The following is a 230,686-nucleotide window of genomic DNA, read 5'->3' on the forward strand; positions in this document are numbered from 1 at the left end:
ACCGTGGTGTAGTTGGCCTAACATGCCTGCCTGTCACGCAGGAGATCGCGGGTTCGAATCCCGTCGGTTCCGCCATTTAATCTTTACATGAGGCAAACTGTTCACTACATCTGCTGTATGGCACTGATGCCCTATATAAAGTGTAAGGAATTAAGATTAGACTTTATTATGGCTCGGTAGCTCAGTCGGTAGAGCAGAGGACTGAAAATCCTCGTGTCGGCGGTTCGATTCCGTCCCGAGCCACCATTTTTAAAATAATTTAATAAGCCGGTGTAGCTCAACTGGTAGAGCAACTGACTTGTAATCAGTAGGTTGGGGGTTCAAGTCCTCTCGCCGGCACCATGTAATCCTGGAGGATTAGCGAAGTGGCCAAACGCATCAGACTGTAAATCTGCTCCCGTACGGGTTCGGTGGTTCGAATCCATCATCCTCCACCAGTTTTTAGGGGCATAGTTTAAAGGTAGAACAACGGTCTCCAAAACCGTTGGTGTGGGTTCAATTCCTGCTGCCCCTGCCAATTAACTCTTTAGAAATTAACCTTTTATGGCGGTCGTGGCGAAGTGGTTAACGCACCGGTTTGTGGATCCGGCATTCGGGGGTTCAATTCCCCTCGATCGCCCCTTTGTTTTTTCATTTTTTATTGGGGATTAGCCAAGCGGTAAGGCAACGGACTTTGACTCCGTCATGCATAGGTTCAAATCCTATATCCCCAGCCATTATGCGGACGTGGCTCAGCGGTAGAGCATCGCCTTGCCAAGGCGAGGGTCGCGGGTTCGATTCCCGTCGTCCGCTCCAAAATATGGCGCCATAGCCAAGTGGTAAGGCACAGCTCTGCAAAAGCTTTATCCCCAGTTCGAATCTGGGTGGCGCCTCCAGCATATGCCGGCGTGGCGGAATGGCAGACGCGCTCGACTCAAAATCGAGTGGGAAACCGTGGAGGTTCGAGTCCTCTCGCCGGTATAGTGAATAGCCCTACATGTTGCTTATGCAATGTGTAGGGCTATTTTTATTTTATATGAAACGATTTATGTGCAGTAAGAAAATCTAGTGTAAGAGAAGATGGACGTTAATAAAGATTGACGTATGATTATATTGAGTATATTGTAGATAAGTAAAGTCTTTAATATGGAGGAGTGAAGTAGAGTGACTAATGGAAAAAATGTATCGGATACCGATCTGTTATTTGATCTTTCTGTATGGGAAGAGGCATTGAAGAATCGTCCGAGAAGTTCAAAATATAAGAAGAAAAGCGCCCCCTTTAATATAGAAGAAGCTTTTGAGCGATGGGCCAGGGATTATCATGCACAGTCGTTCACCGAAGAAGGAAAGCAGCGTTCTGAACGCATTATGGGCTGGATTGAAAACCAGGGTGTGGAATTCGCAGGGTTATCCATTTTGGACATTGGAGCAGCCTCAGGCATATTTACCATTCCTTTTGCGGAAAAGGGGGCAAGTGTGACGGCAGTTGAGCCTTCTGAGTTGCTTGTCTCCCTTATGAAAGAGACGATACCTCCAGCTCTGGAATCCAAAATCGAAATCGTAAACGAACGATATGAGGAAATCTCTATTCAGGATAAAGGCTGGGAGAAGAAATATGACTTTGCATTTGCATCCATGTGTCCGGCGATATCGGATTGGGAAACCATTGAGCAGGCGATCAATTGTGCCCGGAAGTATGTGTATATAAGTACTATGGCGGGACAGAAGGAACACACACTAATGGATGAACTTAAGGATGTACTGGGGGTAACTTCTTCATACAAGGCCGGTGATATGGGGTATATCCAACAGTTGCTGTATTTGAAGGGGTATTCTTATACGATGATCATTACGAGAGAAGTTAACTCATTTGAAGTACCGGTGGAAGAGATTATCGAGCAGCTGCCAGAATGGCTTAATACGTATGAGTTACCATCGGATGAAGATTCTCTCAGACTGGCTGAGAAGTACATTAGGGATACGTACAAGGATAGTACGGTGACCTTCTCACGTGGAGGAAGATTTGGTAAAATTCTAATTCAACTTGAACAGCCCAATATGAAAACAGTTCGTACTAAGGATAAGCGATAAATCACATAAGCGTGGCATGTGTAATGATAATCAGGAATTGAGACGGAGACAATGTAGTCTAACGTCTAAGATGACACTAGGAAGCATCACAACGCTGTGCCAAAAGATGAACGGTTGAAACATATGAAGTTAAGATTGTAGAAGTGAAATTGTAAGTGAAGGGAGCAGATATGTGCTCCCTCTTTTTTTGAAGCGAATAATTAATTGACTATACTAAACAAAATCCTCGGTTACTTGAAGATGTTAAGCTGCTTCATGAGACTGCACATGGGCTAAAGCCAACCTTAATTCAAAAATCGAGACAACGAAAAACAAAACACATACCTAGTTTTCAGAGAATGATCTCTGAAGCATATTCCCTGATATTTCAGTTGGTAGAGCCCTTGACGGTTAATCGAGTAGTCACAGGTCCGAGCCTGTTCGAAGAGCCATATGGAGAGGTATCCGAGCTGGCCGAAGGAGTACGACCTACAATCGTACTCCTTGTCTAATTTCTGTTCGACACTTCTGCTTTCTGCTTACGCTCCCGATACTGGCCGGGGGTGATTCCTTCCCATTTACGGAATGATCGGATAAAGTTTTGCGGATTGTTGTACCGAAGTCGTGCTGCGATATCTTTAACGGTTAGATCACTTTCGTCCAGCCATTTTTTAGCGATATTAAATCGGTACTTGGTCAGATATTCACTAAATGCACAGCCTGTCTCTTTGCGGAAAACACTACTTAAGTAGTTGGCATTGTAGTGAAGCTTAACAGCGCATTCCTCAAGCGTCAGATCCTTATCATAATCTTGATGAATCATGGCAATCATTTTCTCAGATATATGCTGATACTGGGCATATTGTCTCGCTTTAAAAACCTGAATGACGGGCAAGATGACTTGAAGGTTAAACCACTCCTCAACTTCAGCAGCGTACTGCAAACCATGAAGTTCATGAAACATCGAGCCACGACCTTGGGAGATCTGTCCGAGTCGTATGCCGGATTCCTGAGTCATTTGCAAAATATGTGTGAGCAGCCTCGTGAGAGCCACCTCATACTCCTCGGGTGTAACCTCCATACCAAAGATCACTTCAAGCAGTTGTTGCAGAAGAGCAGAGGCCTGGACTTCGTCCGCACTTTGAATGGCTTGGATCAACGAATATTCCAATGATTCCGGGTAGGTCATGGACCAAGTGGGAGCGTAATGATCTATGTTCTCATATTGAAAAATAATGCCTGTTCCCAGCTTCATCCGATGCCTTAGTGCTTCCATGGCTTCTGTGTAAGCTTGAGAGATGTGATATAGAGAGCTGTGCGGCTGGCTGAATCCTATACTGACTTGAAGAGCTAGAATCTTATCCATCTGTTGTTGTAACTGGTCTGTTAATACATATAGCTGCTGTGAAAAAATAAACTGATCCTGTTCAACGGTCCCAATCACCGTGACTACCGTATGTTCCAGCACAATGGGAAGCAATTGTTGGTTATGCACAACCGTTTCCTCCAATATATTTTGAATAGCGAATAATAAGAGATCACGATCACTAGCTCTATATTTTGTATGATTAACAAGATCGGCCTGTAGTGTAATAACAGCAATTTGTTGCCATTCCCGAACCTGATGCGTGTAGCCATATTCATTCAGGGCGTCATGAAGAGTATGAACAGGGATCTTACCCTGGAACAGACTCATCATAAAATGATTGCGAATCTGCAATAGATGCACATTAAGTGTGTTCTCTAATTGGGAGCGAGAAGCAGATAATTGTGAGACCCCTGCTCTGATCTGTTCGAACTCATCAGAAAATGGTGGTGATTGCTGAGCTACCGTGTTTCCTTCTTTGGACAGGTGGTTGTCACCAAGTTGGGTTAAAAGTTTACGAATCGGGACATGCATTCGCTTGGAGCCGAGCCAGGCGAGTAACAATGAAAGTAAAAGTAAGCAGATACTGATATACAAGGTGTGTAATCCGATATCGATATATTCTTGTGTCAGAATATTGGTAGGTGAGATTAGCACATAAGTCCATCCCTTTAAGGTAGAAGGGCTATACGTCAGGGAATAATGTGTATCGGCGATCTTAACTTCCCGTTTTTCAAAGCCTGTTGAAAATGTGATGGGTGATAGTTTGGTTATGTTGGCTTCCGTATCCCGATCCTGTAATCCAATGGCAGACAACGGTTGTCCAATGTATACAGGATCGGGATGGACCAAGATACGTTGTTCCCGATTCAAAATGATCAGTCCTGAGGCAGCATTGCCTAAGGAGGCTTCTCCTAGTGTATTTTGCAAAGAGCATGCAGGGATTCCGGCAATCAGGGCAGCATCGGAAGATGTATTCAGATTCGGAATAGATCTCGCAAGGGCAATATGATAGATACAGCCTGTACCTGGTGAACGCTCATCATTACTGAACACCGATGAAGGGGAGAGTTGCCATCCAGAGGTTAGCGTATCCGATATCAATTCCTTCATGGGAAGAGCCAGTGGAAAATCCGTATTACGATATAATCCGGCATGATCAATAAGCCAATTCTGAGATTGATTCACCAGAGTAATATCCAGCAAAGGTTCCCATGACCTCATATTCTGAAATTCGCTCTGTAGCTTGTCGGCAAGCAAAGGCCCTTTCCCTTCTAGTGAAGAAGAAGCAGACAGGGAGCGGAGGGTTACTGGAGAGCGAACGGCCTGATCAAGCATATAACTAACTGTAGCGAGTTTGTGTTCTACGTTGGATTGCATTTGTTCCAGCAACTGTCTGTTAGCCTGCGTACGATGCAGCTCTGTTTGGTTTGATGAATAGATAAATGCGGCAATTCCCGTTAACAAAATGGGCAGGGTGCTTAACAGGATTCCGAAGATGATCATTTTATGGAGATAGCTGATTGGTCGCACAGTTTCAGTTCCACCCCTGACATTAGAAATAGTAACACTTTCTATTTTAGTAAACGCTTACATATAGAACAATCTAAATTTTGTTTATTTGGATAAATAAGTAATTTCACAAAAGTGTATAGAAGTAGAGATAAGGGATTGCTGATAGATGATTTTGCAGAAAAGGTTAGAGAAATGGCTTGGACTGACTATCCAATACGGAATCATGAGAAACGAAATTGCAGTGTGAACGTAAATAGAGACATGGACAACATTCTCTCTACAGGTCGATATCTGCTAAAGGGTAGCCTGAATACGGGTAATAGAAGGTATCTGGAGTGCTATTCAGCTTAGGTGGAACGTTGGTCTTATATAGGGACAGACAAAGGTCCAACTAGATCCCCGACCTGAGTCTAGGATGAAAAACCGTCCACGGTCTGTTTTGAAAAGTCGCGGAATCCCCTAGAATAAGGACATAAGGTTAAACAAGAAACACGGAAACAAAAAACAAGAAACAAACGAACAAATGACTCAACACATTAAAAGGAACGAATGGAAAGGGCGGTGAACAACAATTATGAGATTGAATAAGGGAAATGGCTGGGCGATTGTATTGATTGCGCTGGGTGCACTACTCCTCTTCGGAAAGTTAACTCCACTTCTTGGACACTTAATGGGTTATCTGATTCCGGTCCTGATGATTGCACTGGGATACTACGGAGTTAAACGAGGGAATGTGATGCTTGGCTGGATTGTTCTCATCATCGGTATCATCTCACTGATGGGTAAACTGGCATGGTTGATCGGACCGATCATCGCGATCGGGTTAATCATCTTTGGTATCTCAATGCTAAGCAATAACCGCAGTCATCGTGGTCGGTACTAAGCTTTCACGATTATGAAAAGGAGGGACAGAACATAATGAGTGTATTTCGTCGAATGCGGGATATTACCGTAGCCAATCTGAACGAACATTTGGAGCAAAGTCAGGACCCAGTCAAACTGATTGATCAGTTCCTGGTCTCGACCCGCCAAGACATCGGTGAAGCCGAGAAACTTCGTCATCAATACGCAAGCCATACCAGACAAATGAAACAACAAGCCGATCAGGCAGCAGGTATGGTGAACAAACGGGAAGAACAGGCTTCCATGGCTCTGAAAGCAGGGGAAGAACATCTAGCTAAGCTGGCCTTGCAGGAGAAAATCCTCCACGAGGAAAAAATGGAACAGTACAATGAATTGTATGCACAAAGTTATGCGGCATTACAGGAGCTGGATGAACAGATCGACCAGCTGAAGGTTGAATATCAGAATGTATACAGCAAACGCCAATATTACTACGCTCGTATGCAGACGATTCAGTTACAGCAACGTATGAACCAGAGAGGCAATCACAACGGTCAGAATGTACCCCGTATGTTTAACCGACTGGATGATCAAGTCTCTGATCTCGAATATGAAGCACAAAGCCTCCGCGATATCCGGCGGATGAATCAAGATGGTTCAGGAGTGACTGGCAGCATGTCATCCTCTACGCTGGATAAGGAACTGGAACGCTTAAGACAGAAATTGAACAATGACAGAAAGGAGTAGTCACAATGAATAAATTATACCGCTCGGCGCGTAATCGAAGGCTAACAGGTTTGATCGGTGGCATTTCTGAAAATCTCGGATTGAGTACCACGCTGCTACGTATCATTTTCTTCATCAGTATTTTCGCTACGGGAGGTACATCATTGTTGATCTACTTCATCGCTGCATTGGTGGTACCAAAGGAATCCAATCACGTTGATCCATATGCTTATGATTCCAACGTAAGAGGATACAAGTAAACGAAAGGAGCAAGCACATGAGCAAATTATACCGCTCAACGCGTGACCGGATGTTAACCGGCTTGTGCGGCGGAATTTCCGAAACCATCGGAATGGATTCCACCCTGCTGCGTATCATCTTTGTTATCAGTATCTTCGTAACTGGCGGCACGTCGTTGTTAATATACTTTATTGCAGCACTGGTGGTACCAAAAGAACCGTATCCGCCTTATGATCCATATGGCTACGGTCCGGGCCAAGGCCCTGGTCCTGGCAGAGGATACGACAACTATGATCATCAGCCACCAAGAGGTCCTTTTCAAAATAATCACAACCAACAAGGTCCTGGTAACTTCGGTCCCGGCCCTGGATTCAACGGCAGACCTCAATCTGGTCCCCGTTCTTATGACAACAACGCCTACGGAGCAGGAGCACCGCAAGAAAGTGAACTTGATTCCATGATGAAAGATATCGAGAAAAAAGCACTGAAAAAAGAAGTTGAAGAGCTTCGCCAAAAATTATCTCGTTACGAGAAGGGAGAAAAGTAAAATGGGAGTATTTAAACGGATTAAGGATATGACGAAAGCATCGGTAAATGATATGTTGGATAAAGTAGAGGACCCGATTGTAATGTTGAACCAGTACTTGCGTGATATGGAGGCTGAGATTCATGAGGCAGAGGTAACTGTTGCTAAACAAATGGCAAATGAGCGCCGCATGAAACAACGTTTGGATGAAGCGGAGCGTACTTCGGTACAACGTGAGTCCCAAGCAGAAGCAGCTCTGTCTAACGGTCAGGAAGAAGTGGCACGCAAATTGTTGGAAGAGAAAATCTACTTTGATCAAAAAATTACGGAGTACAGCGAACTGCATGCACAGTCCGAAGCACAAGCAAAAGATCTGTTGCAACAGTTGCATGATATGAAAGATGAGTTCTACAAAATGCGTAACAAACGTAATGAACTTGTATCCCGTGCACAAATGGCAAAAGCCAAAAAACAAATGTCTTCTATCAACAGCTTGCATTCGATCGAAAGTGGCGGCGCATCACTTGGATTCCACCGCATGGAAGAGAAAATTATGCAGCTGGAAGCTGAAGCTGACGTAGCTCGTGCACCTTATCGCAACACATCATCCACGTATACGAATCCTGTAGATGTGGAAAAACAATTCAAAGTGGATCAGCAATTACAAGCCCTCAAAAATAAAATGGGCAATGGTTCCAAGAATGAAGCGAACGGAACTTCAAAAGAATAACTGTTCGCTTAGTGGACAATATGATATTCTATAAATCGTGTATAATGTACGGTTGGTAGAACAAAAGTTAAGCCATACAGGACTTCATTGCCTGGTATGGCTTTTCCGTTGAATAAAGAGAGATTAACTTACAGAGGAGGTGCGGCGGGGATGAATCAAAAGAGTAAATGGCTTGCAGTTGTCATTATGATTATTGGCACAATGATGTTATTGAATGACAATATTAACTTCCTGACCGCTGCCGCACTGATTCTGTTAACGGTTGGAATGCTTCAAGTCCGCAATGGGGATACCCGCAAAGGTCATCGGTATCTTGGCATTGGTGCGGCACTGTTATTGCTGGATAATTTAATGATTGTATTTTTGATTGTACTGGCTTCTTTAGCTTACTTTTATTCAAAAAACAAAAAGATTCATCTGGACGAAGGCGTTATGAAGAAACAGAATTTCATGGCTCGGTACTACTGGGATCAATCATCCTGGACGTTACGTAGTATGAGTCTGTGGCATGCCATAGGTGAGGTTAACGCGGATCTATCTCTTTCGATTCCGGAGGAGAAACAAACAATTGTGCTGCTGCAAGGAGTTATGGGTAATGTTCGCCTTACACTACCAGAAGATTATGGTGTGGAGATTGAAGCATCGGTTCTTTTCGGCCGGATTAATCTTCTTGGAGAACAAGATAGCGGTATGATGAACAAATTAGTATGGAGAACGCCTGGATATGAATCCAGTGAACATAAAGCAAAATTTGTAATTTCTTATATTGTTGGCGACCTAAACATCAGTAATCCGTAGTAAAATAGATGAAGAGAAGGAGGAGACCCCGATGAAGACAAAACGACATACCGACATGGTAACCCGAAGTATGGGTGAAGGGATCCTCCTGGTTTTCATTGTGCTCGCTGTTATTTTGTATGTATTGTATACATATGGTTATCTTGCTCCGTTTACAGGTTGGCGTCATCTGATTCAATCGGGTCTGGCCTTATTGCTACTTCTGATTGGGATCGGTGCGGTCTTTGGGTTCTATCAGAGTTACCGGGTTAAACGCCGGCTCGAACTGCTGAGGGAAACACTTCTACTGTGGGAGAAGGGCTCTCTATCACGCACTGTACCTGATCTGGGCGATGATGATGTGGGCCGTTTAAGTGAGCAACTCGGACGAATCGGCAAAAAGTGGGAAGATCAGATATCTTCGCTCCAGCGATTGTCTACTCATAATGCACAGCTTGCTGAACAAGCCAGAATTACGGCTATTGTGGAAGAGCGGCAACGTTTGGCACGGGAACTGCATGATGCGGTATCGCAGCAATTGTTTGCGATATCCATGACAGCAACGGCCGTTGGACGGAAGATGGAGAAGGATTTTGAACGTGCTCAGCGGCAGGTGGCTTTGATTGAGGAGATGGCTTCGGTAGCCCAGTCCGAGATGCGTGCGTTACTGTTACATCTGCGTCCAGTCTATCTGGAGGGTAAACATCTCGAACAAGGTCTGCGTGATCTGGTGATGGAACTGAAAACAAAAGTACCCATGGACATTGTGCTCGAAATGGACGAAGACATTGATCTGATCAAAGGCATCGAGAATCATCTGTTCCGGATCGTTCAGGAGGCTATGTCCAATACGTTACGGCATGCAAAAGCGGAAAAAATGGAGATACGGATCCAGCGCCGTACTGATGCGATCCGGGTATTGATTCGTGATGATGGGCAAGGCTTTGATCTGGATGAGAATAAACAAGCTTCTTACGGTCTGGCTAACATGCGTGAACGTGTTACGGAGATTGGCGGGGCCATACATTTTGTAACAGCGCCTGGTAAGGGAACGCGGATTGAGATTACGATACCTTTGATGAACGATGAAAGCGAGGAAGAACATGTCAATGGAACCGGAAGTCGAAACGGAGACGGAAACGTCGATCAAAGTATTGCTCGTGGATGATCATGAGATGGTACGTATTGGTCTTGCAGCGGTACTGGATACCGAAGATGGAATTGAAGTTGTTGGTGAAGCAGGTAGTGGAGAGGAAGGCATTCGGCTTGCACAGGAATATAAGCCTGATGTTGTTCTGATGGACCTGGTTATGGAAGGAATGGACGGCATTGAGGCTACTCGTCAGGTACTTAAAATGTATCCAGAGTGCAAAGTCATTGTATTGACCAGTTACTTGGATGATGAAAAAATGTATCCTGTCATTGAAGCAGGTGCATTCAGTTATCTGTTGAAAACATCAAGAGCCAATGAAGTGGCAGATGCAATTCGCGCAGCCGCTCGCGGGCAATCCGTTCTGGAGTCACAGGTGGCTTCGAAAATGATGAATCGCTTCCGGCAGCCACAGGCAGCAGCTCCTTTGCATGATGAATTGACTGACCGTGAAATGGATGTGCTCCGGTTGCTCGCCAAAGGTAAATCGAATCAGGACATCGCTGATGATCTGATCATCGGCATTAAGACAGTCAAATTCCATGTTACAAACCTACTGGCAAAATTGGGCGTAGACGACCGTACACAGGCCGCGATCTATGCTTATAAAAATGGACTTGCAGAGTAAAAACAAGAACTAAATGCAATAACATCATTAAGCCAAAGAACCGTGCATTAATGTGCGGAAGTTATAGATAAGAGATGATATATATAAATTGAACTAAAGATTTACACAAAACGAAGAGGACAGAAGGAACCTGAAGAAGCGAAGCTAAAAGCTTTCTGAAAGAAAGCTACTTCGGAAGCATAAACTTTGCCTTTATCCCCGGATTTTTACTTTGAAAAAGGGAATCAAAAAATCTGGGGATAACAGCGATCAGAAGGTTGTTCTGTCATCGGAGTGGCGAGTGTAAATATTGTGTAGTTCAATTTATATAGAAAAGATGAATGGAAAGCTCTGATCTGCCATGCAAGTGGCGGGTGGGGCTTTTTTGTTGTGTGCAGAAGAAGTATAGCAAATATGCGAAAGGGGCATGCTGTTGATAGATTCATAGAATGCAAGAAAGAAGCGGGGGATTCAAATGTTAAATCGATGGATGACAGCAGGTATCTTGGCAATAGTTATCATAATTCTTATTGGTGTGACACAGGTATACGCAGAGAAGAACGAATCCAAAGCTACCCAACTGGAACAGTTAATCTATACTGCTGACAGTGTGATTGATAATGTGGATCGTCTAGTTATTAAATGGCAAGGAGAAGGCAAGGGAGATGCACAAGCGCAGGCCGTGTTACTGGCAAGTCACTTGGGACTTGAACCACCTGTGCGGGTAAGCCAGACGGGTCATGATGTTTACCGCAGTGAAGAGATTGTCGATACGGCTACTGGAGGTGCAGGCATGTTGGTCAATGTCGTCGATACAGGAGACAACGGATACTACGCCATTGTACAACTTTCAGGGGATGCACACATGGATCGGAAGGCATTAATGACAGTACATGAACAGATCGGTCAACTGCTTGTAGACTCAGGGATGAAGGCAACCTGGAATATATCTGTGCAAGGTACAGCAGTTACTGCTACGGAACATGATGCGAGTCAGCAACTGGAACTGATCGAAGAACAGCTGTCCACAAAGGTGGATATCGCCTCCGTTGAACGTTATACAGATGCAGGTACTGCAAGTGTCTCTTATAAGGCGGCTGAGCTGCCCCTATCGATCAAGAGTGGCTCGCACATGTTGAATATGCAACTCGCAGTTCACCAGGTTGGAGACGAGGTCGACAATCGAATTACAGTGGGGTTTCCGGTGATTACGATTGAATATTAAGGGATGAATTTTTCATGAATTAGGACCCAATATTGAGAATCTTTATCAGAAAAATGAGTTTGAAATAGTGCATCCATTCAGTTGATATGCTAAAATGGCATCACATCCAAGAAGGAACTTGCTGGTAATTGACAGTTGTATGTCGTGCATATATAACACCATTACATAGCTCGGGGAGAGCGTGAAGGTTATCTTCCCGGAAGAAAGAGGAGCCCATGGTTGAAAAACAATTGCAAGATGAAGTACAGACACCAGGCGCAGTATTTTTCATTTTTGGAGCAACGGGTGATTTGGCCCGCCGGAAGCTGTTTCCGGCTATCTACAGTCTTTACCGTGAAGGCAAGCTTGCCGAAGACTTTGCGGTTATTGGCGTAGCACGTCGTCCGAGGTCCCCAGAAGAATTCCGGGAAGACATCTATGAATCCATTAAAGAGTTCTGCCGTTATCCAGCGGGGGAACCTGATGAGTGGAACGCTTTTGTCGATCATTTTGAATACAAAGCACTGGATATCAATAATGTGGAAGGATTCAAAGAGCTGCGTGCGCAGACGGAGCATCTGGAATCAAAATTTAACACGCCGGGGAATCGACTGTTTTATCTGGCACTGGCACCTGAGCTGTTTGGCAGTGTCTCGTACAGTTTGCGGGACGGCGGTATGCTGGAAAGTCAGGGTTGGAACCGTTTGGTGATCGAAAAACCATTTGGTTATGATCTGCAATCGGCGGAACATCTGAATGAGCAGATTCGTGAGGTATTCCGTGAAGAGGAAATCTATCGGATTGATCATTATCTGGGCAAGGAAATGGTGCAAAATATCGAAGTGATCCGCTTCGGAAATGCCTTTTTTGAACCGCTCTGGAATAACAAACATATTGCCAACGTTCAGATTACGCTTGGTGAGACGGTAGGCGTGGAAGAACGTGGCGGTTATTATGATCACTCCGGAGCACTCCGTGATATGGGGCAGAATCATATGCTCCAGATGCTGACGATGATTGCGATGGAACCGCCGAGTCGCCTATTCCCGGAGGACATTCGGGATGAGAAGGTGAAGGTACTACGTTCATTGCGGGCCTTTACTTCGGATGAGGAAGTGAGCAACAACGTTGTGCGAGGGCAGTATGCCGAAGGGGAGTACCGTGGCAAGCAGCTTCCGGGGTATCGCCAAGAAGACAAGGTTGATCCGCAGTCGAATACGGAGACGTATTTTGCAGCACGTGTATTCGTGGATAATTTCCGCTGGGCGGGTGTGCCATTCTACATTCGGACAGGCAAGCGACTTCCGGTGAAAACAACCGAGATCGTAGTTGAGTTCAAGTCGATGCCAAACAACGTGTACCTTGGGAAAAAGTATAAGCTCGAACCGAACCTGCTGGTCATTCGGGTGAATCCGATGGAAGGCATATATATCAAAATCAATGCCAAGAAACCAGGCTCGGATTCCGAGATTCAGCCACTCGCGATGGATTTCTGTCAGAGCTGCATGATTGGAATTAACTCGCCTGAAGCATATGAACGTCTGCTGCACGATGCGGCAGAAGGGGATTCTACGTACTTCACCCGTTGGGATGAAGTGGCAACAGCCTGGTCTTTTGTGGATCGAATCGCAGCAGCCTGGGGGCAGAATCAAGGAGAGCTTCATACGTACCCTGCTGGAACTTGGGGACCAGAAGCGACAGATAAGCTGCTGGAGCAGGACGGATTCCACTGGTGGCCGGTGAATGGTCAGGACGAGGACAGCGTGATCTGGCAAGTGAATGGTTAGAGTAAGGGCATTAACAACAGTATTAACAATATACACAACATGACTGAGCCTGGGGAAATCGCAAATTTTGCGGTGTACCCAGGCTTTTTAGTGGGGGAAAAGGTAGGTATCCATCATAAGGAAATAAGTAATTTAAATTAAGTTGTTGACAAAAAGTAAGTATGTAACTTATACTCAACACATGAGTTAAAGAGTTACGCAAATGACAAACTTCATTCGGGCAAACGTTTCGGATAAGTTATCATTCATGAGATAAAATGTAAACCAGTTGAAGGGGTTTGCGTCACAGAGAATCATGAAGAAAAAATGTGCATAATATCTTTAATCTAAGAATACTATTTTGTATATATCGAATGGAGGAAAAAGAAAATGATGTTGGATGTAGGGTTGTTGTTGATTCGTTTGGTGATTGGATTGTCGTTCATGGCGCACGGAGCTCAAAAGCTGTTTGGTTGGTTCGGAGGTTACGGGATCAAGGGTACAGGCGGCTGGTTTGAGTCGATGGGCATGAAGCCAGGTGCATTGGTGGCGTTACTGGCTGGACTCGCGGAATTCGGTGGCGGATTGCTGTTGGCTCTAGGTCTGCTCACACCGGTAGGTGGCATTCTGATTGCATTGACGATGGTCATTGCGATTGTGAAAGTCCATGGCGCGAACGGATACTGGTCCACACAGAACGGATTCGAATATAATCTCGCGATTCTGGTGATTGGTGTAGCGCTGGCATTGACAGGTGGCGGACAATACGCGCTGGATGCATTGATTTTCTAAAACCGATAAATAAAAATGAATGAGGAGTGCCTGGATGCCATGGAAATGGCTGAAGGGTGCTTTTTTTTGCAAGGGAAAAGAGAAGAATCTGCGGTAGTAATCGGTTATTTTCGGTAAAGATTATGGTACAATAGGAGAGTTGGGTTAAGAAGCAGTTCACGATATACATGAAAGCACAGATTTGAGGAGGATGAACTCCATTGTAAATGTGTAAAATTAATCTAGTGTGTAAATACCTAGTACGTAAAAACTGATGTACAATCAACCGGCCTCGCTGGATTGCATAAAGATTGAATGATGGACCGGCTATGCCGGATTAACGTGAATGAACGGACGAAAGGGATTAAACCTATGAGCAAAGCTGCAAATGATATTCTTCAACAGGAAGTGGACAAACGCCGGACGTTTGCCATTATCTCTCACCCGGATGCGGGTAAAACTACATTAACCGAGAAACTGTTGCTGTTCGGGGGCGCGATTCGCCTTGCGGGAACGGTAAAAGCTCGGAAAGCCAGCAAACACGCAACAAGTGACTGGATGGAAATTGAGAAACAACGGGGGATCTCGGTTACCTCTTCCGTAATGCAATTTGATTATCTGGATCATCGCGTCAACATTTTGGATACACCGGGTCACCAGGATTTCAGTGAAGATACGTATCGTACACTGACGGCTGCTGATAGCGCGGTGATGTTGATTGACGTGGCAAAAGGTGTCGAGGCACAAACGATCAAGTTGTTCCAGGTATGTGCGAAGCGTGGCATTCCAATCTTTACGTTTATCAACAAACTCGACCGTGAGGGTAAAAGCCCATTTGACCTGATGGAAGAACTTGAAAATGTACTGGGTATTCGTTCGGTTCCGATGAACTGGCCTATTGGTACAGGTCGCGAGCTGTGTGGTGTCTATGACCGGATGAAAAATCAGGTGGAGTTGTTCCAAGGGGACGATCACTCAACGATCAAAGTACAAAAGGTAGATGGCTACAAAGATCCGATTATCCGTGAGATGGCAGGAGAATACCTGCATGATCAATTGTGTCAGGATCTGGAGTTGCTGGATATTGCGGGCGACCAATTCGACATGGAGAAAGTTCAACGCGGCGAATTAACACCTATTTTCTTCGGTAGTGCGATTAACAATTTCGGCGTACAGACCTTCTTGGAGAATTTCCTGGAACTGGCACCGAAGCCTGAACCACGTCGCAGTACGGCAGGAGAGATTCAGCCAACAAATGAGAAATTCAGCGGTTATGTGTTCAAGATTCAGGCAAACATGAACCCGGCACACCGGGATCGTATTGCGTTCCTGCGTATTGTGTCAGGCAAGTTCCAACGTGGAATGAGTGTGAAGCATACTCGTGTGGGCAAAGAAATCAAGCTGTCACAGCCACAGCAATTCCTGGCACAAGACCGGGATATTGTCGAAGAGGCATATGCTGGCGATATTATCGGTTTGTTCGATCCGGGTATTTTCCGGATTGGCGATTCACTGAGCCAAGGCAGCGAAGTTATTTTTGAGGAATTGCCAACGTTCTCACCAGAGATTTTCGCCAAAGTTACTGTGAAAAATGCATTGAAACATAAACAGTACCAAAAAGGAATTGATCAGTTGACGGAGGAAGGAACCATTCAGGTGTTCCAGACGGCAAGTTTCGACGAGACAATCCTCGGCGTAATTGGTCAACTACAGTTCGAGGTATTTGAATACCGGATGAAAGGCGAGTATGGGGTAGACGTGCTATTACAACGCATGCCTTATCAGTTCGCTCGCTGGATCGTGGACGAGAATCTGGACCCAAGCAAATTCCGGATTAACTCTGCGCTTGTAAAAGATAAAAAAGGGAATTATGTGGTGCTCTTCGAAAATGAGTATGCAATGAGAACGGCTATGGATAAAAATCCTACAGCTCAATTCCTGGAGACTGCGCCTTAAGTGAAGACGGAAGTCTTTCGTGGGAATTGTTAAAAGATTAGCTAAACGTGACAAGCTCATGTGATGAGATAGAACTTGTTAAAAATAAGATCCCTCCGCCGATTGGCGGAGGGATCTATTGCTATACACCTTACCTGGAGGCGGGTATGATCCAGCCGAATAAGGGAAAGCTTTCTTTTGCAGACAGAACAAACGTAATGATGGTTACCTTACCCTCCAATGCTTCGATTAGCGAAGCGGTTGAACGGGAATGGTGTGCAGATGCTCTTGCGCGATTTGAATGAGTTCTTCCTGCTTGGCAGGTTCTGTGTTCTTCCAGATCATCTCGAAAATGGCGCCAAGTCCAGGTAATGCAGCTTCCGGTCCATCTACTGAACCTTCAATCATCTCCCGGAGCTGATCATCACTCTTGTCATGAACTTTATGAACAATCGCTTCACGCAGGCTTAATGTAATGGGCATCGCAATTCCCTCCTCGTATATTCGGCTGCTCTAATACTGTTCCCTGGGAAGCGCTAGCGCATTCAAGTTTATCAGGCTTTGTGGTATACTACGAAGGATTATTTACGTTAGCATGGGTATCCGTAATGATGCGTCATGCTGAAGTGCAGCGGGAGGTTAAGACCCTAATGGCCAAGAAACAGTATGCCGTAATTGGCATGGGACGGTTCGGATCAAGTGTTGCCAATGCACTGAGTGGCATGGGATTCGACGTGCTGGCAATTGATGCGGACGAGCAGCGGACTCAGGAAATGTCCAATGTGGTGACCCATGCGGTATCGGCAGATTCAACAGATGAAGAAGCGCTGCGTGCGCTGGGCATACGGAATTTCGACGTTGTCGTTGTGGCGATTGGTGAAGATATTCAGGCGAGTATTCTGACAACCCTGATATTGAAGGATATGGGTGTACCGGTTCTGATCGTAAAAGCTCAAAATGAGCTTCATGGTAAGGTATTGCAGAAGATTGGGGCGGATAAAGTCATCTATCCTGAGCGGGATATGGGACTGCGCGTAGCCCATCATCTGACCTCGCCTAATATACTGGATTACATCGAGTTATCTGAGGATTACAGCATTTTGGAGATGAGAGCTTCTGAGCAAATGATCGGTAAAAACCTGATGGAATTAAACATCCGTGCACGTTTTGGTTGTAACGTGATGGCGATTCGCAGTGGGAATTCGATGAACATCTCGCCGTACGCGGAGGACCGAATCGAAGCTGGAGATGTGCTGATCATTGTAGGTCACAAGGATCATTTGACGAAAATGGAGCTTGCGTATCCGAAGTGATGGATGCAGATGGGAAGGATGGAAAGATGGAGATTGTATCACCGCAAAATACACGTGTAAAAGAATGGGCGCAGTTGCTGGAGAAAAAGCATCGTACCCGTCAACATAAATATATCATTGAAGGCATTCATATGGTACAGGAAGCACTGCGTGCCAGAGCAGATCTGGAGTGCATCGTGTACGATGGAGAGCAAGGCGTACCTAGCGAACTGGCTGGACTTGAGAACCCGCTACAGCGTGTGGAGTGGGTTAGTGTATCTCCAGCGGTTATCGCCAAATGTACGGATACGATTACGCCACAGCCTGTATTCGCGATTGTGCGTAAAGGCAGTGAGCCACTGGAAAGCCTAATTACCGGAGCGCGTGGGCTTGTTGTTGTACTGGATGGGGTGCAGGACCCAGGGAATGTGGGGACAATCATCCGTAGTGCGGACGCAGCTGGAGCCGCGGGGGTTGTACTTGGTGCTGGCTGTGCTGATGTATATAACCCGAAGACGATTCGTTCGACGATGGGGTCATTGTTTCATTTGCCCATTGTGGAGGGCCCGTTGGAATCCTTGCTTCCCGAAGCGAAGGCTGCGGGCGTGAAGCTGGTCAGTACTTCTTTGCAGGCAGAGCATTCATGTTATAGCTATGATTTTACGCAGTCGGTATGGCTTGTCATTGGTAACGAAGGCAAGGGTATCTCGGACGCTACAGCACGCTTGGTGGATGATGCGATTACGATCCCGATGCAGGGACAGGCAGAGTCGCTTAACGCGGCAATGGCGGCGACGATTTTGTTGTTTGAGGCGATGAGACAGCGGATGGTTTAACTAATTAATAATTCCTGTCTAATTGTATTTTTACCGTCCCTACTAAAATTAACTATCCCCAAACCACCAAAGACTGGAGCCTGGTTGATGATTGCCCTAACCATGTTTCCAGTCTTTTTGTCTTTCTCTTTGAAGCACCACAGCAGGGATTTTCCATTCAAATCCCGAATAGGTGACATAGTTTCTATTTCTTAAACTGATGGGCAGGTGTATAAATTGGAAATGAATAATGGAAAAGAAAAAACTCACCTTAGGGAATTTATGGCTTGGGCCGGGGAAAAGGGCTGGGACATAATGAGTAAATCCGGTTCGCAGTCACATTTAAACAGCAGCATTACTTCAAGATATAAAGGACTTCCAGATGAATATTTAGAATTTCTAAATGTAGTTGAAAAATGCGTTGCACCGGATGAGCAAACCTGGTTTATTTGTGAGGCTGAGTTCAACAATAGCACGGAGACCGCATTCCAATGGAATGAATTTGAAATGCTTAGTTTGGAGGCAGCAGAGGGTGATTCTATTTGGCAGTCAGAGATAACGGCTTGGTGGGATCATCACTTGCCGATCGTAATGTCTGTGGAAGATGGATATTCCTTCTATGCCATTGACTTAACAACGGACAGTGGAGCTATTGTCCGTGGATGTGAGCCTGAATTTGAAGAGGTTGAAAAGGTATCCGATTCGTTTGGAGAATTTCTGGCATGGATGATGTCGAATTCAGATTAGCATAGCTAGGAAAGGTTGATGGTTATACTTATGGCCAGCGGCCTGACATTAGATTAACCAATGAAAGAAAAGTTAGTTCTGCTTAAATTGAAGGAGTGAAACGATATAGGAATTCTTAATTTTTGATATAAAATGGTTTATATAGCGTTTCTCTTCTCATTTAAGTAAGTTCCAAGCATGTTTTTTTACATATAAAATAATTCTTTACTGTTCGTTCTAGAAATGATATGCTAACAGCAAGTTAGATCTAACTACTTTTTTTTACACATTTAAGAACGATCGTTCTTAAAACTAAAATTACACTAATCTAAAGAATATAAGAGAGAGAATATGATGAAATACACAGTAATTACAGGAGCAAGTTCAGGAATTGGATATGAAACAGCATTGGCATTTGCAGCACGGGGTAAAAATTTGATTTTGGTAGCTAGAAGATTGGATAAGTTGGAAGACCTTAAATCGACTATTCAGGGTATCGATCCTAAAGTGAATGTTGTCGTACACACAAGCGACCTGTCTGTTACCGCAGAGGCGTACACGCTATATAACGATTTGAAGGAATATCAGATTGAGACTTGGATCAATAATGCAGGGCTTGGAGAAGGCTCGTTCATTGCTGAACAGAATTTGGATAAAGTGGAGATCATGCTGCGTGTTAACATCGAATCTTTGACCATTCTCTCTACATTGTATGTGCGAGATTATGCAAATGTCGAAGGTACTCAGTTGATTAACGTCTCCTCCGCACTCGGATATGCCATTGCTGTAGGTAGCGTTGCTTATTCTGCATCGAAATACTACGTTAGTGCCTTCACAGAAGGTCTTGCCAAAGAACTGGAACTGAAAGGTGCAAAACTGAAAGCGAAGGTGCTTGCACCAGCGATCACGGAAACAGAATTTGTACAAAAATCAATAGATGCTGAAGGATTTGATTACAAAGCAAACATGTCTAAGTACCACACTGCTAAAGAAATGGCAGGCTTCATGATCAATCTGTATGATCACAATGAAGTGGTCGTGGGAATTGTAGACCAGAACTATGAGTTCCAACTGACAGGCGCAATCTACCCGGTGATTTCAGAATTGAATTAATACAGCAGAATCCAGAGGATACATTTGGATTCATCTACAAAATCTCAAATAAGAAGAGGAGTACATCCCATTGGAAAAGATATGGAGTAAAACAAAGATTGGCAACATGGAATTGTCTCATCGACTGGCGATGGCACCTATGACACGCAGTAGAGCACAAGAAGATGGTACACCTGGAGAGTTGGCGGCACTTTATTATGCTCAGCGTGCGACCATGGGACTCCTGATTACAGAAGGAACACAGCCTTCTGATGATGGACAGGGTTACTTGTGGTCACCTGGCATTTACACGGACAAGCATATTAAAGGTTGGAAAAAGGTAACGGATGCGGTGCATGAAGCTGGCGGATATGTATACATCCAATTAATGCATGCGGGTCGCATGTCACATCCGGACAATACCCCGCATCATCGTCAACCGGTTGCTCCATCTGCAATCGCACCGGGTGTAGAAATGTTTACGGCTACAGGGATGCAGGATATCCCCGTTCCCCGGGAATTGAGTCGGGAGGATATACAAACGACCATCGCTGATTTCCGAAAGGCAGCAGCCGCAGCGATCGAGGCAGGGGCGGATGGCGTCGAAATTCATGGAGCCAATGGTTACTTGATCAATCAATTTTTAGGAGAAAATTCGAATACACGCACAGATGAGTACGGCGGATCTATTGAAAATCGTGCTCACTTTGCGATTGAAGTAACCAAAGCCATCGTAAAGGAAATAGGGGCAGAACGAACAGGCTTCCGTATCTCACCAGGGACACCGCTGGGTGGAATTCAAGATGGCGAACAAGGTCCTGATCTGTATCGCTACCTTGTAAAAGAATTAGCTCAATTGGATTTGGCTTACCTTCATGTTATGCATCTTGGAGATGAGAACCTGCTCCAAGACATTCGTTCGATCTGGAAAAATCCATTGCTGGTCAATCGGGCTGGAAGAACGTTGGATGATCTCAGTGTCGATTTAGATCGTGGTCTCGCTGATGTGGTACCTGTAGGTGTATGGTCCTTAGCTAATCCAGATTTGGTGGAACGACTTCAACAAGGTGCGCCACTCAATGAAGCAGATCCGACAACATTCTTTGGTTTGGGAAGTAAGGGCTACACGGATTACCCTACTTTGGAAGAATTAAAGTCGCAAGAGGGGCTACACTAGCACAAAGCATGGAGCATGGCGTACAACTGAATACTGCGCACCATGTTACTACATAAGTTGAACTAATCATTTTACACGATAACAGCGAATGGAAGGTTGTTCTGTCATCGTAGTATCAGTGTAAATAATCTTTAGTTCAACTTATGTAGTCTATAAGCAAAGGAAGAGGATAAATGATGAGAGCAGCTCAAATACAGAAATACTCTAAAAAAATCCAGGTGGAAATTAATGATATTGCGACACCTCAGATCCAGAGCCATGAGGTTCTTGTCAGAGTAAAAGCAGCGGGTGTAAATCCACTGGATATCTTGAATATGAATGGCAGTGTTCGGATGATTGCCGACTATACGTTACCTTTAACTTTAGGGAATGAATTATCGGGTGTCATTGAAGCTGTCGGTGATGATGTTTTGAATTTTAAAGTGGGTGATAAGGTTTATACAAGGTTACCTCTGAATAAAATTGGTGCTTTTGCTGAATATGCGGCTGTACATGAGGATGCTTTATCCATGATGCCTGAAAATCTGTCTTTTATCGAAGCTGCTGCAGTACCCCTTACTGCCTTGACCGCGTATCAAGCATTGCATGATGTGCTCCGAGCGGAATCGAATAAAAAGTTGTTTATTCCTGGCGGAACCGGGGGATTCGGTGCGATGGCTATCCCGATTGCCAAGTCTATGGGATTAACGGTGATTACAAGTGGCAGTGAAAGGGGCAGAGCACGTAGTTTATCTATTGGAGCAGATCAATTCATTGATTATAAGACCGAGCACTATGCTGATATTCTGTCCAATATTGATTATGTGATCGACACCTTGGGTGCGGACGAGATCAAAGCTGAACTGAGCATTTTGAAACCACAGGGGAAATTAGTCTCTTTGAAGGCAGGACCCAATTATCGCTTTGCAGTGGACAGTCAATTCCCGTTGTGGAAAAGAGCATTGTTTGGTCTCGTAGGTGCACGCCTGGATTCTTTAGCGCGTAAGAATCAAAATGAATATCGTTTTTTATTTGTGCATTCCAGTGGGATCCAATTGCAAGAAATCACTTCTCTTGTAGAAAAAGAAGACATTAAACCTTCGATCGATTCTACGTATACGTTTGATGACATTGAAAAGGCATTGATTAAAGTGTCCACGGGTCACTCCCAGGGCAAAGTCATTGTTACCTTTTAAGGGCTCGTTAAGATCATCCTTATGCTATTCAATGTTTGTTTTCTGAACAGGAGGGAAGCCAATGGCGAGAAGCAAAGAGTTCGAAGAGTCTGTTGTACTGGATAAAGCGATGAGACTTTTTTGGAAACAGGGCTATGAGAAGACGTCTATGACGGATCTGGTTAATCATATGGGAATTCATCGTAAAAGCTTGTATGACACATTTGGTGATAAACATACCTTGTTTCTAAAGTCAGTAGATCTGTATGATCACAAAATCAGCTCCGCTCTTGCAGCAGGCGTAAAGCGTTCTAAAACGGCAACGGAAGCACTTCAGTTTATATTTCTTTCTTTAATTCATGGAGAGGAATCTCCAGCATCAGGCTGCTTCATTGTTAATTCGACGGTAGAATTGGCGGCACGTGATAAAGACATGAACCACCGATCGACGGAGATGTTTGCAAATACGGAGAAACTAATCAAGGACATTATGGTGTGGGGACAACAAGAAGGTGAATTCACAACGGAGTACAACGCCGAGGTATTGGCGGAATATCTGCATAACGTAAGCATTGGGTTAAGGGGGATGGCCAAGACTTCGATGACCAAGGAAAAACTGCTTCGTATAGCGATGCTATCCATGGATCTCATACTAAGGTAGTCTATTTGTTACTATTATAGAATGTTCATTCTAATTGATGTTCCAGATGAAACATATTTTATAGAAAAGAGAGGCAGGTCACGATATGAGAAAGACAGTTCTAATCACAGGGGTATCGGGTGGGATCGGTAAAGAGTTAGCTGATCGGTTTGCCAAAGGTGGACATCATATTGTGCTGGTAGCACGAAGTGAGGGTAAAATACAGGGTCTAGCTCAGGAGTATCGGAAAAAGTATGGCATTCAGGCGACGGTTATTGCCAAAGATGTAGCGGCGCCTGGGGTACCACAGGAGATTTATAGTGAGCTGAAAGAAAAGGGCATTGTTGTTGACTATCTTGTCAATAATGCAGGCTTCGGTCTGTTCGGGACGTTTATGGAAACGGATATGGAACAAGAAGTCAATATGATCGATGTGAATATAACGGCTTTAACCGTCATGACAAAACTGTTCTTGCCGGGGATGATCGAACGTGGGCACGGCGGCGTGATGAATGTGGCTTCGTTGGTAGGCTTTTTCCCTGGACCGATGATGTCAGTGTATTATGCGACCAAGGCATACGTGCTATCGTTCACTGAGGCTTTGGAGAATGAAGTAAGCGGAACTGGGGTTACGGTGACAGCACTGTGCCCAGGCCTGACATCTACCGGATTTGTGGATCGTTCGGGTATGGGTGTCTCGAAGATGTTGCAAGGCCCAATCATGGAAGCTGGACAGGTGGCGCAAGAAGGGTATCAAGGCTTCTTGCGTGGCAAGACATTAATTATGCCTGGTGCTCGGAACCGATTCATCGCGTTTATGCCGCGGTTGTTGCCGCGTAAGATGATGACTCGCATAATTAGATTCTCACAGGACAAGACAGGACATTAAACATATAAAGAGGATAAATCAAGTCTTCCTCAAGTCGATCGTTACACGTTGTCCTTCATCTTGTCTTTTACGACAAACATATACAAAAACAGGAGGGAAGCTGAAGGGCACAAATTGAATTTTCTCCATCTCAAATAACTCAGCTAATTGTTTCCTCATATGAAGGGAGTACTGGTATAAAACTAACGTGCCTCCAGGTCGGAGCGCTGTATGGATCTGTGACAGGATATTTTGTCTCATTTCTCTGGAAAAATTAAAAAAGGGCAGTCCGCAAACGATGCTATCCAACTGATGGATATATTCTTGATTGATCCTTTTTAATAGATAGGATGCATTGGAATGGAACATGAATTCAGAATATGTTTTCTTCAGATTACTTCTCATTTTGGGGTCTCTTTCAAATAAAAACACGGTTGCAGATTTCGGTAAATGTGCTCTCATGAGACGTGTGACGGCCCCTGTTCCTGGCCCCAGCTCAGCAATGGTTCTTACCTCATCCCATCGTACAGACTGGACAATTTTCTTAGCCAAAAATTTGGAGCTGGGCAGGAGACTGCCTACTCGTTTGGGGTTCCTCAGAAATCCTTGCAGGAAAAGAAGTGGTTCGGATGTTTTCATCGCGGTATCCTCCATTATCAATGCTATTGATGTTTCACTGAATGTTAGAAGGCAAGCTTAGTTGGAATATAAATACGTTACGCGTATGTTTTAGTGTTAAAGTCCCCTGATGTAAATCCGCAATGTTTCTCGCAATAGAAAGTCCCAGACCAGATCCTGATTGAATACCTTCGCTATTCCTCGAATAATCCACCTTATAAAAGCGATCAAACAGTCTGTTTTTTTGTTCTATCGTTAGTGGTATGCCTTTATTCTCTACTTCAATGGTAACGTGATTATGCTGCACACTCATTCGAACATGAATCGTGCCCGGTTTAAAGGAATACTTTAGTGCATTCATGAGGAGATTGTCGATAGCTCGAGCGATCTTATCACTATCCAGGGAAACCATGATTGGAGCATTACCGAGTTTTTTTTCAATACGAATCCCATGCTCCTGAGCTAAAGGTTCGAATTCAAACAACAATTGGTCCAATAGCTGACAGAGGTCAACATTTTTCAAATCCAATCGGGTGTTCACTTCGTTAAGACGCGTATATTCAAATAAATCATCGAGTAACTTCTTCAAATGCGTTGCTTTGTTATAGGTGTTTTGTATGAAACGGTCATACTCCGCTTTGTCTTGAAATGATTCTGATTTGAGAAGCTCAATATAGCCAATTATGCTGGTAAGCGGTGTACGCAGGTCATGTGAGATGCCAGTGATTAGGTCCATCTTGGATTGCTCCAATTCACGTTCTTTAGCAATCTGTTGCTTTAACTGTTCTGTCATGTGATTAATGTTGGAAGCGACGCGCCCAAGTTCATCTTGTCGATTAACGGGCACCCTGTAATTCAAATTTCCTTCAGATATGATTTGAAGCCCTTGTTCTAATGTAATGAGATCTCTCACAATTTTTCGTGTGGAAAACAAAAAAATTAATGTGAAAATTACGATGAAGATTGGTGTTAGAACGTAAGGAAAGATGTAGAGAAGCGAAGGCCAATTAAATCTTTCACTAATTTTTGCGGCAGCTATGATTAACATATTATTTACACCCACAGAGCCAACAAACGAAATCAATAAACTGATCAACATTTGATATAGGATGTTAATCTGTATCTTTTTTTTAAACTGTGGTAATCGTTTAATCAATTTTATATCCCACTCCCCATACCGTTTTAATGTACTGAGGTTCCCGCGGATTTACTTCCAATTTCTCTCGCAGATTACGAATGTGGACCATCACCGTATTATCCGAATACCCGTAAGGTTCTTTCCATACAGTTTCGTAAATTTTCTCGGAGCTAAATACTTGTCCAGGATGGCTGGCAAGCAGCACCAGAATGGAAAACTCTAATGGTGTAAGCGAAATGTCATTATCTTTGAGCTTCACAGAATGTTTACTTGTATCAATGACAAGGTCCTTGATCAGGATAAGTGAATTGAATTCGGCTTTGCCAATCAGGGTTTGACGTCGTAACTGAGCTTTAACGCGAGCCAGTAACTCTAATGGATTAAACGGTTTGACCATATAATCATCAGCCCCGGTAGTCAGGCCCGTGATTTTATCAATGTCTTCTTCCTTGGCGGATAGCATTATAATCGGAGTGGCTGATACTTCTCTTATTTTGAAGCAGGCTTTAATTCCATCCATAATGGGCATCATAACATCCAGAATAACGAGTTGAACCGATGTTGTTTTGATAATATTTAGCGCTTCCTCACCATTGGCTGCTTCAATGACATGATATCCTTCGTTACGTAAATAGACATGAATGACATCCCGGATATCGGGTTCATCATCAACAACGAGAACGGTATTCATAATTCAACACTCCTTAAAAATTAGGATAACATCAGTGTAAACGATCGTCTGGAATGTTTAAATTGTTTCCTTTTTGCGACAGACATAAACGAACGCAGGTGGGATATTCAAAGGCACTAATTCTATTTTTTCGATGATAAAGTGTTCGGATAATGTTTTTTTCATTTGAAGTGAATATTGAAAGGCGATGAATAACCCTCCAGGTTTGAGTGCCTTATAGATCTGGTCTACCAACGTATTTCTTAATTCAGGCTCAAAGTTGAAGAAGGGCAGTCCGCTAAAAATGTAATCCAGTTGCTGAACGCCCTCTTGATTCATGGATTCTACCAATCGAGCAGCGTCTGGATAACAGGAGAACTCCGGGTATGCCGTCTGAAGAGTATTCCTCATCGTTTCGTTCATCTCAAACAATAGGACTTTGGTGGAATCGTGTACTTGTTGATGAATATAACGAGTGATCGGACCTGTACCCGATCCAAGCTCGGCGACAGCTTTTGCCTCTAGCCAAGAGGCTTGCTTCACCATTTTGCTGGCGAGAAACCGGGAACTGGGTATGATACTGCCGACATGTTTAGGGCTTTGCAGAAAGCTTTTCAAAAATAAAACAGGTTCATTGGAATTCATAGGGTTCCTCCATAATGTGATGGTATGTTATCCAAACCAGTTAGAAATGTAATAAATGAAGCGTAGATAGAATGGGGCCACCGAAGTGAATTCCCGCTGTAAAATACGTTATGGTCCATAACAAAGCACTGGAATAGGAGATAAGAGCAAATTTTCTATACTGCACGCCACTGAGTCCCATCACCAAAGGGAGAACATACCGCACGATTGGAATGAACAAACCGACGCACATCGCCCAATTGCCACTTTTATTCAGAATCAGTTCAGCCTTAACGAAGTGTCTATGATGTTGAAATCTGTGTTTTATCTTGGTTCCAAATAACTTCCCTGCAAAATAAGCAAAGGTAATGGCCGTTAATAGTCCTGATAAAATACAGAAGTATGTGATCCATGAATTGATAACTCCTGTATGACTCAAAATGGCACCGCTGATAATCGTGATTTCATTTGGGATTGGAATACCGAAAGGCCCTAATGAGAAGGCAAAATAAAAAATCAGATAACCATACTGATGAAGTAGCTCTAAGATCGTATTACTGATCATTGTTTTGCCTCCTCTCTTGTTGATATAGCAATCTTAATTAAAAAAACTAAGGAATTAATGAGCATAAATCTAAAGAAAATCTAAAGAATACATAAGCAAAACCAAACTGCGTTCAAGAGAAAAAGCCTTGCCAACTTACTAGCAAGACTTGAACAGGTAGAACTATTCAGAAGCGGTGATCAAGTGATATGAATTTCTGAATATCAAATAAAGTTTGCCTCAAAAAGTAACGTATAGGCGAGCTCGAGTTGATTACCTATATCTTTATCTGCAAGGAAGAGGATGATCAAAGAAGAGCCGAGACGTCATAATGACGACTCAGCTCTGTTTTGATGTCCCAGGGGATCAGACTTCTTTGAATCAGCTTATTGTAGGAAGTAGAACCAGTTAAATTTTTTACCAGCAACAAAAAACAAAACAATCCATCCCCATAGAAACAACAAACGTAAAGGTCGTGGAATCAGGAGATATTCTGAGTACAATTTGCTGAAAAGTTTCATTACAGTAGTGACCACCCCTGCTAAGTTACTCCCTTATATCCGCTTTCGAAAGAAAAAGAGACGATAAGATAACCAATATCCCAATAAGTCTGTATACCGTGGCGTAGGCCTCGAAGTAGCTTCTGGCGATTACCAATCCGATGATCGAAATAAGATAATAGCAAAAGACCAAAGGGAATCTTATAACTCAGATGCAGAAACTCCAATTATAACAAAATTAGGTATATTATATCATGATAAACACCAAAGTACCTTTTTGTATCAGATTCAGCCATACCTACTCATTCAATAAATAAATCGAACGATATGATGCTGGCATGCCAATATATAGTGTAAGGAGGAGGGGAATGGATAATGAGTGAACAAGATGAGTACATAGAACTTGTAACGTTAATACGGGCGGGGCATGAAGAAGCATATGGAGAATTATATGAGAAAACAGTGACGGGTGTATATCGGACTGTGCGATTTCTCATTAAGGACGAGTCTGACGCGGAGGATGTGGTACAGGAGATTTACATTCAGGCATATCGATCATTGGCGCGATATGATGCGGAGCGTGCTTTTCGTCCCTGGTTGATGGGGGTGACGATGCGACAGGTTCAGAGTTATCGACGCAAAAGATTGATGCAGTTTCGGTTTGGTAAGCGGATCGAAAAATCTGACGTGGGACTAGAATATGATTTTTCCACTGATCTGGTCAACAAACTGGCAAATCGTCCTCTGCTGGAACAGGTGCGCCGTTTACCGTACAAGCTGCAGCAGGTGGTTACACTTCATTATTTGAATGAATATACGCAAGAGGAGATTGCTGGCATATTGGAGATTCCGCTTGGAACCGTGAAATCGCGCATACATGCGGCGCTGGCGAAGTTAAGACAGAAAGAGAAGATGAATCCAAGATTGCGGGGAAAGGTGGAGGATCTGCATGAAACTCGATGAACAGTTGCGAACAGCCTACCAGGAAGAGACCAAAGACTGGTCCGTTCCTACGAGGATTAAACATAAAATGATGGATGGTATTCGAAATGATTCACACATCAGAAGAAATCGGAAAAAATGGCTGGTCACCGGGCTATTAGCTGTTGTGCTCGTTATTCCCACCGGAGCCTACGCAGGATACACCTATCTCGCAGACGGAATATATGGTTCGCAGGAGAATATCAAAGCTATGGGGGGAACAGCTGAGGATTATATGAGGTTGGAAGCAAAGTTGCAGACGGCCAAGGCCTATTTCAGCGAAGAAGAATTTGTTCAATATATGGACTTGCTGAAGCAATTAGGGCAAATGGCCGTGAAGTATGCCGATTCTCAGGGCAATATTCATCCAGAACAGTGGAGTACAGTGGAGCAGGAGCGATATAACCTTCTTATAGCTGAGCTGGAACCGTTTTTCGAGAAGCTGGAAGCTGTGAGTACTGCTTCACAAAAGGATCCTATGAATGAGCAACAATTCTGGACGGAGCAGTTGGCGCGGGCGGAGGAGATGTTAACTAAAGAGGAGTTTACCGAGTTCAAATCTGTGTATGAACAAATGAAGGCTTATGAAGTGATGGTGGTAGATAAGGATGGAAGCATTCATGATGAGCGCTTGTCAGTGGAACAGAAGGATGATTTGAGGCAATTAAGAGAGCGATTTATTCCGTATTTGGAGAAGTTGGGGCTTGATGTGCGGTGAAGCAAGTGAAATCGGTTTGTACGAGAAGAAGCGGAGAATTGAATTCTTTCGCTTCTTTCTTGTTGTTGTGATCCATTACTTCCTACCCTGCACCTTCAGCCGATATTGATGTGGTGTAGAGCCGGTGGTAGTACGGAATACTTTGCAAAAGTAGGAGGGGCTGACCATACCGACACGGTGACCGATTTCGGGAACGGTGAGCGAGGAACGGGTGAGCAACACGCAGGCATGACGGATGCGGGTAGCTTGAGCATAAGCAACAATCGTGGTGCCGGTCGCTTTTTTGAATACATGAGATAGATGATAGGGGGACAGATGAAGTGTATCTGCGATATGCTCCAAACGAAAAGGCTCTTGGTAATGTTGCTCAATCCATTGCATGATGGCTTCGGCATGAGGATGAAGAACGGTAGCACTGGACGAAAGTACATCTTGGGAGCGGCTTTGCTGCCCGTCCTGCCACAGATAGCGAAGTTGTGCGAGCAGATCCAATAAAAAGAGGCGTGTATCCTCCTCTATTACGTGGGGAAGGAGAGCTGGATACGTATCTGCATATTGTTCCATTCGTTGAACGAGTGGGGATGTGGCAGCAAGTCGGATGGGCTGAATGGGGGACTGCTCTTCCAGCAGATCCTGTATGAAGTCGTGAGTAACGATAAATTGGGACCAATGTGCCTTCAGTAGATCAAGTTCAACCATGAGTACATTTCGAATGAAAGGCTGCTGTCTGGATACTTGAATCTGGATGTGATGCAATTGAAAAGGTCGAAAAATCATGAGCATACCGGGTTCAAGGGAGAAAACCTGACCTTCGGTTATCAACTGCCCATATCCTTCGTGAATATAGGTTATCTCCAGCTGCGAATGAGCATGGAACACTTCGCGAGACGTAGTATTGGATGTACGACGACAGACCAGATTAAATTGTTCTCCCAGAAAGATGGACTTCATGAATGCCTCCCTTATCATGCGCAAGATAGTTTTATTTTAGCACAAGATGAACGCATAAAAGCGCTTTATTATTGTGTATTGTGAAGGGAATAAGGGAGGTATGCAATGATGTTAAAAGTGGCGATTATCGGAGCAGGTGCAATTAGTGGAGCACATATCTCAGCATATTTGGCGTTCCCTGAGCGATGTCAGATTGTTGCTGTGGTCGATATGTACGTGGATAAGGCAGAGAAGCGAATTAACGAATATGGACTGGAAGGTGCACAAGCCGTTACGGATTATACAGAGTTACTTGCTCAAAATATTGATCTGGTATCAGTCTGTACGCCGCCGTATACACATGCTTCAATTGCGTGTGATTTCATGCAAGCAGGTGCGCATGTGTTGGTTGAAAAACCGATGGCCTCATCCCTGGAGGAAGCGGATCTGATGTTGAGAGCAGCGCAAGAAAGTGGCAAGCTACTATCCGTAGTAGCACAGAATCGGTTTACGACACCGATGATGAAGCTGAAAGGTGTGCTGGACAGTAAACGGATGGGACCGATTGTACATGTGCAGGTTGATTCGTTCTGGTGGCGGGGCCACAATTATTATGATCTGTGGTGGCGCGGGACATGGGAAAAAGAAGGCGGAGGTTGTACCCTTAATCATGCGGTGCATCATATTGATGCCATGCTCTGGATGATGGGACCTCCAGTGGAATTACAGGCGATGATGGCAAATACGGCACATGATAATGCCGAAGTTGAGGATATATCCATGGCGATGCTTCGCTTCCAGGAAGGGGCGCTTGGCATAATTACCAGTTCCGTCGTACATCACGGAGAGGATCAGCAGTTAATTTTTCAGGGCAAAGAAGCCCGGGTATCTGCACCTTGGAAAGTCGTTGCTTCTACCGCGCGGAATAACGGATTTCCGGAACCGAATCGAGAGTTGGAACAACAGATTCAGAAGCTCGCTGACGAATTACCGGATGTTATTCATGTCGGTCACGCTGGGCAAGTTGAGGATGTGTTAAATGCTATTGAGACAGGATCTCCCCTTCTGGTGGATGGCCAAAGTGGTCGGAATACGCTTGAACTGATTGTGGGTATCTATAAGTCGGCAAGTACGGGAGAAAAGGTTGTTTTTCCACTAGGGGCGGAAGATGAGTTTTACACAAGAGAAGGAATTATGCAACATGCCGTACACTTTTATGAAAAAAAGACGACGGTGGACAACTTCGAGGATACGAGTATTACACTCGGGAGCAAGTTGGATTCGTAGTGTTTTCCGTGAAAAGGATGCCCCTCACATAAGTGAGGATGGGCATCTTTTTTTGTACTAGGTCGATTACACCTACATCACCATAAAAAATCAATACACTTGGTTTTTCCATCCATATAACTCGTATTCGCTTCAAGATCATAATCTCCATAGTCAGGGATTGGATCAACAGAAAGAGGGTGCAAATGTATCGCTTTCACAGTTAGCGGATTCACGTCATTTTAGACACTTGGAGAAGATGATGTGGTGGATTGAAAAGCATTTGGATTATGAGATCAGATTGGGCAAGATGGCGGCAGATGTTCACCTGTCCAAATCGTATGTTTCCGCATTTTTCATCAAGAGACAGGTAGCAGCATTACGGATTACGTCACAGCTCGAAGGTTGAAGCAGGACTACTTACGCCTTGATATATAATAACATTTTCGGTGGAGGAGATTAGCAGACGTGCCAGATTTCCGAACGGATGTATTTCATCCAGTTATTTCGCAAATCTGCCGGGACGAGCCCGTTGTATTATCGGCAAAAGTTTGAACGGTGCAACACAAGCATTATTTTAGTTTGCAAAATAATAGCGTTATTACGTCTCTATATACACAATTAGTATTTACCGTTTGAAGTAAATAAATCCCGGCTGTGGATTGCACTAGCCAGTTGCTAAATGCGATACTCACCTCCGGGATGCACATCGGTAACCTTCAAGCTAAATCAACATTAAGGATTCCTCAAGCTGTTACAGCCACTTATCAGCCCAACGTTCCACGGCGCTTAGCGCTCTCCCCAGTTCCGTGCCTTTTCGTGACAACATATATTCAGTTCGAACTGGACGTTCCGTGACCACATGGCGAACCACAAGTCCTTCTTCCTCCAATTCCTTCATTCGCTCATTTAACACACGTTTGCTCAAGTCAGGGATATAAGCGTGAATCTCACTGAAGCGTTTGGGCTCCTCCATCAACGCATGGATAATGAGGGCTACCCATTTTCGGCCAATGATCTGATAAGATTGTTCCACTTTTGTGCATATTTGCTTGGCATTCTCATCATCGCTCATGATTGTACTCCTTTGATTTAGTATTGCTTGTAATATCATTAGTATACTTATTGTAACCTACTTGTCCACAGGCCATATGTGTAAAATGTCACATACCAATTGTTCTTAATGTTACCACATAAAGCGTTATCATCAAATAAAAACCCTATAAACACTGGAGTTCACAGGTTCGACACGATTATTGACGAATTGTGACGACAGGTGTAATATGGGTAACGTTAATTCAAATGGTTACAATTTATAACCTAAACACAGGTTGTGGAGAGAAGGAATGTTCCATGGTTGAATTCAGGCGTGTTATATAAACGGAGGCAAGGCGGGGAACACACCCACTTATTCCGTCTTTTGTCATGCTTGGATTTGAACATTTTGCAACATCATATACTATACTGCACAGATCACAGGAGGCACTCCAATGGATGCAATGACATTTGTCCTGTTCGGGGCAACAGGCGATTTAGCCAAACGCAAGATTTACCCTGCATTATATAACTTGTACATGGATCAGAAAATGCCGAAATCCTTCTCCGTTATCGGATTGGGACGACGTGAATTGTCGGATACGGACTTCCAGGCGAATGTTGAAAAGTCACTGCATGAATTCTCACGTCAGACGCCGGAAGAAGCATCTCAGGTTCGTGATTTCATTGGAGCTTTCCGTTATTGTTCTTTAAATAATACGAAGCTTGAAGATTACACCAAACTGTTGGAACTGGTTCAACAGCGTGAACAAGAGCTTAACATTCCTGAAAACCGCATGTTCTACATGTCGGTGGCACCGGAATTCTTTGAGCCAATCGCACTGAACATTCAAGAAAGTGGCCTGGGTAACACCAAAGGCTGGAAGAAACTGATTATCGAAAAACCATTCGGACACGACCTGCAATCAGCTCGTGATTTGAACGAAAAACTAAGCAATACCTTTGCGGAAGAAGAAATCTATCGCATTGACCATTTCCTCGGTAAACCGATGGTTCAAAATATTGAGACGCTCACCTATGCGAATCCGGTGATTCAAGCGTTGTGGTCTAACCGTTATATTGCCAATGTACAGATTACGGCAAGTGAGACGGTGGGTGTTGAAGAACGTGCCGCGTATTACGACCAAAGTGGTGCCCTTCGTGACATGTTCCAAAACCACATGCTTCAGTTGCTGATGATGATTGGTTTGCATTTGCCAAAACGCTGCACACCGGAAGAGATTCAATTCAAAAAACAAAAGATTGCTGAAGCGCTTCGTCCTTTGACAAAAGAAAACGTCGCTTCTGAAGTTGTTCGTGCGCAATATGCTGCAGGCGAGCTTCAAGGTGCTTCGGTTGTTGGATATCTGGACGAGCCTGGCATTCCAGCCGGATCTCAGAACGAGACCTATGTTGCCGCAAGACTTTGGATCGATGATCCATTCTGGAGCGAGGTTCCATTTTATATTCGTACAGGTAAACGCCTGGCTGAGAAATCCACCCGAATCGTTGTTGAGTTCAAGGCTCCACTGAAGACCGGTCATGAATCCGAAAATACAACGGAACCTAACCTGCTGACGATTGAAATTGGTCCGGGAGAAAGCATCTCGCTTCAATTAAATGCGAAGAATCCATTGAACCATGGTGAAGTGGAACCCATGCATATGACCTTCAACTCAGGTAAACGTAACATCCCAGAAGCTTACGAGAATCTGATCTTTGATGCGATGCGTGGAGATTCCACCTTCTTTGCACACTGGAACGAAGTGGAGCTGGCATGGCAATGGGTACAACCGATTCAGGAAGCATTCGAAGCGGGCAGCGTGCCACTGGATACGTACAGTGCAGGTTCGCATGGACCAGAGTCAGCAGATCGTCTGACCGTAGCAGACGGCTACCGTTGGTGGTAAGTGAAACGAAAAAGTGAGCACAAGAGAACAGAATAGTAAAGACAACAGTACAATCAGTTCTGCTCACAATGAACATTTTGCACAAACCAAATGGCGTCTTTTAAGTCAGCAGGATATAGAAGGAAATGTTTTATTTCCCTAGAGCTTGTACTCAGAAGCGAGTTGTATCGAAGTTGCAAATTGCTGATATATACAGTATCTATTACGAACTATACCGTTCCAATTTTGCATAAGCCCTTCCGGTTATGTGGCCGGAAGGCCGTGAAAATTTTTGAATATAGATTAGCGGACGCACTGAATTTTTTGCCTAAGTAGCGATGTAGTGTAGGGTACGGAATCGATTCTGTAGAAGCAAAGCGTTCGCCTTTGTATCCAAATTTCATCAATTTAAAGGTTGATGAAAAGAAATTTGGCTACAACAGCGATCGAAAGAACGAGCCGTAACCGGAACGGTTGCTGCAAAACGGGAATGTAGTCTGGCGCTCTGCAACAAAAATGAAATTTAAACATTGTTCATAACAGGAGGATTTTGAAATGAAACTTGGACTTGTCGGATTAGGAAAAATGGGATTGAACCTGGGTAGAAACCTGATTGATCACAAACACGAAGTGGTTGCTTTTGACCTGAACGCTGATGCAGTAAATGAAATGAAAGAATACGGCGCTGAAGGCGTATCTTCTTACGCAGAGATGGTGGCTTCGCTCGAATCCCCACGTGTATTGTGGATCATGGTTCCCCACAACGTGGTAGACGCTGTATTGGCTGAAGTTAGCCCATTGTTGTCCAAAGGCGACATCATTATTGAAGCGGGTAACTCCCACTACAAAGAATCCATTCGTCGCTACGAAGAGATGAAACCTAAAGGCATTCATTACATGGATGCAGGTACATCTGGCGGTATGGAAGGCGCACGTAATGGAGCATGTTATATGATCGGTGGAGACCCGGAAGCTTGGGCAATCGTTGAACCGGCATTCAAAGACACTTCCGTAGAGAACGGCTACCTGTATGCAGGTAAAGCGGGCAGCGGTCACTTCCTCAAAATGGTTCACAATGGTATCGAGTACGGTATGATGGCATCCATCGGTGAAGGTTTTGACGTATTGGAGAAAAGTGGATTTGATTTCGACTTCGAACAAGTGGCTCGCGTATGGAACAACGGTTCGGTTATCCGCTCTTGGCTGATGGAACTGACAGAACGTGCCTTCTCCAAGGATGCAAACCTCGACGAAATTAAAGGTGTAATGCACTCTTCCGGCGAAGGACGCTGGACGGTAGAAACGGCATTTGACCTTCAAACCGCTACACCGGTTATCGCTTTGTCCTTGTTGATGCGTTATCGTTCCCTGGAAACAGATACATTCACAGGTAAAGTGGTAGCAGCATTGCGTAACGAATTTGGCGGTCACGCTGTAGAGAAAAATTAATTTTATATATAACTGTTAACATATGATGAGAATCGGGTAATGACTTATATCGTGTTTACGAATTCATCAAGTGGAGGTAACATATCATGAAATTTTTCTTAGATACAGGGAATGTGGAAGAAATCAAACGGATCGAACGTCTGGGTCTGGTGGATGGAGTCACGACTAACCCGTCTTTGATTGCCAAAGAAGGTCGCGTATTTAAAGAAGTCATTCAGGAGATCTGTGGCGTTGTTAAAGGCCCGGTCAGTGCTGAAGTCATCGGTCTCAAAGCCGAGGATATGTTGAAGGAAGCTTATGAAATTGCAGAATGGGCACCGAATGTAGTCATTAAATTGCCGATGACCGAAGATGGGTTGTACGCTTGTCATGAGTTGACGCAAAAAGGGATTAAAACCAATGTAACGCTGATTTTCTCCGCAGCACAGGGCCTGATGGCGGCGAAAGCCGGTGCAACCTACATCAGTCCATTCGTTGGTCGCTTGGACGATATTGCGGTGGATGGTATGAAATTGATTCGTGATCTGCGTCTTATTCTGGACATGTATGATCTGCCTTCCGAGATTATCGCAGCAAGCATTCGCAATATCAAACATGTAGAGGATGCAGCCCTTTCCGGTGCGCATATTGCCACCATTCCGGGTTCGCTTCTGCCGACACTTTGGAAACACCCACTGACGGACAGCGGAATTGAACGTTTCCTGAAAGACTGGGAATCTGTTCCAAAATAAAAGGATAGACATGGCCTGAATCTTCGGGTGATCTGAACATAAAACCTTTCGCCCTGCAGAGTAATCTGCGGGTGAAAGGTTTTTTTTATCTCTATTTATGTAGTTTCCGATTCGAGGTTAGTTTAGCCAATGAGGAGTACTTGTCCCTTTAATGTTGTTGTTACTTTCTATCCAGTGTCCATGTACTGTCCTTCTTTTTCGGGACAACGGTGCATAAGGTTAACATATAGCCTATAGCTCATCCCGTAGGGGAGGGACACTTCGATGATGAGAAGAAAATGGCGAAGTCGGAGACGCCGTAAGCCGCCAAGCGGCAAAAGCAAAATGTGGTTGATCATTTTATTGGTCACCGCGTTTTGTTTGATGCAGGGCTTTGCTTATGTGGATAAGAAAATGAAGCCACCCATCATGCACTTGGCCAAGATCAGAGTGAAGCAGATTGCGACTGAAGCGATTAACAAGGCGATTACAGCACAGGTTGCCGATGGCAAAACCAACGAAGGACTGATTGACTGGAAGACGGATACCGCCGGGAAAGTGTCCGGTTTCATGCTGAACTACAATGAGCATATGCGAATCACTGCAAGTACGATGAATATTGTGCAATCCACGCTGCAGAATGTACACATGTTAAAAGAAAAAATCCCACTGGGGCAGGCGTTGGGCAGTCCGGTGTTGGCTTCATTTGGCCCGAGTATACCGGTTCGTATTGAGCCCCAAGGTGCTGTCAAAGTGGATCTGAACACCCGTCAACAGAATGCGGGTATTAACATGATTTTGGTGGAAGTGTACATTCACATCATTGCTGAGGTCGCGGTCGTGGTGCCCTTCGACATGGAACCCGAAACGGTCGATACCGAAATCCCGATTTCCTACCTTTTGGTTGTGGGGGATGTGCCAATGTATTATTACGATAATCAGGGCAAGCCAGTGGGCAGTAACGGCAGTAATGCCCCAGCTATTGCGCTACCATCAGGTCATACGGGTGTATCAAGCGGTAATGGAGTAACTACGAATCCCCCTAGCCAGAATCAGCAACAGACGCCGTCAGACCATTTGCAAGGGAATGAACTTGAAATTGAGCCGGATGATCTGCCTGATGTGAATGGGGGATTACAGCTCAACAAGGACGCGCACCCATGATACACACAAATTTGAATTGCAAAGCAAAGAAAGGGGCCTCTATTAAAGAGGTCCCTTTTTCGAATGCTTATCGTGCATATCCTTGTCTCACTTGCTTTTCTTGCTCTTTTGTTTGCGTTCATCCTGTTCCCAATGTTTCAGCTGTGGATAAGGATCAAACGACCATTCGTGCAGTCCGCTGTCGCGATAGATCCCATAGTGCAGATGCGGAGGGAATTTGCCCTGTGTCCCAGGTTTCCCGTAACCCGAACTGCCCACCCAACCTACGACCTGACCGGGGATAACCACTTCACCGATGCGTGCGCTCTTGTCAAAACCCGAAAGGTGGGCGTAGTAATGATAATGGTTGTTCAAATCACGGATTCCGATGCGCCAGCCACCAAACGGATTCCAGCCTTTGATTTCCACGACCCCGTAACAGGTACTGCGCACAGGCAGGCCATGCGGAGCGAAAATATCTGTTCCCTCATGAATGCGATAACCGCCCCAGCTTCTTTTTGTCCCCCAGGTACTGCGATAGGAGTAGTTGGTTCCGAGCGGGACCGGAAAGGCATGTCCGAATAGATCCAGATTGTCAAAATGCTCATATAACTTCGCGAATTGCTGTATCCGTTGCACAGCACGGGAGTTGTGGTAATATTCCCACAAGGCAATGTTGAAGTCCTCTTGTTTGTTCCCGTAACCTTGAATAACAGAAGCCATGCTGTACAGCACATCCTGATCATTGTTGGCATCCGCTATACCGTCTCCTGAACCATCACGTCCATATCCTTTGAAAAAAAGAATGGATTCTGGATGTTGATCCGTCTCATCGGGATTTAGCCATCCTCTCCAGGCTGGAGGGGTCATGAAGATACCTGTAAGCCGCTCCGGATGCTTGCGATCCTTTGGATGTGCACGAGTAATCGTTCGTTCATACTGATCAATGGCAGCAAGCCTGTACCAGGGAATCTGGGTCATCTGACCAATGGTTTCATATAAATGGCGACGTGCAGCGAAAATTTCTGCGGGTTTTAACTCGGCAACCTGTGGTTTGGGAGCGGCCTGGGCGGGTTCACCGTAAACTTCAACAGGCAAGAATGGGAGAAGCAGAGTACCTGCAAGTAATGTTTTGATCCAAAAGCGGTACGTGTGCCTGAAGGTCAAGCGTTGTTGCACTAGGAAGCAGCCCCTTTCCATTAGAATGATACAAGGTACCCGATGAACCAAGCTAAAGGTTAGCGTTCTTCAAAAGTTCTCATTTTATCCATGTAAGCTCTTGGGGGGGAATCCAATTATACAAATTGTCCATATCGGGCATGAATGCACAAGATGTGACAAATGGGGGTTTTTCCAGCGCTTTCATGGTATAATATGTTCCGAGCAACAGCCTAACTTCAGTAGAAAGAAGGTTTATGCATTGGCTAAACGTGTTAAAGAACCGAAGCCGGATTGGATTCGGATCAAATTGACAACCGGCGATAACTATCAGGAAATGAAATCGATGATGCGTTCCAAAACGCTGCATACGGTATGTGAGGAAGCACGGTGTCCGAATATTTATGAATGCTGGGCCAATCGAACGGCCACTTTTATGATTTTGGGCGACATTTGCACAAGGGCATGCCGTTTTTGCGCGGTGAATACAGGCTTGCCAACGGAGCTTGATTTGCAGGAACCAGAACGTGTGGCGGAAGCAGCAGAGCAGATGAATCTGCAACACTGTGTAATTACAAGTGTAGCCCGTGATGATCTGAAAGATGGTGGAGCTACGATTTTTGCAGAGACGGTGAAGGCCGTACGGCGACGGTTGCCATTGTGCAGCGTTGAAGTACTCATTCCAGACTTTCTGGGCGATCGGGAATCTTTGCAGATTGTAATGGATGCCAAACCGGACATTCTGAATCACAATATTGAGACGGTTGAGCGGTTGTCAGACAAAGTGCGTGCCAAGGCGAAATATAAACGTTCACTGGAATTGCTTGCTCGTGCCAAAGAAATGCAACCTAACATCCCTACGAAATCAAGCATTATGCTTGGTGTAGGTGAGGAATATAATGAAATTTTATCAACAATGGATGATCTTCGTGCGGTGAACTGTGATATTATGACGATTGGTCAATATTTGCAGCCATCGGAGAAACATCTGTATGTTGAAAAGTATTATCCGCCAGAGGAGTTTGCTGCATTGAAACAGGAAGGATTAAAACGTGGGTTCAGCCACGTCGAATCCGGCCCGATGGTACGCAGCTCCTACCATGCGCATGAACAGGTGAAATCGGCTACCAAACATGCTGAACAGGCGGCAACACACGCGTGATGGAGGATACCGGATTGGAAGAAGAAAAAATCACAGAACAGATTCAGGACCAACTTCAGGATCAGATCCAGGAGCCGGTTCGGGAATCAGTTGTTGAATCGGTTGAGGAAAAGCCCAAAGAACCGGTCATTGTACAGATCGGCGGCAAAAATTATGAAATCGTCCAGAACCACAAAGAGGGCTGGAATCCAGAGGTTTTCCGTGATCGTTACAGTGAAGTGCTGGAGCGTTATGATTATATTATCGGAGACTGGGGTTATAGCCAGTTGAGGTTAAAAGGTTTTTACCGTGATAACCATCCAAAAGCAACGAAGGATTCCACGATTGCCAGTATGGTGGATTATATCAATGAATATTGTAACTTTGGCTGTGCGTACTTTGTGCTTCAGAAGAGCAAGGATCAACCTCAAGCCAAAGCAAAAAGCGGTTCCTGAGAAGGACCGCTTTTTTGGTGTGTTTATTTTAGTCAAGAAATGCCGTGCGAACCCGGTTCCAGAATGGATAAGGGCGGAAACGTGCGAAACTGACCTTGTGACTGGATACCTGACAACGGACAGAGATCAGATCCTCCACCATCACATTCACATGATCAATCGTCATCAATAACCGCTGATCCTTGCGGGAGAAAATATCACAATGATGATGCTTGGGCAAAATAACCGGTGAACCAAGTGTACGATAGACCCGGTTATTAATCGATGCAATCTCCGCAATCTGAATCGCCTCGATGGTTGGATGAACCATGGCACCGCCAAGGGCCTTGTTGTATGCCGTGCTGCCTGATGGCGTGGATACACAGATGCCATCCCCACGGAACATCTCAAATGTCACATCGTTAATATCGACCTGGGCTACGACGGTACCGTCTACACCTTTTAACGTAAATTCATTAAGGGCGATGTAAGAGGAATTCCCCGACTTTTTACGAATCTCAAGCTCCAAGAGTGGATATTGTACAATACGTGGTTTGAGACGCTCCGGATCTCCCTTGCCACTCATCAGCCTGACTAACTCCCGTAATTCTTCCTTCTTCCAATCGGCGTAAAAGCCGAGATGGCCTGTATGAACCCCAACAAAAGCAATATCCGGAATACGGTCGATGAAATTGTGAAATGCCTGTAGCATCGTACCATCGCCCCCGATGGAGATAACAATCTCCGGCGATTCTGCATCCAGCTTGAACCCTTCTTCCTTCGCCAGCGCGTGAAACTGCTGACTGAGATCAATCGATAACTGGTCTCCGCGGTCTTGAACATAGTATCTCAAGATGAAAGCTCCTTTGTGGTCATTATACTACCGATGATAATCAATTCCGCGGAAGAACACAACGTTTGAGCGCATATTCAGTTAAATATAGAAGAATCGTTGACTTATTTATTGGCATGTCGTCTAGGCTTGAGAATGGAACTTAATATCGCAAGGAATAACAACAACACGATGAGGCTTACAAAAACAATCATTCCGGATAAGAAAATCAGTCCCCAGTCCGGTGTATACGTTGATAACGATGGGATGAAACCGGGCTCCATGAGAACGGGTGAAGAGGAACGCCCCATCAGGGGTGTCCACAACAGCAGGACCAGCATAGGTGCGATTAGCGCATGGATTGCTCTGGCAAATAGAAATGGACCGTATCTCATGGGTGTGTTGCTAAGAACACTCATAATCTGTGCATGGACGGATAATCCCCCCCAAGAGAGAACAAAGGCTGCTGCTGCTACTTTATAGACGAGTGGGATGGATGCCCCGGCACCCCCAGCCTCTTTGTTCCCCAGCGTTACTTCAAACAGCCCACCGACCAAGCTAGGAGATAAGGATGGAGGCAGTCCGCTATGTCGTAACAATTGCTCGGTTATCCCGTATAATCCGCCAAGCCAACCGGTCTGGACAAGTAGCTCCATCATGACCGAGAAGAATACAACCAGCCCTCCTACGATAATAATAAGGCGAAGGGATGAGGAGACTGCCTGGCGCAGCAGTTCACCGAATGCCCGTCCGTCAGCTTTTCTTGCTTCATGCATCGCATAGATGGCCCGGACCAGTCTGTTTCTAGGTATCCCCTCCGATGGAGATCCAGAAGAACTGTCTGGGTGTGAGCCTTTTGCTGTACCCCCGTGAAAACGCATGAGCATACCCACCAGAAAAGCTGCAGCGTAATGGCTCGCAACCAATACTGGAGCAATGGCGACATTATGGAAGAATCCAACCGATACCGCTCCAATCATGAAGATCGGATCGGATGATGTAGTGAAGGCAACGAGCCGTTCTCCTTCTTCCCGGGTAACCAGCTTTTGTTCCCATAACTGAGCGGTCAGTTTCGCCCCTGTAGGATAACCGGATGCACAGCTCACGGCAAATACAAAACCACCGCTTCCGGGAACACGAAACAATGGGCGCATCAGTGGATTTAGCAAGGTACCTAGAAAATGAACAATGCCAAAGCCGAGCAGCAGCTCGGACAGCACCAAAAAAGGAAAAAGGGAGGGAAACAATACGTCCCACCAGATGGACAGTCCACGTACACCTGCATGCCAGGTTTCCGCTGGATACAAGACCATTAACACACAAAGGATCAGGAGAGCGATTGTGACCAGGACATGGGTGAGTCGTTGTGAAGCAGCCATGAATTCTTCTCCTTTATATTTGGAATGGTCGGTGTGCGGAAGTCTGTGATGTTATTGCCATCAATATATGAAAAAAAGTGGACAAACAGTACAAAATTATACGTAGAAAGCGCTTGCAAAAGTGGCTGTGTTTTTGAGTGATGTGTGCTAAAATGAGAAAAACGCCTGAACGTCACCTAATTGTCTCCAAGGTGGAATTCAATTCGGATGGAGTGATGATCATGAGTCTTGTCACCGGAATCCTGGTCTGTGCTTTTGTATATGTGATACGTGCCTCGCTGGTACGCTCTGAGGAAGAGGACTGGCGGAGTTATTAATGAAATATCTAGTGCGCCAACCCAAGCGGTTGGCGCTTTTTTTGTGTTATGTTTCGAATAAGGTCCTATATACAGATGGCAGGTTACATGTCCTGATGATTTCATGTTATATAGGACTTTTTGTTTTTTTTTGATAGAATGGAGATAAAGGCTTTTGTGGCCTGGATATTGTTACTGTTTTCACAATGTTCACGGAACGTGTAATATATGGCAAAATTCGACATCAGAAAGGGGAATCAGACGAATGAATCCCAGTTTGAGTATTTATGACAATCTTGGCGGTGAGAAAGGTGTTCGCGCACTGGTCGAGGCTTTCTATCCGATCGTTCAGCAGAATGAGCAGCTGGCTCCGCTTTTCCCGGAAGATATTCAGCCGGTCATCGACAAGCAGTATATGTTTTTGTCTCAGTTTTTTGGAGGACCAGGGCTGTTTTCCGAGGCGTTTGGACATCCGATGATGCGTGCCCGTCATATGCATTTTGAAGTGACGGTTGAACGGGCTGAGGCGTGGCTTGCATGTATGGATCAAGCCTTAACACAGATTGGTGTGGAGGAGCCCTTGCATTCGTTTATCCTACAGCGTTTATCCGGGCCTGCACATCATTTTGTGAATACACCGTAGATCCGAATATGATTATAAGCGTACGGGAGAGGGATGGAAGAGATTGGAATTAGAGCCACTGTATAAGGTGAAAGTGACCTGCCATTATTGCGAAACCGAGTATGAAACCTCACGGGTAAGACCGAGTTTGAAAAGGCCCTACCGGACGGATTCGGATTTTTGTGCTTACTACAAGCTGGAGAATCCAGATTTTTATGTGGTACGCATCTGTCCGCAGTGCGGGTTTGCCACGACGGAGAACGCAACGGAGCATTTAAATGATGCTCAGCGCAAGGCTTTTAAGGAACAGATCGGTAACCGCTGGGTTAAACGTGATTATAGCGGAGCACGAACAATGGAACAGGCGTTGGCAACGTACAAGCTTGCCTTGCTGTGCGCACAGGTTATCCGGGAGAAAGATCGTGTCGTCGCTGGTCTGCTGCATCATATAGCTTGGTTGTATCGTTATATGGAGGACCATGCACAGGAACATCGTTTTCTTGAATTTAGCCTGGAAGCCTATGTGAAGGTGTTCGAACGTGAAGGAACGGGTGGCAATGAAGCCAAACTGTTGTATTTGCTCGGGGAATTGAACCGCAGGGTAGGACGGTTTAATGAAGCAGTGCAATGGTTCAGCAAGGTCATTCATGACAAGCGGATCACAGATGCGGCCATGATTCGTGCTTCAAGGGAACAGTGGGCCGTGCTGCGTGAGCAGATGATTTCAAGTAAGTTGGAACTCCCTGAAGAGATGCTGGAAACAGACAAAGAGGCTGCAAAGCGCAGCCCCCTCTAGGTTAATCTTACATTAGTTACGGACAGGACGGCTAGATAACAAATAGTCACTGTCGTTGTCGATCACGGTCATGCTTGTATTACAGCAGGGAAAGACCAGTAATTTCTTTTTGCCTTCGCGAATGAGCACAAGCTCTTTGGGTTTGAGGGGGAGCAGCACGTTGCTTGCATGACAGTAGGGACATTGCTGTACATAGATGTCTCCCATCACAATATCGTAAGGCCAGCTGTTCTCAAACGGAATCATTCTTGTTCGCCTTCTGGTGCGGAAGGTTTGGAGGCTTCTTGTTTGGCGAGTTCCGCAATCTTCTGCATCAGGATATGTTGGGGCATGTGCATCAGGTGCTCCAAAGGTACGCCCAAGGATTCTGCTAATTTGACGGCTGTATCAGCCGATACTTGTAAAGGTTTCATACGTTTACCTCCTGAAAGTTACTATGAATACATGTTTAAAAAGTCTGGTTTTCAGTACCGAGAAGATGGAATGAAGCTAGAAATGGAGTAGCGGAGCGTAGGCAAACTACGTGAGCAACTACATTGTTTCCAAAGGAAACAACCTTCGTAAGCATCCGCTTATTTCGGCTGAATTTCAACTTCGATGCTGATGATGCCGTTAGGCATGATTCGTAATCAAAAGTGGACTTTTTGAACAACCTCTGTAGCTATTTCTCTAGTATAGAGATATGGCTGACAGAAAACCAGTTTTTAATTCAATCCTAACCATCCAATTTATAGAGAGAGGTGCCTTATTAAATGAAAACGCCATTACACCCCGTATGGGATCTGGAGTCCATTTTTAGTGGAGGTTCTTCCTCCGAGACATTTGCTACGTATCTGATTGAACTGGAAGAGGATGTACGTAAACTGCAACATCTGTTGAACGAAACAGATGCACCGACTTCATTAGAAGAGACGGCTGCATTTGATCCGATTTTGGAACTACTGCAAAGCTGTTATATCCGCATATCGGAAGGATCTGCGTTTGTATCCTGCCTCTCATCGCAAAACCAGAAGGACAAAAAGGCAACGCAGCTTCAAGGCGCCATCAGTTCCCTTGGTGCGATGCTGAACGGCAGCAAATCGAAGTTTGATAATACACTCAGTCAGACATCGGATTCGGTGTGGGACGCTTGGATTGCTCGGGAAGATATTCAGCCGCTGGCATTTGTACTGAACGAGAGTCGCACGCTGGCTCGTGAGAAGCTGTCGCCTGAACTGGAAGGCCTTGCACTGGATCTGGGTGTGGATGGTTACCATGGTTGGGGCAAATTCTATAACACGATTGTCAGCAAGGTGAACATTCCATTTGAGCAAGATGGGGAAACGGTGATGCTCTCCGCAGGACAGGCTGCCAACAAGCTGAGCGATAGTGATCGGAATGTACGCGAGACGGTATTCGCAAACTGGGAGCAAGCTTGGACTGATGTCGAAGATTTCTGTGCTGACACGCTGAATCATCTCGCGGGATTCCGTCTGAAGTTATATGAGAAACGTGGCTGGGATGATATCCTCAAAGAACCTCTGGCCATCAACCGGATGTCACGTCAGACATTGGATACGATGTGGGATGTGATTAATGGTGCCAAACCTGCACTTGTTCAATATCTGGAGCGCAAGGCAGAACTGCTGGGGGTAGACAAGCTCAGCTGGAGCGACGTAGATGCACCTGTAGGTAAATCAAGTGGCAAAATCACTTACGATGAGGCAGCCATCAATATTGTTGAACAATTTGCCAAGTTCAGTCCTAAACTTTCCTCGTTTGCAGAGATGGCTTTTGAGAAACGCTGGATCGAAGCAGAAGACCGTCCTGGCAAGCGTCCAGGCGGATTCTGTACGTCTTTGCCACTTAGCAAAGCAACCCGAATTTTCATGACCTTCTCCGGGACACCATCTAATGTGTCGACTCTTGCGCATGAACTTGGGCATGGATATCATCAACACATTATGGAAGAGTTGCCTGCATTGAATCAACGTTATGCGATGAATGTGGCTGAGACAGCGTCCACGTTTGCTGAACTGATTGTAGCAGATGCCCTGGTGCAGGCGGCAACAGATGAGCAAGAGAAGCTGGCTTTGCTGGAAGACAAGATACAGCGAAGTGTGGCTTTCTTTATGAACATCCATGCCCGGTTCCTGTTTGAGAATCGTTTCTATGAACAACGCAAAAAAGGTCTGGTCAACGCGGATGAATTATCCAAATTAATGGTGGAGGCGCAGCAGGAAGCGTTCTGCGGTGTACTTGCATCAGATCATCCTCATTTCTGGGCATCCAAACTGCATTTCTATCTGACGGGTGTGCCATTCTATAATTTCCCATACACGTTCGGTTATATGTTCAGTGCGGGAATCTATGCGAGAGCACAGCAAGAAGGAACGGCATTTGCAGATAAATACGATGATTTGTTGCGGGATACAGGGCGTATGACGGTCGAAGAACTTGCTCAGAAACATCTGGGTACGGACCTGACACAACCGGAATTCTGGCAAAATGCTGCGGACTTGGTTATTGCCGATATTGAGCAGTTTCTGCAGATGACAGCAACCGAAAAATAGGTTGAATATAATAGGTTGAATATATATGAAAAGGCTGCAATTCCGTGTTAACAGACACAGGATTGCAGCCTTTTTTTGTACAGAATCCTCATTTTTGATTCTCGAAGATTTTGTCGTAATTAATTGAAAAAGCTCAGTTTAAGGGAGCGGAATGGCAATTAATTGTGCAAATCATAGTTAGAAATACCCAACTTTGCCTTTCTTTGTTGAATGAGCACATATGATGTCATATAATGAGTCGTAAGTCCTTGCTGTATAGGACTATAAGCATATAAGGAGAGTGTTAATATGAAAATTGATGAGCTTTCATTAGCGAGACAGTTGGATCTGGTATTCAAAGAACTTGATAATGAGTTATCAGGGTTAGATTCAGGGGTAGTTTTTGTGCAAATACGAAACAACGTAATTGGGAAATTCGGTATTCGACATAATCCGATAGCTGGACGAGATGGGCAGATGGATGTGGAGGAAGGGGGGCTAAACGAAACCCAGAGAACTTCTTTCCGGGCAATGGCTCTGGAGACGTTGAAATTCAAACGTAATTGGACGCATGGCGAAATATCGTACGACTTCACAGTAAGACAAGGTATGATTTTGGTAGATGCAACGATGGAGTCTAATTACAATATGGCGAGCCTGATGATTCGTTACCCTAGAACCAATACATACAAGGATTCAGATATGGAGTCGACCTCCTAATTAGTTGCACAAGAGAAAGCGGCACTTCCGAAGAAGGCCGCTTTTACTTTTGAATTCTGCTTAGGCTCAAGCAATAATTACGAGCTTACGAACGACCCGATAATTGCTGCTCAGCGATTTGCACCAGACGTTTAGTGATGTATCCACCCAGAGAACCTGTCTCACGGGAAGTATAGTTACCGTAGTAACCATCTTGTGGAATAGTTACACCCAGCTCTTGAGCAGCTTCAATTTTCAATTGTTGCAATGCTGCTGTTGCTTGGGGAACGACCAGGTTGTTGGAGCGGCTACCGCTACCTTGGTTTTGACTTCCGTACATATGTGTCACCTCCTTATGGGTTGGTGATGTTAGTATGGTTAGAGAATACGGAAATATACATGATATGGCGTAAGGAAAAATATGGATAACAATCAGTGCACAGGACACATAAAAAAGCCGACCCAATGCGGGTCGGCAAGTTGTATTTGGATATCAAAATATAGGGTGATATGCGTAAAAGCAAAATAGAGCATGATCAGCTCGCTTAGTCTGTAGGAGGTATAACCTCAATACGTGTAAATAACTCAACAGGCTGTTCCGGTTCCAAGCGAATCAACCCGGTTTGTTCATCCGATAAAGCCAAATTAGGTGCATCCGGGAGCCAAGTGTACGGTTCAATGCACAAGAACTGATCGGATTCACCTTTGGTAAAGAGAACCCAATGTTTGAAAAATGCTTCATCTGCTGAATATTTCAATGTATATCCATCTTGCCTGCGTAAGTAAGCCGTAGCCGGTTCACCTTCGGTAGCTTTCAACAGGGTATCCCAGTTACGTCCCTGCAAATTGATGCCTTCGTTCAGAGCAGACCATTCACCCAGGGATTCCAGTTCACCTGTCGGTAGTTGTTCTTCATTCTGTCCGTATATTCCGGAAACAGGCAGTTGCAGTGTCCAGTCGGCAGGTTTGCCGTCTAACAAAAACCATGTATGATATCCCATCCCAAAAGGAGCAGGCGTTGAGCTCAGATTGGTGACTCGCAGACGTTGGCTAAATACAGCGTTTTGCAGACTGAACGTCATCTCAAGTTTTAGGGGAATCGGGAATTGGGCCATCCAATGCTCTTCATTTTCGGTCAGTAATTCAGTCGTAATTGCACAGCCGTCTTCATCTTCCTCAATGTCACTGACACACCAGGATTGGGTACGGTGGAGACCGTGAATATGGTTGTCATTCGCCGTGTTCTGATCAAACTGGTAACGAACGCCTTCATATTCGAATTGTCCACGATGAATGCGCCCTGGTGGAATCAGGAGAGGAACGCCAAAATGGTACGGCTTCTGCAGATAAAAGGCAAGATCGTCTTCATCCGGACGGCGGACGACATCTCTGTCCTGCACTAAATCGCGAATAGAAATAATATTATTTCCAAGACGCGGCAGCAGGGTGATTTCCAATTCACGGCTATGTAGGATATACGTGTCGTAACCATTCCATTGGCCTTTGGTCACTTGTTTCATATCGATGCTCCTTTTCCCACTTGAAATCTGTCTGCAAGCAGTTGTGATGAAGCTACTGCTGCAGGCGTGTCGTTGTGTACATGCCAGCTATTTCCTGCGCTATTTCGTGTGAAGTAGGCAACAGGATAAGCAATTCCATCATAACAGATTTTGATGTCTCGGGTAAAAAAGTTCAACTCATTTTGACATTCACGCCTGTGCGCATTAAGATGGAACTCTGAAAGCATTTATTAGAATTAAATGACATGAAATCGATGACAGGGATAAGTAGGCCAAGAGAATCCTCTCCAGAAAGCCGGTGGTTGATGTGAACCGGTGTGAGCTCTTTACCGAATGGACCCTTGAGTGTAGGTTTGAACAGGTTAAGCCAGAGATGGGCTTGCCCCACTAGAGTCTGCCGTATAATCCACGTTACGGAACAATGAAGGCATTTCTTCAGCTTGACTTGATTTCAGGGTCAGGAGCAATCGAAGAAAAGCGAATAAGGGTGGCACCACGGTCTCACGTCCCTTGCGGATGTGGGGCCTTTTTGCGTTCGCAGAGAATGGCAGGAGTTTTTTATATACAATCAGGGAGGCGTTATGTGTAATGAAAACAGTACTTTCAGGTATTCAGCCAAGCGGTAAGCTCACATTGGGCAACTATATTGGTGCAATCAAAAATTTTGTAAAACTCCAGCATGACTATCAATGTCATTTCATGGTGGTTGATCTTCACGCCATCACCGTGGCTCAGGAGCCAGCAGCATTGCGTGAACAGTCTGAAGCGGTAGCCGCACTGTTTATTGCAGCAGGTATTGATCCGTCGAAGTCTAACGTATTTCTGCAATCCCATGTACCGCAGCACGCGGAATTGGGCTGGTTGATGACAACGCTGACCTCCATGGGTGAGCTTGAACGCATGACTCAGTTTAAGGATAAATCATCCGGTAAAGATTCCGTTGGTGCCGGACTGTTTGTGTATCCATCATTAATGGCGGCTGATATTTTGTTATACAATGCTGACCTTGTACCAGTAGGTGAGGACCAGAAGCAGCATCTGGAACTGACACGTGATCTGGCAGGACGTTTTAACCACCGTTATGGGGAGTACTTCACCATTCCAGATCCGTATATTCCGCAGGTGGGTGCACGGGTAATGTCACTTGATGATGCCTCTTCGAAAATGAGCAAAAGTAACCCTAACGCTGGCAGCTATATTGCCCTGCTGGATCCGCCGGATGTGATTCGCAAAAAAATCAGCCGTGCCACTACAGATTCGGGACGTGAAGTCGTATATGATCCGGCAAACAAACCGGAAGTCAGCAATCTGATGAGTATTTATGCTGAATGTGCAGGTATGACGCTTAAGGAAGTAGCTGAGCGTTATGAAGGCAAGATGTATGGTCCGTTCAAAAAGGAACTGGCTGAAGTGGTTGTATCTGTGATTGAACCGCTGCAACAACGATATAATGAGATTCGTGAGTCTGGCGAATTGGCGGATGTTCTGGATACGTCAGCCCGTCGTGCAGAAGAAGTTGCTGCTCAAACGTTGGATGCAGTTAAAGAACGTATGGGATTTGTTCCGAGACGTAAACAGTAGTCCTGAACAAAGATCTTCATTTCATGCAATGAATAGTTAACATAAATAAAGAGGAGCCCTATTGAAGGACTCCTCTTTATTCATGCGTTCATTATTGAACTATCAAATGACCTGCTCAAGAAGTGGGCTCTGAAGCAGCCGAGCGAACTTCCTGACGTTCTTTTTTGGCGCGAATCACAAATCCCCAGCCAATGTTGGCAATGGACAGGACAAACAGTAGTGCAGCAAACCAACCGGAGTAGGAGATCATAATTGCTGAAACCGTTAACAAGATAATCGAAGAGAATGCGAACCATAAAGACAAGCCTTTACTCATTGGGAAAAACCTCCATATACAAATTTAGTAAAACTCCGTATAACCTGTAGCCTACGAGCCATAATAATCTTGCAAGCTTGCAATTACATTACAGACACAGATTGAAGGGAGATTATAAATATGGCTCAAGGATCTCGTTCTAACAACTTGGTGGTACCTCAGGCAAATTCAGCATTGCAACAATTGAAAATGGAGGCTGCACAGGAACTGGGTGTAACTATCCCACAAGACGGTTACTATGGTAACTACACTTCCCGTGAAACAGGATCTTTGGGTGGATATATCACCAAACGTCTGGTACAAATCGCTGAGCAGTCTCTGGCTGGGTCTGGCAAATAATTTATTTTAACCAACAGCAACAAAACAGGATAAACAGAAAGCCCGGAGCGGAAACGCTCCGGGCTTTCTCGCGTATCAGTTCCTATGTCTGATTGTGCCTTGCCATGCTCACTTCGTCAAGGGCGTGCAGACAAAAGTTTTTTATCCATTTTCTCATCGCTTAACCAGCCTACATAGGTATCAATCGTTTCAAAATTCCGATCCATCACAATCACAGCGACAAATGGATATTGTTTCCGGTGTCGATAACGTACATCTGCCCAACGGACCTTGTAACCGGCAGGCAGTTCTTCAACCTCTGCCACCGCATAGGAGGTGAAATAGAGGAAGGCACTGACTTCCGGTGATTTGCGTGAAGCAGCAACGGCCGCATGAGTAGAAGACGAAGCGTGCAGACTCCATACCAGATTAGAACCATCCATTTTACCGATCACATAACTGCCGTCCTCAACTCGTTTAACCACATGCCAGCGGTTCCAGGATATCGTTGGAATGACGATGTATCTTGCCTGCTCTGGGCTGTTGTCGAGACGTCTGACTTTTCTGACCGCTTGTGCACGAGCAATCGTTCGCCATATATAATATAAACCGGTCAAACTATACAACGTAACGAAGAGTGGTGCAGGGGCGATCAGATCAAAGGCCCATAACAGGATAGCTATGACATGTGTAGTGAATAGAAACGGATCAAAAATATGAATGATGTTCCAGGCGATCCAGCGTTCCGTAAAAGGCCGGGCGGCTTGGGTTCCATAGGTGTTGAACAGATCGGTGAATACATGAAAGCCTACGGCCACAGCGGTCCACGTGGCAACGTGTCCAATAGGGACACCAGGGAATATCAATGCAATGACGCCGGTGATGAGCAAAACCCATAACAGGAGAAATGGCAGAGAGTGTGACAAACCCCGATGATTCCGAATGTAAAGCGAGTTGCTTTTGAGACGTAACGCAGTATCAATGTCCGGGGCCTGAGAACCGGCGATCGTGCCAACCATTACCGCAGCTGCAAGCATGGGACTCGCCGCGACGACAGGATCGACATAAGCCAGACCGGCTAGACCAATCCCCATGACAAAATGTGTAGAGGTATCCATAAACGTCTCCTTTGTGTGGTATATCGTTCTAAGGCATATTACTTCTCTATCTAGGTGATACCCATATATAGTGTATAATATCCGTTTGTCAGGATGCAAAACATCCCTAATTTCAAAGTTATGACAATTTCCTGTGCTATACCCAATAAATGTACGTAGTTTGTCAAACTATTTTGGCATTTCCTATGATAAACTTTATATCGAATACTGAGAAAAAATGCGGCAGACAATGCGGGGTCGGTTATATTACATAAATATTTATGGGCATTGTTCCTTAAAACCGTTACAATAATATAGAATCTCATAAAAAGTAGGTTTCTTTGAATACATATGTCACAGTAGATGGATAAAGCGAAAAGAACGTGATTTTGGATTCACATATGTATGCGTATTCATAAGAGAAGATGCAGAAGGGACGAGGAAGATGCTGAAAAAGTACAAATGGACATGGATGCTGCTCGGGCTCGCACTGATAATGGCTGTGTATCTGATGTGGGGCACCGTATTTGCCAGTAAGGAAAAATTACCCGAGATTCGTGAAATCCAATCCTTTTCCATGGAAAATGTAGATGGCAGTACGGTATCACTGGAGGATACGCAAGGGAAAGTCCGATTGTTCTACTTTTATTTCACCAGTTGTCCGGATGTCTGCCCGATTACGACGTTTACGTTATCCCAGGTGCAGGATCTGTTGAAAGAGGACGACACCTTTGGTAAAGATGTCTCATTTGTATCTATTTCATTCGACCCGAAAGTCGATACAAGAGAGAAGATTAAGACGTTTGCGGACCGTTTCCACGCGGATTATTCCGGATGGTACTTCTTACGAGGGGATATGGACAAAACAAAACAGTTGGCCAAGGAATCATTCCAGATCCTGATCGATGGGGAGAGTAAGGATGATTTTGCCCATATGAATATGATTGGTCTGGTGGATGAGAACAACCAGCTGCGCAAGGTATATAATGCATTTAATACAGAGGACGTTGTGCCAGCTGTCATTGCCGAGGATATTCGCAATCTGATTAAGGAATAATCATCTGATACTCATATTGTAAAGGCTGCCTTCAGGTTGGATATCAACCCAAAGGCAGCCTTCTGGTATTTCATTTTAATAGGAAGGATGTTCAGGGTATTGGATGTATGTCTCTAACCCGGCTTTCTCCAGCTGGGCAATGATATACTCATCAGGTGTTCCTTCCACACCCGCATATCCTCGTCGTGTATACATCTGTACTGCATCCGGGAAAGCATCCCGAAGGACACCTCTAATTTTTTTGCCGGAACTGTCATTATCCATAAATAAAAAGACTTCATCGTAACCGACTTGCTTGCGCAGGGTCTCCAACTTGAGGGAATTAAGTGTTCCAAACGTACATAGAATGTTGATTTCGGGTCCAACCAGACGTTTCAGTTTGCTTCGGTCATTCTTACCTTCCACAATGACATGAATAGGCATGATATTCACCTCTTGTTCGAGAGCTTATGTCGACATTCCCCGGGAAATGTTGCAGCGAAAATCGACTGATTATATAAAATGGACTCCTTTCTTTACACGACTGCTAACTGGATAGAACAACACATCAAGTTTGAGGTCTTATTTCATAAATGCATCATTAGGTCAGTAATAGCTTTAGTGGCCGTTCCGGTTACGGATCGTTCTTCCGATCGCTGTTGTCTCCATATATTTCTGATTTGCTTTTATAAAGTTAATATTTGGAGACAAAGGCGAACGCTACCGCTTCTTCAAAATCGATTCCGTCCCCTTCACTACTTTTGGCTAATTGTTCAACCTTAATGATCTTCAATAAGATAAAACCTTCGGTGATTGTAAAAGATAGATTTCCCAGTTAGCTTTTATTAACGTGTAAAACGTTAGTCCATTTTATATAGTTTAGCTGTAAATGGGGGAATGATGCAAAGCTAATGAAAATACTGGCCTAATTGATGTCATTACGGTAAGGACACAGAGTCTGATCGGAATTTAATTCAATATACTTTTCGGATCGGACAGGGAAGCTTCGCGTCTGGATGTATAGTATGGAAGCAGCAACATACCAATCATTAACAAAAGAAACGCGATGAAATAGGGTGATAACCCAACACGAAGTTGCCCGGCTGTGATGGGGCCGATGAAAGAGCCGATGGAGGTGGCAATGGATTGCAACGAGAAAATGCGGCCCAACTTGCTTCCTCCGCTCAGACGGATAAATAGGGTTGCCATAGCTGGAAAGATGATGCCTTTGGACATCCCAAGTACAAATAATACAGTAGACAACGGAACTTGCGGAATGGCTGCCATCACAAAAAAACACAAGGACATTAACAGCACGCCCGCAACCAGACGCAGTTTGGGGGAATACCGGTTGAGGAATAACATGCTGAGTGTGAAGAGTGCCCCAATACTGATTATAGAGAACAGCAGTCCGGTAGACATGATGGACGATTGTCCTCCGCCCCGCAGGGGTAATTCGAAGAAGAGAATCCCTTGGGCACAGGCAATCACCAGAGGCAAGGCAAAGTATCGCCAGGACACCGGCAGGAATGCACTTGTGGCATCTACTGGTGAAACGTCAGCTTTGGCAGGTTCAGTTACTCTCTCCTGCTGCTTGATGATGCCGCGGGGCATCGTCATGAAAGCAATGACACCTGTGAGAATAAGCAGATAGCCCAAACCTGAGAATGTAGCAGAGAATCCCATGGAACCCACAATGATCGCACCGGCTGCTGGTGATACGACAGATGCAAGGGTATGCACTACCCCGTGACCCGACATATACTTCCCTTGTTTCACCGGATCGCTGGATAACTGTGCAAGCAGGGCGAGACATGCAGGAGACAGGAAGGCCAGCACAAACCCGCTGATGGAACGCAGCGCCAGCAATTGCCATGGTGTTTGGACATAGGCTTGTAAGAGCAGGATGAATCCTGCACCGAGCAGACTGAATACAATGTAGCGGCGACTGCCATGTTTATCGATTTGTGTTCCAGCAATCAGATTGCCAGGAAGATGTGTTAAGGAATAGATGCCCATCATCCAGCCAATGAAAGTAGGGGCGGCTCCCAGCGAGATGGCAAAAGGGGTCAGAATGGGATACTGGGCGTGCAAATCAAATACGGCAAGGAACAAAAACAGGTATAGCCAGATGGCCGTTTTCACATAAGCCCCTCCTTGTTAAGCGATGCATGTTCAAACTACAGGTCTTGAACGTGTTCCCCGTTCGCCCGGCAGAACCTCATGGTACTACTTGTACGCCCGGCGGGACGAACTTAGACCGTTTATTTTTAAGGGAGAGGGCTTAGCTGACAGCAGCTTCGGAAATCATGTATAATATTCGGGAGTGTTACGAATGAATTCTAATACGGAAGGTGTAGTCATGAACATAGAAGTAATCAAAGAGTTTGTGATGCAGAACTGGCTGGTGATCGTGGTTGCACTGATCATATTGTTCTTTGTTCTGAATGTGGTCAAAACCGTATTGAAATGGGCGATTGCCATCATCATTATTGCGGCTCTACTGATATACAGCGGCATCTCCATTGATCAGATCAAACAGACAGTGACAGACGTACAATCCAGCACGATGGACACATTGAAGAAGGAAGCAACCAGCATGATGCTTAAGGAGGCTTCCAAAGCGAAATACGTCAAAGGACAGGATGGAGTGTTCACCATCACAAGTCCCAATGTGGAGATTAAGGGCAGAACTCAATCGGATAAAGTTGATGTGACCTTCCGCGGAATTTCACTTGGCGAATGGAAACTCGACAATGAAACTATACGTACGTTTGTCGAACAGGCACAGGAGAACAAAACAGCACCAGCATCGTAGTAAAGGGGGAATCGGTACGTGCTGCAGAATTGGCTGGACAGCCTGAAGGAATTGAATGGCATCACGATTATGCTGTTGCTGATTGTGGCTGCTTCATTATTGCAGGGTTGGTCCAGAGGGGCTTCGCGTTCAGCAGGCAGACTCTTTGGGTTCCTGATGGATGGCATTATGGCGGTCATTGGTATTCTGTTGTCGATCGGTTTAACGTTGTGGCTTGCGCCATATGTACAGCAGTGGCTGTCTGAGTATGCTTCAGCCATGCCTAACCGTGAGTTGAACCGATGGGAACAGATGTATTATACGTTGGTTACGGCAATTGCAGATTTTCCGCTGATGCGGTTCGCTGTATTATTTGTACTTAGCTATGGACTCATCCGACTGATTCTCGGGTTTCTCTCTTCATTTATTTTTAGCAGTAGGCAGAGGTCAGCCGAGGAAAGTGCGCCTAAAGGTATGTTTAGTCGGTTGACGGGTGCATTTATTGGCACGATCATAGGCTCCGTCCGCGGAATGATTGTCATCGCAGTTTTGTTCATGATTGTCAGTCTTTACCCTGGGAGCATGTTCAGCCGATATGTGGAAGCATCTCCGATCTATATGCAAGGGGCTAAATCGGTTATCGAACCGTTGTCCGGCACGTTTATCAAGGACAAGCTACCCGTATTTACGCAGGCTGTGCAGAAGGAACTGGGCGGCATCCTGCAACGCAAATATGAAGTCATCGACCATAATATTCCGACGGATATTGAATCTGCAGCGAGTGAGATTGTCAAAGGCCAATCGATAGATGAAGCCAAAGCAAGAGCGCTTTACGACTGGGTAGGTTCACGTATTCAGTATGACTATGGTAAAGTGGATGACTATGAGCAAAAGGGCATATGGCATGAACAAAATCCACAGAATACATTTGATACACGCAAAGGCGTATGTATTGATTATGCCCGTCTTTATGCCGTGATGGCCCGTTCACAAGGACTTGAAGTCAAAGTTGTTACAGGACTTGGTTATAACGGCCAGGGAGGGTACGGTCCACATGCGTGGAATGAGGTGTATTTAAGTGATTCCGAGAGCTGGGTTCCGCTTGACCCGACATGGGCGATCAGTGGAGACTGGTTTAATCCTCCGAATTTTGCCGACACCCATCTAAAGGATCAATCAGCTTAGCAATACAACGGACATGGGTCCGGAATATGACGACGTTGCCAGGTTATCATGCCGCGGAGAATCAGTTTGAGCGGTATGCATCAAGTCATGAAAGAGGTAGGATGGATGAAAAAACATTCCAATGAGAAGGATGAACTTACGGACAAACGGCGCTTCAGTTACCGAATGAACGTATTTTTCTTCGCTTCCTTTGTTATTTTTAGCGTTATTATTGTACGCTTGGCCTTTTTGCAATTCGTGGAAGGGCCTGAACTTAGCCAGGAAGAAGCAAGTAACATTACCAAGGATGTACCACTTCCTCCTGTGAGAGGCACGATCTATGATTCTACAGGTGAGGTGAAGTTGGCTTACTCCAAGCCCATTCAGTCTCTCTACCTGACACTGTATAAAAACTATGGGGATGTTGATGGGAAACCGAGTCCTAACATAGGGGAAGTGCAGGATATTGCAACCCGGTTGCATGATGTGTTTGAACAGTACAAGCTGAAGGACTCAGAGCCACTTACGGTGGAGAAAATTATTGAAGAGATGGACTTGAACTCCCGCAAAGCGAACGGTTTTATGCCACGTCTGATCAAGAGTGATCTGTCCGAGGAAGAAGTTGCTTATTTCCTACAGCACAAGGACGAGTTCAAAGGTATTCAGATCGTCGAGGAGAGTGTACGATTCTACGATCCGGATACGGTAGCGGTTCAGACCATCGGTTATCTGAAGAAGTTCAGAAGTTCGAAGTCCTTGAACAAATACAAAGAGGTGGACGAGGCCAATAAAACGCAAACGGATCCGGGCCTGGTGTATACGGAAAATGAATTTGTAGGCTTTGATGGACTGGAACTGCAATATCAGGATGCTCTCCGCGGCAAAAGCGGATATACATCCGTTGATGTCGATTTGCGTAATTTGCCTGAAGGTGTAGCAGGTTCTACCCCGCCGCAGAAAGGGTACGACCTGATTTCCAGCATTAACAAGAACGTTCAGGTGAAAACAGAACAGGCCATTCTGGATCAGTTGAGTTGGCTTCATCGGAATCAGGTTTCCGGTCGATTACATCCGAATGCCAAGACCGGATTTGCAGTTGCGATGGAAGTGGATACGGGGAAAATCGTATCTGCTGCCAGTATGCCAGATTATGATACCAACATCTGGAGAACAGGCAGTATCACAAATGATCAGTATGATGATATCAAATATGTGTATCAAAATGGTACGATTCGTTCATTCCCTCCGGATGACTCTAAAAAGCGAGCTGAATCGATCGTGCTACTCGGTTCCACCATCAAACCGCTTAGTGTCTTGATCGGTTTGAAAGAAGGTTTCTTCACTACCAATACGGTTTATTCGGATAGAGGTTCAACGACCTTTGGTGGGGACAATCGCAGAGTGCAGAACTCATCAGGGCATGTGTATGGTGCAATGTATCCTCGTGATGCGATTCGTCATTCCTCGAACGTATTCATGATTGATGAGATTGGGAAGAAGATGTATTCAAAATACGGTGCGACCGGAATTGACAAATGGGATGAATACATGAAGCAGTTCGGCCTTGGGGTATCTACAGGGGTTGATCTGCCGAATGAATTCCTGGGCATACGGGATTACATGAACGAAACGGAAAGCTCGCTGACTCGTCTCGTGTATGGTTCCTTTGGACAGCAGGGAAAATACACAACCATGCAGTTAGCACAGTACACGACAATGCTGGCGAACAAAGGAAAGCGGATGGAGCCACAATTGGTTAGAGAGTTCCGGGATTCGGAAGGCAACGTGGTCGAGAAAGTAAAACCGAAGGTACTCAGCACGGTGGAGTTTAACGATGCCTACTGGAATGAAGTACAACGAGGCATGGCAACCGAGGTATCTGCATTTAGCGGATTCCCTTATGACTTTGCTAGAAAAACAGGAACATCGACACAGGTAGTAGGCGGTAAACTGGTGGATAACGGTGTATTTATCGCCTATGCACCACGTAATAATCCAAAGCTTGCTGTCGCTGTGGTTATCCCCGAAGGGGGCTTTGGTTCCAGTAGTGCGGCTCCGGTTGCACGTGCGATCTTCGATGCCTATGACGAGGAATTCGGTCTCGACGGTGTACCGAAGAAAGACAAAAATAAAGATTCAGAATCGGAATCAGGCACACAGTGATGTGAGGCATTGGTTACAGAGGGGACCCTTCATGGGTCCTCTTTTTTGTTTTTACGTGAAGAATGAATCGAAAGAGTGAACTATTTAATTGCATTAATATGTAACCATATGAGCTGTACCACGTTTATATAAGGGAAGGGTAAACGCGATCTGGAGAGCGGGACAACGTTGATATGTCAGTGTTTACATTGAAATCGGTAGATGGGGTAGTGTAAAAGTTCTGTTTACGAAAATGTAACCAAATATTGAAAGACGTGACAGCTAACCTTTGGTAGACTTGGTTGAGAAAGGATTAAAAATCGGATTGAACGCGTTCACAAGACGGATTAAATATTTTATTTTTATAGAGGAACGGGAGAGGCTTAAAACATGTTTAACCGATTGAGGAAGAAACCCATGACTGAGGAAGATACACCCGTCAACAAGCCTTCCACCGCAAGGCTGAATCTGTTTTTTTTCGCGGCATTTGTCATATTCAGTATCCTTATTTTCAGATTAGCCTTTGTGCAATTTGTGGAGGGTCCTGAACTGACGTATATGGAAACGAGTCGTAATACCAAAGACATTCCACTCGCACCTGTTCGTGGTCCCATCTATGATGCGACAGGGGAAGTCGCGCTGGCTTATTCCGAACCTGTACAGTCCCTGTATGTGCTGTTATATGAGGATTATCGGAATGATGAACGTAGACAGGAAGCAGAGGAACTGGCTCATGATCTGGCGGCTGTGTTTAAACAGTTTAATCCAGGGGATAAAGAGCAGCCGGACGGGGAAGAGATCATCAAACGATTGGATCTGGATTACCAGAAAACGTTTGGGTATGTGCCGAGACTTGTGAAGTCGGATCTATCGACCAAAGAAATTGCCTTTTTCATGGAGAAAAAAGCGGATTATCCGGGCGTTATGGTACTGGAAGAAAACATAAGAAAATATGACCCGGATGGTGTAGCCGTTCAGGTTGTGGGTTACACAAGAGAGTTCAAGCGAGCACCAGATTCCATTGCCAAATATAAGGCCATCCGTGAGGGGGCAAGTACCCAGCGTGATCCTGGTCTTGTGTACCATGAAGAAGAAAAGGTTGGCTTCGATGGGCTGGAGCTTCAATACCAGGAAGAACTCCGTGGACGAAGCGGTTACCAATCCATTGATATTGACGCACGTAATCTGCCAGATGGAACGATGTTACAAACTCCACCTGAGAAAGGCTACAGTCTGGTCTCCACCATTAACAAGGAAATTCAGATGGCCGCACAAGAGGCGATAACGGACGAATTGCGCAGACTTCCGAAGGCAATTACCGGATACGCAGTAGCCATGGAAGTGGATACAGGTAATGTGGTGGCTATGGCAAGTATGCCGGACTATGATCCGAACGATTGGGATTATGACAAAATCAAATATGTGTTCCGGAATGGAACCACCGAGTCGTTCCCACCGAATGATGCCAAGCCTAGTCGGGCGGAATCCGTTGTACTTCTTGGATCAGTAATCAAGCCGCTAAGTGTGCTGATTGGATTGAAAGAGGGATTATTTACAGCAGGAGAGACCTATCATGATCAGGGATATGCGGTTTTGGGAAAAGACGGACGACAAGTGAAGAACTCGCATTCTGCATATAATGGTTCTATTACGGCGAGAAGAGCGATTGAGAAATCCTCCAATGCCTTCATGATTGATATGGTGGGTAAACGTTTGTTACGTAATTATGGCTCAGAGAAAGGCATCGATGTCTGGCACAAACACATGCAGGAATTCGGATTGGGTGTGTCCACTGGTGTAGATCTGCCTAATGAATTTTTGGGTAGGCTAGAATATAATAATGATGACGAATCAGCTCTAACACGTTTGGCATTTGCCTCCTTTGGACAGCAAGCCAAGTACACTACAATGCAACTCGCACAATACACGACGATGCTTGCCAATAAGGGCAAACGGATGGAACCACATCTGGTGAAGGAAATCCGTGACGCGGACGGCAATGTGGTGAAAGAGATCAAACCTAAGGTGCTTAATGAAGTTGATTTTGCCGAGGCGCACTGGAATGAAGTGCACAAAGGAATGGTTACCAAAGTAAGTTCATTTGACGGTTTCCCATACGATTATGCACGGAAAACAGGAACATCAGAGCAGGGGACCGGACCGAACAAAAAAGAGAACGGTGTGTTTATTGCCTTTGCACCACGAGATAATCCGAAGCTTGCTGTAGCTGTTGTTGTACCAGAAGGTGGATTCGGGTCAGTCAGTGCTTCACCAATAGCACGAAAAATTTTCGATGCATATGATGAAGTGTATGGTCTCGATGGAACGCCGAAAGGTAAGAAAGACGAAGGGAAAGACAAAGAGTAATGTAAAAGAAACGAGGCAGATGTAGCGCTTTTACATCACATCTAACAGGTTAATGAAGTGAACAACATATGAATTTGGACAGGCAGGGGAAATAATCCCTTGCCTTTTTTTTTGGCTTCGGATAAAATTTGCACAAGGGAAACATTATTAGTCTTGATTAAAACTTAATACCTTGTACAACAAAATTAGATGTAGACAAGTATTTTAGGAGAGGGAAAGGGGACGGTTGAATTGTTAATGGTGAAAATGAGGAGTATTCAGAGGGGGTTCATCACGCTAGCGGCTCTGGTTCTGGTTGTTGTACTTACGGCATGTTCCAGTGATGCAGAGACAAGCAGTGGTGGCAAGCTGCAAGTAACCGCTACAACGGGAATGATCGCTGACGTAGCACGTGAGGTAGGCGGGGCATATGTTGATGTTACCGGGCTAATGGGCCCAGGAGTTGATCCCCACTTGTACAAGGCATCCCAAGGTGATATTCGCAAGCTGGAACAAGCAAAAGTCATTTTTTATAATGGACTGCATCTTGAAGGCAAAATGACAGACATTTTGGAGAAAATGTCCTCAAGCAAGCTGGTTACTGCTGTTACAGAGACTATTCCAGTCGAGGAGTTACACTCAGGCAAAGATACAGGCGGCACCGAATATGATCCACACGTCTGGTTTAACGTCAGCCACTGGATGCATGCGGCAGAAGCCGTACGCGATACGCTCGTGGAGGCGGACCCGGACCATGCTGAAGAATACAAGGCTCAGGCAGAGGCGTATCTGGCGAAGCTCGAAGTACTGGATGCCGAGGTGCGTGAGAAGATTCTGGAGATTCCGGAAGCAAGCCGGGTATTGGTTACGGCGCATGATGCATTTGGATATTTCGGGCAGGCATATGGCATGAAAGTGATGGGGCTTCAGGGCATCAGTACAGCAGCCGAATACGGAGCAAAAGATGTTAGCGAACTGCGGGATTATCTCGTAGATAACCATATCAAAGCAGTATTTGTTGAATCGAGTGTGCCTGCAAAAGCGATGGAAGCCATCATTGCCGGAGCAGCTCAAAAAGGACATACGGTCAACATTGGTGGAGAACTGTTCTCGGATGCCATGGGGGCTGAGGGGACGGAAGAAGGCACATACATCGGTATGATTCGCCACAATGTTGAGACGATTGTAGAAGCCCTGAAATAATGAATCACATGAAGAGAGGAGTTACAGGATTATGGAAGATACAACTTTATTGAAACAAACTCCTACGAAACTGAACAATAGTCACTTGCAGGGAACGCAGCCAACATCGGCTCCTCTTAGTGTGAGGGATCTGGCTGTTGCGTATCACAAAAAGCCGGTGCTTAGCAGCGTATCCTTCGACATCCCTGAAGGACAACTCATCGGAATACTCGGACCAAATGGTGCAGGGAAATCGACCCTGATCAAAGCCGTTCTGGGACTCGTACCGAAGATGCATGGAGAGGTACGGATCTTCGGACAATCGTACAGGGAACAACGTCGCCGCATCGGTTATGTGCCCCAACGGGAATCGGTGGACTGGGATTTCCCTACGCATGCGCTTGATGTGGTGATGATGGGACGGTATGGTCATCTAGGCTGGTTCCGTCGTCCGGGGAAAAAGGAGCGAGACCTGGCGGCACACTGCCTGGAGCAAGTCGGCATGGGCGATTACATGTACCGCCAGATCAGTCAGCTGTCCGGAGGACAGCAGCAACGTGTCTTTCTGGCGCGGGCACTCGTGCAAGACGCAGATTTGTATTTCATGGATGAGCCGTTTGCAGGTGTGGATGCCACCACAGAGAAAGCGATCATTTCGCTTTTGGAACAGTTGAAGAAACAAGGCAAGACCGTACTGGTTGTTCACCATGATCTGGCGACAGTCGAGGAATACTTCGACCATGTGCTGCTACTCAATGGACGACTGGTGGCAGGTGGACCGACAAGTGAAGTATTTGTACCGGATACACTGCAAGAGACGTACGGAGGCCGGATTGCGATGATCGGAAGCCGGACGGAGAAAGGCCAGGTGTAGTGCATGTGGAACTGGATCGTTGCCATCTTATCTGACCCCAATACACGTTGGATATTGCTTGGCTGTCTGTTGTTAGGATTCAGTAGCGGGATTATTGGCTCCTTCACCTTTCTTCGTAAACAGAGCCTGATGGGGGATACCCTTGCTCATGCTGCTCTGCCCGGGATCTGTATTGCATTTATGTTGACGGAAACGAAGTCGGTCGGATTATTCCTGTTCGGTGCTCTGGTGGCTGGCATTGTTGCTACCTTCGGAATCTCGTGGATTACGCGCTACTCCCGAATCAAGCAGGATGCGGCGATGGGAATTGTGCTGACCGTCTTTTTCGGGGTTGGTGTAGTGATGCTGACGCGCATCCAGCATGGGGCGAGCGGAAGTCAAAGTGGACTCGATAAATATTTGTTTGGGCAGGCGGCATCCATGGTCATGACGGATGTGTATGTCATGGGTGGCGTATGTCTCGTATTACTGATTGCCTGTCTTGCCTGGTTCAAGGAGTTTAAACTGGTGAGTTTTGACCCAGGCTTTGCAAGAGGTATGGGACTGCCAGTTGCCATGTTGGAGCAGCTCATCCTGCTCTTAACGGTAATCGCGGTGGTGGCCGGAATACAAGCCGTTGGTGTCGTGCTTGTTGCGGCCTTGCTGGTAACCCCAGCAGCAGCGGCACGTTGCTGGACCGACTCACTCGCACTGATGGTGGTATTGGCTGGCATATTTGGTGCATTGAGTGGTGCAACAGGGACTATCTTCAGTACGCTTGTACCTAATCTGCCGACAGGACCTGTAACCGTTCTTGCGGCTACGGTGTTGTTTGCCGGGTCAGCCTTACTGGCTCCGCGTCGTGGATTATTAGCTCGACGTTTGCGTAGTATTCAGGCAAAGTCGGCGTATATGCGTGAAGAGCGGTCTACACTCCAGACTCTCGCCGCACAACGAAATCAGCAGGAACGGGGGGAGATGTAATGGCAACGTTTTGGATTATCTTAACGGCCGTATTGGTTTCTTCCGCCTGCGCCATCCTCGGTTGTTTTCTGATTCTGCGGCGAATGGCTCTGGTCGGTGATGCGATCAGCCATGCGGTCCTCCCTGGTATTGCGATTGCTTTCCTGTGGAGTGGTTCCAGAGATTCGTTATGGATGCTACTTGGTGCAACGGTGTTTGGACTACTGACGGTGTTCTTCATACAGAGTTTGCAGGCGGGTGGACTGTCGTCTGATGCCTCGATCGGAATTGTGTTCACAGCACTCTTCGCAGTAGGGGTCATTCTGATTAGTCTGAACGCCCAGCATATTGATCTGGATCTGGACTGTGTTTTGTTCGGTGAGATCGCTTATGTACAGTGGGATACGCTAACCCTTGGGGGTACGGATGTCGGGCCGAGGGCGGTCTGGATGCTAGGTATCACTTTACTAGTCATCCTCGTCGTCATTGGGCTGTTCTACAAACAGTTCAAGCTATGTGCCTTCGATCCGGCGCTGGCTGCGGCCTGCGGCATTCCAGTAGTGTTGTTCCACTATCTGCTCATGGGACTCGTTTCGATGACGTCCGTAGCTTCATTTGAGAGTGTTGGTTCGATTCTCGTGGTGGGCATGCTGATTGTACCTGCGGCAACGGCTTACCTGCTCACAGATCGTCTGGGCAAAATGATTTTGTACGCCGTCCTGATCGGAGCAGCATCCTCGGTTGGAGGTTACATCATGGCATACGCACTGGATGCATCCATCGCGGGCTGTATGGTAGCTGTTGCTGGAATTCTGTTTGTTCTTGCACTGCTGCTGTCACCGAAACATGGCATCATATTCCGTTACGCTCGTCGCAAATTCGCGGCAAGGTAATGGAAGTTTAAGTGAATAACAGGTGAATAAATAAAATTATAAGAAGCCGTCTGCATCGCAGGCGGTTTTTTGCGTGTCTGGTCGTATTACTTTGACAAGGGCAACCGGATATAACATATGCAATATAAATTGATAATGTAGCGTCATCCTGCTGATTACGGGTTATTTTGTTGCATACAGATGATCTGTGGTAAAATGTCGTTAGCTGTGACGTCCGGAGCGTCCGTTGTTACGGATGCCGGGCGATCTTGTTGTGAAAGAATTTTTAAAATTAGATAAAGAGAACCTTTAAGTTGAACTGGAGAACCATTGTGGAACGGAAAGGGCAGAAAGGATCTAGAGAAGGGAAATTTGTTTATGAATTTCCTTCTTGATGGTATGTGTTATGAGTTCTAAATACAAAGGTGATGTAGTGAAGGGGGCGGAATCGATCTGAAGAAGCGATAGCGTTCGCCTTTGTCTCCGAATTTCTAACCTTTAAGAAGAGAGAATCTAGAAAATTTGGAGACAACAGCGATCGGAAGACGATCCGTACACGTAACGGTTACCTCGTATAATCTCAACACACTAAAGAAAAAGGTAATTCTAAAACAAAGATACTACGACTCGAAAGGTTTTCTGCCCGCGTAGTGCCTGAATGGATATCCATGAGTTCAACTTGGAGAGAGACAACCTAGGAGGAACTACTGTATGAGTGAACTGAAATACAAATTGCTTGCATTGGATATGGATGGAACATTACTTAACGATAATCATGAAATTACACAGGAGACGGCCAAGTGGATTCAAATTGCCATTCGTCGGGGGGTACATGTGTGCCTTTCCACAGGAAGAGCGGTATTCCACGCCATGCCTTATGCGGTCCAGCTTGGGCTGGAGACACCGATGGTTACCGTTAATGGTAGTGAGGTCTGGAAAGCCCCGCATGACCTGCATATGCGTCATCTGATGGACCCGGCATTGATTCGCAAAATGCAGGAGATTGGTGAGAAATATAACAGCTGGTACTGGGCATACTCCGTGGAAGAACTGTTTAATCGTGACCGCTGGACCGACAATATTGAAAGTCTGGAATGGTTGAAATTCGGCTTCAATACCGAAGTGGATGAAGTGCGTCACCAGATCATGATGGAACTGCAACAAATGGGCGGTCTGCAAATGACCAACTCCTCACCCGTTAATATTGAGATCAACCCTGCCGGCGTATCCAAAGCCAGTGGTGTAGCTGAAGTCTGCAAGCTGCTCGGCATTGAGATGTCCGAAGTTGTTGCTGTCGGAGACAGTTTGAATGATCTGGCTGTCATTGAGGCGGTAGGTCTTGGTGTAGCGATGGGTAATGCGCAAGAGCAGGTGAAGGAAGCGGCTGATCTGATCGTAGCGAGTAACAATGAAGACGGCATCGTCGAAGTGATCCGTGAACATATTTTGAAGGGGGAGTAACCTTTGCTCGCAACCATTGCCTGGATTTTAATTGTGCTGCTGTTTGCAGTGGGGATGGCTGGAACGGTATATCCCATACTGCCTGGTGCTGTAGCGATTTTCTTCGCGTTTCTGGTCTACGGCTGGTTCTTCAGCTTTGATCCGTTTGGTGTGTGGTTCTGGATCATTCAGATTCTGATTGTTGTTGTGTTGTTTGTGGCTGATTATGTCGTCAGCGCATGGGGTGTGAAGAAGTTCGGTGGCTCCAAGTTATCAACCACGCTGAGTACCATTGGTGTTATCATTGGTCCATTTGTCATTCCGGCATTCGGACTGGTGCTGGGACCATTTATCGGTGCTTTTATCGGGGAACTGATCGGAGGGTCTTCACCTTCCAAAGCGTCGAAAGTTGGATTTGGTTCCGTCGTGGGGCTATTTACGAGTACTGTGATGAAAATTATTTTGCAAATCGTCATGATTGTTCTCTTTATTATCTGGGTGGTAAGATTCGCCTAAACGTTCAGGATTAGCTTCAACGGGATGCACGTCCGGTGTGGAGGAAAGAAGGGGAATTCGTTTGTCTAAGAAAGAAACATTCATTAGGGGTACGCTCATTCTGGCGGCCGCTGCGCTGATCGCAAGAGTACTCGGATTGGTTCAACGGGTGCCGCTGGAGCATATCCTCGGCGATATCGGTAACGCATCGTTTACGATCTCCAATACGGTATATTTAATGCTGTTAACTGTAGCAACGGCGGGCATACCGAGTACACTTAGTAAAATGGTATCGGAACGCTATGCGCTCGGACGCGCGGGTGAAGCTCAACAAATCTACCGTGCAGCCCTGATCTTTGCAGCTGTGGCCGGGGTAGTCATGTCTGCTTTATTGTGGATCGCGGCACCTTATTATGCCACGTATGTCTCCAAAGTACCGGAGTCAGTCAGCGCCATTCGCGCCTTGGCTCCAGCCTTGCTGCTCTTCCCGGCCATTGCAATGATGCGGGGATATTTCCAGGGACGCGGCAACATGACAGCAGGCGGTATTTCACAGATCGTGGAACAGTTCGCCCGTGTAGGTACAGCCGTTATCGTGGCTTATGTCATGCTGCAATGGAATTATGATGACCAAACGATTGCTGCGGGTGCTTCATTTGGTGGAGTATTAGGAAGTGTGGGTGCCTTTGGTGTCATGCTGTACTTCACCTTGAAGCTGCGTCGTAGCGACCGTGCGGCTCAATTGAATTACGAGCGTGCAGAGCAGTTACCGATGCGAGGTATCTACAGTGATATCTTCAAGCTGTCTATTCCAATTGTGCTGTCTTCACTTGCGGTTCCAGCCATTAACTTTATCGATTCATCCCTTGTGGTTCCACTGCTTAGTGGCCAGATCGGACTCGATGAAGCGACAGGTGTACTTGCGATCCTGGGTGCGAAAGCCCAAAGTATTGCGGGTATTCCTCCGATTCTGGCTATCGCTTTGAGTCAATCATTGGTGCCTGTCATATCGGCAGCATTTGCCCGCAAGGATGAAGCGCATCTGAAAAGTCAGGTTACACTTGCCTTGCGCATTTCGATTCTGACTGGTATGCCGATTGTCATTGCACTTTGTGCGGCAGCGTATTCGGTCAACGGATTGCTGTTTACCAATCTGGATGGAACGCCGATCATTGCCTTGTTAACATTCGGTACCATTTTCCAGATTACGATGATGACCACCAACTCCATTTTACTCGGGGTAGGGAAACCGCGGATTACGATGATCAGTGTCGCAGCAGGTGTTGTGATCAAACTGATCGCAAGTCTGATTCTGGCGCCGATCTTTGGCATTTACGGCATCATTATAGCAACGGCCCTTTGTTTCCTGGTCATCACGTACCTGAATCTGCGGGTCCTTCGTAAAATCGTTGATTTCTCCATCATGGGAGATCGTTGGAAAGGATTTATCATTACAGTGTTGCTTGCAGCAGGTGTAGGATTTGCAACGAACTGGATTGGGAATACGATCTTTGGACTGTTCCTGCCAGCGCGTGTATCCTTCTTGCTTACCTGCCTTGTGGTTGGTGTGCTTGTTGTGGTGGTGTATCTGGTTCTCATGGTTGTGCTGCGTGTACTGCGCAAGGACGAGCTGGGCAGTTACCCCCGTATTCTGCAAAAAATTCTTCGTCCACTTATGCGTCTTCAACGTGGAACTGGGCAAAGAGGTTAAAAATGCAGGGGGCATCACCCATGCTCCAATATTTTGTGAAAATAGGATAAAAGCTCTGTCTGCTGTTAAGCGGACAGGGCTTTTTTGTATAGCTACGGAGAGCTGAGCGACTGAACTCGACATTAGCCCAGCAAGCGAGGATTAGCGGTACATCGGGATATCACATCATCCGTCTTTGCCTGCTCTATATGACCTTTAGCATTAGTGTGTGATAGCTTTAGCATCATGAGCCAGTGCTGTTTTCAGCATGCCATACCGGTGTTCGTGACTCATCTCAAACAGCCATGGCCGACGCGGGGCCGTCAGATAACCGAGACAATCCCGAGTCTGAAGCCAGTCCTGTCTGGTGATCGGTTCATAAGGCGTGTCCCCCCATACGGCGAGCAGTTCCGGACTATATAATCGTTGCCCATCTGGAAGCCATTCTTCATCCATTAGCTCCTGAGCATAAAGTGTATGTTCACCCGCCTCGTCTTCACGATTGGTAAACAAGCCAGGCCAATACTCAGCGCGCGAGCCACGATGGGAAACCGAACGTGCGAACTCCAACACTTGTGTGTGTACTTGCTCCACGCCAAACAACAGGGCATATAGGCCTTTGCCAAACATGATTCGCTCATCCAGTTTGCCAAAATGTTCAATGACGCGTCCTGCGATTCCTGCTCCCCGTCCAAGAGGAAAGACGATATGATTCAGACCGGCCAGATTATGCAGATGGAATGCGGGTTTGGATAGTACCTCTTTTTGAAAATAAGGATGCTGCACCACCCGGCTCTCGATATAGTTCTGCTCATTAATAATTAATGCCACACTTAGCAGTGAACTGCATCGTTCCAGCCAAAAGCGTTCCCAAAACGGCGTCATAAACGCCGATACGTGAAAGTGCGACAAGAGATGGAAACAGCTTCGTCCGATCCGGCGACTGTTCATATACAGCAGAAGCTGGGGATAGGCATCCTGGAAAATGAGTGCATTGCACCGCTCCAGCAGCCGATACATATGCTCGCGATCGCTTTGATTTTGTAGATTATGCATTAAGTCACTCTGAAGATCTGTCATGTGATATCCACCATTGCGAGAGACCATATGGGCCAGCAGTGCCCAATGCAGTTCGGGATATTGCTCATAACATTCCAGATAGGCTGCCGTGCGGGTGATATTACTCCGATTATTCTCCTGAGTCAGTGTCTTAATCTCTTCCAGAATGATGCAATCTTCTTCGCAGACGAGTGCGCTTTGAACCTGGTCCGTGCGTGCAAAAGACTTGCCGCTGGCAGGTAACAAACGCTCCACCTCAGACTGTAAGGCAGCTGCCGTATCGGTATCCCACTCGATGTCACGCAAAGGGTGACGAAGCTGTGCAGAAGCTTGCCATGCAGCCTGTTTGCCACGCCAGATTTCCCGGGCAGCACCCGGAATGGAACGGACCATCTGCAGGAGGGACCCGTGATGTTGTTCGCTGGAAGAATTGGTTCTGGTGGAAGTCATGATGTGACATCCTTTCATGATGTTCTGGGTTTAATTTCACAGACCATGTGGTTATTCTAAGTATGCGCTGATTATTTGACTTCCACTCGCCAATTTGCTTCACTTAGGGTAAGACAAGGTACAGAAAGGGAGATGACCGAATGGAACAGATTACTTCCAAACCGGCTTTTGATGTAGCCATCCAATCCCCACGTTTGACGATTGCCGTATTCAAGGCAGACTGGTGTGGTGACTGCAAATACATCGATCCGTTTATGCCTGAGGTTGAAGAGAAATATTCACGTGAACTGACCTTGATTGAGGTCGACGTGGATCAGGTTGGGACGGTTAGTGAAGAACAGAATATTCTTGGCATTCCGAGCTTTGTGGCGTATACAGATGGCCGCGAACTCGTACGGTATGTGAACAAGCTACGCAAGTCGAGAGAAGAGATTGAGCAGTTCTTAGATCGAGCAGTTGAGGTGTACAACACGATCCATAAATAATGTTATATAAGTTCAAATGATGAATATCACACAGGCACTACGATGCCAGAATAACCTTCCGATCGCTGTTATCCCCAGATTTCTTTGATCCCTTTTATAAAGGGAAAATCCGGGGATAAAGGCGAACGCTTCGCTTCTCTGGTTATTTCTGTCCTCTCCGTTATTGTGTAAATGTTTCCTTGAACTTATATAAAAGTATGACAGGTTCATGTTGTAAAAGGGTATAATAAAAAGAACGCCATTTCTCTTGAAATAGGGAAATGGCGTTTGTGTGTTCGACATGTCTATGTAAGAAACGTTTCTGTACATATCCTCAATGACCTGCGGGTCATTATTTCGCCAGACGTTAACATTTTGTCACAAAGCGCGACGTCAATGAACATTTTATCCGGTATAATGGATTTAGTTGTGAAATAAGTGTCAAAGTACCGAAACAAGCGGAGAATATTCTTCGCCATCTTAAACCAACAGCGGGTGAGAAAAAATTGAAACACTTAACTTTGTTTAAATGGTTAACCGTATTAACCTGTCTTGTCATGTTTCTGGCCACTTTTGGTGGAGGCATCGTAACCAAAACGGAATCAGGCCTAGGCTGCGGAACAGAATGGCCTTTATGTAACGGAAAACTCGTTCCCGCACATACTGTGGCTTCACTCATTGAATATTCCCATCGCGCTGTAAGTGCACTGGCTGGACTGTTGTCCATTGCCTCGTTTGTTGCTTTTCTGCGGTTTGGCAAGTCACGCCGTGACCTGCAATTGTTTTCTTTCTTAACTCTGGTATTTGTTATCGTCCAGGGAATCATGGGGGCTTTTGCCGTTGTCTTCTCCCAATCTTCAGCAGTCATGGCACTGCATTTTGGCTTTGCACTGATTGCTTTTGCCAGTTCTCTAATGATGGCGCTGGGCATCAGGCAGGAGGCCAAAGATGGCGGATTGGAGCGACTGAATAAATACCCTCGGATTAGTAAAAAATTCAGGAATCTGGTCTGGTTCTCCACCATTTACACATATCTCGTGGTATACACGGGTGCATTTGTGAGTCACACGGATTCTGCCGGCGGATGTTCCGGATTTCCGCTCTGTAACGGGCAGATTATTCCTGAGCTTTCGGGTGGGGTTGCAGTTGCCTTTGCTCACCGTGCAGCTGCTGCGTCGCTCGTGATTGTTATTGCGATCCTGGGTCACTTCGCTTACCGTAATCATCCGGACAACAAGGAAATGCGTACTCTGGGTGTGGTATCCGTTGTTCTTATTCTGATGCAAGTAGTCATTGGTATTTTCATGATGGTGACAATGAACCGTCCGGAAGTATACATGTTCGTAGCTCTTGCTCATATGCTGGATATCGCCATATTGTTCGGAGTCTTAACGTATATGAGTTTCCTGGTGTACAAGCTGCATCGCCCGGCTAATCGTTTTTAAATATGAAAGTCCACCATCCAGTGATGTACATCATTGGACAGGTGGACTTTGTTTGATGTCAGGGGGATCAGGGCAACCTATGGCAAGCAGCAATTACACGGAATGGATGATGTGTTACGTTTAAGGTGATGAATTCTTGTTGATTTGGAAAAGAGGAGGTTAGACATGCTGCGAACGTTGTTGGGGGAAAAGCCACGTATAAACGAAGGTAAATTGAAGGCAGCGATGGACGCAATGGCGCATACGCTTGAGCTATTTCAACGACAAATGCATGTGGACCATGATCCCACGCATGACTATCGGAAACTGTATGTGTGGACTCAGGGACTCATCTCCTCACTGGATGAACTGGAGCAAAGCTGTTTCGCTGCTGCTCATTTTCGCAAAAAGGTCGTTGCAGGTTCAACGGATGATATGACGCCGACTGAAAAAGCCGAGTATGCCCGGTATGTGTATTTCTACAAAGATGGCTTTATCCGCTGCTTTGCCATTCTGGATAAAGTGGGCACGGTATTAAATGAAATATTCCAGTTGAATACTTCAAATACCAAAGCGCATTTTTCTTATTTTACGGTGTTAAGGCAGTTCGACTATGCAAGGGAGCATCATGATCTTGCGTTGCAATTAATACAGATCAAGGACTCTTATCGTGAACCGATGAGCAAGCTGCGCAAACGACGTAATATGGAAATTCACTACATGAACTCAGAAATGCACGATGACCTGTGGCAGTTACACCAGACCTTGCAAGGTAAAGTGAAATTGGAGGATCTGAATCAGCATGTGCAGGAAATGCGTCAGGGCGTCGATATGGTCTGTGAAACGTTAACAGCCTCTTATAGTTATATCAACAAAATATGGAAAAGAAATAATTCCCTTTGACAAATCGGAATACTTGGAATATACTGAGTTTCAATCGAATGTTACATGGATATAACTGATATTTTGGAAGTTACGTTCACATTATAAAGCATAAACTACATGAACTTATAAAATCCTACAACAACATATTTCTTATCGAGAGCGGCGGAGGGACAGGCCCGATGAAGCCCGGCAACCGATTTGTAACGACATGATACATGTATCATTCGTTATAGATGTTAGGTGCTAATTCCTACAAAATGGTGCAAGACACGATTTTGGCAGATGAGAAGGTATATTCTTTCACGTGAAGAGCCCTCTTTGTATCTGCAAAGGGCTCTTTTTTTGTACTTTAAGGGGAGTTTTCCTTTAGATCGGGTAAAGATACATGTAGGTGGTTGGAAAGGGGCAAGTGCGATTGATTGAATTAAAAGGTTTAACGAAAACGTACGGCAAAGGGGCAAAATCTACAACAGCGTTATCCGAGCTGAATTTGAGCATCCAAAAGGGTGAAATCTACGGTGTGATTGGCCATTCCGGAGCTGGAAAAAGCACATTGATTCGCTGTATTAATTTGCTGGAACGGCCTACGGAGGGTGAGGTATGGGTTGACGGAATCAACCTGACTGAACTGAGCAAAACCGAATTGCAGCAACAGAGACGCAAGATCGGAATGATTTTTCAACACTTTAATCTGTTATCCTCGGCAACGGTATATGACAATGTAGCTTTTCCACTAAAACTTGTGAATACACCCAAGGAAGCCATTGATCGCAAAGTGAAGGAAATGCTCGCACTGGTTGGTCTGGAGCACCATAGCAGCAAATATCCGGCTCAATTATCGGGTGGCCAGAAACAACGTGTAGGGATTGCGAGAGCACTTGCAAGTGACCCAAATGTTCTTCTCTGTGATGAGGCTACTTCGGCACTTGATCCGCAGACGACAAATTCAATCCTTAAGTTATTACTCGACATTAATGAAAAGTACAACCTTACGATTGTGCTGATCACACATGAGATGCATGTCATTCAGAACATCTGTGACAAGGTGGCTGTCATTCATCAAGGTGGCATTGTGGAACAAGGACCTGTAACAGACGTGTTCCTGAAGCCGCAGCATGCGATTACACGGGACTTCATGATGCGTGACCATGAAGCTGGACTTGCTCTGGAAGAGACCGCTCTGGCAAATGCAGGCGTTGAATTGCAGGCAGGTGCTGCTTCCAAACTTGTGAAGATATCCTTTCTGGGTAACAAAACGTATGAAGCGATTTTGTCTAGAACGGTACGTAAAACAGGCGTGGATTTTGCCATCCTGCAAGGTACAATCTCTACGATCAAACAGGTTCCTTATGGGCAGCTGACCGTTCGGTTCGAGGGTGATTCAAATGCGATTGATCGGACGATATCAGAATTAACCGCTGAGGGACTTGATGTGGAGGTGCTTCGTTAAATGGATTTTTCAACCGTACGTTGGGAAGAGGTTGGTAAAGCTTCCATAGAGACACTGCAAATTTTGGGTGTATCAGGCTTGTTTACCGTTATCTTAGGTTTACCGCTCGGAGTACTGCTGTTCATGACAGCCCGATCTGCTTCGATTAAGTCACGGGCAGTGTACACTATACTATCCCTGATTGTGAATATTTTGCGCTCAGTCCCATTTATCATATTGATTGTTGCTCTTATTCCATTCACTCGTATACTCGTCGGTACAGCTACGGGGGTGCTCGGCGTTATACCTCCTTTGGTGATTTCAGCAGCTCCTTATTTTGCTCGTTTGGTGGAGACGACGTTGCGAGAAGTTGATCGTGGTGTCATTGAAGCGGCACAGTCGATGGGTGCATCGACCGGACAGATTGTAAGACGGGTGTTACTGCCTGAGGCACTGCCTGGACTGCTTGCTGGTATAACGATCACCATTGTTACGCTTGTCTCCTATACGGCGATGGCGGGCATGGTTGGCGGTGGAGGTCTGGGAACACTGGCAATCAACTATGGATACTTCCGTTATCAAAATGAAATCATGATTATATCCGTAGTGTCGATGATCATTCTAGTGCAAATTCTCCAGATGGCTGGAGATCGCTTGGTTACATTTTTCACCAGGAAATAACACATAGATAACATGATGGTTATGCAATAATGCGGATGCCACATGACAAAATGATTAGAGAAGGGGTTTTACACATGAAAAAATGGTCTTTTGCTTTACTTAGTCTTATGTTGATTGCGGTTCTCGCAGCTTGCGGAAACAACAAGGACGCCGATAGCGGCGCAGACAATTCAGCAGGTGCACCACGTACAGTTGAATTGAAAGTTGGAGCTTCACCTACACCACACGCAGAGATTCTGGAAAGCATCAAGCCTGAACTGGAAGCACAAGGTATTCGTCTGCAAGTCGTTACATTCAACGACTATGTTCAACCCAATCAGCAGCTTGCTGACAAAAAATTGGATGCAAACTTCTTCCAACACCAACCTTATCTGGATACAGAGAATAAAGAACGTGGATTCAACCTCGTTTCTGTAACACCTGTTCATGTTGAACCTTTTGGTGGATACTCCAAAAAGATTAAGTCTTTGGATGAGTTGGCAGACGGCGCAAAAGTAGCAATTCCAAATGACCCATCCAATGGTGGACGTGCACTGTTGTTACTTGCGAAGGAAGGCATTATCACGCTGAAAGACAACACAAATATCTCATCTACGATTCAAGACATCACAGCCAATCCGAAGAACCTGGATATCATTGAGCTGGATGCAGCCATGATGCCTCGTCAATTGGATGAAGCGGATCTGGTATTTATCAACGCTAACTATGCGCTTGAAGCGAACCTGAATCCAGCGAATGATGCTTTGCTGATCGAAGATCTGCAAGGTAACCCATACGCGAACATCCTCGTTTCCCGTGAGGACAACAAGGATGCAGATGCAATCCAAAAACTGGCTGCTGCTCTGCACTCCGAAGAAGTGAAAACATTCATCAAAGAACGTTATAAAGGTGCAGTTGAACCTGCAACTGAATAATTCACGATATGTATGTTATGATGTGAATCTATTAAGAATAAGCCGTATATCTCTTCTGAAGAGATATACGGCTTATTTTATGTTTCCTAAGTCCGTGCTGACGTGGGATCAATAAGGGAAGGGTTAGGGCTTATCTTGTTTCTCCGCGTTGGAGTGATGTCCAGATTGGCGGTAATAGGATAATTCATTCTGATCAGCATACTGCTGCTCATCTGCTTCTTGCAGGTACGTTCTCTCGGAGGGAGAGAGTGTTTCTTCTTCTCCGTGTGAGCTTTTGATCTTGTATCTGATCCAGCCGATTAACCCAAGGACGACAACGAGGATCAAAGCCCATCCTTTTTTGAGCAAAAGAAGAGCACTGAATTTCTGGGAAGCTGTGTACCCGATCCCGCCCATCAGAAGACTGTTGAGCCCTATGGTGGATGTTTTGTCAGTCGAAGCATTGTACTCCTCGTAGGTGTATCCTGCATTGATGCTCAGCTTATGAAGTACGGTTTCCTCGAATGCCTGACGGCTCTGTTGAAAGTTGGCCGTATCTGTAACCAGAATGGCTGTGATGTACCCTTCGCGTGTCAGGAGTTTTACATTGTAATTGACCATGGCTTGCTGATCAGCATTCTTGAAACCAAGGGAGTAAACCAACTGATGTTTGGTACTGTCATATGCCGGTTCGATTTCCCACCCCGTTATGTACGTTCTATATTCAGGATCAAGTTCTCTGTTATCTTCTTCTGTGCCTCGGATATAACTGCTTAACAGCTCTTCGGCATTCAAATTTTGATCGTCATCATGGATATGACCTGTCTTCACGTATTCGAACACTACATACCACGAGCCGAATTCGCTATTGCTGGTTAGGCTTCCGATTTCGTTCCCGTTAGGCTTCCCATCACTGTTAAGTATCGAGCGTTGGGTATTGGGCTTATCCAGATAGGAATGGCTTTCAGGGACTTCCAGGGTGGCCTTACCGTCCAAAGAGACAGATGCTAGTCCAGTAATCCAATCGTACTCATCAGGTGCTTGCTCAGTCAAAATATATCTGGAATTAAAGGTGGATAATCCCTTGTGGATAAGCGAGTTGTAGGAGGACGATAAATCTTTTATACTGGATAGTGACTGCTCTTTGAAGAGGGGGATGAACGTGAAGGGAAAGATTGCCCTCATAACGGGAAGTGCCAAAGGTCTTGGTAAAATGACGGCCCTCAGTCTGGCAGATCAAGGGTGCCATATTGCCCTCAACTATGTACACAGCAGAACAGAAGCTGAGGCTTTAAAGGCTCAGATTATAGCCAAGGGTGTGCGGTGCATTGCCATCCAGGCTGATATATCCAAGGTGGAAGATATCTCTTCATTGGTTGAGCAGGTGGAAGGCAACCTGGGCAGCATTGATATTTTGGTGAATAACGCAGGTCCATTTGTCCGTGAACGACGATTATTTGCGGAATATTCTGAAGCTGAGGTCCAGATGCTTGTGCAGGGAAATCTGTTGGGACCGATGTTACTGGATCAGCGTGTATTGCCAGAGATGAGACGCAAGCAATGGGGACGCATTATCCATTTTGGCTTCAGTCATGCTGGAGAAGCGAGATCTTGGCCTCATCGCGCCGTATATGCGGCTGCCAAGGTGGGTCTGGTATCTTTTACAAAGACACTCGCGGTTGAAGAAGCTCCGTATGGAATTACGGTTAACATGGTATGTCCAGGTGACATTCGTGGTGCGAACAAAGAGAAAACGATTGATGAAATGGCAGGCATCACCGACGAGGAAACGCCAAGAGGGCGCCCAGGCAGCGGTGAAGATATTGCACGAGTGATTACGTATCTGTGTCTTGATCATTCCGATTTTATAACAGGCAACATTATGGATGTATCTGGAGGACTTGATCCGATTCGTCCGACCATACAGCGCGAGGATACTTAAAAGGTGAATTGAAGGATTGTACGTGGAATCTGGTAAAAGGGACAGATGAAATGTACTCTCTGCATATGCACACAAAAAAAGAGCCCTCCGCTTCATGCGAAGCGAAAGGCTCTTGAGGTTTATTTCGTGAAGGATTGATTAGAATACTTGTACGACTTCTTGTACACCCTCAACTTCTTCGAGAAGGGCACGTTCAATCCCGGCTTTTAAGGTAATGGTGGAGCTTGGGCAACTGCCGCAGGCACCGACCAGTTTCAGCTTAATAATGCCGTCTTCCACGTCGACCAGTTCCACGTCACCGCCATCGCGTTGCAGAAACGGACGAAGTTTGTCAAGCACATCAATTACTTCATCATACATGGTGCTTTGTGCGTTTTCGCTCATTTTTTTCAACTCCTTTCCCCTATATTATATTACAAATGGCCACAAATTAAAATGGTCAAACAAAGCAGGTGAACCTATATGAGACCGATTATTGAATTTTGTGCCAATAATATGCATTTTGGCACCGATGAAGTCATGGATCAACTGGAAGAAAATCCAGACTATGACGTGATTGAATACGGCTGCCTCACCAACTGCGGCCAATGTTCTATGACTCCTTTTGCACTGGTGAATGGTGAAGTTGTCATCACGGACAAAGTGGAAGATCTATATAACGCCATTCTGGCCAAAATTGCCGAAGCCGATGTCTGGGACGAGCTCGATCTCGACTAACCGAGATGGCGCTTGGACATCCAGAGCACACCACTTTTCAAAATACGAGGTACACGTCCCATCATGGACGTTTTGCCCATCAGCCCAAACCCAGACTTCTTGCCGAGTGCACCCAGTGTGCCACGAAGCTTGAGTGGATGTGGATTGGGCTTTTCGCCTTTCCAGAGGGCATGCTGAATATGGGCGATCTGCTCACCCTGTACTTCCGCAGCTTGACCGCTAGGTGCATAAGGTACACTGGCACAGTCACCAACGACATACACATCGGTATATTCCGGGATTTGGTAGTATTCATTCAAGACGACACGTCCTTGAGGGTCTTTGGTTACGTCCAGATCCTGTACCACTTTTACTGGCTGAATGCCTGCAGTCCATACGACAGCATCTGTTAGAATCTGTTCATCCCGGTTATAGATGGCATTAGGTTCAACGCGTGAAATGGCGATATGCCCGCGTGTCTCTACCTGATGTTCGTTGAACCATTCATGCACATACACGGATAGACGTTGCGGAAAAGCAGATAATACACGTTCACCACGATCCAGAATGCTGATGTTTAGATCCGGTCTGCTCTCACGAAGTTCGGCTGCCATCTCGACACCACTTAATCCGCCGCCTACGATATGCACATTGCCATAGGCTTTGACTTCATTAAGGCGAAGGTAGGTCTCGCGTGTTTTGCTAAAGCTCTGAATGGTACAGCTATAATCTTCGGCACCTGGTGTATTGTGGAAACGGTCCGTACAACCAAGTCCAATGACAAGTTTGTCGTACACAAGCGGGTCTTGGCCTTCAAATTCAATCTGACGCTGTTCCAGGTCAATCGAAGTAACTTCTCCATAACGGTAAGTGACTTTATCGCTCACTGGAAATTGGATACGCAGGTCATAATCAGATACGGTTCCTGCTGCGAGTGCGTAATATTCGGTCTTTAATCCCTGAAAGGGGCTGCGGTCCACCAAAATAATTTGTGTATCGGATGGAATTTTACCCTCCAGAAGTTCCTTGATGATGGTGAGGCCGCCATAACCGCCTCCAAGAATGACGAAATTTTTCATGACTCGGCTTCCTTTCTGCATCAGTCCCACTGAAATGGGGCTGTAAACTGTGGAGCAGCTATGCAATAACATAGCTGCTCCTTTTGTTTGGTTTTGAATAATTGAAAAGTAGATATTGAAAATTGAAGATATTATTCAGCAGTTTGCACCACTCGAATACAAACGTCTCCCTATAATAAAAGCTGCGTTCTGGAGTGGTGCTGGTGCAATATTGGTTGTGGATGGAGTTATATCCTATTCGTACACTTGAATTTCATTGTAGAACGTATCACGTTCTACCGGAATACGTCCTGCACCCTTAATGAGCCATATGAGCTCTTTACGTGTAAGGCCTTCAGGTGTGAGTGCACCTGCCGCATGACTAATCCGTTCGCGAACGATTGTGCCGTGTGCATCCGAAGCACCGAATCCAAGGGCAACCTGAGCTAGCTGTGGACCGATATTAATGAAGTATGCTTTGATATGATCGATGTTATCCAGCATCAGACGGCTGATCGCAATCGTTTTGAGATCCTCATAAGCCGAGTTACGACGCATAATGCTCGCGTTTTTACTTTTTGGCTGCATGGAAAGCGGGATAAAGACCATGAATCCGTTGGTCTCGTCTTGCAATTCACGGATCTGCACCATATGGTTGACGCGGTCCTCATAGGACTCGATCGATCCATACAACATCGTAGTATGTGTACGCATGCCCAGGTTATGAGCAGTACGGTGCACCTCAAGATAACGATCGACGTTCGCTTTGTCAACACGCATTTTTTTGCGATATTCATCCGACAGAATCTCAGCGCCGCCACCAGTCAATGTTTTCAGACCTGCTTTTTGCAGCTCCTGCAGAACTTCTCTGATACTCAGTCCGCTAATCCGAGTGAAGAAATCAATCTCGGCTGCCGTGTAAGCTTTCAGTGTAACATCCGGATATTTCTCGTTTAAAGCACGCAGGGAATCGACATAATATTGAAAAGGAACATGGTTGTTATGTCCGCCTACGATATGGAACTCACGTACGCCCGGATGAATATGCTGTTCCACATAATCGATCATTTCCTGACCGGATAATGTATAAGAGCCTTCTTCACCCTGGTCTTTACGGAAATTACAAAAAGCGCAGTGAGCTTCACATACGTTTGTAAAATAAAGACTCATGTTTTCGATGAAATATACTTTCTTGCCATTTTTCCGCAAGTTGGCCTCATTGGCCAGCTGGCCCAAAGTTAGCAGATCATCTGTTTCATACAGATATACGCCGTCTTCTACGTTCAGCCTTATGCCGTTCTGCACTTTCTCAACGATTTCAGCCATTCTTTTGTCTGTGAACGGTGTTACCAATGTAGACATACTGTTTCCTCCTGTTCTTAACCGGATTTGAGTTGTGTGTAGGATCTGTATACAGAACTACATAGCAAAGATGCGGTCAACTGCCGCCTTCTTATATGGACTAACTCTTATTTACCCGGTGCAGCGTGTGCTGCGTACGTAAAGCTAATTTTTTCATTAAAGTGAGTCTTGTGACTCTATATGCATTGGGGACTGCGGACAGTCTCGAAATGTGAAAAAAATTACAACTCTATATATGATCGTCACCTGAATAAGTCATGGCAAAATATCGACATTTCAGTGCGACCACCTATTCATTATAAACCTCGTGTCGCGGGGGTTCAATACACTGGGAAGAAAAAGGAGTTCAGGGGGAACGCGGAAAGAGGCAAACATGACTTGAGACCCTTGACGGGGTGGAGTATAATTTAAAGAAGAGTTAATGAAAGGTTGTTCAAAAAGTACGCTTTTGATTACGAAGGATGCCTAGCGGCATCTCAGCATCGAAGATGGGATTCAGCCGAAATGTCCGTTGCTCACGTAGTTTTGCCTACGCTCCGCTACTCCATTTCTATCTTCATCCCATCTTCTTGGTACTGAAAAGCGCCCTTTTTGAACATGATTTTATATGAAAAAGGAGAGTGACCTGGCATGATTAACATCAGCGAAACGGCTGCTGACAGATTGAAAGAGATGCTTGCACAGCAAGAGACACCTGGTATGTTCCTGCGTCTTGGCGTAGCACCGGGCGGTTGCACCGGATTTTCGTACGCCATGGGCTTTGACGATAAAGAGTCCGATGAGGACCTGTATATGGATATTCAGAGTATGAAGGTTGTAGTCGAGAAGGAAAACCTGAAGTATCTGGATGGTCTCGAAATTGATTTTGAAGAGTCCGGTATGACGGGTGGTTTCACTATCCATAATCCGAACGCGGTAGCCACTTGTGGCTGTGGATCTTCTTTCCGTACGAAGGAAGATGCGGGTGTGCCGGATAAGGATTGTTAATCTGACGCGGGTTTGAGCGGATTCGGTAACGGATGACGGACGCAAGCCTGTAACGGTAGCCTTAACGGTGCAGATTGTGAATTGCGCAGGTATTTCGGTAGGTTAACAACCCCGGACGATGAACGTTATCAATCCTTGAAATTGCATTTCAGGGTTGTGAATCACGACCTCTATGACGTATTAGTTTCGTACTAATTACGTTATGGAGGTCTTTTTGTTATGGCGTTAACGAAACGAGAAAGACGTGCCCCGGTCGGCGCGCGTGATGTAAAGTTGTTCCCGGAGCTTACATTAGAGCGAGCGTTAGACCTTATAATCAACGCGAAGAAAGTGGAGGGACTGCGCGAAAGGACGCTTATGGATTACACGAAGCATTACGGTTACTTTGTGAACGTAAACCAGTTATGAATGAAGTTATTTTCTTAATTGATGGTGAGAAATACAACGAGAAGCGCATTAACGTTCAAAGAGTATCTGAACGAGGAAAAATAAAAGTATTCTGAACCGCAGCTGATAGCATTTCTGTTGCGTTTTTTTTGTTTATACCGTAGCGAAGGATTCCTTGCCACGTTGCAAGGAATCCTTCGCATGCGAGCGTGGTTATGTTGAAGTATATCGGAGTGAGTGGGGGAACGAGTTCATTTTTAACGGTGCCTCCGGAGTAGACAAGAAAAAGACGCAGTTATTATAGACTGCGTCCGGGTCTTGCGTATGTTGGCGGTAAGTGTTGGTAAACTATAGTTTCGGATGCATGTTTCACAGGTTATTCTGAACCTATGTTATGATCAGAAGATGTCCCTTCTTCAAGATGAAGAATTTCAACTGGGAAGTGCTCCTTTATGTCGGCCGGTAACATTTCAAGAGCTGCTCCACCTAATGCTTTTACAGTATTTGGGTTTCGACGACTCCAAGTATATACTTTAGTTGTAAAAGCTTTAACCCAATTTCCTTTAGTGAATGAGTCGAGTTGATTTTTTAAAAGTTCGATTTCTTTAGAAAGATTCGCGATCTCTTGGTTGAGTTTGTTTTTGTCTTGATGTTCTTCTTCTAGTTTAACTTTAAATGTTTCCTCTAACTTTGTTAATCTTATCGCTAATTCTTTCGATTCGGATGATGTGAAAAGAACGTCCTTATCTATTTTATCTACAGATGATTCTATCCGTTTCAAAGTTTCTTCGAAAATTTTGTGTTTTTCTTCCAATATCCGATTAGATGGAGATAGATTCATATCCGTTTCCATTAGATCAAGCCAGTTTTTTATAGAGGTTATTACTCCCCAAGTGTCCTTTTTTGAGTGGTTTTCCTTATCCAATATACTACCAGGAGATTGCTCTATTTCTATAACGCCATTACTTCCAATTGTAATACTCATCTTATATTTTTTGTTAAACCTATAAATAATTGATATGACAGCATCGTCATAACTTTGACTTTCGAGAAACTCAAAATCTTCCGATGAGAATACCCCTGTATCTAACGTTTGTTGGAATTTAATTTTAGTAGCTGTATTTAAGGCCATCTGTTAATACTCCTTCATCTCATAGATTTTGTATAGAGGGCTATTTAGATTTAACCTTATTAGTGATTCGGTTTATTGATACTTGGAATGACTCAATAATGTCCTCAACTGATACTCTAATACATGGCACAATTTATCGACAGACTAGGAAATCCGCAGAGATATCGTGGACCTGAACGATCTAGTCGGCTGATGGATAGCGTAGGATTGCTGTACGATACCGGACAGGGTAGCGATGAGTGGGTATTAAAAAACCTACACCGTGCTCCTGGCGGGTGGCCACGGGTAAACTTCGGGGTTGGACGACTACATAACGAATGCATAATGCACGGATGGCCGACTGTATAAACTGCCAGTAGGTTACGGCCGATATACGCCTTTAGTCCGCGCAGTTATACGGTTTATGAGCATATAGGAGTGGGAATGTATATGCAATGAATAACGCGGGATTGATAATCACATATCCGCAATCCTTTGCGACGGTATATTTATGCGGTAAGCAAGATGGTTAAACGGAACGGAATTGTGTGACCCCCAAGGGCCCATGCGCAAGTCATCGAGGTACAACAACCTGACCACTAAAAAAGTGGCGCAGTTCCCACTCCAATGAGGTCTGCGCCGTTTCTCCGTTTTATGCTTCGTTTTTTAGTCCAATATTACTTCTATATGATTTGTGAACCATATCCTTCACAAATTCTACCAAATCTAAGTCGGGATCACGTTCGATAGCGTCATACACATATTTGATGCTCAGGTTTAGTGGGACTTTGTATACGTCAATCTGAGCGCTCTTACTCCCGATAGAAGTTGGTGCGGTTGATATCCCAGCTCGACTTAGCGCATCGAACACATTACGAAACGCATCAGTTACATTTTCTTGAGCACGACGTATTTTTATCTGCCTGTCTGCTCTCTCTTTAACGATTGTTTCTTTTTCTTGATTCGCTAGTTCTAACATTTCAACAAGATTCAACCGATTGACCGCCCTTCACATATATTCTACTACTTATATATTTTACCACGTGAAATATTGTAAATCTACTAAACAACTGCTTGCCACGTAGTTTAAAACCTTGTTGACTTGTCCACGCCCACTAGGGTAGAGTGCGGTAACGAGATTATGCGTCATAGTGGCGCGTAATTAACAAGTAGTCGTGTGGATTCACAATCCCGCCCACATGCCAGAAACCGCGTAGTGACGGACGTTAAGCCTTCCTAATAGCTAAGCGTAAATTCACCATCCATAATCCGAACGCGGTAGCCACTTGTGGATGTGGATCTTCTTTCCGTACGAAGGAAGATGCGGGTGTGCCGGATAAGGATTGTTAAGAAACGGAGTTGTAAAGTGGTTTCCCAATCTTGTTTTAAATAAGCAGTTTGCAACCCTTTAATAGATAGCCTCTGAATTGTATCCGTTTTGCACGGGCATGATATCAGGGGCTTTTTTGCGTGTACTGATTGTGCATGGTTGACAAACTTAGTTGTAACAATTATAGTTACAATATAAAGTTCAAACATAAACAATATCGATAATTTAAAGGAGAGATCATGATGAACATTGCAATCATTGGTGCAACAGGCAAAGCAGGAAGTGTAATTTTGAAAGAAGCAGCAGACAGAGGGCATAAAGTAACAGCAATCGTTCGTAATGCATCCAAATTGGAAGATAAAAGCCTGAATACGCTGGAGAAAGATGTATTCGATCTTACAGCTGAAGATCTTAAAGCGTTCGATGTGGTTGTAAATGCATTTGGTGCTCCAGCGGGTAAAGAAAACCTGCATGTGGAAGTAGGACAAGCGTTGATCAACATCCTGAAAGATGCACCAAACACTCGTCTGATCGTTGTGGGTGGAGCAGGAAGCCTGTTCACAGACGAGTCCAAAACATTGCGTGTCTTTGAATCCCCAGGATTCCCGGATGCTTACAAAGCAACTGCAACGAACCAAGGCCAAAACTTGCAGGATCTGCAAGCATCTTCGGGTATTCAATGGACATTCTTGAGCCCGGCTGGATTCTTTAATCCAGAAGGTGTACGCACCGGCAAATATCAAGCAGGCAACGATGTTATTCTCGTGAATAGCGAAGGCAACAGCTACATCAGCTATGCAGACTATGCGATTGCTTTGGTTGATGAGATCGAAAATCCACAACACAAAAACGAGCGCTTTACCGTTGTTGGCGAAGTGAAGTAACACTTTTAAATGATAATATGGAAATACAAACGGACGCAGATCTCCACAGATCGGTGTCCGTTTTTTTATGTTATCGAAGAGGGATGTTCTGCAATAACGTTAGACAGGTTAGATCATTATCGTTCAACTTCCAACTACTCCTTTGAATCTATGTTATATTATTCTAAAGTTGGGAAGGGAATGAGATTATGTGAAAACCATCTTCTCTTCATTGGAATTGCTGCGAGTTCAAAAGTACAAGGGAGTGAACAGTTGTGAAGATGTATTCCAAAGGAGTTATATTATTGATCTTTGCGGTTTTTATGATTAGTGTATCGAGTGGTTCAGGGTTATCCCAATATACAAACGTTAAAAATAAGATGAATCAATTTCACATCACTTCTTTTTATCCGAAAAATAAGAATGGACAGACATATGGTTCTGCCGCATATGCGACTTCTCCAGAAACGGAACCTGACTTAATCTTGGCTACTGGTGTGGATGGTACAGACGGATATCTGTTGAAAAAAGACATGGATGGCGAGCAACCAAAAACACCTGAAGAAGCTATTGCGATACAGAACAGCAGATCACCAGACGGATGGGATATTCCACTGTATGACAAGGATGGTGAAACCGTAATCGGTGTGTTTCATGTTGGAGGAAAGTGAAGGTAACTCAAATAGGATCTAATGTGACGCTACCATACATAGACGATTCTTTTCTGAATGGCTTCCTACTACAGGATATGAACAGGTCGACGGAATGGAATTTGAAATTACTGGAGTTAAAGATGGACTGAATTTTGTTGAGTTATGGTTTGCTGTAAGAAAAATATCTTAGTTTTATTTCTTTTAGATTAGTCTTGAATGATAACTTAATAAAGACAAATGGAGCAAACAATTGTGTCCGATTGGTTGCTTCTTTGTTCATTCACCTAACGGCCAGGGGAAATGCAACATTTTTCCTGTTAAACAGGTCAATAAAGATGTACCAATTAACATTATGAGAAGAAGGTGGAAAAACTGAAACTTCGTATAATTACGTTAATTTTTTTTATATCTAGCGTGTTCTTTATCTCAAATGCACAAGATGTTAACGCTTTGTCATGTGTTGAATCGGGAAGCCCCCAAGAAGAGTTAGAAATATATGATGGAGCTGTTTATGGTGAAGTAAAGCAAGTAAAGGTCGACTTGAAGCAAGAGGGGTTTACGGGAACCAAAGAGAAAATTAGATATATTTTAGTGGAAGTTGAGAGGAGTTGGAATACTGAAGTTGACTCTCAACTAATTATTGCAACTAACTTCACATGGGGATTTGATTTCAAGGAAGGTAACAAATACTTAATATACTTTAGCGAAGTGGATGGCGAATTAAGTAGTAGTCCGTGCAGTTTGACCATCGAAATGAATGATTTGAACCAAGCAACTGAGCTATTTGGGGAAGGATATCCACCCAAACAACAAGTGAACGTAGAACACAAAATGTGGTTTATGTTTGAGCAAGATGTTGATTTGTTTATCGTAGGTGTGGTCGTATTTGCGGCGATCTTTACCTTCATCATGAGAGTAAGAAAGAAAAAGCGCAAAGCATAATTTGGTAGCGCTAAACGTGAAGCTTTTGCTCAAAAAAAAAGTCATTTGAACTAGGCATGGATTCCTGTATGACCTATTACCCCCTTTACTTAAACGAGGATCGAGGCGTATAATCCGTTGAGATATCAGAGCAATAAGAGGGGATACAGTTATGAATAGTGGATTAATCAACGCGATCATTGCGTATATCATGTGGGGAGTTCTCCCGCTGTATTGGAAGTTGTTTGAAAATGTACCAGCAGGCGAGATTTTATCGCACCGGGTTGTCTGGTCATTTGTCTTTATGGGGATTTTCGTTGCCGTCCAACGTCGTTGGAGTGACATGAAGCGTATTCTGACCAGTCGTTCGACCCTGCTGTCCCTTACCGCGAGTGGGCTGCTAATTGCTATTAACTGGCTTATCTTCATCTGGGCGGTTAACAACGGTCATGTCGTTGAGACAAGTCTGGGCTATTATTTGAACCCGTTACTAAATGTGTTGCTGGCGGTTGTCTTCCTTCATGAAAAGCCAAACCGTGGACAATGGCTCGCGATTGCCATCGCTGGTGTCGCGGTGCTTATCATCGCTATCGACTACGGACGTTTCCCTTGGGTTGCGATCTCGCTGGCCGTGTCATTTGGCTTGTACGGTCTGGCGAAGAAGAAGATTAAGCAAGACGCTTCTGTGGGTTTATTTTCGGAGACAGCTGTAGTTCTGCCCGTCGCACTTGGCTACTGGATCTACTTGGCTGTTGTAGGAAAAGCAACGGCATGGACGCTACCTGCACCGATGTTCTTCGAACTGTTGCTTTCCGGTGTGGTGACGGCGTTGCCGCTGCTGTTCTTTGCACGGGCGGCTGCTCGAATGTCGTTGTCCACACTCGGCTTTGTGCAGTATATTGGGCCAACAATTATGCTGATCCTGAGTGTGTTTGTGTTCAAGGAAACGGTCTCGCCAGTTCTGCTCGTTGGTTTCGCACTCATCTGGACAGCGCTTATCGTATACGCTGCCGCATCGATACGTGCTACGAGACTCGCTAAGGTAAGCTGAACAGAGGTATCTGGTATCGACATAATTGCCCTTTCTGCCAATGAGGTGGAGAGGGCAATTTTTTGTTTGTGGGGGAGCGATAGGTCGATAAAAACTAAAAAGGAAGGCTGATCAACGTTATGGTAAAATACAGGAGTAGTAATCAAAAATAGTAACCAAAAAGAGTAATAGAAAAACGAGGAGGCGACAGATATATGATGGTTAATAACCGTTACCGCAAACGTGATCCATTCTTTGTAAAGAAGGCAGTAGTTCAGATACTATTTCAGTTTGCAGTTTCAGCAATAATCGGTAGTATATATGGGTTCATGATGGTCAACGAGACGATAGGTGGATATATTAATAAACTATTACCGAGCATGGATGGTCCGGATCTTCATTTATATCTGCCCGTTGTGGTTACGGTGTTCATCTACTCGTGTTTAATTCAAAAGAGACAACGGATTTTACTTGAAAAAATCTCATTTAGTTGTCTCCATATTTTGGTTGCCCTGCTAGGCTGTATTTCTTCAGTTGTTGTGTTATTGGTGATCTAATCCAAATCCTACGTATCTACACCTTCAGCCCCATCAACTGCATCAATGACACCGACAGCGAGTGTTGTTACCGCAGCAGCAGCTAAAAGATTCTTGGCACCAAGCTTCACTCTATCCTTATCTTCCTCTTTCATGCCCACAACAACATCTTTACCGCTGTTATATACGTACTTTGCTGATATCGCTACACCTTTTGCAGTAGTGGTTACAGCACCTCCAATATCGGCAAGCCCCGCGTCTATGGCGGTATCATCTTTTCGAATTGCACCACTGGCAAGATCATATGTCCCGCTAGCCAGTTGTCCAACGGTTTTGCCTGTATTAATCGTAGCTTTTTCTACGCCGTTCCCGATTTTTTTGATAAAGGGGCTTCCCGCAATTTCACCAACAACCCTCACGCTGCCGCCCAACACTCTCCCGGTAACTTCCCCAGCTAACTGACCGAACCCTTTTAAAAAACTCATCCTTATGCCTCCTCTCCAATTAGAAGTTGATCCTATGTGTTATCTCAATAAACTTATTATATTCATATGTAAGCCAAAAGAACATCAGTCTCCAGCCCGAGTGATGCACTCCTCCTCGATTGATTGCGGCACGCTGTAGAAGTGCCTGATCCGATCCCGGAACGCCGACCACGCTTCCCCCTCAATGCACTTCATCGCCAAAAGGCGCTAATCCCCCCGGGAACAGCGCCTCAAGCTCTTGTTTTACCTTACTACTTACCATTTGCCTACACACGGTATTAGAAGTGCCTCATAGAGCACCAACGTAGTGGAGGGGGCGGAATCGATTCTGAAGAAGCGGAGCGTTCGCCTGAAAGCTTTCTGCAAGAAAGCTACATCGGAAGCATAGGCTATCCCCGGATTTTCCCCTTATCAGGGGAATTCATAAAATCTGGGGATAACAGCGATCATAAGAACGATCCGCCACCGGAACGCCACCATTGCTCCAAAGTCCGCACTTCTACCCACCGTACCTAGTCAATAAATCCTTCCATGACAACCGTTGGCATCATATTCGACTGCCAAGCGCCCTTACCATATCCACTGTTATAACCTGGTGTAGCCTGAGGCTCCCAGTAGAATACACCTTTACCTTTGCCATTTGGCAGATTGCGAATTTGGTTTTTCATCGCGGCAACAAAACTTTTACCAGCTGCAGCCTGGTTATTGTCCATGCCAATTTCGGAGATGATGATCTCTTTGCCATAACGGTTGATCATATCCTTGGCGTTGTTTACCGTATTTGTCACAGCGGTGTTCCAGCCCGAAGCTGAAGGATAGAGGGACATGGCGATCATGTCAAAGTTAGCTCCGTTATTAATCAGACCACCAATGTTCCATACATACAGGGCGTTATCATCTCCACCTGCCAGATGCACAATGGTTTTGGTGCCGCTGCTCAGGGATTTTACTGCGTTATGGCCAGTGTTCACCAACCACGCATAGTTTTTCATGTTGGTGGATGCTTTGCCATCTTCCCATAACATGCCGTTGCTTGTTTCATTACCGATCTGTACCCAGTCCGGGGTAACGCCTTTGCTTTGCATCGCCGTCATAACTTCACGAGTGTGGTTCCATACCGCATCCATGAGCTGTTGGAACGTATAGTTTTTCCAGGCAGCAGGTTTGGTCTGTTGACCAGGGTCTGCCCAAGAATCGCTATAGTGCAGAGTGAGCATTACACTCATGCCAGCATTCTTGGCACGTTGTGCGAGTGCAGCCGCACGATCCTTATTCATGTAACCGTTCCCATAATCATTCGAAGGATTAACGAAAACTCGAATGCGAACGGAGTTGATTTGATAGTCTTTTTTCAAAATATCAATGATGTCGCGCTGTACGCCGTTTTTATCTTTCCATTTGTAGCCTTGGGCTTCCATTCCGGGAACCCAACTGATGTCGGCTCCTTTGGCGAAACTTGGTGCTGCGCTGGCATGCTGACCTGCGGGCAACATGATGGAGGTGAATAACAAAACAAAAGCCAACATGATGGATGTCTTGAAACCCCTTACATTTTTGAACATTACAAGATGCCTCCTCGGATTTAGGTTGAGTTGCATCCTAATTATAGCCATCCTGGTTTGCTCTACTAAAGGGTCCATTTCCAATATTTTGGGTGTTTTCTCAACCTCTCTACAGAAAAAGAGAAAACAAAAAGCCGTCCGAAGACGGCTTTTCTACCCGTGGCGCTTTTTGAAACATTGATCCGTATCCCGCGCCTCCACCAGACTCTTTTAATTTGAGCTAGTGGATCGGGTAAGGGACACGTTCAACATGACATTAGAAATGTTGACGCACCTCCTTTCCTTGTGGCAAGAGTATACAACACCTTGTTTGGGAAAGCTAGTCTTTTTTACGTATTTAAGCAAAATTATTTTTCGGTCTGGAACATTGTGATATCTCGTGCATAATGGCTCTTTGTTCCGTCATTGTTTCGGATGCGCACGCTGTCTTCACTGATCCGCTCCACAATGCCACAACCGACCTCGCAATAGACGCCAGCCGGGTCTTCCTGCCATGCGCTTACCATACATTGGGATAGTGCAGCCGTGAAAAACTCTATATTTTTTTGTAATGTTCTAGGTTTGTTGGATTTCATTATATACTCCTTTGATCAACTATATTTGGAATGAGAACAAGCAACCGGACCAAATCACACTGTACTTCACTTTACTCTGTCTATTGACCTTTGTAAAGGGATGGAAAAAGTTGCGCCCATGAGGTATCATTTACATAAATTTTACGTAGCGTTTACACTGCGCTGACGCTTGATGTTGATTACGAATAGTACAATTATATGAGAACTTCTAACCAAGAATAGATATGCAACACATTCGGAGGCCATACATGCATAGAGACGTCAAAACAGGCAACTACGTTAATCGTGATTTGAGTTGGGTTGAATTTAATCGGCGCGTACTTCAGGAGGCCCAGGATCCAACAACGCCTCTGCTGGAACGCATGAGATTTCTCGGCATTGTCGCTAGTAATCTGGACGAGTTCGTCAGTGTAAGGGTGGCAGAGACAAAAGAGAAGATCAAGGCCGGATTCACGCAAAAAGATTTTACAGGATACACGCCTTCGGGATTGTACCGCAGATTGATCAAACGAACCGGGACCATGGTCGCCGAACAGTATAAAACGTATCGTGAACTCATTCGTCTACTCGCCAAGAAAGGCGTGAACATTCAGGAATATACAGATCTTAATGTGACACAGCAGCGCGCAATGGACCAGTACTTTCATGAAATTATTTTTCCGGTACTCACACCGATGGCGATTGACCAGAGTCGTCCGTTCCCACTGGTACACAACAAGTCTGTCTATTTGTCCGTGATGTTACAGAAGGAAGGGGAGCAAGAGGGCGAGCCGTTTATGGCTATTGTTCAGGTGCCTTCCAATCTGCCGCGGGTAGTTCAGGCTCCCATTCGGGCGAATAGCAAAAAGAAAACATTCATACTGATTGAAGATCTTATCAAACATCATATCCATACACTCTTCAGCGGGTATATCTCGCTTGCTGCACAGGAATTCCGAGTGACCCGTAATGCGGATCTCTTTATTAATGAAGAAGAAGCGGAAGATCTGCTTGAGGCTATTGAAAAAGAATTGCGCCGAAGACGCCGCGGGGCTCCTGTACGACTGGAAGTGTGCAAGGATTTTCGTCCGGATGCCTTATTGGAATTGCAGGATGAATTTGATATTCAGGACCCGGTATATGAAATTGATGGACCACTTGATCTGAGTTTTCTGGCGGGATTCGTGGACAGTCTGGAAAGTTTCTCACATCTGAAATACAGTCCGGTGAAGCCAGTCTACCCACTTGAGTTTCTGCCAAGAGAGAGTCATTTTGAGCTGCTGCGCAAACGCGATGTACTGGTGCATCATCCATACGAATCGTTTGAACCGGTCACTGATTTTATATTGGAGGCTTCGGAAGATCCAAGAGTTCTGGCCATCAAGATGACATTATATCGGGTCAATGGCGATTCACGCCTTATTCCGGCACTTGCACTTGCCGCTGAGAGTGGTAAGCAGGTCACGGTGGTGGTGGAACTGAAAGCCCGGTTTGATGAAGAGCGCAACATTGCTTGGGCCCGTAAGCTGGAGAAGGCCGGATGTCACGTGGTATATGGACTGGTTGGACTCAAGACCCACGCCAAAATCATTCTTGTCGTACGCAGGGAACAGCAGGGTTTGAGACGTTATGTTCATGTAGGAACCGGTAACTATAATGAGAGTACAGCCAAAGTTTATACGGACGTGGGACTGTTCACCTCTAATCCAATTATTGGGGAAGATGCATCCGAATTGTTCAATGAGATTACCGGATACTCCGGTCCGAAGGCATTGCAGGCGTTCCGTGTAGCTCCGGATGGTATGAAGGATGAGTTGTTTGCACTGATTCGTAGAGAAACAGAGCACGCGCTGAAAGGCAAACCTTCCAGAATCATTGCCAAGATCAACTCCTTATCCCATCAGGAAATGATTGATGAATTGTACGAGGCTTCTCAAGCAGGCGTGCAGATCGATCTGATTGTGCGTGGTGTATGTTGTCTGCGTCCGGGGGTAGAGGGGCTCAGTGAGAATATTCGGGTCATTAGCATTGTGGATCGTTTTCTGGAGCATTCACGGTTGTTTTATTTTGAAAATAGCGGCAACCCGGATGTATTCATCTCCAGTGCAGACTGGATGACACGTAACCTGAATCGAAGAATTGAACTGATGTGTCCCGTATTTGATCCAGAGCTGAAAAAGATGCTAGTGGATATCCTTAATCTGTCCCTTATGGATAATGTCAAAGCGAGACAACTTATGCCTGGTGGCAATTATGTATTTGTAGAAAATGAAAAGCCCCCGCTGAGAAGTCAGACGGAGGCCATGGGTATTATCCCTTGGAAGCCTGCTGAATGGAGTGCGTTAACGTAACTCCCCAGGCTTCCTTCAGATCCTTGACGGCCTCTTCCAGGCCATCAAGTTCCAGTAACGGCTCAGCTGTACAGGTGAATTGCACCTGCAGCGAGTCGTTTTCTTTTGTTGCTTTGATCGCAGCGATGCTCTCGGATCGATTGATGGCTTCAGCTACGCGCAGCAGAGAGCCTAAACGATGAGCATGCCGCTCATCCGAGTTTTTCAGAATGTCCCGGTGCTTATTCAGCAGTTGGGGCGTTCTTTTTTTGGGATGATAATCAGCTGCACTGGCACTTAGAATGGTCTCCCGATGAGAAAGTCCATAAATGCTTGAATTCATGATCCAATAGGCCGAGTGCTGTGTATAACGGAAATAGTTAATCTGTTTACCTGCCATGTGCAGCATGGAGGATGCATACAGGATTCGGGCATCTGCTTGATCAGGAGGGTTACCTTGTAATGCTGTATACAGGGTAACCATATCCTGATGAATCCGTTGCAGACGTTTCTCTGGAATAGGTGGACCAAAATGGATAAAGTTGCGGATACTGTCCTTCAGCGCGTCTGGAACGACCGGCTGCCCTCCAGCCATGTAATCACGCAACAACCCGTCTCGTAGACCCGCGCCACTAACCACATAACGATCTCCCTGTATTATCTGGAAGACAGTTCGTAGGATCAGTACGCCGGGCACAATGATGTCAGCGCGATCTTTGGCGAGCCCAGGTACCTTTTTGCGCTGTGCTGAGGTGAGATGTGGTAAGGAGCGAGCGATGTTCTCCATCGCTTCCTCACTGATCTCATAATGATGGCTGACAGGCAAAGAATACTGGGTGCGCTTCTGTTCCACTTTGGCGAGTGTACGCATTGTGCCGCCAAGTCCGATGAGTGGCAGACCAGGATGCTCACGAATCCAATCCTGTCCACGTAGAGCCTCAGTGACTTCGTTGCATAATGCATTTGCATTCTCCTCAGTCCACTGATCTTCGCCCCCGTAACGGGCATGTGAATTCACAGCACCAATAGGGAGGGAGATGCTATGTAACCTTTTCCGATCCCGAAAGACCGTGATCTCTGTGCTGCCGCCTCCAATATCCACGACGTAACCGTCTGCCAGATCAATGGATTGAGTGACACCAAGGAACCCATAATAGGCCTCCCGATCTCCCGATACACATTCAATGGTAAGCCCCGTCTCTGTCTCCAGCCATTCAATAATCTCCAGGACATTGCTTGCATTACGAATAGCTGCGGTAGCTGCTGCGCGAATCAGTTTGGTCTGATACGCTTCACAGGTCGCTTTGAATTGACTCAAGATGGTGATGGCTTTATCCAGAGAATGGCGCAGAATGGTTCCATCGGACTCAACAACGCTGCTCAGACGAGCGGCGTATTTGTCTTCATGAATGATGCGATAGGCTTCGTCTTGGTCCAGTTCATAGATAACTAGACGAATGGAGTTCGAGCCGATATCAATAATTCCTAAGGTTTCATTAGTACGTGTCATAAGCATCTCCTTCTACAGAGGTTCAACTACCCGAAGTGAAGAAGGGCAGCCATGGCTTCCGGTGAACCCGGCGGTGTGGCAGAGAAGGGCGTAGTTAACATAACAACAATGATAAAGACGATGAAACAGGCAAATATAAGACAACTCACGGCAAAGCCGCGATTACGCTTTTGCATAAACAGTCGAATACCTGTGACAAAGAGAAGTACCGTAACAGCTACCAGAACGATCGACATTGCAAAATAGGCTACGCCATAAAGTGATTTGAAAAATGCTTCCATTTGTTCTTAACGCTCCTTAGATCCTCATATTTAAGCCCTTCCAAGCCATTCCTTAGTAGCATACGACAGATTGACTTGTTTGAAAAGTAAACCGGGCGCGTGTTCCCGTTTCCGCCATCACTCCTGGGACAGGTTACATGAAAAAGGGGCCTTTGCCGTGGACAGACATCCAAGAAAGCAAGGCTTCTGTTGAGTATGTATAAGGAAGGACTATTGTTTCAAGGAAGGAGATCAACCCATGTCGAGACAACTTGCAAGCAAATGGCGGAAGACAGCGGCTCTGATGAAATATCCGGTAGCTGCTGTCCATATCCCACAGACCAAGGCATTCAACTCGGGTAATCTGCTGCAAATGCTCAGTCGTTATGGAATGGTGTATGTCAAACCTATTGTAGGAGGCGGAGGTTACGGTGTCATCCGGGTATCGGCCAGCGGTGGGGCTTATCGATACACCCATATGAAAACGACCCGTTCTTTCGCCAGTTTCAGCCAGATGTATCGCTCTCTGGTGCGTGTAAAGGCTAGACGCAAGTACTTGATCCAGCAAGGCATTCATCTGGCAACAATTCAAGGGAGACCTGTTGATTACAGAGTCAAAGTTGTCAAAACCCAACGAGGCTGGGTATTCCGTTCATTAGTAGGACGACTCGCTCGTCCCGGACTCTGTGTGACGAATCTGAGCAAGGGTGGCACCATGTTATCAGGAAGGCGAGCTCTTGGTTTATCCCTGCCACATATATCCGGTCGGCACAAACGCCGGGAGATGCGTTCACTTACAATGACATGTACGTACATTATGGAAAGTCAGTTCCCTGGTGTAGGTCAGCTTGGATTTGATTATGGACTGGATTATTCAGGCAAGATCTGGATTCTGGAAGTGAATACCAGACCCCAATAGAAAATGAATGGGAAAACTCAAGAAAATTCAAGAAAAACCGATAATATATAGAAGAAAACGGTATGAAAACCGTTTGAAATTTTACATTACCGGGTAATTTACTCGCAACAAGTCTTGAAACTATGAATTTATTCCAAAAAAAATACGCTGATAAACGTTCTGATAGTAGTACAAACTCCCTGTGCATAAATATTGTCCACACTATACACGTTGATTACTCTATATTTTTTCCATTTATCAACAAACTATGCACAGGATTTCCACATATCGTTGTGGATAACAAGAACGCTTGTTCTCTATATGAATCTCTGATATGATAGTTTTGAGGAAAAAAAAGGAAAGGTTGTGGCGGGAAATGGCTATGTTATCCGATGAGATGTTGTTGGATTCCTACCATAAAGCGATTGAGTTGAATCTCGAACGAGATTTCATCGCACTGCTGTTGGCAGAAATCCATAAGCGCAAACTGGGTACCGACGTATCTGCCATTCTTCACTAGAGATCCTCATTGCAGGCAATGTTACAGGTTTCCGGACAAGTCCCATAGTGAGACTGGCCATGGCGTGCTCGTCTGACAATGGTGACAGTACATCACATGATTGCAAACGTTTTCGACTTCGTCTGCCGTGTCAGAGGAAGGTTGGAATACGTAGGGGCTGTATGGTCCGGTGTAATCATCCAATTTGCCGCATTCTAACAGTCCCTGAAGGCAGTGGGGGCAAGCCTGCTCCGGTACAACCAGACCGTTACACAGCGGGCATATATAAGACAAGGGTATCCCTCCTGATATGGATTCACTCAGGAGTAAGATACCCTTTTTTGTATCAATATATGTTATTTCAGCAAAACTAGCGTTTCATGTTACTGCTGTGTCCTGGGGACAACTTGGCATCCGGATCGAAGTACACCTTCGCATTGTTGACGGCTGTTGGAGCTTCGCCGAATCCGACAGCGATCAGCTTCAGTTTACCCGGATATGTTGTGATATCTCCGGCAGCGAAGATTCCTGGAATAGATGTTTCCATGCGGGAATCAACAACGATGGAGTTACTGTCAATTTCGATACCCCACTCGGCAATCGGTCCGAGAGAAGAGACAAATCCGAAGTTAACGATCACGTCATCTACTTCGATTTCCTGAGTTTCTTTGGTTTTCACATGAGAAAGGGTTACCTTGGTAATCGTGTCATCCCCATGAAGTTCCGTGATTTCGGTCGGTGTAACGACATTCACCTTGGAATTCATCAGGTTTTCGACACTGTGCTCATGTGCACGGAACTTGTCCCGGCGATGGATCAGCGTTACTTGCTCAGCGATAGGCTCCAGCATGAGTGCCCAGTCTACCGCGGAGTCACCGCCGCCACTGATCAGTACTTTTTTGCCAGCGAAGGCATTTAGATCACTGATGAAGTAGTGCAGGTTACTCTTCTCGAACTTGGCAGCACCTTCAAGCTCCAGGCGACGTGGTTCGAATGCACCTACACCAGCTGTAATAATGACGGCTTTGGCATGATATTCATTCTCATCCGTCTTCACGATGAAATGTTGTTCATCCTTTTTCTCCACCGATACAACCTTTTCTTCAAGGCGGATATTCGGGTTAAAATGATTCATTTGCTCAACGAGGTTATTCACCAGTTCCTGAGCTGTTACTTTCGGGAATCCGGCTACATCATAGATGTATTTCTCCGGGTAAAGAGCGGCAAGCTGTCCGCCAAGCTGTGGCATACTTTCAACCAGTGTAACGGATGCCTGACGCATCCCACCATAAAACGCGGCGAACAGACCCGCAGGGCCTCCACCGATAATAAGTAAATCAGTCATATCATGACTGGAATTTTGTGCAGTCAAGAATCAACAACACCTTTCATATTTTAATAGGTAGTTAACAGAAAGAATGTGCAGGCTACGTATCGTAACCGGCATGGGTGCTGAACTGTCTTTCCTATTATAAACGGTGTATTCAGGGTTGCAAAGTTAGCGGCGTCACGAAACTGGGAACAATTGATGAAGATCAGATGAGAATAGGATGAAATTGGAAATGAAAGGTTATGAAAAATAACAAAAAAAACCTTGATCTTTACTAGAAATACAGATATCCTTGACCTGTACTATGTGTTTTTTTGTCTAATTTAGAGTCAATATGTAATATGAAGACAGATCCCGTGTTTTGTAGAATCTTGTGGTTAATTTCACAACTTGAAACGATAACTTGCGTGCAAACGTATCAATTTCATAAACCCTTTAGTTGCTTCAATCAAGTCTAGATATAGATCAAAACGGTTCAATATGTCGATATCTAGTTTCATAAAATCCATTTTTAGTGAGTTATGAAATTGATGCAAACGTTTAAATAAATTCGCGAAGTTAACATTTGTCGTCATAATGGGCAAGACCTCATCAATATTTGTAAGTATGTGCATTTTGCATCTCACCCAAGATCGGGCTGATGCAAGTGAAACCGGAAGGGGTATAGACATGAGCAGTATTCCCAAAATCGTCATCCTCGGCGCGGGCTATGGCGGGATTCTGACAGCCCAGCGGCTGCAGAAGGAATTGAACTATAACGAGGCCGACGTCACACTGGTGAATCGGCATGATTATCATTATATTACTACACATCTACATATGCCGGCAGCCGGCACGGATACCATTGAGCATGCAAGAGTGCCCATTTCCAAGCTGATTGATGAGTTCAAGATTGATCTGGTCAAGTCTTCCGTGAAGGAGATTCGTCTGCAGGATCGGAAGATTATTCTGGAGGACGGCACGTTATCCTATGATTATCTGATTATTGGACTAGGCGGTGAGCCTGAGACCTTCGGTATTCCGGGGATGCTCGATCACGCCATGACAATCCGCAGTATTAACTCGGTCAGACTGATTCGAGAACACATCGAATATCAATTTGCGATGTACAAAAACGATAACAAACGAAATCGTATTCGGTTTGTCGTAGGTGGAGCGGGTTTCAGTGGTGTTGAATTCGTAGCTGAACTTGCAGATCGTATTCCACATCTGTGCAAGGAGTTCGACGTGAATCCGAAACATGTGCACATCTATAATGTAGAGGCAGCGCCTTCGGCCTTGCCTGGATTTGACCCGGAATTGGTAGAACATGCGATGAATGTGCTCAAGAAGAAGGGCGTTACTTTCAAAATTGGTGTTCCAATCAAGCAATGTCTCCCGGACGGGGTTATTGTGGGTGAGGGTGAAAAACTCGATGCTGCTACAGTCGTATGGACCGGCGGTATTCGCGGTAACTCACTGCTTGAACAGGCAGGTCTTGAAGTGATGCGAGGACGTGTGAAAGTAGATGACTACTTGCGTGCTCCGGGGCATGAGCATGTCTATGTCATTGGTGATAATTCACTTGTGTTCAATGCTGAAGGACGGCCTTATCCGCCAACAGCCCAGATTGCGATGCAGCAGGGTGTGAACTGCGCCAAGAACGTTGTGGCATCCATTCGCAAGAAACAGCCACAACCTTTTGTATTTACGAGCAAAGGCACGGTTGCCTCACTGGGTAAAGGTGAAGCTATTGCCGTTGTGGGCGGCAAGAAATACAAGGGCTGGAAAGCGGCTCAGTTGAAGAAGCTGGTTGATCTGCGTTATCTGTTCATCATTGGTGGTATTCCGTTAGTCCTGAAGAAAGGGCGGTTTTTTGGATGAGACATTGCAGTGTTCAGGTTCGGGGACTATTAACACGTGAAGAGCTGGATCGATACAACGCCCTGATGCAGGTCGGTGGTTATCTGGAGGAACAGGATCAATATGATCTGGCCTACATCGTGCAGAAAGAAGTGGATATTCTCATTTTGCCTGCGATTGAGCGGCTTAAAGAGAAAGGGCGTGACCGTGATCGGGCCACAGCCGAGTTCCTCGAATCGCTGAAAGCGGTAGATGAAGAGGACGAGGATTAGAGACATAACCTTCCAATCGCTGTTATCCCCAGATTTTTTTGATTCCCTTTTGTTAAAGGGAAAATCCGGTGATAGCGTATGCTTCCGATGTAGCTTTCTTTCAGAAAGCTTGTAGCTTCGCTTTTTCAGGTTTTTTCTGTCCTTTCCGTTTTTGTGTAAATAAATAGTTCAAACATTATAGATCTAAATCAAGCTTGACGTAGTAGAATATTGATAGATGAAAAAGCACCGCAGACAGTATCCTTTACAGGAGATGTCGCGGTGCTTTATTGTGCTTTGTGCTGTTTCTACAGCTTAAGCATGTCTTCCAGTGTTCCTTCGTTCAACAGACTTCCCACATAGAACGAACCGAATTCGCCATAACGGGCGCTAACTTCATCGAAACGCATCTCATAGACAAGTTTCTTGAACTGAAGTGCGTCATCTGCAAATAGCGTAACGCCCCATTCCCAATCGTCGAAACCGACAGAGCCGGTAATGATCTGTTTTACTTTACCCGCATAGCTGCGGCCAATCATGCCGTGACTACGCATCATGGTGCGACGCTCGTCCATGGACAGCATGTACCAGTTGTCATTCAGCTCACGTTTTTTGTTCATCGGATAGAAGCAGATGTATTGTCGTTGTGGCAGAACAGGTTTCAGACGGGCGATAATATCCGGATTTTGCATCGGGTCTTCGCCTTCTTTGCCAAGATAGTTGCTCAGTTCCACTACACTGACGTATGAATACGATTTGGTTGTGTATTGGGCAAACATCGTTTTGTTAAACGCGTTCTCAACAGCCTTCAGATCTTCCAGCGTTTCACGCAGGTGCATCATGACGAGGTCTGCTTTTTGACCTACAACCGTATACACAACGGTACTTCCTTTGGATGAATCCTCGACTTCTTTCCATTCTTTCCAGAATTCCTGAAGCTCGTCCAGTGCTACAGCGCGTTCTTCATCATCTGCTGCTTTCCAGGCGGCCCAGTTAATCGAGCGAAAATCATGCAGGGCGTACCAGCCCTCCAGTGTTGATGCGGCTTCGTTCATTGGTTGTGTTCCTCCTGCAAGGTATATTTCCAAATCCCTATAAGAGGTTGTTCAAAAAGTCCGCTTTTGATTACGAATCATGCCTGGTGGCATCATCAGCATCGAATATGGCATTCAGCCGAAATAAGTGGGAGGCTTACGAAGTATGTTTCCTTAGGAAACATTGTAGCTGCTCACGTAGCTCTATCTACGCTCCGCTACTCCATTTCTAACTTCATTCCATCTTCTCGGTACTGAAAACCAGTCTTTTTGAACACGCACTATAAGGGACGGGTGATTGCTTTATCGTTTACATTGTATCCCAACATGAAGCAGAAGGGCAAATGAACAGAGTATAAATATAGGGAAATTTGTCCAGAAAGTTCGTTGCTTCGCCACATTTTTTGCGGTACACTAACTACTATCCAGAAGTGAAACCTGAATGTATGAAAGAAGAGGTGAATGTCGCCCGATGCAATTTATACCTGTGTTGGTATTGATGGTATTATTTTTCGTTATGATGTTTGGTATCGGTTTCATTCTGAACATGCTGATGAAGACAACTTGGTTTCCTTCCTATCTGTTCATTATTGTAATTCTGCCTATTGTTGTGTACTCTCTATGGGATCAGTCGTCATCTCTGATGTCACATCTGGGTTCTTTCCAGCTTGTAGACTATATGACGGGCATCGCTGGACTGGCTGGTGCGATAATCAGTGGCTGGACGATCCAGAAGTTGCGTTTGGGTGGGTACAGAATGTTTTAGATTGTTGGAAAGAGGTAACACATGCCACTGTAATCGCGTGAAAGTCTTGTCTTTGTCGTAAACGCTTACGAGTACAAAGGGGAGGCTTTTTTGCTATTCATTTATATTTAGAAGGATTATTGTACAGTTGTACTTCATATACATCTGGAGAACATTCTCTTTAGATATTCCCTTGTATTCTGCGGCTACAGCTTTTATAGTATTCTAGCGGCTCTCGACATTTTATTTTAGAAATTTGCTGAATTCGGCGAAAACGTGAATGATGTCGACCTAGGACGAAACGGAACGAGAACAGGCCATCTTTTTACCTGTTTTTGAGCATTTGAGGATCAGACATTTATGATAGAATAGATAAACATACTTTTGGGGAGAAGGAGATCAGGCTATGCGCATGAAGAATCTGCACCATTATACTGAACATCATCGCTACTGCGTATACAGGGAGTTTGGACTTAGCGCCCTGGATGACCGTATGCTTACAGGAGCATATCAGCCCATGGTAGGTGCTTTTGCGGTTGGCTTGTATCGGCTGTTGTTTCAGCATCTTCCCGGTGAACAGGTCGGTTATTCGCCGCTTGAACAGCAACGGAGGCTGTTCATGACGCTTGGCTTGGAGCCAAGTGAGAAAGGGCGCAAATATTTGTTAGAGCAGACATCCAAGCTTGAGGCAGTGGGGCTACTTCAGACATCACGCCTATATATACCGGAAAATGATGATTACATCTACGAATATGAGCTGCAACCGCCGCTCTCTCCGGCAGAGTTTTTCCGGACACAGCATTTGACACTGCTGCTTCGTGACAAGATAGGCAAATTCGCCGTCCTTTCCCTGCGTTCGGGTTTCTCGGCAGTGGAAAATGGGGACGCGCCTTATCCTGCAGCCAATAAAGAGAATATTTCCGTTCCCTTTTACGATATATTTGAATTGAATACCCATGTGATTGATTACGAGTTGGAGCAAGCATTGTCGGAAGTATCAACTACGGCCCAGCGGACAGGCACGAATGATGCAGCGGAAGAAAATAGTTTGAACTATGCCGACATTATTTTGCGTTTTCCACGGGAGTCGGTCAATCGTCGTCATGTAGAACAGCTGCGGTTCGATCATGAACAACTGGGCATTGTAAATTATGTAGTAAACAAGTTTAACCTCAGTGTGCAGGATGTATGCCGTCTGCTGGATGAAGATGATATCTTCAGTCCACAGGGCCAGCTGATTCTGGATGATCTTCAGCATAAGGCGAGCATGCAGTTCAGACAGACGAAGAAGCGTCATGAGCAACAGACTGTACAGGCGGCCAAGGTCGTGGCACTGAGACAGCATATGGAGGAGCCAGAGCGGAAAGAAGACTCCGGTGAACCACCTGTTGAGCATGGAGTGCAGATGGAATATTACGTCGAAGTACCTCCACAATTTATGACCAAGTGTGATATTCATCAATATAATATGATGTTGCGCAATGAGCCATACACACGTCTGTTACAGACGTTCTTCCCAGGTGCAGTACCGGACAATCTCATCGATATATTTGAGAAAATTGATCTGAGTTACAAGTTGCCGGGTGAAGTCATCAATGTATTGATTCATTATTTGATGGCATTACTTGTATCTGGCGGCGAGCAACGGATTAACCGTAACTTCGTTGAGGCCATTGCCTCCAACATGCTGCTCAAGCAGGTGAACTCATATGAGAAAGCTGTGCAATATATTCGTGATCAGGCCAAGGTCAAAGGCAAACAGGCTGCTGGTGCAGCTGGAACCCGTACCCGTACATACGGCAAAGGAACCAAAGCCAAGCCCGAAATTCCGATTGTACAAGACATAAGCACCGATGGGGATGCCGTATCTGAGGAAGAGTTCGAAGAGATGATGCGATTTGCCCAGCAGATGCAGGCGAGTAAGCAAAAAGGAACTTCTTAAATATTTTTAATAAAGCCAAAAAGACGAGTCCTCCGATTAATGGAGACTCGCCTTTTTGCTATATAAGTTGAACTGAAGCAACGTATTTTACGTTTAATCCAATTTTTTTATTATTTTGTAGGATATTTATCTAATTTAAACCACTGTTGAAATTCCTTTTTTGTGATTCTTTTTACAGGCTTAACTTTTTTGCTTCCTGTATCGTATCTGAAAAGAATCCATTGATCTGAAGGATACTCACTAATATAATCAATATTTTTTCCGTTCTTATGCCATAATATTAGACCGGTGCTAATATAGTTGGTTGCCCGTGGGAGATAAACAACGCTGTCTTTCTTAGTGTCGTATATTGCTAATGTGCTTTTATCCGTACTTCCATAAGAAAATGCAATGCTGTCTTCTTTTGGTGACCAATTATATGATGAAATGGTTTCTACATTTTGTTTACCTGCTTTTTCAAGACGTTCGTTTATAATCGTGTACTTTCCTGTTTTAAGGTTCATGAGAATGAGGTTGCTGCCAGCACTTTTTTCTACTTGGATAGTAATCCATTCATTCGATGGAGATTCAGCAACACTAGTTATATCCAATAATTTAACTTCAAAATCTCCCGTTTGTAGGGTGTGCTTTTCTTTACCATGAGTAACTACGATGGTGTCAATGATGTTTTGCTCAAAATCAGCAGCAACATCTAGCTTTAAGGTGTTCGCGGTTATCGTGATGTCGTCACCTCTCCAGACAATTTTGTTTGAGCCTTTTGTTTTTTCAAACTTAGATATACTCTGGTATGTCGAAGAGTTCACAGATGTTGAGTTAGCAACAATATGTGCTATTTTATCTGAAGTATGAAGTGAAGATGATGCAGTTGATAACGTGCCTAAGCTACCTAAAACAATGACGCTTGATAATAAAACATTGGTGTATTTCATTATTATCTCTCCTTCATTTTGGGAAGGCGGTTACATGATGTGATTCCCTCCAGAACTATTCCAATCTTTGCTTATCATTATAAATTTGTAAAGATATGAAATCATAGAGATGATATGAAGTGAGATTTCAAAAAGGGTGATTAGTCCTGTAAGTAACAAACCTGAAAGATTGAATACATATTTATTTTATATTTATGTGGCCTTCTGACTCTCTCTGGTGTCTAATTCATTGTAAATCAAGAGGAGGTTCTTACCATGTCAGGAGCTCATGACACAAAACCTGTTTATCCGGATAAACAGGAACGTATCACTAACTTTGAAAACACTTATGAGCTGTATCGTCAAAGAATTTGCAACTACTTTTCCCTGAAATTGAACCCGATGGTTGCAGATGATTTGACTCAACAGGTGTTTTTAAAAGCAGTCGAGAATCTTCACCGATTCCAAGGGAAATCAAATTTATTTACATGGATATTCAAGATTGCTCAGAATACAGTGAAAAACGAATATCGAAGATTATTGCGAAAAAAAGAAACGCCGTTTGATTTTACGGGATATGAATCACAGTCGATCTCCCTTGAATTTACGAAGTATGTTGATTTTCGAATTGATGTCGGAGTTGCGCTGAAAAAGTTAAATGAAACCGACCAGGAAATCATTGCATTACGCTTTTTTGTGGACTGCACATTGCTTGAAATTTCTAAGATTGTCGGGATGCGTGAGAGTGCAGTAAAGAACAGACTCTACAGAGCTTTGGAAAAACTTAAAAAGGAACTGAAAGAATGGGGAGGCGTTACGATCATGTCTATTCAAGATCTGATTTCAATTGTTAATAAGGGTGAAAACGAGGGATTGAACAATCAGCCCAATAAAGTACACCATGATTTGTTCAATGAACTAAGTGATCATATTGAACGAATTTCGCTAAAGTACAATTATCATCCATCGCGAAAAGTGACGATTGAAGTATATCCTGATATGCCATCGTTTCACCAAGCGGTCGGAGAAGCAGATGCTCCGAATTGGTTCATGGGTACCTATGAAGGGAGTATTCTTAAAATTGTATCTCCATTAAATCCAGGACCGGAGCATACCTATCAATCGATTCTTAAAGGTACGGTTCACTTGTTCACCATGTGGCTAATAAGTGAAATCAATCCGAAGGCTCCGAAATGGATAAGGCAAGGAATTGGTGGATATGAAGCCAAGCTGATGACTCAGGACTATATTGAAGGTACAACAGAAGAGGCTATTCACAATTTAGAGATCCCAACGTTCGAACAATTAGATAATGATACCTGGGATTTCGAAACGATGAAAGGATTTCAGTTTTCGTTCCTATTTGTGGAGTTTGTTGTTCAACGATATGGAATAGACCATTTAAACAAATTGATCCGTGACCCTCAGGATTTTAATGGTATCTTTCAATGTTCCGAGAAGGAATTGCATCAGAAGATGGTAGAATTTATAAGTAAGTAACCCATACAAAAGTGTATGTTGCCCGGGTGAAGAACCGGGCTTTTTTTAATGTGGTTATAGCTATGGTAAATGTACTATCAATAAATTGGGTTATTTTGTATAATGCATATAAAAAGAGGTTGTCTATGAATCCTATGGATGAATGTAAATAATACATATGGAGGTAATTAAGTTTGAAAACTCACTACTATTTCAGTTGGTTTAATCATTTTTTTCCTGAGAAGCTGGTCCATTGTTTGCAGGAGGATATACAAGACAGAAAATCGCTTGTTATGATTAGTGCTAATCCGTCTGGTTATAAAGATGAGCAAGTTAACTTTGATGATGTTTCTGAATGGACATGGTTGAATCAGGCTAATATTATTTTTGATGAATATCATTTCATTGATTACCGCATGCAGAAGGAAGATGCCCAGCGATTCATTCAGAACGCTTCTGTCATTTTTTTATGCGGTGGATATCCTGTTCTGCAGAACGAATTTTTGGCGGAATATGAATTATCGGATGTTATTAAGAATAGCAATGCCATTATAATGGGTGCCAGCGCCGGTGCGTTAAACATGGCTGCAAAATGGTTAAGCTTGAATAACACTGATGAAGTTGAAACAAGTACCATTTATAATGGTATTGGTTTTGATCATTTTGCTTACGAATCTCATTCTCAACGCGATTACGCAATGTTTGTTCAAGGCTACCTGTTCCCCTTGTCTGAAGAGATTGATATTTATGCGGCAGAACAGGAGAGCGCTATACGTGTAAAGGACGGCAAAATAGAAATAATGGGACCTGTATATTTAATTTCCCACTCAAAGATTCAGAAGTTGGTTGAGACGCTCTAATTAGGGTGAGTGGCTGTGACCTTACATAAGTAATTCCTTTTGGTGTATAAAATCAAGGCTAACAGGCGAATCATCTCAGGTCTCCTTTCTATAATTGGAATACAGTTTGTAAACAGATGCAATCTTAATATCCCTAGGACTTATAGTCGGCAAGGTATCGAAGTGATCAGTTACTTATTTAAACTAGCGGACTGACAATAGGATCGTTGCAAAAATGCTAACGATCCTTTTTGGTATACCTTTACAGAAAGTAGAGAACACGAAAAATTATATTAGGATGATGAGCTCCTTATTAAGCTAACGGGCAGGATAGTTTAATGATTGGGGCTATAAGGCTGTACTAGATAGAACATGTATAGTGTACTGTTGAGCTACGGGAGACCATAACAAAACCACCTTTTCGAAGGTGGTTTTGTTATGGTCAAATACTAGTATCAAAATTTAACATAGCCTAGATTTTAAATATTGCACCCACATCCCGTGCAGCTCAGCTTCCGATACTTGAAATGCGCCTTGAAAATCAGTGGCATCGCGTATGAATTTGTTGAGCGCATCTAAACTGTATGAATGGATGAGATATTCTACGAGCAAGTGCGAGAATGCATATCCCCCTATCTTCTCGAAATCCCAGGTATCATTAGTTAATGCTTGAAAGCTAGGGACAGCGTTATTTTGAATCGATTCGGAAGTTCTATACTGGATATATTCTTGTGACGTTTGTTTGGCTTCATGCCCGCCGAGACCGTGTGTAAGCCATTTCGGTGCCAACGGATTAATATCCTTCACTAACCACATCGTAAACAAGCTTAGAGTGTGCCGTAGTACCGATTGATACGTATGTTCAGGGCCTGGGTTGAGTGGGGATACGATTTTAATTTTATTGTCTTCATAGGTTCCCATAAACCAATTGGGCGCATCCGGCTCGTTTATTGCTTGATGAAAAGTGGGCAGATCCGGATAGATCTCAATAGCGATTTTCTGAGAAGGTCGATGACGATAGGTTATAATAATTCGATCTACATTGCTTTTCAACTCTTCAAATAAGTCATGGTATACCTTGTTCATACCATCATTCTTGGAGGGAGCCTCGTTTTTATCCACAATTGATATCAATTCTTTAATAGACATGATTGTAATGTCACCCCATTCTTTTAATTCTTTTTTTAGTTTGTTTAAGGCACGATAGAGTCTGTTCTTGACTGCACTTTGAGGCATCCCGATGATTTTGGATATTTCCAATAAAGTGCAATCGACGAAAAAACGCAATGATATGATTTGTTGATCTAATTCATTCAATCGGGCTAATGCAACACTAATATCAAGACGAATATCGACATCTCTAGCAATATCGAGGGATATCGATTGGGACTGAAAATCGATTACTTCGTGCAATATTTCTTTATTTCGTGATTTCGTGCGATACTCGTTTTTCACAATATTTTGAGCGATTTTGAATAGCCAAGTAAATATACTGGAGTTATACTTAAACAAATGAAAGTTTTCCATTGCTTTTAAAAAAGCTTGTTGCGTTAAGTCATCGGCAGTTGCCGAATTTGTCTTTACTGCAATATAATTTCGAATTCTATCTCGATATTGATTATAAATGGCTTCGAAATGCTGGATGTGCTCCTGATCCTCCGGAAGAACAGGGATTTTCTTTTTGTCTTGAGCTCGTGACACCAGTAATACCTCCTCCTGAACTTACAATTCATTAGACACCGAAGGGAGGTAAAAAGCCACATCGTTTTAAAATAATTTTACACGACGCCACTCCACTTTTTTTAAACCCCGAAAAAGCAAAGCGTAAAGGCAATTCGGCTATGTGGTATTAAGTGAGGATTACCAATGGAGAAAGAGATGCAGGAGCTAAAAAACGTATTGGCTTTCTGGGAAAGCAAGTTCAGCTCACCTTGATTGGAATCTTTCAATTTATACCCCCCCCCAACGATTTGAACTAACGGGAAACGTTAGCTCAATAACAACAAGAAAGTAGCTGATCATTGTGATTGGCTGCTTTTACTCAACTAACGGACAGTTTTGCTGAATAGATCTGCTGAGTATGTGGAGCATCTGGCCTCTCGCGGTTGGTTGCGGACAAGAGAGATAAAAATCGTAAGGTAAAGGAGAAGTCTGGCAGATACGATTGCGATTAAAAAACTACCCATGACGCACATGCGTCATGGGTAGTTTTTTAATCATTTCCATACGTTCAGGAGGGGGCCGTGTGAAATAGCGATGTCCTAATCACTTCGTTGGACAGGACAGACAAAGTTTTGTGTAAAAATGGCCACCGTCCGGGAAGGGCTATTCTTCGTATCATTTCCGAACCGACTTACTTGACCGGCCCCATCCAGGTTGAAATCGTCTTCTGCTGGTGCGGCAACGGCGGTTTTAACTTCCCGTTATCGATCAAATGCTTCAAAATATAAGCGACAAGCCGGCCTCCGCCGGTGTTGCCTCTCACCATGTAAGCAAGTTGCGGCTCCAAATGCTTCGGCTGATTTTGCAGGAACAGGTTGAGCATTTTGTCGTAGAGCTTGCCGACAGCAGGCGCATACAGAGCGGACAAATCCGGCATTGCTTTGTTCAACCGATCCAACGTTTGCGGAGAGTCCATCCAGACCGCATTGAACTTGTACCCCTCCTTCGTCTTGCGGATGTACCCCTTCTCCAGCAGGAACGAATATTGCTCAGCGTTCTCTTCGTTGTCGGGCAGTTCCCCTTGTTGGAACGCATGACAAATCTCGACATTCCGATATTCCAGCAAACGCCAATCCATCTGGCGGTCGCTCCAGTACGTATTGAATTGCCACAAGTATAAAGGAGAGTCTTCGACGTAGCGGAGCGACGGACCGAAGGTGACGTAACTACTCATATCAAAACCCGGATCGGCATAGTGGCTCCGATTTAACGCCGCATAGGCAATATATTGACCTCCGTCCTTTCGCATTGGTGCGACCGCATCGAAGTTTTCGCCAGCCGGCATGCTCCGCCAAGATTGCTCCTCGATGTTCTTGGGCAGCAAGGTCCAGAGCAGGAAATTATAGTCGCCGTCCGGAACGTAAACTCCGCTATCCTCGACTTGCCGGCGAACTTCCATTATTGCGTCGAAATGAACATCGGCCACTTCGGCGGCGCAATCTTGCCAGAATTGATGACCAGCTACGGCTAACTCAAAGAGGTCCCAGACGATGGTATTGCTTTGATATTTACCGGGAGAGGTTTGGATGAGAAAATTGTAATCGGCCAGGTGCCGGACTTCGCCTTCCAGCAAAGACGGCGGCATTCCGAGCTCCTCCGCGATTTGATGTACAGTACGCGCCTTATGATAAGCCGCGTAAACGATATTTTGCGCCAAGGCGCGTCCAAGAAAATCGTTGGTTTCGCCAAGGCTGCCGGCCGAACCGGAATGGCCCATTTCCCCCATGCTGATCGGATTGACACTTAAAGTTCCTGTTGCACGCATACGTTTCATCCCTTTCCGTAACTTCTTTTTGGCCTCGCTCAAATGCCACTTCACCGTGTTGACAGGAATGTTCAGAGCAATCGCGATATCGCTGATTTTAAGCTCGTCGTAGTAATGCATGACCACGATCCGGCGATGGATGTCGGACAGAAACGCGACTTCTCGACGGAGCTCGCGGTAAGCTTCGGTTACCAGCAGCCGGTCAAGCGGCTCTCGGGAAGGGGCAGCAGACAGTTCGGACATGCCGTTGATTTCGAACGCTTGGGGAACGTGCGCACGCTTTTTCAACCAATTCACCCAAGTGTATCGGGCAACCGTCCAGACGTAAGCGTCAAGGCTTCTAATGTCCCGCACCCCAGAGAAGGATTTTAACAACTGCAGCATAATCTCCTGAGCCAGATCCTCCGCCTCGGCCCGCTGCTTGATACGATTTAAGGCAAAACCGAAAATCGGTTTGACATAGCTCCGAATTGCTTCCGCCGCTTCTTTTTCGTTTTTACCAATTGAATCCATCTTTTGCCTCCATAGTTGCATCTGTAATTCCTGACAATTATATAGTGTGCCAGGCGAAATAAAGGTTGGGATTATTTTTTTTAAAATTTGGACGTCCTAACGGATCGCTCATACATGTATAATTACAAACATCAACATCATGAGTAGGTCATTTAAATGGTTAAAGAGACGTTATGAACTTTTTGTTAAACAAGATGAAGGTTACTTTAGATGTAAAGGTCTCACTTTTAGTATATAAAGATACTTCTTTTCCGTTCAACTATGGGAGGATACAAACTAGGAGCACGAGCCGAAGTTCTTCTTCGGGTACTTGGGGCACTCCTTCGTTCCGTAGTTAACCAGGAGTGGTCTCGATTAATTATTCAAATGCATAATTGAGGTTCATTAAAATAACGGGAAACGTTAGCCTAATGCTCAAAGAATCAACGTAATCAACTGCGGTTTACAACTAACGGATGACAATAGGGATCGTTGCAAAAATGCTAACAATCCTTATTGGTATACCTTTAGGGGGGGATGTACTCCAGAAAATACGGACAAAAAAAGCCCAAAAGGGCTACTTCCATAATTGTCATAATAAACTTTTCCTAGTACTCTCACTGATAAAAGAAATTATATCTTTTAACTTTCCCTTGTAGGAGTATGAGTAGCAACTTTCCATTTACCTTCCTCATAGGTTAAAGTTATTTTTGCAGAGAGCGACCCCTCATTGGTACGATACTTACTGACCTCTATGGCAATGTTATTATCTGATTGCTTCTCCTGCTTTTCAATTTTCAGTAAAATCCCTTTTAGCGTGTTTTCAGACTGTTCAGACAGTCCTTCTTCAATCAATTCTTCATAGGTTAGGTTATAAATTTTTACGTTATATTTGCTGTGAAGGTAATCCTCAATGCTTTTCTTATCAGAATCCTTTAATGAAATTCCTTTATCAAAATCCAATGAGATATACTCCATGTTTTCATTAAGAGCCGTATCTGTTGAAATTAACTCCTCCAACGCCATACGATAAGGTTCACCTAGTTCATTCTGCTGACTAGAGCCAGTAACACCACCTGCGCAAGCTGATAGTAAAAATAACGCTACAACACTGAAAATAAAATGCATTGTCTTTACTTTTATGACAATCCCCTCCTGGGTACTCGTTTCCTAAATAAACGTAATGATAAACAGAAATGTTGTATTTCAGTTTAAAAAGGAGCCCAATTTGATCTGCCTAATTAAGCTAGCAAGTAGGTTAACGGCAAGGATCATATGTGGGCAGAACTGTAATATCAGGAGAATTTATGGTTTTAATAGGGGATAATGATTACTTATTATTCCAGATATATGCTACTCTCTTTTTATTCCATAGTTTTCTTAACGGAAAAAATGGGAATTTAAATGTTGGGGGTAATTGCTTGCTTCTATCCGAACGATTGCCAATTGCAGCAAGTCTGTACCCTGAGGAACCTGCGTTAATGCGACATGGGCAAACGATGAGTTATGGGGAGCTTTACGGTCTAGTTGAAAGACTCAGTCATGCCCTGTATGTTGAAGGACTCCGGGCCGGTGATCGTATTGCCCTTTTAGGTGATCCAGATCCCCAGCTCGTTGTTGCGTTTTATGCAGCAGTTGAGATTGGAGCTATACCGCTCGTGCCGTCTCCTTTGCTAACAGTGCCTGAACTCGCTGCGATATTTCAGGATGCAGAACCACATATGGTTATTCATGATGAGCAACATGCTAAAGCAGCTATTGCCACGGTAAAGCTTCTTGGGTATTGTCCAAAACTGTTCACGACAGACGAAGAAGGAACGAATAACAGTTCGCTCGCTGCTCTTTTACAGCAGGAACCCGCGTTCTCTCCAAAAGACCATTTCAAACGAAGTGTAGACGATACGGCAGTCATGATTTATACGGGTGGGACAACTGGTCGGCCAAAAGGGGTCATGCATTCGCATCGTGGTATGGCTGCTTGGAATCAACTTACGCCTTCTGCAGGCTTCGGTCATGATCTCAAGCGTCGTGTGTTAGTGCTCAACTTATCCCATCTGGTAGGTCAGTTCCAGCTGTGGGCGACCATGGCTGCCGGAGGCTGTCTTGTATTTCTAGACGAATACCCGGCGGATGTACACCGCATTATGGAAGCTATTGAACGTGATCAGATTACACAACTCAGCACAGTAGGCCAACTGCTACGTGATCTTACCCGCGAGGTATCCGTAGGAAGTAGAAACTTGAAGAGTCTTTCGCTTATTGGCTGCGGAGGGTCCATTATTTCCCCGGATACACTTCAGGAGGTCGTATCGCAATTTCCTGAAGTTATCATTGTGAACAACTACTCACAAGCGGAATGTGGAATGTCCATAAGCCGCCTTTTTCCTGCTCAGCATATGGGCGATCCCCATCGCCTTCGATCCGTAGGTCGTCCTGCTGACTTGGCTGCCCAAGGTGAGCAGGCCTTTGAAGTTCGGATATTAGATACGGACGGAAGTGAGACAGTTACGGGCGAGGCTGGAGAAATCGTTGTTCGAGGTGCACAGACCATGCTGGGGTATTGGCGCCAGTTGGAGGTTACTGCCGAGACCATGTCCGATGGCTGGATTCGAACTGGGGATGTCGGTTGTCTGGATGCCGAAGGTTACCTTTATGTGTTTGATCGCTTGAAGGATATGATTATTGTGGACGGTTCCAATGTGTTCTGTGCCGAAGTGGAGCATGTTATTGTGAGCCATGAGTCGGTAAGCGAGGCGGCCGTAATTGGACATCCTCTTCCTGACGAAGGCGAGGAACTTGTCGCTTTCATAGTGTTACAAGATGGTGAAAGTATGGATCTGACGCGGGTGCGAGCGTTTTGTGAGCCACACCTTGCTCCGTACAAATGGCCGACTCAACTGTTCATTGTGGATACTTTGCCCAGAACAGCCGTGGATAAAATAGACAAAAAGCAGTTGCGCAAGCATCTATCCTTAATTTCATCCGAAGGACTATGCTAACGGGAATGCTGTTTAATAGCTGTTGGGTTGAATATTTATTGTTAGATCAACAAAAACAGCCCTTCAACTTCCTTTTGGAAGTGAAGGGCTGTACGTTTTTATCTCAACTTGTATGCAGGCGGGCACGAAAATACCTCGTAGTGTTACCTCAAAATCGTACTGGCCTGATTGCCTGCATAATCCTCAATGACCAGCTTCAAAGAGCTGTTGCTGGACGCTGGTGTGAAGGTCAGTTCACTCAGCTTTGTTCTTCCCCGAATGATATACGGGAATTTCTGCGAAACGTAAGTGACTCCGAACTCGCGTGGTACCCCATTTTCATATACAAAGATCTTATACCAGTCCTCCAGATCCGGGAGGGCTAATGTGTACTTTCCATCTTTTACCGTGACCATTTCCTTGGCGTATGGTGTAATCTGAAGATCTGCGAGCTGTCCGGTATGGGTAACCGGATTCTGCCCGCCAATGGCGATGTTCAGCACGTAATGTTCACCATTGGTCGGAAGTCCGGTCAGGACGACAGATTGTTTTCCTTTTTTGACCTGAAGTGACTTGGTGAAGGGCTCTTTTGTGTATTCTGTTTCTAGTGTGAGTTGAATAGACTTGTTGCCTTTTCCTTTGTCTTTATTTTTATCCTTGTCCTTATCCGTATTCTTATCTTTGTCTTTGCCCGAGTCTTTCACTTTCTTCGGGTTTTTCCAGCTTACAATAGCATCGCCATTCTTTTTGAATTTCACATCAATATCCTGAACGGCTGCATTCAGATCGTAAGGCAGGACGGTTGCTTCACTTTCGGTACCATCTGCACCAACCGCACGGATAGACAGTTCACCAGATGGCTGTTTTAGCGATTTGATATAAAAAGTGGAATCATACACGCCGCCTACATAGGCGCCATTTTCATATAAATTGTATTGTTTGACCTCTGAATAGTCCTTCATGTCCCATGCAACAACCAGTTCATCGGTGTTGGTCAGTGCTTTGGCAATATGGAATCCGGTCGGTGCATCCGGTACAGCCGCTGAACCGTCGGAAATGCGGATCTCGCCAATGTTCATCTGGTAATTCTCAATTGCTTTGCCATTCGGGTCAAAAGATAATCCCATAGCGGCAATGGTTTTGCCTTGATAGGCACTCAAATCCAGCGAAGTTGTCTTCCAGCCTTCTGTATGCTGGCCTGCATTAGGCACATTTACGTTGACCACGTTGGATGGATCATCTTCGAAGATCAACCCAACATGCAGGGAGGAAGCGTCACTAGTCGACGGTTTGTTATACGTCAGTTCCAGTTTCGATTGCCCGTTGACGGACAGGTCGGTCTTGTACAGGCGCAGGAAGTTCTCCGCGTTCAGTGTGCCGTTCACCACGAGAGAGCTGCCGCCATTAAACGCGCCAATGGAGTCATAGTTGTACCTTGCGCCTTTCTCATAAGAGGGACCATAGTCAAAATCAACACTGAGCTTGTCGCCTTCACTATCCATCCACCATTGCCAAGTGACAGGGATATCCTGAATGTTGATATTCGACCATTCTTTATCGTTCGAGACCGCGCCGTCTTCATAATATTTCAGACCGTGCCCCGTATTGAAACTGGTTGCAAAATTGGAGCCATTGATAACGGAGCGTTCGGTCAGATAAGCGGCAATTCCATCCCAATTTGCACCGGAAGCATACACATCCGACAGATCGGCAGATGCATTACGACGTGCATCTGTCGGGTCTTGATTTGGCCCTGACCACCAGGCACGATCACGTACAAAGGTCATCCACTGGTACTCATCCTCAGCTCGGTGATTGGTGCTGCCATCGCCCATCTCTTCATCCAGGGCGTTGTGGGTGAAGTCGGCACCTAATGTCGCGATGCTGTTCATGGGTTGACCGTTCTCATCCAGATTATGGCGCAGGTCATAAGATTGCTTCCAGCGGCCGAATTTGTCATGTCCACCTTCGACACCAGCAAATACGGTTTCCAGTGGATCCAGTCCCAGGCTAAGGGCATGATCACGGGAATCGCGGAGCATCTTGTGGTTCCATACATAGTTCAGGAAGATGGAATCCGAGACTCTGCCGAGAACGGAATCTTGTACAAAGGGGCTGTTGAGCCCATTGAATTGGTTCTGGTATTGAATTTTGCCTGTTGTGTTGATGGTGGAATCATACCACTGAACGTACAGGCCTTTATCTCTTAGATATTTCATGAATTTCTTGTAGGAAGCGATATCCTCAGGGGCTACACCCCGGGCAACCTCTTCCTGATTGAAGAAATATCCATCGTAGTTGTAGTATTCTGCCATCTCGGCCAGTTTCTCGGCCACAGGGAAATTACCGTTTTCATCCTGGATCAGCATTTGTTTATAGGTTTGTGGCCCACGGTCATTGTCCGAGAAAAAGATGTTGGCAATGGATTTAACGCCATTTTTGTGGGCTGCATTGGTGTAGGCCGGATTAGGAATGTTCAAAATGCCAAACTCGAAGTATTTCTCCGTCCACTCTTTACTCGGATCGTACAGCTCCTCAGGTACTCCCGCAGAAGCCATGCCGTGCCAATAGCTGTAATAGTCTGTATATTGCCAATAATTAAATAGATACTGGCTGAATTCATTGGTATAAGGTGTGCTATCGAAGAATGCATTGCCGTAATCGCCACTCATCGTGAATAGCTGGGTGTCCGGACTAAGCTCAGGATAAGCCTGTGTGGCAGCGAACGCTTCATTACGGGGCTGCAAGGGAACATGGGCACGAAGGAGATCACCATGGATATCACTTTCCGGTGTCCAGTTCAGAATCTGGGCCGAGGTGTACCCGTGTTGATAGGGCTGATTCACCCCTTTGGCACTTTCACCGGTGTAGGGGAGCGTGTCTCCGGCATAAATGGATGATGCAACAACTTGTCCAAGCAGAGCCGTAGTCAGGACCATGGCAGTGACCTTGGGAATGAGGCCTTTTGGTTTGAGTTTGCGTGTCATGCTGTTCCTCCTTCAAGTGGAATGAATGTAAGGTATTCTTTTACACAAAGCTAAACTTATGGTTAACGATAGTGGATGAAAGCGTTTTTAAATAGGGTGAAATTAAAGAAACACAGATATAAACTAAAGAAAAGTTGCAGGTGACAAGTTAATGTCAGAAGCCTGATGATATAATTCAAGTCAGGAAAACAGCATCGGAGGGAACATGCGAATTGAAAATTGTTAGCGTTTACAATAATTTCTTCAAAAATAATATGTTTATGAAAATGCTCCTGATTTTCTCGATGATATCGATTGTCACGATTATTACGTTATCTTATATCATCTTCCTGTCGGTGTCCGACTCCACGATTCGCCGGGAACTGGCGATCCAGAAAGCGGCGATGGAACATGTGGATCGGTACATTCATCAGCAGTATGAATCGGTACAAAACATGGTGAGGGACATGCATCAGAATGAGGCACTCTCAGCCAACATTACGTACCTGATGAATCATTCGTACGCTGAATATGTTCAGCACATGACCAATGGATATTACGCTAATCAGGACGACTATTCGGCCGATGTGTTGAAACATTTTCAGAACATTATGGATCGTAATTCGCAGATTAACCAACTCATGTTATATAGCGCTGAGCAGCAGGATTTGTCTACCTTTAATCAACACAAGCAGTTCCGCAAGCTGGACGCCAATGTAGCTCATTCCTATATTCCGGACGTGATGGCGATGGAAACGCCCAATATCAGTGCACCCAACTACTGGATTCGCAAAGAGATTAATCAATGGGACCCTGCGCTCTACTCCATTCGCGTACCGATTAACAATACACAGACTCTTCGGAATCTAGGCCAGTTTCTTGTCTTCTTTGACTCGGAGGGAATCGGTAACGCGCTGGATAACTACGAGAGTAATCTCAAGGGAGAAATCGTGGTGTTATCGGCGAAAGGGACAGTGTTATTTGACTCCAACAATCATTATTACGGGAAGAAGTACCCCTACGTGAATGTAGCCGATTCCCTGTTTGATCAGACCGATATGGATTCAATGAAAAAGGAGCAGAACATGTACGTGAACAAGTTTGTCTCCGCGGATCAGGGTTATGTGGTCATAGGCACAGTTCCGGTAGAAGAGATGGCTGAAACCTATGCGGGCATTCGCAATACCATTATCTCGATCAGTATCGTATGTATTTTGTTTGCCGTGCTGGTTCCGGCATTTTTCATTATTAACTTTGCCAAACGAACCCGTCGAATTATCCGCTTCACCCAAAAAGTGAAATATGGCAACTTGACGGCTCGAATCGACGATCCGCGAGATGATGAACTGGGGCAGATCTCACATAGCTTCAACGACATGCTGGATGAGCTGAATCTGTATATTGAACGGGTCTACAAAGCCGAGATCAAACAGAAGGAGACCGAGCTGGTCGCATTACAGGCGCGCATCAACCCTCATTTTCTCTACAATACGCTTGAAGTGATTCGGATGAGGGCGATATCCCAAGGGGCGAGAGATGTTGGCGAGATGATCTATAGTTTATCCGTATTGTTCAAGAGCCTGGTACAGCAAAAGAAAAATTATACGCTGAAGGATGAGATGGAAGCTTGCCGCTTGTATCTGGAGTTATTCCGAATCCGCTACAAGGATATTTTCATATATACGATCCAGATCGATGCTGCATATTATCAACACCCTGTGGTGAAACTTTCGCTGCAACCTATCATTGAGAATTATGTCGTACACGGCATTCAGACAGAACGTTTGGATAACCGATTATCCATTGTTGTGGAAGAGACAGATGATGTGGTGCAAGTGGAAGTCAAAGATAATGGCAAAGGCATTGATCCGGCACGCCTGACGGAAATCCTTGAAGAACTGGAACGTCCTGAAGAGTCTGGTCAGATGTTTGGGCTGCGCAGTGTCCATAGTCGATTGCGCTTCCTGTATGGGCCAGAGTTCGGTATCACCATAGAGAGCACCCTCGGAGAAGGAACACGGATCAGGGTGCGTTATCCACATACAGAAGGGACAGGTGTGTAATATGTACAAGGTGTTTATTGTGGACGATGAGCCATTCATCATTGAAGGTTTATACGATATTGTGGATTGGTCTTCATTTGGTATGGAAATTGTGAGCCATGCAGGTAATGGGCAAGCAGCGTTACAGGCGCTCTCTTCTCAGCCCGTGGACATTCTGATCACGGATATATCCATGCCACTCATGAATGGTCTTGACCTGATTCGGGAAGCAAGGCGAGTACAACCTGAGCTTAAGGTCATTATCCTCAGTGGTTTCAATGAGTTCGAATATCTGAAGGAAGGCATGCAGCTGGGAATCGAAAATTATTTGCTCAAACCGATTAATGTAGAGGAACTGGAATCCACGCTGAGCAACACGGCGTCCAAGCTGGATCATACGGTATCACCTCAAGCCGATGATGCGTATGGTATTCAGATTCTGAAAGATAACATTCTTCATCGATGGCTTACAGGACAGATTGCAGCTACTGAATTTGAAGAACGTGCCCAGTTCATGAATCTTTCGCTGGATGCACCGGACGTTGCTGTGGCCATTCTGCGTGACAAAGGGCAAGTACCCGGTTTGTTTGAACGTGTAGAAGAGATGCTTAGAGACAGACGCCATCTGAACGTATTTCATGATATCGATGGAGACATCGTCATTATTGCCAATATTCAGGGTACGAGTGACGAGGAACAGAAGTTGATGGATGGCTTGCAGGCATTATCTGATGAGATAACCGTAACCCATCCGGCGGCACGCATTGGAGCAGGCAGATTGATGAAAGGGTTATACCAAGCGCCGACCAGTTATGCGGAGGCCAAAAAAGCACTCCAGTATGTGATGATCTATCCCGACCTTAAAGTGATCGACCATGCCATGTTGGAAAGGTGCGGAAATTCAACGGCGACCTTTTTCATTGAATGGAGGGAGTATGCCAAACTCATTCTGTCCCGCAATACAGAACAACTTGCCGACCGGATTCGCATGGATTTTGAACAGCATCGCGATGGGCTTACACCTGGGGAGTTACAGAACACCGCATTGGAAGTTGTGATTCGCTTCAAAATGGAGCTGGAAAGCATCAAACATTCTGATGAGTCTGCCATATACCAACAAGGGCTTCAACTTGTACTGGACAGTGGCACTTTTGATGAACTTGTGCGGGCGCTTCAGCAGGTTGGGTCGCAGACGATCCAGTCCCTATTGCAGGATCTGAAAAATCCAATTGTGAACCAGGTGCTTCAGCATATCGACAAACACTACGCAGAAGAGCTTTCCCTGAAGCTGCTGGGTGCCCACTATCATCTGCATCCGGTGTATTTGGGGCAATTGTTCCATAAGGAGACCGGAGAGACGTTTGCCGAATACATCAACAAATACCGAATTGAACGTGCGAAGGAGCAATTACGCAATTCCAATCTGAAGGTACATGAGATCGCCCGAAATGTAGGGTATTGGGAGACGGGGTATTTCTATAAACAGTTCCGCAAATATGTAGGAATTTCACCGACTGATTTCAAGGTGTTTGGTTAATTCGGTGACGGGTAGATCCAACCATGCGGACAGAGAGCCAAGAGACATATCGGGAACAGGAATGGCATGGATGAAAATCATGGCATACGTTACCCGGCATGTCTCTTTCATGTAAGCGATTTATTTAAATAGGTACAAAATAGATGCCTAAGGAAGATTTCTCTTTAATTTGTACCTCGAAAACTTAAGTTTATCTTCTTTTTGTAAATGCTTTCATTCGATAAGGTTAAAGCAGTTAGTAAGTAGAGCCTAAGGGAACACGAAAAGGGAGGATCAAAGAAATGAGTAAACAAAGAAAACGCTTCTCACTCGTTCTTGCATTGTTAATGGCCGTTACACTTGTTCTTAGTGCCTGTGGAGGAAGCAAAGATGCTTCAGAATCCGGGGGAGCTGGAGATGACGCGGTAGAGTTGATCTGGTATACCATTGGTACCCCTCAGAAAGACGTCAACAAAGTGATGGAAGAAGTGAGCAAGTATACCAAAGAGAAAATTAATGCCACGGTAACGATGAAGATGGTTGACTGGGGTGACTACCCGCAGAAAATGCAGGTTAACGTAGCATCCGGTGAGCCAATGGACATTCTGTTCACTTCTTCTGGTGGATTCGATTATGTACAAAATGCCAGAAAAGGTGCATTCCTTGAACTGGATGACCTGCTTGCTGAATACGGTCAGGATCTTACCAAGACCATTGATCCTGCATTCCTAAGCGGTTCCAAGGTAGACGGACACAATTACGGAATTCCAGCTAACAAAGAGCTGCCACAACAAGAGGTATGGCGCTTTAACCAAATGCTGGTTGATAAATACAAGCTGGACATCTCTGGCGTTCGTACGTTAGACAGTCTGGAGCCTCTGCTCAAAACAATTAAGGAAAACGAGGCGAGTGTAACACCATTTGCCATGGATAAAAACTATGTTCCTTACGTGCCTTATGACTATGTCATTCAGAATCTGCCAATGGCAATCAAGCTGGATACAACAGACTATAAGCTTGTAAACATACTGGAAACACCTGAAATGAAAGAAGCACTTACTACGATGCACAAATACTACAAGGCTGGTTATGTATCGGCAGAAGCGGCAACAACAGGTTCCACGAACGACCTGACAACATCGGGCAACTGGTTCCTGGATCGTGCACAGACTCAGCCGCTCGCGGACAATCAATGGTCTGCAAGTTACGGTTATCAAGTCGTTTCAACACCGGCAAGTGAAGCAATTATAACAAATACATCTGTACAAGGTTCCATCATGGCCATCTCGGCCAACTCGGAATATCCGGAGAAAGCGATGGAATTCCTGAACCTGCTCAATACAGATCCTGTGCTGCGTAATATGGTGGACTCCGGTATTGAGGGCACACACTACAAAAAAGTGGATGACACGCATATGGAAAATCTGCCTGAATCAAAAAACTACGATATGCCTTCATACTCCCTTGGGAACAACATGCTGCTCTATCTGAACAGCAATGACCCAGATAACAAATGGGATGAGTTCAAGAAGTTTAACGCTGAAGGTGTCAATTCCCCGATCCTCAGCTTTAACTTTGATGCAAGCAATGTATCTGCCGAACTAACGGCGGTACAGAACGTGAAAGAGCAATATTGGGCAGCACTGATGACAGGTACCCTGGACCCGGCAGCCAATCTGGATCAAGTGATTGAGAAGTTCAATCAAGCCGGACTGGAGAAAGTAATGGCTGAAGCCCAAAGCCAGCTGGATGCCTGGAGAGCGGAAAACAAGTAACAGTACATCGTAAGGATCGGGCGGCTGCTTATCGCGTCCGGTCCTTTTTCATTCAAGCCTGAAGGAGGATCTCCACAATGACTACATTTTTGAAAAACCTGATTAGAAACCGAGTCATGTTGCTCATGGTGCTACCAGGCGCCATCTGGTTCTTCTTCTTCTCCTACTTGCCACTCGTGGGTACAGTGGCTGCTTTCAAAGAATATCGATTCAGCCGTGAAGGGTTCTGGGCAAGTCTGATGAAGAGTGAATGGGTTGGCTGGGACAATTTCAAATTCCTGTTCAGCACAAGTGACGCATGGCTCATTACACGCAACACCCTCTTTTATAACATCGCCATTATCTTCCTGGGACTGGTATTTGCTGTGGCATTGGCAATCCTGCTCTCGGAACTAGTGAATAAACGACTCGCCAAACTGTATCAAACCGGTATGTTTCTGCCGTATTTTCTATCCTGGGTTATCGTTGGTTACTTCGCATTCAGCTTCTTGAGCATGGACCGCGGGATGCTGAATCAGATTATCGGCTGGTTTGGGATGGAACCAATTCAATGGTACTCCGAGGCGAAATATTGGCCGTATATTCTGGTATTCGTAGCGCTATGGAAAACCATAGGTTATAGCAGCGTTGTCTATCTGGCTTCCATACTGGGGATTGATAAATCACTGTATGAAGCAGCCATGATTGATGGAGCAAGCAAATGGCAGCAGATTCGCAATATTACGATTCCGTTGCTGTCGCCCATCATCACGATTATGACCTTGCTGGCCGTAGGCCGCATTTTCTATGCCGACTTTGGACTCTTCTATCAGGTGCCAAGGGATTCGGGTACGCTTTATTCCGTGACAAATGTTATTGATACGTATGTATATCGAGGTTTGAAAACTAGTGGTGAGATCGGCATGAGTACAGCAGCGGGATTGTATCAATCCGTGGTGGGCTTTGTGCTTGTTATTATCTCCAACTATGTTGTTCGCAAAGTAGATAAAGACAGCAGCCTATTCTAGGACAGGGAAAGGAGTGAACCACTATGGCTCAAGCAGGGCTTGTTAAAAAACGCGACTTCCACCACGTATCCAACGGATGGAACGTGATCATGAACATCATCGCCGGTCTATTTGCTCTGATCTGTGTATTTCCTTTTATATTTGTAGTTATCATCTCGTTTACAGACGAGAAAGCACTGGCCCGTGATGGGTATCGTCTGATTCCGGCAGAATGGAGTCTCGCGGCATATCAGTTTGTCTGGCAGAGTGGGGACACGCTGCTGCGGGCGTATGGAGTTACCATCCTGGTGACGGTACTCGGTACCATTATCAGTTTGATTCTCATGTCACTGTATGCGTATGCGGTTTCCCGCAAGAGCTTCAGATATCGGAGATTTTTCTCCATCTTTGCAATTCTTACCATGCTGTTCAACGGCGGGATGATTCCAACCTATATGGTCGTATCCCAGCTGCTTGGGTTGAAAGATACGTTATGGGCACTGATTCTGCCGCTGGCGATGAATGCCTTCTATATTATGATCCTGCGTACATTCTACTCCACCAGTGTACCGGATGCAGTCATTGAATCGGCGAAGATTGATGGCGCCGGTGAGTTCTATACCTTTATGAAAATCGTGGTTCCACTCTCCTTGCCGGGACTGGCAACCATCGGGTTGTTCAGTACACTCGGTTACTGGAATGATTGGTTTAATGCGCTGTTATACATCGATAATCCGAATCTGGTACCACTGCAATCTATGTTAATGCGGATTGAGTCGAGTATCCAATTTATCCAGCAGAACTCTGCTAACAGTTCGATGAGTCTGGCAGCCATGCAGTCCATTCCGCAGGATACGTCCCGAATGGCGATGGTTGTGCTTGCTACGTTGCCGATTATATTCGCTTATCCGTTCTTCCAGCGTTATTTTGTACAGGGTCTGACGGTGGGCGCGGTCAAAGAATAACCGGATCACGTTATAGGATTGGAGAGATGCAGATTGATGACTTATAAGGACCAAAGCAAATCCGTAGAGGAACGGGTACAACACCTGCTGAGCCTGATGACTACGGAAGAAAAGGTAGGTCAACTTACGCAGCCATTTGGCTGGCAGACATATACGAATGATCAAGGGAACATCACGTTAAACGAATCCTTTAAACAGCAAGTGGAAAATGGGGGCGTCGGCTCCCTCTATGGTGCACTTCGCGCAGATCCGTGGACGGGCGTTACGCTGGAAAATGGACTATCCGCCAGAGAAGGCGCTGAGGCGGTCAATCTGATTCAACGTTATGCAATAGAACATTCCAGACTGGGGATTCCCATTCTGATCGGGGAAGAGTGCTCGCATGGTCATATGGCTATTGACGGAACGGTCTATCCTGTCCCTCTTTTACTGGGGAGCACCTGGAATGTGGATCTGTATCGGGAGATGTGCCGGGCAGTAGCACGGGAGACACGTGCTCAAGGTGGTGCGGTCACCTATTCTCCGGTACTGGATGTTGTGCGTGATCCGCGCTGGGGACGTACGGAGGAATGTTTCGGTGAAGATCCGTTTCTCATTGGAGAGCTGGCAGTTGCTTCCGTAGAAGGGCTTCAGGGTGAAAGTCTTGACCGTGGAGATACAGTAGCGGCAACGCTGAAACATTTTGTTGGTTATGGCAGCTCAGAAGGCGGACGTAATGCAGGGCCTGTACATATGGGCTGGCGCGAGCTGCTGGAAGTGGATCTCTATCCATTCCGCAAAGCGGTGGAAGCGGGCGCTGCGTCGATCATGCCAGCATATAACGAAATTGATGGCACGCCTTGCACCGTGAATACGGAATTGCTGGAAGATGTTTTGCGTAAGGATTGGGGCTTTGACGGTCTGGTCATTACGGATTGTGGTGCGATCAACATGCTGGCAAGTGGGCATGATGTCGCGGCAGATGGAATGGAAGCTTCCGTACAGGCGATTGAGGCAGGCATCGATATGGAAATGTCCGGTGAGATGTTTGGGCAATATCTGGTGCAGGCGGTGGCAGAAGGCAAGCTTGATATGCAGGTTCTGGATCAGGCTACCTCTCGCGTGCTGGCGTTGAAGTTCAGACTGGGCTTATTCGAACAGCCTTATGTGGATGCCGATCGGGCAGCAGAAGTAATTGGAAGTGAAGCGCATATTCAACTGGCACGCCAGTTGGCTGCGGAAGGGGTTGTACTTCTCAAAAATGAGGCTGAAACGTTACCTCTCTCGTTAGCAAATGTGGGCCGGATTGCCGTGATCGGCCCAAATGCGGATCAGGCCTACAATCAACTGGGCGATTACACATCTCCGCAACCGAAGTCGAAAGTGGCGACGGTACTGGATGGGATTCGCAGTAAGCTGGCTAGTCATGTGGATGGGCAAACGGAGAAGAGTTCTGTTGGTGCTTTGACTGGTGACAGCAGTACAGATCAGGTTCTTTATGCACCAGGCTGCCGGATCAAAGGTGATTCGAAAGAAGGATTCGAGCGTGCGATCGAAGTTGCCAGTCAAGCGGATACGGTCATTATGGTGGTTGGTGGCTCCAGTGCACGTGACTTTGGAGAAGGAACAATTGATCTGAAGACGGGGGCTTCCAATGTGTCGGATAACTCCTGGAATGATATGGAGTGTGGCGAAGGGATCGACCGGATGACGTTGGGTCTTGCCGGAGTACAGTTGGAACTTATTCAGGAGATTCACAAGCTCGGCAAGAAACTTGTCGTTGTTTACATTAATGGTCGTCCCATCACTGAACCTTGGGTGGATGAACATGCCGATGCAATTCTGGAGGCGTGGTATCCGGGTCAAGAGGGCGGTCGTGCCATTGCAGATATTTTATTCGGTGATGTGAATCCGTCAGGCAAATTGACGATCTCCATTCCGAAGCATGTCGGCCAATTACCGATCTATTATAACGGCAAACGGTCCCGAGGCAAAAGGTATTTGGAAGAGGATTTGGAGCCACGTTATGCATTTGGATACGGACTGAGTTATACCACATTTGAGTACAGCGAGCCGAAACTGAGTGCTGCGTCCATGACAGCTGGTGATTCAGTTAAGGTATCGGTGAATGTGACCAACACTGGCCGTTATGCAGGTGCAGAAGTTGTACAGATGTACATCTCTGACATGGTCAGCTCACTAACTCGTCCGGCCAAGGAACTGAAGGGGTTTGCAAAAGTGAACCTGGAGCCGGGAGAGACACAGACCGTGGAATTCCACATAGGGGCCGAGCAACTGCAGTATATTGGTCGTGATTTGAAGCCTGTCGTTGAACCGGGACAATTCCATATTCATATCGGCAGCAGCGTAAACGATACGCAAATAGCCGAACTGACCGTAAGGGAGGCGTAAGACGTTGGAACGTATCAGACGATTTATTCGCGAGTTGTCCGAACATCAGTGGCTGGAGCAATTACAGCTGCGCAACTGGGACATTACCCGCGCTTATTATCATGTGCCAGGACAGTATGAGGATCAGGGTGAGTACCCCGAAGGGCAAGATTTTGAGCGTTTTCCGAGCAAACAGGGAACGACTTATTTTTTCAGAACACGTTTGGAGATTCCTGCTACATGGCAGCAAACACCTTATGGGCTTGTATTTGAGACAGGCGGAGAAGGCTTGCTTCGGGTAAATGGGAACTCTTATCAGGGCCTTGACCGTAATCATACCTACGTCACGCTTGATCCATCCAAAGTCGGAAACGCTCCAGAACTGGAGATCGAGATGTTTGATCCGGTACCTGAACCTGTAGACCCGTTGAATCAACAGGCGGTTATTCAGCCGCCAATCACATCAATTACGAGCTTGCTGGTGAGACCCAATGAAGCGGTTCGTAGTCTGATGTATACCGTCATTATTGTCCGTGATTCGGCTGTGTTGCTACCGGAAAGTGACTTTCGGCGGGTTCGCCTGTTAGAACTGGTATATCGTGCGATGGATCAATTTGTAGGCATGTCAACAGAAGAGATTGAGCAGGGTGAGGGTATTCGTCAGATTGAGAATAATCTGAAGCATCATGTGCGTGAGATTGGCGGAAACGCGGAAGGTCTGGAGCATATGGTGGGACAGTCCCATATTGATATTGCCTGGCTGTGGCCTGTACGTGAGACGGTACGCAAAACGAGCCGTACTTTCTCCACCGTGGATGCACTCATGAATGAATATCCGGACTATGTTTATTCCCAGAGCCAACCCTTACTATATGCGTTTCTGAAGGAGCATGATCCCGAGCTGTATGCACGGGTGAAGCAGCGGATTGTAGAAGGTCGCTGGGAGTTGGTGGGCGGCATGTGGGTTGAGCCCGATCTGAACATCCCAAGCGGGGAGTCCCTGATTCGCCAGATGTTATATGGTCAGCGTTTCTACATGGAGGAGTTTGGCAAGACATCACAGATTGAATGGCTACCGGATACGTTTGGTTACTGTGCCTCCCTGCCGCAGATTTTGAAGCATGGCAATGTGGAGTATTTCATGACAACAAAGCTCGGATGGAATGACACAAATGTGTTTCCATACGATCTCTTCCATTGGGTGGGTATTGACGGCACACCGATCCTGTCCTACCTCAATCATGGGGTTAACGAACACACCCTGCCGAAGGACATTCATGATCACTGGCAGTCCTACCGTGAGAAAGCAGCACATCCGGAGCAAATGCTTCTATACGGACACGGAGATGGCGGCGGTGGCGTAACACGCGAGATGCTGGAGTATGTGGATCGCGCAGACCTGATGGTTGGACAGCCTGCGAGCCGATATAGCACAGCTGGAGCTTTCTTTGCCGGAATTGAAAAGGAGCAACCTGTACTTCCAAAGTGGCATGGCGATCTGTATCTGGAGTTACATCGGGGAACCTACACGACCCATGCGCGCAATAAGCGCAACAACCGGAAAGCGGAGGTTCTGTATCGAGAAGCTGAGCTGTGGAATACACTCGCTCTGCCAGATATGGAGGCAGATGCAGAAGCTGAAGTGCGTTCAAATCTGCATGAAGGCTGGAAGCTGATTTTGCTGAATCAATTTCATGATATTATTCCGGGCTCGGCAATTACGGAGTCCTACGTCACTTCGAATGAGGAATATGTACAGGTATTTGAATTGGGCAGAACCGGACTGGATCAAGGCATTGCTGCATTGACAACGGGTATCAACACAGAGGGACCTGAAGGTTCAGTAGCCTATGTTGTATTCAACAGCCTGGGCTGGAAACGGAGTGCAGTCGTTCAACTTCCTGTGCAGGATGGCTTGGATCGCTACGGCATCGATGAAGAAGGTCAGCGCTTGCGGATGGATCGGGAGGATGGCAACATGTCTATTCTCGTGACAGACATTCCGGCGTTTGGATATAAGACGATTTGGCTTGTACCGGAAAATACAAGGGAAACGAATGTACGGGAAATGACCACCCTTGCCGCACAACCAACCTTTAATGATACATGGGATACCGCCTTTTACCATGTGCAGTTCAATGAACGTGGGGAGATCACCCGCCTGTGGGATAAAACCGCAGAGCGTGAGATGTTGAAGCCGGGTGAACGAGGCAATCAACTTCACTTCTTCCACGATCGTCCAACGCTTTGGGATGCATGGGATATCGACAGTCGTTATGAAGAACAGATTGCTGGCGAAGTGGAACTGTTGGAGAAAAAGCTGGTGCTGGCGGGTACAACGAAGGATATCCTGCGTTTCCATTGGAAGCTACCTCAATCGGAAATCACACAAGATATCGTCTTTTATCATGATTCACGACGTATCGACTTCCAGACACAGGTGAACTGGAACGAAAATCACAAACTTCTGAAAGTTGGTTTCCCGATTGATGTGGTGACCTCCAAGGCTACGTTTGAGATTCCATTTGGCGCACTGGAACGTCCAACACATCGCAACACAAGCTGGGAACAAGCCCAGTATGAAGTCTGTGGACATCGCTTCGCGGATGTGTCCGAATATGGATACGGCGTGAGTCTGCTCAATGATTGCAAATACGGGTATGACGTGCAGGGAAGCACTATTCGTTTGTCCCTACTGCGTGCACCCAAATGGCCTGATCGCACAGCCGATCTGGGAGAACATGAATTCACCTATTCCCTGTATCCACATGACGGAGACTGGCGAACTGCACACACCGTACGTCAGGCAGCTGAGCTGAATCATGAGGTGACGGTACAGCAAGTGAAACAAGTGCAACAAAAGGGTCAGATACAACAAGAGCAACAGATAGAGCAGGTACAGCCGAGGGAAGAAGTACAGCAAAGCACAGGGAATGGAGTCGATCCAATTGCAGATGCAACTACTCATGCGGCACCTGTACGTCCAGCAACAGGCTCATGGATTAAATTCAACAGCAACCATGTCATTCTGGATACCGTCAAATTGGCAGAGGATGGACAAGGCACCATACTTCGTTTCTATGAATCGTCAGGAAAACGCGAAAACATCACATTGCAATGGCCGCATGCCTTTGAGCAAGCGTACCACTCCAACGCACTGGAAGAACCGATCAAACCACTGGCCCATACCAATGGCCAGATTACATTATCTTTTAAACCTTACCAAATACAAACCGTGCTACTGCGGTAAACCTTTTTGAAATATTTTTGAGCTATACATGTTCAACTAAAAATTTACACGATAACGGAGAGGACAGAAAGAATTCGAAGAAGCGAAGCGTTCGCCTTTATCCCCAGATTTTACCCTTTAGAAAAGGGAATCAAAAAAATCTGGGGATAACAGCGATCGGAGGATATTTCTGACCGCGCAGTGGTCCCGTGTAAATTTTTTGTTTCATCCTGTATAGCTACACCATTCAATTTGTTTAAGGAGTTGCACTCATCCATGGAACAGTTCAGATTACCCAAAATACCTATGCCACCTGTTGCTTTGCCACAATCCATTCAGGCCGTGCTCGAAGAAGCAGAACAGAAACTGGCTCACCGACCAAAACTGCTTCAATTATTCAAAAACTGCTTCCCTAACACCATCGAGACAACAACCAAGTTGATGGAGGACGGTACGACTTTTGTTATCACAGGGGATATTCCGGCTTCCTGGCTGCGTGATTCCGTGGAGCAGGTGGTACATTACATTCCGTTTGCAAAAGAAGACGAGGACCTGCAACGCATTATTGGCGGGCTGATCAAACGTCATATCCAGTATGTTCACATCGATCCGTATGCCAATGCTTTCAATGAGACGGCCAACGACTGGCACTGGAACACCACGGACGAAACCGAGATGTCACCTTGGGTGTGGGAGCGTAAGTTTGAGATCGACTCATTATGTTTTGTTGTACGCCTGGCGTATTTATATTGGAAGGAAACCGAGCTGACTGACATTTTCGATTCCAGCTTCAAAGCAGCGATGCGTAAAATCGTGGACCTGTTTAAAGTCGAACAGCATCACATGGAACAATCTCCATATCGCTTTACTCGTAATAACGGCATCCCAACAGATTCCCTGCGCAATCACGGAAAAGGTATGCCAGTCAACTACACGGGGATGATCTGGTCCGGTTTCCGTTCCAGTGATGATGCGTGTGATTTCCACTACAATATCCCTGGTAACATGTTCGCGGTTGTCGCTCTGCGTCAAATGCAGGAGTTTGCCGAGTGGGTGTTCCGGGATATGGAACTTTTGCAGGAATTGAAGGATCTGGAGCAGGATGTGGATCACGGCATTCAGTTGTACGGGATTTATCGTCATCCGGAATTTGGACCGATCTATGCGTACGAGACGGACGGTTATGGCAACCACTGTCTCATGGACGATGCGGGTACACCGGGACTTATGTCCATTCCATATCTGGGTTACGTCACAGCGGAGGATCCGATCTACCAGAATACGCGCCGTTTTGCCCTGAGCAAAGAGAACCCGTTCTATTATGAGGGTAAGGTTGCCAAAGGGATCGGAAGTCCGCACACCCCACCAGATTACATCTGGCATATGGGATTGTCCATGCAAGGACTGACTGCGCAGTCTGCCGAGGAGAAACTGGAGATTATTCGCATGCTCGAAGCAACGGATGCGGATACAGGTTATATGCATGAAGGCTTCCACGCCGATGATCCAACGATTTTTACACGAAAATGGTTTGCATGGTCCAACAGCCTGTTCTCCCAGTTGGTCTACAGATCGATGAAGGATGGCCTGTTATGAGTATCCAACCTAATGATAAAAAGCTGATTATCTTCGCTGATCCTGCGTTTCCGATGGAAGGTGCTTCTCCAACTCATGAGGCTCTGAATACATGGAAAGCAGTCGAAGAGATCACCGTTGTAAACGCCGAAGAACTCGCAGAGGCTTTGAAGACCACAGCAGGTAAAGGATGTCTGGTCAATCTGCATGCACCCTATTTTCCAAAGTCCGCCTGGACGGAGATTGCCGCTTACTTGCATCAGGGCGGAAGCCTGATCAGTGTGGGGGGCGCACCCTTCAAACGTCCGGTTCGATATGAAAATGGGGCATGGGTTGTAGAGTCCGAGCAGACCGCGTATCATCAGGAACTCTATATTCATGAGGCACTGAACGTATCTTCTGCCAATGTGCAATCGTACACTTCATCCGAACAGATCCCGCTTCTCACTGGGAAAGAGGGGCTGTTCGAGAAGGCAGATACATGGAATTTGATTCCACATACAACCAAAACAAGTGATCTGCCCCACCAGATGGGGTCATCAGGACCGATGAGTACGCAGATTTATCCATTGCTTCGTGGCATGAGTAAAGACGGGCGCAGTGTCGCCGCTCCGGTTGTTCTGTGGGAAAATTCGCGCGGGACTTTCGTAGGTTCACGCTGGATGTTTGTGCATCTGCCGCTGACCACCTCATTCTGGACGCAGGATGGCGCTGCCGAGATTGTGAAATGGGCGCAATTCTGTGCGCAAGGTGTAACTGAGTTATCCCTCAAAACGAATTATGCTTCGTATGAGCCAGATGAGCGGGCTGTACTCATGTTGCAAGGCCAGATTTTACAGCGTGCAGGCAATAGACTTACCGAATCCGAGCTGTGGACGTTTGACATAACGGTCGAGCATGAAGATCGCACAAGTGGCACGACGGAGAAGGTATGGAGCCATCGACTGGAGATGGAACTTTCCGGTGAGCAGCGTTTCGAACGTATACTTCTCCCGGTTTCCCTTAAAAGTGGGCTGTATCGGATCGTATGCCAGGCGCAGGCTCCTGACGGTGAAGTTCGGACCTTGCGTCAAGGCTTCTGGGGACAGGATGCTGCACTGCTGGCAGAAGGGGAAGTGATTACCCGCAGCAGGGATTATTTTGTAAAAGACGGACGTCCTCTCCCTGTTGTGGGTATGACCTACATGACCTCCGATGTGGCACGGAAATTTTTATTTCTGCCCAATGCGGATGTCTGGGATCGAGACATGGCTCAGATGGCAAAAGCCGGCATCAACTGGATTCGGACGGGAATCTGGACCGCCTATCGCAACATGATGCAGGTAGACGGACATATGGCAGAGGATGTGCTTCGTGCCATTGATGCATTTATTTTAACGGCGAAACGCCACGGCTTGCAGGTCACGTTCACTTTCTTCTCCTTTACACCAGAGACATGGGAAGGCACGAATCCGTATTTGGACCCGCAGAGTGTCGAAGCACAGAAACGTTTCATCCGCAGTATCGTCAGTCGTCACACGCATACAACACATGTGGACTGGGATTTGATTAATGAGCCATCGATGTTCGATCCAGTACGTATCTTCTCAGCTGGCCCACGCTCGGCGAGGGATTCGTATGAACAGCAGGCTTTTATCGCTTGGCTTGAACAACGGCATCAGACGATTGAGGCGTTGCAGGAGGCATGGAACATGTCACCGAAGCAGCTTCCGAACTTTGCTGCCGCGGTGATCCCGGAGGCGGAAGAGATTAACTTTGATGTACAGGACATGCACAAGGCCAAAAAGGGAACACGCTGGCTCGATTACTGTCTCTTCTCTATGGAGATGCACAATGTTTGGGCAAGAGAGCTTGTAGGTACGATCAAAGACCTGGTTCCCGATCATCTGGTCACTGTGGGACAGGACGAAGCCCTTGGTGCACAGCGTCCTTCTCCGTTCTTCTATGAACGTGAAGTGGATTATACAACCGTGCATTCCTGGTGGTTAAACGATGATCTGATCTGGGATGGCATTTTCGCTAAAACGCCACATAAGCCAAATCTCATTCAGGAGACGGGCATCATGTATGTGGAAACTCCAGATGGACGAGCCAAACGTACGGAAGAGGAGCTTCGTGGTATTCTCGAACGAAAGTACGCCTATGCTTTCTCGACAGGCGGCGCTGGCGCCGTGCAATGGATCTGGAACACCAACTTCTATATGGATAATGCCAATGAGTCCCATATTGGGGCCCTTCGTGCAGATGGTACGGAGAAACCCGAGGCGGATGTGTCTTATGATTTTGGCCGATTCATGCATGGCATTCGTGATCTCTTTGAAGACCGCGAGCTGGAGGATATTGCAGTCGTGTTCCCGTATTCCAATGACTTCTCCAACCGTGCCCTGGCCTATGATGCCACAACAAAGCTTACTCGCGTGATGTCTTATGATCTGAAATTGCCATTCCGTGCGTTATCCGAATATCATCTGGAAGCGTTGGAGCAGCAGCCACCGAAACTGATTATCGTACCGAGTCCGCACAATATGGAGAGCGATGCACTTCAACAATTGCTCACGTTTGCGGAGAAGGAAGGCACGAGCCTGCTCATTACAGGGCCGCTGGGACTGGACGCATACTGGAAGGCAACTGACCGGGCCGATCATATCGTAGGTAAACGCAGTCTGGGTAACGTACAGCGGGAAGAACTGCTGAATATTAACGGCGTGAATCACCGGGTGACCTACGGACGGCGTCGTATCGCCGAGGTGGCAAAGGAGACGTTGCTTCATGGAGATAATGGTACAGCAGATGAAGTACACGTTCTGCCTTTGGGTAAAGGAAAATTAATCTGGACTCCACTGCCGCTCGAGTTAAATGGACGGGACGAGCCACTTGCTGAATTGTATCGTTATGCAACCGAGATTTCGGGCATCGAACAGGAGTTGGAATGGATATCTGGCGGAGATATCGCAGGGATCTATGGACGGAAGCTGAGTTTTCCAAAAGGAAATATGTATGTATTTGTATCGGAATTTGCCTTGAACCATGAAGTTCACGTGAGAGATCAACGTACAGGTGTATCGTATACGTTCCAACTGGAGAAAAATCGTTCGGTGCTGTTTGCCACGGATGCTTCCGGAAAGCTGACTGCGGTGTATCGCCCTGATGAGGTTGAGATTGTACAACAAGAGGAAAGAGGTGGGATAACACGATGACCAAAAAAAAGAGAGCACATATTATTTCGCATACCCACTGGGATCGGGAATGGTACTTGCCGTATGAGAAGCATCATATGCGTCTTATTCAGCTCGTCGATTCACTGTTGGATCAGCTTGATGAGGGATCGGACTATAAAAGCTTTTATTTGGATGGACAAACGATTATTATTGATGACTATCTTCAGGTTCGACCGGAGCAGAAGGAACGACTGGAGAAACATATCCGCAATGGGCGGATTGTGATTGGACCATGGTACATTTTGCAGGATGCGTTTCTGACGAGCGGAGAAGCCAATGTGCGCAACATGCAGGTTGGACATAAGGACGCCAAACGTTACGGCACCCCTTCGAAAATTGGTTACTTTCCCGATACATTCGGATTGGTCGGGCAGACTCCACAGCTGATGCAGCAATCAGGCATTGATAATGTGTTTTTTGGACGTGGTGTGAAGCCGACGGGATTTAACAATACGGTATCGGATGCCGGATATGAATCAAGCTTCTCGGAGCTGATGTGGGAAGGACCAGACGGATCAAAAGTACTCGGCGTATTGTTTGCCAACTGGTACTCCAACGGAAATGAAGTTCCAGTAGACGAGGAATCGGCCCGCAAGTTCTGGGAAACCAAGCTTGCAGACGCTGAAAAATATGCATCAACGAATGAGTTGTTGTACATGAACGGATGTGATCACCAGCCGATTCAGCGAGACCTGCCAGAAGCGATTCGCATGGCTGAACAATTACATCCCGATATCGAGTTCATTCACTCCAACTTTCCGGATTATCTGGAAGCTTTGAGAGCATCGTCTGAACATGAACTGTCCACGGTCAAAGGCGAATTGCGCAGTCAGCGTACCGATGGCTGGGGAACCCTGGTGAACACCGCCTCGGCTCGTGTCTATCTGAAACAGATGAACCAGCTGGGCCAGACTATGCTGGAAAAAGTGGCTGAACCCCTGGCATCCTACGCCTATCTGCTTGGACATGCCTATCCACATGATCAACTGACGTATGCCTGGAAAACGCTGATGCAAAATCATCCGCATGACAGCATCTGTGGATGCAGTGTGGATGAGGTGCATCGCGAGATGGTGACACGGTTTGATAAGAGCCGTCATGTAGCAGAGGCTTTAATTGAAGAGAGCACCAGCCAGATTACTACAGCTGTCGATACCTCCATATTTGAGCGTTACGGCGAGCAGGCTCGACCTGTTGTGGTATTTAATACAACGGGTTGGGAACGCAGCGGTGTGGTTCAGATGGAACTGGACGCGGCTCGGTTGTATTTCCGGGATGGACATACGTTGGAAGAGATGGCGACGCAGATGAAAGCCGTTGACCTGTCAGACCGCATACTGGTAGATGAAGATGGTAACCACATTCCATGTTCGGTGGAGGATCTGGGTCTGCAATTTGGCTATGATCTGCCTGATGATCGCTTCCGTCAGCCGTATAGCTGTCGGCGCGTTCGTATTCGTTTTGAAACAGAAAATGTAGCTGCATTTGGCCTGAAAACCTATGCATTGGTCAACGTTGCGGATGATGCTAAGAGTGGTACTCCGTCGAAAACGACTACGCTGTTGCGTGGTGAACGTGGCATGGAAAATCAACATATGATCGTCACGATTGCAGACAATGGTTCATTCACACTCACAGACAAACGAACAGGCCGGACTTACAAGGACCTTGGCGTGTACGAAAATGTGGGCGATATCGGTAATGAATACATGTTCAAACAGCCAGAGAACGAAGTGGCGCGGACAACACAAGCGCTTCAGGCCGAGATTCGGGTATTAGAAGATACATCATACTCTGCCTCGTTCGAAGTGATTCATCATTGGGAAATACCGGAGTCTGCGGATGAGATGCTGGATCAGGAACAGCGAGAACTGATTTATTATCCACATCGCAAAGCCCAGCGTTCAACTAAAATGATTCCACTTCAGATCCGTACTGTTATATCACTTAGTAGTAGTGGAAAAGGAGTACAATTGGAGACAATCTTCAACAATCAGGCGAAGGATCATCGGGTGCGCGCCCTTTTCCCAACGGATCTTGTATCTGCTGTTCATCATGTGGATTCCATGTTCGAAATTGCAACACGTGATAACAAGCCTGCACCGGAGTGGCAAAATCCAAGCAATACACAGCATCAACAGAATTTTGTGGATGTGAGTGAAAAAGAGGCGGGATTGGTCGTAGCCAATCTGGGTCTGAATGAATATGAAGTCCTTCAAGATGGACGTAACACCATCGCCGTAACGCTGCTTCGTGCTGTGGGCGAACTCGGAGACTGGGGTTTGTTCCCGACACCGGAAGCACAATGCCTTGGTGAACATACATTTCAGATCGAGATCATTCCGCATGATGGCAATGGTGCAGCATCAGGTGCATATATTGAGGCGTATCAGTTCCAGGTTCCTTGGACGCTGGCACAAACCGAAGTACACCCAGGTTATCTGACACCTAACAACACACCGTTTGCATGGCAAGGAGACGGCTTGGCTTTTTCTTCAATCAAGGTGAATGAAGATTCCGGCGATGTGATGCTCCGCTGGTTCAATATGACCACCGACTCTGCTACGTTGAAGCTTGCTGCTTCGCAAGCGAATGCACAGTCATTCGAAACGGCATACAAAAGCAACATCTTGGAGGAAGAGGGCGAAAGGCTTCATGCCCGCAGCATAGAAGAGGCATCAACATTATCATTTGCCAATAAAGAATGGACCATACAGACAGGCTCATGCGAGATCGTTACTGTCGGCTTGCGCTGCTGATCAAAGTTGTTTAAAGAGTCGAAAAACAGACTTTTGAACACACACTAAAAGGTACAGGACTGCAAGTGTACTATAAACTAGGCATTACGTACGGTGGCAGAAGGGTTACGCTATTTACCAGATCTATGAGTTGAGTTATTGGTTGTTTTTCTATAGAATGAACAGTAGAATTGCAAATGATCGAAAGTTCCTATGCCATCAAGATGGTCACAGGTACACTTCATTGTTCATTCTATATTGAAACATTAAGGGGGCTTGAAGCCATGGAATCCTTGGGAGGACTGCTTCAGCAGCTGAACCCTGCCTTTCGTGAGGAATCGCGGCGGATTGCGGCGGAATTGATGGAAAATCCGTACGTACGTGAATTCCGCGCAGGTCATCCTGAACTGCAAGATGCACAGCTCATGACCGATCTGAGCAAGCTGTTTCAGTACGCCAAAGACTCTAAGAACTGTGCGAATTGTCCGGGACTCGACAACTGTCCTAACGATTTTCAGGGCCACTTTTGCAAACTGGAAGTAGAACATTTTAACGGTAAACCCGAAATCATAGATATAAAAGCGCCTTGTTCCAAACATATCGCTCGGCAAAATGAACATATTATTAAGCAACGCATTCGCAGTTTCTATGTGGACGAGCGTGCGCTCAGTGCCGGATACAACGACGTGGAGATTATGGGCAAGGATCGGATGCGTGCTCCGGCAGTAAATCAGGTGCTTCGTTATATTAGCGAGACCAAGGAGAATGGATTATCTCCGCAAGGACTGTTTCTGGAAGGAACATTCGGGACGGGCAAGACGTTTCTGATGTGTTACCTGTTGCATGAACTGGCGGTTGCAGGCCACACGGGTGTCATTATTTATATGCCTGACTTTGTGGAGGATCTGAAATCCATGATCAGTGAAGGGCAGAAGCTGAAGGAAATGACGGATATTTTGAAAAGTTGTGATCTGCTCATCTTTGATGATATCGGGGCAGAGAATCTGAACCCTTGGGTTCGGGATCATGTGATGGGGTCCATTCTGAACTATCGGATGAATCGTAAACCTACGTTCTATACGTCCAATTACAATCTGGATGGGCTGGAGAAACACCTTAGTTTCACCAACCGGGACGGCGAGGAAATGAATAAAGGGCAGCGTCTCATGGACCGGATTCGTCCATTTGTGGATGTTATCTCCGTTCGGGGTGAGAATCAGCGCGGTAAACGTTGAACCGATCTAATTGAACGAAACGGTTCTGGACAAGGTTAATCTTCAAATTATCGGTGGAGTTTACGATTTAGAAGCTGAGCTGATTGCAATCAAAAGCTAAAGTAGTCCCAAAAAAAGCCTGGCTTTCGCATTGTCGCGAAAACCGGGCTTTTCTGGTCCTGCGTGAGACCTGTGAGTGTCTTATTCGGTGAGGAATTTGAAGATAACCATACCGAAAAAGATCACTGTCATCAGGCCGGCCATGCCGGCAACACCCGCGATCAGATCAAATAGATCGTTGCGGGGTTCCTCGTTCACATGTTCACGCGGGTCGTTGATCCGCACATTTGCATCCATGTTATTGCCTCCTTATGGGGAAACAGCTTGCCCGTATGGGGGCTGAAACCCGGAGTAATTTTAGTATACTTGGAAAAGAAAGCGTTTGTAAAGATTTTGCAGTTAGTATGCCACATCCTGTAATTGTGAAGATTTGATGTTGGGAAGATGAACATTGCAGCGTTCAATTCACAAGTTTGACGTACCTGTGTTATACTGGAAGTGTCGTTCACGACGTTACAGGTTAAAATAAACCGTAAGTATATATAAGGAGGACAATTTCATGGCTATTGTTAACGTATCCGATCAATCCTTCAACGCTGAAGTAGAAGGCGAAGGAACGGTTCTTGTTGATTTCTGGGCGCCTTGGTGTGGTCCTTGTAAAATGCTCGCTCCAATCTTGGAAGAGCTGTCCACAGAAGTTGGCGATGCAGTGAAAATTGCTAAAGTTAACGTGGATGAAAATCCGGAATCTGCTTCCCGCTTTGGCGTAATGAGCATTCCAACTTTGATCTTCTTCAAAGACGGTCAACCGGTAGATAAAGTGGTTGGTCTGAACTCGAAAGATGCGCTCAAAGGAATTATCGAAAAACACCAATAATTTACAGGCTTACACATACGCCTCCGGTTTACATACCGGGGGCGTTTTGCGTCGAATACCTTTATATAGGACAATATAAAGTAAAAATATTTTTTACACTTGAATGTAGAGTACAGAACCGATCTGGAGAAGCGAAGTGCTCGCGTTTATCCCGGATTCATCTCTGATATATAGATGGAACTAATTATTTACACAGTAACGGAGAGGACAGAAAAAACCTGAAGAAGCGAAGCGTTCCCCTAAAAGCTTTCTGAAAGAAAGCTGCATCGGAAGCATACGCTATCAACAGATTTTTCCCTTGAGAAAAGGGAATGAAAAAAATCTGGGGATAACAGGGATTGGAAGGTTGTTCTGTCATCGTAGTGTCAGTGTGAATTATCTTTAGTTTCTTCTTATAAAAAAGGTGACTCAGAGACAATCCGATAACGGATTGGAAGACGGTACTGTAATCAGAATGGCTTAGTGTAACCTTTTATTTATACTTTTTTCGGGAAGGAGGATTCACCGAATTATGGATCAATTCATCAATGATTTGCAGGATCAGGAGAAAGCATTGGAGCAGATTCGCCACAAGCTCGCTTTGCTGCCAGACATGTCTGGATGTTACCTGATGAAGAACAGTGAAGGCACCATTATCTATGTTGGTAAGGCTAAAGTTCTGAAGAACCGCGTACGCTCTTATTTTATCGGCAGTCATAACGGAAAGACCCAGCGTCTGGTGTCTGAAATTCGTGATTTTGAATATATCGTGACTGGCAGTAACATGGAAGCACTCATTCTGGAGTGTAACCTGATCAAGAAACATATGCCGCGGTACAACGTGTTGCTCAAGGATGACAAGACATTTCCATATCTTAAAATTACAAATGAAAAGCACCCCCGGCTGGAAGTAACTCGGCGCGTGCTGAAAGATAAAGCCAAATATTTCGGACCTTATCCGAACTCATATGCGGCACACCAAACGAAAAAACTGCTCGACCGCATGTATCCACTGCGCAAATGTGGTGTAATGCCCAAAGAAGTGTGCCTGTACTATCACATGGGACAGTGTCTTGCGCCTTGTGTGAAGGAAGTGGAGAAGGAGCAGTACGACCAGATTTCCCAAGAGATTGGTTCATTTCTGAGTGGTGGTCACGAAGAGATCAAGAAGGATTTGCAGCGTAAGATGCAAGAGGCTGCGGAGGATCTTTATTTTGAACGTGCCAAGGAACTGCGCGACCAGGTAATCGCCATCGATGCGATGATGGAAAAACAGAAAATTACGATGGCCGATGCCAGAGACCGTGATGTATTTGGTTTTGCCATTGATAAAGGCTGGATGTGTGTCCAGATTCTATATATGCGTCAGGGTAAAATGATCGAACGCCATGTCTCCACCTTCCCGTTTTACGGTGAGGCGTACAGTGATTTCATGTCCTATGTAACACAGTATTACAGCGATAATCCGGCATTACCACAAGAAATTTTGTTACCGGAAATGCCCAAGGATCTTGCAACGGATAACGAAAGTTTGGATACAGTATCTGATGATGAGGGATCGGTGCCTGCCGCAGTTACGGTAGAATTCGAGCAGATGGGACAAGTGGAGCGCAGTAACGCTTCCCAGCCACTGGTTGCTGAGACTCGTGCAGCTTACGGAGGTTCCACAGATGCAGAAGGTGAACAACCTGATAGTATGCAAGAGGATGCTCCAATAACGGATACAACTGCTTTTACTGAAAAGCTTCCATCAGGACTGGAAGACCCAACCCAGGTTGCTGCTGCTTTACAGGAGTGGTTGGAGATCAAAGTGCTCATACCGCAACGTGGATTGAAACGCCAGATGATCACCATGGCCGTGGATAATGCACGTGTGGCATTGGAAGAGAAGTTCCGTCTGATTGAGCGTAATGAAGAACGGACATCCAAAGCTGCCGAAGGACTGGGACGTTTTATTGGATTGGATCAGCTTCACCGTATTGAAGCATTTGATAACTCGAACATTCAGGGTACAAACCCGGTATCTGCCATGATCGTATTTACCGATGGTAAACCGGATAAGAAGGAATATCGGAAGTACAAGGTCCGTTCGGTTGAAGGGCCGGATGACTATGAAACGATGAGAGAGGTCATCCGTCGCCGTTACGAACGGGTATTAAAAGAAAACCTGACCCAGCCTGACCTGATTGTGGTCGATGGTGGTAAAGGACAGATCTCGGCTGCGGTCGATATTTTGGAAAATGAGCTGGGGCTGTTTATTCCGGTATGTGGTCTGGTGAAGGATGCGAAGCATAAGACTTCGCAGTTGATGATCGGTAATCCACCGGAAGTCATCTCCCTGCCACGGGATAGTCAGGAATTCTACTTGTTGCAGCGGATACAGGAAGAGGTCCACCGTTTTGCGATCTCGTTCCACCGGGAACAGCGTGGCAAATCGATGGTGACATCACGTTTGGATGCCATTCCGGGTATTGGAGAAAAGCGGCGTAAGTTGCTGTTGAAGCATTTTGGCTCTTTGCGCAAAATAAAAGAGGCCAGCGTTGAAGACTTCCGGCCTCTATCTATTGGTGACAAACTGGCAAATCAGATTATTGCAGCACTTCGGGATGAGGAGTCGTAACATACGGCTTCTCTTTTTGTTTTGGATTGAATTTGTAGACCACATATCCAACGATGGCCGGGAGTACAATCCAGAAGAGTCCGGCTGTCATATTCAGGGCATCGCCCATAAAGACCAAGCTGAGTCCCATCAACAAGCTGTCGAAGATCACATGGGCGAATACAACGGCAATGAAGCCGTGACGCAGCATGATCAGACTGAACAGCAATCCAATCACCAACAGCTCAATGGGACGGGTGATTACTGGATAGATCGGATACAATGTGTGTCCAAGTGCCCAAATGATGGTTGGAATCAGACAGGCAATAAACGTGTTACGCACAATCTTTTGCATCATGCGAATGCCGAACAGTCGATAAACAGTTTCTTCACCAATACCGGCCATCCAAGCCATGATCGGGAAGAGCCAGGCATAGGTCATATTAAATGTAGATTGATCTGCTGACGTCGTTGACCATGTGCCAATGCTTCGCTCCAGAATGAAGAACAGGATGGATTGCACACCCAGTAGAATGAATGCCCACAGGTAACCAGCAACCATGCTGTGAAGTACATATTTTCCATATCCGGGTTCTTTGGCACGAGGCCATGGGTTCAGACCTATTTTGCGCCACATGCCGTCACCAGCAACAAGAGACAGATAGATGGTTGCACTCATGACCAGTGTAATTCCCGCCTGCATTAACATCAGGAACGCTAACATGAAGCTGGAGAGCCCTTGTGCCTGAAAGAGTGGAATCATGTTCAGCGTACCAATTACCGAAGCTGCGAAATACACCAGCGAGAGAATGATCCCGCGTTTGAAAGACGTATGTGCTCGGGTCAGAATGCTATAGATGATTGCCAGCACGCCCAGAACAAAGGTCAGGAATGCATAACCGCCATAAGTCATCCAATTAGCTTGGCGCGTTTGATCTTTCACATAATCGGTATGGGATTCAGGGACAGAGAATCCAGGATCGAAGGATCGTACCGCACCCTCTTCAAACGTAAAATTCAATTCAAGCTTAGAGTCTCCAATGGCTTTTTCAGAATCCACATACTTCAGTCCCGCTTCACCATCGCGAGTCTCCAGTTGAAGTGCCGGCACTTCATAACCGAATTCGGTCAGAACGCCAGCCGCGAGCTGTTGTTTCTCGTCCAGAGATATATTGCCTTCAGCAAGTACTTGCGATGTGGTCACTCGTCCACTAACCTGCTCCGCCTCAATGGCGGTATAGAGAGAAGAAGGCAGTTCCCGTTTGAAGCCGACGACTTTTCCTGTTTTCATATGTACGTCAACATTAAGATAACCGCCCTTGTCTTGATCAGGCAAACGAACGCGGAATACATCGTAAGGATAGCTTGTTTCCCATTTCTGGTTATAGGTATCAAGTTGTTTGGTTTTGGCCATATATCCGTAGATATCCGAATGTGTCTGGTAGGTGACCAGGGTTTTTGCATCGTTATTTGGCAGTGTATAGTCATTCACAGAAGCTGCAAATGATCGTGCGGATTGCTTCGCCTGCTCCTTGGTTATGAAGGACGTAGACGAAATTTCTGTCGTTTGTGATGAGGTTGCAGGAAAGATCTGAAATACAAAAAATAGAATCAGGCCAATCGCCGCAAGCAACCCCAGCCGCTTGAAGTTAGCCTTGAGTAGCAAAGGCTGCCCTAAGGGATTCATGTAATGGTGTTCCTCCTTTATTGATAGAGGTAGTTCAAAAAGTCCGCTTTTGATTACGAAGGTTGCCTAACGGCATCATCAGCATCGAATATGGAATTCAGCCGAAATGTCCGTTGCTCACGTAGCTCGATCTACGCTCCGCTACTCCATTTCTATCTTTATCCCATCTTCTTGGTACTGAAAACCGCCCTTTTTGAACACGCACTAATATGGATATTAAAGTTAACATAGCACAGGCCAAGCAACGAATGCCAATGATGTAACGAAAACAGGTGTAAATCCTTGAAAATGAATGAAAAGGACCGAAAGAATCTGATCCATCCGTCGCCATATCTGAGTTCTTCCCTTTTTGGCTGAATTCGATCCGATTTACACAAAAAACGTTTTGTCTACAAACGTCGCAGCGCTTATAATTTTGAAACAAATGTGCAATGATTCGCATGTCTTTCGCCCAACAAGGGAACGAATAGGATATATTCCAACTTCATTATATATGTCGTTTTAATCTGAATCATACTTGTTTAACGTTTGGCAACAGCATTTCAAATGAAGAAGGCTCCACGGGGTGTGGAGTTATTTTCATTTTAGAAGAGGTGGAAGATACTCAAGTGAAACTGAATGTTCAATGGATGCGATTATCGCCACCCCGTATTCTTGTGTTAGGGTTTGCTGGCATCATATTGGTTGGCACACTGCTATTAATGCTTCCGGTATCCAGCCGTAACGGTGACAGTCTTGCATTTATTGATGCGCTCTTTACAGCAACTTCGGCTGTTTGTGTCACTGGTTTGGTTGTGGTCGATACAGGGACTCATTTCTCGGTGCTGGGTCAGGTTGTGATCGCGATTTTGATTCAGATTGGCGGACTGGGCTTCATGACGATGTCCACGTTGGTTGCCATTGCGTTCAAACGGCGGATCTCGCTCAGGGAAAGGTTGATTCTACAGGAAGCGATGAACCAAAGCACGATGGAGGGCATCGTCCGGCTGATTCGTAAAGTTGTGATCTACTCACTCATTATCGAAGGGATATGTGGCACGTTGTTTGCCATCCGCTGGTCGTTCGACATGCCAGTCGGACAGGCGATTTATTATGGCTATTGGCATGCGATCTCCATGTTCAACAATGCGGGCTTTGATATGTTTGGCGATTTCCGCAGTCTGACCGGTTATGTGTATGACCCGTTGGTTAATTTTACAGCAATGTTCCTGATTGTCTCTGGCGGGATCGGTTTTGTGGTGTTGTCAGACCTGGTGGATTACCGCAAAACGCGGAAGCTGTCCCTGCACTCCAAAGTTGTACTGTTAATGACTGGATTGTTGATTGTGTTTGGTGCACTTGTCATTTTCGTATTTGAATTTAGCAATCCGCGGACACTGGGTGGCCTGAACTGGGGTGGCAAAATTCTCGGTTCATTCTTCCAGTCCGTTACGCCGCGAACAGCAGGAGCCAATACGGTAGATATTGCCGGACTCAGACAGGCAACACAGTTCTTTATGATCATCCTGATGTTTATTGGTGCTTCGCCGGGTTCTACCGGAGGCGGGATCAAAACAACGACATTTATGATTATGGCTGGAGCGGTCATCGCCATGATGCGTGGACGTGAAGATATCGTATTTTTCCGCTACCGGCTCGTACAGGAACGGATTTTCAAGGCGCTTACCATTACATTGCTAGCGCTTTTGTTCATCATAGCTGTGACGATGGCACTGAGTACCACAGAAGACGCCAGTTTTATGATGATCTTATTTGAAACGACATCGGCCTTTGGTACCGTTGGATTATCGCTCGGACTGACGCTGAAACTGACTACATTGGGCAAACTCCTGATCTGTTTTACGATGTTTGCAGGAAGGCTTGGACCGATCACATTAGCGTATGCACTTGGGCAGAAAAAGGGTAAAGAGTTATACAGGTATCCGGAAGGCAAAATGATTATTGGATAAATCTATTTTTAGTGAGTTTTGAAATTGATTTGGATAAGGGGTTCGTGAAGAACAATGAAAACACAACAGTTTGCGGTGATTGGGCTTGGGCGGTTTGGCTCCAGTCTGGCACAGGAATTAATGGAACTCGGCTACGAGGTGCTCGGGATCGATAAAAATGAAGAAGTCGTCGAAGACATTAGTGAATTGGTCACCCATGCCGTTGTAGCCGATGCCACAGATGAGGAAGTGCTACGCTCCCTGGGTATTCGAAATTTTGACTGCTGTATCGTTGCTATCGGGGATGATATTCAGACGAGCATTCTCACCGCGATTCTGTTAAAAGAGCTGGGCGTCAAGACGGTCGTGGCCAAGGCCATATCCGTCCTTCACGGACGCGCATTGGATAAACTGGGGATCGATCGTGTCGTTTATCCTGAGCGGGATATGGGCATTCGGGTTGCCCACCAGCTGGTTACCCCGAACTTGCTGGATTACATTGAATTATCCAATGATTACAGTATTGTCGAGATGAAGGTTCCCGCCTGTCTGCACAACAAAACCCTTTCGACCCTGAATGCACGTGTACGTTTTGGTTGTAGCATTGTAGCGTTACAGAAAGAAGCTGGGGTCATTATCGCTCCGACGGCACTGGATTCGCTTCAAATGGGGGATATCATGGTCATTATTGGTAATAATGCAGATATCGACCGATTTGAAGAAGAGGTTATCAGCCAAGAGAGCTGATAATTATCATGAGTTAAATATGGAAGCCAGGCGTTAGAACCTGGCTGATTCAGATCAAGGCAAAGGCGTCGTAGCCCTCCGTGAGGGCAATGGCGCCTTTGCTGTAAAGAGTGCAGCCGTCTCCTTGACCCATTGTCTGGAGGTCTCGCTGAGGTCCTCTTTTTCCCCATAGATCATACAAGTTGTTCTGCGGGTCTGCTGTAATTGAGGCAAATGAACAGAAACAAGATCATTGTCCGCAAGCAATTGTGGACGAAGATATGACTTGGGCAATAGAGCAGCAGCTTTGGCGGAAGGCAGAAGTCGGATGATCGCTTCGAAGGAATCAATCTCCATACGAATATCCGGCATCACGGCACAGCGCTGGAAGAGATCGTCCGTTAATTTGCGATACCAGGTGCCTTTGGAGAACGTGATCATCGGCAGATCCTGCAAATGTTCCATCCCGGCTTCCTTACCGGACAAGGGGTGTGTAAGCGGCACAACCAGTTCCAGGTGATCGTCAAAGAGCGGCACACAGTTAAGCCCCACTTCGCTGATGGAGGAGGCGACAATGCCCACATCGGCTTTTTTGTCACGCACAAACGACACAATCTCATGTGTTTTACCCGTCAACAGTTTCAGTTCGGCATTTGGATGTTTCTCCATAAAGGCATTGACGAGAGGTGGTAACGTAGTTTGAAGCGTCGTCAGACTGGCTCCAAGTGTAATGGTGCTCTGTTCTTCGTCTTTATACTGGGCCAGCATGGTGAGGAACTTCTGTTGTTGCTGCTTCTGTTCTACAGCGTAGGTATAGGTGAACTGGCCCACACTGGTTAACTCCAGCCGTTTGCCACGGCGGTGGAACAGGGCAACTCCGAGTTCATCCTCCAATTTGGCGATTTTGCGTGAGAGTGCGGGTTGGGACAAGTTCAGTAACTTGGATGCACGGTTCAGGCTGGACTGCTCCACGACCGCTGCAAATGCATTTAACTCCTCAAACATGAACAATAACCTCTTTTCCATGAATGTGATTCTTGCCCTTGCTCAATCGTTTTCCATGTTGTATAGCCTGTAAACCCAATGTTTCACTGCTTATACCTATAGGTTATAACATTTAATAATTATATTGCAATTCCCTTATAAGAAAAAAAGGAGTAACATGAACCGTGACACAAGTTGTTCACACCTGGGGAAAACGGAACAATTTGTCGAACCTTTTCATGGAAAAGGATTCGTGTCATGATAAGTGAAATCATTTATGAAAACGTTGTATTTAGCGAAAGGGGATCGACATTTTATGAAAGGGTTTTACTCCAGAAAGCTGCACTCCTTGCTTGGCGTCATTCCGCTCAGTTTGTTTTTTGTTGAGCATTTGGTGACGAACTTCACGGCAGTTGAAGGCGGCAAAGAAGCTTTTTACGGTGCCGTTGCATTTCTGAACGGTTTGCCTCTTGTTATTGTGATCGAGGCATTACTTATCTGGCTGCCGTTGTTCTATCACGGTGTTTATGGTCTTTACATTGCTTATCAGGCCAAGCCTAACGTTGGGCGTTACGGTAATGAGCGCAACTGGCGCTACACGTTACAGAGGGTAAGCGGTATTATTACGTTTGTATTCGTCATCTGGCACGTATGGGAGACGCGAGTACAGATTGCGCTGGGTAATGTATCCCATGAAGAGATTGGCGGCGTCATACATGATGCGGTGACGAATCCGATAACCTTTGCGATATATATGATCAGTGTGGTTGCGGCGTCATATCACTTTGCCAATGGTCTGTGGTCGTTCCTTGTTAGCTGGGGAATTACGGTTGGTCCGCGTGCGCAACGTGTATCCTCTTACGTATGTATGAGCTTGTTCGCTATTGTTTCCATCATGTTTATTGCTTCACTATTTGCTTTCCGGAGCATTGATTTCCAAACAGCTACTTCGATGATTGACGCAGTAAAAACAGTTCTAATTTAAGCATTTAGCGTATAAATGCTGACTTATAAGGGAGTGAACAGCAATGGCATCAACGAATGTAATTATTGTGGGCGGCGGTCTCGCGGGATTGATGGCGGCGATCAAATCGGCTGAAGCCGGAGTCCATGTTCATTTATTTTCACTGGTTCCTGTTAAACGATCCCACTCTGTATGCGCACAAGGCGGCATTAACGGAGCGGTAAATACCAAGGGTGAAGGTGACTCCCCATGGGTACACTTTGACGATACGGTATACGGCGGTGACTTCCTTGCGAACCAACCTCCTGTTAAAGCGATGTGCGAAGCAGCACCTGGCATCATTCACTTGATGGACCGTATGGGCGTAATGTTCAACCGGACACCGGAAGGTTTGCTTGATTTCCGTCGTTTCGGGGGAACGAAGCATCACCGTACGGCGTTTGCCGGAGCGACAACAGGACAACAATTGCTCTATGCATTAGACGAGCAGGTACGTCGCTGGGAAGCAGCTGGCCTGGTTACGAAATATGAGAACTGGGAGTTCCTGCAGGCAGTTTTGGATGATGAAGGCGTATGTCGCGGGATCGTGGCTCAGGATCTGAAAACGATGAAGGTACAGACCTTCCCTGCAGAAGCGGTTATTCTGGCGAGTGGTGGTCCGGGGATCATCTTCGGTAAAACGACCAACTCTGTAATTAACACAGGTACAGCGGCAAGTGCGGTGTATCAGCAAGGTGTAAATTACGCAAACGGGGAGTTCATTCAGATTCACCCAACAGCCATTCCAGGGGATGACAAGCTACGTCTCATGTCTGAATCCGCGCGTGGTGAAGGTGGACGGATCTGGACGTACAAAGACGGAAAACCTTGGTACTTCCTTGAAGAAAAATATCCATCCTACGGTAACCTGGTTCCACGTGATATCGCGACTCGTGAAATCTTCAGCGTCTGCGTAGATATGGGTCTGGGTGTGAACGGCGAGAACATGGTTTATCTCGACCTGTCGCACAAAGATCCGAAGGAACTGGATGTTAAACTCGGCGGAATCATTGAGATCTATGAGAAGTTCATGGGTGATGACCCGCGTAAAATCCCAATGAAAATCTTCCCGGCAGTCCATTATTCCATGGGCGGCATGTGGGTAGATTACAATCAAATGACTAACATTCCGGGGCTGTTCGCAGCTGGTGAATGTGAATATCAATACCATGGTGCGAACCGTCTAGGTGCAAACTCATTGGTATCTGCGATCTATGGTGGTATGGTGGCTGGACCAAAAGCGGCTGAATATATCAAAGGACTTAAAAAATCGTCCGCAGATATCCCATCTTCCGTATTTGAGAAACACACCAAACAACAAAGCGACAAGTACGAAGGCATCTTGAAAATGCAGGGCACGGAAAATGCCTATGTCATTCATAAAGAGCTTGGCGAGTGGATGACAGCCAACATGACGGTTGTGCGTTACAACGACAAGCTTGAAGCCACGATTGGCAAGATCAAGGAATTGAAAGAGCGTTATGGCAAAATCAATATGTATGACAGCTCCGGTTGGAATAACCCGAGCGCAGCATTCACTCGCCAACTGTGGAACATGATTGAACTGGCAGAAGCAATGACTCTCGGTGCTCTACTCCGTAACGAAAGCCGCGGCGCGCATTACAAACCGGAATTCACGGAACGTAATGACGAAGAGTTCCTGAAAACGACTATCGCAAGCTGGTCGAAGGAAGGCCCGAAAATTTCGTACGAGCCAGTAGACGTATCCTTGATCCCACCACGTATCCGGGATTACTCCAAGGATTAAATATCACGGATTTATTTATAAAGTTAAATATTATGCACCTGAACGAAGAGGCAGGACAACTTTGGAGAAGCAAAGCTTCTTCAAAGTTACTGCCATCAAAGTGAAGGAAAGACCCAGAAGAAGCAAAGCCCTAGCGATGCTTCAGAACTTCAATACTGCCTCCAGCATGAATGGAGTGCAGTTTTCCAGCAAAGTTACCCAGTGCACAACATAGCGGAAGAAGCGGAAATACCCAGAAGAAGCAAAGCGCCTTAGCGATGCTTCAGAACTTCAATACTGCCCATCCAGCATGAATGGAGTGCAGTTTCCAGCAAAGTGACCCTGCGTGCACGACGTAGCGGAGGAAGCGGAAATGCCCAGAAGAAGCGAAGCGCTCGCCTTTATCACCGGATTTTAACCCTGGAAAGGGTTGATCAAAAAAATCCGGGGATAACAGCGATCAGAGGGGCATTCCGCTGACGAAGCGCCACCCGTGCACCAAACCATTTTGCGCATCAGCAACACCAATCATCGTCACCAGAGGAGGGGACTACGATATGGCGGAACAAGCTACAGCCAACAAAACCGTCAAGTTTATCATCACCCGTCAGGATAGCCCGGAGTCATCTTCGTACAACGAAGAATTTGAGCTTCCGTACCGTCCCAACATGAATGTGATCAGCGCCCTGATGGAGATTCAGCGGAACCCCGTCAATACAGATGGCAAATCCATTGCACCCGTGTGCTGGGATTCCAACTGTCTCGAAGAAGTCTGCGGTGCCTGCTCCATGGTCATCAATGGCAAGCCACGTCAAGCATGTGCAGCCCTGATCGACAAGCTCGAACAGCCCGTTCGTATCGAACCGATGAAGACATTCCCGGTGGTTCGTGACTTGGTCATCGACCGTAGCCGAATGTTTAGCGCCCTGAAACGCGTAAAAGCATGGATTCCGATTGATGGTACCTATGACCTCGGTCCAGGTCCACGGATGCCTGAGAAGAAGCGTCAGTGGGCATATGAGCTGTCCAAATGTATGACATGTGGTGTATGTCTGGAGGCATGCCCGAACGTCAATGAGAAAACAGACTTTATCGGTCCAGCAGCACTGTCTCAAGTGCGTCTGTTCAACGCTCACCCAACAGGGGAGATGAACGCCGACGATCGTCTGGAAGCGTTGATGGAAGACGGAGGCATCGAGGGCTGTGGTAACTCACAGAACTGTGTGCAATCCTGTCCAAAAGGCATTCCACTGACAACCTCCATTGCCGAAATGAACAAACAAACGACCAAGCATATGTTCAAACGCTGGTTGGGTGTATAATCTCGTCATAACATGTGCAGAAGTGTAATCTGCAACTTAGAAGAAGTCGTGATCCCGTGCAGCAACATGCCGGAGATCCCGGCTTCTTTTTGTAATGAAGCAGAGGAACCGGGCTACCCATGCAGAATATGATATACTAAGGGGATGGATTAAGAGCGTAGAAGGAGGGGGAGATATGGCAGAGACACCGCGTCAGGGCAGCAACAACTCGCCGTCCCAGCGCTCGCACAAAGCATCAGGTGCAGAAGAGTCTGTGTTTCCTGGGGAAGAAAAGGATCATGATCCCTCTCGCCGAAGTTTCTTATTGCGCATGGTTTTGATGACAGCGGGTGCCAGTTTGCTTACAGGAGGTTATGCCTGGCTATGGGAACCGCGTCGTCTGGAGATCAAGCAAGTGGCGCTGAAACTTCCGAAGTTTCCAAAGGCATTTGAGGGTTTGCGTGTCGTTCAGTTCAGCGATGCCCATCTTGGTTTTCATACCGGGGTGAAAGAGCTGAAGAAGCTGGCAGCAACGATTGAGGAGCAGCAACCGGACTTGATTTGTTTTACCGGAGACATCGTCGAGAGGGAAGCAGAGCCGATGCGTGAATGTATTCCGGTACTCGCCTCCATGCAAGCGAAGTATGGCAAATTTGCTGTTTTGGGGAATCATGATTATCGGGGCGGACAGCAGAATGAAGTGACAACCATGTTCCGTGAAGCTGGATTCACTTTGTTACGGAACGAACATGTGGTGATTGAACAAGGGGGCGAACGTCTGGCCATAGCTGGTCTGGATGACGCACTTACAGGCAGTCCTGATCCTGCCCAAGCCATCAAGGGTTTGGATCATGATGTGTGGAAATTGTTACTTATGCATGAACCGGATTATGCCGACATTGCCACTCCCTATGGTTTTGGATTACAACTTTCCGGCCATAGCCATGGTGGACAGGTACGTTTTCCCTGGATCGGGGCACTGACAACTCCGCGAGGTTCACACAAGTATGTTCAAGGATTGTATTACACGGATGTCCAGGGGGTATATTACACCACCCAGACACAGATGCCGGTGTATGTGAATCGTGGTTTTGGCATGACTCAACTGCCCATTCGTTTTCTGTGCAGACCAGAATTAACGGTGTTTGAGCTTAAAGGGTCAACCACATAAAAGAATATAAGATGAATATAAAACATAAAGGATTGAACATGAATGGAGGTTATCCAGATGGAAAGAATTGCGATTGTATCCGACATTCATGGCAACATGACTGCCTGGGAAGCAGTGTTAAAAGATATCCGAAGTCGTGGCGTGGAGCGAATCTTTTGTCTTGGTGACCTCGTGGGCAAGGGGCCAGAACCGGTACAGGTTGTGGATCAGGTGAGAGCGACGTGCGAACTTGTTATCCGTGGCAATTGGGATGAACTGGTTGCGGTTAACCAAGACAACGAGAACTTTACGTGGCAAGCAGAGCGGCTGGGTGAGGAACGATTGGCGTACTTGGCGTGCCTACCCTTCAGTCATCAATTTCAACTGAGCGGTCGCACCATCCGTCTGGTCCATGCTTCACCTCAAAGTGTATACCATCGTGTACAGCCGTGGGACGCGATGGAAAAGAGGTTGACAATGTTTGATCCTCCGGCTGATGAGCCTGAGCAAGGTGTTGCAGATGTTGTAGGTTATGGGGATGTGCATAACGCATACTTGCAGTATATGAACGGCAAGTTACTGTTTAATGCAGGCAGTGTTGGTAATCCATTCGATCTTCCCCAAGCTTCCTACTGTATTTTGGAGGGTGAAGACAGCAACGATAACAATACCCCGTTCAATGTTCAATTTTTGCGAGTGCCTTATGATATTGAGCGAGAAGTACAGGTTGCACAGTCGGCGAATGTTCCTGCATTGGATTTCTATATTCGTGAGATTCGTACTGGTATCTATCGCGGGCTGCAAGAGTAGTCAGTATCTAGGCCTTTTAGCGTGAGGAATTGAATGATGCAATATATTAATACTAAAATGCGAATACTAAAGTTCGTGGATCAGTTCAAATGGTATTACGCCGGATCATCATCAGAGCATGCTTGTCTTACCGGACTAGAGCCCGTTTAGGCAAAAGGAGCGATTGTCATGCTTACCCGAAAAATGCTGGTTCAAGGTCTGCCGGCTTTGTGGACAGAGCGTCTTGTCCTGCGATCATTACGTCAAAGTGATTACAGCACATTATCGGAACTCTTTTCCGATCCTCAAGTCATAAGATATGTGAATAGGGGAAGCCAGCCCACGCCAATCCGAGCGAGACGGTTATTGAACCAGATACGGAGCAGCAGCGCCAAGCTGGATTCGTTACATTATGGGATCTGCTGGAGAGGCAAGGAACAAGTTATTGGGATCACCTCATTCCAGCACTGGAATGATCAGAATGGTACCGCACAGATTGGTTATATCCTGAACAGGTCCTGTTGGGGCAGGGGTGTGGCTACCGAGGCGGTACAGCGGCTGCTGCAGTTTGGATTTGACGATCTTCATCTGGGGAGGGTGGAAGCACGTTGTTATGAGGCCAATGTATCTTCACAACGGGTGCTAAGCAAAATAGGGATGTCCTATGAGCGGAGTCTTCCCTCGTTCGGACTGAATGATGAGGATGACGAGGGATCAGAATCCCTGATGGATGTTAAAGTGTACAGTATGTACCGGGAACAATACGTCAGACCGGTTCAGGAAAAAGACCTGCAAACTCTGGTATCTGACAAGCCGCAATGACATAGAGTAAGAGTAGTCAAACGTGAATGAATCGAACTTCAATCATTTGTTACACAATTGAAATATAGCTGCAATTGAACTCTAACAGACAGGGGGTAAACTTATCTCATGACCCCCTTTTTGATAATAGATAATGCTGTTGGGACCCGCGCGAGCGGGTTCATTTTTTTTGCCCATATAATTTAAGTGTGGAGTATTTACACTGGCCACTCCGATGACAGAATAACCTTCCGATCGCTGTTATCCCCAGATTTTTTGATTCCTTTTTGAAAAGGGAAAATCCGTTGATAGCGTATGCTTCCGATGCAGCTTTCTTTCAGAAAGCTTTTAGGCGAACACTTCGTTTCTTCTGGTTATTTCTGTCCTCTCTGTTATCGTGTAAATATGTAGTTTAACTTTATATAATATTTTTTTTATTTAGAATTAAACCCAAAACCCCCACTGCGCTTGTTAACGCTGTGGGGGTTTCTCTGTGGTTCTATATTTTTTACAGTGATACAACCTGCATCTGTTTCTGCTTGAAGTATACCCAGTCGGTGAATCCGATCTCCTTGAGACGTGTACGAACGTCATCCAGCTCGTCTGCAACCCGCTGTGGTTTATGAGCGTCCGATCCAAATGTCACCTTCACTCCATAATGATGGGCGCGTTCCAGAATGGCATCCGAGGGATACCAGCCACCGCTGAGTTTGGTTTTGCCAGATGTGTTAATTTCGATCGCTACGTTGGATTCTGCAATGACCTGCAACGTTTCATCAATGGCCTGATCAGCGATAATTTCGGAGAAAGGTGGATAGTTTCCTTTCATCGCATCAATATGTCCAAGAATCTGGAACATACCGCTGCCAGCCGATTCCCGGATTAATGAATAATAGCTCTCTTTCACTTCAACTTTGCGAGCATTGCTTAGGCCATTCCACCGGGTTTTGTTGAAGATACTCACATCCTCGGTATGATGAACTGAACCAATAATATAGTCAAAAGGATACTGTCCCAGTGTGGTACGGTACAATTCTGCATGAACAGGGAAGTAGTCGGATTCAATGCCGAGCAGCACATCGATTTTACCAGCGTACTCTTCTTTCAAAGCAAGGACTTCTTCCACATAATGCTGCAATTCCGACTTGCCCATTGCGATCCGGGGAAATGCCTGCTCAAGCTCACTGCCAAAGTACGGCGTATGATCCGAGATACCGATGGCCTGAAGTCCTGCCTTAATACCTGCCTCTATATAATCGCGGATGTTGCCGTCTGCGTGACCACAACGAAAATGATGTGTATGAAGATCAAATTTCATATGGAATCCTTCCTTTCTCATGGCTCATTGTCATTCTGAACTGATGAATTGGGTTTCCGGCATACCTTTGAGGTCACTTATGAATTGTTGCATTGCTGAGTTAAGGTATCGACTGGACTTATAGATGACACCAACAGGGTGACTGACCTCCAGCTCACTTAAGGGTATCATTCGCAATGTACCTTGACGCAACTCATGCGCAACAGATTGTTTGGAGATGACAGCTGCCCCGAGATCAATCTCGACCATCCGTTTCACTTCTTCGCTGCTCGACAACTCCATTACAATATTAGGTTCAATATTATGTTTCTTGAAGATCGTTTCTGTAAACCTTCGTCCTACGGTATCAGGGGACAGCAGAATCAATGGTGTACTCCGGAGCACATCCACTGCAGCATGTTTTTTCTTTGCCAGCGGATGGGAAGGAGATACCACGAGTTCAAATGTGTCATAGTAGAGCACAGATGTATTCAGGTTGGGATTACGCTCCGTGAGATAACCGATACCAATATCAACCAGACCATTTTCGACCTGGGTATAGATCTGTGATGAAGGAAGGGACTGGATACTGGTTTTGATCAGCGGGAATTGATCTTGGAAATAGGATAACACCCTTGGCAAGATCTGAATAGCAATGGAAGTTGTTGTGCCTAATACGATACGTCCCTGAGGCGTTTCATCAAGATCGGACAATTTTTGTTTCAACTCATCAACGATGTCGAGCATCCGTTCAGCGTGCTCCAGGAATACCTGTCCACGGTCTGTCAGGGTAACGGGTTGGTTCCGATCCACAAGAACGGTGCTGAATTCGTCCTCCAGACTTTTGATCTGGGCCGAGACGGCAGGCTGGGTCAGGTTCAGAAGTTCTCCCGCTTTGCGGAAGCTCATCGTTTTGGAAATGGTAATTAGTGTCTCCAGTTGGCTTATGTTCATAGGTGACCTCCTTGCAGGCAAAATTTCTTGATTATGTAGTGTTTGGTGCGATGTATCCCGTAACTGGTTATTGTTCCGTTATCTTAAATTATAGGTGATTCAGGACAGCAGAGCAATGAAGGTAATGATCAGGATCAAAAGTAGTTCAAGAGACTGTGAAAAAAACGCGAATACAAGAATTTGATTTTTTTTACAGTTGTGAGAAAGCAGTAATAAAGTCCTAAATGCCCTTTGCCACGCACGATGATTGAAATGCTTTCTTCAAAAGAAGTGAAAAGCGCTGTTTATTCGCTAGAATCAGCTATAAACATTTGCCCCACGGATGACGATAAATTATAGTACACATGGTTTAACGAATTCTTAATGAATTCTTGTACGTGATAAAGTATAATAAATTTAATGAATATGGGACTTTTGGTGTGTGACCAATAACCCAGTGCGAGGGGGACATAGACAGTGAAAGCGGAAGTGATTAATCCTTTCCTGGAATCGGCACGGAACGTATTCGAACAGCTCATCCAGGTTTCGCCTTCCACCGGGAGTCTTGGCGTGAAAAATGTAGAGTACATTGCAGACCATGTCTGGATCGTGATCGGAATGACCGGACAACTTAGCGGAAACATTGTATTTGGAATTAATGAACAAGTTGCATTGAAAATTGTATCTGCGATGATGGGTGGATTTGTCATTACAGAAATGGATGAAATGAGCAAAAGTGCGATTTCCGAACTGGGGAATATGATCAGTGGTAATGCCAGCACCATCCTGTCAAACCAGGGTGTTGTGGTCGATATTACACCTCCACAAGTAATGAAGTCCGAACATCTGACTACATTTAGTGCAACGAAAGCACTGAGCATTCCTTTGCTGATGGACGGCATTGGTGAGATGGATATTCAGGTTATGATCTCGTAGAATAGAACCATACGCCTCAAAAGGCAATATGTGTTCAATACGGGAGGACATCACGGATGCTGAAAGATCAGGTAGTGTTTATCACAGGTGCATCGAGTGGTATCGGTGCGCTGTGTGCACAGATGCTGATAGAAGAAGGAGCCATCCCAATTCTGGCTGCCCGTTCACGGGACAAGCTGGAAGAGATTGGTGCCTCGCTGAAAGGGCCGCATGAATTACTCACACTTGATGTTACGGATAGTGAGCAGGTTCAGGCAGCTGTGGATGCGATATTGCATAAATACGGACGAATCGACATTTTGCTGAACAATGCAGGTTACGGGAAATTCGCAGCGATGACAGAGATGTCTGTACAGGAATTCGATGAGATGATGGACGTTAATTACATGGGCATTGTCCGCTGCACCAAAGCAGTGCTTCCACAAATGCTGGAACGTGGCAGAGGTCAGATTGTGAACGTGGCCTCCATGGCTGGCAAAATCGGTACAGCCAAATCCGCTTCCTATACAGCTACGAAACATGCTGTCCTCGGATTTAGTAATGCGCTGCGTCAAGAGCTTCGCAAGACTGGCGTCATGGTGACAACGATTAATCCGGGTCCGATTGATACACCATTTTTCCATCGGGCTGACCCTTCTGGCAATTATGTGAATAATGTACGCTGGATGATGTTAAAACCGGAAGACGTTGCGGGTCATATGATTCGGGCGATGAAAAAGCGCAAGGAAGAAGTGAATCTGCCAAGACTTGCTTCTGCTGGCATATGGCTGTACCAGCTATTTCCTCGTCTTGCAGATCGATTGTCGCACGGTGTAATGAATCAGAAGTAAATGTGATACGAGGCATCATATACGGAATGAAAGAAAGGCTCCGCCGAGGGGCTTTTCTTTTTTTTGGCGTGTATACATACAATTCTGGAATAAGATTTGGTACACGGGCTTTTTTCGCATATAATGAAAGGTAATGTGATGACAGGCTTCGGTTTTATACAAGCAACTTATATGTTCAACTAAACTTTTACACAATAACGGAGGGGACAGAAATAACCTGAAGAAGCGAAGCTAAAAGCTTTCTGAAAGAAAGCTGCATCGGAAGCATATGCTTCGCGTTTATCCCCGGATTTTTCCTTTTGGAAAAAAGGAATCAAAGAAATCTGGGGATAACAGTGATCGGAAGGTTGTTCTGTCCTCGTAGTGTCAGTGTAAATATTCATTAGTTGAACTTATATAACATCAAAATGAATAAATTAAAAGGATGGACATACATGACGAATCAAACATTTGCTTCAATTGGCGTGGAACAGGATCTGGAGGCCGTTTTAGCGAAACATGGCATTAACGAACCTTCACCTGTACAGGCTCAGACGATCCCGGTTATTTTGGAAGGCCGAGATGTCGTATCCAAATCCCAGACGGGAACAGGAAAAACGCTGGCATATCTGCTGCCACTGTTACAATCCATCAAAATGGATATCAAAGGTACGCAGAAACTCATTATTGCACCTACGCAAGAGCTGGCGATGCAAATTGTACGTGAAGCGCAACGTTATGCGGAAGAACGTAAGATTGGCGTATTGGGTCTGATTGGAGGCGCAGCGGCTAAACGTCAGATCGAGAAGCTGCGTGAGCATCCACAATTGGTTGTGGGTACACCGGGACGACTGAAGGAATTGATTACACTCAAAAAACTGAAAATGCACAACGTCTCTACGATTGTTATCGATGAAGCAGACCAAGTGTTCCAGCTTGGCGGCGTAAGTGACGTGAACTTTGTACTTAAGAGCGCATTGCGGGACCGTCAGCTGATCTTCCTGTCAGCAACCATTGATGAGCATACAGCTGGACTCGCAAAGCGTGAGATGAAAGAGCCTGTTCAGATCGGAATTGAACCGGATCGAGCTACGGCTGCGGGCCTTGAGCATTATTATTTTGTAGAAGAAAACCGTAACAAAATTGACATGCTGCGTCGTCTGGTTAGACAGTACAATCCGGATCGGGCAATCGTATTTGTGAATGCAACCGAAGATATTGGTGAAGTTGAAGCAAAAATGAATCATCTGGGCTTGTCCGCTGCTGCGCTGTATGGAGATGCTGACAAAGTGACCCGCAGTAACGTATTGTCTGCCTTCCGTAATGGCAAACTTCAGTTGCTGATTGCAAGCGAAGTGGCTGCCAGAGGACTGGATATCGAAGGTTTGCCAATGGTCATTAACTATGACCCTGCCTTTGACTCGGAGCACTATGTTCACCGTGCAGGTCGTACAGGCCGGATGGGACGCTCGGGTATCGTTTTGTCCATTGTGGATGAAACACAGATCTTTATTATGCGTAAATTCGCACGCGAACTCGGAATCGAACTGTCAGAACGTGTACTCTTTGGCGGTAAAGTATTGGAGGCTGACCCGCGTCCGGACACGCGGCCTGAGGGACATTCGTTCTCGAGAAAACCAGGACAATCCAGAGATCGCAAACCAGGTCAGGGCAATCGTAATGGGGGAACCCGAGCTACAATCTCCAATTCGCGTCCAGCAGGTAGCAAACCAACGGGTAATACAGGCCGCACGGAGCGCGACCAGGATCGTAAAAACAAAGGAGCACCCAAGTGGAGTAAAGACAAAGCGCCACGCTCCGAAGAATAGAATCTGACGAAAGGGGTGCAGGGATAGATGGAAAACGTTCAATCGCCTGTTCTGCAAATCAGCGGGTTAAGCGGAGGTTATAGTGCCAAACGGCCAGTCCTTCACGGCATCGATCTGGAAGTTGGACGTGGAGAGATGGTCGGACTAATCGGCTTAAACGGTGCTGGCAAAAGCACAACCATGAAACACATCCTCGGCTTGATGACCCCTCAACAGGGCGAAGTGCGAGTGATGGGCAAGAAGCGGGACGAGGATGCGCAGATCTACCAATCGGCTATGGCATTTGTACCGGAATCACCCGAACTGTATGATGAGATGACGGTGATGGAGCACCTGGAGTTTACGGCAAGAGCGTACAATGTGTCGGAGGCTGATTTCAAACAACGTACGGAGAAACTGCTGGAACTGTTCCGTATGAATGAGAAAAGTACAAGTCTGTCGACTCACCTGTCCAAGGGGATGAGACAAAAGGTCATGATCATGTGTGCTTTTGTGGCCGGACCACCACTGTACATCATTGATGAGCCTTTCCTGGGACTGGACCCGCTGGGTATTCGCTCTTTGCTTGATTTTATGCTGGAGATGAAAGCTTCGGGATCATCCATCCTGCTCAGTTCACACATTCTGTCCACGATTGAAAATTACTGTGACCGTTTTATCGTTCTGCACCGTGGGCAGGTTATTGCTCAAGGTACGCTGAATGAACTGCGCTCCCAATTCGGGGAATCGGATGCCACGCTGGAGCACATGTTCTATTCCCTCGTACAAGGCAGGGATTGAGCATGGATCTCAAGCTGCTATGGAAGCAAAGACGCACAGGATTCTGGAACGGAATTCTTCCTTATCTGGGTTATGTGATCCAGAGCGGTGTAGCTATGGTCTTTTTATTTCTCGTCATTGCGTTCTCCGCCTGGTATACATCGTTTGTCCAGAACATTCCGGCGGAATTTCCGATTCGCTGGGTTGCATTGTTGCTGCTGGCACCGCTAGTGCTGTTTAGCAGTTATCGTACATATCTGCTTCCGGCAGATATTGTGTTCCTGCGACCACAGGAATACCGGATGCAGGAGTATTTGAAGAACAGCTTTGCCCGGGGCATCATCTATAAAACTCTGGGCTTGCTGCTTGTATTTGTTACACTGTGGCCGCTCTATGTCAGAGCAGATCTGGATGCACGGCCATTTGGCTGGTTCATTGTGTTCCTGCTGCTATGGAAAGGGTTGTCCAGTTATGGAGCATGGCAAGAGCTAAGAATGGTTCAGGTCGGTGCGGCAAGAGGATATCGTCTCTTGCGATGGGCTCTGGCAGTGCTGGCGGTTGGCGCTTGGCTGTGGCAGCCACCGCAGCGCAGCGTCTGGTTCCTGCTGTTGCTGGCTGTTGTCTACATCGTCGCCTTGCGTATACCGGTGAAACATCGGGTAGCGTGGGAACGACTGATCCAGGTAGAGCAGGGTCAGGCTGGCAGGGTTATGCGTACGCTTGGCTGGTTTGTGGATGTACCTTCATCCGGACAGAAAGTAAGTTCGCGTCGCTGGCTTAGCAAATTGGGGAGTGGTCTTCCCTGGAATGCAGGGAAAGCTTACCGATATCTGATTACCAAAACGTTTATTCGAACCGAAGTGTTCTCAATCGTGTTACGTTTAATTGTACTGGGCATGTTACTATCCTGGTGGACAGCAGGCAGCTACTTTGGTGTAGGTGTGTATCTGTTCTTCCTGTTGCTTGCAGGTGTTCAGTTAGGTGCACTGCGTCGCAGTCATAGTGAATCGTTCTGGATTATGATCTATCCAATCTCGGGTGAGAGTCGTCGTTCTCAGGTGTTGGGATTCATATTCCATCTACATGCACTGGCTGCGTTGCTCATGTGGTTGCCTATGCTGGCTGCCGGAGCAAGCGGACTGACTGTCACCGGAGTAGCACTTATTTTGGGTATACTGGTGATTGTGATCATGCGGCGTTCGCAAGGTAACAAGTGGTTGAAGGAAGAAGAGGACGAGTAAACGATCGGACACCGGACCAACTCGGATTATTACATTGGGTTCATCAGTGAGAGGTACAAAAGATAACAAAAGAAGGGTATGCCGGGCTGTATCCCGGTATACCCTTCTTTGTGCTGTAATGGAATCATGCAATCAGATCACTTGGTTCTCGCGCAAGTGTGTATTGGTACTAACAGAGGAACGATTTAGTGATGATTACGAGCAAGATGAACAGAACGAGAATAGCACCTGTGTTTGTAAATCCTCCGCCGTAACCGCCGCATCCATAACCGCCTCTTGTATCTTCAACTCCAGACATGGTCATTCCCCTTTCAAGTGGTTGTTTGGCACGCCCTTGCGTACATCATATATTATGTGCCATGGGGGTAGGCTGATTGGGCCGATGCCCGGTAAAGCCAGAAATTAAAGCTTTTGGGCTGATAAAACACAAAAGAACCCTTCGTATATTCAGTGACATGAAGCGTCGCCGTTATACAAAGGGTTCTTATAACATTCAGGGTACAGGTCTGTGTTAACTAAGTCGTCCGCAGATCCTGAACTCCACGATAGATGGTTTCATACAGATCTTCCAACCCGGATTCTTCAATACAGGAGAAGGCGATTCGAAGATCCGATTCACCCAGCGCGATTGTACCCACACCATATTTGTGCAGCAAATGGCTTCGAAGTTCTTCAGCGCCAACTTCTTTTAGCTTCAGGCACATGAAGTAACCGGAGTTGAACGGATAATAGTCCCATGCATCTCCATACTTGCCGCTATCGAGAATGGCTTTTACCTTATTGGCGCGGCCTTTCATAATCTCGAACTTCTCCTGTTTCTGTGCTTCAAATTCCGGTGCTTTGAGCGCATCCAGTACAAAAGTCTGGGAAGGATGCGGGCCACTGGAGATCGTTGCCCGGATAATACCGAGTGTTTTTTGTTCCAATGCATGCAGAACGGCTGCATCTTCATGGGCATACGTAATGAATCCAACGCGGAAGCCCCATACGAATTCTTCCTTGGTTGCACCATCCACTTTTACGGTCAACACACGTGGATGAATGTTGGCAAGTTTGCCAAACAGGGATTCATGAATGGAATCTTCGAAGAACAGTCCAAAGTAGGCATCATCTGTTACAGCAACCACGTTAACGCCGGCTTCAGCTGCCTGAAGAATCGTGTTCACAATGGCATCTGCTTCTTCGGCTCCAGGCGTATAACCTGTAGGGTTATTCGGGAAGTTGAGCAGCACGATGGCTTTACCTTTGTCCTTCTGATCAAGCAAAGCCTGAAGCAGACCCTCACTGTTGAAGTTCAACTGATCATCGAACAGGGGATAATGAACCAACTGGCCATGACGACGAATTCCGAAGGTCAGCTCGTAATTTTCCCAGTTTTTATCCGGATATATGACAGCGTCCCCTTCATCGGCGAACAGGTCGGCTACGATACTTAGTCCATGGGTTAAAGCATTGGTTACAATCGGATTGCCAAACGTTTTGCCTTCCAGGGAAGGCGTTTCCTTCAGCATCTTGTCTCTCCAGACGGTCCGCAATTCAGGTTTGCCTGCAGGTGGAGCGTAAGGATACAGGTCCTTTGGCTGGAATGCAGACAGCTTCTCCTGAATAACCTGAAGATGCATCGGCACACCACCCTCCAGGGCGATACCAATCGTGGCATTATGGGTCTTGGCCAAGCTTGCTGCTTCAGCAGATTGACTCAAGATCCCTTCTTTAGGAAAATAAATTTCTTTGCCAAGCTGTGACAGCATGGAGTAGACGTGACTGCTGCCTGTCTGAATACTTTCGTTCAACTGTTCAGCCAGTGGATTCATTCTTTTCATCCTTCCAAGTCTTTGTGATTCAACTGCCTAACATTATATCACTTTGACATGCCCCCGTCACGGAAATTACGCAATATGACAGTTATATCGCTTTACCGCGTTGTTGCAGAGGGTTTTCGGGTGGGTTATCGTTGAATTCAACCTTGGAGCAATCCTCAAGAAATGAAACTTATTGCTGATGAAATGGACAGTATTTCCGCATCATTTCAGCAGTTTCAGTATCTCTTCCTTCATTACGCTGTTCCAACTGACCACTGATATGATCGAATCGTTCACTGGAGAGGTTTTGTCCAAATTTAAACTTGGCGCTGATCCGTTCAGGAATAATTCGAACTACGGCTACAGCTTTGAGGTTTCCTGTGTAACGCGAGTCAGTAGCGTCAATGGGTACATATCCGCCTTGCGGTTGGAGTTTCTCCATGAATCGTTGTAGTACCTTACCTTTGATGTCCAGATCTTTAACCGGTTCTGCCTGACCGAAGGCCATGACACTTTTGAAGAAAGAAGTCGCTGGACAAGCAAGCTCAGGATCACTGAAATAGGATGGAATCAGGGAGAACTCTTCAGCTACTGTGAAACTGACCGACGAATCCTGTTTGATCTGTTTCATCTTCTCACCAGCCAGACTGCCGTGAAAATAAAAGCAACCGTCCATATATACAAAATTCAGCGGTGTAACCCGTGGTTGTCCGTCCGGGCTGACCGTTCCCAGAAACCCGAAGGAGCACTGATCCAGAAATGCGGTAATTTCCTGTTCTTCATCTACTGTGAATTCTTTCCGTCTCATGTGTAATCCCCCATCATTGAAATGTATAATAAAACGCCATATCTTATGGATAACCATAGTTCATACATTGACAATGAAATAGATCCAATTTACATTCACTTTAGTAGGCCAATTAGTCAGGGATCACAGATGAAGACAAATGAAGAGAGGTGCATGATGGAATTGTGGCTGCCGATGGATACCTATGAACTTCAGCATCGATACAAGTATGAGGCATTGTACCATGCGTTACGTGATGCCATTCATGCAGGCACATTGGTGGGAGGCACGCGGCTTCCTTCCACCCGTGAGTTGGCAAAGCAATATGAGATGTCACGTGGTTCGGTAGCTCAGGTATACGACATGCTGCTTGCGGATGGTTATGTCCATGCACATCGGGGAAGAGGTACATTTGTCACCGAAACATTATCCACTCAGGAAAATGAAAAAAAGGAAGCCGTTCTCAAGCTGTCTCCCTGGGGCGAACGAGTACAGAGGTTGAATACACAACATGAAGTCCTGCGGACTCAGATGTCTTCACCGAAGCCGTCCGTCATTAATTTTCAAATGCAGCGCATGCCTGCCGAACATTTCCCGTTAGGGGAGTGGAAGAGTGCACTCGCTGCGGTTCATCGCAGTGGTTGGCGAGAATCGAGCGGTGTAGCCGGTGACCCGGAGCTGCGTGAGGCCATCGCCTCCCATCTCAGATGGACACGTGGTATCCAGGCTGAACCCTCTCAGATTGTATTGTTCAGTGGTTCAATGCAAGGCATCACCCTGCTATCTCAACTGCTGATTACGGAGAATACAGCAGTTGTATTGGAGAATCCGGGTTATCCAGGCATCGCCCATGCCGTCAAGTCCTGTGGTGGGCATATCATCCCGGCAGAGGTGGATGCCGCAGGCATTATTCCTCAGCCTTGGGAGGCACAGACGTTATTTGTCACCCCTACCCGGCAGTTTCCAACAGGGGCCGTGCTGGGATTGGACAGAAGACGTGCCTTGCTTGGGTGGGCCTCAAAGCGGAATGCGGTCATCATTGAAGATGATTATGACAGTGAATTCCGATGGGGCGGAAGACCGATTGAACCCCTCAAAGTGCTTGATCGTGAACAGCGTGTCATCTATGTTGGATCATTCTCACAAACGATGGTGGCTTCGTTCCGACTTGGCTATGCCGTCCTGCCACCTGGTCTGGTAGAACCTCTGCTTGCCGCCAAGGCGTTGTATGAACCGGTACCTCCGGCGCTGTTAGAGCAGCGCGCACTGGCAAAATTTATGACCAGAGGAGGTTACCTGAGGCACTTACGACGGTTAACCCGGTTATATGGGGAACGGCATGATTTTTTTGTCCGCGAGATGGAACTACAGTTGCCGGAGGCATTCACAATGCAGCTTGGTGATGCAGGACTGCATATCTACGCTACCTGGAATGGCGATGTGGACAGTTATCAGCGATTTAAAAAGCTTGCTCAGGAGGATGGCATATTGTTCCGTGATGCAGAGCGATATCGGTTGACTTCAGGTCATCCGGCGGCCTGTTTTGCTTTTGCACATCTGGAGAAAGAAGAGATGACAGAGGGAATCCGGCGAATGCGGCTAGCCTGGGAGAAGTGCACATTTTCGTTTCGGTGAATTCCGCTGTATAATGGGATAAGACATTTCGCTCCTGTAGGAGCAGAGATTATATATGAGCAAGTTGTATAGCATGATGCAAGATACTGAAATACATATGGCCTGGATTGAAGAAGTGAGATTCAGATCAGAATGATGCCATATGCAGAGAGATTAACTATCAAGGGGGAGTGGCGACATGCTGCAGGCATCGCCGTCATCATTTGTTATTTTGCCCGCTGTCGCCAAAATTGTCTGTGAACCGGGCTGGAAGTGGCAGAAACGGGAAAAACCGATGCAAAACTATGATTTATTTTATGTATGGAGTGGTGAAGGAACGCTTGTACTGAATGACCAGTCGTATGAAGTTGGCAAGGGTAGTTGTTTTTTGTTCAGGCCAGGAGATCATCCTACTGCAACACATAATAAGCAAAAACCGTTGGTACTTACGTATATTCACTTTGATGTGGACCTGCCTGTTGCTGACGTTCCCCAGTCCTATCGCGAGGTACAGGAAACGGTGGAGTTTGAGCATTTGCTGGCACGTTATGTAAGACTGTTCTTATCGGATGTGTACGGACGTGATGAAGAGAGCCGATTGATTCTGAAACAATTGATGATTCATCTGCTGCGCGCCGATACGGAAGAACCTGTGGAGAAAAAGGTAAGCAACCAGTTGTCCGATGTCATCCAGGAGGTCGCCAATTATGTGCGTCAGCATCCGGGAATTACGCATCGGGTGGAAGATCTGGCTGCGCGGGCTGGCTTATCGCCCCGATACTTCTCGATTAAGTTCAAGGAACTGGTGGGATCATCGGTGCAATCTTATATTATCCGCATGCGTATTGAACGGGCGGAACATCTGCTGGTGCATACCGGCATGAATGTGACCGAAGTGGCGGATGCTCTGGGCTACCGGGATATTTTCTTCTTCAGTCGTCAGTTCAAGCAGTATACCGGCAAAAGCCCGTCCGAGATTCGTTAAAATTCTGATGAGAAAAACAGGAATCCGTTTCAAGTCTGGAATGCAAGGGTAATTATCTAGCATTCCAGATGACCAAAAGGGGGAACTTGTGATGAACGGAAAACGTCGGGTCCGCAACCGGGGATGCTCTACGAAGGGATGCAATATTTTCCGGAACCGTCTGCGTCGCTTCAAACCGGCAGAGGACTTGCAAGATGTGTGGTTTTGAGGAGAACTCAGCAGACCAATAACGACGGAGCGAAGCTTCGTATTGCATGTATATATGGATGAATATGAATTCATAAAGAGGATGGCGCAATACCTGGTTACAGGTGCTGCGCCATCCTCTTTATTTGCGTATGGACTCATTAGTTCTTTGGTTTCAAACGACCAAGCAATGCTCCCATTTTGACCGAATCGCCTGGCTGTAAGCCCGGGTTTGGTTCGAATGTGCCACTCTGCGTCAGCAGAACAACGGTGGAACCGAATTCAAAATAGGCCAGATCATCGCCTTGTGCCCAGGTACTTATGTCCGTATCAGCATATTGTATGCTACTCACGTTCATCGCACCTACTTTGACAACTGCCACTTCACCGTAATCATGTGCGATATACGTAATGAGTCGTTCGTTTCGACTAAGCACGGATCTCATATGGGTCAGGCCAAAGTCATTCACGGGATAAACTTTGCCTTTGATGTGTTCGCTCTCTATTTTGCGACCGCTGACAGGTGCATGAATGCGGTGATAGTCGCGAGGGCTGAGATAGAGGACGAACCCGTACCCGTGCTTGTACTTCTCCAGATGGGGAGAATGGTTTAATAATTCAGCAAGTGTATAATTTTGTCCCTTAACATTCAGGAGTGTCCCTGCAGATATTGGACCGGCTGCCGTAATCTTGGCATCTACCGGGCTGATCAGTGCATGCTCTGAAAGTTCCAACGGGCGCATGCCCGGCTTTAATTTGCGGGTAAAGAAATCGTTCAGTGAACGGTATTCCTTCCAGTCTTTCTCGGCCTCCTGAACAGGGATGTCGTAGGTCCGGACAAAATAAGGGATAAATGCCTTACTTCCCCGGCTTTTGGAGAAGGCTCCCACAGTCCGGGAGATCCATTTGCGCGAAGAAAGCTCGGTCATTAATCGCAACAGCGTTTTTGCCATGAATATCCCCCTTAGGGTTAATGCGAACTTCAAGGCCGGCAAGACCGGCCGTTCTGCATAATATTGACACAGAATGCACACGAAATCAATATAGTCTCCTATCGTATGTCTGCGGTTGTCTCGGAATTCTTGAATTCTGTTCCAGCAGCAGACGCCCATAAGCCATCGGTTTGCTGTACGTTGCCTTCCAGTGTTCCGACATTCCCGCCTTGCGAAAACCGTAACGCTGATCCCGTCCATTGCATTCAATAAAATAGATCTGGCCGCTGCGCGTTATCCCGAGATCAAGACCCAGATCAGCCAGATGTGGAAGACTGGCCGCCAGGTTCTGGGCAATTCGAAGTGCAACGAGTCCGATTCTGTATTCCAGTCGAGCCAGGTCGAAGCCAGATTCTCCTAATCCAAGGGCCTCTGCAAGCTTCATGACTTTACCGCCCTGGGCGATGTTGCTGACAAACGTATGGGCAGGAGCCGCTTTGGCAAACATGCCTGTTATTCCCCAAAGACCATCGCCACCACGTTGTACAGATACCCGCAAATCTACCGGCCTGCCCTCATAACGTACCAGTGGGATACGCTCTTCAATGAGGTAGGCATGGCGAAAGATCCGCCTTAGGGTGGCGGAAGGAAGCTGTCCTTTGCTCAATCGGAAGGTAGCCCACCCTTTGCGTGCCGCCTTCGTCTCACAGGTTAGTTTCCACTGCCCATCTCGCTCGAAGACTCGCATAATCCCATGACCGATGCTACCGCTGCATGGTTTGATGACGAGGTCATCATATTGTTCCATCATATAGGCCAGAGACTCTGGCGTAGCTTTGACTGCACGGGGCAGGTGTTCTCGCAAGGCGAGGTCCTGATGAAGCATGTCATGAATGTGATCTTTACGGTACCGGTTGCGAACGTTGAATACCTGGATACCCTGCAACATCAGCTTGGTAATCTGATGCTGTTCCGTCCGGCGAAGCTGGAGTGAGCGGTTATGAATGACGGAGGGCAGTGGCATACGCTCGCGAACATATCTGCCTTCTTTTTTAACATAGGCAAGACATGTTTTTTGATCCGAATCGATATCTTCCAGCCTCAAAAAGCAGGGGGTTAATCCATAACTGGCCGCTGCCTGTTCATAATTCGCGAGTGATTCCTGACCGGTCCTTCCGGCCGGTATCCCCCGGTACATGCGTGAATCGAACATAATGCCGATCGTTTCTTGGAGCATGACCGTTCCTCCTTCGATGTTATCGCGACCATGGATCGTCCATTCATGGAATGCCGGCCTGTCACCGCATGGCTCAGACATCGCGATAACGCAGACCGGTGTGTAAGATGCATCGCCAAGCACTAGTGCTTGCTCAAGGCGTGTCTAAAACTCTGAAGGAAGCAGGTTTTGCCGAATCTTCGTTCCAAGCAAGGAGGTTTTCCGCAGGCGTGCCGGGGCACGGCTAGGGAAAGTGACACAGCAGGGGGCGAAAAGACGGTGAAAGATGCACTTCAGCGAGTTTTCAGACACGACCTAGATATAATATCCTATGACATGACTGGGACGGGGGCGTGGACAGCCGCCTTTCCTCTGCAGCCCTGACACGCCTATTTCCACGAAGATCATCGAACCTTCCTGTCTTGACGCCTGTACATTCGTACTCTGGAATCCGCAAAAGTCATAAATGAAGTGGCAGATGCCCATATGGAAGCATATGATGCCGGAGACGAACGTTAGAGGAAGGAGCAAGCTGCATGAGTAAAAATGGCAAAAAGAAGGTTCCGACGCCGAAACTGCGGCATGTGAGCCCGAAATACAAGGAATTGGAACTGACTGATCGCCGGGCAGACAAGATGAACTCAGGTTTCACTGTGAATAGGGAAGAACGCTTGAATACGAATAAAAGGGATTCGAGAGCTGTTCAGGAGTCGGAAGAATTCTTATTCGACTCAATGGAGCTACCTTCTTCAACAAATGAGCTGGAAGAGTTGGAGATCGAAGCCGAAATCAAGCCGGAACCCGTAGAGTCTGATAGCAAGGAAATCGAGACAGAAGATAGCTCGGATAAGCAGATTCAGGTTAGCAGTGTGGCTCCGCTTGTTCTGGAAGAAGAGGTGGGTATCATCAAGCAAGAAACAACAAACAAGGACCGGCTGCAGATCCTGAACCAGAACCAGATGCCGGGTCATACCGGACATTACATCTACACGGACGACTTGAGTGAATTTGCTGTTACGGAGAGCAAATTGGCTCCTTTCTCTGTAGATGCCTCCAAGCTGAAACCGGATGCGGTCGGCAGTGAAGCATTGCAGGATTATGCGGTGACCAGCATTCACATTGCAGACGGGGCCATTGTTTCAGCGAAACTTGCGGAAGCGTCTGTATCTGAGGAGCACCTGATTGACGGTTCTGTGTCTGGTCACAAAATACGAAATGCTTCTATTGCAGGTGAGAAAATCAGAGATGGCAGTATTACTTCTCAGAAGCTTGGCAACCAGGCCATCGATTCGGCCAAAATTGCCGACGGTTCTATCAGCACAAGACATCTCAGCCGCATGCTGGTAACGGAAGAATTAATCAAGAATCATGCCGTAACTGGAGACAAGATCGCGATTAGCGGGGTGGATACAAGGCATCTCACGGGAGGAGCTGTGAATACCTCCAAACTGGCTGACGATGCAGTGACTACAACCAAAATTCGTGAAGCTGCTGTCACAGGCAGCAAAATCGAAGAACACTCCATCGAGTCTCACCATATTCAGGCAGGTGCTGTTAAACAGACACATCTGGCAGAAGGGTCTGTCGGTCGTTCACAACTATTAAATGGCAGTATTGGAAGTGACCAGATAGAGGATGGATCCATACAAACAAGACATTTAGCTGAGGGTTCACTAACTGGAAGACATCTGCTGGACGGTTCAATCGGATCAAGTCAGATTCGAGCTCATTCCGTTGGCAAGGAGCAGATTGGCAATGGAGAAGTGGGCAGTGAGCATTTGACAGAAGGTGCAGTAACCAGTAGCAAACTGGCAGACCAGTCTGTTGGAACAGCAAAATTGCTGGAGCAGTCCATTACGGCATCCAAGATCTCTGATCAGAGCGTCATTTCTTCCAAAATCGCGGATGAAGCCGTACAGGGTAAACATCTTGCCAAAGGGTCCATTCGTGCGGAACACATTGCGAATCGGGGAATTACACCGGTACATGTGGACAATTCCGCAATTCACTCTATTCACATTGCAAGTGGAAGCATCGAGGCAGCTCATCTATCTGCCGGAAGTGTGTCCGGAGACGCTCTTGCAGACGACGTGGTGTGTGAGCGGCATCTTGCAGAGTCGGCCGTGGGTACGTATGAATTGCAGGATGCTGCCGTTACAGACGTTAAACTTGCGGATGGAAGTGTGACAACAGAAAAGCTTGGAACGGCATCGGTGAGTAGCAGAGCGCTTGCCCCGGGAAGTGTTATATCCTCGCATCTTGCGAGTGGTGGAGTCACAGGGACACATCTGGCTCCAGGCAGCGTTGGTTCCGAGGCCCTGAGACCTTATGCAGTGAAATCGGAACACTTGACAGAACATGCCGTAGGTGTACCTCATCTTCAACCGGGCAGTGTTGAAACGGATGCGATTGCACGGGCCGCGGTCACAACAGACAAATTGGCTATTGATAGTGTAACTTCAGCCCAGCTGGCTGGCGGGTCCATTTTTCCGCCTCATCTAACAGATCATGCGGTTACCTCCCCCAAGCTCTCACCAGAAAGTGTTGCCACAGATAAACTGGCGGATTTTGCTGTCACGTCAGCTAAACTGGCAGACGGCAGCGTGACTTCTTCCAAAATTATGGCAGAGAGCATTAACGCCAAACATATTCCAGCAGGAACCATCCGCGGATATCACCTGAAGCAGCATGCCGTTTCACTGGAACATTTGTCGGAAGAAATACGCTCGCCGGAATTATTTGCTGATGGCAGTATTACCGGCAACAAACTTCAACATGGCTCCATAAGTGCGGACCATTTGACAGCAGACTCGGTATCCGGGACAGAACTGCAACAGGCTGCTGTAGGTAGCGAGCACTTGCAGCCATCCGTTGTACAATCCGTCCATCTGGCTGAAGGCAGCGTGAAATCTGACCATTTGGGGACTCAAGTAGTGAGCTCACAGCATCTGAAGCCAGACATCATTCATGAGGAGCATATTGCTGAACAGGTGGTCACATCGCATCACTTGGCACCTGGATCTGTCGAAACAGACCATCTGGCACCTTTATCCATTACAGCGGCTCACCTTCAGCCAGGTTTGATCAGTGGTTTGCATCTTCAGGCAGAGTCGACAAGTGCTGTTCACCTACAGCAAGGAGCTGTGCATTCCCGTCATATTCAAGATGGTGAAATTCTTCCTCATCATATCCATGAACGCAGCATCGGAACATCTCATCTGGAAGAAGAAGCGGTAAGTACGATTATTTTGCAGGATGAATCTGTAACACGCTCCAAACTAGCAACGGGTAGTGTGGATGGCAGCAAATTAGCCGCAGAAAGCGTATCGGCTACTCACATTGCCAATGAAAGTGTGCAAACCCGTCATATCCAAGAAGGCGCAATCCTTGCTGATCATATTCAAGAGTGCAGTATTGGCTCAGTTCATCTGGATGAGCAGTCTGTAAGTGCGGTTCATTTGCAAAATGGATCTGTAACAAGTGCCAAACTGGCGGATGGCAGTATAAACGGCAGCAAATTGCTTGAAGGAACCGTATCGGGGATTCATATTGCATCCGAAAGTGTGCAAACCGGGCATATTCAGGCAGGGGCCATTCATGCTGACCATATTCAGGAGCGGAGCATCGGCACAATCCATCTGGAGGAGGAAGCAGTAAGTGCCATTCACCTGCAAAATGGGTCTGTCATCAGTGCCAAACTGGCCGACGGCAGTGTAACCGGCAGCAAGTTGATCGAAGATGCGGTGTCGGGAATCCATATCGCTTCTGAAAGTGTGCAATCCCGCCATATCCAGGCAGGAGTAATCCTTTCTGACCATATTCAGGAGCACAGCATTGGCATGCTTCACTTGGAACAGGAAGCAGTAAGTGCCATTCATCTGCAAAATGGATCTGTAACAAGTACCAAGTTGGCCGACGGCAGTGTAACCGGCAGCAAGTTGCTTGAAGGTGCAGTATCAGATATCCACATTGCAGACGATAGTGTGCAATCCAGTAAGATTCAGGCAGGAGCCATTCATGCTGATCATATTCAAGAGCGGAGCATCGGCACAGCACATTTGGAAGAGGAGTCTGTAAGTGCCATTCATTTGCAAAATGGAGCTGTAACGAGTGCCAAACTGGCGGATGGTAGTATAACTGGCAGCAAGTTACTCGAAGGTACGGTATCCGGGGTTCATATCGCATCGGAAAGTGTGCAATCCGGGCATATTCAGGCAGGAGCTATTCATGCTGGTCATATTCAGGAGCGAAGCATCGGCACAGCCCATCTGGAGGAGGAAGCCGTAAGTGCGGTTCATCTGCAAAATGGGTCCGTCACAAGTGCCAAATTGGCTGACAGTAGCATTAGTGGCAGCAAATTGCTCGAAGATACTGTATTGGGGAGCCATATCGCGTCGGAAAGTGTGCAAACTCGCCATATCCAGGCAGGAGCGATCCTTGCTGATCATATTCAGGAGCACAGCATTGGTACGTTCCATCTGGAAGAGGAAGCAATAAGTGCGGTTCATCTGCAAAATGAATCTGTAACGAGTGCCAAACTGGCGGATGGCAGTGTGAGCAGCGACAAACTGCTTGAAGATGCGGTGTCGGATGTCCATATTGCCAATGGAAGTGTGCAATCGCGTCATATCCAAGAGAAAGCCATACATGCTGACCATATTCAAGAGCGAAGCATTGGGATCTCCCACCTCAAAGCCGAATCGGTAAGTTCGATTCATCTGCACAATGGTTCCATAACAAGTGCCAAAATGGCTGACGGCAGTGTAAACGGTAATAAATTGCTTGAAGGTGCGGTATCGGCTATCCACATAGCCGACAAAAGTGTGCAAACTCGTCATATCCAGGATGGAACCATTCTTGCTGATCATATTCAGGAACGCAGTATTCGCACAACTCATCTGGAAGAGGAAGCAGTAAGCGGGATTCATCTGCAAAATGGGTCTGTCACCAGTGCCAAATTGGCCGATGGCAGCGTGAACGGCAGCAAACTGAGTGAGCAGAGTATTACCTCTAATCATTTGAATGCGGGGATTGTAGGTCCAGCGCATCTGAGCGAAGAGATATGGAATGCGATTCGTCAGTTCAGTGGAGAAACGCTGGAGCAGCTGGCAGCTATCAAAAGACAAGAGGGATTGCTTCAACCAGAAAATGAGGTTGTACAGCAATCACAGCAGGTAATCGTCGAGGCATTACCGAGTGCTGGTCTGGAGCAACAACAAGAGCTGGTATCCCAAACAGATCAGCTTGGCGAACTACCGGCAGCTTTGTTCACAACAGAGCCGGCAGAACAGGCTCAGCAACCACAGCTAGAACAGTCACAGGAGATCGCTGGAACTACGGAGTTTATGTTAAGTGAACAATCGATTAAACAGGAGCATCTGTGTGATGATGCCGTGGGCAGCAACCAGTTGCAATCGGGGGCAGTTCAGGTCAAACATCTGGCCTTTCAGCCCGTTCGCAGCGTAAGCAAACAACCGGTTGTACAACAATTCGGGATGGAAGCTTTTGTACTGCCAGAGAGTGAAGTATGCACAGAGGTAACTGTTGTTTTTGAAGAATCATTTGCTTCAGAACATTATGTGATTGTGGGCATGAGTAATGATCGGGGATTCCAGATTTCCCTGCTCTCGCAGAGTGAGGATGAAGCGGTTCTTGAAGTGTCACGTACGGCAGATTGCAAGCATACGTACGGATTGTTGTCATGGATTGCTGCGGGACCTTCGCAAGGATAGTGCAGGATTGTATCCGTAATAAACAAATGACAAAAGCGGTGTCCAGAGTTGTCCGGGACACCGCTTTTGATTGATATCAGCTTAATCCGTTCGGACGGTGAGGGGTGTCTGAACGTTTTGTTACCATTATGAAGAGTACATTATAAGTTCAATTACAATAAAATAAGATTTTACAGGCCTACAGCTTGATATGCTTTGGTAATAGCAGTAGCTTCAGCGGAAGTTGCTCCGTACAGATCTTTGGCTGCTTGAATGGTAGCTGTTTTGGCAGCGGCAAATTTGGACGTTGGTGTCAGGTAGTTCACCAGTGTGCTGTAGAAAATCTGGATCGCTTTATCCCGACCGATTCCGGTAACAGTCACACCATTATGTGTTCCGCCTTGAGCAGCAAGGAAATAGGCTTTATTGATGATACCACTGTTGATATGGACACCGCCGTTGTCCTGTGAGCCTGTGTAGCGATCGCTGTATTTGTCAGGTTGACCATACAATGTAGGGTTGGAGAGGGAGCGCAGCGCATCTCCTGGAGTGTTAGGTGTGTAGATATCATCACCGAGCAGCCAGTTTTTGCTTTGGATCGTATTACCGAAAATATCGGCAAAGGCTTCATTGAGTGCGCCTGGTTCATTGCGATATTCCAGGTTGGCTGTATATTCAATAACACCATGCGTCAATTCATGGCCCACAACATCCAGATCACCTGACAGGGATCGGAACATCGTTCCATCGCCGTCACCAAAGACAATCTGTGCCCCGTTCCAGAAGGCGTTATTGTAATTGGAGCCGTAGTGCACGGTTGATCTGATCAACAATCCGTTACCATTAATACCGTTACGGTTGAATTTGTTTTTGTAGAAATCATACGTAGCAGCCGCATGAGCGTGAGCATCTACACCTGCACGATCGGTCCATACATTATCCGAATCCGTGAGCAAGCTACCAGGCAGTGAGGAGCCATTGTTCGCCGTGTACGTTTGGATGCCATTGCCGCGAGTGGTGTCTTTCAGTTGGAAGGTGCTGCCGGATTGGGTGGTTGTCAGGGTTTTGGTATCTCCAAGCACACCTGTACCTGTTCCAGTGGCAAAGTTAATGAGGTCAAACTGGGATACGATACTGCCATCCACTGCGTTAATGAAATATTTGGTCCGTAGAGGGGCAGGTTCCAGTACGTTTACTTCCGTAATGTAAACCAGATACGTCTGTCCATCTTCTTCATGATGGTAGATGTTCAATTCAGCTTGAGGTGTGATTTCCGCGGCGCCAAGCTCTCCAATCCGGGAGGTTGCTTCTTCGGTTGCAATCTGGATCGCGTCTTCTCCGCTGATCTCGGCTACACCATCATTCGGAATGGCCTGCTCTTCAATCGGTGGAAGATCGCCAAGTGCGGAGCTCACGGCTCCGGTTTTGTCCAGGTGGACCGTCTGTTCTGCACCATAAACCGGGATACCTTTAATATACTGTTTCAGGCGGAAGTGTCTTACGCCAGATGTATCTGTATTCCTTTTGACAATTTTGAGTTGGGATTTCACATCGGAATTCAGGAATTGTTCCTGCTGTCCGAGGTAATTAAAGATAGTGTCATCTGTTCCACTGTTCAATGGAATACCCTCCTCAGAGGCATAAGGGGCCTGAAGTGGAATGGATTGATCAGACACTGGAGCTGCAGTAGCAGAGGACACGGAAGCGAGCAAAAGAGCTCCTCCAAGAATTGTTGGCATAACTTTGGCAAATTTCATAGTAAACTCTCCCATTCTTAAACTTATTTTTGGTTGGAAAATGTTCATGCCAGTCTCGGTTGGAATTCCGTCTGCAACTTGGGCAGCGCGGAGCGTGGGGCTAGACCTGAAGCGTGGAATGAGACAAGAAACGATTGGAACAAAATCGGCTTGGCCTTAGCTCGGGAAGTGTTAAGCACGACACCAAACAAAAAGGATAACCGTTTATTCAGTTCAACCCGAAGGTTTAATCGTCTATTGTGTTCCTCTTTCAGAAAGCCGGGGGTTGTCCAATTGCGCAGGTAGAAGATACGTTCACGGAAAACTGGGGTGTTCAATCCGGGTTTGCGTAAATGACAAAGGCAGTGTGTTCTGAACGGCATCACTCCTCTCAAGAGTAGAATGTATCTGCTTAACAAGTTCTGTGAATGAGGTCATAATCTAATCAACCTAAGGTCAATAAATTTATTTAAAAAATATAGGGGAACTCATGTTCACCGCAAGGTTATTTTTGTAAATAAAACTGCTTGGAACGTATATTATCACAATGTAAAACTTTGGAAAAGATACAATTTTAGATTTTTGTTAAATTTGTGTCTGAAGTAGGGGAGAGGTAGCGTTTTTCACATATTTTGACGTATTTTGTCTGAAAGCAAGGCCTGTACCCTCGTGTTCACAGGGAGAACCTGCTTAGTGCAAGGACAAACGCCGTTTCCACTGCTCCACGAATACATAGAATAACGTGTACTCCCTTGGCATGCCGATGATCGAATGCGGGAGGTGAAACTGTTGCGCAAAACCCGTACCACAGCACGTTATGCAACCCGATCCAATGTGACACGAAGAAAAACAGTGCTGAAGAAACGAAGATGGAAGTCTGGACACAAAAAGGGTACAAAGGCCTATACGTTCGTTATTCCATCCAAACAGCTGATGTTACAGGCTAAGGATGGAGGAGAGAATGGAGCGGAAAATGGCATGAGTGATGCTCCTTCACACAGAGATGTTTCTCAGGGACCGATGCTCTCGGTCATTATCCCTGCTATGAATGAGGAGAAAAGGATTGGTGCAGTTGTCCGTGAAGCGCTGCGGATATGCCGTGATGCTGAAGTGCTTGTCGTTGTGAATGGTTCAACAGACGGTACGGCAAACGCAGCCAAACGGGCTGGAGCACGAGTGCTCACGTATGCCGAAGCACTGGGGCATGATGGAGGACGAAAAGTAGGCGCAGCGGAGGCGCGCGGTCAGGTATTGTTATTTACTGATGCAGATATCGCAATTCCCGCAGAGCACCTTGCACCTTACGTGAAGGCTGTGCTGAAGGGAACGGATGTGGCGCTTAACGACTACCATGGGCCGGTCACTCATCATCCCGTTCATCCGGTAGTGGAGGCCAAACACATGTTGAACAGCATACTCGCAAGATCCGATCTCCGGGGGGCATCCATGACAGCAATTCCACATGCAATAAGCCGAAAAGGACTTGAGGTCATGGGGATATCCTCACTGGAAGTTCCGCCACTCGCACAAGCGAAGGCAGTGATCGGAGGACTTCGGGTACGCGCTGTTCATCACGTACCTGTGGGTAGAATGAATGCAGTACGAATCAAGAAGCGAAGCGGACCTGATCTGCTAAGTCAAGTGGTACTGAATGATCATATGGCAGCGATTAAGTGGATTACGGATACGCTCGGTCCCCGCGGAGGTTATACCGATCTGCAACGTGTTCGCAACCTGGCGAGGTAAGCATGTCGCATCGGATGATGCAGCATGCTGGAGGTGAGGAAATGAAGGGACGTTCAGGGGTTGTCCGCCGCAGGCGGACAACAAGTAGACCAACGACAGCAGGAAGAACAGTAATGAACAAGCGTCATAGGAACAAGAAACATGTAGATATTCAAAAAAAAAGAAGAAGCCGAGCAAAGTCTGGCCCAGTAAATCTGCACTTGATGTGGAAAGCGGGGCAAGTTGCAGGAAGCGAGGCAAAGGCAAACAACACAGTATCAGAAGAACATGCACGTCTCGTATGGAATGCACACGCGGTGAACGTTGCGGAGCTAAGCAATTTCGAGCTAGCTCTGAAGGCAGGTAAGGCATTTATGCAAGGTTATGCTCAGGCCTCGGGACATTCATTCCAGATCGTGCCACTACCTCTTCGTCATTCGGCTGCTGCCATTGTCTGTGCCTGTAATGAAGAACACACACTGGGGCAGGTGTTATTGCAACTAAAGCGGTTGCCTCTGACGGATATTATTGTGGTACTGAATGGAACGACAGATGACAGTTTGAAGCAGGTACTAAGGCAGCCGGGACTTACAGTAATCTATGAACCGGATCGGGCAGGACATGATGTGGGCCGGGCACTTGGAGCCAAGATGACGGACGCGGAGACGGTACTTTTTGTGGATGGAGATATGGTCGTCTCGGCTGAACAGCTTGCACCCTTTCTGTTCGCGGTTGATCGGGGACAGGATGTGGCGTTGAATAATCTGACGTCTTTGCTGCCTGCGTTTGCAGGCCAGGATGAGGTAAGCCGGATCAAAGCATATCTGAACCGTACATTAGGCAGGGCAGATCTTGGTTCCAATTCCATGACAGCCGTGCCTCATGCATTGTCTCGTCGTATGATTCAGACCGTGAAGCCAGCATCACTGGCCGTTCCACCTAAGGCACAAAGTCTAGCTATTCAGCATGGAATGAACGTCTCGGCACCAAGTCAGGTGGATGTTATTCGTTCCAATCGGTTGCGTCCTGGTAACACGGGAAGTGGGAATGATGTCGCCAAATTGATCATCGGAGATCATCTGGAGGCACTGGCTACATTGCTGGGTACAGGTTGGAATCCAGCCCAGGCACATACACTCTCCCGTGTAGAAGTCGCTTACAGGAGGAACGCCTAATGACACTGACGAGTATGATTATCCCAACTTACAATGGGCTGGATCTGATCAGGCCCTGCATCGATGCCATACGTCAATACTCGGGCGATCCTGCGTCATATGAAATTATCGTGGTAGATAACGGTTCGACGGATGGAACGGCTGAATATTGTGCGCTGGAGCGAATTCGATTTGTAAGGTTCCCGGACAACCGGGGGTTTCCGGCAGCGTGTAACGCTGGACTTCGTGCAGCTTGCGGGGATGAGTTGTTGCTGTTGAACAATGATGTTACGGTCACGCCCCGTTGGCTGGAGAACCTGCGAACGGCTCTGTACAGTGACGCAAGTATTGGGATCACGGGTCCTGTTACGAATTATGCAAGCGGCATCCAGCAGATTGAACTGGCGTTTCGGGATATGGAACATTTTCAGGAGTTGGCCAATTCCAATAATGTTGCGGATTCTTCAAGGTGGAGGGAAGTACGCCGGATCGTCGGTCTGTGCATGCTGATGAAACGAGATGTCGTGGAATCGGTTGGACTGCTTGACGAGGCATATTCTCCGGGACACTATGAGGATGACGATTATTGTTATAGAGCAAGATTGCAGGGATACCGCCTGCTGGTATGTGGAGATGTTCTCGTGCATCATCAGGGAAGTGCCAGCTTCCAGAAGACAGATCCGGTAGCGTGGAAACAGCTGCTTGAGCGTAATCGTTCGATTTTTATGAACAAATGGCATGTCGATCCGCTTGAATATATGGACATATCCGATGAAGGAGGGAACGTGGAATGAAAGGTGTAATTCTTGCCGGCGGAACAGGAACTAGACTGTATCCGCTGACCCGGCTCATTAACAAACATCTGCTTCCAGTCGGTAAACATCCGATGATTATGTATGGCATCGACAGGCTCCGCCAGGCAGGCATTGATGAACTATTGATTGTGATCAACAAACATTCCGCCGGGTTATATACAGAGTATCTTGGTGGCGGAGCAGATCATGGGGTCAAGTTGACTTATCGCATTCAGGAAAAGGCAGGCGGGATTGCGGAAGCGTTGGATCTGGCGACCACTTTTATCCTTCCTGGCGAAAAATTTGTAGTGCTTCTCGGTGATAATCTCTTCAGCGATGATCTGAAGCCTTATGTGGACCGTTACATGCAGCAACCTGCTGGTACAGCGCGAGTTCTGCTCAAAGAGGTGGATGATGCACGACGTTACGGGGTGCCTGTTTTTGATCCAAAGCATCCTGAGCGAATCTCGTACATTGAGGAGAAGCCAAGCCAGCCGAAAACCTCTTATTGTGTGACGGGCATATACATGTATGATGATCATGTATTTAACCTGATTCGCAATATTGCGCCGTCTGCGCGCGGAGAACTTGAAATTACGGATGTGAATAATCACTACGCGTCTGCTGGCGGACTGGAATACGACATTTTGCAGAAATACTGGAGTGATGCAGGTACATTTGATTCGCTCCAGGAAGCAGCTGTTCGCATGAAAGGACAGTTGCCCTAAAATATATGCGACTGATGCTGCCGCTGTGCGGTGCCCCATGGGAGCAGAACACTCTGCGCCGGAGCTGGAAGGATGCTCCGGCGCTTTGCGCAGCGACAATCCTCGTGCATGTCAAAGGAGGGAATGGCGTGAGAGTAGTGACACGCACCAGGCCCGCTAGGGCCTCCGTGTCGGGTAAGCCCCGGGGCATCCACCCGGCCGTATTTATGGGCAGTGGCACTCCGGCAGCAGCAGATACAGGGTCTGCTGGAGTCAGAGGTGTGAAGTCAGGGAAACGGAGTACCCCGACCAAAGCGGGTACATCTGCCGGCGCAGCGCATAAGGCTGCTGCAAGGAAAGCGAGCAGCACAGGCAGTGTTGTTGGCAGAGCAGGCAAAGCTGGCTCTGCGAGTGCGAGCAAAGCGGCAAGAGCCAGCCGCACCGGCAAAGGCAAAGCCGGCCTGCGCCAGGCCACTGCTGGGCGCAGGCCTGCACCCGCGCGGGGCCGGCGTGCCGCTGCCCGCGCCAAGCAGCGCACGGCGATGCGCCGTGCGCCCATGCCAGCACCGCGCCAGGCGACACACCCGAAGGGTGTCGCCCCCGCAGGGCGGGGAGGCGCTGCCGGCGCGAATGCGGGCAGCGCGAAGGGCTTGCCGCCTCCGCCCGCGGAGCACGCAGTGCAGGCGGAGGCTGTGCCCGGCGGCTACGCCGAGGGCTACCGCGACGGCGTATTCGCCGGCGGGGAGGCGCTGGTGGCGCAGCACATCCCGCCGGATCACATTCTGCCTGCCGTGGCGGCGGCAGATCTGATCGCGGCGGGATTCCGCCAATATGCGCCCAGCCTGGCCCGGCTGTCCAGCCCTCATGAGATGGCTGGACACATCACGGCGGCGCTGGATGCACAGCGCCCCTTGTCTGTCGTTCGCCTCGGAGATGGCGAACTGCTCACGCTGGCAGCCGATACGGTGCTGCCAGGCCAGGAAGTGCAGGAGCTGGCACCGTTTCTGCCCTATGCAGGGGTGCCCTGCTCAACCCCCGACATCCGCGCGATGCTTGCGGAAGCCATACAGGCCGCCGACTGGGTTGGCGTGCCGATCTCGCGGGCACCGACATTCCAGGGGCTGTTATTCCCGGTGTTGCGCCACTTCGGGATCGACTGGTCCCGGTTGAAATTGACCAGCTCCACAATCAATTACAGTCTGCATCAGTCCGGCCTGGTGTTGCCCTTGCTGCAAGGACGGCGGGTTCTGCTCATAGGCAGCCAGGCACCAGAGCTTGCGGCACTGCTGCATAACCGGGGGATTCATGTCACAGGTATCATTGGTTCTGTGGCGGGAGTTATGGATATTCCGAGGGTGATGCAGCAAACCGCAGAACATGCTTTTGATATCGCTTTGGTGGCGGCGGGAATTCCGGCGGTCATTCTGTGTCGACGAATTGCGGGTGAACTCGGCAAGGTCGCTCTGGACTTTGGACATTTGGCTGACAAACTGGTAACAGGAGAGCTTCAACTCTAGTGGACCGTCCGGGGGCTGGTCATGTGCGTGTTAGCCTCACGGACAAGTGGAAATGGAGGGAGCAACATGAGCACACCCGATCAACAGCGCGGGGAAGAAAGTCATAGCCACAGCAACAAGGTTAATGCTCGAAACGTCGTCCGTCGAAAGGGTCACAGTCATCTGAATATCATTCCAAATATCAGCACTCACAGTGACAACAGCCGCAGTGAAAACAACAGGAATGGCAGCATAAGCAGCGAAAAAAAAGCGGCCCGCCGTGCCACACAACACGATGTCTCGCGATCTGACAAGGCAGTCCTGCATGCAGCAGGTCGTCGCTCAATGCGGAAATCCAGACGTAAAGGCAAAAGCAGGCGCACACCCAAAGGCGCCAGGCTCTATAAACAGGGGTATACCAGAGGATACAACGAAGGTGTTCGCCAGGGACAGAGCTCGTTTGGTCTTGTTTTTGAAGGAGTTAGCATCATTATCCCCACGTACAATCAGCGGGAGTATGTGCTGCAATGTGTGTCCAGTATCGAAAAGCATACGCCTGCTCCCTACGAAATCATTGTCGTGGATAACGCCTCCAAGGATGGAACTGCCGAGGCCATGCGCCGCAAAGGCGGCATGGTGAGAGTTGCTGCCCTGGATCAGAACCGGGGGTTTGCCGGAGGTGTCAATCATGGGCTGATGATGGCGAGAGGACGACATATCATCGTGCTGAACAACGATACGCTCGTTACTCCGGGCTGGCTGGATAACATGATGACTTGTCTTGCCAGTGATTCGAAGATTGGTGTGGTGGGTCCGGTGACCAACTATATTGGCGGGGATCAGCAGATTCAGGTTCCTTACCGTGAGGTAGAAGAGATGTGGTCTTTTGCCGCCACACATAATCGTCCGGATGCAGACAAACATCGAATAACCGATCGCTTGGTCGGATTCTGCTGGCTGTTCTCACGGGAGCTGCTGGAACGGGTAGGTTATCTGGACGAAGGGTACGCGGTGGGCAATTTCGAAGATGATGACTGGATCATCCGGGTGAAGCTGGCAGGATACCAACTTGCGGTAGCCGGGGATGCTTTTATCCACCACTTTGGAAGTGTCAGTATGAAAGCCTTGGGTGAGCAAGACTTTGCTGTAGTGAATAAGGATAACGAGCAGTTTTATAGCCAAAAGTGGGGAGATCCCCATGCGCTGGTTGCCGAAACCTGCCGCTTGGCTAGACAACAAACCTCTGGTACCCCATCCGGTCAACAAGAGGAGGGTGATACAAACCCAATGGATCCGCGTCAGCGAATCTCAACGCAGGGTAGCCAAGATCCAGCATTACAGTTCAGACACAGTTATGACTTCTACCCGGAAGGTTCGTTCCTGTCCGATGCCAAAGGAGATGTCTATACATTAACTGGCGGTCGGCGGCGTAAGCTGAATATCCCAGTACCGCGTGGAATATCTCCTGTTCAGATTGCCAAACCGGACCTGCTCGCCATTCCTGCCGGAGAAGCACTGATATCAGCGGAGGACGTGCAAGGATGGCCGAGGGAATCCCAACAGGTGCATACGACAGCGGTTCATGGTTCTCACAATGGCTGGGCAGAAGGAAGTATTGTTGCCGCAGTGGATGCACCCGAGATTCGATATCAGATCAGCGGAGACAAGCGGAGACGATTTGTTTCGGTCTATGCGGCAGAACGTTGGGGTGTACATTCTGGGAATATAATCAGCGTGTCTGCGGACCAACTGAATTCGATGGAAGAAGGCTGGCCCATTATCGCCCCACCTCAACTCTTGAACCCAGATCTGTAATGTCAGGCGATCTGTTTATGCGAATCAGCAGCATGATGCGGAATGGAAAATGTAGCGGTACCCTGTGTAATCGCTCTGATTCATTCCGCATCCGAATATTACATATGAGTTGGTAGCTATATAAGTTGAACTAAAGATTATTTATACTGACACTACGATGACAGAATAACCTTCCAATCGCTGTTATCCCCAGATTTTTTCGATTCCCCTTTCTCAAGGGAAAATCCGGAGATAAAGGCGAACGCTTCGCTTTTTCAGGTTTTTTCTGTCCTCTCCGTTATCGTATAAATGATTAATTCAACTTATATAGATCACTTAAAGTATAGAGATTGAGGGAGGATAAGGGATGAAGAATTCTGTAGTCAGACAAGCCGAACAGATTGCCAGTGATTGTTTGCTGGAACAAGTAAAATGCTCACATCATATCGTGGGTAAAGGCTTTGTTAATCAGGTCTGCTTGGTGGAGACAGCAAGTCATAAAGTGGTTGTACGCATGAACGATCCAGATACATATCCCACCTTTTTGAAAGAAAAATGGTGCATCGAACGAGCAACAAGTGCCGGTATTCCTGGGCCACAGACATTATCCGTTGGGGTCAACGCTGAACATGCCTATATGATTCAAACGGTTGTGGAAGGGGACAACGGATTGGACACGACAGTGTCCACGTCTGTGATCTGGAGGAAACTCGGTGAGTACACACAACGTATGCAATCCATCCTAGTGGCAGGTTTCGGAAGGGAAATGCATGATCCCGTACAAAACAAATTTTACTCTCCCCCTCATGCAGGATCAGATGGAAGTTGGCAAGGATATGTGCAATACAATATCAATAGTCTCACGGAGCAAGATCCATTGATTGAGCTTGGTGTCATTACGATGAAGGAATCACAGCTCGTAAGGCAATGGTTCGAACAATTGAAATTGGAAAAGTTCCGCTTTGGTTTATGTCATGGTGATCTCTCCTTGAAGAATACAATCGTAAGTTCAACGGGTGAGATTACCCTTCTGGACTGGGGGAATGCGGAGGTCACCGCGGTGCCGTATGGCGATATCATTCAACTCATGCAATGCCAGCTACGGGGTGAGGGTCCTGACAAGGAAGAATTGAAAGCGTTTTTAGAAGGATATGGGACAGGCACACAAGAACAAGAGCGCGAACTGAATCAAGCGAGCCATATGTTGTTATTGAAAGCTTTTGATACCCTGAGGTGGGCTATAGATCGAAGTCCGGATCAGATCGAGTTCTACACTGATTTAGCAAAACAAGCTTTTAACCAGGTTAGGAGGGGCCAATAGCGATTCATTCCTGTAAAATAAGCCATCTTTCAAATTTATAATTTAATCTTTCTATTTGGTTATAGGTTTATTCTATTAGCAGATCCATTGACGCAGGAAGGGCACAGGAGTACATTTAGAGCCATAATTCTTATTTAACAGATGGGAATTGAAGGTCTAGGGCGTTCATATTCAATGGCCCAGATCTTGATCTTAAAACTAATCAGGAGGTATGTCGATGTCATCATCAACCAAAAAAGTCGTGCTGTGGAGCAAAACAGGCTGTCATTTCTGCGGGGAAGTGAAAGCATTTCTGACAGAGCGAAACCAGCCTTTTGAGAACATTGAAGTGCAGGGCAATGACGTGCTGCGTGATGTGCTTGAAGCAAAATATGGCATTCGGCATGTACCCGTTATTGAAGTGGGAGGGGACGGCAAGTTTGAAGCCTTGCTGGAACCTGATCTGGAGAAGCTGGCGGAACTTCTGGCACGAGCGGACGAAGCGGCAGCAGTCTAACGGGAGTGGATATATACCTTTGAAGCAAGCCGTTCCGGCTGTTGTATGATGCACGATCGCATTTGTACAGCAGCTGGAACGTTCATAAGTTATAGCTCTCTTGGGATGTAAATGGTCTTATTTACATCTTCAATGTTCATATAGAAAAAATCTATTAGTCACGCTGTTGACCCTTTTACGGGGCAGTGATAAGATTTGTGAAATTAAAACAAACCAAACTCATAGGAATAGTTAACTTTTAAGTTATTTTGCATACGTAATCAGTTCAGTTGGCCCTTGATCATTCTTTTGAAGATTCTAATCCAAGGAAGGCGGAGTGCATATGACAGCGAAACGCAGTTTGAAATTTGGAGCCATTATTCATGGGGTTGGAGGAAGCAACACCACATGGAGACACCCGGAGGTTCTGTCGGATGCCAGCGTTAACTTTGGATTCTACAAACGTCAGGCACTGAAAGCGGAGGAAGGCAAGTTCGATCTGGTCTTTATCGCAGACGGTCTGTATATTACCGAGAAATCCATTCCGCATTTCCTCAATCGCTTCGAACCAATCAGTATCCTCTCCGCTTTGGCTGCCGTTACTTCACATATTGGACTGGTAGGCACCCTCTCGACATCCTATAGTGATCCGTTCACCGTAGCCAGACAGTTCGGTTCCCTCGATCAGATCAGTGATGGCCGTGCAGGCTGGAACGTCGTGACTTCTCCGCTGGAAGGTACAGCGAAGAACTATAGTAAGAGCAGTCACCCTTCGCATCCGGAACGTTATCGCATTGCCGCGGAATATTTACAGGTAACCAAAGGGTTGTGGGACTCTTGGGAAGATGATGCCTTTGTAAGAGACAAAGAGAGCGGTGTCTTCTTTGATCCATCCAAGCTGCACACGCTTAATCATGAAGGAGAGTTTTTCTCCGTACAAGGTCCGCTCAATATTGCCCGTTCACGGCAAGGACAGCCGGTGATTTTCCAGGCAGGTTCATCGGAAGATGGCAAAACGCTGGCGGCGCAAGAAGCGGATGCTGTCTTTACCGGACACGATACGATTGAAGATGCACAGGCATTTTATAAGGATGTGAAAACACGGGCGGCTTCCTATGGACGTTCTGCACAGGATATTGTTATTCTGCCAGGCATCAATCCTATTGTTGGACAGACCGAAGAGGAAGCGGAACAGAAGTATCAGGAGATCGCAAGCCTGGTTACCATTGATAAAGCGCTGGATTATCTGGGACGTTTCTTCGAACACCATGATTTCTCCCAATATCCGCTGGATGAACCGTTCCCGGAGCTGAATGGCATTGGAAGCAACAGTTTCCGCAGTGGAACCGACAAGATCAAAAAGGATGCCAAAGAGCAAGGATTGAGCTTGCGTGAAGTGGCTCTGCGGGCAGCAACACCACGCAGCAAATTCTTGGGCACACCGGAGCAGGTCGCTGACAAGATTCAGGAATGGTTTGAGACGGAAGCAGCGGATGGCTTCATTATTGCTTCGGAGCTGCCAAGTGGATTGTCTGATTTTGTGGAACTGGTTGTTCCGATTCTGCAAGAACGCGGTCTGTATCGTACGGACTATGAACACGATACATTGCGAGGTAACCTTGGGGTACAGATTCCGGTTAACCGTTATACGGCTGCGAAGAAGCAAGTTGTATCTGATTTGGCATAACGGATAGGGAGCGAACGAGCATCTGATTTTGTCTGTTGTGTTCTCCAAACGGTAATAAAGTAATTACTACGTTTCGTACTATCTTAAAACCGACTTAACTTATAGGATATATATAGTATTGGTATAAACATCAATTTAATGACACCTGTATACACAGAGGGGGAAGCGATATGAACAGGTCTATCTCATGGATGAAATATATGGCATTGGCAGCAGTATTGGTGATGGTATTATCCGGTTGCGGAGCGGCGGGAGGCAGCACGAACAGTACGGCACAGGCTTCGGGCGGGGATCAGGCCGGGCAAGCCGAAGGAGGCAACCTGACCTTTGCACTCGCCACTTCACCGGATACGCTTGACCCTCATCGCAGTGGGCTTGCCGTAACTGTGCGTGCCATCCGGACGATCTACGATAATCTGGTCGTGCAACTGCCTGATGGTTCCATCAAACCTTGGCTTGCCACGGAATGGAGCGTATCCAAAGACGGCAAGAGTTATACGTTCAAGCTGCGTGAAGGTGTGAAGTTCCATGATGGTACACCGTTTAATGCGGAAGCCGTGAAATACAATCTGGACCGGGTGATTGACCCGGCCACCAAAGCTGCCAATTCTCTGGCCCTGATTAGACCGTATAGCTCCTCCGAAGTCATTGATGAATATACGATCAAGGTAAATCTGGAATCACCAGCGCAAGCCTTTCTCGGTAACTTGAGCCAGGCACTTCTGGGGATCGTATCCCCAACAGCTGCCCAAAAATATGGTGACCAGCTAGGTAAAAATCCGGTGGGCACAGGTCCGTATACCTTTGTAAAATGGGATGAAAATGCGGATATCGTCGTTGCCAAAAACAAGGATTACAACTGGGGACCTGAGACGGTTGAAAATAAAGCCGCGCCCCATGTGGATACGATCACATTCAAGATTGTACCGGAAGAAGCAACGCGTATCGGAAGTGTACAGAGTAGTCAGGTACTCGCTGCCGAGACGGTTCCACCGCAAAATATCGCTGCATTGAAAAACGATCCGAACCAGCAATTGTTACAGGCCAATACGGTTGGACTGCCGTACACACTCTTTTTCAATCTGCGCAAAGCGCCTTGGGACGATGTGAAAGTAAGGCAGGCAGTACAATCCGCTGTAGATGTGGAATCGATTGTCAAAACATTGTATCTGGGCAACTACGAACGAGCGTGGTCCGCACTGTCTCCTGGAATCCTGGGTTATGATGCATCGCTGGAAGGAAGCATCAACCCGGACATCAACAAAGCCAATCAACTGCTCGATGAACAAGGCTGGGTGAAAGGCGCTGACGGTATTCGTGCCAAAGACGGCCAGAAACTGACCCTGCGTTATGTCGATGGTTCGCCCAATCGGGAGAAACGCAATGACATTGCCGCCATTATCCAACAACAGTTGAAACAGGTTGGCATTGCTGTTGAAGTCGAGATTACAAAAGATATCGCAACAGTCATCTATCAGAACTGGGATTATGATCTCTATGGCAATAGTCAGGTCAATTCTGACCCAAATGCCTTGTACGCTTTCTACCATACGAGTTCAGAGGGCGAGCGTCCCACATTGTCCGGTTTGTCTGATCCGAAGATCGATGAATTGCTGGAGCAGGGAGCGGTCGAGACGGATCCTGATAAACGTGTGGAGATCTACAATCAGATCCAGCAATACCTGATTGAGCAAGCGGTAATTCTGCCGATCTATGTATTCCCTTATACCGTCGCAGCATCCAAAAAGGTCGAAGGCATCAAGTTTGATTCATTGGGTTATCCACTCTTTAACGACGTCCGCATTCAGCCCTAACAGAGGTTGTTCAAAAAGTCCACTTTTGATTACGAGTCATGCCTAATGGCATGATCAGCATCGAATATGAAATTCAGCCGAAATAAGCGGGGGGCTTACGAAGGATGTTTCCTTCGGAAACATTTCAGTTGCTCACGTAGTTTCCTACGCTCCGCTACTCCATTTCTAGCTTCATTCCATCTTCTCGGTACTGAAAACTGGTCTTTTTGAACACGCACTATAGGAACGGCCAATACAGATTCAGGAAGGAGATATCCCGGTATGGTTCAAACGATACTGTCACGACTCGCAACATCGCTTCTGGTTATTTTCGGAGCTTCGGTGCTGGTGTACTGCATCATGTATCTTCTGCCGGGTGATCCGGTTCTGCTCATGCTGGACCCGTCCTCGGCTACCCCGGAGATGATCGAGAATCTGCGGGTCCAGCTTGGACTGGATCAGCCGTTTTACATCCAGTTTGCGAACTATTTCGGTGATATGCTGCGTGGGGATTTCGGTAAATCAATGATCAATTCCGATCCAGTTCTGCCAAAAATACTGGAACATTTTCCAGCCACACTGGCTTTGACCGCACTCAGCTCAATCATTGCCATCACGATTGGAATTACACTTGGTGTACTGTCTGCGATTCATCGCAATGGCGTGATTGATTTCGTCGCAAGGCTCGTTGGACTGTTTGGCATCTCCATGCCAACCTTCTGGACGGGGATTCTGCTCATCCTGTTATTTTCAGTACAGCTTGGCTGGTTCCCGGCGATGGGTTCCGACGGATTCAGCTCACTGGTTCTTCCGGCAGCTACGTTGGGTCTCGTGGGTGCAGGGTTTATCGTACGGATGGTGCGGAACAGCATGCTGGAAGTCATCAATGAACCGTTTATCGTGGCGTTACGGGCCAAAGGACTTTCGGAACGTGCCATCATGTATGGTCATGCACTGCGTAATGCGCTTATTCCTGCAGTAACGGTAATTGGCATGCTGATCGGTGATCTGCTTGCGGGAACCGTTGTGGTGGAGACCGTCTTCTCCAGACAGGGGATCGGCCGAATTATTGCGGATGCACTAATGGCCAAGGATCTGCCAGTGGTGCAAGGGGTTGTTTTCTTTACATCCATTATCTATGTGGTCTTGAACCTGCTGGTGGATATCTCGTATTCGTACATTGATCCCCGGGTTCGGCGTGCAGTCCGCACATAATATCGGATAGAACAGTCAGAAGTGTCCTGACACGGAGTATGAAAGGAGGAGTTGTTGCTCATGAGCATGAAACCTTTGGCTGGTGACAAAAAAGCATGGGCCGGCAGTATAGGACGTATCCATCTGTGGAATCGCCGCCCTTGGCGTTATCGCGTCTCATTCGCGGTATCCCGATTATTCTTTTATGCAGCATTGCTGGTGGTGGTGTTTACCGTGGCATGTGCGATTGTACCGGGCTGGATTGCGCCCTATGATCCAACTCAGATGATGACGGATGCCATTCTGCAGGCTCCTTCTGCTGCGCATCTGTTCGGGACGGACTATTTTGGCAGGGATATCTTCAGTGTGGTTGTGCATGGAAGCAGGGATTCGCTGCTCATTGGATTTGCTTCGGTGCTTGTGGGCGGTATTGTCGGTAGTGCTCTTGGTATTATCTCCGGTTATGCCGGAGGAATTGTTGATACCGTCACGATGCGGGCTGTCGATATTCTGATGGCTGTACCCGGCGTGCTCCTTGCATTGTCTGTTGCAGCTGCTCTTGGGCCAGGACTGATGAACATTGCACTGGCTGTTGCGGTTTCCTCCATTCCGGGCTACGCACGGGTGATGCGTGGGCAGGTCATATCAGTTAAAGGTCTGCCTTTCATTACAGCGACACGTTCACTGGGCGGTTCCAATGCACGTATTTTCTGGAAACATGTACTGCCACATTCATTATCACCCCTGCTGGTCATGGCTACGCTGGGCGTAGGGACATCAATTCTTACGGGTTCCGGACTCAGTTTTCTGGGACTTGGGGTGTTGAAGGAAATACCGGATTGGGGCGCATTGCTCTCACAAGGTAGAGGTTATCTGACGGTTGCCTGGTGGATCTGTACGTTCCCGGGGCTGGCGATCACGTTGTTTGTACTGGCGGTTAATCTGATTGGAGACGATATTCGCGATCGGCTGGACCCCAAAGTAAAAGGAGCGGCTTGACCGCTATTCCAAAATATAAGAATTTATAAGTTTCACCCTATCCATTTTTATATTTCACTGCGAAACGGTAGCTGTACCACCAAAGGACGGCGACAGCCGTTTACGCTTGAGGAGGAGATATTCATGTCACATGTTGTCATTATTGCCGGATCACCTTCCAAACGTTCGCGTTTGACAGGTCTGACGGATTACAGCAGCCAAAAATTAACGGAGGCAGGCATCACTGTTGAAGTCATTCATGTTGTGGACCTGCCCGCTGAGGATCTGGTGCAAGCCCGGTTTGACAGCTCATTCATTCGTGATGCACTCGCTGTCGTGGAAGCGGCGGATGCAGTTATTGTGGCTACACCGGTATACAAGGCATCGTACTCGGGAGTGCTCAAGCTGTTCCTGGATCTGATTCCGCAAGAAGGGTTGCGGGGCAAGTTGACACTTCCGCTCGTTATCGGTGGCTCTATAGCTCATCTGCTCGCCATTGATTATGCATTGAAACCTGTTCTGGCAGCCCTTGGTGGAAGACATATCTTGGGTGGCGTGTATGCTGTGGATCAGGGAATTGAACGATTGGATGATGGAAAATTTGTACTCTCGGCAGATGTGACTACACGTTTGGATCGCTCGCTGGATGAATTGATATTGACACTGGAAAAGGATGGGATTACGATATCATAAAACCAAGTAAGTGTATTGGATAAATCAATATAAGATCAAACGTCTGCGGACGTGGATACGGAGGCGCTCATGAATATCGAGAATATTGAAGCATTTGTATATATCAATCATTATGGAAGCTTCAATAAGGCTGCCGAAGTACTCTTCTTGTCCCAACCTTCGGTCACAGCTCGCATTCAGTCACTGGAAAGGGAGCTGGGCTGCAAGTTGTTTGATCGGCTTGGCAAACAAATTGTGCTGACAGATGAAGGTCGGAAATTCCTGCCATATGCGCAGCAAGTGCTGCAAGTGATTCAGAAGGGCAAGCAGAAGATTCAGCAACGGCGATCAACACCGGATGCTCTTCGACTTGGTAGTACAGTATCGGTATCCAACTATGTCATTCCCGATTTTTTACCCAAGATCAAGGAAGCTTACCCCGAAATTAATATCAAATTGACGACCGCAACGACGGATCAGCTGATTGCCAAACTGCTTGGTCAGGAGATCGATCTTGCTTTTGTGCGCAAGGTCATGCATCCTGCGATCCGTACGGTTGCTTTTTATGAAGATCCGATCCAGCTCTATGTGTACAAAGGGCATCCATTCATTGAGAGCGGGCATGTCAGCATGGAAGCTATCCGGAATGAGCAACTGGTCTTTTTTGAATGTGGTTCACTGGACTGGCTTCGCATTCACCGGGCTTTCGACTCGCTGGAACATCCGCCGAATATTACATACCATGTCGATAATTCGGAGACGGCGAAGAAACTGGTTATGCAAGGGGCAGGCATTGCCTTTCTCCCGGGACTCACGGTGAAGAAGGAAGTGCAGAATCAGGAGCTGTTCCCCATTCAGGTACATGAGGTAGCAGGTGTATCGTTGCAGATCAGCGTCGTTACTTTAAAAGAAGAATATTCGCCATTGGCAGAGCCCTTCGGGGAACTGCTGCGGAAGTTATAGAGCGTCTAACGTTGAATCTGACTTTTACACCAAAACGGAGAGTGCAGAACCAATCTGAAGAAGCGAAGCGTGATCGGAAGATGGTACTGCAATCGGAGTGATAAAGTGTAAGATCTCAAGTTCAACTTAATAGTGATCCAAGAACAGAGGTTCAGCACAATCAAGGAGGAGAAGGATATGAGTATTCGTGTTGGCATTTTGGATCAGACTCCCATCTATGAAGGGGAAACGGCGGTGGATGCTTTTCGGCATACGATTGAGCTGGCACAGCGGGCAGAGCAACTTGGATTCCATCGGTTCTGGGTGTCGGAGCACCATGATTCAGGGCATGTTGCAGGTTCCTCCCCGGAAGTACTCATCTCCCACTTGCTTGCGCATACCAAGCGGATTCGGCTGGGGTCTGGCGGAGTAATGCTCCAGCATTATAGTCCATACAAAGTCGCCGAGAATTTCAATATCCTCGCCGCGCTCGGACCAGGAAGAGTTGACCTGGGAATCGGTCGTGCACCAGGCGGGTTACCACGTTCGACACAGGCGTTGCAGGAAGGTATTCAGGAAGCCGCATCTCTTCAAGAGAAAATTGTTCAGGTGAAACGATACATCCACAATGAGCCGCTTGAAGATCAGTCGCATCCACTTGCAGGTCTCAGCGCTTCGCCAGTGTCGGACATTCCAGCGGAGCTGTACGTACTTGGAGCAAGTGTCGATAGTGCGGGCATGGCTGCGGAACTGGGACTCCCATATGTCTTTTCACTGTTCATTAACAGTAATATAGAGGTAGCGCTTCAAGCGATCCGTGTATATCGTGAACAATTTGATCGTTCCCAGGGACGAGAGCCCTACGCTGCACTAGCCATATCGTTAATTGTGGCCGAGAGTGAGGAGGAAGCGGAAGGACTTGCGAGCGAGCATATGCTGGTGAAGATCCATCTGGAGAGTGGGAAAGTACTCACTGTCGGTTCTGTGGAACAGGCGGAAGAATTCGGCCGTCAATCAAACGAAACCTATCGGATCGAGATTTTGGAGCCAAGTGTGACCCGGGGTACGAAGGAAAGCGTAGGTCAGGCACTGCTGAAGTTCCAGCAGGAGTTTGCTGTGGAAGAGTTCATTGTGACTACAGCTACACGGGACTTTACCAAGCGAATTCGTTCATTCGAATTGTTGCGTGAGATTCTGGCAGAGCAGGGACTCAGTGAATTTGCACTGGAATCCAAGGAACAGGAAGCTGCAATCGGATAGAGTTAGGCAGTTAATATAACAGTGAATATATACGAATGGGAGGCCATGTGATGAAAAGTGATCTGGAACAGCCCAAGCAGCATTCTGACCAACAAGTACAGGGCCCCGAGCATGAACTTCACGGTGAACGGGCGGAAGAATTCGTGGAAAGATTAATCACCATTCGGCGACATCTGCATCGTAACCCGGAATTGTCCGGCGAGGAAAAGGAGACGACGGCAGCCATTCGCAGTTGGCTGGAAGAGGAAGGCGTCCGTATTGCAGACGAATATGCGCTGCGGACAGGGCTTGTCGCTGAAGTGGGTCAAGGGGACGGTCCTGTTGTCGCCCTAAGAGCAGATATTGATGCGTTGCCCATTCAGGAAGAGACAAAGCTGGAATTTTCCTCCCAGGTAGATGGAAAGATGCACGCATGCGGACATGACGCACACACGGCAATTCTGATCGGTGCTGCACGATTACTGAAACAGCGCGAGTCCATCCTACCGGGAAAAGTACGGTTGATATTCCAGCCATCAGAGGAAAAAGCAACGGGTGCTCGGCAAGTGATCCAGAGCGGCGCATTATCCGATGTTCGGGCCGTATTTGGGTTGCATAACAAGCCTGATCTCCAGGTAGGTACGGTGGGCATTCGGGAAGGCGCATTGATGGCAGCAGCAGACGGTTTTGTTGTCAAAGTGGAAGGTGTAGGCACCCATGCAGCTGTGCCTGAAGCCGGCATTGATCCAATTGTGGTTGCCGCACATATTGTTACGGCATTACAGGCCATTGTGAGTCGCAATGTGGGAGCACAGGAGAGTGCTGTAATCAGTGTCACCAAGCTCCACAGTGGCACAGCCTGGAACGTTATTCCGGATGAAGCGATTCTCGATGGCACAGTGCGTACCTTTGATGAGAAAGTGCGTGCACGGATTCGCGAGCGTTTCAATCAGGTAGTCGCCGGTGTGGCGGCAGCCTATGGCACACGGGCTACGGTCCGCTGGATTCAGGGACCTCCTGCCGTGGTCAACGATGAGTCTCTGGCATCTGCGGCGGAGCAAGTTGCAAGTGAGATTGGATTAAACAGTTTTAGACCGCTACCTTCTCCAGCAGGTGAGGACTTCTCTTTTTATCAAAAAGAAGTTCCCGGCCTGTTCCTCTTCCTGGGCACCTCTGGCCCGCATGAGTGGCATCACCCTGGCTTTGATGTGGATGAACGGGCTCTGTCGCTGGGAGCACATCTTCTGGCTGCACTGGCTGAGAAAGCACTGCACAATGTGCAAGCACATCAAGAGTGATGAGTACAGTGAATCACTGGATCATATCCAGATCGAAACGGTTCCGTTCGACGGCAACCGTTTTTCGTATTCCCTTTTTTAGTGAGAGCGAGGTAGGAACGACGATTCGTTGAATCTTATCAGATGGTGTAATTATGGCTAGGGCTGGCGTAGAAGCGTCAGCTCTGTTTGGGTTTTCTTACAGGAGGTGCAGCTAAAGGTATTATGAAATTTTATTTTTTTAAATGGAAATATTTGTTGACGCTCCCCAAAAAGATGTGCTATATTTTTCTCGACCTTTAATCGTAATAATTACTATTAGATAAAAAAGAAGAACAGGAGTAGTCGCTGCGATGAAACAGGAGATCGATTTTATCAAGTTCAGTCCCACCCAAAACATGACGATTCTGGTTAAAACGGATCATGCAGCCGAGAAATATAATCATATTGCAACTCGTCTAATGTCGTATGATAACGTTTACGCTGAACAAGTGGGATTCATTGAACCAACGAGGAGATCGGAAGCTGCTGCCCGTCTGGAAATGGCCGGAGGAGAGTTCTGTGGCAATGCCTGTATGGCACTTGCAGCACACCACGCATCTGAAGCAGGACTGGCACATCAGGAGTCTATGGACATCATGCTGGAGGTTTCCGGAACCGATCAATTGATCATGTGCCATGTGAAGAAACAGCAGAACGAATATGACTGCCAGGTAACCATGCCGATACCAAAGCAGATCGAACAACGAACAATCCGATACGAAGGCATCGAGCTCGATATGGTGATCATCCGGTACGCTGAGTTCATCCATATCGTGATCGAAGTCGATGACTTCAACGATACGATGAAGAAGAGGGCACAGACCCTTGCAAGGTTACTGGGACTAACCCTGGGAGATAAGCTGATCGGTATCTTGTTATATCAATCACACTTGGAAGAAATGGCCCCACTCATCTATGTTCCGGAGCTGGATAGTCTGATCTGGGAGAGAGGGTGTGGTTCGGGTACGGCCTCCGTCGGAGCGTATCTGGCATGGAGCCAGCAGAGGCAGATTACGCAGTACATCAAGCAGCCTGGTGGTGCGATCAAAGTGGCGGCCCAGTGGAATGGCGCAGAACTTGGGAGTATTACGATTGAGGGATCTGTTGGCATCGTGGCTCAGGGCAAAGCCTTCATAGATGCTCCAGCAGAATGGAGCGTTGTAAACGCATGAGGTACATGATACATGATCGAGACAACGTATAGGGGGAAAAGAAATGATCACATTGGTCCATTTTCAGACATGTTTGAGTGAATTTGCAGAGAAATTCGATAAGCTCGCGAGCAAGTATGATCATACGATTCAGCATAGTGCAGAGCTGGAAGCTGTGATCAATGACTACTCCCGCTTTGTGACCGATCAGGACAATAAGGCAGCATGGGAACAGTTGGAGCATTCCGAGCTGGAAGAGCTTGATTCGCTTGTGTGGGCGTTAAGAAATAAATCCGCCCAGTGTGTGGCGATCATGGAGAAATATCGTGCATTAAAGTTAGAGAACGGGGATGTGCAGATTGCCGATTATTTCAAAAATATAGAAGAGTGTATCGATAAAGAATTCGGCAGCTTCCATGTCACCTCCGATTCCAACGTATTGTTGGTAGGCTCCGGTTCCTTCCCCATGACACCATTACTCATCGCCAAGCGAACAGGTGCACAGGTCGTCGGGATCGATATTGATGAAGAATCCATTAGACTCGGACAGAAGGTGGTGGAGACGCTGGGCGCGGGTTTGAAGATTCGTTTGGAGTCAACATTGCTGGAGAATCTGGAGTATACCAAGGAAGCAACCCATATCATTTTCAGCTCTACGGTGGCCCCTAAATATGAGCTGCTTGATCAACTGCATGCCCTGACGAATGCACAGGTGGTTGTAGCCATGAGATACGGTGATCAGTTGAAGTCCTTGTTCAATTATCCGATGAGAGAGACGGACAGCAACAAATGGAAGCTGGTGGATACGATCCTGCGCCCGGATGATGTGTTTGATATTGCGTTGTATCAAAAAGCATAGGTATGCAAGTGCATCCAAGTGCGTCCAAATGGATTACAGATTGAACATTGAATTAAGGAGGCTTATATGAGCAATCTTCAGCGAATTCTGATACTCGGAACCGGACCTGCATCCATTCAGCTTGCGGTAACGCTCAAAGATCATCTCAACTGCTGTATAGGCATTACGGGGAGACAATCGGTTCGTTCAGCGTCTGTATTCGCAGCCCTCGAACAGAGCAATGGGCGTATTCAGGTCAGCATTCAAAATGAGAAACATCAATCGCTCGCAGGTGAGTGTTACGTTGATCATGTGTTCAAGGGATATGACACCATTGATGGTAAATGGGATACACTTATTTTGGCGGTTACCACCGATGCGTATATCGATGTACTGGAACAAATGAATGATGAATTCATCAAACAACTGAAATGTATCATTTTGATTTCTCCAACGTTTGGGTCGAATCGACTCGTGACCCATTATATGAGAGAGCGGAATGCAGCGCCGGAAGTGATCAGTTTCTCTACCTACCTTGGAGATACCCGTTGGATGCACGTACATCCGTCGAATCATGTGATTACTACAGGGGTCAAAAAAAAGGTCTATGTCGGTTCCACTCGTTACCCGTCTGAACAGGTTAGTAAGCTACGCCAAGGTTATGAGCGTTTGGGTGTTGCGCTGGAAGTGATGCGATCCCCACTGGAGGCGGAAACGAGAAATATCTCGTTGTACGTACATCCACCCTTGTTCATGAATGACTTCTCATTAGAATACATCTTCGGAGCTCCAGATACTCAGAAATACGTATACAAGATGTATCCTGAAGGTCCGATTACACAAGTTTTGATACGGGAAATGCGGGCACAGTGGCAGGAGATTAAGAATATTACGGACCGACTCCATATCCAGGGAGTGAACCTGCTTCAATTCATGACGGATGACAACTATCCGGTTCGATTAGAGAGTATATCACGCCAGGATATCGAGAATTTCAATCAGCTGCAGGTCATTCATCAGGAGTATTTATTATACATACGGTACGCCTCATTATTGATTGATCCATTCTCGGAACCCAATTCGGAAGGGAAATATTTCGACTTTTCAGCAGTCCCATTCCGCAAAACGTTCATGAACCGCGAAGGGGAACTAGATATTCCCCGCATGCCCAAGGAAGATTACTACCGCATCAAAATCATTCAGGGTATTGCCAGACATCTCGATGTGAGCTGTCCAACGATTGATCAATTTATCGCCAGATTTGAAGCGAAGATTCAGGAAATGACTGACGCACATTCGGATCAACGCTTGTCCGAAGCCTTTGCGATCCAATCCTTTGAAGAGGATATCCGCATGATCTGCACCGGACTTTGAGTAATAGGGTCTGATTACATTTAAATAATGCAAATTAAATTTTGTTTTACACAGTAACGGGGGGGGGGCAGAAAGAACCTGAAGAAGCGAAGCGTTCGCCTTTATCACCGGATTTTCTCTTTGGAAAAGAGATCAAAAAAATCTGGGGATAACAGCGATCGGAAGGTTGTTCTGACCACGTAGTGGTCTTGTGTAAAGTTTGAATTTTAATTTGCTCATCAGGAGGAAATGTTGTGAAAAAGGGTCTTACTTTTACATCTATACTATTGCTGGTGTCAGCCATTGCGCTGCTCGCCGGATGCGCTCAGAACACAACAGAGAAAGAGGGCGCCCAAACGGAGTCTGTAAATAGCCAGGTAGAAACAGAACTTATCTATGCTTCTGCCAAAGATATTAATGATATGAACCCCCATCTGTATACAGGTTCCATGCCTGCGCAAGGGATGGTATATGAGTCTCTGGTGGAAAACACACCTGACGGCATCAAGCCATTGCTGGCGGAATCATGGGATATCTTGGAGGATGGCAAGACCTATACCTTTCATCTGCGACAAGATGTGAAATTCCATGATGGGGAGCCGTTCAACGCACAGGCGGTCAAACAAAATATCGATGCCGTTCAGGCCAATGCCGAAAAACATGCCTGGATCAAGCTGTCTACCAAAATCACAAGTGTAAAAGTTATAGATGAGCATACGGTGGAGCTGACGCTGTCGGAAGCCTATTATCCGGCACTGGTGGAATTGTCCATGACAAGACCTTACGTCTTCATATCACCCAAGGATTTCAAGGATGGAGGAACCAAAGACGGAGTAAGTGGTTTCCACGGCACAGGACCTTACAAGCTTACTGCTCATAAAGTTGAAGAGAATGCCACGTTTGAAGCCAATGAAGACTATTGGGGTGGTGCACCTGCAATCAAGAAAATCACATCCAAGGTTCTTCCCGCAGGTGAAACAACATTCCTGGCATTGCAAAAAGGAGAGATCAACTTTGTGTTCACCGATGACCGGGGAGCAGATAGCATCGATGTCGAGGCCATGGACCAATTAGCTGAATCTGGTGGTTATCAAGTGGTTCGAAGCGAAGCGATGAATACCAATATGATCGTAGCCAATAGCAGTCGCCAGAATAGTCCAGTTCAGGAAACGGCAGTGCGGGAAGCGCTATGGGTTGGCATTGATCGGGAAACGATTAGTAAAGATATCTTTAACGGAACGCAGACTGTAGCAGACACGCTATTTTCAGCCAATGTCAATTACGCCAAGGTAGACCTTAAGAAACGGGAGTATGATCCGGAATTGGCTAAAAATCTTCTGGACCAAGCTGGCTGGACATTGGCAGATGGTAAAGGGGTGAGAACGAAGAACGGTCAGCCTTTAGCCATGAAATTATACTATGACAGCAACTCGTCTTCACAGAAAATACAGGCTGAATTGATCCAGTATTCGATGAAAGAATTGGGTGTTCAGCTTGAGATCGGTGGCGAAGAATCCACTTCCATTGCGAATCGGAGAGCTACCGGGGAATATGATCTGCTCTTTAATCAAACCTGGGGGCTGGCTTATGATCCACAGAGTACCATTGCAGCATTTACGTCTGATTCGGCATACAAGCATACAACAAGCGGAATTGCCCAAGCAGATGAACTTTATCAGAAAATTGATGCGGTTATGGTTTCCACGGATGAGGCTTCACGCCAATCCCTGTATGCCGACATTATGAAGATCGTCCATGATGAAGCAGTCTTCATCCCGATTACCAACGGACGTGTTACCGTAGTCGCTCCCGAGAATCTTAATGGAATCTCATTCAAGCAGACTCAATATGAACTACCTTTTGAACAAATGAATTTTAAATAGAGCGGAGATGGATATGGGAAGTTATATCGTCAAAAGGATTCTGTTAACCATCCCTTTACTGATTATCATTTCATTTATAACGTTTGTTCTGATTAATCTATCTCCCTTGGACCCGGCGGTTGTTGTGTTACAGGCACAGGAAGTTCCGCAGATCACGGATGAACTGATCGCCCAAACGAATAAAGCGCTGGGATTCGATCAGCCGTTCATGATCCAGTATGCGAACTGGATCATGGCTGTTGTACAGTTGGACTTTGGCAACTCTTATGTATCTGGTGAACCTGTGTGGTCATTAATGGGGCCGGCTTTTATGAACACATTGAAGTTAACACTTGTCTCATCGGTATTTATTATTGCGCTGTCCATTCTGCTGGGTGTGATCTGTGCCATGAGAGAAGGCAAGTTGCTGGATCGATCGGTCAGAGGCGTATCATTTTTCCTAACAGCCATGCCGTCCTACTGGCTTGCAGCCATGATGATCTGGTATTTTTCCGTCAAGCTGGACCTGTTACCTACCAGCGGCATGGACTCGTATCGAAGCTACATTCTACCGGTGATTGTGATCACGGTGAGTTATACGGGCATTTACTTCCGAACGGTTCGAAGTTCCATGCTGAGCAATATGAATGAGGACTATGTGTTATATGCACGGGCAAGTGGCCTGAGCGAGAAGAAAGTCACCCTGCATATTCTAAGAAATTCATTACAGGTGGCCGTGTCCATCTTTTGCATGGCGATCCCAATTGTGTTGGGCAGTACGGTAGTCATTGAAAATGTATTTGCCTGGCCGGGGCTTGGGAGGCTCAGCGTGAAATCCATTTTAAGCAGGGATTTTCCGATTATTCAGGCGTATGTTCTGATGTTGGCTGTCACTTTTGTGTTGTTTAACACGTTATCCGACATCATTAATGCGGCGATGAATCCCCGGTTGAGAAAGGAATTCTGATGCGAATATTGAAAAATCTGCGCAAAGACAAGCTTGCGTTGACCTCTTTGCTAGTGATTATGGTCACGCTTATGGCGGGCATATTGGCTCCGCTTATTGCGCCACATGATCCTGGACAAGTGAACATGAAGCTTCGATACGCCTCCTCGTCCTGGGAGTATCTATTAGGCAATGATCATCTGGGCAGATGTGTATTATCCCGGCTTATCTATGGCATCCGTCCAAGTGTGTTATGGGTTCTGGTTGCGCTCAGTCTATCTGTTCTGATCGGGGCCATTGTTGGATTCATCGCAGGTTACTTCAAGGGAAAAGTGGATGCATGGATCATGAGAGTCTGTGATATCATGCTGTCTTTTCCCGGATACGTGATGACACTGGCGGTGGTTGGCATTTTGGGTGCAGGACTGGAGAATATACTGATTGCCTTTGTGTGGATGAAATGGGCCTGGTTTGCCCGTGTTATTCGCACATCTGTGATGCAATTCTCTGATATGGATTATGTAAAATTCGCCAAAGCCTCCGGCACACCCAATCTGAGAATTATAACCAAACATATTGTTCCGGTTACCTTTGCCGATATTGCCGTCATTGCGAGTGGTTCCATGTGTTCAATGATGTTGCAGATCTCCGGCCTTTCCTTTCTGGGGCTTGGCATTCAGGCTCCGCATGCGGAGTGGGGGATGATGCTCAATGAGGCGAGGGAAGTCATGTTCTCCAGACCAGAATTAATGTTGGCACCGGGCCTGGCCATTGTGGTGGTCGTGTCTGCTTTTAATTTTCTATCGGATGCCCTTCAAGTGGCTCTGGACCCCAAATTGATGACCTCTCAAGGTAAGTCTGACAAGTCTTACGAAAGTGAGGTGAGAAAGACGGCTTATGAATATAGTCGAGGTTGAACATTTGAAAGTATGGGACACCAACACAGACAAAGTGATCATTCATAACAGTTCATTTGAAGTTAAGCAGGGAAGCTGTATGGCCATTGTGGGGGAAAGCGGTAGCGGCAAGTCCGTCACGTGCAGAGCCATCATGCGACTGAACAAGCCATGGATTCGTCAATCGGGCACGATGTTATTTCAGGGCGAAGACCTGAACCAGCTTTCGGAACCGGAGATGCGGCGTAAGCGGGGCAAGCATCTATGTATGATTTTGCAGAATGGCATGAGTGCATTTGATCCTTCCTGTGTCATTGGTGTTCATATTCGGGAGACGCTTCAGCAGCATTTTGGCTGGAATACCCGCGAGATTGAACGGAAAATCATCAATGCCATGGAAAGCGTCATGCTCAGACATCCACGCGAGATTCTGAATCAATATCCACATCAGCTGTCCGGTGGGATGCTGCAACGAATCATGATTGCACTGGCATTGGTGCTTGAGCCCGATCTGATTATTGCGGATGAGCCAACAACGGCGCTGGATACGATCTCTCAATATGAAGTGGTGGAGCAATTGATTCAATTACGCGAACGCATGGGCTGTTCCATGATGTTCATCTCCCATGATCTCGGCGTCGTTCAGAAGATTGCAGATGACGTGATGGTCATGAAAGACGGCAAGATCGTCGAGCGCGGTAGCATGCATTCTGTTTTGACAGAGCCGGAGCATGCCTATACGCAGTATCTGGTCTCTACCCGATTGGAGCTGAGCAATCATTTTAAGGCGTTGATGCAGGAGGATTTATAGATGCTAAAGGTGGAAGGTATTGAAAAATCATATAACCAAGGCGGACTGTTCTCCAAGCTCAGACAACAGGTGTTGAATCAGGTTACCTTTGAATGCCGGCATGGCGAATGTCTGGGCATCATCGGCGAAAGCGGAAGCGGCAAATCGACGTTGGGCCGTCTGATCCTCGGCATTGAACGCCCGGATCGTGGAACGATCTCGCTCGATGGTAAAGACGTACAGGATCGACGTGTACGGATGGGTAACCTTAGCGCCGTTTTTCAAAATTATACGTCATCCATCAATCCATTTCTTAATGTGGAAGCTGCCATTATGGAACCGATGCAAGCGCAGCAAAAGTTGCGAAAAGATCAGGGTAACTCAGAGAAAGTGGATCTGTTGCTGAACCAAGTTGGACTGGACCCTTCCTATAGATCCAAATATCCGCATGAACTATCGGGCGGTGAGGCTCAGAGAGTGTGCATTGCGAGGGCCATCTCTACCGCCCCTAAATGCATTGTGTTTGATGAAGCGATCAGTTCACTGGACGTGTCTGTTCAGATTCAGGTGTTGCAATTACTGAAAGAGCTGAAGGAAATCTACAAGCTGAGCTATGTTTTTATCACACATGATATACAGGCGGCAGCCTATATCTGTGACAGGGTAATCATTTTCAGAGAGGGACAGGTTGTAGAGATCGTTCCGACCAAGCAACTCAAGGACGTACAGTCCGACTATGCGAAGCGATTATTGAAGCATTTAATACCATTTTAGGGGGAACACCCATTGTGAGTGGAGCGATGTCTTGGCCTTTTCTGCGCTTGTACATACTGGTTCTTCTATATTTCAGTGCCAATGCCATTCTTAACGTGATCATCCCATTGCAAGGGGAGTCCTTGGGTGCGAGCGGTACAACGATTGGACTGATCATGGGCGCTTATATGTTCACAACGATGTTTTTCAGACCCTGGGCAGGTCGGATTATTCAAAAGCACGGTCCGATCAAAATATTGCGTTTGATTCTGATCATCAATGGATTTGCGCTGATTTTATATACCTTTACGGGACTCGGAGGTTATTTGGTTGCTCGTATTTTACAAGGTGTATCGACAGCGTTTTTCTCCATGGCCTTGCAGATTGGCATTATTGATGCACTTCCGGAGAAAGATCGGTCACAGGGGATTTCGTATTATTCGCTATTCAGTTATATACCGGGGATCGTGGGGCCTGTTATCGCATTAGGAATCTGGCAGACGGGTGGCATGGATTATTTTACAGTGGTTCTGATCGGCATTGCCATCTGTACGGGCGTTTTCGGATATACCGCCAAAATGGAACCAAACAAGGAGCAACCTGCTGAGAATCTTTCGGAGCAGAACGTGAGCATGTGGGAATCCTTTGGTCAGTTGGTGAAGAATCCACATTTATTTCGTTGCAGTGTGTTAATGCTCGCCGCTTCCGTTGTATTTGGCGCGATTACCACCTTTATTCCGCTGTATGCGAGCCAAGTACCAGACGGGAATGCGGGTGTATATCTGATGCTTCAGGCAGGAACGGTGGTGCTGGCTCGAATTATGCTTCGAAAAAGGATTCCTTCCGATGGCAGTTGGCATTCTCCTTTCATGATGGGCACCATGTGTCTGCTCGCCGTAGCTGCGCAATGTGTCAGTTTTGCCGTGACAGGCGGGGTGCTCTTTTTCTATGTGGGCGCTGTATTCATGGGAATCGGTCAGGCGATCCTGTATCCGACACTCACGACCTATTTATCTTTTGTCTTGCCTAAGCTGAACCGGAACGTCCTGATTGGGTTATTTATCGCGATGGCGGATCTGGGGATTTCTCTGGGTGGTGTGATTATGGGACCCGTCGCTGACTTCTCTTCCTATTCATTTATGTACATGATGTGTGCTATCCTAGGAGCGGTAATGATCGTTTTTGCCTATGAACGGCGGAGACCCGTTACAGGTACATCTGTGAGTTGACTGCCAGAAGAGAAAGTGGTGACGAACGTTTGAAGGCTTCAATGACGGCAACATCCAATGGAAAATTAAATCCGGTATCCTTTTCGTTTATCCGGTTTTATATGTTGGCCTTTTTATTTTTTGCGGCAAATTCAGCTTTGACGATTATTCTGCCTTTGCGAAGCGAAGCCGCCGGATTGAACCAGGCTGAGATTGGTCTGATGATGGGGACATATATGTTCACCTGTATGCTCTTGAGACCTTTTGCAGCACAACTGCTGGGTAAGCATGGGCCACTCCGAGTGATGCAATGGTTATTGCTATTACATGCGGGCACGTTGCTGTTATTTGTTGTTTTTGGTGTGGAGACGTATCTGTGGTTGCGAGCCCTGCAAGGCGTGGCTACGGCCTTTTTCTCCATGACGATGCAGGCAGGTATTGTGGAAAAGTTGGAGGACAAAGACCGGGCACAAGGGCTGTCCATGTACACCCTGTTTACGATGGTTCCTTCTCTGGTCATTCCGATCCTTGCTATACAAATCTGGGAAAATGCCAGTGATCTGGCGTTTACGTTGCTGATGATCGGACTGGCGGCGCTGCCACTTCTGATTGGATATAATGTGGATCTGCCGCGGAGTACCGTGCAGAACAAATCGTACACCTTGGGCGATATGTTTCGTTCATTCGGCGGCATCTGGCGCAGTACGCCACTGCTGATTAGCAGTGTGGTGATGTTGTTTGCGTCCTGCGTTTTTGGGGCGACAGCGACCTTTCTTCCCCTGTATATGGTATCCACCGGAATGGCGAGTGCAGGCGTATTTCTGACGATTCAGGGATTGGTTGTAATCCTGTGCAGGTTTATTTTGCGCAAAAAAATTCCGTCCGATGGTAGCTGGAATACCTGGCTGATGGCAGGGTTAATGCTGTGCGCAGCACTGGGAACCCAGTTACTCAGCCTGATGGAGATCATCGGGCCGCTAGTGTATCTCTCCGCAGTGTTCAGCGGTTTTGCCCTGGCATTGTTGTACCCGACATTAACCACATATCTGTCTTTTGTGCTGCCTGCGGATTCCAGATATGTACTCATGGGGATTTTCATGTCCTCGTATGACCTTGGATTCTCTATGGGCGGATTGGCGATGGGGCTTATTGTGCAAGCGAGTTCGTATTCGACCATGTTTATGATCTGCACGTTGCTCTCTGTTGCAGCGATGGTACTGGTGTTGGTGTTCAGGCAACGGATGGAAGCGGGCAATAAGGCCAGATCTGGGGTGGCTATATAAATTGAACTAAAGAACATTTACAGAGGAGGTTTATGACTCACTTCTTGCCAAAACGTATCCTCAGGATGCGAAAGTGCAAGGGCTGGTCGTCAGCCTTTTTTTGTATTTTTGCAGGTTGAAATCAAAAATAGTTTGACAATGACCGTCTAACAGGATTATAGTCATTGTTGTTAATAGTAATAATTACTATTAAAGTCTGAATTACACAGACTGCACATATAAGGAGTAGATTTCTATGACACAAAAGCAAGTTCCGGTAACCGTACTGAGTGGTTACCTCGGTTCAGGGAAAACGACGGTTTTGAATCACGTGTTGAACAACAGACAAGGGCTTAAGGTTGCCGTAATCGTTAACGACATGAGTGAGGTCAATATTGATGTAGCGCTGGTTAAGGGGGAGGCAACCTTGTCTCGAACCGAAGAGAAGCTGGTGGAGTTGTCGAACGGCTGTATCTGCTGCACCTTGCGGGATGATCTGATGCAGGAGATTGAGAAGCTGGTGAACGAAGGCAAGTATGACTATATTTTGATCGAATCCACCGGCATCAGTGAACCTGTTCCAGTTGCACAGACCTTTACATACGCCGATGAAGAGTCGGGTATTGACCTGACTAGTCTGGCCCGATTGGATTGTTTGGTAACGGTAGTAGATGCCAATCGATTCTGGCATGATTTTGGATCAGGACAGAGTCTTCTGGATCGTAATCAGGCGACCGGAGATGAGGACACCCGTGACGTTGTAGACTTGTTGATTGATCAGATCGAAACCTGTGATGTGCTGCTACTGAACAAATGTGATCTGGTCGATGACACCGAGCTGAACAAGCTCGAAGGTATCATCCGCAAGTTACAGCCTAACGCCAAGATCATTCGGACCGAGAATGGACAGGTGAATCCGTCCGAGATTCTAAATACAGGCCGCTTTGATTTTGAGAAAGTGAGCATGTCCGCTGGGTGGATTCAGGAGCTGGAGAAGGAGTCGCATACACCGGAAACCGAGGAATATGGTATTGGTTCCTTTGTCTATCGCCGGAGAAAGCCATTCCATCCTTCCCGCCTGGCTGAATTCATGAGTTACTGGCCGGAAGAAGTGGTACGTGCCAAAGGTTTAGTATGGCTTGCGGCTGAAGGGGATGTTGCGGCAAGCCTCAGTCAGGCAGGGCCATCCATTCAGTTCGGTCCTGCGGGACATTGGGTCGCGGCGTTGCCGGAAGCGGACAAAGAGGAAATTTTACGTAACGAGCCGGATGTTCTGGAGAAATGGGATGCCCAGTGGGGAGATCGTCAGACGGAGCTTGTCATGATTGGGATCGAAATGGAGCGTGCGAGCATTGAAGATGAGCTGGACCAGTGCCTGCTCAGTGATGAAGAAATGCTGGGAGACTGGGGCCATTTTGACAATCCACTGCCATGGCCTGTGGAAGCCGTATAACTCGGAAGTTGATGTTCTAAACATAAATTTAATGGATAAAGGAGCTGTATTTCATGGCTAAAAAATCAAAAGTGGTACGTGAGAAGCAACGTCAGGCGATCGTGGCAAAATATGCGGACCTGCGCCGGGAATTGAAGGAGAAAGGGGATTACGAGGCATTGCAAAAATTGCCGCGAAATGCATCTCCGACCAGACTAAAGAACCGTTGCGAAGTGACAGGTCGCCCGCGGGGTTATCTACGCAAGTTCAAGGTGTCTCGAATTAAGTTCAGAGAACTGGCTCATCAAGGACAGATTCCTGGTGTAACAAAATCCAGCTGGTAAAATGATCAAGGGATGTGGCTGACCACCTTTGCATGGAGGCAGGTTGTTGTGTGCTTGGAGCTGCATGTGGTGCGTAGAACAGAGGTGGTATTTTGCTGAAAGGATGTGCATCTTCATGTTGGACTTGTTTACGTTACGAAGAATTCAGTCCGTAATGAACGGATATATTCACGAGAAGGTACCTGCGCCACTGAACGGTATCAATGGGATAAGATGCATATTGCCCGATTTTACTGGGAAGAAAATCAGTGGAAAGTGTATGCCAGAGATGAACAGAGCAGCTGGAATCCGGTAGATGTTATTACACCTTGTTCCGATTTTGAGAATGTGCTTGAACAGGTGGAAAGGGATGAGGCTGGACTGTTCTGGCGTATGTGAGCGAGTTCAAAGATAACTACATTCAGTAGCTATCTTTGGGCTTTTTTTGTGTCCAAAAATCATTGAAGCAAAGAGGGGGGCGATCTTTTGGTCTCTCTTCCTTAATGTGCAAAAGAATAAATAAAATCTGTTTTGCAATAAAAATTTATTGTAAAACGATAAATACTATGATAAATTCATATCACTTAAAACAAGTGAGGTGCTTTTTGTGAAGCGAGGTACAACCATCTTTTTAAAATTGGCTGTGTTGCTTATTGGTGTTCCCATTCTTGCCTTATGTATATTCGGCATACCTTGGTTAGCGAACAACCCGGTGAATCCGAATTATGCAGGTGCGCTATACCCCATAGTGATTATTATGTATGTGTCCGTTATTCCGTTTATTGTTGCACTGTACCAGGCATTCCGTCTGCTGAGCTACATCGACAAAAATGAAGCGTTCTCTCTAATGTCAGTGAAATCCTTAAAAACAATAAAATATTGTGCTATTGTAATCAGTAGTTTCTATTTTGTGATGTTGCCATTTGTTTATGTTGTAGCAGAGAAAGATGATGCCCCAGGCCTCATTCTTATGGGAATGGTTCCTGTTTTTGCTTCATTGGTCATTGCAGTGTTCTCCGCTGTGCTCCAAAGATTGTTACAGGAAGCGATTGATATCAAATCAGAAAATGACCTAGTGGTCTGAGGTGAATATATGGCCATTATAATTAATATTGATGTGATGTTGGCAAAGAGGAAAATGACGGTTACCGAGCTTGCAGAGAGAGTTGAGATCACAATCGCCAATATTTCCATATTAAAAACAGGAAAAGCAAAAGCGATCCGTTTATCCACTCTGGATGCGATCTGTAAAGCACTGGATTGTCAGCCTGGAGATATATTGGAATATAAGGCTGATGAGGACGAAGATACAAATGAACTTATATAAAAAATGAACGAAAAAGACTCTGCATGTTATATGCAGAGTCTTTTTTTGCATCAGCTTGTTCAAGGAATACGTCCCGTGCCCTATAACGAATGATTGTGCATCATACGGAATTGCATAGGTGTTACGTTTTCCTGGGTTTTAAAACATCGGATGAAGTAGCTTGATTGAGAGAACCCTGTTTCCAGCGTAATTTGTTTAATGGAAAGATTGGTTGTTGCGAGCAGCTGTTTCGCATGTAGTAGCCTGGATTCCATCAGGAATTCAGGGAAGGAGATTCCAAACGTCTGACTGAACTTGCGGCTAAAGTATGTTGTACTGTATCCGGCAATCCCGGCAGCGTGGTCTAGTGTAATGTGCTCGTTACTATGGGAACGAATATAATTCCCTGCTTCACGAATTCGCTCGGAAGTGTGATTTAAAGAAACATTGATTTGACTCGCTGCGGATTGCAATCGGGTCAGAAGTTCATATAGAGTAGCTGCCACACTGTGCTCATCCTCCACCTGATAGCCTCTTCCGAGCTCCAGCAATCGATCCATGAGCGCGGTAACCACCGGAAAGTTGGAACATTGAAACAGCCAGGGCTCGTCAACGCCTTTTCCATTTAACAGTTCTTCGAGACGAATACCGTAGAAGTGAATCCAACGAATACTCCAAGGGTCATCCAAATCTGAATAGTAGGTTTGTCTGAGACCGGGACCGTAGAGGAATCCCTGCCCTCGTGTTAGCTCATAACGAGTGGTTCCCGTGTCCAGGAATCCTTTACCTTCAAGTACAAGGTGCAAATTATAGCAATGATCCAAGTTGATATCTTTCGTTCGATATTCCCGATTCACATAATGTTTCGGAAAGTCACTGTACCCTCCAATAAAATCGGGAAAGCATACATGTCTGGGGAAAACCGGCTTGGGGAGAAAGATGTGTTCTTTCACGTGCATCCTCCATTTAAACGCAATATTTTTATGTAGTGAACTGAAATAGATTCAGCCTACTGTCATTTGAATCTTGGACAATGACAATATTTTATTATAAGTCGCATAATCTTGTCATTTATTATATGTGAAGGTTCCAATAGAATGGAGGCAATATGGCAGGTTAAGGGGGCAATTAAAGGTGGCAAAATCAATCCAAATGGATGAATTAAAAATGGGGGTCTGTTATTACCCTGAGCACTGGTCGGAAGCGTTGTGGGAGGACGATTTCCGTAGAATGAAAGAGATGAATATCACAGTTATTCGGATGGCTGAATTTGCATGGTCCATCTTTGAACCGGAAGAAGACCAGTTCGATTTTAGTTTTTTCCAGAAGGCACTGGATCTGGCGCATCAATACGGATTAAGTGTTATTTTGGGAACACCTACTGCAACTCCACCAGCGTGGTTAACATCCAAATATCCTGAAGTATTAAACGCAAATAAGGACGGGGTGTTGTATCAACACGGCATGCGGCGTCATACCAACTACAGCAGCCCAATCTTCAGACAGCAATGTGAAAAAATCGTGCGCAATATGGTGATTGCCTATAAAGATCATCCGGCTCTTATTGGATGGCAGATCGATAATGAATTCAATTGTCATATGGATGTTTTCTATGCTGAGGCGGACCATGTCGCCTTCCGTGAATGGTTAAAGGATCGTTATGAATCGTTAGAGAATCTGAACCAAGCATGGGGAACCGTTTTCTGGAGTCAGACCTATACTGACTGGGAGCAAGTTCACCTTACCCGAAATATAGTCAGTTCATCGCCCAATCCTCACCTGGCACTAGATGAAAAGAGATTCATCTCCGCCAATACCATTTCATTTGCCAAGCTTCAGGTGGACATCATTCGGGAACTGGACCCGGAACATTGGATCACAACAAACGGTACGTTTGGACACTTGGATAATCATGAAATGACAGAGGAGCTATTGGATTTCTTCTCCTATGATTCGTATCCGCAGTTTGCCACGATCTTCCCAAGGACAGACGATAACTCATTACAAGATCGGGCCTGGAGCATGAAACTGTCGAACGTACGTAACATGTCACCGAACTTCTGCGTCATGGAACAACAGTCTGGGCCAGGAGGCTGGGTCGACAGTATAGGCATGGGTACGCCAAGACCGGGACAGATCCGATTATGGTCGTATCAATCTGTTCTTCACGGAACAGATCTACTCGTCTACTTCCGCTGGCGGACGGCAACATTTGGCACGGAGATGTACTGGCATGGCATCAATGATTACCATAATCAACCCAACAGAAGAGTACGCGAGGTTGCACAAGTAGGGAAAGAGTTTGCCAAGATCGGGCGTGTTATTGCGGGCACTACATATCAAGCCGATGTTGCGATCCTACAGGATTACGATAACATCTGGGATGGAGAGTTGGATGAGTGGCACGGCCCGCTTCAGCAACAGAGTGTACGCTCCTGGTATAAACAGCTCCAGTATCGTCATATTCCGACGGACATGGTTACACTGCAACCAACGACAACACTGGAAGAGTTATCCGATTATAAGGTGATCATTTATGCTCACCCGGCCATTATGACAGACGAGACAGCAGAACTTCTGCAAGCCTATGTCAGTCAAGGAGGCACTCTGTTTTTCGGTGCGCGCACTGGATATAAGGATCTCAGGGGGCATTGTTATATGAGACCGTTCCCTGGGGCTGTCGCTGAGTTGTGTGGTGTAACCGTAGAGGACTTTACCTTAATCAAAGGAACCATTCCAGCAGCCAAACTGCAATGGAATGGGGCGAGTGAGCGACTTCAGGAGGGAACGTCAACGGCCGGATTTAACGAAGTTCTTCATGTGGAGCATCCTGACGTACAGGTTGTGGCCGAGTATGCATCCGAATATTATGCAGGTAGTCCTGCATTGACCAAACGTACGGTAGGTCAGGGGCAAGTATGGTATTATGGAGCGGCTTACAATGAACCGGTCGTAGATGCTCTCCTGGATGAAATAGGGCTATCTTCACCTGTGGGTGACCTGGTAGAGGTACCGTCCGAAGTTGAGCTTGGTATCCGTTCCGGTAAGGATAAAGCTTATGTCTTTTTACTCAACTACTCGGATCAACAAGTACCCATTAAGCTTAAGAAGCAAGTAAAAGAGTTACTGTCAGGTACAACACTTCAGAATGAGATCAACATGCCCGCGTATGGTGTGTTCATTTTTGAGATCGATTTGCCACATTAAAAAATTCATTCATCCATATCATGCGTTATATATAGAAAGAAACACCAAAAGCGCCTTGCAGCCATTGCAAGGCGTTTTGTATATGCATGATGTGATGTGTAACATCCATTAAGCATGAGTGTTTTTGGCTGTATTTCGTATACCTATGCTTCGTACAAAATCTCACCTGTCCGGGATACGTCATATCCCTCGAATGATTGCAGTTCCTGCCTGAACTCCGGCGATTGGAGAATTCGCAGTACAGATTCTGTCCAGGCTTCATTACCTTGCTTCCTCAGCATGACCAGATCATAGCGCTCCTGAGTGAGCGGGATAAAATCAACCTGACCCACAAGTCGTGCAGCTTTCTCAATGCCAACTCCGACATCAGCTTCGCCTGAACTGACTTTGGCAGCCACGCCCATGTGACTTGTTTCCTCGGTTTCATATCCGATCAGACCTGCGGCAGGAATTCCATGCAGTCGAAGTTGCTCATCCAGCAAAACTCGCGCGCCAGAACCTATCTCCCGGTTAGCGAGTCGAAGTTCAGACTTGCTCAGATCGGTCCAATTTTGCAAGTTCTGCGGATTACCACGCTGTACATACAGTCCGGCAGGTCGTGATAGCAAGTTCACCACAACATAAGATCGTCCCGTCAGAATTTTGCGAATATACGGCAGATTATACTCACCGGTATCTCCGTCGAGCAGATGGGTGCTGACCAGATCGGACTCACCGCGATACATCGAGATAAGCCCATCCAGACTACCCATGAACGAACGTAGCGGACGAATGTCCCGAGTTTGTTTTTCCATATGGCGCATTAGAATATCCAGACTGACATCCTGACCTGTTATGACCAGATGCCGTGGTACAGCAGTCATTGCATGAGCAGAATTCGCTGGAGTAATCGCATGCGTAGACCCAACGGGTGTAGTCAATTGTAAGGAAGTTCCCTGAAAATCACCCTGACTTGGCTGAGTCCCTGATTCCGAGGTCTGATGAGAAGTCGGGATACGTTGACCTGAGGACTGAAGTTGCTTGGAGCGACGTTTATATGCCTCCAGATCGGTTGCATCAATTCGCATTTGTTTACCTACACGGTATGCAACGAGGTCTCCTTTTTTGATCAGGTCATAGACCGTCAGTTTCGATATTTTGAGCAGCTTGGATATTTCTTCGGTTGTGTAGGATTGCTCCTCCGTCATAAGTGAAGATCCTCCTTCAAAGGTATAGAGCAATTATGGTTTTGTTATGAATGTTTCTTGTACTATATCATTAATTGAGGGATGTCATAAACCTGAGAACACGCAATAAACGCATAGGACAGATAACAAAAATCAAATGTGATCTTAATCACCTTCCCATTTTTTTTGTCTTGTGTATAATTAGATATAATCAATTATAACTAGTTATAACCAAAGATAACGTTGGGGGAGAAATGAATGAGAAAGAGAATCGGATATGTGTTGGGAAGTATGTCACTGGGACTAGCCCTTGTATTGGCTGGTTGTGGCGCAAGTACAGGTACTACGGATACATCCACGGGTGCAGAACAAACGACCTCAACGCCAGCGGCATCAGGTGAAAGTTCATCAGCAGGAAATACCGATCCGCAGGAAACGGTAGATCTGACAATCTCTGCGGCGGCCAGTCTGACCGATGCGATGAAAGAGATTGAAACCAATTATGAGTTAGCTAATCCTTATATAGAACTTAATTTTAACTTTGGCGCCTCGGGTGCCTTGCAACAGCAGATTGAACAGGGTGCCCCGGCTGATGTCTTTGTATCGGCGGCAACAAAAAATATGAATGCGCTAGTGGATGAAAACTTGATTGCATCGGGCGATCAGAAGAATCTGCTACAGAATTCACTGGTGGCCATAGTGCCAGCAGATGGGACCCACACAGTAACCAGTGAAACGGATCTCACCAGCGACTCCATCAAGACGGTAGCCATTGGGATTCCAGAAAGTGTTCCTGCGGGAACCTATGCCAAGGAAGCTCTGACCAATGCCAAGCTGTGGGATGAACTGGAAAGTAAGCTTGTGCAGGGGAAAGACGTTAGACAGGTTCTTCAATATGTAGAGACAGGTAATGCAGATGCAGGGTTTGTATATAAAACGGATGCTCTTACTTCGGATCAGGTGAAAATTGCGTTTGAGGTGGACAAGAACAGCTATACACCAGCCAACTATCCAATAGGCATTATTGAAGGAACCAAACACCGTACAGAGGCCGAACAATTTTATGCGTATTTACAAACCCCTGAAGTGCTCGATATCTTCGCGAAATACGGATTCACAATTCCGGAATGAATGTGAACGCCATAGACTGGTCCGTATTCTGGTCACCGGTGCGCTTATCGCTTCAGGTTGCATTATTATCAAGCGTAGTGGCCACTGTGCTCGGAATTGCGATAGCCTGGAAGATGTCACGTTCTTCATTTCGGGGAAAGATTCTGCTGGAAACGGCATTTATGCTGCCGCTAGTCCTTCCCCCGACGGTGGTTGGATTTCTGTTACTTGTCATACTGGGGCGTAAAAGTCTGTTTGGACAATGGATTGAAGCCATATTCTCCGCACCGGTTATTTTCACCTGGTGGGCTGCGGTGATTGCTTCGGTGGTGGTTGCTTTTCCACTCGTGTATCAGACGATGAAATCGGGATTCAGTGGTGTGGATCGTGATCTGGAGGATGCGGGTCGTTCGATTGGGGCAAATGAATGGCAGGTCTTTCGTTACATTTCCTTGCCGCTCGCAGGCAGAGCATTGATGACCGCCTTCATCCTGGGCTTTGCCCGGGCACTCGGCGAATTCGGAGCGACACTGATGATTGCAGGCAATATTCCGGGCAAAACACAAACGGTACCCACGGCAATCTATGTCGCTGTAGATTCGGGCAATCAGACCATGGCCTGGGCATGGACTGTTTCCATTATTATCATCTCGTTTCTCATGTTACTGATGACCAGACAGCAGCGAGATGGAAAAAATGACTAATTTGATATGTGTTAATATTATATATAAAATGATGAAAAATCCGTTTTGAGGAAAGAACTTTTTTCCTTAACGCGGATTTTTATTACCAATTTCATATGTACCAATATCAATATCCTGCCAAATTGGTCTTAATGGAAATGTAAAGCTGTTTTAACATAAAAAAATAAAAATTTTCCCGAAATTTAATCGTTCAGTACTCGCTTTCAGTGGGCTTGTTCCTGTAAGATAGAAGTAATGGATTCCAGCCAAGTACTGAAATAAGGAGAGACGACGATGAACACTAAATCTGATTGCGGCGTTTCGTTGCAAATTGATGACTATCTGGATCTTTTGCATTTTGCCATCCAAATTCAGGATCAGGAATGGCAACAATCCCTTATCCGCCAACTCAAAATATTTCAGACGGCGACGGAGCAGCAACGCACACCTGAAGAGGAACTATGGACACGGTTTGATTACATCAACAGCAAACTGACAGGTCTGTGCCACCAGATTCATGCCGCTCATTCCATGGACGAACGCAAGAAGTTCGAGGAACGGATCGGTCTCTTACAATTACAGCGAGTGGAAGTTGCACGTAAAATTAAATGGGCGAGTCGCAGATAGATGAGTAGTGTACACACCAAGTGATGCACCGCCAAAATGGTATAATCAATGAGAGTCATACAAGAAGAAGCCATCCGCCAATCGATATGGGGGATGGCTTTTTCTTGTACTATAGAGAAGTCCTATAACCATATCAGGATGTCCTATTAGTTTAGTTATTGCCCTAAGATGACTTGTAATGATATTCTTTGTTCAACCTAATTCCGACTATACAAGTAAGAATGGTTTGTTAATAGGAAGAGGAATGGGAGTACACATCATATTTGCTGTGATAACAGCCTGTGGAGGAGATTGGGAATGGTTAAAAAACGGGGGATTCAAAAATTCCGGACAGCACTGCTGTTCATTACAATGCTGGCGGTACTGGCTGGATGCAGCACAGGAACTGCAAGTAATGATTCAGAATCTGCTTCGGCAGCAGGCGACACCAAAGTGAAAAAGATCATTGTAGGAACAGGTACACAGTTTCCAAATGTCTGCTTCATTGATGAGAATGGCAAGTTAACAGGTTATGATGTGGAACTGATCCGGGAGATCGACAAACGTTTGCCTGAGTATGAATTTGAATTCAGCACCATGGATTTCAAAAACCTGCTGCTGAGTCTGGAAACAAAAAAAATTGACCTGATCGCTCACCAGATGGAAGTGAATGATGAGAGACAGGCCAAGTTCCTGTTTAATGATGAAGCCTATAATATTTTTCCAAATAAAATTGTCGTAAGTCAGAAAAATGAGGAAGTAAAATCGATTGAGGATCTCAAAGGGAAAAAACTGATTGTTGGTGCTACAAGTAATGCGGCTGTACTTGCTGAGAAATGGAATGCAGCGAACGGCAACGGGATTGATATCGTTTATTCCGGAGCGGGTGAGGATACCATTACCCAGATCAAAACAGGCCGGGTGGATGCCACCATCAGCACGCAGTTTGCCATTGATTATCAGAATAAGGCGGTTGATGCTCAGCTGAAAACGGTAGGAGATGCCCTCTCCAACTCCAAAGTATACTTCATTCTGAACAAAGATGAGCAGGAGCTCAAAACCAAAGTGGACGAAGCGCTCAAAGCGATCAAAGAAGATGGAACGTTAGGCAAACTGAGCACAGAGTGGCTTGGAGCTGACTATACGGTTGAAGAGTAGTCTGAGAAAGGTGTGCAGCGGTAATGGGAAAATCATTTGATCTGTCATTGGTTCTGGATTTCATCCCGGAACTGCTACGATATTTGCATATAACACTGATTGTACTGGGTGGTTCCATCGTGCTCGGACTGGTGGGCGGCGTGCTTCTGGCCGTTCCCCGGCTGTATCGGATTCCGGTACTAAGCCAGTTGGCTACCCTGTACGTCTCATTCATGCGGGGCACACCGATCCTGATCAAATTGTTCCTGGTGTATTATGGACTTCCTGAGTTGCTCAAACCCATTGGCATCGACCTGTCGAGAACCGATCCGTTGTTATTTGTCATTGTGACCTATGCGCTTAGTGATGCGGCATCCTTTGCCGAGATCTTTCGCGGAGCGGTGCGCAGTGTGGATAAAGGTCAGACGGAAGCAGCCTATGCTGCGGGTATGACCACATTCCAGTCTTTTCGGCGGATTGTTGTTCCGCAGGCACTGATTGTTGCTTTTCCGAACATGGCCAATACGTTAATCGGTTCATTGAAGGATACTTCTTTGGCCTTCTCCATTGGTGTCATGGATATGGTGGGCAGAGGGCAGACGTTAATTTCGGCTACATCGCATGCACTTGAAGTGTATATCAGTCTGTCTGTGGTCTATTATGTCATTGTTATTGTGCTTGAAAAAGGATTTGCCTTTGCAGAACGCAGACTCCAGCGTCATGAACGCAAGAGAGTCGTACACAAACCGGCAATTCGAGCCAAACGCCTGAAACGAATAGCGGGGTGAGCATATGTCGATTGATCTCCAGTTTATCTATACATCTTTTTTTCAAATCCTGAAGGCATTGCCACTGACACTTGTCATTACGATTGTTCCGTTGATTGCAGGCTTCGGAATCGGTCTGGCTACAGCTCTGATCCGTATCTATCGCGTGCGGTGGATTCACCGCATTGCTGACTTCTACGTTTCATTCCTGCGTGGAACACCGATGTTGATGCATCTATTCCTCATCTATTACGGTATTCCGATGATTATCGATAAGCTGGCGGAACGTTACGGTTGGGCTTTCCAATCCTCGTCGATTCCTATTCTCGTATTTGTACTGATTGCTTTCTCACTCACTGCGGGCGCTTATATGTCCGAGATTATCCGTTCAGGCATTCTTGCTGTGGATATCGGCCAGATGGAGGCGGCTCACGCTGTAGGTATGAGCACATTCCAGGCTTTAAGACGTATCATCATCCCTCAAGCGATCGGGGCGGTATTGCCTAACCTGTGCAGTATGTTTGTTGGGTTCCTGCATGGATCAACACTCGCTTTTACCGTGTCTCAGATGGACATCCTCGGTAAAGCGGATGTGGTGGCATCCGTCAGTCTGAAGTTTCTGGAGGCCTTTATCGCCGCAGCGTTCATCTATTGGGGGCTGACCATCATTGCCGAGCGGATCACTGCTCTGCTTGAACGTCGGGTTGCCGTGTACAGCAAAGGAGGCGTGTCATGATTACACTAACCAACATACACAAAACTTTTGGCAAGCAGGAAGTATTGAAGGGAATTGATCTGACCGTGGAACAGGGCGATGTCGTAGCGATCCTTGGACCGAGTGGATCAGGCAAAACAACGCTGCTGCGCTGCGTCAATTTTCTGGAACGTGCCGATGAGGGCGAGGTTCAGATCAGTGGATTAACCGTCGATTGCAAGCATGCACGCAAACATGACATTGTGCAGTTGAGACGAAAAACGGCGATGGTGTTCCAGCATTATAATCTGTTCAAACACAAGACGGTGCTGGATAACGTCACGGAAGGTTTAATTATTGCCCAGAAAATGTCCAAAGCCGATGCCCGCACGCGTGCCTTGCGCGTGCTTGAACAAGTCGGACTGTCTGCCAAAATCAATGAGTATCCAAGTATGTTGTCAGGTGGACAACAGCAACGGGTGGGCATCGCCAGAGCATTGGCACTGAATCCCGAAGTGATTTTGTTTGATGAACCGACCTCGGCGCTGGACCCCGAGCTTGTGGGAGAAGTGTTGTCTGTCATCCGCTCCATTGCTCAAGAGGGGATTACCATGATTGTAGTCACCCATGAAATGGGGTTTGCCCGTGAGGTGGCAAATCGGGTTGTTTTCATGGATGGAGGTTCCGTTGTGGAGGAAGGAACCCCGGAAGAGGTGTTTGTACGTCCCAAGCAGGAACGTACTCGCCAATTCCTCAGTCGATATTCTTCCGACTGGAGTTATGTCATCTGACGATATAGGCGCAAGCTGTAGTAACTGACGATCCCGGCCCGGCATATGCTGTAACAGGCAAATGCTGATAGGCCGGGTTTTTCTATGGGTGAAGCAGGCCGTGACGGTAAGGAGGAGGACCATGCAGAGCAAAATCGATGAAATCATCACACATATTGCACACTCTCACCAGCAGATCGCACGTGTGCTGGATGCCAAACGCCAAGTCGCTGTACGCATGTCTGAAATCATCAATCATTTGCCAGATATCGAACCGGAGTTGGATGGCGTTGACGGTCTGCTGGATAGCTCTGGGCAAATCAACAAAAGCATTATCTCTTACTTGGGGGGCCTTGCAGATCTGGAAGAGGCTGTAGCCGAAACGCTGACCCAAGTCATGCGGGAGATCGCGGTTCAAGAGGAAGAATAAGCCCGGAAGGCGGGTGATGGAACATGAGTAGAGAACAGAGTCTCATTCTGATGCTGGACGCAGCAGCCAAAATGCAGTGGAATATTGCCCTGATCCTGGAGGCAAAAGCGATTGAGGCCGAGAAGGTACGGAACTGGACGCTGAATCATTTGAATGGGGATACCTTTCTGACGCATGGGGATCAGGTAGGCGAGCCGCTCAAAATGCATGATCAGCTGGTGGAATTGCTGGAAGGATTAACCCGGATGGAGACCGGACTGTGCAACAATCTCAAAGCGGTGATGGTGCAGAACGATAGCGAAGATGGCGGCGGTATGGACGGTGGCATGTTTGGCGGCATGGATCTGGGAGACATGGGAAAATGAGTCTGATGCGGCGTGAGCAGGAAGCCAAACTGGCGCTCATTGAATCCATTGCACACAGTCAGCAGGCGCTGGCACGCATTCTGGACAGTGTAGCCAGTGTAACCGCTCATTCGGAAGTATCCGCCCGCAGTCTGGCCGAAAACATTCGTTTGCTGAGTCGCTATCAGGCAGAAATGTCTCGTATGGTTACGGGAATCAGGCTGGCCCGAATCCAGCATGGGGAGCCTGGCTTGCCATGGCTCAAAGACCCCGGGTGTGCAATTCGTATCGTTCGGGACATACAGGAGGAATGTTGACATGTTAAAGAAAAAGAAAATACGACTGAGAACCAAAAGAGCTTTGTTAATCCGTGGAGCCCGTCTGCGCAAAATTCGCAAACTGCGTGCGCTCAGAGCCAAACGTGTTCTTCACAAACGTCCACTTAAAGGACGCAGTGCGTGGCTCAAAAAAAAGAAACGTGCGGTACGGCGGCACCGGAGTCCAAAGCCCGTACAACCAGTCGTCCCGGCTACCCCTACCGATCCGAACCCGGACGGTGCGTACAGCCAGGGATACAACGAGGCGTACAACGAGGGATTCAACGCGGGTTTCGCCAAGGGATTCGAGGACGGACATCAGCTGGCTTACAAAGCACAGTAACCGAGTAGATAGGATTATTCCTGCATGGAATGATACCTGTATAACAGTTAGCCCGGGGGACAGATCCCTCCGGGCTATTTGCATCGCCGCAAAAGCGGACATGCCCGTACAGGCGGATGTGGAGGGCATGCGCCAATTTTGCGCCTTGCAGGACACCCGTCCATGATGCATCTGACCCCGAGGCATATCCTTTAGAGGGAAGACCAATCTCGGGGAGAGTCTGGAAGTGAGATCTCCTGAAGGAAGACAGGGTGAATAATGTGGCAAAACGAAGGCACCGTCCGCTGACCGAAGCGGAAACGGCTTACCGCGGCGGATATGCAGAAGGCCGCAGATTTGGCGGCTGTCAAGCCATGATGGAGCGGGTGCAGATGTTTGAACCGACCCTGCGGGACATGAAGGTGTTATATATCCCGCAAGGATTCGATGCCATCGATGAAGGTGTCACCTTGGCTCTGCAGCAATCTGTACGTGAATGCGTTGTTGGATCGCCAGCAGCGATGTTGCAGGAAGCCAGTCACCATCGGCCCGATGTTGTGCTCGTTATGAATGGTCTGCATGTATTCCCCGCAGATCATGTAGAGCAGGTGAATGGCATACGTGCACTCGGTATCCGAACTGCCGTGTGGTTTGTGGATGATCCGTATTTCACCGAAGATACAACGTCCCTTTGTCAGCATTATGATGTCGTGTTCACGCATGAAGAGGCCGCCGTACCCTTCTATCTGGGACATGGAGCGAACCAGGTCATCTATATGCCACTCGCGGTGAATCCAGGCATGTTTCAACCGCGGCGCGCCGCACCGCAGCATCAGCACGACATTTGTTTTATCGGTACCGGATTCTGGAACCGGATTGCCTTGTTTGATGAGCTGGCCCCTTTTCTAGCGGACAAAAAGGTATTCATTGCGGGTAGCCAGTGGAATCGGTTGACACGCTATGATGTACTAGGCCGTTTCATCCACGAAGGATGGATTGCTCCTGGAGAGACAGTAGATTATTACAATGGCGCCAAGATTGTCATTAACATTCACCGGACTTGCGAGAATGGGGAAGACAATCGCAATACACATCATCTTAAAGGTCACTCGATTAATCCACGCACGTATGAGATCAGCGCCTGCGGCACAATGCAGATTACGGATGCACGTGCAGATTTACCCCGTTATTATAAGCCGGGATATGACATCGAGACGTTCACCAACGCAGCAGAACTTCAGCGCAAAATCCACTATTATCTGAAGCATGAAGAAGAACGACAGGCGATGGCGTGGCGTGGACTTCTCACCACGATGAACCAGCATACATTCACTCGCCGGATCGGTCAGTTGCTGGAACATTTGTAATCCCCGTCTGAAGTGCAACATCAACAAGAATCCTATCCCAAAAAATAAAGGAGTGGCGGTATGTCTCTCAAACACCGTAAAACCAAAAAGGTTCATGCACCCGTACTGAGCCTGGCTGATCAAGCACGCAAAAATGGGCAACATGCCGGATATGACGCAGGTAAGGAAGAAGGATATCTGCGCGGTCGCGCCAACTATATTGTGAATTGTGCACAGGAACCGTTGCCTTTCCGACAGCTTCACGTGCTGTATGTATCCTCGGGTAAAGGCTTCCCTTACTCCCCGTTGGATGAGGCCATTATGGCCACGCTACAGGGTATGGTAGCTCAAGTAACCCTCTCTGATCCGCGTCAACCGATTTCTGAAATTGCGCTGCAGACGCGTCCTGATCTTGTGCTTGTGCTGGATGGAATGGATATCCCCATCGAGCATATCGATGCGATTCGCCAAGCGGGCATTCAGACGGCGATCTGGCTCACGGATGACCCGTACTATACAGATATGACGCTGGATATTGTGACACATTTTGACCATGTCTTCACGTTGGAACTGAACTGTATCGATCTATATCGACAAATCGGCTGCGCGTCCGTTCACTACCTCCCTTTTGCCGCATTTACTAATCATTACTTTCCGATTACAACTCCTTCCCCGTTAAAACGGGATGTCAGCTTTATCGGCTCGGCCTACTGGAACCGGGTATACTTCTTCAATCCGATCATGCCTCAGTTGATGTCACACAATACGGTATTTAACGGAATCTGGTGGGACCGTCTGCCTGACTATACTGCCTATGGCGAGAAGATTGAGCTCGGGCGCTGGATGAGTCCGCCGGAGACCAATGATGTGTACAATGGCACCAAAATTGTCATCAACCTGCATCGATCCCACGAAGATGATTCCGTCAATAATAATCACCTCAAAATCGCGCCAGCTTCACCGAACCCGAGAACGTTTGAAATTGCCGCGTCCACGACGCTACAGCTGACCGACGCCCGGGATGACATTGCGCGTTTCTACAAACCGGGTGTGGAGATTGAGACATATTCCTCGCCGCAGGAGTTACTCGACAAAGTGGAATATTATCTTACTCATGAAAAGGAACGCCGTGAGATTGCACTTCGTGGACTTGAACGTACACTGAAAGACCACACGTATGGCAAAAGAATTAATGAAATGTTAACCATCATATTCCCTTAATTCTGGCCGGGAGGAGGTGTGCACAGTACCCTGTATCGGATAATCGTGTACAGGGTCCGTGCGGCCATGGCAACGAAACCAAAGATGATGTTATTTTCACATGTGTGCAATACTCGCAGCATTACAGGTGCCGAGAAGCTACTGCTTCATTTTATGAGAGAGATCGGCACGATATTTGAATGTGTGCTCGTAGCCCCTCAGGAGGGGAAGCTTGCGGGGCTTGCGCGGAGATTCGGCATTCAGGTCAAAATATGCACTCTGCCGATGCTTCACGGTGTGTACACACCTTACCTGGGCATTGCAGATGATGCGGAGCATCTTCGCCATACACCAGCGTATCAGGAAGCAGTCTCCCTCATACGGGAGACTGCTCCCGATATGGTGTTAACGAACACCTGCGTTAATGTGATGCCGGCTGTAGCGGCAAAGTCCCTTCAGATTCCGGTCATCTGGAAAATTACCGAGATCATTCATACAAATGAACATACAAACGAGGCAATCCAGATGATTGGGCGTTACGCGGATTGGATTATCGGTATATCCGAGACAGCGGTAGCCCCATTCCACGAAGCCGGCATAGGTGACAAAGTGACCATTATCTCCCCAACTTGGGAACCCGCGCTACCAGCACCGGACCGCTGGGTTCATCTGCGCGAACGCAAGCGTAAGGAGCTCGGTTTCAAATCATCGCAGACCTGTATCGGTTATATTTCTTCATTTATATATGATGCCAAAGGGTTGAAACCTTTTGTAGATATGGCCTTGAGGATCTGTGAAACACATTCGCGCTGTCGCTTCTGGATCATCGGGGCACCATCGGATAAAAAGTATTACGACGAGTGTGTATCACGGGTGAAAAAATCCGGGTATTCACGCCGGTTTACCTTCACCACATTTGAAGAGAACGTATCTCTGGCGTATACCGCGATGGATATCCTGGTCATCCCAAGCATGGTCAAAGAAGGGTTTGGCATGACCGCACTGGAGGGTCTCTATTTTGCCAAACCGGTCATCGCTTTTGCTCAGGGTGGACTGAAGGAATTAATGGAATCCGTAGGCAGTGATGCATTTTTGGCCCCGCCGGGTGATACCGAAGCGCTTGTCACCTTGGCAACAACCTTGCTGAATGATGCAGAGCTGGCCTCGAATACGGGGTGGCGTAATCGGACAGAAGCGGAAAGGCTCTACGGCGTTGAAACCTACCGAACGAAACTGCATACGATGGTGACACAGTGGTTATTGCGTTTTCCCGGATGGTTTGCTTATATCCAACCTCCGAATGGACCTGTGTATACCTATGGGGAGGGAGGACTACGCACTGTACTGGTTCTGGAGCCGACTACGGTTCGGGCACTATTATTCCCACTGACCGTTATACAGGCGTTGCCACATTCCTCATTACCTCCAATCGCATTGGGTCACGATGCTCCTGCTGCCTCAAGTACTGTCCCGGCTGCAAAGCCGATTCAACAGAGGGGCAAAACGCGGAAACGTCGTCGCAAGCCACTTGCACCTCATTCACGCCGAGACCGTGAGGGGCTGAAACGTACTTCCGGAACTGGCAGACGTAAGGGGAGAACCCGTACAACGAAGGGACCGCGTCCACATATGGGAAAATCGGCTAGTCGCAGACGCAAATCTGCCAAAGCGGGACGTAGCCGAGCAGGGCGCAAGGGTTCCAATACAAGATGAAGGCAGGGATTACGATGAAGATCATGACGGTGCTGGGTACGAGACCTGAGATCATACGGCTCAGCCTGATCATCTCCAAGCTGGACCAGTACGCGTCCAAACATATTCTGGTGCATACGGGACAGAACTTCACGGAAAGTCTCAGCGGTCTCTTTTTCAAGGAAATGGGCCTGCGCGCACCGGATTACGTTCTTCAGGATGAAGCGGCCACTCTGGGACGACAGCTATCCTCGATGTTTACGCAGATGGAAGATCTGATATTGCAGGAGAAGCCTGATAAATTGCTGCTGCTCGGCGATACCAATAGCGCATTATGTGCAGTATTGGCTGAGCGCATGGGTGTTCCTGTTATTCATATGGAAGCAGGCAATCGTTGCTTTGACCTGGATGTGCCTGAGGAGAAAAATCGTAAGGTTATTGATGCCATCTCCACCGTTAATATGCCTTACACGGAACAGAGCAAGAAACATTTGGTCAGCGAAGGGGTACCAAGCAGGCGCATCGTGCTAACGGGCAATCCCATCTATGAAGTCATGCAGCACTACGACGCGCGAGTAAGTTCCAGCAAAATACTCAAAAAGCTCAAGCTGAAGTCCGGGCAATACTTCCTGGTTACTGCCCATCGAGCCGAGAATGTGGATCATGCCCCTCATTTGCTGGAGATTATGAAAGGGCTGAACCAGGTCGCAGAGGAACACGGGTTGCGTGTGATCTGCAGTATTCATCCGCGTACAGCGATCCGGATTGCGGAGCATCTGCATCTGGAGATGAACCCGCTGGTGGAGTTTCACGAGCCGTTTGGATTCTTCGACTTTGTAATGCTTGAACGTCATGCACGCTGTGCGCTTACGGATAGCGGTACCGTGCAGGAGGAGTGTTGCATTATGGGCGTGCCGACCGTAACGATGCGTCGAACTACCGAGCGGCCGGAAACGGTCGATTGCGGCAGCAATGTAGTCTCCGGTCTGGATGCCGCGCGCATCGCTGATTGCGTGAAAGTCATGACAAAGATGTCTAGCGACTGGGATTGCCCGCAAGGTTACAAAGCCACAGATGTATCCAGTAAAGTGGTTAAATTTCTGCTTGGAGGGAAAATGCATGTTTGAAAATAAGCGTATACTCGTGACTGGTGGTACAGGATCATGGGGTTATGAACTTGTGGCTCAACTACTGCCCCAGCAGCCCAAAGAAATTATTGTATATTCCCGGAACGAGTCTAGCCAAGTGGCTATGAGTCGTGAATTTGAAGACCCACGTCTTCATTTCCGGATTGGAGATATTCGTGACAAGGACGCCTTGACGGCGGCTTGCCAGCATGTGGACTATGTATTTCATCTGGCTGCGCTCAAGCATGTTCCGGTGTGTGAAGACCAACCGTACGAAGCACTCAAAACCAATGTGATTGGTACACAGAACGTAATTGAGGCCGCTATTGAGAACAAGGTGGAAAAAGTAATCTATATCTCGACTGACAAAGCTGCCAATCCGTCCAACTTCTATGGCATGACAAAAGCGATCGGCGAGAAATTAATTGTATATGCAAACTTGTTACACAGCGATACCAAGTTTGTTACGGTACGGGGCGGGAATGTACTGGGAACAAACGGAAGTGTGGTACATCTGTTCAAGAATCAGATCCGCCAGAAAGGGCAGGTCTCCATCACGGATATGAGTATGACTCGATTCTTTCTTACGCTGAAGGATGCAATTACCTTGCTGTTCAAAGCTTCGGTGGAAAGTGTCGGCGGAGAGATCTTTGTCATGACGATGCCTACCTGCAAAATCGTTGATCTCGCGGAAGTGCTGATTGAGGATTCCGGTGTGGAGAATGTGAGCATTGTGGAACGTGGCATTCGTCCAGGGGAGAAAATCCATGAAATATTGATGAGTGAATTCGAGAGCATGACCACCGTTGTTTACGATGAGCAGTACCTGGTAATTCTTCCTACCCTGGGCATACCGGGCCTGCGTGAACATTATACCAATTGTCCCCCGGTCTCCTTTAACAGTTTCAGTTCTGAACACCAACTCATGACCAAAGAGGAGATTCGTGAAATTCTGAAACGCGGAGGATTCTTGTCATGAAACTGCTGATACTTGGTGGAAACGGAATGGCCGGCCATATTTTGGTCGACTATTTCCGCCGTCAAGGTGTACACAGCGTCTTCTACACATCTCGGGATGTAACAGACCCCAATGGTCTGCTCCTGGATGTGAACGACAGCTTCATGGTTGATCGATTGGTAGAAGCTGTGCACCCGGATGTGATTATTAATGCTGTAGGTGTGTTGAACAACTTCGCAGATGAGGACAAAATTACTGCATATCATATTAACGGTTTCCTGCCACATCGTCTGCGGCGGGTTGCAGATACGATTGGTGCACGCCTGATTCATATCAGCACGGACTGTGTGTTCAGCGGAGAACGGGGAGCATACCGGGAAGATGATGTTACGGATGGGACTTCAGCTTACGCCATCACCAAAGCACTTGGCGAAGTTCAGGATGAAGGTCATCTGACGATCCGTACGTCCATCATTGGACCCGAGATTCGCCAGGGCGGCATTGGTCTGATGCAATGGTTTATGTCCAGCACAGGTGAAGTTGGGGGGTATACCCGCGTATTCTGGAACGGTGTGACCACCCTTGAGCTGGCCAAATGGGTAGACCATTACCTGTCCTCATCGGTTAGTGGTCTGATCCACTTAGCTCATCCGGCACCTGTCAGCAAGCATGACCTGCTTGTATTGTTCAAGCAGACCTGGGATAAGCAGGATGTGACGATTGTGCGTGATGACAGTGTAGTGCAGGACCGTACGCTGGTGTCCACTCGCGAGGATGTGAAGACAGACCTGCCGGATTATTCTACAATGCTGAAGGAGTTGGCATTATGGATGGAGCAGAGCTGAGAGGCAAAAAAGTGCTGATTACAGGCGCTTCCGGTTTTACCGGGCGACATGCCGTATCTTATTTTCGGGAAGCGGGTGCAGTGGTTG

208 protein-coding genes, 10 tRNA genes, 1 pseudogene, 1 riboswitch and 1 other annotated feature (1 of these 221 cut by a window edge) are annotated in these 230,686 nt (G+C 46.6%); of the genes and pseudogenes, 165 read left to right on the forward strand and 54 right to left on the reverse strand.

Features of this window, described 5'->3' with window-relative positions; all coding sequences use genetic code 11:
* Positions 1-170 precede the first annotated feature (170 nt).
* The 11 genes from C161_RS23655 to C161_RS32455 all read left to right on the forward strand — a co-directional run bounded on the left by C161_RS23655 (position 171) and on the right by C161_RS32455 (position 2,501).
* A tRNA-Phe gene (locus C161_RS23655) sits at positions 171-246 on the forward strand.
* A 20-nt stretch (positions 247-266) separates the two neighbouring features.
* A tRNA-Thr gene (locus C161_RS23660) sits at positions 267-342 on the forward strand.
* A gap of 9 nt (positions 343-351) precedes the next feature.
* Positions 352-437, forward strand: a tRNA-Tyr gene (locus tag C161_RS23665).
* 6 nt (positions 438-443) lie between these two features.
* Positions 444-517, forward strand: a tRNA-Trp gene (locus tag C161_RS23670).
* Positions 518-546: 29 nt separating this feature from the next.
* Positions 547-619: transfer RNA gene (locus C161_RS23675), tRNA-His, on the forward strand.
* Positions 620-641: 22 nt separating this feature from the next.
* A tRNA-Gln gene (locus C161_RS23680) sits at positions 642-716 on the forward strand.
* A 4-nt stretch (positions 717-720) separates the two neighbouring features.
* Positions 721-795: transfer RNA gene (locus C161_RS23685), tRNA-Gly, on the forward strand.
* A 6-nt stretch (positions 796-801) separates the two neighbouring features.
* Positions 802-875: transfer RNA gene (locus C161_RS23690), tRNA-Cys, on the forward strand.
* A gap of 6 nt (positions 876-881) precedes the next feature.
* Positions 882-960, forward strand: a tRNA-Leu gene (locus tag C161_RS23695).
* 183 nt (positions 961-1,143) lie between these two features.
* A complete protein-coding gene (locus C161_RS23700; protein WP_051449914.1) occupies positions 1,144-2,070 on the forward strand; it encodes a class I SAM-dependent methyltransferase in 927 nt (308 codons plus the stop codon).
* Between the two features lie 358 nt (positions 2,071-2,428).
* Positions 2,429-2,501, forward strand: a tRNA-Asn gene (locus C161_RS32455).
* A 56-nt stretch (positions 2,502-2,557) separates the two neighbouring features.
* On the opposite strand, the gene C161_RS23705 is transcribed toward C161_RS32455, so the two are convergent.
* Positions 2,558-4,921, reverse strand: coding sequence for a helix-turn-helix domain-containing protein (locus C161_RS23705; RefSeq protein WP_235193914.1), 2,364 nt, complete (start codon positions 4,919-4,921; stop codon positions 2,558-2,560).
* A 583-nt stretch (positions 4,922-5,504) separates the two neighbouring features.
* On the opposite strand from C161_RS23705, the gene C161_RS23710 reads away from it, so the two are divergent.
* From C161_RS23710 to C161_RS23765, 12 genes are all read left to right on the forward strand, one after another.
* Positions 5,505-5,813, forward strand: a complete 309-nt coding sequence (locus tag C161_RS23710) for a LiaF transmembrane domain-containing protein (protein ID WP_036673253.1) — start codon at positions 5,505-5,507, stop codon at positions 5,811-5,813.
* A 35-nt stretch (positions 5,814-5,848) separates the two neighbouring features.
* The gene (locus C161_RS23715) at positions 5,849-6,520 is read left to right on the forward strand and encodes a PspA/IM30 family protein (RefSeq protein WP_017692312.1); all 672 of its coding nucleotides are present in this window, start codon (positions 5,849-5,851) and stop codon (positions 6,518-6,520) included.
* 5 nt (positions 6,521-6,525) lie between these two features.
* Positions 6,526-6,759 carry a PspC domain-containing protein gene (locus C161_RS23720; protein WP_036673255.1) on the forward strand — a complete coding sequence of 78 codons (234 nt, stop codon included), beginning with the start codon at positions 6,526-6,528 and terminating at the stop codon, positions 6,757-6,759.
* Between the two features lie 17 nt (positions 6,760-6,776).
* Positions 6,777-7,286 (forward strand): PspC domain-containing protein, encoded by a 510-nt coding sequence (locus tag C161_RS23725; protein WP_017692314.1) that lies wholly within the window; start codon positions 6,777-6,779, stop codon positions 7,284-7,286.
* A 1-nt stretch (position 7,287) separates the two neighbouring features.
* The gene (locus C161_RS23730; RefSeq protein ID WP_017692315.1) at positions 7,288-7,995 is read left to right on the forward strand and encodes a PspA/IM30 family protein; all 708 of its coding nucleotides are present in this window, start codon (positions 7,288-7,290) and stop codon (positions 7,993-7,995) included.
* 150 nt (positions 7,996-8,145) lie between these two features.
* Entirely contained in the window at positions 8,146-8,793 is a 648-nt protein-coding gene (gene liaF / locus C161_RS23735) for a cell wall-active antibiotics response protein LiaF (protein WP_036605686.1), read from the forward strand.
* Between the two features lie 31 nt (positions 8,794-8,824).
* Positions 8,825-9,940 (forward strand): sensor histidine kinase, encoded by a 1,116-nt coding sequence (locus C161_RS23740; protein WP_036673257.1) that lies wholly within the window; start codon positions 8,825-8,827, stop codon positions 9,938-9,940.
* Positions 9,882-10,550, forward strand: coding sequence for a response regulator transcription factor (locus C161_RS23745; protein ID WP_091020933.1), 669 nt, complete (start codon positions 9,882-9,884; stop codon positions 10,548-10,550). The genes C161_RS23740 and C161_RS23745 overlap by 59 nt, the downstream gene beginning before the upstream one ends.
* A 454-nt stretch (positions 10,551-11,004) precedes the next feature.
* On the forward strand, positions 11,005-11,754 hold the full coding sequence (locus tag C161_RS31705; protein WP_051449915.1) for a YwmB family TATA-box binding protein: 750 nt from the start codon (positions 11,005-11,007) through the stop codon (positions 11,752-11,754).
* A 215-nt stretch (positions 11,755-11,969) separates the two neighbouring features.
* Positions 11,970-13,520: a glucose-6-phosphate dehydrogenase gene (gene zwf / locus C161_RS23755; RefSeq protein ID WP_036605690.1), complete on the forward strand. Its 1,551-nt coding sequence runs from the start codon at positions 11,970-11,972 to the stop codon at positions 13,518-13,520.
* A 372-nt stretch (positions 13,521-13,892) separates the two neighbouring features.
* Positions 13,893-14,291 carry a DoxX family protein gene (locus tag C161_RS23760; RefSeq protein ID WP_024634146.1) on the forward strand — a complete coding sequence of 133 codons (399 nt, stop codon included), beginning with the start codon at positions 13,893-13,895 and terminating at the stop codon, positions 14,289-14,291.
* A gap of 351 nt (positions 14,292-14,642) precedes the next feature.
* A complete protein-coding gene (locus C161_RS23765; protein WP_036605691.1) occupies positions 14,643-16,226 on the forward strand; it encodes a peptide chain release factor 3 in 1,584 nt (527 codons plus the stop codon).
* 228 nt (positions 16,227-16,454) lie between these two features.
* Here C161_RS23765 and sspI read toward each other — a convergent pair whose 3' ends face one another.
* Positions 16,455-16,688, reverse strand: a complete 234-nt coding sequence (gene sspI, locus C161_RS23770) for a small acid-soluble spore protein SspI (protein ID WP_036673259.1) — start codon at positions 16,686-16,688, stop codon at positions 16,455-16,457.
* A gap of 128 nt (positions 16,689-16,816) precedes the next feature.
* On the opposite strand from sspI, the gene C161_RS23775 reads away from it, so the two are divergent.
* From C161_RS23775 to C161_RS23815, 8 genes are all read left to right on the forward strand, one after another.
* Positions 16,817-17,518, forward strand: coding sequence for a potassium channel family protein (locus C161_RS23775; protein WP_076211287.1), 702 nt, complete (start codon positions 16,817-16,819; stop codon positions 17,516-17,518).
* 26 nt (positions 17,519-17,544) lie between these two features.
* Positions 17,545-18,333, forward strand: a complete 789-nt coding sequence (locus C161_RS23780) for a TrmH family RNA methyltransferase (protein ID WP_036673552.1) — start codon at positions 17,545-17,547, stop codon at positions 18,331-18,333.
* Between the two features lie 222 nt (positions 18,334-18,555).
* A complete protein-coding gene (locus tag C161_RS23790) occupies positions 18,556-19,059 on the forward strand; it encodes an SMI1/KNR4 family protein (RefSeq protein ID WP_036673263.1) in 504 nt (167 codons plus the stop codon).
* A 333-nt stretch (positions 19,060-19,392) separates the two neighbouring features.
* Complete coding sequence (locus C161_RS23795; protein WP_036673554.1) at positions 19,393-20,151, forward strand: SDR family NAD(P)-dependent oxidoreductase; 759 nt, start codon at positions 19,393-19,395, stop codon at positions 20,149-20,151.
* 70 nt (positions 20,152-20,221) lie between these two features.
* A complete protein-coding gene (locus C161_RS23800) occupies positions 20,222-21,307 on the forward strand; it encodes an alkene reductase (protein ID WP_036673264.1) in 1,086 nt (361 codons plus the stop codon).
* Between the two features lie 176 nt (positions 21,308-21,483).
* The gene (locus C161_RS23805; RefSeq protein ID WP_036673265.1) at positions 21,484-22,482 is read left to right on the forward strand and encodes an NADP-dependent oxidoreductase; all 999 of its coding nucleotides are present in this window, start codon (positions 21,484-21,486) and stop codon (positions 22,480-22,482) included.
* A 61-nt stretch (positions 22,483-22,543) separates the two neighbouring features.
* Positions 22,544-23,122, forward strand: a complete 579-nt coding sequence (locus tag C161_RS23810) for a TetR/AcrR family transcriptional regulator (RefSeq protein WP_036673267.1) — start codon at positions 22,544-22,546, stop codon at positions 23,120-23,122.
* Between the two features lie 85 nt (positions 23,123-23,207).
* Complete coding sequence (locus C161_RS23815) at positions 23,208-23,990, forward strand: SDR family NAD(P)-dependent oxidoreductase (protein WP_036673268.1); 783 nt, start codon at positions 23,208-23,210, stop codon at positions 23,988-23,990.
* A gap of 18 nt (positions 23,991-24,008) precedes the next feature.
* Here C161_RS23815 and C161_RS23820 read toward each other — a convergent pair whose 3' ends face one another.
* From C161_RS23820 to C161_RS23840, 5 genes are read right to left on the reverse strand one after another with little or no spacing between them, the layout of a single operon-like run.
* Entirely contained in the window at positions 24,009-24,623 is a 615-nt protein-coding gene (locus C161_RS23820) for a class I SAM-dependent methyltransferase (protein WP_084650480.1), read from the reverse strand.
* Positions 24,624-24,642: 19 nt separating this feature from the next.
* Complete coding sequence (locus C161_RS23825; protein ID WP_084650481.1) at positions 24,643-25,686, reverse strand: sensor histidine kinase; 1,044 nt, start codon at positions 25,684-25,686, stop codon at positions 24,643-24,645.
* Positions 25,687-25,735: 49 nt separating this feature from the next.
* Positions 25,736-26,416, reverse strand: coding sequence for a response regulator transcription factor (locus tag C161_RS23830; protein WP_036673274.1), 681 nt, complete (start codon positions 26,414-26,416; stop codon positions 25,736-25,738).
* Positions 26,417-26,473: 57 nt separating this feature from the next.
* Positions 26,474-27,040 (reverse strand): class I SAM-dependent methyltransferase, encoded by a 567-nt coding sequence (locus tag C161_RS23835; protein WP_036673276.1) that lies wholly within the window; start codon positions 27,038-27,040, stop codon positions 26,474-26,476.
* Positions 27,041-27,080: 40 nt separating this feature from the next.
* Positions 27,081-27,584 (reverse strand): DedA family protein, encoded by a 504-nt coding sequence (locus C161_RS23840; protein WP_036673279.1) that lies wholly within the window; start codon positions 27,582-27,584, stop codon positions 27,081-27,083.
* Positions 27,585-28,438: 854 nt separating this feature from the next.
* Between C161_RS23840 and C161_RS23845 the strand changes: the two genes are divergently transcribed.
* Both C161_RS23845 and C161_RS23850 read left to right on the forward strand, forming a co-directional pair.
* Positions 28,439-29,026 carry a sigma-70 family RNA polymerase sigma factor gene (locus C161_RS23845; protein ID WP_036673282.1) on the forward strand — a complete coding sequence of 196 codons (588 nt, stop codon included), beginning with the start codon at positions 28,439-28,441 and terminating at the stop codon, positions 29,024-29,026.
* Positions 29,013-29,762, forward strand: a complete 750-nt coding sequence (locus tag C161_RS23850) for a DUF3600 domain-containing protein (RefSeq protein WP_036673285.1) — start codon at positions 29,013-29,015, stop codon at positions 29,760-29,762. The genes C161_RS23845 and C161_RS23850 overlap by 14 nt, the downstream gene beginning before the upstream one ends.
* 75 nt (positions 29,763-29,837) lie before the next feature.
* Here the strand turns inward: C161_RS23850 and C161_RS23855 are convergent, their stop codons facing one another.
* Positions 29,838-30,713 carry an AraC family transcriptional regulator gene (locus C161_RS23855; protein ID WP_036673286.1) on the reverse strand — a complete coding sequence of 292 codons (876 nt, stop codon included), beginning with the start codon at positions 30,711-30,713 and terminating at the stop codon, positions 29,838-29,840.
* 108 nt (positions 30,714-30,821) lie between these two features.
* On the opposite strand from C161_RS23855, the gene C161_RS23860 reads away from it, so the two are divergent.
* Positions 30,822-31,979, forward strand: a complete 1,158-nt coding sequence (locus C161_RS23860; protein WP_036673556.1) for a Gfo/Idh/MocA family protein — start codon at positions 30,822-30,824, stop codon at positions 31,977-31,979.
* A 229-nt stretch (positions 31,980-32,208) separates the two neighbouring features.
* On the forward strand, positions 32,209-32,367 hold the full coding sequence (locus tag C161_RS32460) for a hypothetical protein (protein WP_235193915.1): 159 nt from the start codon (positions 32,209-32,211) through the stop codon (positions 32,365-32,367).
* A gap of 345 nt (positions 32,368-32,712) precedes the next feature.
* On the opposite strand, the gene C161_RS23865 is transcribed toward C161_RS32460, so the two are convergent.
* On the reverse strand, positions 32,713-33,033 hold the full coding sequence (locus C161_RS23865; RefSeq protein WP_036605715.1) for a winged helix-turn-helix transcriptional regulator: 321 nt from the start codon (positions 33,031-33,033) through the stop codon (positions 32,713-32,715).
* A 415-nt stretch (positions 33,034-33,448) separates the two neighbouring features.
* Between C161_RS23865 and zwf (C161_RS23870) the strand changes: the two genes are divergently transcribed.
* The 4 genes from zwf (C161_RS23870) to yunB all read left to right on the forward strand — a co-directional run bounded on the left by zwf (C161_RS23870) (position 33,449) and on the right by yunB (position 38,205).
* Positions 33,449-34,903, forward strand: a complete 1,455-nt coding sequence (gene zwf, locus C161_RS23870; protein ID WP_036673289.1) for a glucose-6-phosphate dehydrogenase — start codon at positions 33,449-33,451, stop codon at positions 34,901-34,903.
* A 534-nt stretch (positions 34,904-35,437) separates the two neighbouring features.
* Entirely contained in the window at positions 35,438-36,331 is an 894-nt protein-coding gene (gene gnd, locus C161_RS23875) for a phosphogluconate dehydrogenase (NAD(+)-dependent, decarboxylating) (RefSeq protein WP_036673291.1), read from the forward strand.
* An 86-nt stretch (positions 36,332-36,417) separates the two neighbouring features.
* Positions 36,418-37,062 (forward strand): fructose-6-phosphate aldolase, encoded by a 645-nt coding sequence (fsa, locus tag C161_RS23880; protein ID WP_036605718.1) that lies wholly within the window; start codon positions 36,418-36,420, stop codon positions 37,060-37,062.
* A gap of 264 nt (positions 37,063-37,326) precedes the next feature.
* Positions 37,327-38,205 carry a sporulation protein YunB gene (gene yunB, locus C161_RS23885; RefSeq protein ID WP_051449916.1) on the forward strand — a complete coding sequence of 293 codons (879 nt, stop codon included), beginning with the start codon at positions 37,327-37,329 and terminating at the stop codon, positions 38,203-38,205.
* Positions 38,206-38,292: 87 nt separating this feature from the next.
* On the opposite strand, the gene C161_RS23890 is transcribed toward yunB, so the two are convergent.
* Entirely contained in the window at positions 38,293-39,363 is a 1,071-nt protein-coding gene (locus C161_RS23890; RefSeq protein WP_036673292.1) for a M23 family metallopeptidase, read from the reverse strand.
* Positions 39,364-39,604: 241 nt separating this feature from the next.
* Between C161_RS23890 and lipA the strand changes: the two genes are divergently transcribed.
* Positions 39,605-40,504 carry a lipoyl synthase gene (lipA, locus tag C161_RS23895; protein ID WP_036605720.1) on the forward strand — a complete coding sequence of 300 codons (900 nt, stop codon included), beginning with the start codon at positions 39,605-39,607 and terminating at the stop codon, positions 40,502-40,504.
* Between the two features lie 14 nt (positions 40,505-40,518).
* Positions 40,519-40,938: a YutD family protein gene (locus C161_RS23900; protein WP_235193916.1), complete on the forward strand. Its 420-nt coding sequence runs from the start codon at positions 40,519-40,521 to the stop codon at positions 40,936-40,938.
* Positions 40,939-40,966: 28 nt separating this feature from the next.
* Here C161_RS23900 and C161_RS23905 read toward each other — a convergent pair whose 3' ends face one another.
* Positions 40,967-41,770 (reverse strand): NAD kinase, encoded by an 804-nt coding sequence (locus tag C161_RS23905; RefSeq protein WP_036673293.1) that lies wholly within the window; start codon positions 41,768-41,770, stop codon positions 40,967-40,969.
* 104 nt (positions 41,771-41,874) lie between these two features.
* Positions 41,875-43,128 carry a sporulation integral membrane protein YlbJ gene (gene ylbJ, locus C161_RS23910; protein WP_036673294.1) on the reverse strand — a complete coding sequence of 418 codons (1,254 nt, stop codon included), beginning with the start codon at positions 43,126-43,128 and terminating at the stop codon, positions 41,875-41,877.
* Positions 43,129-43,280: 152 nt separating this feature from the next.
* Between ylbJ and C161_RS32465 the strand changes: the two genes are divergently transcribed.
* The 3 genes from C161_RS32465 to C161_RS23920 all read left to right on the forward strand — a co-directional run bounded on the left by C161_RS32465 (position 43,281) and on the right by C161_RS23920 (position 44,842).
* Positions 43,281-43,445 carry a hypothetical protein gene (locus tag C161_RS32465; RefSeq protein WP_155984997.1) on the forward strand — a complete coding sequence of 55 codons (165 nt, stop codon included), beginning with the start codon at positions 43,281-43,283 and terminating at the stop codon, positions 43,443-43,445.
* A gap of 244 nt (positions 43,446-43,689) precedes the next feature.
* Positions 43,690-44,067, forward strand: coding sequence for a globin domain-containing protein (locus C161_RS23915; protein ID WP_036605723.1), 378 nt, complete (start codon positions 43,690-43,692; stop codon positions 44,065-44,067).
* 43 nt (positions 44,068-44,110) lie between these two features.
* Entirely contained in the window at positions 44,111-44,842 is a 732-nt protein-coding gene (locus C161_RS23920; protein ID WP_036673296.1) for a DUF2225 domain-containing protein, read from the forward strand.
* A 12-nt stretch (positions 44,843-44,854) separates the two neighbouring features.
* On the opposite strand, the gene C161_RS23925 is transcribed toward C161_RS23920, so the two are convergent.
* Both C161_RS23925 and C161_RS32080 read right to left on the reverse strand, forming a co-directional pair.
* Entirely contained in the window at positions 44,855-45,088 is a 234-nt protein-coding gene (locus tag C161_RS23925; protein WP_017692378.1) for a hypothetical protein, read from the reverse strand.
* The gene (locus tag C161_RS32080; protein ID WP_017692379.1) at positions 45,085-45,255 is read right to left on the reverse strand and encodes a YycC family protein; all 171 of its coding nucleotides are present in this window, start codon (positions 45,253-45,255) and stop codon (positions 45,085-45,087) included. Before C161_RS32080 ends, C161_RS23925 begins: the two co-directional genes overlap by 4 nt.
* 339 nt (positions 45,256-45,594) lie before the next feature.
* On the opposite strand from C161_RS32080, the gene C161_RS23930 reads away from it, so the two are divergent.
* Together C161_RS23930 and C161_RS23935 are read left to right on the forward strand one after the other, a co-directional pair.
* Positions 45,595-47,394, forward strand: a complete 1,800-nt coding sequence (locus C161_RS23930; RefSeq protein ID WP_036673297.1) for a M3 family oligoendopeptidase — start codon at positions 45,595-45,597, stop codon at positions 47,392-47,394.
* Between the two features lie 288 nt (positions 47,395-47,682).
* A complete protein-coding gene (locus C161_RS23935; protein ID WP_017692381.1) occupies positions 47,683-48,093 on the forward strand; it encodes a hypothetical protein in 411 nt (136 codons plus the stop codon).
* An 85-nt stretch (positions 48,094-48,178) separates the two neighbouring features.
* Here the strand turns inward: C161_RS23935 and C161_RS23940 are convergent, their stop codons facing one another.
* Entirely contained in the window at positions 48,179-48,412 is a 234-nt protein-coding gene (locus tag C161_RS23940; protein ID WP_047841310.1) for an alpha/beta-type small acid-soluble spore protein, read from the reverse strand.
* 205 nt (positions 48,413-48,617) lie between these two features.
* Positions 48,618-49,592 carry an aldose 1-epimerase gene (locus tag C161_RS23945; RefSeq protein WP_036673298.1) on the reverse strand — a complete coding sequence of 325 codons (975 nt, stop codon included), beginning with the start codon at positions 49,590-49,592 and terminating at the stop codon, positions 48,618-48,620.
* Positions 49,593-49,837: 245 nt separating this feature from the next.
* Positions 49,838-50,106 (forward strand) — a binding site (T-box leader).
* A 74-nt stretch (positions 50,107-50,180) separates the two neighbouring features.
* On the opposite strand from C161_RS23945, the gene trpS reads away from it, so the two are divergent.
* Complete coding sequence (gene trpS / locus C161_RS23950; RefSeq protein WP_036605729.1) at positions 50,181-51,173, forward strand: tryptophan--tRNA ligase; 993 nt, start codon at positions 50,181-50,183, stop codon at positions 51,171-51,173.
* Between the two features lie 115 nt (positions 51,174-51,288).
* On the opposite strand, the gene C161_RS23955 is transcribed toward trpS, so the two are convergent.
* Positions 51,289-51,489, reverse strand: a complete 201-nt coding sequence (locus tag C161_RS23955; RefSeq protein ID WP_017692385.1) for a hypothetical protein — start codon at positions 51,487-51,489, stop codon at positions 51,289-51,291.
* 120 nt (positions 51,490-51,609) lie between these two features.
* Here C161_RS23955 and C161_RS23960 point away from each other — a divergent pair, with 120 nt between their 5' ends.
* Positions 51,610-51,828, forward strand: coding sequence for an alpha/beta-type small acid-soluble spore protein (locus C161_RS23960; RefSeq protein ID WP_024634589.1), 219 nt, complete (start codon positions 51,610-51,612; stop codon positions 51,826-51,828).
* 116 nt (positions 51,829-51,944) lie between these two features.
* On the opposite strand, the gene C161_RS23965 is transcribed toward C161_RS23960, so the two are convergent.
* Positions 51,945-52,925, reverse strand: coding sequence for a metal-dependent hydrolase (locus C161_RS23965; RefSeq protein ID WP_036605731.1), 981 nt, complete (start codon positions 52,923-52,925; stop codon positions 51,945-51,947).
* A 424-nt stretch (positions 52,926-53,349) separates the two neighbouring features.
* Here C161_RS23965 and C161_RS23970 point away from each other — a divergent pair, with 424 nt between their 5' ends.
* On the forward strand, positions 53,350-53,961 hold the full coding sequence (locus C161_RS23970; protein WP_036673300.1) for an SCO family protein: 612 nt from the start codon (positions 53,350-53,352) through the stop codon (positions 53,959-53,961).
* 75 nt (positions 53,962-54,036) lie between these two features.
* Here the strand turns inward: C161_RS23970 and C161_RS23975 are convergent, their stop codons facing one another.
* A complete protein-coding gene (locus tag C161_RS23975) occupies positions 54,037-54,384 on the reverse strand; it encodes a toprim domain-containing protein (RefSeq protein WP_036605733.1) in 348 nt (115 codons plus the stop codon).
* A 525-nt stretch (positions 54,385-54,909) separates the two neighbouring features.
* Positions 54,910-56,085: an MFS transporter gene (locus C161_RS23980; RefSeq protein ID WP_036673303.1), complete on the reverse strand. Its 1,176-nt coding sequence runs from the start codon at positions 56,083-56,085 to the stop codon at positions 54,910-54,912.
* 190 nt (positions 56,086-56,275) lie between these two features.
* Between C161_RS23980 and C161_RS23985 the strand changes: the two genes are divergently transcribed.
* The 11 genes from C161_RS23985 to C161_RS24035 all read left to right on the forward strand — a co-directional run bounded on the left by C161_RS23985 (position 56,276) and on the right by C161_RS24035 (position 69,905).
* Complete coding sequence (locus tag C161_RS23985; protein ID WP_200869433.1) at positions 56,276-56,758, forward strand: ATPase; 483 nt, start codon at positions 56,276-56,278, stop codon at positions 56,756-56,758.
* Positions 56,759-56,776: 18 nt separating this feature from the next.
* Positions 56,777-57,922 (forward strand): transglutaminase domain-containing protein, encoded by a 1,146-nt coding sequence (locus tag C161_RS23990; RefSeq protein ID WP_036673305.1) that lies wholly within the window; start codon positions 56,777-56,779, stop codon positions 57,920-57,922.
* A gap of 105 nt (positions 57,923-58,027) precedes the next feature.
* Positions 58,028-60,064: a peptidoglycan D,D-transpeptidase FtsI family protein gene (locus C161_RS23995; RefSeq protein WP_036673307.1), complete on the forward strand. Its 2,037-nt coding sequence runs from the start codon at positions 58,028-58,030 to the stop codon at positions 60,062-60,064.
* A gap of 396 nt (positions 60,065-60,460) precedes the next feature.
* Complete coding sequence (locus tag C161_RS24000; RefSeq protein ID WP_200868481.1) at positions 60,461-62,410, forward strand: peptidoglycan D,D-transpeptidase FtsI family protein; 1,950 nt, start codon at positions 60,461-60,463, stop codon at positions 62,408-62,410.
* 237 nt (positions 62,411-62,647) lie between these two features.
* A complete protein-coding gene (locus C161_RS24005) occupies positions 62,648-63,592 on the forward strand; it encodes a metal ABC transporter solute-binding protein, Zn/Mn family (RefSeq protein ID WP_036673309.1) in 945 nt (314 codons plus the stop codon).
* Between the two features lie 31 nt (positions 63,593-63,623).
* Positions 63,624-64,445 (forward strand): metal ABC transporter ATP-binding protein, encoded by an 822-nt coding sequence (locus C161_RS24010; protein WP_235193917.1) that lies wholly within the window; start codon positions 63,624-63,626, stop codon positions 64,443-64,445.
* 3 nt (positions 64,446-64,448) lie between these two features.
* Positions 64,449-65,408, forward strand: a complete 960-nt coding sequence (locus tag C161_RS24015; RefSeq protein WP_036673311.1) for a metal ABC transporter permease — start codon at positions 64,449-64,451, stop codon at positions 65,406-65,408.
* Positions 65,408-66,280, forward strand: a complete 873-nt coding sequence (locus C161_RS24020; RefSeq protein ID WP_036673312.1) for a metal ABC transporter permease — start codon at positions 65,408-65,410, stop codon at positions 66,278-66,280. Before C161_RS24015 ends, C161_RS24020 begins: the two co-directional genes overlap by 1 nt.
* 690 nt (positions 66,281-66,970) lie before the next feature.
* Positions 66,971-67,720, forward strand: a complete 750-nt coding sequence (locus C161_RS24025; RefSeq protein ID WP_036673313.1) for a Cof-type HAD-IIB family hydrolase — start codon at positions 66,971-66,973, stop codon at positions 67,718-67,720.
* Positions 67,721-67,774: 54 nt separating this feature from the next.
* Entirely contained in the window at positions 67,775-68,215 is a 441-nt protein-coding gene (locus C161_RS24030) for a DUF456 domain-containing protein (RefSeq protein ID WP_047841365.1), read from the forward strand.
* 61 nt (positions 68,216-68,276) lie between these two features.
* Positions 68,277-69,905 carry a putative polysaccharide biosynthesis protein gene (locus C161_RS24035; protein WP_036673317.1) on the forward strand — a complete coding sequence of 543 codons (1,629 nt, stop codon included), beginning with the start codon at positions 68,277-68,279 and terminating at the stop codon, positions 69,903-69,905.
* 201 nt (positions 69,906-70,106) lie between these two features.
* Here C161_RS24035 and C161_RS24040 read toward each other — a convergent pair whose 3' ends face one another.
* Positions 70,107-71,393 carry a DUF2515 family protein gene (locus tag C161_RS24040; protein WP_036673319.1) on the reverse strand — a complete coding sequence of 429 codons (1,287 nt, stop codon included), beginning with the start codon at positions 71,391-71,393 and terminating at the stop codon, positions 70,107-70,109.
* 140 nt (positions 71,394-71,533) lie between these two features.
* Here C161_RS24040 and C161_RS24045 point away from each other — a divergent pair, with 140 nt between their 5' ends.
* The 6 genes from C161_RS24045 to C161_RS24070 all read left to right on the forward strand — a co-directional run bounded on the left by C161_RS24045 (position 71,534) and on the right by C161_RS24070 (position 77,190).
* A complete protein-coding gene (locus tag C161_RS24045) occupies positions 71,534-71,878 on the forward strand; it encodes a thioredoxin family protein (RefSeq protein WP_036605744.1) in 345 nt (114 codons plus the stop codon).
* A 485-nt stretch (positions 71,879-72,363) separates the two neighbouring features.
* Entirely contained in the window at positions 72,364-73,302 is a 939-nt protein-coding gene (locus C161_RS24050; protein ID WP_036673320.1) for a COX15/CtaA family protein, read from the forward strand.
* Between the two features lie 165 nt (positions 73,303-73,467).
* Entirely contained in the window at positions 73,468-74,184 is a 717-nt protein-coding gene (locus C161_RS24055) for a Cthe_2314 family HEPN domain-containing protein (protein ID WP_017692405.1), read from the forward strand.
* A gap of 129 nt (positions 74,185-74,313) precedes the next feature.
* A riboswitch (SAM riboswitch) is annotated at positions 74,314-74,455 on the forward strand.
* A 126-nt stretch (positions 74,456-74,581) separates the two neighbouring features.
* Complete coding sequence (locus tag C161_RS24060; RefSeq protein WP_036673323.1) at positions 74,582-75,616, forward strand: methionine ABC transporter ATP-binding protein; 1,035 nt, start codon at positions 74,582-74,584, stop codon at positions 75,614-75,616.
* Positions 75,617-76,276 carry a methionine ABC transporter permease gene (locus tag C161_RS24065; protein ID WP_036673326.1) on the forward strand — a complete coding sequence of 220 codons (660 nt, stop codon included), beginning with the start codon at positions 75,617-75,619 and terminating at the stop codon, positions 76,274-76,276.
* A gap of 74 nt (positions 76,277-76,350) precedes the next feature.
* On the forward strand, positions 76,351-77,190 hold the full coding sequence (locus C161_RS24070) for a MetQ/NlpA family ABC transporter substrate-binding protein (RefSeq protein WP_036673328.1): 840 nt from the start codon (positions 76,351-76,353) through the stop codon (positions 77,188-77,190).
* 123 nt (positions 77,191-77,313) lie between these two features.
* Here C161_RS24070 and C161_RS24075 read toward each other — a convergent pair whose 3' ends face one another.
* Positions 77,314-78,222: a DUF2167 domain-containing protein gene (locus C161_RS24075; protein WP_051449917.1), complete on the reverse strand. Its 909-nt coding sequence runs from the start codon at positions 78,220-78,222 to the stop codon at positions 77,314-77,316.
* 109 nt (positions 78,223-78,331) lie between these two features.
* Between C161_RS24075 and C161_RS24080 the strand changes: the two genes are divergently transcribed.
* Positions 78,332-79,111 (forward strand): SDR family oxidoreductase, encoded by a 780-nt coding sequence (locus tag C161_RS24080; RefSeq protein ID WP_036673331.1) that lies wholly within the window; start codon positions 78,332-78,334, stop codon positions 79,109-79,111.
* 138 nt (positions 79,112-79,249) lie between these two features.
* Here the strand turns inward: C161_RS24080 and C161_RS24085 are convergent, their stop codons facing one another.
* Positions 79,250-79,495 carry a NifU family protein gene (locus tag C161_RS24085; protein ID WP_017692412.1) on the reverse strand — a complete coding sequence of 82 codons (246 nt, stop codon included), beginning with the start codon at positions 79,493-79,495 and terminating at the stop codon, positions 79,250-79,252.
* Between the two features lie 78 nt (positions 79,496-79,573).
* Between C161_RS24085 and C161_RS24090 the strand changes: the two genes are divergently transcribed.
* Positions 79,574-79,828 (forward strand): YuzB family protein, encoded by a 255-nt coding sequence (locus C161_RS24090; protein WP_036605750.1) that lies wholly within the window; start codon positions 79,574-79,576, stop codon positions 79,826-79,828.
* On the opposite strand, the gene C161_RS24095 is transcribed toward C161_RS24090, so the two are convergent.
* Together C161_RS24095 and mqnE are read right to left on the reverse strand one after the other, a co-directional pair.
* Positions 79,825-80,886 carry an NAD(P)/FAD-dependent oxidoreductase gene (locus C161_RS24095; RefSeq protein WP_036673332.1) on the reverse strand — a complete coding sequence of 354 codons (1,062 nt, stop codon included), beginning with the start codon at positions 80,884-80,886 and terminating at the stop codon, positions 79,825-79,827. The two genes, C161_RS24090 and C161_RS24095, sit on opposite strands and share 4 nt — an antisense overlap.
* A 234-nt stretch (positions 80,887-81,120) precedes the next feature.
* Positions 81,121-82,227 (reverse strand): aminofutalosine synthase MqnE, encoded by a 1,107-nt coding sequence (gene mqnE / locus C161_RS24100; protein ID WP_036673333.1) that lies wholly within the window; start codon positions 82,225-82,227, stop codon positions 81,121-81,123.
* A gap of 630 nt (positions 82,228-82,857) precedes the next feature.
* On the opposite strand from mqnE, the gene C161_RS24105 reads away from it, so the two are divergent.
* Positions 82,858-83,214 carry a HesB/IscA family protein gene (locus C161_RS24105; protein ID WP_036605753.1) on the forward strand — a complete coding sequence of 119 codons (357 nt, stop codon included), beginning with the start codon at positions 82,858-82,860 and terminating at the stop codon, positions 83,212-83,214.
* A 763-nt stretch (positions 83,215-83,977) separates the two neighbouring features.
* On the opposite strand, the gene C161_RS24115 is transcribed toward C161_RS24105, so the two are convergent.
* Positions 83,978-84,733: a hypothetical protein gene (locus C161_RS24115; RefSeq protein WP_036673335.1), complete on the reverse strand. Its 756-nt coding sequence runs from the start codon at positions 84,731-84,733 to the stop codon at positions 83,978-83,980.
* Between the two features lie 123 nt (positions 84,734-84,856).
* Between C161_RS24115 and C161_RS33130 the strand changes: the two genes are divergently transcribed.
* On the forward strand, positions 84,857-85,081 hold the full coding sequence (locus C161_RS33130) for a hypothetical protein (RefSeq protein ID WP_235193918.1): 225 nt from the start codon (positions 84,857-84,859) through the stop codon (positions 85,079-85,081).
* Between the two features lie 283 nt (positions 85,082-85,364).
* Here C161_RS33130 and C161_RS24120 read toward each other — a convergent pair whose 3' ends face one another.
* On the reverse strand, positions 85,365-85,706 hold the full coding sequence (locus C161_RS24120) for a hypothetical protein (protein WP_036673336.1): 342 nt from the start codon (positions 85,704-85,706) through the stop codon (positions 85,365-85,367).
* A 260-nt stretch (positions 85,707-85,966) separates the two neighbouring features.
* On the opposite strand from C161_RS24120, the pseudogene C161_RS33135 reads away from it, so the two are divergent.
* The 6 genes and pseudogenes from C161_RS33135 to C161_RS24145 form a co-directional block, all read left to right on the forward strand.
* Positions 85,967-86,062 (forward strand): annotated as a pseudogene (locus tag C161_RS33135) (iron-sulfur cluster assembly accessory protein); the annotation flags it as partial.
* Positions 86,063-86,284: 222 nt separating this feature from the next.
* Positions 86,285-86,926 (forward strand): NAD(P)-dependent oxidoreductase, encoded by a 642-nt coding sequence (locus C161_RS24125; RefSeq protein ID WP_036605754.1) that lies wholly within the window; start codon positions 86,285-86,287, stop codon positions 86,924-86,926.
* A gap of 254 nt (positions 86,927-87,180) precedes the next feature.
* Positions 87,181-87,576 carry a hypothetical protein gene (locus C161_RS24130; protein WP_051449918.1) on the forward strand — a complete coding sequence of 132 codons (396 nt, stop codon included), beginning with the start codon at positions 87,181-87,183 and terminating at the stop codon, positions 87,574-87,576.
* A 345-nt stretch (positions 87,577-87,921) separates the two neighbouring features.
* On the forward strand, positions 87,922-88,500 hold the full coding sequence (locus tag C161_RS24135) for a hypothetical protein (RefSeq protein ID WP_036673337.1): 579 nt from the start codon (positions 87,922-87,924) through the stop codon (positions 88,498-88,500).
* A gap of 151 nt (positions 88,501-88,651) precedes the next feature.
* Positions 88,652-89,530: an EamA family transporter RarD gene (rarD, locus tag C161_RS24140; RefSeq protein WP_036673338.1), complete on the forward strand. Its 879-nt coding sequence runs from the start codon at positions 88,652-88,654 to the stop codon at positions 89,528-89,530.
* A gap of 194 nt (positions 89,531-89,724) precedes the next feature.
* Positions 89,725-90,066: a hypothetical protein gene (locus C161_RS24145; RefSeq protein WP_036673339.1), complete on the forward strand. Its 342-nt coding sequence runs from the start codon at positions 89,725-89,727 to the stop codon at positions 90,064-90,066.
* An 8-nt stretch (positions 90,067-90,074) separates the two neighbouring features.
* Here C161_RS24145 and C161_RS24150 read toward each other — a convergent pair whose 3' ends face one another.
* The 3 genes from C161_RS24150 to C161_RS24160 all read right to left on the reverse strand — a co-directional run bounded on the left by C161_RS24150 (position 90,075) and on the right by C161_RS24160 (position 92,667).
* Positions 90,075-90,530, reverse strand: a complete 456-nt coding sequence (locus C161_RS24150) for a hypothetical protein (protein WP_036673340.1) — start codon at positions 90,528-90,530, stop codon at positions 90,075-90,077.
* 512 nt (positions 90,531-91,042) lie between these two features.
* Complete coding sequence (locus C161_RS24155) at positions 91,043-92,092, reverse strand: glycoside hydrolase family 53 protein (RefSeq protein WP_036605759.1); 1,050 nt, start codon at positions 92,090-92,092, stop codon at positions 91,043-91,045.
* 347 nt (positions 92,093-92,439) lie between these two features.
* Positions 92,440-92,667: a hypothetical protein gene (locus tag C161_RS24160; RefSeq protein WP_017692425.1), complete on the reverse strand. Its 228-nt coding sequence runs from the start codon at positions 92,665-92,667 to the stop codon at positions 92,440-92,442.
* Between the two features lie 248 nt (positions 92,668-92,915).
* Here C161_RS24160 and ppk1 point away from each other — a divergent pair, with 248 nt between their 5' ends.
* Entirely contained in the window at positions 92,916-94,997 is a 2,082-nt protein-coding gene (gene ppk1 / locus C161_RS24165; RefSeq protein WP_036605760.1) for a polyphosphate kinase 1, read from the forward strand.
* On the opposite strand, the gene C161_RS24170 is transcribed toward ppk1, so the two are convergent.
* A complete protein-coding gene (locus C161_RS24170; RefSeq protein WP_036673342.1) occupies positions 94,957-96,486 on the reverse strand; it encodes a Ppx/GppA phosphatase family protein in 1,530 nt (509 codons plus the stop codon). The two genes, ppk1 and C161_RS24170, sit on opposite strands and share 41 nt — an antisense overlap.
* A gap of 26 nt (positions 96,487-96,512) precedes the next feature.
* Positions 96,513-96,767 (reverse strand): hypothetical protein, encoded by a 255-nt coding sequence (locus C161_RS24175; RefSeq protein ID WP_017692428.1) that lies wholly within the window; start codon positions 96,765-96,767, stop codon positions 96,513-96,515.
* Positions 96,768-97,005: 238 nt separating this feature from the next.
* Here C161_RS24175 and C161_RS24180 point away from each other — a divergent pair, with 238 nt between their 5' ends.
* Together C161_RS24180 and C161_RS24185 are read left to right on the forward strand one after the other, a co-directional pair.
* The gene (locus tag C161_RS24180) at positions 97,006-97,665 is read left to right on the forward strand and encodes a YheC/YheD family protein (protein ID WP_036605763.1); all 660 of its coding nucleotides are present in this window, start codon (positions 97,006-97,008) and stop codon (positions 97,663-97,665) included.
* A gap of 355 nt (positions 97,666-98,020) precedes the next feature.
* The gene (locus C161_RS24185) at positions 98,021-98,164 is read left to right on the forward strand and encodes a sporulation histidine kinase inhibitor Sda (RefSeq protein WP_017692430.1); all 144 of its coding nucleotides are present in this window, start codon (positions 98,021-98,023) and stop codon (positions 98,162-98,164) included.
* Between the two features lie 21 nt (positions 98,165-98,185).
* Here the strand turns inward: C161_RS24185 and C161_RS32475 are convergent, their stop codons facing one another.
* The gene (locus C161_RS32475; RefSeq protein ID WP_074096361.1) at positions 98,186-98,437 is read right to left on the reverse strand and encodes a hypothetical protein; all 252 of its coding nucleotides are present in this window, start codon (positions 98,435-98,437) and stop codon (positions 98,186-98,188) included.
* Between the two features lie 76 nt (positions 98,438-98,513).
* The gene (locus C161_RS24190) at positions 98,514-99,488 is read right to left on the reverse strand and encodes an NAD(P)/FAD-dependent oxidoreductase (RefSeq protein ID WP_218639193.1); all 975 of its coding nucleotides are present in this window, start codon (positions 99,486-99,488) and stop codon (positions 98,514-98,516) included.
* 654 nt (positions 99,489-100,142) lie between these two features.
* Here C161_RS24190 and C161_RS24200 point away from each other — a divergent pair.
* Together C161_RS24200 and C161_RS24205 are read left to right on the forward strand one after the other, a co-directional pair.
* Entirely contained in the window at positions 100,143-101,336 is a 1,194-nt protein-coding gene (locus tag C161_RS24200; protein WP_036673348.1) for an NAD(P)/FAD-dependent oxidoreductase, read from the forward strand.
* Positions 101,333-101,587 carry a hypothetical protein gene (locus C161_RS24205; RefSeq protein ID WP_036673350.1) on the forward strand — a complete coding sequence of 85 codons (255 nt, stop codon included), beginning with the start codon at positions 101,333-101,335 and terminating at the stop codon, positions 101,585-101,587. Before C161_RS24200 ends, C161_RS24205 begins: the two co-directional genes overlap by 4 nt.
* Positions 101,588-101,874: 287 nt before the next feature.
* On the opposite strand, the gene hemQ is transcribed toward C161_RS24205, so the two are convergent.
* Positions 101,875-102,621, reverse strand: a complete 747-nt coding sequence (gene hemQ / locus C161_RS24210; RefSeq protein ID WP_036605768.1) for a hydrogen peroxide-dependent heme synthase — start codon at positions 102,619-102,621, stop codon at positions 101,875-101,877.
* Positions 102,622-103,072: 451 nt separating this feature from the next.
* Here hemQ and C161_RS24215 point away from each other — a divergent pair, with 451 nt between their 5' ends.
* Positions 103,073-103,366, forward strand: coding sequence for a YuiB family protein (locus tag C161_RS24215; protein ID WP_036673352.1), 294 nt, complete (start codon positions 103,073-103,075; stop codon positions 103,364-103,366).
* Between the two features lie 385 nt (positions 103,367-103,751).
* A complete protein-coding gene (locus tag C161_RS24220) occupies positions 103,752-105,287 on the forward strand; it encodes a helicase DnaB (protein WP_036605770.1) in 1,536 nt (511 codons plus the stop codon).
* A gap of 110 nt (positions 105,288-105,397) precedes the next feature.
* On the opposite strand, the gene C161_RS24225 is transcribed toward C161_RS24220, so the two are convergent.
* Positions 105,398-106,216 (reverse strand): hypothetical protein, encoded by an 819-nt coding sequence (locus C161_RS24225; protein WP_036673354.1) that lies wholly within the window; start codon positions 106,214-106,216, stop codon positions 105,398-105,400.
* A gap of 255 nt (positions 106,217-106,471) precedes the next feature.
* Between C161_RS24225 and C161_RS24230 the strand changes: the two genes are divergently transcribed.
* Positions 106,472-107,695 carry an RNA polymerase sigma factor gene (locus C161_RS24230; protein ID WP_036673355.1) on the forward strand — a complete coding sequence of 408 codons (1,224 nt, stop codon included), beginning with the start codon at positions 106,472-106,474 and terminating at the stop codon, positions 107,693-107,695.
* Between the two features lie 173 nt (positions 107,696-107,868).
* The gene (locus C161_RS24235) at positions 107,869-108,534 is read left to right on the forward strand and encodes a Type 1 glutamine amidotransferase-like domain-containing protein (protein WP_036673356.1); all 666 of its coding nucleotides are present in this window, start codon (positions 107,869-107,871) and stop codon (positions 108,532-108,534) included.
* 441 nt (positions 108,535-108,975) lie between these two features.
* Here the strand turns inward: C161_RS24235 and C161_RS24240 are convergent, their stop codons facing one another.
* From C161_RS24240 to C161_RS24250, 3 genes are all read right to left on the reverse strand, one after another.
* Positions 108,976-110,214 (reverse strand): RNA polymerase sigma factor, encoded by a 1,239-nt coding sequence (locus tag C161_RS24240; protein WP_036673358.1) that lies wholly within the window; start codon positions 110,212-110,214, stop codon positions 108,976-108,978.
* A gap of 652 nt (positions 110,215-110,866) precedes the next feature.
* Positions 110,867-112,513, reverse strand: coding sequence for an RNA polymerase sigma factor (locus C161_RS24245; RefSeq protein ID WP_036673360.1), 1,647 nt, complete (start codon positions 112,511-112,513; stop codon positions 110,867-110,869).
* 621 nt (positions 112,514-113,134) lie between these two features.
* Complete coding sequence (locus C161_RS24250) at positions 113,135-113,620, reverse strand: hypothetical protein (protein ID WP_036673362.1); 486 nt, start codon at positions 113,618-113,620, stop codon at positions 113,135-113,137.
* 293 nt (positions 113,621-113,913) lie between these two features.
* On the opposite strand from C161_RS24250, the gene C161_RS24255 reads away from it, so the two are divergent.
* Positions 113,914-115,491, forward strand: coding sequence for a class I adenylate-forming enzyme family protein (locus C161_RS24255; RefSeq protein WP_036673364.1), 1,578 nt, complete (start codon positions 113,914-113,916; stop codon positions 115,489-115,491).
* 143 nt (positions 115,492-115,634) lie between these two features.
* Here the strand turns inward: C161_RS24255 and C161_RS24260 are convergent, their stop codons facing one another.
* Entirely contained in the window at positions 115,635-118,457 is a 2,823-nt protein-coding gene (locus tag C161_RS24260) for an endo-beta-N-acetylglucosaminidase (protein WP_051449919.1), read from the reverse strand.
* A gap of 212 nt (positions 118,458-118,669) precedes the next feature.
* Here C161_RS24260 and C161_RS24265 point away from each other — a divergent pair, with 212 nt between their 5' ends.
* From C161_RS24265 to dnaI, 11 genes are all read left to right on the forward strand, one after another.
* The gene (locus tag C161_RS24265; RefSeq protein WP_036673366.1) at positions 118,670-120,499 is read left to right on the forward strand and encodes a sensor histidine kinase; all 1,830 of its coding nucleotides are present in this window, start codon (positions 118,670-118,672) and stop codon (positions 120,497-120,499) included.
* Position 120,500: 1 nt separating this feature from the next.
* Positions 120,501-122,015 carry a response regulator transcription factor gene (locus C161_RS24270; protein ID WP_036673368.1) on the forward strand — a complete coding sequence of 505 codons (1,515 nt, stop codon included), beginning with the start codon at positions 120,501-120,503 and terminating at the stop codon, positions 122,013-122,015.
* 281 nt (positions 122,016-122,296) lie between these two features.
* Positions 122,297-123,769: an ABC transporter substrate-binding protein gene (locus C161_RS24275; RefSeq protein WP_036673370.1), complete on the forward strand. Its 1,473-nt coding sequence runs from the start codon at positions 122,297-122,299 to the stop codon at positions 123,767-123,769.
* Between the two features lie 77 nt (positions 123,770-123,846).
* Positions 123,847-124,776 (forward strand): ABC transporter permease, encoded by a 930-nt coding sequence (locus C161_RS24280; protein ID WP_036605780.1) that lies wholly within the window; start codon positions 123,847-123,849, stop codon positions 124,774-124,776.
* A 23-nt stretch (positions 124,777-124,799) separates the two neighbouring features.
* Positions 124,800-125,720: a carbohydrate ABC transporter permease gene (locus C161_RS24285; RefSeq protein WP_036605781.1), complete on the forward strand. Its 921-nt coding sequence runs from the start codon at positions 124,800-124,802 to the stop codon at positions 125,718-125,720.
* 36 nt (positions 125,721-125,756) lie between these two features.
* A complete protein-coding gene (locus C161_RS24290) occupies positions 125,757-128,111 on the forward strand; it encodes a glycoside hydrolase family 3 N-terminal domain-containing protein (RefSeq protein ID WP_036673372.1) in 2,355 nt (784 codons plus the stop codon).
* Between the two features lie 4 nt (positions 128,112-128,115).
* The gene (locus C161_RS24295; protein WP_036673374.1) at positions 128,116-131,340 is read left to right on the forward strand and encodes an alpha-mannosidase; all 3,225 of its coding nucleotides are present in this window, start codon (positions 128,116-128,118) and stop codon (positions 131,338-131,340) included.
* Between the two features lie 255 nt (positions 131,341-131,595).
* Entirely contained in the window at positions 131,596-132,915 is a 1,320-nt protein-coding gene (locus tag C161_RS24300; RefSeq protein WP_036673375.1) for a glycoside hydrolase family 125 protein, read from the forward strand.
* Complete coding sequence (locus C161_RS24305) at positions 132,912-136,091, forward strand: beta-galactosidase (protein WP_036673377.1); 3,180 nt, start codon at positions 132,912-132,914, stop codon at positions 136,089-136,091. The genes C161_RS24300 and C161_RS24305 overlap by 4 nt, the downstream gene beginning before the upstream one ends.
* Positions 136,088-138,871 carry an alpha-mannosidase gene (locus C161_RS24310; RefSeq protein ID WP_036673379.1) on the forward strand — a complete coding sequence of 928 codons (2,784 nt, stop codon included), beginning with the start codon at positions 136,088-136,090 and terminating at the stop codon, positions 138,869-138,871. Before C161_RS24305 ends, C161_RS24310 begins: the two co-directional genes overlap by 4 nt.
* Positions 138,872-139,134: 263 nt before the next feature.
* Positions 139,135-140,085, forward strand: a complete 951-nt coding sequence (dnaI, locus tag C161_RS24315) for a primosomal protein DnaI (RefSeq protein WP_036673381.1) — start codon at positions 139,135-139,137, stop codon at positions 140,083-140,085.
* A gap of 180 nt (positions 140,086-140,265) precedes the next feature.
* Here the strand turns inward: dnaI and C161_RS32480 are convergent, their stop codons facing one another.
* Positions 140,266-140,421, reverse strand: coding sequence for a YqzM family protein (locus tag C161_RS32480; RefSeq protein WP_143781130.1), 156 nt, complete (start codon positions 140,419-140,421; stop codon positions 140,266-140,268).
* A 262-nt stretch (positions 140,422-140,683) separates the two neighbouring features.
* On the opposite strand from C161_RS32480, the gene trxA reads away from it, so the two are divergent.
* Together trxA and uvrC are read left to right on the forward strand one after the other, a co-directional pair.
* Positions 140,684-141,001, forward strand: a complete 318-nt coding sequence (gene trxA, locus C161_RS24320; RefSeq protein WP_036605788.1) for a thioredoxin — start codon at positions 140,684-140,686, stop codon at positions 140,999-141,001.
* A gap of 511 nt (positions 141,002-141,512) precedes the next feature.
* The gene (gene uvrC / locus C161_RS24325; protein ID WP_036673382.1) at positions 141,513-143,600 is read left to right on the forward strand and encodes an excinuclease ABC subunit UvrC; all 2,088 of its coding nucleotides are present in this window, start codon (positions 141,513-141,515) and stop codon (positions 143,598-143,600) included.
* Here the strand turns inward: uvrC and C161_RS24330 are convergent.
* Positions 143,569-145,266, reverse strand: a complete 1,698-nt coding sequence (locus tag C161_RS24330) for a CPBP family intramembrane glutamic endopeptidase (RefSeq protein ID WP_036673384.1) — start codon at positions 145,264-145,266, stop codon at positions 143,569-143,571. The two genes, uvrC and C161_RS24330, sit on opposite strands and share 32 nt — an antisense overlap.
* A gap of 629 nt (positions 145,267-145,895) precedes the next feature.
* Between C161_RS24330 and C161_RS24335 the strand changes: the two genes are divergently transcribed.
* Positions 145,896-147,215 (forward strand): TrkH family potassium uptake protein, encoded by a 1,320-nt coding sequence (locus tag C161_RS24335; protein WP_036673565.1) that lies wholly within the window; start codon positions 145,896-145,898, stop codon positions 147,213-147,215.
* 54 nt (positions 147,216-147,269) lie between these two features.
* Entirely contained in the window at positions 147,270-147,941 is a 672-nt protein-coding gene (locus C161_RS24340) for a potassium channel family protein (protein WP_017692455.1), read from the forward strand.
* A 54-nt stretch (positions 147,942-147,995) separates the two neighbouring features.
* Here the strand turns inward: C161_RS24340 and C161_RS24345 are convergent, their stop codons facing one another.
* Complete coding sequence (locus C161_RS24345; protein WP_036673385.1) at positions 147,996-148,925, reverse strand: LysR family transcriptional regulator; 930 nt, start codon at positions 148,923-148,925, stop codon at positions 147,996-147,998.
* Between the two features lie 295 nt (positions 148,926-149,220).
* Between C161_RS24345 and C161_RS24350 the strand changes: the two genes are divergently transcribed.
* The 6 genes from C161_RS24350 (at position 149,221) to C161_RS24375 (ending at position 155,716) form a co-directional block, all read left to right on the forward strand.
* Positions 149,221-149,889 (forward strand): succinate dehydrogenase cytochrome b558 subunit, encoded by a 669-nt coding sequence (locus C161_RS24350; RefSeq protein WP_036605792.1) that lies wholly within the window; start codon positions 149,221-149,223, stop codon positions 149,887-149,889.
* Positions 149,890-149,932: 43 nt separating this feature from the next.
* Positions 149,933-151,675 (forward strand): succinate dehydrogenase flavoprotein subunit, encoded by a 1,743-nt coding sequence (sdhA, locus tag C161_RS24355; RefSeq protein WP_036673387.1) that lies wholly within the window; start codon positions 149,933-149,935, stop codon positions 151,673-151,675.
* Between the two features lie 536 nt (positions 151,676-152,211).
* Positions 152,212-152,976 carry a succinate dehydrogenase iron-sulfur subunit gene (sdhB, locus tag C161_RS24360; RefSeq protein WP_036605794.1) on the forward strand — a complete coding sequence of 255 codons (765 nt, stop codon included), beginning with the start codon at positions 152,212-152,214 and terminating at the stop codon, positions 152,974-152,976.
* Positions 152,977-153,151: 175 nt separating this feature from the next.
* Entirely contained in the window at positions 153,152-154,126 is a 975-nt protein-coding gene (locus C161_RS24365; RefSeq protein ID WP_036673389.1) for a metallophosphoesterase, read from the forward strand.
* Between the two features lie 57 nt (positions 154,127-154,183).
* A complete protein-coding gene (locus C161_RS24370) occupies positions 154,184-154,915 on the forward strand; it encodes a metallophosphoesterase family protein (protein ID WP_036673390.1) in 732 nt (243 codons plus the stop codon).
* A gap of 168 nt (positions 154,916-155,083) precedes the next feature.
* The gene (locus tag C161_RS24375) at positions 155,084-155,716 is read left to right on the forward strand and encodes a GNAT family N-acetyltransferase (RefSeq protein WP_051449920.1); all 633 of its coding nucleotides are present in this window, start codon (positions 155,084-155,086) and stop codon (positions 155,714-155,716) included.
* A gap of 487 nt (positions 155,717-156,203) precedes the next feature.
* On the opposite strand, the gene C161_RS24380 is transcribed toward C161_RS24375, so the two are convergent.
* Complete coding sequence (locus C161_RS24380) at positions 156,204-157,013, reverse strand: histidinol-phosphatase (protein WP_036673393.1); 810 nt, start codon at positions 157,011-157,013, stop codon at positions 156,204-156,206.
* Between the two features lie 30 nt (positions 157,014-157,043).
* The gene (locus C161_RS24385) at positions 157,044-157,946 is read right to left on the reverse strand and encodes a LysR family transcriptional regulator (protein WP_036605798.1); all 903 of its coding nucleotides are present in this window, start codon (positions 157,944-157,946) and stop codon (positions 157,044-157,046) included.
* 456 nt (positions 157,947-158,402) lie between these two features.
* Here C161_RS24385 and C161_RS24390 point away from each other — a divergent pair, with 456 nt between their 5' ends.
* The 5 genes from C161_RS24390 (at position 158,403) to C161_RS24410 (ending at position 163,499) form a co-directional block, all read left to right on the forward strand.
* A complete protein-coding gene (locus C161_RS24390) occupies positions 158,403-158,861 on the forward strand; it encodes a chemotaxis protein CheX (RefSeq protein ID WP_036605799.1) in 459 nt (152 codons plus the stop codon).
* A 56-nt stretch (positions 158,862-158,917) separates the two neighbouring features.
* Positions 158,918-159,691: an SDR family NAD(P)-dependent oxidoreductase gene (locus tag C161_RS24395; RefSeq protein WP_036673396.1), complete on the forward strand. Its 774-nt coding sequence runs from the start codon at positions 158,918-158,920 to the stop codon at positions 159,689-159,691.
* A gap of 434 nt (positions 159,692-160,125) precedes the next feature.
* Positions 160,126-161,499: a DEAD/DEAH box helicase gene (locus C161_RS24400; RefSeq protein ID WP_036673397.1), complete on the forward strand. Its 1,374-nt coding sequence runs from the start codon at positions 160,126-160,128 to the stop codon at positions 161,497-161,499.
* A 27-nt stretch (positions 161,500-161,526) separates the two neighbouring features.
* Entirely contained in the window at positions 161,527-162,279 is a 753-nt protein-coding gene (locus tag C161_RS24405) for an ABC transporter ATP-binding protein (RefSeq protein ID WP_036605802.1), read from the forward strand.
* 2 nt (positions 162,280-162,281) lie between these two features.
* The gene (locus C161_RS24410) at positions 162,282-163,499 is read left to right on the forward strand and encodes an ABC transporter permease (protein WP_036673400.1); all 1,218 of its coding nucleotides are present in this window, start codon (positions 162,282-162,284) and stop codon (positions 163,497-163,499) included.
* Between the two features lie 169 nt (positions 163,500-163,668).
* Here C161_RS24410 and C161_RS33140 read toward each other — a convergent pair whose 3' ends face one another.
* The 3 genes from C161_RS33140 to C161_RS24420 form a co-directional block, all read right to left on the reverse strand.
* On the reverse strand, positions 163,669-163,797 hold the full coding sequence (locus tag C161_RS33140) for a hypothetical protein (protein WP_017692471.1): 129 nt from the start codon (positions 163,795-163,797) through the stop codon (positions 163,669-163,671).
* Positions 163,798-164,014: 217 nt separating this feature from the next.
* Positions 164,015-165,313: an aminotransferase class I/II-fold pyridoxal phosphate-dependent enzyme gene (locus C161_RS24415; protein WP_036673403.1), complete on the reverse strand. Its 1,299-nt coding sequence runs from the start codon at positions 165,311-165,313 to the stop codon at positions 164,015-164,017.
* Positions 165,314-165,491: 178 nt separating this feature from the next.
* Positions 165,492-166,109: a pyridoxamine 5'-phosphate oxidase family protein gene (locus C161_RS24420; RefSeq protein WP_036673405.1), complete on the reverse strand. Its 618-nt coding sequence runs from the start codon at positions 166,107-166,109 to the stop codon at positions 165,492-165,494.
* A gap of 153 nt (positions 166,110-166,262) precedes the next feature.
* Here C161_RS24420 and pdxR point away from each other — a divergent pair, with 153 nt between their 5' ends.
* Positions 166,263-167,723: a MocR-like pyridoxine biosynthesis transcription factor PdxR gene (gene pdxR, locus C161_RS24425; protein ID WP_327196806.1), complete on the forward strand. Its 1,461-nt coding sequence runs from the start codon at positions 166,263-166,265 to the stop codon at positions 167,721-167,723.
* Positions 167,724-167,901: 178 nt separating this feature from the next.
* Positions 167,902-168,687, forward strand: coding sequence for a helix-turn-helix domain-containing protein (locus tag C161_RS24430; RefSeq protein WP_036673407.1), 786 nt, complete (start codon positions 167,902-167,904; stop codon positions 168,685-168,687).
* Between the two features lie 347 nt (positions 168,688-169,034).
* On the opposite strand, the gene asd is transcribed toward C161_RS24430, so the two are convergent.
* Together asd and C161_RS24440 are read right to left on the reverse strand one after the other, a co-directional pair.
* Complete coding sequence (gene asd / locus C161_RS24435; RefSeq protein WP_036605808.1) at positions 169,035-169,826, reverse strand: archaetidylserine decarboxylase; 792 nt, start codon at positions 169,824-169,826, stop codon at positions 169,035-169,037.
* 85 nt (positions 169,827-169,911) lie between these two features.
* Positions 169,912-171,123 (reverse strand): YheC/YheD family endospore coat-associated protein, encoded by a 1,212-nt coding sequence (locus C161_RS24440; RefSeq protein WP_235193919.1) that lies wholly within the window; start codon positions 171,121-171,123, stop codon positions 169,912-169,914.
* A gap of 434 nt (positions 171,124-171,557) precedes the next feature.
* Between C161_RS24440 and C161_RS24450 the strand changes: the two genes are divergently transcribed.
* Positions 171,558-176,753 (forward strand): WIAG-tail domain, encoded by a 5,196-nt coding sequence (locus C161_RS24450; protein ID WP_036673411.1) that lies wholly within the window; start codon positions 171,558-171,560, stop codon positions 176,751-176,753.
* A gap of 170 nt (positions 176,754-176,923) precedes the next feature.
* On the opposite strand, the gene C161_RS24455 is transcribed toward C161_RS24450, so the two are convergent.
* A complete protein-coding gene (locus C161_RS24455; RefSeq protein WP_036673412.1) occupies positions 176,924-178,489 on the reverse strand; it encodes a M4 family metallopeptidase in 1,566 nt (521 codons plus the stop codon).
* A 44-nt stretch (positions 178,490-178,533) separates the two neighbouring features.
* Positions 178,534-178,806, reverse strand: a complete 273-nt coding sequence (locus C161_RS32485; RefSeq protein ID WP_235193920.1) for a hypothetical protein — start codon at positions 178,804-178,806, stop codon at positions 178,534-178,536.
* A gap of 442 nt (positions 178,807-179,248) precedes the next feature.
* Between C161_RS32485 and C161_RS24460 the strand changes: the two genes are divergently transcribed.
* The 31 genes from C161_RS24460 to C161_RS24610 all read left to right on the forward strand — a co-directional run bounded on the left by C161_RS24460 (position 179,249) and on the right by C161_RS24610 (position 211,899).
* Positions 179,249-180,214 carry a glycosyltransferase family 2 protein gene (locus C161_RS24460; RefSeq protein WP_235193921.1) on the forward strand — a complete coding sequence of 322 codons (966 nt, stop codon included), beginning with the start codon at positions 179,249-179,251 and terminating at the stop codon, positions 180,212-180,214.
* 41 nt (positions 180,215-180,255) lie between these two features.
* Positions 180,256-181,368, forward strand: a complete 1,113-nt coding sequence (locus C161_RS24465) for a glycosyltransferase family A protein (RefSeq protein ID WP_162163212.1) — start codon at positions 180,256-180,258, stop codon at positions 181,366-181,368.
* A complete protein-coding gene (locus C161_RS24470) occupies positions 181,368-182,141 on the forward strand; it encodes a glycosyltransferase family 2 protein (protein WP_036673414.1) in 774 nt (257 codons plus the stop codon). Before C161_RS24465 ends, C161_RS24470 begins: the two co-directional genes overlap by 1 nt.
* Positions 182,138-182,869 (forward strand): sugar phosphate nucleotidyltransferase, encoded by a 732-nt coding sequence (locus C161_RS24475; protein WP_036673416.1) that lies wholly within the window; start codon positions 182,138-182,140, stop codon positions 182,867-182,869. Before C161_RS24470 ends, C161_RS24475 begins: the two co-directional genes overlap by 4 nt.
* Positions 182,870-183,717: 848 nt before the next feature.
* Positions 183,718-184,365 (forward strand): GT-D fold domain-containing protein, encoded by a 648-nt coding sequence (locus tag C161_RS24480; RefSeq protein WP_235193929.1) that lies wholly within the window; start codon positions 183,718-183,720, stop codon positions 184,363-184,365.
* 66 nt (positions 184,366-184,431) lie between these two features.
* Positions 184,432-186,159 (forward strand): glycosyltransferase family 2 protein, encoded by a 1,728-nt coding sequence (locus C161_RS24485; RefSeq protein ID WP_051449922.1) that lies wholly within the window; start codon positions 184,432-184,434, stop codon positions 186,157-186,159.
* 346 nt (positions 186,160-186,505) lie between these two features.
* A complete protein-coding gene (locus C161_RS24490; protein ID WP_036673419.1) occupies positions 186,506-187,459 on the forward strand; it encodes an aminoglycoside phosphotransferase family protein in 954 nt (317 codons plus the stop codon).
* A 217-nt stretch (positions 187,460-187,676) separates the two neighbouring features.
* Positions 187,677-187,955 (forward strand): glutaredoxin family protein, encoded by a 279-nt coding sequence (locus tag C161_RS24495; protein ID WP_036605813.1) that lies wholly within the window; start codon positions 187,677-187,679, stop codon positions 187,953-187,955.
* 322 nt (positions 187,956-188,277) lie between these two features.
* A complete protein-coding gene (locus C161_RS24500; protein WP_036605814.1) occupies positions 188,278-189,621 on the forward strand; it encodes an LLM class flavin-dependent oxidoreductase in 1,344 nt (447 codons plus the stop codon).
* A 170-nt stretch (positions 189,622-189,791) separates the two neighbouring features.
* Positions 189,792-191,435, forward strand: a complete 1,644-nt coding sequence (locus tag C161_RS24505) for an ABC transporter substrate-binding protein (RefSeq protein WP_036673421.1) — start codon at positions 189,792-189,794, stop codon at positions 191,433-191,435.
* A gap of 261 nt (positions 191,436-191,696) precedes the next feature.
* Positions 191,697-192,629 (forward strand): ABC transporter permease, encoded by a 933-nt coding sequence (locus C161_RS24510; protein ID WP_036605816.1) that lies wholly within the window; start codon positions 191,697-191,699, stop codon positions 192,627-192,629.
* Positions 192,630-192,689: 60 nt separating this feature from the next.
* Complete coding sequence (locus C161_RS24515) at positions 192,690-193,607, forward strand: ABC transporter permease (protein WP_156946160.1); 918 nt, start codon at positions 192,690-192,692, stop codon at positions 193,605-193,607.
* Positions 193,608-193,730: 123 nt separating this feature from the next.
* Positions 193,731-194,279, forward strand: coding sequence for an NADPH-dependent FMN reductase (ssuE, locus tag C161_RS24520; protein ID WP_036605818.1), 549 nt, complete (start codon positions 193,731-193,733; stop codon positions 194,277-194,279).
* A 69-nt stretch (positions 194,280-194,348) separates the two neighbouring features.
* Positions 194,349-195,221 carry a LysR family transcriptional regulator gene (locus tag C161_RS24525; RefSeq protein WP_036673424.1) on the forward strand — a complete coding sequence of 291 codons (873 nt, stop codon included), beginning with the start codon at positions 194,349-194,351 and terminating at the stop codon, positions 195,219-195,221.
* 177 nt (positions 195,222-195,398) lie between these two features.
* Positions 195,399-196,460 (forward strand): LLM class flavin-dependent oxidoreductase, encoded by a 1,062-nt coding sequence (locus C161_RS24530; RefSeq protein WP_036673426.1) that lies wholly within the window; start codon positions 195,399-195,401, stop codon positions 196,458-196,460.
* A 50-nt stretch (positions 196,461-196,510) separates the two neighbouring features.
* Positions 196,511-197,737, forward strand: coding sequence for an amidohydrolase (locus tag C161_RS24535; protein ID WP_036673428.1), 1,227 nt, complete (start codon positions 196,511-196,513; stop codon positions 197,735-197,737).
* A gap of 332 nt (positions 197,738-198,069) precedes the next feature.
* Positions 198,070-198,930: a diaminopimelate epimerase gene (locus tag C161_RS24540; protein WP_036673430.1), complete on the forward strand. Its 861-nt coding sequence runs from the start codon at positions 198,070-198,072 to the stop codon at positions 198,928-198,930.
* A 43-nt stretch (positions 198,931-198,973) separates the two neighbouring features.
* Complete coding sequence (locus C161_RS24545) at positions 198,974-199,768, forward strand: class I SAM-dependent methyltransferase (RefSeq protein ID WP_036673431.1); 795 nt, start codon at positions 198,974-198,976, stop codon at positions 199,766-199,768.
* A 66-nt stretch (positions 199,769-199,834) separates the two neighbouring features.
* Positions 199,835-201,121: an opine metallophore biosynthesis dehydrogenase gene (locus tag C161_RS24550; protein WP_036673432.1), complete on the forward strand. Its 1,287-nt coding sequence runs from the start codon at positions 199,835-199,837 to the stop codon at positions 201,119-201,121.
* A 233-nt stretch (positions 201,122-201,354) separates the two neighbouring features.
* Positions 201,355-202,983 carry a staphylopine-dependent metal ABC transporter substrate-binding lipoprotein gene (gene cntA / locus C161_RS24555; RefSeq protein ID WP_084650475.1) on the forward strand — a complete coding sequence of 543 codons (1,629 nt, stop codon included), beginning with the start codon at positions 201,355-201,357 and terminating at the stop codon, positions 202,981-202,983.
* Positions 202,984-202,996: 13 nt separating this feature from the next.
* On the forward strand, positions 202,997-203,929 hold the full coding sequence (gene opp1B / locus C161_RS24560) for a nickel/cobalt ABC transporter permease (RefSeq protein ID WP_036673435.1): 933 nt from the start codon (positions 202,997-202,999) through the stop codon (positions 203,927-203,929).
* A complete protein-coding gene (cntC, locus tag C161_RS24565) occupies positions 203,929-204,825 on the forward strand; it encodes a staphylopine uptake ABC transporter permease subunit CntC (protein ID WP_036673436.1) in 897 nt (298 codons plus the stop codon). Before opp1B ends, cntC begins: the two co-directional genes overlap by 1 nt.
* Positions 204,806-205,615 carry a staphylopine uptake ABC transporter ATP-binding protein CntD gene (gene cntD / locus C161_RS24570; protein ID WP_036673437.1) on the forward strand — a complete coding sequence of 270 codons (810 nt, stop codon included), beginning with the start codon at positions 204,806-204,808 and terminating at the stop codon, positions 205,613-205,615. The genes cntC and cntD overlap by 20 nt, the downstream gene beginning before the upstream one ends.
* The gene (locus C161_RS24575) at positions 205,616-206,368 is read left to right on the forward strand and encodes an ABC transporter ATP-binding protein (protein ID WP_036673438.1); all 753 of its coding nucleotides are present in this window, start codon (positions 205,616-205,618) and stop codon (positions 206,366-206,368) included.
* A gap of 14 nt (positions 206,369-206,382) precedes the next feature.
* Positions 206,383-207,576 (forward strand): staphylopine family metallophore export MFS transporter CntE, encoded by a 1,194-nt coding sequence (gene cntE, locus C161_RS24580; RefSeq protein ID WP_036673439.1) that lies wholly within the window; start codon positions 206,383-206,385, stop codon positions 207,574-207,576.
* Positions 207,573-208,838, forward strand: coding sequence for a staphylopine family metallophore export MFS transporter CntE (cntE, locus tag C161_RS24585; RefSeq protein ID WP_327196807.1), 1,266 nt, complete (start codon positions 207,573-207,575; stop codon positions 208,836-208,838). Before cntE (C161_RS24580) ends, cntE (C161_RS24585) begins: the two co-directional genes overlap by 4 nt.
* A gap of 235 nt (positions 208,839-209,073) precedes the next feature.
* Positions 209,074-210,270: a GTP-binding protein gene (locus tag C161_RS24590; RefSeq protein WP_036673440.1), complete on the forward strand. Its 1,197-nt coding sequence runs from the start codon at positions 209,074-209,076 to the stop codon at positions 210,268-210,270.
* Between the two features lie 53 nt (positions 210,271-210,323).
* A complete protein-coding gene (rpsN, locus tag C161_RS24595) occupies positions 210,324-210,593 on the forward strand; it encodes a 30S ribosomal protein S14 (protein WP_036605831.1) in 270 nt (89 codons plus the stop codon).
* A gap of 105 nt (positions 210,594-210,698) precedes the next feature.
* Positions 210,699-210,971, forward strand: a complete 273-nt coding sequence (locus C161_RS33145) for a DUF3024 domain-containing protein (protein WP_036673442.1) — start codon at positions 210,699-210,701, stop codon at positions 210,969-210,971.
* A 208-nt stretch (positions 210,972-211,179) separates the two neighbouring features.
* Positions 211,180-211,656, forward strand: coding sequence for a DUF2975 domain-containing protein (locus C161_RS24605; RefSeq protein WP_036673443.1), 477 nt, complete (start codon positions 211,180-211,182; stop codon positions 211,654-211,656).
* 9 nt (positions 211,657-211,665) lie between these two features.
* Positions 211,666-211,899, forward strand: a complete 234-nt coding sequence (locus C161_RS24610) for a helix-turn-helix domain-containing protein (protein WP_036605834.1) — start codon at positions 211,666-211,668, stop codon at positions 211,897-211,899.
* Positions 211,900-211,979: 80 nt separating this feature from the next.
* Here C161_RS24610 and C161_RS24615 read toward each other — a convergent pair whose 3' ends face one another.
* A complete protein-coding gene (locus C161_RS24615; protein WP_051449924.1) occupies positions 211,980-212,831 on the reverse strand; it encodes a helix-turn-helix transcriptional regulator in 852 nt (283 codons plus the stop codon).
* A 181-nt stretch (positions 212,832-213,012) separates the two neighbouring features.
* On the opposite strand from C161_RS24615, the gene C161_RS24620 reads away from it, so the two are divergent.
* A complete protein-coding gene (locus C161_RS24620; RefSeq protein ID WP_036673446.1) occupies positions 213,013-215,085 on the forward strand; it encodes a beta-galactosidase in 2,073 nt (690 codons plus the stop codon).
* Between the two features lie 143 nt (positions 215,086-215,228).
* Here the strand turns inward: C161_RS24620 and C161_RS24625 are convergent, their stop codons facing one another.
* On the reverse strand, positions 215,229-216,272 hold the full coding sequence (locus tag C161_RS24625) for a substrate-binding domain-containing protein (RefSeq protein WP_036673448.1): 1,044 nt from the start codon (positions 216,270-216,272) through the stop codon (positions 215,229-215,231).
* A 237-nt stretch (positions 216,273-216,509) separates the two neighbouring features.
* On the opposite strand from C161_RS24625, the gene modA reads away from it, so the two are divergent.
* The 18 genes from modA to C161_RS24715 form a co-directional block, all read left to right on the forward strand.
* A complete protein-coding gene (gene modA, locus C161_RS24630) occupies positions 216,510-217,382 on the forward strand; it encodes a molybdate ABC transporter substrate-binding protein (RefSeq protein WP_036673450.1) in 873 nt (290 codons plus the stop codon).
* Positions 217,379-218,065 carry a molybdate ABC transporter permease subunit gene (gene modB / locus C161_RS24635; protein WP_083669918.1) on the forward strand — a complete coding sequence of 229 codons (687 nt, stop codon included), beginning with the start codon at positions 217,379-217,381 and terminating at the stop codon, positions 218,063-218,065. The genes modA and modB overlap by 4 nt, the downstream gene beginning before the upstream one ends.
* Positions 218,066-218,338: 273 nt before the next feature.
* On the forward strand, positions 218,339-218,671 hold the full coding sequence (locus tag C161_RS24640) for a hypothetical protein (protein ID WP_017692504.1): 333 nt from the start codon (positions 218,339-218,341) through the stop codon (positions 218,669-218,671).
* Between the two features lie 315 nt (positions 218,672-218,986).
* Positions 218,987-219,808, forward strand: a complete 822-nt coding sequence (locus tag C161_RS24645; protein ID WP_036673581.1) for a transporter substrate-binding domain-containing protein — start codon at positions 218,987-218,989, stop codon at positions 219,806-219,808.
* A 23-nt stretch (positions 219,809-219,831) separates the two neighbouring features.
* The gene (locus tag C161_RS24650; protein WP_036673451.1) at positions 219,832-220,575 is read left to right on the forward strand and encodes an amino acid ABC transporter permease; all 744 of its coding nucleotides are present in this window, start codon (positions 219,832-219,834) and stop codon (positions 220,573-220,575) included.
* 4 nt (positions 220,576-220,579) lie between these two features.
* Positions 220,580-221,290, forward strand: coding sequence for an amino acid ABC transporter permease (locus tag C161_RS24655; RefSeq protein WP_036673453.1), 711 nt, complete (start codon positions 220,580-220,582; stop codon positions 221,288-221,290).
* The gene (locus C161_RS24660) at positions 221,287-222,039 is read left to right on the forward strand and encodes an amino acid ABC transporter ATP-binding protein (RefSeq protein ID WP_017692508.1); all 753 of its coding nucleotides are present in this window, start codon (positions 221,287-221,289) and stop codon (positions 222,037-222,039) included. Before C161_RS24655 ends, C161_RS24660 begins: the two co-directional genes overlap by 4 nt.
* Before the next feature lie 121 nt (positions 222,040-222,160).
* Positions 222,161-222,448, forward strand: a complete 288-nt coding sequence (locus C161_RS24665; RefSeq protein WP_017692509.1) for a hypothetical protein — start codon at positions 222,161-222,163, stop codon at positions 222,446-222,448.
* Positions 222,449-222,471: 23 nt separating this feature from the next.
* Complete coding sequence (locus tag C161_RS24670; RefSeq protein ID WP_017692510.1) at positions 222,472-222,813, forward strand: hypothetical protein; 342 nt, start codon at positions 222,472-222,474, stop codon at positions 222,811-222,813.
* Positions 222,810-223,109, forward strand: coding sequence for a hypothetical protein (locus C161_RS24675; protein WP_017692511.1), 300 nt, complete (start codon positions 222,810-222,812; stop codon positions 223,107-223,109). Before C161_RS24670 ends, C161_RS24675 begins: the two co-directional genes overlap by 4 nt.
* A gap of 1 nt (position 223,110) precedes the next feature.
* A complete protein-coding gene (locus C161_RS24680; RefSeq protein ID WP_051446920.1) occupies positions 223,111-223,452 on the forward strand; it encodes a hypothetical protein in 342 nt (113 codons plus the stop codon).
* Positions 223,453-223,703: 251 nt separating this feature from the next.
* Positions 223,704-224,798: a CgeB family protein gene (locus C161_RS24685; protein WP_083669917.1), complete on the forward strand. Its 1,095-nt coding sequence runs from the start codon at positions 223,704-223,706 to the stop codon at positions 224,796-224,798.
* 60 nt (positions 224,799-224,858) lie between these two features.
* Positions 224,859-225,998 carry a CgeB family protein gene (locus tag C161_RS24690; RefSeq protein ID WP_036673455.1) on the forward strand — a complete coding sequence of 380 codons (1,140 nt, stop codon included), beginning with the start codon at positions 224,859-224,861 and terminating at the stop codon, positions 225,996-225,998.
* A gap of 66 nt (positions 225,999-226,064) precedes the next feature.
* A complete protein-coding gene (locus C161_RS24695; RefSeq protein WP_156946162.1) occupies positions 226,065-227,690 on the forward strand; it encodes a glycosyltransferase family 4 protein in 1,626 nt (541 codons plus the stop codon).
* A gap of 14 nt (positions 227,691-227,704) precedes the next feature.
* A complete protein-coding gene (wecB, locus tag C161_RS24700) occupies positions 227,705-228,796 on the forward strand; it encodes a non-hydrolyzing UDP-N-acetylglucosamine 2-epimerase (protein WP_036673587.1) in 1,092 nt (363 codons plus the stop codon).
* On the forward strand, positions 228,789-229,775 hold the full coding sequence (locus tag C161_RS24705; RefSeq protein WP_017692517.1) for a polysaccharide biosynthesis protein: 987 nt from the start codon (positions 228,789-228,791) through the stop codon (positions 229,773-229,775). Before wecB ends, C161_RS24705 begins: the two co-directional genes overlap by 8 nt.
* Complete coding sequence (locus tag C161_RS24710) at positions 229,772-230,599, forward strand: dTDP-4-dehydrorhamnose reductase family protein (RefSeq protein WP_036673457.1); 828 nt, start codon at positions 229,772-229,774, stop codon at positions 230,597-230,599. The genes C161_RS24705 and C161_RS24710 overlap by 4 nt, the downstream gene beginning before the upstream one ends.
* A protein-coding gene (locus C161_RS24715; protein WP_036673459.1) for an NAD-dependent epimerase/dehydratase family protein crosses the window boundary here: on the forward strand, positions 230,581-230,686 show its 5' end (the start). 836 nt of this gene lie beyond the right edge of the window; 106 of the gene's 942 nt are visible here — the first part of the coding sequence; the start codon lies at positions 230,581-230,583; its stop codon lies beyond the right edge, outside the window. Before C161_RS24710 ends, C161_RS24715 begins: the two co-directional genes overlap by 19 nt.

This window comes from Paenibacillus sp. FSL R5-192, assembly GCF_000517845.1.
GTDB classification, from domain to species: Bacteria; Bacillota; Bacilli; order Paenibacillales; family Paenibacillaceae; genus Paenibacillus; species Paenibacillus amylolyticus.

Excerpts from the sequence above, each read along its gene's own strand:
- C161_RS24275 (WP_036673370.1), top strand. The coding sequence starts at position 122,297 with ATGAGTAAACAAAGAAAACGCTTCTCACTCGTTCTTGCATTGTTAATG.
- C161_RS24440 (WP_235193919.1), bottom strand. The coding sequence starts at position 171,123 with ATGTCTGAGCCATGCGGTGACAGGCCGGCATTCCATGAATGGACGATC.
- C161_RS23720 (WP_036673255.1), top strand. The coding sequence starts at position 6,526 with ATGAATAAATTATACCGCTCGGCGCGTAATCGAAGGCTAACAGGTTTG.
- C161_RS24375 (WP_051449920.1), top strand. The coding sequence starts at position 155,084 with ATGCTTACCCGAAAAATGCTGGTTCAAGGTCTGCCGGCTTTGTGGACA.
- sdhA (WP_036673387.1), top strand. The coding sequence starts at position 149,933 with ATGGCATCAACGAATGTAATTATTGTGGGCGGCGGTCTCGCGGGATTG.
- C161_RS24055 (WP_017692405.1), top strand. The coding sequence starts at position 73,468 with ATGCTGCGAACGTTGTTGGGGGAAAAGCCACGTATAAACGAAGGTAAA.
- C161_RS23760 (WP_024634146.1), top strand. The coding sequence starts at position 13,893 with ATGTTGGATGTAGGGTTGTTGTTGATTCGTTTGGTGATTGGATTGTCG.
- C161_RS24545 (WP_036673431.1), top strand. The coding sequence starts at position 198,974 with ATGATCACATTGGTCCATTTTCAGACATGTTTGAGTGAATTTGCAGAG.
- C161_RS24335 (WP_036673565.1), top strand. The coding sequence starts at position 145,896 with ATGCGATTATCGCCACCCCGTATTCTTGTGTTAGGGTTTGCTGGCATC.
- mqnE (WP_036673333.1), bottom strand. The coding sequence starts at position 82,227 with ATGTCTACATTGGTAACACCGTTCACAGACAAAAGAATGGCTGAAATC.
- C161_RS24655 (WP_036673453.1), top strand. The coding sequence starts at position 220,580 with ATGTCGATTGATCTCCAGTTTATCTATACATCTTTTTTTCAAATCCTG.
- C161_RS24300 (WP_036673375.1), top strand. The coding sequence starts at position 131,596 with ATGGAACAGTTCAGATTACCCAAAATACCTATGCCACCTGTTGCTTTG.
- C161_RS32465 (WP_155984997.1), top strand. The coding sequence starts at position 43,281 with ATGAGAAAAACGCCTGAACGTCACCTAATTGTCTCCAAGGTGGAATTC.
- C161_RS24370 (WP_036673390.1), top strand. The coding sequence starts at position 154,184 with ATGGAAAGAATTGCGATTGTATCCGACATTCATGGCAACATGACTGCC.
- C161_RS24345 (WP_036673385.1), bottom strand. The coding sequence starts at position 148,925 with ATGTTTGAGGAGTTAAATGCATTTGCAGCGGTCGTGGAGCAGTCCAGC.
- C161_RS23930 (WP_036673297.1), top strand. The coding sequence starts at position 45,595 with ATGAAAACGCCATTACACCCCGTATGGGATCTGGAGTCCATTTTTAGT.
- C161_RS24610 (WP_036605834.1), top strand. The coding sequence starts at position 211,666 with ATGGCCATTATAATTAATATTGATGTGATGTTGGCAAAGAGGAAAATG.
- C161_RS31705 (WP_051449915.1), top strand. The coding sequence starts at position 11,005 with ATGTTAAATCGATGGATGACAGCAGGTATCTTGGCAATAGTTATCATA.
- ppk1 (WP_036605760.1), top strand. The coding sequence starts at position 92,916 with ATGCATAGAGACGTCAAAACAGGCAACTACGTTAATCGTGATTTGAGT.
- C161_RS23710 (WP_036673253.1), top strand. The coding sequence starts at position 5,505 with ATGAGATTGAATAAGGGAAATGGCTGGGCGATTGTATTGATTGCGCTG.
- C161_RS24030 (WP_047841365.1), top strand. The coding sequence starts at position 67,775 with ATGGCTGGAACGGTATATCCCATACTGCCTGGTGCTGTAGCGATTTTC.
- C161_RS24660 (WP_017692508.1), top strand. The coding sequence starts at position 221,287 with ATGATTACACTAACCAACATACACAAAACTTTTGGCAAGCAGGAAGTA.
- C161_RS24270 (WP_036673368.1), top strand. The coding sequence starts at position 120,501 with ATGTACAAGGTGTTTATTGTGGACGATGAGCCATTCATCATTGAAGGT.
- C161_RS24640 (WP_017692504.1), top strand. The coding sequence starts at position 218,339 with ATGAACACTAAATCTGATTGCGGCGTTTCGTTGCAAATTGATGACTAT.
- C161_RS24155 (WP_036605759.1), bottom strand. The coding sequence starts at position 92,092 with ATGTTCAAAAATGTAAGGGGTTTCAAGACATCCATCATGTTGGCTTTT.
- ssuE (WP_036605818.1), top strand. The coding sequence starts at position 193,731 with ATGTCACATGTTGTCATTATTGCCGGATCACCTTCCAAACGTTCGCGT.
- C161_RS23725 (WP_017692314.1), top strand. The coding sequence starts at position 6,777 with ATGAGCAAATTATACCGCTCAACGCGTGACCGGATGTTAACCGGCTTG.
- C161_RS24190 (WP_218639193.1), bottom strand. The coding sequence starts at position 99,488 with ATGACTGATTTACTTATTATCGGTGGAGGCCCTGCGGGTCTGTTCGCC.
- C161_RS24305 (WP_036673377.1), top strand. The coding sequence starts at position 132,912 with ATGAGTATCCAACCTAATGATAAAAAGCTGATTATCTTCGCTGATCCT.
- C161_RS23860 (WP_036673556.1), top strand. The coding sequence starts at position 30,822 with ATGTTAAAAGTGGCGATTATCGGAGCAGGTGCAATTAGTGGAGCACAT.
- C161_RS24200 (WP_036673348.1), top strand. The coding sequence starts at position 100,143 with ATGAGCAGTATTCCCAAAATCGTCATCCTCGGCGCGGGCTATGGCGGG.
- C161_RS24365 (WP_036673389.1), top strand. The coding sequence starts at position 153,152 with ATGGCAGAGACACCGCGTCAGGGCAGCAACAACTCGCCGTCCCAGCGC.
- C161_RS23940 (WP_047841310.1), bottom strand. The coding sequence starts at position 48,412 with ATGTACGGAAGTCAAAACCAAGGTAGCGGTAGCCGCTCCAACAACCTG.
- yunB (WP_051449916.1), top strand. The coding sequence starts at position 37,327 with ATGATGAGAAGAAAATGGCGAAGTCGGAGACGCCGTAAGCCGCCAAGC.
- C161_RS23815 (WP_036673268.1), top strand. The coding sequence starts at position 23,208 with ATGAGAAAGACAGTTCTAATCACAGGGGTATCGGGTGGGATCGGTAAA.
- C161_RS24105 (WP_036605753.1), top strand. The coding sequence starts at position 82,858 with ATGATTAACATCAGCGAAACGGCTGCTGACAGATTGAAAGAGATGCTT.
- C161_RS24290 (WP_036673372.1), top strand. The coding sequence starts at position 125,757 with ATGACTTATAAGGACCAAAGCAAATCCGTAGAGGAACGGGTACAACAC.
- C161_RS24675 (WP_017692511.1), top strand. The coding sequence starts at position 222,810 with ATGAGTCTGATGCGGCGTGAGCAGGAAGCCAAACTGGCGCTCATTGAA.
- C161_RS24480 (WP_235193929.1), top strand. The coding sequence starts at position 183,718 with ATGGCTGGACACATCACGGCGGCGCTGGATGCACAGCGCCCCTTGTCT.
- C161_RS24340 (WP_017692455.1), top strand. The coding sequence starts at position 147,270 with ATGAAAACACAACAGTTTGCGGTGATTGGGCTTGGGCGGTTTGGCTCC.
- C161_RS24550 (WP_036673432.1), top strand. The coding sequence starts at position 199,835 with ATGAGCAATCTTCAGCGAATTCTGATACTCGGAACCGGACCTGCATCC.
- C161_RS24180 (WP_036605763.1), top strand. The coding sequence starts at position 97,006 with ATGTCGAGACAACTTGCAAGCAAATGGCGGAAGACAGCGGCTCTGATG.
- C161_RS24430 (WP_036673407.1), top strand. The coding sequence starts at position 167,902 with ATGCTGCAGGCATCGCCGTCATCATTTGTTATTTTGCCCGCTGTCGCC.
- C161_RS24400 (WP_036673397.1), top strand. The coding sequence starts at position 160,126 with ATGACGAATCAAACATTTGCTTCAATTGGCGTGGAACAGGATCTGGAG.
- C161_RS24530 (WP_036673426.1), top strand. The coding sequence starts at position 195,399 with ATGAGTATTCGTGTTGGCATTTTGGATCAGACTCCCATCTATGAAGGG.
- C161_RS24405 (WP_036605802.1), top strand. The coding sequence starts at position 161,527 with ATGGAAAACGTTCAATCGCCTGTTCTGCAAATCAGCGGGTTAAGCGGA.
- C161_RS24205 (WP_036673350.1), top strand. The coding sequence starts at position 101,333 with ATGAGACATTGCAGTGTTCAGGTTCGGGGACTATTAACACGTGAAGAG.
- C161_RS23765 (WP_036605691.1), top strand. The coding sequence starts at position 14,643 with ATGAGCAAAGCTGCAAATGATATTCTTCAACAGGAAGTGGACAAACGC.
- C161_RS24670 (WP_017692510.1), top strand. The coding sequence starts at position 222,472 with ATGAGTAGAGAACAGAGTCTCATTCTGATGCTGGACGCAGCAGCCAAA.
- C161_RS23840 (WP_036673279.1), bottom strand. The coding sequence starts at position 27,584 with ATGATCAGTAATACGATCTTAGAGCTACTTCATCAGTATGGTTATCTG.
- C161_RS23915 (WP_036605723.1), top strand. The coding sequence starts at position 43,690 with ATGAATCCCAGTTTGAGTATTTATGACAATCTTGGCGGTGAGAAAGGT.
- C161_RS24215 (WP_036673352.1), top strand. The coding sequence starts at position 103,073 with ATGCAATTTATACCTGTGTTGGTATTGATGGTATTATTTTTCGTTATG.
- C161_RS24485 (WP_051449922.1), top strand. The coding sequence starts at position 184,432 with ATGAGCACACCCGATCAACAGCGCGGGGAAGAAAGTCATAGCCACAGC.
- C161_RS24385 (WP_036605798.1), bottom strand. The coding sequence starts at position 157,946 with ATGAACATAAGCCAACTGGAGACACTAATTACCATTTCCAAAACGATG.
- C161_RS24330 (WP_036673384.1), bottom strand. The coding sequence starts at position 145,266 with ATGAATCCCTTAGGGCAGCCTTTGCTACTCAAGGCTAACTTCAAGCGG.
- C161_RS24450 (WP_036673411.1), top strand. The coding sequence starts at position 171,558 with ATGAGTAAAAATGGCAAAAAGAAGGTTCCGACGCCGAAACTGCGGCAT.
- C161_RS23810 (WP_036673267.1), top strand. The coding sequence starts at position 22,544 with ATGGCGAGAAGCAAAGAGTTCGAAGAGTCTGTTGTACTGGATAAAGCG.
- C161_RS23985 (WP_200869433.1), top strand. The coding sequence starts at position 56,276 with ATGAATTCTAATACGGAAGGTGTAGTCATGAACATAGAAGTAATCAAA.
- C161_RS23925 (WP_017692378.1), bottom strand. The coding sequence starts at position 45,088 with ATGATTCCGTTTGAGAACAGCTGGCCTTACGATATTGTGATGGGAGAC.
- cntD (WP_036673437.1), top strand. The coding sequence starts at position 204,806 with ATGAATATAGTCGAGGTTGAACATTTGAAAGTATGGGACACCAACACA.
- C161_RS23995 (WP_036673307.1), top strand. The coding sequence starts at position 58,028 with ATGAAAAAACATTCCAATGAGAAGGATGAACTTACGGACAAACGGCGC.
- modA (WP_036673450.1), top strand. The coding sequence starts at position 216,510 with ATGAGAAAGAGAATCGGATATGTGTTGGGAAGTATGTCACTGGGACTA.
- C161_RS24095 (WP_036673332.1), bottom strand. The coding sequence starts at position 80,886 with ATGAAAAATTTCGTCATTCTTGGAGGCGGTTATGGCGGCCTCACCATC.
- dnaI (WP_036673381.1), top strand. The coding sequence starts at position 139,135 with ATGGAATCCTTGGGAGGACTGCTTCAGCAGCTGAACCCTGCCTTTCGT.
- C161_RS24280 (WP_036605780.1), top strand. The coding sequence starts at position 123,847 with ATGACTACATTTTTGAAAAACCTGATTAGAAACCGAGTCATGTTGCTC.
- C161_RS23780 (WP_036673552.1), top strand. The coding sequence starts at position 17,545 with ATGGAGATTGTATCACCGCAAAATACACGTGTAAAAGAATGGGCGCAG.
- C161_RS24510 (WP_036605816.1), top strand. The coding sequence starts at position 191,697 with ATGGTTCAAACGATACTGTCACGACTCGCAACATCGCTTCTGGTTATT.
- C161_RS24540 (WP_036673430.1), top strand. The coding sequence starts at position 198,070 with ATGAAACAGGAGATCGATTTTATCAAGTTCAGTCCCACCCAAAACATG.
- C161_RS24470 (WP_036673414.1), top strand. The coding sequence starts at position 181,368 with ATGACACTGACGAGTATGATTATCCCAACTTACAATGGGCTGGATCTG.
- pdxR (WP_327196806.1), top strand. The coding sequence starts at position 166,263 with ATGATGGAATTGTGGCTGCCGATGGATACCTATGAACTTCAGCATCGA.
- C161_RS23955 (WP_017692385.1), bottom strand. The coding sequence starts at position 51,489 with ATGAGTAAAGGCTTGTCTTTATGGTTCGCATTCTCTTCGATTATCTTG.
- C161_RS23970 (WP_036673300.1), top strand. The coding sequence starts at position 53,350 with ATGCTGAAAAAGTACAAATGGACATGGATGCTGCTCGGGCTCGCACTG.
- C161_RS24150 (WP_036673340.1), bottom strand. The coding sequence starts at position 90,530 with ATGAGTTTTTTAAAAGGGTTCGGTCAGTTAGCTGGGGAAGTTACCGGG.
- hemQ (WP_036605768.1), bottom strand. The coding sequence starts at position 102,621 with ATGAACGAAGCCGCATCAACACTGGAGGGCTGGTACGCCCTGCATGAT.
- C161_RS23850 (WP_036673285.1), top strand. The coding sequence starts at position 29,013 with ATGAAACTCGATGAACAGTTGCGAACAGCCTACCAGGAAGAGACCAAA.
- C161_RS23805 (WP_036673265.1), top strand. The coding sequence starts at position 21,484 with ATGAGAGCAGCTCAAATACAGAAATACTCTAAAAAAATCCAGGTGGAA.
- C161_RS23865 (WP_036605715.1), bottom strand. The coding sequence starts at position 33,033 with ATGAGCGATGATGAGAATGCCAAGCAAATATGCACAAAAGTGGAACAA.
- C161_RS24380 (WP_036673393.1), bottom strand. The coding sequence starts at position 157,013 with ATGAAATTTGATCTTCATACACATCATTTTCGTTGTGGTCACGCAGAC.
- C161_RS23745 (WP_091020933.1), top strand. The coding sequence starts at position 9,882 with ATGGAACCGGAAGTCGAAACGGAGACGGAAACGTCGATCAAAGTATTG.
- C161_RS24250 (WP_036673362.1), bottom strand. The coding sequence starts at position 113,620 with ATGCATTTTATTTTCAGTGTTGTAGCGTTATTTTTACTATCAGCTTGC.
- C161_RS23825 (WP_084650481.1), bottom strand. The coding sequence starts at position 25,686 with ATGTTGATCAGTTTATTGATTTCGTTTGTTGGCTCTGTGGGTGTAAAT.
- C161_RS23945 (WP_036673298.1), bottom strand. The coding sequence starts at position 49,592 with ATGAAACAAGTGACCAAAGGCCAATGGAATGGTTACGACACGTATATC.
- C161_RS23835 (WP_036673276.1), bottom strand. The coding sequence starts at position 27,040 with ATGAATTCCAATGAACCTGTTTTATTTTTGAAAAGCTTTCTGCAAAGC.
- C161_RS24230 (WP_036673355.1), top strand. The coding sequence starts at position 106,472 with ATGTCAGGAGCTCATGACACAAAACCTGTTTATCCGGATAAACAGGAA.
- wecB (WP_036673587.1), top strand. The coding sequence starts at position 227,705 with ATGAAGATCATGACGGTGCTGGGTACGAGACCTGAGATCATACGGCTC.
- C161_RS24575 (WP_036673438.1), top strand. The coding sequence starts at position 205,616 with ATGCTAAAGGTGGAAGGTATTGAAAAATCATATAACCAAGGCGGACTG.
- C161_RS32480 (WP_143781130.1), bottom strand. The coding sequence starts at position 140,421 with ATGGATGCAAATGTGCGGATCAACGACCCGCGTGAACATGTGAACGAG.
- C161_RS24350 (WP_036605792.1), top strand. The coding sequence starts at position 149,221 with ATGAAAGGGTTTTACTCCAGAAAGCTGCACTCCTTGCTTGGCGTCATT.
- C161_RS23960 (WP_024634589.1), top strand. The coding sequence starts at position 51,610 with ATGGCTCAAGGATCTCGTTCTAACAACTTGGTGGTACCTCAGGCAAAT.
- C161_RS23975 (WP_036605733.1), bottom strand. The coding sequence starts at position 54,384 with ATGCCTATTCATGTCATTGTGGAAGGTAAGAATGACCGAAGCAAACTG.
- C161_RS23715 (WP_017692312.1), top strand. The coding sequence starts at position 5,849 with ATGAGTGTATTTCGTCGAATGCGGGATATTACCGTAGCCAATCTGAAC.
- trxA (WP_036605788.1), top strand. The coding sequence starts at position 140,684 with ATGGCTATTGTTAACGTATCCGATCAATCCTTCAACGCTGAAGTAGAA.
- C161_RS23795 (WP_036673554.1), top strand. The coding sequence starts at position 19,393 with ATGAAATACACAGTAATTACAGGAGCAAGTTCAGGAATTGGATATGAA.
- C161_RS23705 (WP_235193914.1), bottom strand. The coding sequence starts at position 4,921 with ATGATCATCTTCGGAATCCTGTTAAGCACCCTGCCCATTTTGTTAACG.
- C161_RS24505 (WP_036673421.1), top strand. The coding sequence starts at position 189,792 with ATGAACAGGTCTATCTCATGGATGAAATATATGGCATTGGCAGCAGTA.
- C161_RS32080 (WP_017692379.1), bottom strand. The coding sequence starts at position 45,255 with ATGAAACCTTTACAAGTATCGGCTGATACAGCCGTCAAATTAGCAGAA.
- C161_RS23855 (WP_036673286.1), bottom strand. The coding sequence starts at position 30,713 with ATGAAGTCCATCTTTCTGGGAGAACAATTTAATCTGGTCTGTCGTCGT.
- zwf (WP_036605690.1), top strand. The coding sequence starts at position 11,970 with ATGGTTGAAAAACAATTGCAAGATGAAGTACAGACACCAGGCGCAGTA.
- C161_RS24285 (WP_036605781.1), top strand. The coding sequence starts at position 124,800 with ATGGCTCAAGCAGGGCTTGTTAAAAAACGCGACTTCCACCACGTATCC.
- sspI (WP_036673259.1), bottom strand. The coding sequence starts at position 16,688 with ATGCCCATTACATTAAGCCTGCGTGAAGCGATTGTTCATAAAGTTCAT.
- C161_RS24065 (WP_036673326.1), top strand. The coding sequence starts at position 75,617 with ATGGATTTTTCAACCGTACGTTGGGAAGAGGTTGGTAAAGCTTCCATA.
- fsa (WP_036605718.1), top strand. The coding sequence starts at position 36,418 with ATGAAATTTTTCTTAGATACAGGGAATGTGGAAGAAATCAAACGGATC.
- C161_RS24650 (WP_036673451.1), top strand. The coding sequence starts at position 219,832 with ATGGGAAAATCATTTGATCTGTCATTGGTTCTGGATTTCATCCCGGAA.
- rpsN (WP_036605831.1), top strand. The coding sequence starts at position 210,324 with ATGGCTAAAAAATCAAAAGTGGTACGTGAGAAGCAACGTCAGGCGATC.
- C161_RS23820 (WP_084650480.1), bottom strand. The coding sequence starts at position 24,623 with ATGGAGGATACCGCGATGAAAACATCCGAACCACTTCTTTTCCTGCAA.
- C161_RS33140 (WP_017692471.1), bottom strand. The coding sequence starts at position 163,797 with ATGTCTGGAGTTGAAGATACAAGAGGCGGTTATGGATGCGGCGGTTAC.
- C161_RS24245 (WP_036673360.1), bottom strand. The coding sequence starts at position 112,513 with ATGGATTCAATTGGTAAAAACGAAAAAGAAGCGGCGGAAGCAATTCGG.
- C161_RS24535 (WP_036673428.1), top strand. The coding sequence starts at position 196,511 with ATGAAAAGTGATCTGGAACAGCCCAAGCAGCATTCTGACCAACAAGTA.
- C161_RS23790 (WP_036673263.1), top strand. The coding sequence starts at position 18,556 with ATGAATAATGGAAAAGAAAAAACTCACCTTAGGGAATTTATGGCTTGG.
- C161_RS24475 (WP_036673416.1), top strand. The coding sequence starts at position 182,138 with ATGAAAGGTGTAATTCTTGCCGGCGGAACAGGAACTAGACTGTATCCG.
- C161_RS24010 (WP_235193917.1), top strand. The coding sequence starts at position 63,624 with ATGGAAGATACAACTTTATTGAAACAAACTCCTACGAAACTGAACAAT.
- modB (WP_083669918.1), top strand. The coding sequence starts at position 217,379 with ATGAATGTGAACGCCATAGACTGGTCCGTATTCTGGTCACCGGTGCGC.
- C161_RS23740 (WP_036673257.1), top strand. The coding sequence starts at position 8,825 with ATGAAGACAAAACGACATACCGACATGGTAACCCGAAGTATGGGTGAA.
- C161_RS24690 (WP_036673455.1), top strand. The coding sequence starts at position 224,859 with ATGTCTCTCAAACACCGTAAAACCAAAAAGGTTCATGCACCCGTACTG.
- C161_RS23730 (WP_017692315.1), top strand. The coding sequence starts at position 7,288 with ATGGGAGTATTTAAACGGATTAAGGATATGACGAAAGCATCGGTAAAT.
- C161_RS24465 (WP_162163212.1), top strand. The coding sequence starts at position 180,256 with ATGAAGGGACGTTCAGGGGTTGTCCGCCGCAGGCGGACAACAAGTAGA.
- uvrC (WP_036673382.1), top strand. The coding sequence starts at position 141,513 with ATGGATCAATTCATCAATGATTTGCAGGATCAGGAGAAAGCATTGGAG.
- C161_RS24420 (WP_036673405.1), bottom strand. The coding sequence starts at position 166,109 with ATGAGACGGAAAGAATTCACAGTAGATGAAGAACAGGAAATTACCGCA.
- C161_RS24175 (WP_017692428.1), bottom strand. The coding sequence starts at position 96,767 with ATGGAAGCATTTTTCAAATCACTTTATGGCGTAGCCTATTTTGCAATG.
- C161_RS24695 (WP_156946162.1), top strand. The coding sequence starts at position 226,065 with ATGGCAACGAAACCAAAGATGATGTTATTTTCACATGTGTGCAATACT.
- trpS (WP_036605729.1), top strand. The coding sequence starts at position 50,181 with ATGAAAACAGTACTTTCAGGTATTCAGCCAAGCGGTAAGCTCACATTG.
- C161_RS24045 (WP_036605744.1), top strand. The coding sequence starts at position 71,534 with ATGGAACAGATTACTTCCAAACCGGCTTTTGATGTAGCCATCCAATCC.
- C161_RS24705 (WP_017692517.1), top strand. The coding sequence starts at position 228,789 with ATGTTTGAAAATAAGCGTATACTCGTGACTGGTGGTACAGGATCATGG.
- C161_RS24515 (WP_156946160.1), top strand. The coding sequence starts at position 192,690 with ATGAGCATGAAACCTTTGGCTGGTGACAAAAAAGCATGGGCCGGCAGT.
- C161_RS24395 (WP_036673396.1), top strand. The coding sequence starts at position 158,918 with ATGCTGAAAGATCAGGTAGTGTTTATCACAGGTGCATCGAGTGGTATC.
- C161_RS24415 (WP_036673403.1), bottom strand. The coding sequence starts at position 165,313 with ATGAATCCACTGGCTGAACAGTTGAACGAAAGTATTCAGACAGGCAGC.
- opp1B (WP_036673435.1), top strand. The coding sequence starts at position 202,997 with ATGGGAAGTTATATCGTCAAAAGGATTCTGTTAACCATCCCTTTACTG.
- cntC (WP_036673436.1), top strand. The coding sequence starts at position 203,929 with ATGCGAATATTGAAAAATCTGCGCAAAGACAAGCTTGCGTTGACCTCT.
- C161_RS24260 (WP_051449919.1), bottom strand. The coding sequence starts at position 118,457 with ATGACACGCAAACTCAAACCAAAAGGCCTCATTCCCAAGGTCACTGCC.
- C161_RS24495 (WP_036605813.1), top strand. The coding sequence starts at position 187,677 with ATGTCATCATCAACCAAAAAAGTCGTGCTGTGGAGCAAAACAGGCTGT.
- sdhB (WP_036605794.1), top strand. The coding sequence starts at position 152,212 with ATGGCGGAACAAGCTACAGCCAACAAAACCGTCAAGTTTATCATCACC.
- C161_RS24490 (WP_036673419.1), top strand. The coding sequence starts at position 186,506 with ATGAAGAATTCTGTAGTCAGACAAGCCGAACAGATTGCCAGTGATTGT.
- C161_RS33130 (WP_235193918.1), top strand. The coding sequence starts at position 84,857 with ATGGCACAATTTATCGACAGACTAGGAAATCCGCAGAGATATCGTGGA.
- C161_RS24525 (WP_036673424.1), top strand. The coding sequence starts at position 194,349 with ATGAATATCGAGAATATTGAAGCATTTGTATATATCAATCATTATGGA.
- C161_RS24070 (WP_036673328.1), top strand. The coding sequence starts at position 76,351 with ATGAAAAAATGGTCTTTTGCTTTACTTAGTCTTATGTTGATTGCGGTT.
- zwf (WP_036673289.1), top strand. The coding sequence starts at position 33,449 with ATGGATGCAATGACATTTGTCCTGTTCGGGGCAACAGGCGATTTAGCC.
- asd (WP_036605808.1), bottom strand. The coding sequence starts at position 169,826 with ATGGCAAAAACGCTGTTGCGATTAATGACCGAGCTTTCTTCGCGCAAA.
- C161_RS24680 (WP_051446920.1), top strand. The coding sequence starts at position 223,111 with ATGTTAAAGAAAAAGAAAATACGACTGAGAACCAAAAGAGCTTTGTTA.
- C161_RS24015 (WP_036673311.1), top strand. The coding sequence starts at position 64,449 with ATGTGGAACTGGATCGTTGCCATCTTATCTGACCCCAATACACGTTGG.
- C161_RS24020 (WP_036673312.1), top strand. The coding sequence starts at position 65,408 with ATGGCAACGTTTTGGATTATCTTAACGGCCGTATTGGTTTCTTCCGCC.
- C161_RS24590 (WP_036673440.1), top strand. The coding sequence starts at position 209,074 with ATGACACAAAAGCAAGTTCCGGTAACCGTACTGAGTGGTTACCTCGGT.
- C161_RS24225 (WP_036673354.1), bottom strand. The coding sequence starts at position 106,216 with ATGAAATACACCAATGTTTTATTATCAAGCGTCATTGTTTTAGGTAGC.
- C161_RS23830 (WP_036673274.1), bottom strand. The coding sequence starts at position 26,416 with ATGAATACCGTTCTCGTTGTTGATGATGAACCCGATATCCGGGATGTC.
- C161_RS24665 (WP_017692509.1), top strand. The coding sequence starts at position 222,161 with ATGCAGAGCAAAATCGATGAAATCATCACACATATTGCACACTCTCAC.
- ylbJ (WP_036673294.1), bottom strand. The coding sequence starts at position 43,128 with ATGGCTGCTTCACAACGACTCACCCATGTCCTGGTCACAATCGCTCTC.
- C161_RS24310 (WP_036673379.1), top strand. The coding sequence starts at position 136,088 with ATGACCAAAAAAAAGAGAGCACATATTATTTCGCATACCCACTGGGAT.
- C161_RS24185 (WP_017692430.1), top strand. The coding sequence starts at position 98,021 with ATGGCTATGTTATCCGATGAGATGTTGTTGGATTCCTACCATAAAGCG.
- liaF (WP_036605686.1), top strand. The coding sequence starts at position 8,146 with ATGAATCAAAAGAGTAAATGGCTTGCAGTTGTCATTATGATTATTGGC.
- C161_RS24455 (WP_036673412.1), bottom strand. The coding sequence starts at position 178,489 with ATGAAATTTGCCAAAGTTATGCCAACAATTCTTGGAGGAGCTCTTTTG.
- C161_RS24410 (WP_036673400.1), top strand. The coding sequence starts at position 162,282 with ATGGATCTCAAGCTGCTATGGAAGCAAAGACGCACAGGATTCTGGAAC.
- C161_RS24500 (WP_036605814.1), top strand. The coding sequence starts at position 188,278 with ATGACAGCGAAACGCAGTTTGAAATTTGGAGCCATTATTCATGGGGTT.
- C161_RS24160 (WP_017692425.1), bottom strand. The coding sequence starts at position 92,667 with ATGAAATCCAACAAACCTAGAACATTACAAAAAAATATAGAGTTTTTC.
- rarD (WP_036673338.1), top strand. The coding sequence starts at position 88,652 with ATGAATAGTGGATTAATCAACGCGATCATTGCGTATATCATGTGGGGA.
- C161_RS24125 (WP_036605754.1), top strand. The coding sequence starts at position 86,285 with ATGAACATTGCAATCATTGGTGCAACAGGCAAAGCAGGAAGTGTAATT.
- C161_RS24090 (WP_036605750.1), top strand. The coding sequence starts at position 79,574 with ATGAGACCGATTATTGAATTTTGTGCCAATAATATGCATTTTGGCACC.
- C161_RS24115 (WP_036673335.1), bottom strand. The coding sequence starts at position 84,733 with ATGGCCTTAAATACAGCTACTAAAATTAAATTCCAACAAACGTTAGAT.
- C161_RS24220 (WP_036605770.1), top strand. The coding sequence starts at position 103,752 with ATGCGCATGAAGAATCTGCACCATTATACTGAACATCATCGCTACTGC.
- C161_RS23965 (WP_036605731.1), bottom strand. The coding sequence starts at position 52,925 with ATGGATACCTCTACACATTTTGTCATGGGGATTGGTCTAGCCGGTCTG.
- C161_RS23845 (WP_036673282.1), top strand. The coding sequence starts at position 28,439 with ATGAGTGAACAAGATGAGTACATAGAACTTGTAACGTTAATACGGGCG.
- C161_RS24000 (WP_200868481.1), top strand. The coding sequence starts at position 60,461 with ATGACTGAGGAAGATACACCCGTCAACAAGCCTTCCACCGCAAGGCTG.
- C161_RS24025 (WP_036673313.1), top strand. The coding sequence starts at position 66,971 with ATGAGTGAACTGAAATACAAATTGCTTGCATTGGATATGGATGGAACA.
- gnd (WP_036673291.1), top strand. The coding sequence starts at position 35,438 with ATGAAACTTGGACTTGTCGGATTAGGAAAAATGGGATTGAACCTGGGT.
- C161_RS24085 (WP_017692412.1), bottom strand. The coding sequence starts at position 79,495 with ATGAGCGAAAACGCACAAAGCACCATGTATGATGAAGTAATTGATGTG.
- C161_RS23935 (WP_017692381.1), top strand. The coding sequence starts at position 47,683 with ATGAAAATTGATGAGCTTTCATTAGCGAGACAGTTGGATCTGGTATTC.
- C161_RS24170 (WP_036673342.1), bottom strand. The coding sequence starts at position 96,486 with ATGACACGTACTAATGAAACCTTAGGAATTATTGATATCGGCTCGAAC.
- C161_RS24710 (WP_036673457.1), top strand. The coding sequence starts at position 229,772 with ATGAAACTGCTGATACTTGGTGGAAACGGAATGGCCGGCCATATTTTG.
- C161_RS24040 (WP_036673319.1), bottom strand. The coding sequence starts at position 71,393 with ATGACTTCCACCAGAACCAATTCTTCCAGCGAACAACATCACGGGTCC.
- C161_RS24625 (WP_036673448.1), bottom strand. The coding sequence starts at position 216,272 with ATGACGGAGGAGCAATCCTACACAACCGAAGAAATATCCAAGCTGCTC.
- C161_RS24145 (WP_036673339.1), top strand. The coding sequence starts at position 89,725 with ATGATGGTTAATAACCGTTACCGCAAACGTGATCCATTCTTTGTAAAG.
- C161_RS24005 (WP_036673309.1), top strand. The coding sequence starts at position 62,648 with ATGGTGAAAATGAGGAGTATTCAGAGGGGGTTCATCACGCTAGCGGCT.
- C161_RS23775 (WP_076211287.1), top strand. The coding sequence starts at position 16,817 with ATGCGTCATGCTGAAGTGCAGCGGGAGGTTAAGACCCTAATGGCCAAG.